Genomic DNA, 167,546 nt, shown 5'->3' on the forward strand with positions numbered 1-167,546 from the left:
GTCGGCGGTGGGAACGTAACGCCAGTACCCACTGCCCTCGGCCAGCGGCGACAGCCGATCGAAGGAGGCGAAGCGCAGGGCCGAGACCCGCTCGCCGTCCGCCCGCCGCCGCTCGCCCGCACTCGTCCCGGTCCCCGCGACCGTCACGAAGGGCAGCACCCGGGTCGCGTACCGGAACCGCTGTGCGGACCCCGCCGGGCCGGGCAGATGGCTGATCTCGGTGAAGCGCAGATCCCACCGTTGATGCTGAGCGGGTTCCTGCGTCCGCTCCCACAGGCGCTCCGGATCCGTGCGGATCAACGCCTCTATGTACAGGCCCATGTGCGCCCCCGGTTCGCCACGAAGGTTTGAGCGACTGCTCAACCCTCTCCGTCCGCCAGGACGCTACCAGAAGGAGTTGAGCACTCGCTCACATCCCTCGGACGGCGGCCCCCCGCGCGCGACAGAACCGCTGCCACGCTCGAATGGACGGGTGACGGCGCCCCCGGACGACTGCCTCGCCCGCAACGAGTGGATCTGCGGGGCCTACCTCTCCAGCCGCCGCGAGATCCTGGTGGACGCGGTGCTGCAACACCTCCAGCTGACGGCCGCCTCGGTGGCCGTCGCACTCCTGCTCGCCGTCCCCCTCGCGCTGGCCGCCCGCCGGTGGCGCTGGACGGCCGGCCCGGTGCTGGGGCTGACCACGGTCCTGTACACGATCCCGTCGCTGGCGATGTTCTCGCTGCTGCTCCCGCTGTACGGACTCTCCGCCGCGCTGGTGATCGCGGGGCTCGTCCTCTACTCCCTGACACTGCTCGTCCGCAACATCCTGGCCGGGCTCCGGGCCGTCCCCGAGGAGACCCGGCAGGCCGCACGCGGCATGGGCTACGGGCCGCTGCGCCTGCTGCTCGCCGTGGAGCTCCCGCTCGCCCTGCCCGCCGCGATGGCCGGGCTGCGCATCGCCACCGTCTCCGCGGTCTCCCTGGTCACCGTCGGGGCGATCGTCGGCCACGGGGGACTCGGGAACCTCATCTACTCCGGCATGAACACCTACTTCAAGGCCCAGGTGCTCACCGCCTCCGTCCTGTGCGTCGTCATCGCCGTCGCCGCCGACCTGCTGCTCCTGGGAACGGGACGGCTGCTGACCCCCTGGACCCGGAGGCAGGCGTGAACACACCCAGCAGGGGGGTGCGGGGGTGAGCACCCTTTCCGACAGCTGGTCCTGGCTCACCACCGCAGCTCACTGGTCCGGCCCCGACGGGGTCTGGAACCGGCTCGGCGAACACCTCTACCTCACTGCCGTCTGTCTGCTCATCAGCTGCCTGATCGCCCTCCCCGTCGCCCTCGTCCTGGGGCACCTCGGCAAGGGCGGCGCGCTCGCCGTGAACCTCTCCAACATCGGCCGGGCCGTGCCCACCTTCGCCGTACTGGTCCTGCTACTGCTCACCCCCATCGGCACCTACGGCCAGTGGTCGACGATCATCGCGCTCGTCCTGTTCGCCGTGCCGCCGCTCCTCACCAACGCCTACGTCGGGATGCGCGAGGTCGACCGGGACGTCGTCCGGGCCGCCCGGGGGATGGGCATGACCGGCCGCCAGATGCTGCTGGGTGTGGAGCTGCCGCTCGCCCTCCCGCTGATCCTCACCGGCGTGCGGATCGCCGCCGTCCAACTGGTGGCCACCGCCACCCTCGCCGCGCTGGCCGGCGGCGGGGGACTGGGCCGGATCATCACCGCGGGCTTCAACCTCGCCTCCACCCCGCAGGTGGTGGCCGGAGCGATCCTGGTGGCCGTGTTCGCCCTCCTCGTCGAGAGTCTCTTCGAGGCCGGGCAGCGACTCGCCCCCCGGCACGGCCGGGAGGCCGCGTGAGCCTCGCCCGCCGGGCCCTGGCGGCGCTGGTCCTCCTCGCCGCCACCGCTTGCACCACCGGCCCGACGCTCGAGAACCAGGGCGAGGTGACCGCCCCGCCCGGCGACAGCAGGGAGCTCACCGTCGGATCCGCCGGATTCACCGAGAGCGACCTGCTGGCCCAGCTGTACGCGCTGCTCCTGGAGCACGCCGGATACTCCGCCGACATCATCTCCGTGACCAACCGGGAGATCTACGAACCGGCCCTGGAGAGCGGCCGGATCGACGTGGTACCGGAGTACGCGGCGACCTTCGCCGACTGGTTGAACGCCAAGGCCAACGGCGCCGACGCGCCCCCGGCCGGATCGCCCGACCGGGCCGCCACCATGAAGGCGCTCCGTGCGCTCGCCGTCCCGCGCGGACTGACCGTGCTCGACCCCGGCCGGGCCGTCGACCAGAACGCCTTCGCCGTCACCGCCGCGTACGCGAAGGAACACGGACTGAAGACCCTCAGCGACGTGGGCGCCGCGAAGCTGCCCGTACGGCTGGCGGCGGGTGACGAATGCGTACAGCGGCCCTACTGTGCTCCCGGCCTGCGCGAGACCTACGGCATCGACGTGGTCGCCGTCGACCCGAAGGGTGTCGGTACCACCCCGGCCAAGCAGGCGGTGCAGAGTGGTCAGGATCAGATGGTCCTGACCACCACGACCGACGCCACCCTGGACCAGTTCGGTCTGGTCCTGCTGGAGGACGACAAGAACCTCCAGAACGCGGACTACGTGGTCCCCGTCGTCAACCGCGCACGCGCCGGGAGCTCCGGGGTGCGCGACGCCCTCGGCCGGCTCAACACCGTGCTGACCACCGCCGACCTGGCGTCGATGAACGAGCAGGTCGACAGCTGGCGCAGGCTGCCCGAGGACGTCGCGCGCACCTACCTGGAGTCGAAGAAGCTCCTCCCGAAGGGCTGAGCCGCCCGACAGCTCAGGAGGCGGGCGGGGCCGGGGGCCAGGGCACACCGGCCAGCAGGGGCAGGATGTGCTCCTCCTCGTGGTCGAGGTGGGCGGTCAGCTCCTCGGTCATCCGGGCCAGTTCGGCGCGGAAGCGGTCCGGCTCCGCGATGGCGACCTCGGCCAGCAGGGCCACGAGCGCCGACTGGACGGCCCCGATGCCGCGGTGCTCCTCCCGCAGCCGGTCGAAGACGTGCCCCAGGTGGGGGTGGTATCCCTCCATCGTCGGGAACATGTGGCCGTCCTCGGCCGTGTGGTGGAACTCCAGGGCCTGACAGAACGCCAGGCAGCGCTGGCGGATCTGCAGCCCGAGGCCGGGTGCGGGCGCCTCGCCCCCGCCCTCGTGGGCGGCCCGCGCGGCGAAGTGCGCCTCCGTCTCGTCGTGCACGTGGCGCAGTTGGCCGCGCAGCCAGGTGTGCACCTCCACCAGTTTGTCGGCGAGCGAGGTGATCGCGGGGGCCGTCGCGTCGGGGTCGGGCAGTTCGAGGACCACCACCGGCAGCACCCGGTCCGTCGCGTCCTGGTAGTCCGCGTACCCGGGAGCTTCGGCGAGGACCCGGGCGAAGAGCTCGTCGCGCCGCGCCCCTTCGGCCGGTACGGCGAGGGACTCGAAATCCTCGTCCCCCAACTCGACCCGTACGGTAGGACGGGCGAGGAGGTTGCGGTACCAGTCGGGGTGGAGCGGTGCGCCCAGGCTGGAGCCGACGACGAGCAGCCCACGGCCCTCGCGTACGTATCCGAGTGGTGTGGTGTGCGGCTTCCCGGAGCGGGCGCCGGTGGTGGTGAGCAGCAGGAGATCGGCGCCCTCGAAGGGGCCGCCGACCTTCCCCCCGTTGGCGCGGAACTCGGTGATGACGGACTGCTGGAAGGTGTGGGGCATGGAGGTTCTGGGTCTCCCGGAAAGAATGCGGGCAGGCGAAGGCCCGGCGTCGCGGAGTGCCCGCGGCGAAGCGTTCGGAGGCTGAGGTGTTCAGGGGCAGCGGGCGATGAGTGGACTCATGGCGTCGAATCCCTGAGAAGAAGGTGCTGGCCCGACCGCCGGCCGGCCCAGATCTCTTTGGCCGACGTCACGCTGCACGTGCACCATCACAACCCGGGCGGTACGCGTCTGTCAACGCGAGTACGGGTGAGGCCGAAAAGGCGTTGCCCGTGCTCCGGACGCCTGCGACGCTTCCTGCCATGCCCGCTGAACAAGAGACCCTTACGCCGCTGTCGCGGACTCCTCGCACCCACCGGGTCGAGGCGCTCTTCTCGCACGGCCGCCTGGTCGCGATCCCGCGCAAGGAGGCCCGGCGGGAGCAGTTGCTCGTGCACCTCGCCGACACGCTGTTCGAGCGGGAGCGCTCGTACACCGAGCGTGAGGTGAACGAGGCGCTCCTCACCGTCCACGAGGACAGCTCCGCCCTGCGCCGCCACCTCGTCGTGGCGGGGCTGCTGGTCCGGCCCCGGGACGGCAGCAGCTACCGCCGCGGACGCTGACCGGTGAAGGTGCAGCGGGGTGCCCTGCCTCTACGTGTCCGCCACGGAATCGAACTCCACCTCCTCACGCCCCACCCCCTGCGCGTCGGCGTCCACCGACCGGCGCAGCGCCTCGTGCAGCTTGGCGGGGGTCAGAACCCCGAGGAACCGGGCACCGTCCAGCACCGCCACCCACCCCGCGTCGTGCTGGAGCATCTCGCTGAACGCCTGCTTCAGCGGGGCGCCCACCGGCACCCACGCGTCCATCCGGCGGGCCAGACCACCCACCGTCCCCTCCTCCCCGGCCGACCGCAGCGCGTCCGCCGACACCCAGCCGTGCAGCTCGCCCGCGCCGTTCAGGACCACCGCCCAGCGGGCCCCCGCAGCCTCCAGCCGGGCCACCGCGGCCCCGGCGTGCTCCTCCAGCCGGGCCACCGGCGGCTCCTCCAGGTCCTCCGGCTCGATCGCGGTGACCGACAACCGCTTCAGCCCCCGGTCCGAGCCGACGAACCGGGCCACGTAGGGGGAAGCCGGGGTGCCGAGCACGGCGGCCGGGGTGTCGAACTGCTCGATGCGCCCCTCCCCGTACACCGCGATCCGGTCGCCCATCCGTACCGCTTCCTCGATGTCGTGCGTCACCAGGAGCACCGTCTTGCGCACCCGCTGCTGGAGTGCCAGGAACTCGTTCTGCAGCCGCTCCCGCACCACCGGGTCGACGGCCCCGAACGGCTCGTCCATCAGCAGCACCGGCGGATCCGCCGCGAGCGCCCGTGCCACGCCCACCCGCTGGCGCTGCCCGCCGGAGAGCTGTGCCGGATAGCGCGAGCCGTACGTCCTCGGGTCCAGGCCCACCAGGTCCAGCAGCTCCGCCGCCCGCTCCCGGGCCCGTGCGCGCTTCCAGCCGACCAGCGTCGGGACCGTCGCGGTGTTGTCCAGGACGGTGCGGTGCGGGAAGAGGCCCACCTGCTGGATCACGTAGCCGATCCGGCGGCGCAGCTTCACCGGGTCGATCCCGGCGATGTCCTCGCCGTCCAGCAGGATCCGGCCCGAGGTCGGCTCGATCAGCCGGTTCACCATCATCATCGTGGTCGTCTTGCCGCAGCCGGAGGGCCCCACCAGGGTCACCAGCTCGCCCTCCGCGACCTCGAAGGTCAGCCCGTCGACCGCCGTCGTCCCGTCCGGATAGACCTTGCGGACCTGCTCGAACCGGATCATGTCTGAACGCTAGGAGCCCTTCGGGCGCCCCGCACATGGGCCGGGACCGTCCGGGGCATCCCTCGATGGCCCCTTCGCCGGACCGGTGCGGCCATGTGCTGAACTGGACCTTTCGCCCGGATCAGCCAGCACCCCGGATTCAGGAGTTCCCGTGATCAGTTACCGGCAGCCCGGCGTCGTCCTCACCGACCGGCGTTTCACCGTGCCCCTGGACCACAGCGACCCCGGCGGCGAGCAGATCGAGGTCTACGGCCGGGAAGCGGTCGCCACCTCCCGGGCCGGCGAGGAACTGCCCTGGCTGGTCTACCTGGAGGGCGGCCCCGGCTTCGGCGCGCGCCGGTTCGTCGGCACGGAGGCCTGGCTCGGCCGCGCTCTGCGCGAGTTCCGGGTGCTCCTCCTCGACCAGCGCGGAACCGGACTGTCCACCCCGGCCAACCGACAGACCCTCCCGCTGCGCGGTGGCCCGCGCGAACAGGCCGACTACCTCGCCCACTTCCGCTCCGACTCCATCGTCCGTGACTGTGAGCTGATCCGGCCGCAGCTCACCGGCGGAGCACCCTGGACGGTCCTCGGCCAGTCCTTCGGCGGCTTCTGTGCCGTCCGCTACCTCTCCGCCGCCCCGGAAGGGCTGAAGGCTGTCCTGATCACCGGCGGACTGCCCTCGCTGGACGCACCCGCGGACGACGTCTACCGGGCCGCGTACCCGCGCATCGAGCGGAAGGTCGCCGCCCACTACGCCCGCTACCCGCAGGACGTCGAGCGCGCCCGCGCGATTACCGCGTACCTCGCCGAGCACCGGCCCGAAAGCGCCGGCCACCGGCTCACCCCCGAGGGCTTCCAGTCGCTCGGCATCATGCTCGGCGGCGGCAGCGGCAGCCACCAGCTCCACTACCTGCTGGAGAACGCGTTCGTCCGCACGCCGGGCGCCACCGAACTCTCCGACGCCTTCCAGGAGGCCGTGCGCACGGCCTCCTCCTTCGCCGGGCACCCGCTGTACGCCCTGCTCCACGAAGCCATCTACGGACAGGGCGAGCGCCCCACGGACTGGGCGGCGGAGCGTGTGCGGGCGGAGTTCCCGCAGTTCGACGCGGCGACGGCGCTGGCGGGCGAGGGCCCGGTCCTCTTCACCGGCGAGTCCATCCACCCCTGGCACTTCGACGTCGACCCGGCCCTGCGCCCGCTCCGCGAGACCGCCGAACTGCTCGCCCAGCGCACCGACTGGCCCGTTCTGTACGACCCCGAGCGGCTCGCCGCCAACGAGGTCCCGGTCGCGGCGGCCGTCTACCACGACGACATGTACGTCGACACCGAGGACTCGCTGCGCACGGCGGCGGCGATCCGGGGGTTGCGGAGCTGGGTGACGAACGAGTACGAGCACGACGGCGTGCGCGCGGGCGGCCCCCGTGTCCTGGACCGGCTGCTGGCGCTGGTGCGCGACGAGGTCTGACCGGCCGGGCCCCGCACGCCCGCCCCGGGGCCGGTCGCGGACCGGCCGGCCCCGCCGGATCAGCGCTGGAGCTCCTCCAGCGTCGCGTCCAGGTCACCGGCGCCACGCGGGGCCCGGTTGTGCGGCAGCTTCGAGAGGACCGTGGCCAGCTGGCAGGTGTTGCTGAGCGCCGAATACACCAAACCCGCGCCGATGCCCGCGGACAGCCAGCGCGCCGCCGGTACGCGGATCCCCGCCACCAGCCCCGCCACCACCAGCGAGCCCGCCGCGAGCCGCACCTGACGCTCCATGGGCCAGGTGGTCCGCGCGCCCTCGGGGCGGTCCAGGCCGCGACCGTCACCCTCCCAGGCCGACGTGCCGCCGGTCAGTGTCACGGCCTCGATGTCCGCTCCCGCGAGGATCTCGCAGGCCCGCGTGGACCGGACCCCGGAAGCGCACACCACCAGCAGCGAGCCGCGCGCGGAGGCGGACTTGAGCGCGGGCAGCGCGTCCGGCAGCTTGTCGAGCGGGATGTTCAGGGCGCCGGGGACGTGTCCGGCGGCGTACTCGCCCGGAGCCCGTACGTCGATGACGGTGAACTCCTCCAGACGGGCTGCGGCCTGGGCGGGGGAGAGGGATGCGGGGCTGGGCACGAGCGGGTTCCTTTCGTTCGCCGGAGCGGCGGGGGAGGGGATGCTCCCCCCAGCCGGCCCTGACAGGCCGGGCGGACCGTGTTCGCGGTGACCGTCACCGGACTCCAGCGTCGCACGTCCGGCGCCGGCGCCGGGCAGCCTGCCGTCGCGACGGTACGTGGGTAACCTGCCGGTATGACGTCGCAGCGACTCGAACCCATGCCCGTCGACTGGCAGCGCGCCCTGGCCGTGGTCGCCCACCCCGACGACCTGGAGTACGGAGTGGCCGCCGCCGTGGCGGAGTGGACCGACGGCGGCCGTGAGGTCGCCTACCTCCTCGCCAGCCGCGGCGAGGCCGGGATCGACTCGCTGTCGCCCGAGGAGTGCGCGCCGGTGCGCGAGCGGGAGCAGCGGGCGAGCGCCGCCGTCGTCGGCGTGCGGACCGTGGAGTTCCTGGACCACCGCGACGGCGTGATCGAGTACGGCATCGGCCTGCGCCGCGACATCGCCGCGGCCATCCGCCGTCACCGCCCCGAGCTGGTGGTCACCCTCAACCACCGGGACACCTGGGGCGGGGTCGCCTGGAACACCCCCGATCACCGGGCGGTCGGGCGCGCCGCGCTGGACGCCGTCGCCGACGCTGGCAACCGCTGGATCTTCCCGGAACTGGGCGAGCGCGGACTCCAGCCGTGGGACGGGGTGCGCTGGACCGCCGTGGCGGGCAGTGACCGGCCCACCCACGCCGTCGACGCGACGGCCGGTCTCGAACGCTCGGTCCGGTCGCTGCTGGAGCACCGTACGTACATCGAGGCGCTGACCCGGGAGGACCCGGAGCGGTACTGCCGGACCTTCCTGACCGGCATGGTCGAGGCCGCCGCCGAGCGGTTCGGCGGCCGGCCGGCGGTCACTTTCGAGGTCTTCGCCCACTAGGACGTGCCGTCGACGAGTGGGCCGGTTGACAAACCGGCTTGCCGATTCTGCAATGGCCGCATGAAGGAACACGACCGGGACGACCCGGAACTGGAGTCCGTCCTCTCCGGGGTCGGTCCCCGCCTGCGCCGGCTTCGCAAGGACCGCGGGGTCACCCTCGCCGCGCTCTCGGCCGCCACCGGCATATCCGTCTCCACGCTCTCCCGGCTGGAGTCCGGCGGCCGTCGCCCCAGCCTCGAACTGATGCTGCCGATCGCCCGCGCCCACGAGGTGCCGCTCGACGACCTGGTGGGCGCCGTACCGGTCGGCGATCCGCGCGTGCGGGCCAAGCCGATCGTGCGGCACGGCCGGACCATGCTGCCGCTGACCGCCCGGCCGGGCGGCCTCCAGGCGTACAAGCTGATCCAGGAGCCCGGCGGCGGCCCGCCGGAACAGCGCACGCACGAGGGGTACGAGTGGCTGTTCGTGCTCTCCGGGAAGCTGCGGCTGCTGCTGGCCGATCACGATCTGGTGCTGGAGCCGGGCGAGGCCGCCGAGTTCGACACCCGGCTACCGCACTGGTTCGGCCCGGCCGAGGACGAGACGGTGGAGTTCCTCAGCCTGTTCGGTCCGCAGGGCGAACGCATGCACGTACGGGCGAAGCCGAAGCGCGGCTGAGGCCCGGGGCGGGGCCGAGGTGTTCCCAGATCGGCAAGCGACCGCTTAGTATGCGGCGCAGCAGTGGTAAGGCCGACCGCTTCGGCGGTTGATGCCGACAGTGTCGTGGAGGCCCCTCATGCAGGCATGGCGAGTGCACCGGAACGGCGAGCCGGGCGAGGTGATGCGGCTGGAGGAGACGGACCGGCCCACGCCCGGCGACGGGCAGGTCCTCGTCGAGGTCCGCGCGGCGAAGGTCAACTTCCCCGACGCCCTGCGCTGCCGCGGCCGGTACCAGGTGCGGCCGCCGCTGCCGTTCACCCCGGGCGTCGAGGTGTGCGGCACCACCACCGGCCGTACCGTCGTCCTGCCCGGAGGCGCCCGATGAGCCCCGTAGTCGACGCCGTCGAGGTCCGCCGCCGCACCCGTGAACTGCTCGCCGCGCACCCGCCCGCCACCACCGACCGCACCGACTTCCTGGGGGCCCGCTTCGACGCCGGCCTCGCCTGGGTCCACTACCCGGCGGGACTCGGCGGACTCGACGCGCCCCGCTCCCTCCAGCAGGTCGCCGACGCCGAACTCGCCGCGGCCGACGCGCCCGACAACGACCCGCGCCGCATCGGCATCGGCCTCGGCATGGCCGCGCCCACCATCCTCGGCTTCGGCACCGACGAGCAGAAGCGGCGTTTCCTGCGCCCACTGTGGGTGGGCGAGGAGGTCTGGTGCCAGCTGTTCAGCGAACCCGGCGCCGGATCCGACCTCGCGGCCCTGGCCACCCGCGCCGTCAGGGACGAGGCCGGCGACTGGATCGTCGACGGGCAGAAGGTCTGGACGTCCAGCGCCCATCTGGCCCGCTGGGCGATCCTCATCGCCCGCACCGACCCGGACCTGCCCAAGCACCGCGGCATCAGCTACTTCGTCTGCGACATGACCGACCCCGGCGTCGAGGTCCGGCCGCTGCGCCAGATCACCGGCGAGGCCGAGTTCAACGAGGTCTTCCTCACCGGCGTACGCATCCCCGACAGCCACCGCCTCGGCCCCGTGGGCGAGGGGTGGCAGGTCGCCCGGACCACCCTGATGAACGAGCGCGTCTCCATCGGCGGCTCCCGCATCCCGCGCGAGGGCGGCATGATCGGCCAGGTCACGAAGACCTGGCGCGAACGGCCCGAACTGCGCACGCCCGACACCCATCAGCGCCTGCTGACCCTCTGGGTGGAGGCCGAGGTCGCCCGGCTCACCGGCGAGCGGCTGCGCCAGCAACTCGTCGCCGGACAGCCGGGACCCGAGGGTTCGGGCATGAAGCTCGCCTTCGCGCGGCTCAACCAGGAGATCAGCGGCCTGGAGGTCGAACTGCTCGGCGCCGAGGGTCTGTTGTACGGCGACTGGACCATGAGCCGCCCGGAGCTGGTCGACTTCACCGGACGGGACGCCGGCTACCGCTATCTGCGCTCCAAGGGCAACTCCATCGAGGGCGGCACCAGCGAGATCCTGCTGAACATCGTGGCCGAGCGTGTCCTCGGCCTGCCCGCCGAACCCCGCAACGACAAGGACGTCGCCTGGAAGGACCTGAGCCGATGACCGTGCCCGCCCAGCCCCCCGCCACCCCCGACCTGCTCTACTCGCAGGACGAGGAGGACCTGCGCTCCGCCGTGCGCGCCCTCCTCGCCGACCGGGCCGACGCGCCGACGGTGATCGCGGCGACCGAGTCCGACACGCCGTACGACCCGCAGCTGTGGGCATCGCTCGCGGGCGGCATCGGCGCGGCGGGCCTCCTCGTGCCCGAGAATCTCGGCGGCCAGGGTGCGTCCCACCGCGAGGCCGCCGTGGTCCTGGAGGAGCTCGGTCGGTCCGTGGCCCCCGCCCCCTACCTCACCAGCTCCGTCGTGGCCACCGAGACGCTGCTCGCGCTGGGCGCGGCGGACGGTCCGGTCGCCGCGCTCCTGGGAGAGCTGGCATCCGGTGCCCGTACGGCCGTGCTCGCCGTGCCCTTCGCGACCTCGCCCGCCGGAGCCGAGGCGGTGCTTGCCACGCTCGACGGAACGGTCCGCGGCGTCGCCGACGCGGCGGTGGCCGATGTGCTGCTGGTGCCGACCGCCGAGGGGCTGTACGCGGTCCGGGCCCCGGGTCCCGGAGTCACCGTCGAACCACTCGTCCCGCTCGACCTGACCCGTCCGCTCGCCGCCGTCACCCTCACCGGAGCGGCCGGGACCCCGCTGGCCGACCCGGCCGCTAGCGCCACCGCCGTACGGCGCGGACTGCTCGCCGGAGCCGGACTGCTCGCCTCCGAACAGCTCGGCCTCGCGCAGTGGTGTCTGACCGAGACCGTCCGGTACACCCGGGAACGCCACCAGTTCAACCGGCCCGTGGGCTCGTTCCAGTCGCTCAAGCACCGGATGGCGCAGCTCTGGCTGGAGGTCGTCTCGGCCCGCGCCGCCGCCCGCAACGCCGCCGACGCCCTCGCCACCCGGAGCCCCGACGCCCCGCTCGCGGTCGCGGTGGCCCAGGCGTACTGCTCCGGCGTCGCGGTCCACGCCGCCGAGGAGTGTGTACAGCTGCACGGCGGGATCGGCATGACCTGGGAACACCCCGCGCACCTGTACCTGAAGCGCGCCAAGGCCGACTCGATCGGCTACGGCACGGCCGGCCGTCATCGTCGGACCGTCGCGGAGCTGGCGGAACTTCCGGCTCCGTAGGGCCGCCGCCCGGGCCCCGCATCGGGTCCGGGCGCACCGGGCGTCGGGTCCGGATGCACCCGAGTGGCCGTGCCCACCGACGCGGCGCCCCGGTCCGGCCCCGATCCTTGAGGCAGCAGACACCACGACGCGGGGAGATCAGCCGCACCGGCCCGCCGCAGACCGCGGACCGAGGCCCCTCTCCCGATCCTGCCGAGCCGGTCCAGCTTCTTCGAACGTGGCGGTGCCCGATGCCAGAGGTCCTGATCGTGGAGGACGACGCCGCTTCGGTCCTGGCCCTGCGGGGACTGCTCGAGGGGTCCGGGTACACGGTGGTGTCCGCCGCCGACGGCCGGGAGGGGCTGCGGCTGCTGTTCGCCGAGAGACCCGATCTGATGCTCCTCGACCTGCTGGTCCCCGAGCTGGACGGCTGGCGTGTGCTGGCCCGGGCCCGCGACATGAGTGACCTGCCGGTCCTGGTGCTCTCCGGCCTGGACGACGTGGCACACCGGGTGAGGGCGTTGCGCGCGGGCGCCGATGACTACCTCGTCAAGCCCTACGACGGTGAGGAGCTGCTGGCACGCGTCGAGGCCCTGCTGCGCCGGGCGGGGCACCGGCAGTGGGCGGGGGAGCGGGCCGGGGAGTATCTGCGACTCGTACCGGAACGGCGCTCCGTCGTCTGGCACGGCGGCGAGGTCCGTCTCAGCGAAATGGAGTACCGACTGCTTCAACTGCTCGTGCGCAACCGCGGCCGGGTCGTCACGACGAGGCAGCTGCTGACACGGGTGTGGGACGACGACTCGGCGCTGGGCGCCGACCGGGTCAAGTTCGCGGTGCTGCGGCTGCGCCGGAAGCTGCGCGGGGCGGCCGGGCCCGAGGGGCGCGATCCCATCGACGCGGTCCGGGGCGTGGGATACCGCTTCGTGACCGCCGAGGAAAGCGAGCGGACAGAGCAGGACGACCCCTCCGACCCCGGGCCGGAGGGCCCAGGCCCAAAGCCCTGAAATAGTTCAGATCGGACTGAGCAACCGTAAAGCAACGGAAAAGCAACGATTATGGCAACCGTGGCCAGTAAGGCTCGGGTCATGACCTCCTCGACAGAATCCCGTGTGGCCGTAGTCCTGGGCACCCGCCCCGAGCTGGTGAAGCTCGCCGAGCTCATTCGCCTGCTCGGACCCGCCGTCCGGCTCGTACACACCGGCCAGCACTACGACGACGGCCTCTCCGGCGATCTCCTGGAGGAGCTGGGGCTGCCCGAGCCCGAATTCCTCACCGGTGTCGGCGGACAGCCCCGGGCCGTGCAGGTCGCAGCGGCTCTCGCCGCCCTCGACGAGCGGTTCGCCGCCGAGCCGCCGTGTGCCGTGGTGGTGCAGGGCGACACCAACGCCGCGCTCGCGGGCGCCCTCGTGGCCAACGCCCGGTCGATTCCCCTGATCCATGTCGAGGCGGGGCTGCGCAGCCATGACCGGTCGATGCCCGAGGAACACAACCGAGTGCTCATCGACCGGCTGGCGGACCTTCTGTGCGCGGCGACCCCGCAGAACCGCGCCCTGCTGCTCGCCGAAGGGGTGCCGGAGAAGCGGATCGCGGTGACCGGCAACACGGTCGTGGAGGCGGTCCACACCCATCTGCCACCCCAGGGCGAACGGTCGGCCCTGCTCGCCGGACTCGGTCTGAACCCCGAGGGCTATGTCCTGGCGACCGTGCACCGGCCGGAGAACACGGACGATCCCGCGGCGCTGACCCTGGTCCTCGGCGAGCTGGCAGAGATCTCCCGCACCCTCCCGGTCGTCCTGCCCCTGCATCCGCGCACCCGCGCCCGTATCGTGGCCGCCGGCCTGCTGCCCCTCCTCGACGGGATGACGGTGCTCGCCCCGACCGGCTACAGCATGTTCCTCACCCTGGCCCGGCACGCCGCCCTCATCGTCTCCGACTCCGGCGGAATCCAGGAGGAGACGACGGTTCTCGGCCGGCCCCTCGTGGTCGTACGCCGCTCCACGGAACGCCCCGAGGCGCTCGTCGACTTCGCCGACCTCGTCGAACCCGGCCCCGGCATCGGGGCGGCGGTCCGCCGCCGTCTCGGCGAAGGCCCCGAGGGCCTGCGCCGTCTGGAGGCTCTTCCCAGCCCGTACGGGGACGGGACCGCCTCACGCCGGATCGCCCACCTGGTGACCGGGCTCGCCCGACGCCACGAGCCGCTCCCCGCCGTCCCCGTCGAGGTCGCGGCAGCGTGAGGCCCCCAGGCCCCGCCGCGCCCGAGCCGGCGGTCCGTCTCCCGTGCCCGCCACCGGGGTCGGCCCGCGGGCGCCGATCCGCCGACACCATGACCCGTACTGGAGCCCTCGCATGATCCCGGAGTTCTTTCTCTACATCTTTCCCTTCCTGCTGCTCGCCGCTTTCCTCATCTACTGGACCGGCTCCCGGCACGCCTACTCCCGGCGCCGTCCCACCGTGCCGGGAGACCCCTCCGGCCACGACTGGCACTTCTTCGTTCCCTGCCGCGACGAGGAGGCCGTGATCGCCGCCACGGTCACCCGGCTGCGGGCCGACTTCCCCGACTCCCACGTGTGGGTGATCGATGACGCCAGCGACGACCGCACCGGCCCGATCGTGGCTGCCATCGCGGCCGAGGACACCTATGTCCGGCTGGTCTCCCGACGTCGCCCCGACGCCCGGATCGGGAAGGGAGCCGCGCTCAACGCCGCCTACGAAGCGATGAACACCCACCTGGGCGAGGTGGATCGCTCCCGTGTCATCGTGTGCGTGGTCGACGCCGACGGCCGGCTGTCGGCCGACGCCCCGGCCCACGTCAGCGGTCCGGACGGCTTCGGCGACCCGGACACGGGCGGTGTGCAGATCGGCGTACGCATGCGGAACGTCGACGACGAACGCCCCGTGCCCCACCGCGGCCGGCTCGCCAACGCCTACGCGCGCCTCCTCCTGCGGATGCAGGACGTGGAGTTCGCCGTCTCGAACACCGGCATGCAGTTGCTGCGCCGCCGCACCGGCTCGGTCGGCCTCGGTGGCAACGGACAGTTCACCCGGCTCTCCGCCCTCGACCGGATCGCCGCCGCCGAGCGCCGCCCCTGGAAGCAGGACGCCCTCCTGGAGGACTACGAGCTGGGCATGCACATGCGCCTGGCCGGCTACCGCGTCACCCACGTCGCCGACGCCTGGGTGACGCAGGAGGCACTGCCCTACACCCGGCGCTTCCTGACCCAGCGGACCCGCTGGGCCCAGGGCAACATGCAGTGCGTGCGCTACACGGGCCGGATCATCGGCTCGCGCAACTACCGCGCCCGGGGCGTCCTGGAATCCCTCTACACCTTCGTCCAGCCGATCGCCCACCTCGCCATCCTCGCCCTGACCGCGGTCATGGCGTTCTTCCTCATCACCGGACTCGCGGCCGGAGCCGTCCTGTTCGCGGCCTGGCCCCTCGCGCTGGCACTCGGTGCCCTGTCGATCGTGCCGTTCCTGCTGTGGGGTCCGGTGTACCGGAAGGAGTTCGCCCCCGACCGCTCGCGCACCACCGGGCTGCTGTGGGGAGTCGCGCTCTGGCTGTACGCCTACCACCTGTTCATCGTCTCCGCGCGCGGCACCGTGCGACTGGTGAGCGGCCGGACGGGCTGGGCCAAGACCCGCCGCAACGCGGAGACCGCCGGAGTCGGCCCCACCGCGACCGAGGCCTGACAGGGCCCGACGCCTGCCGCGCGGCGGCGACCGGCCGACGACCCGCGAAAAGGAGCAACCATGAGGCACCTGCGAACTCCGGCCCGGAGACATGTCGACCCCACCAGCGTCGTGGCGCTCCTCGCCGTCGCGTTCGTCGACGTCGTGCTCGGACCATCGGTGACCCTCTTCGCCCTCTTCGCCGTCGCGCCGATCCTCGCGGTGTCCCGGGCCGCCACCGCGCGGGCTGTCGTCGCCACGGGAGCGCTCGCGGCTGTCCTGGCCGCGGTGATCGCCCACCACGACGGGCGGCTCGCCTCCACCGAGGGGCTGTTGTCCCTGTCGGCCGTCGGGCTGGTCACCTGGTTCTCCGCCATGGCGGCCCACGCGGGGTTCCGCGGGGAGCAGCGTCTCGCGCAGGTGGGTGCGGTCGCCAGGACGGCACAGGAGACCATCATCGGATCGGCGCCCGGTGCCACAGGCCCCGCGCGCATCGCGACGTCGTACGAATCCGCGGCGGACGCCGCCCGGATCGGCGGTGACTTCTACGACGTGGTCCCGGTCAGCGGCGGCGTACGCATGGTGATCGGGGACGTCCAGGGCAAGGGGCTGCGCGCCGTGGATTCCGCCGTCTCCGTCCTCGCCGCGTTCCGGGAGAGCGCCCCCGTCTCATCCGGCCTGGAGGGTGTGGGGCTGAAGATGTCCTGCGCCCTCGCCCGGCGTGCCGACGACGACCGGTTCGTCACCGCCGTCGTCGCCGAACTCACCGAGGACGGAAGGCTGAGCGTTCTCAACTACGGTCACCCCGAGCCGCTGGTCCTGCGCGCGCGGGGTGGCGTCGACCGGGCGGAGTCCGACCGGCCCGGAATGCCGCTCGGGCTGGAGGCGCTGGCCGAACACCGTCCCGGACGGTACTCCTGCACGCTCGCTCCCGGTGACCGGGTCCTCTTGCACACCGACGGCCTCGTCGAGGCTCGCGACCCGGTGGGCCGGTTCTATCCTCTCGGCACCCGTACCGGTCTGCTCAGGGGCGACAGCGTGGCAGCCGGACTGGACCGGCTCCGCTCCGACGTCCACCGGCACGCCGTGCAGGCCGGCCCGGACGACGACTCCGCCCTGCTCCTCCTCGAATACGTCGGCGGGAGCGGCCCTCCCCCGCGCAGGGAACCGGCCACCGCCGGGGTGTCGGAATGCGAGGTATGCGTCGTCACCGACTGCCCGATCTCACCTGTGCTCCGCAGCCGTCAATCCCCGCCGCCGTCCCCCGGGAGCCCGGAAGCGGCTCAGTAGCCCGGTGGACGTAAGGGGACGGAAGGGGGCCCGGTGAGCCGTACTGTTTAATTGCACACTGTTCGCAACAACAGCCGATCTTGAACAGGGATGTGCAGACTATGACGGCCCGACCGATACGGGTGGCGGTCGCCGCCACGCTGGTGACCGCGCTGTCCCTGACCGCCGCGGCCTGCTCGAACCCGGACAGCGCCAAGAGCGGATCCGGGCCGGGATCCACCTCGGCCGTCGTCGGCATCGCCTACGAGCCCGACAGCCTGAGCCCGCTGCTCGGCTACGGCAAGGACGGCAACTCCAAGATCTTCGACGGACTGCTCGCCCTGGACGCGGACATGAAGCTCCGCCCCGCCCTCGCCGCCGCACTCCCCGAGGTCAGCACCGACGGCCTGACGTACACGTACAAGCTGCGCCAAGGCGTGAAGTTCAGCGACGGGAAGCCGTTCGGCGCCAAGGACGTCGTCTTCACCTACCGCACCATCCTCGACGAGAAGACCAACAACGCCTCCCGCACCGAGCTGGACGCCGTCAAGGACGTCACGGCGAAGGGCGAGGACACGGTCGTCTTCACGCTCAAGTACCCCTACGCGCCGTTCGCCCAGCGCACCGTCCTGCCCATCGCCCCCCAGCACATCGCGGGCAAGCAGGACGTCAACGCCGGAGCCTTCACCACTCGCCCCATCGGCACCGGGCCCTACGTCCTCACCAAGTGGTCCAAGGGCGAAAAGCTCAGCTTCACCGCCAACCCCCACTACTGGGGCGGCGAACCCGAGGTGAAGAAGTTCACCATGGCGATCATCAAGGACGACGACGTGCGCGCCACCCGGCTGCGCTCCGGCGATCTCGACGGCGCGATCCTGCCGCCCAACCTCGCCAAGGGCTTCGCGGACGACAAAGGCAAGAAGACGTACGCCGCCACCACCTACGACTACCGCACGGTGACCCTCCCGACCCACAACAAGGTCGCCGGCGACACCGCCGTGCGCCGCGCCCTCGACATCGCCGTCGACCGCGAGACCATGGTCGACGCCATCCTCAACGGCGACGGCAAGCCCGCCTACGGGCCCGTCCCCACCGACAGCGAGTGGTTCACCAAGGGCACCGAGCGCCCCCACGACCTCGCCGCCGCGAAGAAGATCCTGGACGAGGCGGGCTGGAAGCCCGGCAAGGACGGCGTCCGGGTCAAGGACGGCGTCCGCGCCGCCTTCCCGCTCTGGTACCTCACCGGCGACAAGCTCCGCCAGGAGCACGCCCTCGCCTACGCCTCCGACGCCAAGAAGGCCGGCATCGCCATCACCGCCGAGGCCGGTAGCTGGGAGGTCATCGAGCCCCGTATGAAGCACGACGCCGTGCTCGCGGGCGGCGGCTCGCCCGCCGACCCCGACTTCGACCAGTACACCCTGCTCAAGTCCTCCCTCGCGGGCGACGGCTTCAACAACATGGCCTGGTACGACAACAAGGCCGTCGACGCCGCGATCGAGGCAGGCCGCAGGAGCGGCGAGGCGGCCGAGCGCAAGAAGGCCTACGACACCGTCCAGCGCGAGCTGGTGAAGAACCCGGGCTACACCTTCCTCACCCACATCGACCACCTCTACGTCGTCGACGACCGCTTCGGCTCCCTCACCACCCAGGTCGAGCCGCACGACCACGGGCTGGCCTCCGGCCCCTGGTGGAACGTCGAGAAGTGGTCCACCGGGGGTTCCGGGGGCTCGAAGAAGTGAGCCGACGCCTCCCCTGGGGGCCGATGGCGCGGATGGCGGGGCGACGGGCCCTGTTCGCCGTACCCGTCCTCGGCGTCGTCACTTTCGGTGTCTTCGCCGTCGCCGCCGCGTCCCCCTTCGACCCGGTCAAGGCCTACGCGGGCACCGCCGGGCTCACCGCGTCGCAGGAGAACCTCGACCAGCTGCGGGCCAACCTCGGCGTCGACCAGCCGCTCGTCGCCCGCTGGTGGGACTGGCTGACCTCGGCGTTCCGGGGCGACTTCGGGGACTCCAGCGTGATGCGTCAGCCGGTCGCCGACGTCATCGCGGAGCGCATGGGCTGGTCCGTCCTGCTCGCCGCCACCGCCTTCCTCGTCGCGATCCTGCTCGGCACCGGCCTCGGTGTCCTCGCAGCCCGCAAACCCGGTGGCTGGCTCGACCGGTGCGTCAGCTCCGCCGCGTACACCCTGGAGGCCGCCCCCGCCTTCTGGCTCGGGCTGCTCGCCATCTGGTTCTTCGCCCTCACACTGGACGTCCTCCCGGCCGGCGGACTCACCGACGCCGCCAGCGACGTCGTCACCTTCGGCCAGGTCGCCTCCCATCTGGTGCTGCCCGCCGCGGTCCTCGGCGTCTCCCAGCTGCCGTGGTTCTTCCTGTACGTGCGCCAGGGCGTGGCCGACGCCCTCGCCGAGGATCCGGTGCGCGGCGCCCGTGCCCGGGGACTGAGCGAGCGCACCGTGCTCCTCGGCCACGCCCTGCGCTCCGGGATGCTGCCGATGCTCACACTGATCGGCTCCCGCGTCCCCGAACTCATCACCGGCGCGCTGCTCGTGGAGACGGTATTCAGCTGGCCCGGCATCGCCGCCGCCACGGTGGAGGCCGCGACCTCGGTGGACTTCTCCCTGCTCGCCGCGCTCACGGTGCTCGCCACCGCCGCCGTGCTGCTCGGCAACCTGCTCTCCGACCTCCTCTACGGACTCGCCGACCCCCGGGTGGCCTTCGATGGCTGAGACCGCGCTCGCCCTCCCCGGCCGCACCACCCGCCGCGTCCGGATCGTCACCTCGGCCACGATCGTCGTCGCCGTCCTGCTCGCCGTCCTCGTGGTCCCGCCGCTGGCCCAGCTCGACCAGCAGGCCGTCGATCTCGCCAACAAGCTCGACCCGCCGTCCCTCGCCCATCCGTTCGGCACCGACGACGTCGGCCGCGACCTCCTGCTGCGCTGCGTATACGGCCTGCGCGTATCTCTGCTCGTCGGCCTGGTCGCGGCCCTCACCGCCACTGTCATCGGCACCGCGATCGGCGCGCTCGCCGGGGCGTTCGGCGGCTGGACGGACCGGGTCGTCATGCGGGTCGTCGACGCCCTGTCCTCCGTGCCGCACCTGCTGCTCGGTATCTTCATCGTCGCGATGTTCCGGCCCGGCGTCTGGCCGGTGATCATCTCGGTCGCCCTGACGCACTGGCTGTCCACCGCCCGGATCGTCCGCTCGGAGGTGCTCTCGCTGCGCTCGCGCCCCTTCATCGACGCGGCTGTCTCCGGTGGGGCCTCCCGCACCCGGGTCATCGTGCGGCACCTGCTGCCCGGCGTGCTCCCGCAGGCCGCTCTGGCGGCGGTGCTGATGGTTCCGCACGCGATGTGGCACGAGTCGGCGCTGTCCTTCCTCGGGCTGGGGCTCCCGGCCCATCAGGCGAGCCTCGGCAACCTCGTCCAGTCCGCGCGCGGTTCGCTGCTCGCGGGGGACTGGTGGCCCACCCTCTTCCCCGGCCTCTTCCTGATCATCCCGACCCTCGCGCTCGCGGGACTCGCCGGAGCCTGGCGCGACCGGATCAACCCGCGCCGGAAATCGGAGCTGATGCTGTGACCGATGACCACGAGATGGCCCGGGTGCCCGTCCTCGACGTACAGAACCTCTCCGTCCGCTTCCGGATGCGCGGTGGCCGGGACATCGCTGCCGTCACCGATGCCCGCTTCTCCGTCGCGCCGGGGGAGTGCCTGGCGCTGGTCGGCGAGAGCGGCTGCGGCAAGTCGGTGCTGGCCTCGGCCCTGCTCGGGCTGCTGCCCGCCAACGCGGCGACCACCGGCAGCGCGGTGCTCGGCGGGGATACGGACCTGCTGACCGCCGATGAGCGCACCCTCGCCCGCACCGTACGGGGACGGCGTATCGGCCTCGTACCGCAGAGTCCCGCCGCCCACCTCACCCCCGTGCGCACCGTCCGGGCCCAGCTGGAGGAGAGCCTGCGCGAGCTGACCGGGGTACGGGGCAGCGAGTTGCCGAAGGCCGCCGTGGCGGCCGCCGACCGCGCCTCGTTCCCCGAGGGCCACCTCGACCGCTACCCGCACGAGCTCTCCGGCGGTCTCGCCCAGCGCGCCGCGACCGCCCTCGCCCTGGTCGGTGACGCCCCGCTGCTGCTCGCCGACGAACCGACCACCGGGCTCGACCGCGACCTGGTCGAGCGGACCGTCGACGAACTGCGCCGCCACACCGACGAGGGCAGGGCGCTGCTGATCATCACCCACGACCTGGCCGCCGCCGAACGGATCGCCGACCGGGTCGCCGTGATGTACGCGGGCCGGATCGTGGAGATCACCGACGCGGCCCCCTTCTTCGGGGCACCCGGCCCCCGCCACCCGTACGCCCGAGGCCTGCTGGACGCCTTGCCCGAGAGGGACTTCACCCCGATCCCCGGGATGCCGCCGGAGCTGGGGGCGCTGCCGGAGGGCTGTGCCTTCGCCGCCCGCTGCACGTACGCGGACATCCGCTGCACCGGCGAACGTCCGGCCTTCGCGTCGGACCTGGCCTGCCACCACGTGCCGGCCGGCCGGACGCACCCCTTCGAGGAGGCCGCCGGTGCTTGAGCTGACCCGCGTCACCGCCGGATACGACCGCCGCGATCCCGTCGTCCGCGAGGTGTCCCTGTCCGTCGCGGCGGGCGAGGCGGTCGGGCTGCTGGGTCCCAGTGGCTGCGGCAAGTCCACCCTGGCCAAGGTCGCCGCCCTCCTGCATCGCCCGGACGCCGGAACGATGACCCTCGACGGCGCGGTGGTACGCGGCTGGCGGCACCGGGCCCCGCGCGAGCAGCGCACGGCCGTCGGCGTCGTCTTCCAGCAGCCCCGGCTCTCCGCCGACCCCCGGCTCAGCCTGCGCGAACTGATCGCCCAGCCGCTGCGGTCCACCGGCCGCCGCCGGGACGTCCCCGAGCGGGTGGCGGAACTGGCCCCGCTGGTCGGCCTCTCCGACGAACTACTGGAGCGCCGCCCGCACGCGGTCAGCGACGGCCAGCTTCAGCGGGCCTGTCTGGCACGGGCCCTGGTGCTGGAGCCCCGGCTGCTGATCTGCGACGAGATGACCGCGATGCTCGACGCCTCCACGACGGCCGCCCTGGTCGCCGTGGTCGAGCGCTACCGCTCCGAGTCCGGGGCGGCCCTGCTGGCCGTCGGCCACGACCGGGTACTGCTGGAACGCTGGTGCGACCGTACGGTGCGCTGGGGCGGGCACCACGCAGAGGAGGCGCCGACCGGGTGACGGATCCCGGGCGGCGCCTCCTCGGTGCTCGACCGGTCTACGTCGCCAGGGCCGTGCAGCGGCCGTCCTGCGGACAGACCAGGCCGTCGTACCCGACGGGTGGGTACCGCATGGACGCGGAGGCGAGTTTCAGCGACCACTTCCCGCTGCCGGTGGCCGGATCCCACGCGGCGATCTGCGGTACCCGGACGGTCAGGAGGACAGTGAATCGACGACCACGGAGGCCGCTTCCGCGATCAGCCTGTCATCCGGCTCGGCGTCCTTCGTGCCACGGTGCGACAGGATGGCGATCACGAGGGGAGCGGAGTCCGGGGGCCACACCACGGCGATGTCATTGCGTGCCCCGTAGTAGCTGCCGGTTCCGGTCTTGTCGCCGACGACCCAGTTCTCGGGCACCCCCGCCCTGATGACCGCGTCCCCGGTGGTATTGGTCCGCAGCCACTTCGTCAACTGCGCCCGCTCGGGTGTGCGCAGGGCCTTGCCCAGGACGAACGCGCGCAGATCCTGGGCCATCGCCCGAGGCGTGGACGTGTCCCTCTTCTCCCCGGGGACCCAGCGGCTCAGATCCGGTTCCTCCCGGTCCATCCGCGTGACGTCGTCGCCCAGCTCCTCCAGTGCTGCGTCCATACCCTTGGGCCCGCCGATGTGGTCGAAGAGAAGGTTCGCCGCGGTGTTGTCGCTGTAGCGCACGGAGGCGTCGCACAGCTCCTTGAGCGTCATGCCGGTGTCCACGTGCTTCTCGGTCACCGGGGAGTTGGCGACCAGGTCCTCGCGGGTGTAGGTCACCCGCTTGTCGAGCCCGTCCATGGAGTAGGCGCTGAGGACGACCCCGGCCTGGAGCGCCTTGAAGGTCGAGTTGTAGGCGAACCGGGCCCGGTCGTTGTGGACCACCTCGCGTCCGGTCCCGGTGTCGATCGCGTACACGCCCAGCCGCGCGTCGAACTCGCGCTCCAGCTTCTTGAAGTCGCCGGTGTACGGCTTCGCGGCGTCAGCGGAGGCCGACGTGTGCGCGACGGGCTTGGCGGACGTGGGCGGCGAGGCGGAGTCGTTCTGCCCGCAGGCCACCAGCGGTACGAGGGACAGTGCGGCGACCACACCGGCGACGGCGGTCCTGAGGCGGGGGTGATGCATGGGCGAAAACCTCCTGGCGCTCCGGTTCGGAGCGCATCGGGGACGGGCGGCACGGCTCCGCCCCGGTACGTTGTTGTGCGTGCCGAAGTCACCCTCGCCTCCCTCCGGTCATGCGGTCCAATACGTTCGTGTGCGTTTCCATGCCGAAACCGCATAGGCTCTGCCCCGTGGATCTGGTCGGAGCGTGTCGGGCGTTCGTCAGCGTCAGCGAGTGCGGCGGCTTCACCGATGGGGCGGCCGCCGCGGGGATGTCCCAGTCGGTGGCGAGCCGCCGGGTCGCGGCACTGGAGGAGCGCTTCGGCGAGCAACTGTTCGAGCGCACGTCCCGGCGGGCGGTGCTCACCCCCTTCGGGCGCGATATGCTGCCCGCCGCCAGAGCGCTGGTCCAGGCCGCCGACGTCCTGCTGGACGAGGCCGAAGCCGTCAAGCACAAGCCCTGGCGGCTGGCCGTCCCCGACATCTGCTCCGGGTCCGCCCAGGCCCGCCTGGTCGCCGCGGCGCGGGGGCACGGTGTCAGGCTCGACCTCCGCACCGCCGGGCCGGCGCGGCGCAGGGAACTCCTCCACGCACACCAGGTGCGCGCCGCCCTGCTCACCGTGCCCGCGGGGGAGGCGTCCTGGTCCGTGCGGCTGGGGCTGGCCGGGGCGCGGGACAGCGAGGTGCGGCGGATCTACGTCGAGACTCTGCGCATCGGACGGGCCTCGTCCGGCCCGGCCCGCCGCATCTGGATCCAGCCGGAGGACGACGTGCCGCATATCCGCGACCCGCTGACACGGCTGCGGGACGCGGCGGGTCTGCGGCCCGCGCAGGTTCTCGCCGCACCCGACCTGACAGCCGCCGCCGCCGAAGTCCTCTGCTCCGAGGACCTGTTGCTGTGCTCCCGGGCGCAGGCGGCGGAACTCGCCCTGGCCTGGCACCCCATGGGCGAGATGACCTTGCGCCGGGGCTACGCTCTCACGGTCGTGGCGGACGGCAACTCCCTGCCCATGGAAGCGCGCCTGGGCGAGGTCATAGCCCGCTGCCTGGGCGCGGACGACCCGGCCGGGGCCGGCGGAGGGAAGGCGGCATGAACACCGAGGCTCTGCTGCGGGACGTGCGCGCCCGGCTGCACGAGGGTGGTCTGCGCGCGTGCCTGCTGGTGCGGGACCTGGGCACGGGGGAGGAGCTGGGCATCGAGCCGGAAACACAGCTGCCGTCGGCCTCCTTGGTCAAGGTTCCGCTCGCGCTCGCCACGCTCGAACGCATCCGGCGCGGCGAACTGGACGGCGCGACCTTGCTGGAGGTGGCGCCCGGTCGCGTCACCACGCCGGGACCGACCGGCCTCAGCCGCTTCCGGCACCCCGCCCGGATCGCGATCGACGACCTGCTCTATCTCAGTACCTGCCTGAGCGACGGGACGGCCGCCGACGCGCTGTTCGCCCTCACCCCGCCCGGCCTGGTCACCGACATCCTCCGGGGAGCCGGCCTGCCCGGCATCACGGTCCGGCACCGCACGGAGGAGCTGTTCGACACGCCCGTCGAGCGTTTCGACACCGACCAGGTGCACCTCGCCCACGCGCTGGCCATCGACGCGGGCACCAGCGGTCGTGGCCACCGGGTTCCGCAGCTCGACACGACCCGTGCCAACACCGGCAGCGCACGCTCCTTCGTCGACCTCCTCCACGCCGTGTGGACCCCGTCGAAGATCCATCCCGAGGTGGCCGAGCGGCTGCGCGACCTCCTGGCGCACAACGTCCTGCGCCATCGGCTGGCCCCGGACTTCAGCTCCGACGCGAGCACATGGTCCTCCAAGACAGGCACTCTGCTGAATCTGCGACACGAGATCGGCGTCGTGGAGCACGCCGACGGGCAGACCTTCGCCATCGCCGTACTGACCGAGTCCTCGGTTCCGGCGGGCGCACAGCCGGGCGTCGACGCGCTGATGGCCCAGGCCGCCCGGGGCCTGCGCGACCACCTTCGACAACTCTAGGAGTCTCCTGCCGGTCCGGTCCGATCGGCAACGCGCCCCGAGGTGGCCGAGGCGTGAAGCATCGCCGAACAACTGTCAGGTACCTGACGGAACGTGCGGTCCCGGCCCCATACTCGTCGCGACCCCGTCCACCGCTCAGGGAGTCCTCATGCCCCGTCCCACCCGCCGCCGCGCGCTCACGGTCGCCCTCGCCACCGTCGCCGCGGGCGTCGCCGTCCCCACCGCGACCGCGACGGCCGCACCCGCACGCCCCGGCCGCCCACGCCCGTTGCGCCACGCCCACGCACACAACGACTACCTGCACCCGCGACCGCTGCATGACGCGCTCGCGCGCGGGTTCACCAGCGTCGAGGCGGACGTCTTCCTCGTCGACGGCGATCTGCTCGTGGCCCACGAGCCCGCCACGCTCGACCCCACCCGCACCCTCGCCTCGCTCTATCTGGGCCCGCTCGCCGCACTGGTCCGCGCGGGGCACGACAGGGGCCGGCCGCACCATCGCGCCCCGCTGCAGCTCCTCATCGACATCAAGGCCGATGGCGTCGCCGCCTACCGCGAGCTGGACCGGCAGCTGCGTCGCCACCACCGGATCCTGACCCGCTACAGCCACGGCCGTGTCCACCCCGGCGCGGTCACCCCGGTGATCTCCGGCGACCGCGCCGCCCGCGTCCCCATGGAGGCGCAGCGCACCCGGTACGCGTTCTACGACGGCCGCCTCGACGACCTCACCACCGCGGCACCCGCCTCGTTCGCCCCGCTCATCAGCGCCAACTGGACCCAGAGCTTCGGCTGGCTCGGCGCCGGCCCCTTCCCCCGGGCCGAGCGCGACCGGCTCCGCGCCTTCGTCGCCACCGCCCACCGGGAAGGCCGCCGTATCCGCTTCTGGGCCACACCCGACCTGCCCGGACCCGAACGCGAGGCCGTCTGGTCCGAACTGCTCGCCGCCGGGGTCGACCACCTCAACACCGACGACCTGGCCGGACTCGAACGGTTCCTTCGCGCTCGCGGAAACGGCGCGGCGACCTCGTAACGCCTCCCGGCCGGAAAGTACCCGTTCGGCGGACGCGCCAGTGCGCCGAACAGCTCCCGCGCTGCGCCACACTGGCGGGCGAAAGCCGCAAATCCGGCGCGGCGGAGGAGGTTGGCCATGGCCGTTTCGATCTCAGTGGTCCTGTTCATGCTGATCCTGGCAGTGATCTTCCTGCGCAGCGGCGGACTGAAGTTCTCCCACGCGCTGGTCTGTGTCCTGCTGGGCTTCTTCCTGGCAGGTACGAGCATGGCGCCGGCCATCCACGACAGCGTCGGGGCCACCGCCGACCTGGTCAGCGGCCTCCACCCCTGACCCCGGCCCGGCCCCCGGCCCTCGCCCGACTCGGGCCGGGGCCGACGGACGGTCCGCGCCGCGCCCGGACATCCCGCACAATGGGCAGATGTCTTTTCCGCCCTCCGGCCGGCACTCGGGCGCCGCCCATCACGAGTACTGCAACACCGGCCTGTGCTGCCGATGCCAGATGCGGACCTGGACGACGAAGGCGGGCAACGAGCGGCTCTGCGGTCCGTGCGCGGCCTGCTGCCACGAGTGCGGGCGGGCGCCCGCGCCCTATGTGGACGGGCTCGACGGCGGGCTGTGCGCCGAGTGCCGCGGACTGTGCGGCCGCTGCCACGCCCCCAAGCGCCCCGACGGGTCCTGCGCCTGCGACCGCTGGCGGGAGAACGCCCGGAGTAATCCGCCCGGCTACGTCCTCCAGGCCCTGCCGCCCCAGCTCCTCCAGGCGCTCGGCGGCCGGCTGCCCAGCACCGTGCACGACCTGATCCACCAGGAACTCGCCGTCCGCAGCTCCGGCCTTCTGCGCGAGCGCATCGAACGCCGCTGGAACCTGCGCTGGGCCCACGCGCTGGGCGAGAAGGACGAGGACGGCCGCCGTCGGTGGAGCGCCCAGGACATCGCCGAACAGCTCCTGCGGCCCGGCTCGTGCACCGACCCCCAGTGCGAGGACGGCTACCTCCTCACCACCGACACCCCGTGCACCCGCTGCCGGCAGCCGCTGCACCGCTTCGTCACCTCGGTCGCCGACCACATGGCGACCCCGGAGCACGCGCGTTCCACGGCGGCCGGAATCCGCCGGGCGATGCTGGAGAACCGTTCGCGTCCGCAGCGGCCGCCGCGCTGAGCGAAACCCTCTCCACGGCACGCGGCCGTGTGCGCGGTGCGGTGTTGCGGGGCACGAGGGCGCCCGCCACCGCGCCGGCTCGCCCTCCACCGTGCCCAAGCTGTCCACAGCCAACGGACCGCTCTACTTCCAGGAGAAGGAGCCAGCCGCTCCGGGTATCGACGCCTGGTACCTGACCGCCGTGGACTTCCATACCGGCGAACGCCGCCGGCGCACACTCACCGGCACCGGGCCCGCGTACGACAACGACTGGGCGCCCATCACCATCGGCCCCGACGGCACCGCGTACGCGGGCGTGTTCAACGGCATCGTCGCGGTGTGCGACACCGCCTGACGGGCGGTGTCGCCTCCTCAGCCGCCCACCAGACGGGAACGGATGAGGAAGCGCACCCCCTCCGGGGCCTCCAGCGAGAATCCGCTGCCGCGGCCCTCCACCACGTCCACGACCAGCCGGGTGTGGGCCCACAGCTCGTACTGGCTCCGCGATATCCAGAAGGGCACTTTCTCGGGCATCCCCTCGACGGCGAGGTCCGCCAGCAGCACATCGGCGCCCCCGGTGCGGAATTCGCCGGCCGGAAAGCACATCGGCGCGCTGCCGTCGCAGCAGCCACCCGACTGATGGAACATCAACGGGCCGTGGTCCGCCCGGAGCCGCCGCAGCAGACCGGCCGCGGCGGGTGTCAGCCCGACAGCGGGCGATTTCGGGTCACACTCCATGGACCTGCCCCTTCCCGGCTGCGCTGCGACAACCGAAAGCAAGTCAACTCGACCGGACGTTGCGACCGGGTTGCACGCCCTATGCTCGCGCCCATGGAGCAACGGGAAGTCGTGAAGCGCGTGATCGGCATCCTCACAGAGGCGCGCGAAATGCAGCGTCTGCTGGAGGCGGACCTCGAACGAGAAGATCTGGACACGGGAGCGGGCGCCGTCACCGCCCTGCTGAACGAGACGATGCCCCACATCGCCATCCCCGACGACTTCTCCGTCGAGGAGGTGGTCACCGTCGTCGGGCGCGAGGTCGGCGGTGCGGTCGAACAGCTCGTGAGCGCCTTCACCCTTGCGTTCACGATGCTGGCCCAGGTCCATGACTCCGGCCAGACCGACGTGTCATCGGCGGACGTCCTCCAGGACCTCGCGCTGCGGGTCGAGGGCGGCGGACCGGACGAGGACGAGGATCCACTGCTGTAGCAGCCTGCGTTCTGCCGCGCGGGTATGCATAGTGGAGGGAGAAGCGCGTATCTCCCTCGCGGCATGGAGGCAGCTGTGGGAAAGACCACCGGCATAGCCCGCGCCAAGGCGCGGAGGCTCAAAGGAATGATCAAGGAATCGGACGGCATCGCCCTCGAGAACGAGCGGTTGAAGGCCGAGGGCAGGAAGGAACAGGCCGAGGCCCGCCGCGAGGAGGCCCTGGCACGCGCACCGCGGCCGGCCTCCGACCGCTGAGGGAAGCGAAGGCGCCCGTGCCGTCGCGGACGGCACGGGCGCCTTCGCGCCTTCGCCCGGCCTTCCGGCGTGGGGCGCGCATGCCGTCCGCGAACAACGCCCGCACTGCTACCGCTGCCCGTATTCGGGCGCTCAGCAGCCGACTCGGCATCAGGACCCGGCGGACCGGCTGCGGAGTGTCACGCAGCGGTATCCCCTCCTCCGTCACACAGGTTCGCCCCTGCCCTTCCAGCGGCACGTCGGTGATCCGGCGCGCCGGATGCGGACACCTCGCGGCTCAGCCGTCAGCCGTAACCGAAGATCCGGGCGAGGAAGAATCCGGCGACCACCAGCGCACCGATCATGATCAGGGCCGACCAGAGGCCGGGGTGCTCCCACAGTCCTCCGTCCGCCCGTTCCTCGTGGGCCTCGCCGATGGAACCTTCGGCCGGTGGTGTCTCTCCTGGGGGATTCAGCGGAACAGCCATGCCTCCAGGGTCTCTCCGTCCGTGCGCCCGTGCACATCGTCCGGATTCCGTGGCCGGCCGCAGGGCCGTACGGCGGAGCCCGGACGGGGCAAGCGCTGCGACGGGATTCGGGACACGGTCAAGGAATGCCCCGAGTCTCCGCCTCCGTCGTCAAGCTCGTGCGGCGCACCACCGAACCCGCCGGAGTGCGGACGCTGCGCTCGACGGCGGCCGCGGTCATCGCCCTGAGAGCCCCGGCCGTGCGGGATGCGGAGGCGGCCGGTCGCTGGTTCGCTGGGGGCAGAGATCCCCAGCGTCCAAGGAGTGGTGATGAGCGGTTCGGACGAACCCGCCGACCTGGCTCGGCAGATGCGTGAGAAGGCCCAGCAGCTCGCGGAGGCCGCTGAGCGCGCGAGCGACCCGCACGAGCGCGAGCGGCTGGAGAAGAAGTCCCGGACGATCCGGGACCGGAGCGAGCAGCAGAGCGCCATGGAGGCCGGGGACATCTACCCCGAGAAGTAGCCCGGCCGACGCCCGCCCGCTTCCGGAGTACATACGGAAACTCCGGGGCGGGCGGCCGGTGTGTGTGGGCCGTGGGCGGGTCAGCCGGCCCACTTCAGGAGCCGGTCCGCGCTCCAGGTCGTCACGACCCGGTCGGCCGGCACCCCGCACTGCTCGGCGCGGGCGCACCCCGACCGCTGCCAGTCGAGCTGCCCCGGGGCGTGCGCGTCCGTGTCGATCGCGAACAGCACTCCCGCCGCGAGGGCCGAGCGCAGCAGCCGCAGGGGCGGATCCTGCCGCTCCGGACGGCAGTTGATCTCCACCGCCGTGCCCGCCTCGGCGCAGGCCGCGAAGACCCGGTCCGCGTCGAACCGCGACTCCGGCCGGCCACGCCCGGCCAGCAGGCGTCCCGTGCAGTGGCCGAGCACATGCGCGCGTGGATGGCGCACCGCCGCCTCCAGGCGTCGCGTCATCGGGGCCGGTTCCATTCGCAGCTTGGAATGGACGGAGACCACCACCACGTCGACCCGCTCCAGCAGCCCGGGCTCCTGGTCGAGGGAGCCGTCGGGGAGGATGTCGCACTCGATCCCCGTCAGCAGCCGGAACGGGGCCCACTCCTCGTTGAGCCGCGCCACCACCGCGAGCTGTTCCCGCAGCCGCTCCGGCGACAGGCCGCGCGCCACCGTCAGCCGGGGCGAGTGGTCCGTGAGGACGGCCCACGCGTGCCCGAGCTCCGCGGCGGTCCGGCCCATCTCCTCGATCGGGCTGCCCCCGTCCGACCAGTCCGAGTGCAGATGGCAGTCGCCCGTCAGGCGGGCGAAGAGATCCTCTCCCCCCTCGACGGGCGGCTCGGCCGTCGCATCCTTCTCCAGCCGGTCCAGATAGCCGGGCGTTTCCCCGGCCAAGGCCTCACGGATCACCTCGGCCGTGCGGGGCCCGATCCCGGCGACCCGCTCCAGGGACTTCGCGGCCACGCGCCCGGCCGCCTCCCCGGCGGCCATCGCATCCACGGCGCCGGCGGCCGTACGGAAGGCCTTCACCCGGTAGGTGGCGGCCTGCGAGCGTTCCAGCAGGAAGGCGATCCGCCGCAGCGCGGTGACGGGGTCCATCGGAACCTCCACCAGGAGCGTCTTCGGTCCGCCGGGCAGGCCGCCCGCCCCACCAGGATGGGCGCATCCGGCTCCGGGCGCCTCCGCGCCGGGGCCGCCGCTTCAGGACGCGGCAGCCCCGGAGTCCGGCACGGACACCCAGCGGCCGGTGGCCGTGTCGTAGTCGAGTGCGGGGCGCCCCGCTACCCCGCTCGTACGGAACGGCCGCCCGCCGTCGTCGACGCGCACCGTGCCGGCCCGGCCGCCGCTGCTCCAGGTCAGCTCCGCGAACCAGTCGCAGTCGCAGCCGACCGTGCGACCCGTGATCAGGAGAACCTCGGGGTCGGCGGCGGAGACACGGTACGGGAAGGTGACCGCCTCGATGGGCTCGCCCGAGTCGTTGCCCGCGATCGAGCGGGCCACGGGGCGGGGTACGTCGAGATCCACGTCGAACATCCTCGGGGTGAGGGCACCGCCGCAGCCGGAGCTCATCCGGTGGACCCGGCCGGCCGCCGGTGAACGGCGCTCGAGCACCCGGATCCGCAGGGCTTCCAGCACCACGGCCCGCTCGTCCCGGCCCTGCAACGTGATCCGGACACCGGCCTCGCCCGCGTGCACCGCGCCGAGCGCTTCGGCCCAGGACTCCGCGTCCGCCTCCACCGGGGGCGGCGGGACGGCGGCGGGCGCCCGGTCGACGAGGTAGGAGTGGTCGCAGCCGTTCTTCCAGACGTGGTCGTCCGCGGTCCAGGTGAACGGCACACGTCCGGCCTTCGGGGCCGGCGAGCCCCCGGATGCCCGGGGGAGCGTCTCCTCGCGGGGGCCGACGCCGGGCGGCACGGTCGGCCGGGTGCCGCCGGACGGGGTTCCGCGTGGGGTCCCGCTCGGCGTGCCCTGCGGCTTCCCGGGCGCCATGGCGCCGGAGTGCGAGGGCGACGGGCTGCCCGCCGGAGGCCCGCCCGGCCGCTGGGCCACTGACGGGCGCCGGTCCGAACCAGGGAGCTGGGTCCCTCCGAGAGCCGCGACCAGGGCGAGGACGAGGGCCGAGGCGGCGAGGACACCGAGCCCCTGCCCGTACCGGCGTGCTCGACGCGACCGGAACACCGGCCCCCGGGGCGCACCGCTCCCGATCGTGGCCACCTCCTCGGCGACGGAAGCCGGCCCCGGGCGAGGAGCGTCCTGGCCGGACCGCTCGGGGGCCGCGGACAGCGGCGGCCCGGACACGGTGCCGCCGGACAGCCCGGCCACGGCGGCGTGGGGCAGCGCCCGCCGCCCGGGTGACTCCGCTTCCCCGGCCGCTCCGTCCACCGGCACCACGTCAGGCGGCTCCGCCTTGCCCTCCGCCGCCCCCTGCCGATCGAGGCGTTCGCGGTCCGCCAGGATCCACAGGCGGTGCAGCGCCTCCCGCTCCTCGGCCGGTGCGCCGCACAAGCGTGCCAGCCGCTCCACGGGGGCGAACTCCGCGGGCACCGTCCGCCCCGTGCAGTACCGGTGCAGCGTCGAGCCGCTGACCCCGATACGGCGGGCCAGTGACGCGTACGTCCGGCCCGACCGCTCCCGCAGCGCGCTCAGCCGCTCCGCCAGCACCGCCCGTGCGGCCCCCTCGGCGTCACCCGACACACCCGACCTCCTCACAGCCGTTCCAGGGCGTTCCAGCCTCCCGAGAACACCCACGTCGCCAGGGGTGGGACGGTTCCAGCCCGGCGGAAAGCCGTGTCCCGCTTGTCCGGGTCCGGGGCGGCGGCCCACGCTGGTGCTCGTTCCCGCATCGCCGCCGTACGGCCCCTCAGCGGGCTCCGTACACCTCGGGCGCGATGCAGTACGACCACCTGACCGCACCATCCGAAACGGGGAAACCTCACCATGCGTACCCTCCGCACCGCAGTTCTGACCGCCGCGGCCGCGGGCCTGGCCGTCACCGCCCTGGCCCAGCTGCCCGCCACCGCGGCTCCGGCCCCCGCTCCCGCCCCGCCGAAGTTCCTGAGCGCGGACCGGCTGCCCACCTCCCTGACTCCCTGGACGGCCGGTCCGGTACGCCAGGGAGTGCCCGCGGAAGGATCCGTGTGCACCGCCGGTATCGCCCCGGCGGCCGGCACCCGCCACCGGGACTTCCGCACCGAACTGGACACCGGCGCCCGCCAGACCATCACGGTCGCCGCCACCACCGCTCGGGCCAAGGCGCTCGCCGCCGAACTGCGCAGCGCCCTGGAGAGCTGCCTCGACCGGCGGAAGGAGCAGGACCCCGGCCTGGAGGGGGAGGCGTTCTACCAGGGCCGTGTCGACATCGAGGAGGGCGCGCACGTCTACAGCATCGACACGTCGTATCCGGAGGTCGGCTCCACCGACATCGGGCTCTACTCCGTGGGCCGCGACGGCAGGGCGGTGACCGTCGTCGAGTGGGGACAGCTGGGCGAACTCGACGGCGCACCGCTGGAGGGTTTCAGGAAGACGACGCGCACCGCCGTCGCCAAGCTGTACTGAGGCGACCGTCCGCGACCGGTCGCCAGGAGGCGGCCGGTCGCCGGAGGTGCGGGGTACCTTGCACCGGGAGCATGCTGACTGTGTGACCCGGCACGAAACGCCCCGGCATCCCCCGCCCGCCGGAAACGGGGCCGCGGCCGGGGGAGACGAGGGTGGCCGAGTGCCCGACGAGTTGTCGCTCGTACTGGCGCAGGCCCTTGTCAGCGCCGTCGAGTCGAGCGACGGCTACGCGGGCGGCGTCTACCTCCGCAGCCGGACGCCCGGACTCCTGCGGCTCGCGGTGCTCGCCGGACTGCCCGGCCCCCTGTTCCGGCCCTGGTGGCGGATGCATGTGAACCGGCCCTTCCCGGTGTCCGAGGCCTACCGCTCGGGGCGGCCCGTGCTGCTCTCCGACGCGGAGGAGGCCATGCGCCGGTTCCCGCAGCTGATGGCCGGTCTGCCGTTCCCGTTCGGTTCGCTGTGGGTGCCGATCACCGGACCGCGGGGGAGCGTGGGCGTGCTGGCGGTCCTGCGGGCCTCCACACCGGGGCAGCCCGTCGACCCCGCCGACGGAGACCGGCTGCACCGCCTGGGCCACCGACTCGGTGCCGCGCTCGACGATCTGGAGCAGCGGGGCGTCGACCGCGTATGGGAGACCGAGCCGGTCCCCGTGCAACTGCCCGCCGCCACCACGCCCCCGGTACGGGTCGGCCGCTTCGACTGGGACCTGCACTCCGGGCAGGTCGTCGCCGACGACGAGCTCTGCGCGATCCTCGGCTTCGAGCCCGCCGCCTTCCCGGGCACCGTCGACGCGCTCGCCGAACGGCTGGTCCCGGAAGACGTGTACGGGCTGTGGGCGCTGGCCCGTCAGACGGTGGAATCGGCCGAACCGGTCGTCCGCCGGATGCGGCTGCGCGGTCCCGACGGCCGCTCCCATCTGCTGGAGTTGTCAGGCCGCTGGACGCACCCGGACGGCGATGTGTCCGCCAGCCGTCTGAGCGGCTTCCTGGTCGACCTCGGTGCGGGGCCCGTCGTACCGGAGGCCGCCGATCGGCTGCCCGGCGGTGTCCTCTCCCTCGACCGGCTGGGCCGGATCACGTACGCGAACGGACTCGCCGAGGAACTGCTCGGCCACTCCGGGGAGGAGCTTGTGGGCCATGTCGTGTGGCAGGCCCTGCCCTGGTTCGGGCACGAGGCCTACGAGGACCACTACCGGGCCGCCCTGATGGCCGACGAACCCGTCCACTTCCTTGCCCGCCGCCCGCCCTCACGCTGGCTGTCGGTGTCCCTGTACCCGGGCCACGACGGGGTGAGCGTCCTCCTCCAGGCGACCGACCGGCCGGACTACGCCCCCGGCTCCGTCACCACGCCCGGCCTGGGCATCGGCTCTGCCGCCGACCGCTCCTCGGCGCTGTACCGGCCGGTGGCCCTCGCCATCGCGCTGACCGAGGCGGTCACGGCACGTCAGGTCTCGGCGGTGGTCACGGAGGAGTTGCTGCCCGCGTTCGGCGGTCGTCAGCTCGCCATCTACCTGCTGGACGAGGGCCATCTCCATCTGGCCTGGGAGACGGGGTTCCCGAAGGGTTTCCTCGACCGTTTCGAAGGGGTCGAGCTCGACGTCAGCATTCCCGGGGTGGAGACCCTGACCACGGGCCGTCCGATGTTCTTCGAGTCCATGCAACGTCTCGCCGAGGCCTATCCGGGCATTCCGATCGACGCTGACGTCGGGGCGCGTGCGTTCCTGCCCCTGATCGCCTCCGGGCGGCCCGTCGGCTCCTGCATCCTCGGCTTCGACCGCCCCCGCGGCTTCAGCCCGGAGGAGCGTACGGTCCTGACGGCACTGGCCGGACTCATCGCCCAGGCCCTGAAGCGCGCCCAGCGCTACGACAGCGAGTCGGCCCTCGCCCGCGGACTCCAGGACGCCCTGCTGCCGCACCGGTTGCCCGAGGTGGACGGGGTGGACACCCTGGGGCGCTACCTCTCCGGCACCCAGGGCATGGACGTGGGCGGCGACTGGTACGACGTCATCGAGACCGGCCACGAACTCGCCCTGATCATCGGCGACGTACAGGGGCACGGTGTCTCCGCCGCCGCGACCATGGGGCAACTGCGCAGTGCGGTAAGGGCGTTCGCGCTGAGCAACCACGATCCGCAGGAGGTGATGAGCGGGACGAACCGGCTGCTCATCGATCTCGATCCGGGACAGTTCGCGAGCTGCTGCTACATCGCCCTGGACCCGGTGACCGGAGTGGCCCGCGCCGTACGGGCGGGGCATCCGCAGCCCGTGCTGCGGCGGCCGGACGGTCGGACGGAGGTGCTGGACCTGCCCGGCGGCATCGTCCTCGGGATCGACGAGCAGGCGTCCTACCCGGTCACGGAGATGCGGCTCGAACCGGGGGCGATGCTCGCCCTGTTCACGGACGGGCTCATCGAGCGCCCCGGGACGGACATCGGCGAGGGGATCGAGCGGCTGCGCGCCACTGTCGAACGCATCGGCGCGGTCCCCCTGGCCGAGACGGCCGACCAGGTCATCGGAGAGGCCAGGGCGGCCACCGACCGTCCCGACGACATCGCGATCCTGCTCGCCGCCCGGTGGGCGGCGACCCCGACGGTCCGGCGTACCGGGGCGGACAAGGCCCCCGGACCCGACCTGTGGCGCACGTTCAGGAGGCCCGACCCGGGGCGTACGGCGGGCGCACCGGATCCGGCCTCCTAGAAAGACGTCCTGTCGTTCTGTCGTTCAGGCGCCGATCAGGCGTCGGCGGGGCGCTCTGCCGGCACGAAGCCGCCGGAGGCCTCCAGCATGCCCTCGCGCTCCACGACCTTGATCCGCTCACGGCCCTGGGCCGCGCCCAGCGCCTGCTCGTGTGCGTCCAGCTTGTGCCAGCCCTCCCAGGTCGTGAAGCGGACGCCACGGTCTTGCAGGAAGGCCTCGACGGCCTCCGGAGCGGGCGTGGCCGGCTCAGGCAGCCGGCCGGCGGCACGGTCCTCCAGGACGCAGGCCACCGTCTCGTTGGCGTCGCCCTTGGTGTGCCCGATCAGGCCGATCGGACCGCGCTTGATCCAGCCGGTGACATAGACCGAGCTCATGTGCTCGTCACCGGCGATGACCCGTCCCGCCTCGTGCGGCACGGTGCCGGAGGCCACGTCGAAGGGGAGCTTGGGCAGCTCCTCCGAGTAGTAGCCGACGGCACGGTAGACGCTCTGCATGTCCCAGTCGGTGAACCGGCCGGTGCCCCGGACATTGCCGGTTCCGTCCAGCTCGGTGCGCTCGGTGCGGAGCGCCACGACCTTGCCGTCCTCGCCGAGGATCTCGACGGGAGACTCGAAGAAGTGCAGGAACAGCTTGTGCGGGCGGTCGCCGACGTCGCGGATCGCCCAGTTCTCCAGGGTCTGCGCGACCATGTTGGCCTGCTTGTTCTCCCGGCGGGTCGCGATGGAGCCCTCGTCGTACTCGATGTCCTCGGGGTTGACGATGACCTCGATGTTGGGGGAGTGGTCCAGCTCCCGCAGTTCCATCGGGCTGAACTTGGCCTGTGCGGGGCCACGCCGCCCGAACACGTGCACCTCCAGAGCCTTGTTCTCCTTGAGGCCCTGGTACACGTTGTCCGGGATCTCGGTGGGCAGCAGCTCGTCCGCCGTCTTGGCCAGGACGCGGGCCACGTCCAGGGCCACGTTCCCGACGCCCAGCACGGCGACCTTCTCCGCGGTGAGCGGCCAGGTGCGCGGGACCTCGGGGTGTCCGTCGTACCAGGAGACGAACTCGGCCGCGCCGTAGGAGCCGTCCAGCTGGATGCCGGGAACGTCGAGCGCCCGGTCGGCCTCGGCACCTGTGGAGAAGATCACCGCGTCGTAGAACGACCGCAGGTCGTCCAGGCCGATGTCGTGCGGGTAGCTGACGTTTCCGAAGAGCCGGATCTGGGGCTTGTCCAGCACCTGGTGCAGCGCTTTGACGATGCCCTTGATCCGCGGGTGGTCGGGGGCCACGCCGTAGCGGATGAGGCCGAAGGGCGCGGGCATGCGCTCGAAGAGGTCGATGGAGACCCCCGGGTCCTGGCAGACCTCGGATTTGAGCAGCGCGTCCGCAGCGTAGATACCGGCGGGGCCGGCTCCGACAATGGCGACGCGGACGGGGCGTGTCATGGCGTGGTGATCCTTCGGGGCGGGCGAACGCGGGCAGGTACAGCGTACGTCGGAGGTAAGGGTTGACTTACTAATCTCCACCGCACACCGTAAGCGATCGCCCCGCGGGCCCGTCGACCGGCCCTGCCTAGAGTGTCCGATTAGCCCACTTTCGTATACCGGTATGGGTGATTTGTTTCTTTTGGCCCTCCTGTTTCGTAAAGGGCTTATTGGGCCTATGGGGTCATTTGCTTGAGCCCGTTTCGGCCATCACTGCGAGGGAGTGGTGAGCGTCACGTCCGAGGGGTCGGACGTGGAAGCGGAGGTGTTGGTTCCCTTCTGTGTGAGGAAAGTTGACGACCTGACGGAATGGCCCGAACCGGCAATTCCGCCTTTCGATCTTGCGCGGAAGGGGAAATCCGGAATGCGGGGCTTGTCCTGTTCGGCATTTCTCGCCTACGGTCACCGTCAATCCGGGCGGAACGCCGAATCCTGCCGCCGTCCGGGAATCCGAAACCCACTCACGTACGGCAGGAGCGGGGGACCCAGGTAAGTCGCCGATCCGTCACCGGAACGGCTTGGGGTGAAGCCGCACGAGTGTGCGGCCAGACATCTCCCGTCTGAACCCGACAGCTCACCTCGCAGGCGCCGGAGAGGAAAACCCCCATGCCCGCACAGGGTAAGCACCGTCGTACCCAGTCCACCTCGCTGCGCCGCGGCATTGTCGCCGTGGCCGCCGGTGGAGCCGTTCTCGCCCTCCCGGTGATCGGCGCCACCAGCGCCTTCGCGGCCCCCGCGCCCGCCGCTCCGCAGCAGGCCGTGGCGCCCGCCGCGGTGTCCGCACAGGTGAATTCCGCCGTGCGGGCCGCGCCCGCCCAGCATTCCGTGGCGGCCGGTGAAACGCTTTCCAAGATCGCCCACGAGTATTCCGTCAGTGGCGGCTGGGAGAAGCTGTACGAAGGCAACCGGAAGATCGTCGGAGAGAATCCCGATCTTATTCACCCGGGTATCAAGCTGATCCTCGGAGCCAAGTCCGAGGCCCCTTCGGGTGGCAAGGCGGGCAAGGCAGCCAAGGCTTCCCCGTCCGTCGCGCGCGGTGCCGAGGCGGACCGCGCCGACCGTTCGGAGCGCGTTAACGCCGCTCCGGTGGCAAAGGCCGCTCCGGCAGCCGTGAAGGCCGTCACGTACACGAATGACCTCGACGGCTGGATCAAGGAATCGCTGGCCGTCATGGCCGAGCAGGGCATCCCCGGCACCTACGAGGGCATCCACCGCAACATCATCCGTGAGTCCTCGGGCAACCCGGCCGCGATCAACAACTGGGACTCCAACGCGGTCAAGGGCACCCCGTCCAAGGGGCTGCTCCAGGTCATCGACCCGACCTTCCAGGCCTATCACGTGCCCGGCACCTCGACCGACAGCTACGACCCGGTCGCCAACATCACGGCCGCGTGCAACTACGCCGCGGACCGGTACGGCTCGATCGACAACGTCTTCGGCGCCTACTGATCCTCCACGCCCGAGCCCGAGTGACCCCGGATCTTGCGGTCCGGGGTCACTCGCGTGTGCCGGGAAGTTACCCTCAAGTTCCTAGTGACTTACCACGCGATCGACAGTAGAACTTGTTGCACTCTGTTGAGGGTGAGGGATGTCATATGAGTGATATTGTCGTGCGGGATGGCGAGGCCAAGGGTGTCTCGCGTCGAAGATTCATCACTGGAACAGGTTCTCTTCTTGGTGCGGCGGCGATCGCCGGGCACACCGCACCGGCGTGGGCGGGCGTCCGTGCGGCAGCAGCGCCGATCGGCTCCGGGGCCCGCGTGCCGGTCCTGGTCGTCGGCACCGGATACGGCGGCTCCGTGGCCGCCCTCCGGCTCGCCCAGGCAGGCACGGACGTTCATATGGTCGAGATGGGCATGGCGTGGGACACGCCAGGCGCGGACGGCAAGATCTTCGCCAACACCACGAGGCCCGACGACCGCTCCTTCTGGCTACGGACCCGGACCAAGCAGCCGCTGAGCAACTTCCTCGGTTTCCCCATCGACAAGAACGTCAACCGCTACACCGGCATCCTGGACGCCGAGGAGTTCGCCGGCATCACCGTCTACCAGGGGCGTGGCGTCGGCGGCGGGTCCCTGGTCAACGGTGGCATGGCCGTCACCCCGCGCCGGGAGCACTTCGGCGCGATCCTCCCGACGGTGAACGCCGCGGAGATGTACAGCACCTACTACCCGCGCGCCAACAGCGGACTAGGTGTCACCACCATCGATCCCGCCTGGTTCGACAGCGTCGACTGCTACCAGTACGCCCGGGTCGGCCGGAAACACGCCCAGCGCTCCGGCTTCCCGTTCCTCTTCGTTCCCGCCGTCTACGACTGGGACTACATGAAGCAGGAGGCGGCCGGTACCGTCCCCAAGTCGGCCCTGGACGCCGAGATCCTCTACGGCAACAACTACGGCAAGAAGTCGCTCCAGAAGACCTACATCGACCGGATCAGGGCCACCGGACGGGTCACCATCTCCCCGCTCCACAAGGTCACCACGGTCACCCCGGCGCCAGGCGGTGGCTACACGGTGCTCATCGACCAGTTGGACACCGTCGGCCGGACCACCGCCACCAAGACCGTCACAGCGGACAAGGTGTTCTTCGCCGCGGGCAGCGTGGGCACCAGCAAGCTGCTCGTCGGCCTCAAGGCCACCGGCGCGCTGCCCCTCCTCAACAACGAGGTCGGCAGGGGCTGGGGCGACAACGGCAACGTCATGTGCGGCCGGGCCAACCACCTGTGGGATCCGACAGGGAAGGTGCAGTCGTCCATCCCCACCGGAGGTATCGACAACTGGGACGCCGGCGGGGCGTTCGCCGAAGTCGCTCCGCTGCCCACCGGGATCGAGACGTGGGCCTCGTTCTACCTCTCCATCACCAAGAACCCGAACCGGGCGCAGTTCACCTGGAACGCGGCGGCCGGGAAGGCCGAACTGAACTGGCAGACGGCATGGAAGCAGCCGTCCATCGACGCCGCGAAGACCATCTTCGACAAGATCAACCAGAAGGAGGGGACGATCTACCGCACGGACCTCTTCGGCGTCCACAAGATCTGGGGCGACGACCTCACCTACCACCCGCTGGGCGGCGCCGTCCTGGACAAGGCCACCGACAACTACGGTCGGCTGCACGGCTACACGGGCCTGTACGTCATCGACGGCGCGCTCATCCCCGGCAACACCAGCGTGAACCCGTTCGTCACCATCACCGCGCTCGCCGAGCGCAACATCGAACGGATCATCGCGACCGATCTGTAGTCGACCCGGAAGATACGGGGACCGACGGAGAGTCCGGGGCCGCCGGGAGTGCCGACCCGGCGGCCCCGGACTCCGTCAGGAGGCGCCCGACCTCATCCGTGACCGGGCAGAACGCACACCGCGTCGATCCCCAGCACATGGTTGAGCCGCCCGAACGCCAGCCACGAGCCGATGCTCATCGTCAGCTCCACGATCTCCGCCTGGCTGTAGCGCGCGGTCATCCGCTTCCAGAAGGCGTCGTCCAGACCGTGGTGGTCGAGCGTGTACCGCTCGGCGTACTCCGCCGCGAGCCGGGTCCGCTCGTCGAAGGCGTCGGTCGTACGCCACTGGGTCACCGCCCCGGCGAACTCCTCCTCGACCTTCGCCCCGTCCCGGTCGGTCCGCCAGTCCAGACAGAACAGGCACCCGTTGATCTGCGCCACCCGCAGCCTCGCCGCCTCGAACTCCCGCAGTCCCAGAGTCGTGTGCTCGTACACGGACACCGAGAAGGCGGCGGCTGCCATGCCGATGCCGGGGACCATCTCCCCCCACACGTAACCGATGGGCTCCTGACCCTCCGGGATATCGATGATCATGCCGGTCTCCTTCCCAGCCTGCCGACCGCAGGCCGCAGCGGAACGTCGAGTGCGTCGTACAGGCCCGGCTCCGCGTCCACCAGCCAGTCGATCGCCGAGACGAGCCGCCCGACCGCGGTGGCGTTCCCGCCGGCCGAACGGTTCTCGCCCTCGTCGGAGGCCTCGACCGTCACCTCGATACGGGGACGGCCCTCGATCACCACGCGGTGCGCGCCCACCCCGTCGGGTGGGGACGGCCAGTCCGGGGCGCACGAGGCGTGGATCCGGGTGATGTGCTCGATGACGATGCGCGGCTCGCCGTCCACGATGCCCCGCACCTCGAAGCGCACCGCCCCCTGCGTGCCCGCCGCGAACTCGCCCATCGTGCGGGTGCGCACCGCGCTCTCCAGCGCCCGGCGGTCCAGTGTCTCGCGGATCCCGTCGAGCTCGACGCCCAGCGCCCGCGCCATGAGGCGTATCTGACCGCCCCACACCATCGTCGGAACACTCTTCGCGAGCATCGGCGGCTCGTAGTCCATCGGGTGCCCCATACCGATCAGATGGCGCACCGACTCCTCCTGCTCGTACGTGGAGTAGTCGAAGATCTCCTGGCAGCGGATGACGTCCACCTCGCTACCGAGGCCGCTGATCAGCAGGGGCAGGACGTCATTGCCCCAGCCGGGGTCGACTCCGGAGACGAAGAGGGAACCCCCGCCCTCGGCGACGGCGGCCAGGACCGGGTCCCGCAGCTCCGGCGGGGCGTTGCGCTGATCGTAGAGCGGATAGAGGGACGGCGTGACGACCACCGCGCCGACCCGGATGGCCCGCCCGATGTCGGCGAGGGCGTCGTCGGGACGGATGTCCCCGGACGCCGCGTAGACCACCGCCCGGGGCCGGGTGGCCAGGACGGCCGCGATGTCGTCGGTGGCCGCGACCCCGAGCGTGCGCCCGACCCCGCCGAGCTCGCCCGCGTCGCGTCCGGCCTTGGCGGGATCGTGCACGAGGACGGCGGCGAGTGTCAGCGCCGGATGGGCCCCGACGGCGCGGATCGCCGCGCGGCCGACGTTGCCGGTACCCCAGACAACCGTGGGAATCATGCGCGGAGGGTAGCCCCGGGACCCCGCACTTCCCAGAGCCGTGCGGGACCCAATCCGCCGGATGGGAAGGGGCGTTCCCGGGCTGGAGACGATCCGCCGGTCCGGGAACGCGGAAGCGGCTACCGCTTGGCGCGTGCGCCGTTCGGGGCGCCGGAGACCGTGAACCGGCCTCGATCAGTACATGGCCGTCGTGCGAGTCGGTGATCGTCACGTCCGTGGAGGATGATCGCGTCGAACTCCTGGTCCCCGTTCCGGAAGGCCCGCCGGCGTGAGCAGGGCGTGGGACTCGTCGAACAGCCGCCGGTCCGGTGAGTCGTTTCCCTCTCATGGCGCCCTCTGCTTCCGCGATAGGTGATCCAGCAGGTCAATCGTTCGCGGTGAGAGGTTCATGGATCTCCGAGCTGTCTCCGAGGCGTCAACGGTCTTCGCATGGCCATGTCATCCGGCGCATTGATTGACGTATCGCCAGATAGGTGTTCGGGCGGGCCCGTTCAGGACCCGGCGGCACCCCGGGCCAGCAGCAGCGCCAGATCCACCGCCGCCACGGCCACCGCTCCCGCCAAGGCGGCCTTGCGCCACCGGCGGCCGAGAGCCGGGCCCGCGAGCGCCGCCGCGCCGGCCAGGATGATCGCCGCCGCACCCCCGCCGCCGACCGGCCCCGGTGGGCCGAACGCCAGCACGGCCGTGGCGCCGAGGAGCGCCACCGGCAGCAGCAGCCGGGTCCCCCTGTCGCCCAGCCGGTGCGGGAGGCCCCTGATCCCGGCCGCCCGGTCCGCCGCGATGTCCGGGAGCGTGTCGGCCAGATGCGCCGCGAACCCGAGCAGGGCCCCTGCCGTCACCGTCCACCACCGGGGCCACGGTCCGTCGGGCAGGGAGAGGGTGACGGTGGCGGGCAGGGCGCCGAATCCGGCCACGTACGGCAGCCAGGACAGGGCGGTCGCCTTGAGCCGCAGGTTGTAGAGCCAGGCGGCGGTGACGGCAGCGAGGTGCACCGTGCCGGCGAGTGGCCCGCAGGCCAGCGAGAGCGGTACGCACAGGGCGAGCGCGACCGCCGCCGCCGCCCACACCGCACGCGCCCCGACCGTGCCGTCGGCCGCGGGCTTTCCCCGGCGGCCGGCAGCGGCGTCACGTCGCGCGTCGTACGCGTCGTTGCACCAGCCCACCGAGAGCTGGCCGGTCAGCACCGCCGCCGTGACCAGCGCGGAGCGGGGACCGCCGAGGCCGGAGCCGAGGGCGAGGGCGAGCGCGAGCGCGGTCACCGCGAGGGCCGGTCCCGGGTGGCACGCGAGCGCGAGGCCCGCGACCCGGCCGCGTCGCCCCGAACCGGCCGGCCCTGCCCGATCCGCTCCGAACGGCTCGGCGTCGGCCGGATCCGCTCCGGCCGGGCTCACCCTGTCCGTGGCGTCCATCGGGCGATCGTAGGGGCCTGGCGCCCCGCCAATGCGGCGACCGGGCGGGTCCTTTACGCCGTTTCATCGTTCGTTGTGGGCAGGATGGGGCCATGACGCCACCGAAGCAGGAGGCAGGATGACCCGCATCGCCGCGGTTCACGGGGCTCTGCCGCCCCACCGTCACACCCAGCGCGAGGTCACCGACATGGTGGCCCGCACCTGCCTGCCGCCCGGAGCCGACCGCCGTGTCCTTGACCGGCTCCACGAGAACGCCCGGGTCCGCACCCGGCACACCGTGCTTCCCCTGGACGGCTACCGCGACCTCGACGGCTTCGGCGCGTCCAACGACGTGTTCATCCGGTCCGCCGTGGACCTCGGCGCCGAGGCCGTGCGCGGTGCGTTGCGGGCGGCGGGGCTGCGGCCCACCGACGTGGACCTGCTGATGTTCACCTCGGTCACCGGCATCGCCGCCCCCTCCGTCGACGCCCGGCTCGTGACTCGCCTGGGGATGCGGTCGGACGTCAAACGGCTGCCCGTCTTCGGTCTCGGCTGCGTTGCCGGAGCCGCCGGGACGGCCCGGCTGCACGACTACCTCCTCGGCCACCCGGACGACGTGGCCGTGCTCCTGTCGGTCGAACTCTGCTCCCTCACCTTCCAACGCCACGACACATCGCCCGCCAACCTGGTGGCGAGTGCGCTGTTCGGCGACGGAGCGGCCGCCATGGTCGCCCTCGGCGGACGCCGGGCCGTCTCCGGCCCCGAGATCGTCGCCACCCGCAGCCGGATGTACCCGGACACCGAGCACGTCATGGGCTGGGACATCGGCAGCACCGGCTTCACCGTGGTCCTCGACCCGGCGGTGCCCGATGTCGTCCGCCGCTATCTCGCGGACGACGTAAGGGAGTTCCTCGACGAGCACGGCCTCAAGCCGAAGGACGTCGCCCACTGGGTGTGTCACCCGGGCGGCCCCAAGGTGCTGGAGACCGTCACCGAGGTCCTCGATCTGCCCGACGGCGCGCTCGACGTCACCTGGCGCTCGCTGGCCGACGTCGGCAACCTGTCCTCGTCCTCGGTCCTGCACGTCCTGCGGGACACCATCGAACAGCGCCGTCCCGAGCCGGGCACCCCCGGGCTGCTGCTGGCGATGGGCCCGGGATTCTGCTGCGAACTGGTGCTGCTGCGCTGGTAGGAAGGAGAGCGACCCATGACCTCCACCTGGTACACCCTCCTGGTACTGGCCATCGCGGCCGAGCGCCTCGCCGAACTCGTCGTGGCCCGCCGCAACACCCGCTGGAGCCTCGCCCGGGGCGGCGTCGAATCGGGCCGCGGGCACTATCCGGTGATGGTCGCGCTGCACACCGCGCTCCTGGCCGGCTGTCTGGCGGAGGTCCGGTCCGCCGAACGCCCCTTCCCCTTGGTACTCGGCTGGGCGATGGTCGCCGTCGTCGTGGCCGCGCAAGGGCTCCGCTGGTGGTGCATCCGAACCCTCGGCCCCCGCTGGAACACGCGGGTCATCGTGGTCCCCGGCCTGCCCCGGATCACCGGCGGCCCCTACCGGTGGCTGAGCCACCCCAACTACGTCGCCGTCGCCGCCGAGGGCCTCGCGCTGCCGCTGGTCCACGGGGCCTGGGTGACCGCCCTCGTGTTCACCGCCCTCAACGCCGTACTCATGGCCGTGCGGATCCGGTGCGAGGACGGGGCGCTCGCCCGCCTTCCGGCCGTGGACGCACGCGCGTGATCGATGTCCTGGTCGTGGGCGGCGGACCGGCCGGGCTGGCCGCCGCGATCCGGGCCGCCTCGGCGGGCCTGGAGGCGGTGGTGGTCGAGCCGCGCACCGCCCCCGTCGACAAGGCGTGCGGTGAAGGCATCATGCCCGGCGGCGTCGCGGCCCTGCGCGACCTGGGCGTACGCGTGAGCGGCCACGAACTGCGGGGGATCCGCTACACCGACGGCCGACGCAGCGCGGAGGCGGCCTTCCGGGGCGGCCCCGGCGCGGGAGTCCGCCGCACCGAACTCCACACCGCCCTGCACGAGCGGGCCACAGCCCTCGGCGTACGCGTCGTCGCCGCGAAGGCGGGGGAGATCCGGCAGGACGAGGACACCGTCACCGCCGCCGGACACACCGCGCGCTGGCTCATCGCCGCCGACGGGCTCCACTCGCCGCTGCGCCGCGCCCTGGGTCTCGACCGGCCCGTCCCCGGTCCCGGCCGTTACGGCCTGCGCCGCCACTACCCGCTCACCCCGTGGACGGACCACGTCGAGGTGCACTGGTCCCAGCACGGCGAGGCGTACGTGACGCCGGTCGGCGAGCGGCTGGTAGGGGTGGCCGTCCTGAGCCGTGACCGCCGCCCCTACGACCAGCACCTGGCCGCCTTCCCCGCTCTCGCGGCCCGGCTCGCGGACAGCGCCGGAGCCACCCCCGTACGCGGGGCAGGTCCGCTGCGCCAGCGGGCGCTGGGCCGGCGGGCCGGGCGCGTCCTGTTGGTCGGCGACGCCGCGGGCTACGTCGACGCCCTGACCGGGGAGGGGATCGCCCTCGCGGTGGCCACCGCGACGGCCGCGGTCGACTGCCTGACCGCCGGGCGGCCCGAGGACTACCCCCGGCGGTGGGCGCGGGCCACGCGACGCTACCGCCTGCTCACCGCGGCCCTGCTGGGCGCGGCAGGCCATCCGTCCTCGGGCCGGCTGATCGTCGCCGCGGCCCACCGGGCGCCGGCCCTCTTCCGCACCGCGGTCCACGCGCTCCAGTGAACCGGAGGGGTCCGTGCGGCCTCCGGTTCCTCGAATGGCAGGGCTCCGGGTTCCGGCATAACGTCGGTCGGGTGAACGCCCGTGTTCACCCGACCGACGCAGAGACCGGCCGCCCCACCGGGCACACTGCCCTCGGCACGAGAGACGAAATCCACTATGACGGGCTCCCGAGCGACCCCAGCGGACACGGCGAAGACCACTGATCGGCACCACGGCGGACTGGCACTGCTGGTCATCGCCTCGTGTCAGCTGATGGTGGTGCTCGACATCACCATCGTCAACATCGCGCTTCCGCACATGCAGAAGGCCCTGGGATTCTCCACCGAGAACCTCTCCTGGGTCGTCAACGCCTACACCCTGACCTTCGGCGGACTGCTGCTGCTCGGCGGACGCCTCGGCGACATCCTCGGCCGCCGCCGGGTCTTCATCTTCGGCGTGCTCCTCTTCGTCTTCGCCTCGCTGCTGGGCGGACTGTCCCAGGAGGGCTGGCAGTTGCTGGCCGCCCGCTCCCTCCAGGGCGTCGGCGGCGCGATCGCCTCGCCCACCGCCCTGTCGCTGATCACCACCACCTTCCGCGAGGGCCCCGAACGCAACCGCGCGTTCGGGGTGTTCGCCGCTGTCTCGGCGGGCGGCAGCGCGATCGGACTGCTGGCCGGCGGGATCCTGGTGGAGTGGCTCGACTGGCGCTGGGTGCTGTTCGTCAACGTCCCCATCGGCCTGCTGATCGCCCTCGCGGCCCCCCGGTACATCCCCGAGTCCGAACGCCGTCCCGGCCACTTCGACGTGGCGGGCGCCCTCACCTCCACAGCCGGCATGGTGTTGCTGGTCTACGGCTTCATCCGAGCCTCCGAGGAGGGTTGGACCGACCCGATCACGCTCGGATCGTTCGCCGCAGCCGTGGTGTTCCTCGGCGTGTTCATCGCCATCGAGAGCCGCTCCAGACAGCCCATCACCCCGCTGGCGCTGTTCCGCGACCGCAACCGGGCCGGCTCCTACACGATGATGCTGTGTCTCTCCGCGGCGATCTTCGGGATGTTCTTCTTCCTGACCCTCTTCGTCCAGGACGTCCTCGGCTTCAGCCCGTTGCGGGCCGGACTCGCCTTCCTGCCGGTGAGCGTCGTCATCGCGATCAGCGCGGGCATGGCGTCCCAGCTGCTCCCCCGGTGGGGGCCCAAACCCTTCATGGTGGTGGGGGCGCTCCTGGCCGCTGCGGGGCTCGGCTGGCTCACGCTGACCGATGTCCACAGCACCTACCTGGGCTCGATCCTCGGTCCGATGCTCGTGTTCGGCTTCGGCATGGGCATGCAGTTCGTGTCGCTGACCCTGATGGCGGTCTCGGGCATCGCCCCGAAGGAGGCGGGAGCCGCCTCCGGCACCCTCAACGCCTCCCAGCAGGTCGGCGGGTCGCTGGGGCTGTCGATCCTGGTCACGACGTTCGGCACGGCCAGCCGCAACGAGGCGAACGACCAGGTGCCGCAATTCCTCCGGGAGGGCACCCCCGCCCAGCTCCTGGAGTTCCGCAGGACCGGCCAGCTGCCACCGCCCTGGGGCGACCAGGTCCTCGCCTCGGGCATCTCCAGCGCCTTCGTCGTCGCGGCCTGCTTCGCCGTGCTCGCCGCCCTGGTCGCCCTGTTCGTCATCCAGGTCCGGTCCGCCGACCTGGCCCGCCTCCAGGGCGGCGCGACGCCGCTCGCCGGGGAAACGGGCGGGGAATCGGGCGGGGACGGGTTTCCGGCCGGGGGCGGTGAAGCGGACGATCCCCGGACCGACCCGGACCGGCCGGGACCCGAACCGGACACCGACCGACCCGCGAAAGGGCTCTGAGCCATGGACTGGACCCTCGAAGTGATCGTGCTGCCCGTGACCGACGTCGACCGGGCCCGGGACTTCTACCGGGACAAGCTCGGCTTCCACGTCGACATCGACGCCGAGGTGATGCCGGGCGCCCGCGTCGTCCAGCTGACGCCGCCCGGATCCGGCTGTTCGATCGCTCTCACCGACGGACTGCCCAACCCGACCGGAACCCCGCGGCCGGGCACGTACCACGGCCTCCAGCTCTGCGTCACCGACATCACCGCCGCGCACGCCGAACTTGTCGGCCGGGGCGTCGAGGTCTCCGAGCCGCAGCGGTACGCCCCCGACGACGGTGCGACCTTCATGTACTTCACCGATCCGGACGGCAACGGCTGGGCGGTGCAGGAGTACCGCCGCCGTGAGAACGAACCCCTGTACCGGCTGCTCGCCGACCGGGCGGCGAGGAACGCGGGGGACACGGTGGGGTGAACCGGATGCGGAGGTGGATCGTGCCACGCCCGTTCCACCAGAATGCTCCCCGTATCTAGTGCGGAGATCCATCAGCGCAAGGGAGCGGCATCCAATGGGCGCCAACACAGACATGGTTGTCTTCGTCCGGGCGCGGCTCGCCGACGAGGAACACGTCGCACTGGCCGCCGGCGGAGACCGATGGCGGTGCCCGGCCGATGTGCCGGGCGAGGTCCACGACCGCACCGGCGGGGTGGCGTTCACGGTGCGGGGCCGGGGCTTCGACCAGCACATCGCCCTCCAGAACCCCGCGCGGACCCTGGAGCGCATCGAGACGAACCGAGTCATGCTCGGCGAGTACGTCGAGGTGGCCGACCTGGACACCGACCGCCCGGCCGAGGACTTCCGCTCCGGCCGTGCGGTGGGCCTCGGATTCGCCGTACGGCAACTGGCCGCCGAGTACGCGGGCCACCCCGACTACCAGGCTCGGTGGCTGCCCCGGTTCATCCAGTAGTACCCGGTGCTCGGGGGCGCCGGTGAATCCCGTAAGTGCCGGTGCTTCGGGTCCAGTTGATCGATAGCATCTCCCCATAGGCCTACCCGGGGAGCTGTGCGCGTGCCCGACGTCTGGGAGAACACCCGATCACGGTGGGAGAGCGTCCGGCACACGGTGGACGGCGGCGGCCGGGGCGCCGCCGTGACCGCACCGCACGGACGGCTCGGACTCTCGGTCAACCTCATAGCCGTCACCGGCGAGGCGGGGGCGGGGGCGGCCAAGACCGTCCTGTACGACGCGCAGATCGGCGCGCTGCGCACCCATGTCGGCCAGGAACTCCAGACGTTCATCACGCAGCGGAGCGGGAACTGACATGGCCGCGATCGACGGTGGAGCGGCGTTCCTGCGGACGCTGGCGGCCGCGGAGCGACGGCTGGCCGGCGTGCGGGCCCTGAGCGCGCGGCGGCGACGGGTCCGCCGGCCCCGGATCGCGTCGGCCTCCCTCGCGGTGCTGATCCCGGGGATCCTGGTCCTCGCCGCCGCCACGGGCGGCGGCCCCGGGGGCGTGCTCGTCGCGGTCGGCCTGGCCGTGGCCGCGCTCTCCCTCGCGGCGTGCGTCGCCCTCCTGCTGAGGATCGAACGGCCGCTGAACCGGCGGTTCGTGGAGGAGGAACGCACCATGATCGAAGAGGTGAACCGGCTGCGGGAGCTGTTCACCCATGTCGCGGAGCGGGACCGGTGGGAGGAGCGCCTGAAGCGGTCGGTGCGCGAGCGCCTCTCCCGCTTTCCCGTGGACGGTGGATCGTTCCGGCGATCCGACGGCTGACCGTCTTCTTCGGCCCGGTGGCCTTACCCGCCGCCCTGTTCACTTCTGCCGGATACGTACTGGCCACCCGAGAGCCGGGGCCGTACCAACGGGCGTTCGAGGATCAGTGGGACGCCATCGCGGCCGGGTCTGCCGTCACCGTGCGCGGGGTGCTGGCCACGGCCTACGGGGGAGGCTGTGCTTCAGCGTGCTCGGCGGCCTCCAGCCCGACAACGTGCGGCGAGGCACGTTGGCCCTGCTCGCAGGACTGCTCGTCTGCGCTGTGGGGCTGCTGCTCTGGCGACTACTGGCGCCCTGCGTGTGCGCGGTGCTCCGGACACCCGTAACTTACTTTCGAGTAAGCCCCGTTGCCGAAGGAGACGCGTGTCCCGTCAGAGGCGTTCCGCCGTCGGTGTGTTTCCGGCCAATGTTCAGATGGCCGTCGACTGGAGTCACCGGCCCCGGCCGCAACGGGGCGCGGCCTATGCCCGGCTGCCCTTCCAGGTGCCGCTGGTCCTGTGGGCGCGCGATGTCGCCCGGGGCGCCGACGGGCCCTGAACAGACCGTAGTCGGCGTAGTACGGGCCGGTGATGATCAAGGTGATCCACAGCAAAATAGCGTTGCTCTCTGGTGAGGAGTGATCCCGCCGTGTAGCGTCGCCGGAAGATGTCGTGGTTCGCAGTACCTGCCCGCGCCTGGCGCGGGCGTTTTGCTGTGCAGTGCCTGAGAACCAGGGCGATCACCTCCGGGTCCGCGCGGTGCGGATCCGTTTACTGCTGAGAGGTACGGGCATGGCCAGCGGAACCGTCAAGTGGTTCAACTCGGAAAAGGGCTTCGGCTTCATCGCGCAGGACGGCGGGGGTCCCGACGTCTTCGCGCACTACTCCAACATCAACTCCACCGGCTTCCGTGAGCTCCAGGAAGGCCAGGCGGTGACCTTCGACATCACCCAGGGCCAGAAGGGACCGCAGGCGGAGAACATCACCACCGCCTGATCCGGGTTGACCGACCCTGGAGCCCCGGAGCGCGACGCGCCCCGGGGCTCCAGGGCGTTCGGGGCGGGCCTGGGCGGGTCACTGTCGGGCGGCTCCCCGATTGGGACGGCTCGCGCCGGGTACGCGGTGGCTCTCGCACCGATCGTTCCGGAACCTCCTGGGGTCAGCCCGTCGATTCGTCCGGGGACGGATGCCTGTCGGGGTGCGCGCTCGCGTTGCGTGGCGTGTTCCGGCCGGCGCCGGCCTCGTCCAGCTCGGGTTGTCCGCCCTGGCGGGCCACCCGGTCCGGCACCGATATGTCGAGAGCGTCCTCGCCCTCCTGCGTCTGCTGGTCCTGCATGTCCGCCGGAACGGGGGGCGGGCTGCCGGAAGCCCCGGTGCAGGCGGTACCTTCCGGCCTGCGGTCGGTCATGAGAGCTTCCTTCCGTACTGCCCCGGTGCGACCGGGGGACGAGTGATGGGCCCTGGTGCGTACCCGCTGCCGGGCGAAGCGGTCCTGGGATCCGATGAGGACCGGGACACCTGGCACCGGCCCGGGAGACGCCCGGGAGAGGGGCCGAGAAGATGCGGAGGCCATGCCGCCCGGCCATATTGGAGCTCCGGCCACCAGCCGGGGGCATGTCGCGCGGCACCGGAGCGGCGGACGCGTCGCCCCGGTGTGTGGCTCGCCCGTGGGCGGGTACCCGGGGCGGTGCCCCTCCCGGGCGACAGGCCGCCACTCGACGATTCCGGCGGAAGGATGACCCGCATGCTGATGGCGCACCCCACGGTACTGCGTAACCTGATCGAGCAGTACGAGGCACTGTGCGTGCTGCACGCGGAGAGCGGCGGCGAGGAGGCCCGGCAGCGCATGGACGACGTGGCGTACACGCTGTGCGTGTCGACCGGCACGGGTGACGTCGACAGCGCACTGGTCGCTGCCCGCCACCAACTGCTCGGCGCCCGGCCCGAGGACGACTCCGTCCTCTGAGCCGCCCCCGGACATCAGCACGTCCCTGCCACGTATGGCCTCCTGGCAGACAGATCATGCCTCGAAGGCCTGCCATCGGTGCGCATAGCCCTCGCGCAGCGGCCCGCCGATCACCTCCAGCACCTCGCGCGCCGCGGCCGTCAGTGGCACCGGATCGGCGCGCTCCGCCACGGCCAGGTGCCCGTCCAGCAGGGCCCGGCCCAGGTCGGGGTCCGCGGTCATGAGCCGACGGGGCAGCCACTTGCCGATCCCCGACCACGCGCCGCGGTGGGCAGTGACGAGGTGGGCAGTTTCCCGCAGCACATGGTCGGCGACGACGAGCTGCTCATGACGGCTCGCCGGGGACACGGCGACCAGGTCGTCCAGGTAGCCGGTCAGCACATAGCGGCCGTGGCGCCACTGGTCCGCCGTCAGCGAGGGTGGTCCCAGGGCGACGATCTCTTCCGCCAGCCGGCGTGTTCCGGCCACCTGCCCCGACGGATCGGTCAGCGTCAGGCCCTCGGCGTAGAGGAAGACGACGGTCGCCCGTCGACGCCCGCGGTCCCACGCGAAGAACCTGGGCACGTCCCCCAGGGCATTGAGGAAGAGCTCCACGAGACGGCCTTCGTGGCGGACCACGCGGCGGCCGCTTCCGGCTGAGTCCGGCAGAAGCACGCCGATGTCGAGGTCGCTGCTCGCGGTGGCGCGGCCCTGGGCGAACGACCCGCCGAGAACGGCTCCGAGAGCCTCGGGGAACATCTCACGCACCAGACGGGCGGCCTGGTCCGACGCGGCTTCAAGGTCACTCATGGTCATGCTGGCATCGTGCCAGGCCGACTCCAGTCCGCTGTCCGGCTGGTCAGTCCAGCGTCTGCGTCCACGTCGCCGCTGCCGTCCAGCCGGGTCCACCGGCCCGGGGTGTCGAGCGTGAACGTGCGGGCATCCGGATGCTCCGCGTGGTCGTCCCGGCCCGTGGCCCGGTGCCGCTCCGGCGGAATCCGGGTGAACCGGTGGCCCGGTGGCACGGAGACGACGTCGAGCCAGGACACCAGCCCCTCCGGCACCCGGTAGGGGGTGTCCATGAGGGTTGTTCCGCGCACGGTCGCCGCCCCGGTGAGAAGGGTCAGCGGTGTCATGAAGGTCGACATGCCCGAGTAGCCCACCACCCAGGCGTGTTCGCCGTACGCAGCCGGTCCAGCAGGTCAATGGCGGTCTCCCCGCCCCACGGCGGCACCACGGCTCTGATCCCGGGGTCTGACAGCATCGCCGTCAACTCGGCCGCCCGGTCCGCCGCCGGCGCGCTGACGTGCCCGACTCCGTCCACGCACCGGCCGGTCACGACCTCGTACCCCCGCGCTTGCACATCGCGCACCGCGACCCCGAGCCGCTCGCGCGGTTCCTCGGGTACACCGCTGGACGGGGAGGTGATTCCGACTCGGTCACCGGGACCCAGAGGGCGCGGATATCGAACAGGCATGGGCCGGGTTCTGGCACAGCGCCCGGCCGTATGACCGATGCCGTATCGAACCGGCGCCCATGAAAGGTTAGGCTGGCCTTAGTTAATTCGGTTCTCTCGTCCCGGTGGGCGAGGCGCTCAGGCCGACCACGCGTACGAAGGGGCAGAGTCCATGACGATCCACCGAGCCGTCGTTGCCCGAGTGCAGCCGCTTACCGAGACCATGACCCGCGTCACTCTCCACGGGGACGGCCTGGCGGGCTTCAGGACCACCGGGGTCGGTGACGAGTACGTGCGGATCTTCCTTCCGCACGGACCGGACCGCACCGACGTCTCCCTGCCGCGGACGACCGAGCAGGGCGGCTGGGAGACTCCCGAGGGGCGGCCTGTCGCGCCGATGCGCACATACACGATCCGCGCCGTGCGCCCGGATGCGGGCGAGGTCGACATCGACTTCGTCCTGCATGAGGGCGGCGTGGCGTCCGGCTGGGCCGCCGAGGCGCGGCCCGGGGACGTCGTGGGCGTCAACGACCCCACCGGCCTCTACAGTCCCCCGGCCGACCTCTCCTGGCAGGTTCTGGTCGCCGACCAGACCGGTCTGCCCGCCGCCGCCCGTCTGCTGGAGAGCACGCCCGACCATGTCAGGACCCGGGTGGTGCTGGAGGCGCCCGCGCCCTCGGCCGCGCTGCCCCTGCGGGAGCCTTCGGACTCCAAGGTGACCTGGACCTACGGCGGGAACGGTCGCGGCCCGAGCCGCCTGGCCGACCTGGTGGCCGCCGCCGTCCCGCCCGGCACGGACCTCGCGGGCGGGTACGTCTGGGTCGCGGGGGAGACCAACGCCCTGCGCTCGGTGCGCCGTTACCTCCGCCGTGACCTCGGGCTCCCGGCGGATCGCTTCAAGGTCGTCGGCTACTGGATACCGAACTCCGACACCTGGTCCGAGCGGTACGAGGCGCTGCCCGACGCCGTGCGCTCCGAGTTGGAGGCCCTCTGGGACAATCCGGCCGGCGACTCCGAGGACCTCACCATCCGCTACGAGGCCCGTCTGAGCGACCTCGGGCTCTGACCGGGCCCCGTGTCCGGCCGGGGCGCGCCGCCCCGGCCGGACCGGACTCCTCGGCCGACGCCATCTTGGGCAGGATCAGCCCTACTTCGCGGGGCCCCGTGTCGTACGGCCGGTCAACCAGCTTGTGCGCCAGGCGGGTTGATGGGTGTGCTACGCCGCCGCGAGGACAGCGGACGCGAGAGGGCTGCACCATGCGGGTGACCATGTTCGGCTCTCGGATCTGAGGGCCTCACGCGCCGCAAGCGTTACACGAGCGCTCGGCTCGGCCTGACGGTGCTGGGGATCGGGCTGTGCGGGGTGGCGGTGGCGAGCGCCGGGCCATCCCGTTCATCGAGGTGGCCGCCCCGCGGATCGCCGCCACGGTCAGCCGCAGTCCGGGCGTCAGTCTGGTCTCGGCCGGGGTGGTGGGTGCCGGACCGCTCTCGGGCGCGCGCCTTGCTTCCAGCCGGTTCTTCTCCGCCCCGGTATGGGCCGACCGGCAGTTCGGACGGGTCCGGGGCGTGGCGGAGTCCCAGCGCGACAACCTGCTACTGGTCGGGGGCGCCACCGCCGTGCTGGGCGGTGCGTACCGGGGGTGGGTGCTGTTCAAGTGGCGCGGCACCGGTACCGCGTGAGGAGGCGGCCCGGGTCCGAGGCGTCCGGGCCGCTGATTTCGAGCCCGCAAATCCGTTGCTGGGAAGAAGAGTTGTGAGATTCGTCGAGTCAACCGCGGAACGGGTGGGTAGGGTCGCCAACGATCAAGTGAAGATAGCCTTACCTAAGTGCGTGGAGGATGCGATGACCAACCCGTTCGAGGCGGAGGACGGCGCCTACCTGGTGCTCGTCAACGACGAAGGGCAGCACTCCTTGTGGCCCGCTTTCGCCGAGGTGCCCTCCGGATGGGCCGTGGTCCATCCGGAGGACAGTCGCCAGGCCTGCCTGGACTTCGTCGAGCGGAACTGGACCGATCTGCGGCCGAAGAGCCTGATAGCAAACATGGCGGCCGATCCGGTATGAACCCCCCGAGCTGTCGGACCGGGGCGCCCGCCGGGGCCAAGGGCGGCTTCTTCGCCCTCGACGGCGACGGTGTCGTCACGGTGCGGGCCGGCCGGGCTGCCCGCGGGCCTGAGGCTGGGGGACGGTTCCCAGGGACGTCTTCCGGCATCGCGCGGCCGGCGGTCCGGCCGCCGGGCTGTGGCGGCAGGACACGATCGCCGGTGGCTGAACGGCCGCACCACGTACGAAAGGCCCGTCGGCGCCACACGCCGCCGACGGGCCGAGAGGCACTGCGGACCGCTACATCTTCCTGGGCGTGCCCTCGATCTCGTCGTCCGAGGCGATCGCGAAGCTGTAGTCGGCCATCACGAAGTGCCGGGACGGGAAAGCCCGTTCGGCCTTGACCGCAGGAACGCCCTTCCATGGTTTGTGGTCCAGCAGCTGGACGCTGTCAGAAGTAGGGTGTGTCCAACCTGTCGCCTCCGGGTTGAATTCAGGAAGCCGGCCATCCCGAACGGCAACGAGGAGTCCGCCCGCCATGAGTACGGTCGCGACCGGCATGCACCGAAACCGCGGGCCGGGGCGCATACATGCGGCCGCCGTGCGTAGATCGCAACACATCACCCCTCGCAGGGTCCGGTCGACCCTGGGAGGTGGCGATCTGTCAGAATTCACCAGCAAGGGAAGTTATCGGCATGCCACCCTCTATTGCTACGAGGCCGGCGTCGAACTGCGCCCGGGCCACCGCGTCCTGGCCGCCGTCGAGGTCGCTGACCGGGCCGAGGGGCAGCCCCTCTCCACCCGGGCCGACGCCATCGTCACCTGGCTCCACCGCCACGGCCGTGACCACGGTGAACCCCTGCGCGAACACGCCACCACTCTCCAACTCCTGCACGGCCGGGGGCGCGTGCGGGGGAGCGCGGAGCGCGGTGTCATGCGGGACCTGCGCCATTACTTCGTCCACTTCCGCGGCCCAGAGCGCGCCGACACCCACCTGACCGCCTACTGGACCCAGGGCGAAACCCAGGACAGCGAGGTCTGACCCCACCATGCCTTCCGCATCCCTCAACGGACTCGACCTCGTCTACGACGACACGGGCGGCGACGGGGAACCCGTGGTGCTCGTCAACGGCACCGGCGCCACCCGCACCGCATGGCGCGCCCACCAGACCCCCGCCCTGGTCGCCGCCGGCTACCGGGTCATCGCCCCGGACAACCGAGGCATCCCGCCGAACGCCTCACCGCCCGGCGGCATCACCCTGGAGGCCATGGCCGCGGACCTGGCCGCGCTGATCGAGCACCTCGCTCTCCCACCCTGTCGCGTCGTCGGCTTCTCCCTCGGCGCGTCGATCGTCGGCGAACTCCTCCTCGGCCGGCCCGAACTCGTCAGCCAGGCCGTGCTGATGGCCGGCCGGGCCCGCGTCGACACCTTCGGCGGCGCCGTCACCCGCGCGGCCGCCGACCTGTACGACAGCGACAGCGGAGCCGCCGTCCCCGCCTCGCACCGGGCGGTCTTCCAGGCCCTGTGCTACCTGTCACCCCATACCCTGCGCGACCCCGCCGCCGTACAGGACTGGCTCGACGTCTTCACCTACGCCGAGGGAGCGACGGGCCCCGGAGTCCGTGCCCAGTACGAGGCCATGCGCGACGTCGACCAACTGCCCCGGTATGCGAAGCTCGACGTGCCGCTCCTGTGCATCGGCTTCGCCGACGACGTCATGATCCCGCCGACGGCCTCCCGGGAGATCGCCGACACCGTCCCCGGAGCCCGCTACACCGAATTGGAACGCTGCGGCCACTACGGCCATCTCGAACGCCCCGCGGAGGTCAACGCGGCCGTGCTCGACTTCTTCGCCCGCCGCCCCGGGGCCACGCACCCTGCCGCCCCGGGCCGGGCCGCACCCACATTTGCACCCGCACCCGCACCCGCACTCGGACGAGGTGCCGCGTGAACGCCACGGCCGAGCGGCAGGGCCCGTACGAGCCCACCGCCCGCGACGGGCTGTGGCTCCTCGCGGGCTGCCTCCGGGACTGCCCCGCCCTCACCGTCCTCGCGGACTCGTCCACCAGCTCGCCCTGACCGCCCTGCCCTGGTTCATCGAACGCGCCGTCGATCGGGAATCGTCCAGGAGGACCCCTCCGCCCTGCTCCGCTGGGCCCTGATCATCGTGGGCGTCGGCATTGTCGCCGCCCACGCGGAAATGGTCCTCGGCTGGTACTCCACGCTCCTCGCCACCACTGAGGGCCACCGCCTCCACCTCGCCCTGGCGGACCACGTCTCGCGCCTCGGCACCCGGATCCTCGCCCGGTAAGGGAGGGCGACCTCGGCGTGCGCGGCACCCGCGATGTGGACCTCGTCCGGAGCCGGCTCTCCGGCCTTGCCTCGCTCCTCACGGGTGTCACCGACTTCGCCGTGATGATCGTCGCGATCATGCCGACTCGATTCGCTCCTCGCCCTGATGTGCCTCCTGGGCGTGCCGCCCCTGATGTGGATCAACACCCACTGGTTCCCCAAGCGGTTCGGCGCGGCCAACACCGCACTCTCCGGGGCCCACGGCAGCCGTACCGCCGCCCTCGATGACTACCTCGACGCCGCCCCGGACGGACTGGTCACCCTCGCCGGCGCGCGCCGCGCACCCTCTCTGGCGGCCGGCTCCAGCGCCTGGGCCGCCTACGATTTCACCCGACGCGCCACCGAGCCCCGCGTGCCTGGACAGGGGCGTCCGACGAATCCCGCGCGGGCGGGCGGAAATGCCGGACGCCCCCTAGGCTGCGACCCTGTGCCGGCCCTCGACCCAGGAGCGCATCGCCATGCACGACTCTGTTCGCGAACTCCCCTTCCCCGACGCCCTCCGCCCCGAAGCGTCCCCCGCGCCGCATCCGCTGCTCGCCCCGGTGACCGGGTACATCGGCACCTGGCGAGGCACGGGCAGTGGCGGATACCCGACGCTGGAGGCGGACTTCACCTACGCGCAGGAGGTCACGTTCAGCCACGACGGGCGGCCTTTCCTCGCGTACGAGGCCCGGGCCTGGCTGCTCGACGCGGACGGGCAACCCCTGCGGCCGTCCGCCCGGGAGACCGGATGGTGGCGCCTGCGACCGGACGGGCGGGTGGAGGCCCTGATCACCCAGCCCACCGGCATCGCGGAGATTTCGGTCGGGCACGCCCACGACGGCGCCGTCGACCTCGCCACCGAGCGGGTGTCCCTCGCCCCGACGGCCAAGGAGGTCGACGCCACGCGCCGCCGCTACACGCTGACGGATCAGGACACGCTCGCCTTCGTCCACGACCTCGCCGCGGTCGGCCGGCCACTGCAGCACCATCTGTCGGCGCGGCTCCGCCGAGAAGCCCCTGGCCAGGGCATTTAGTTGCCGGAGTGTGACCAAGGCGACGCATGGAGGACGGTCCGCGGGGCAGGTGCACGGGAAGCCAGGAGAACAGGAGCACCTTCCCGATGTCCCTTCCCTCGTACCCGGATTCCCCGTACCCGGGGCAGCCCGCGGCCGATCACGACCCCTACGGCGGCCAGGCGCCCGCACGGACGAACGGCTTCGCGGTCGCCGCACTCGTACTCGGCCTGATCGCCTGCCTGTTCTTCTGGACCGTGGTGGGTGGGTTGCTGCTCGGCCTGCTCGCCGTCGTCTTCGGGATCATCGCCGTGCTCCGCACCCGCCAGGGCCGCGCGCCGCGTCGGGTGATGGCGATAGTCGGCGCCGCGTTCGGAGCGCTCGGGCTCATTGGTTCCGCGATCGTCCTCGTGGTGGCCGTCTCCGTGTTCGACTCCCAGGAGTTCAAGAACCTCGAGGACTGCATGAACCAGGCCAACGGCCAGGCGGCCGAGGACCGGTGCGCGGAGGGCTTCGTCGACGAGCTGACCAACTGACGGATCCCGGAGGGCCTCCCCTGGGATACCGGCACTGAGCGCCGGGCCATGGTCTCCGCACGTCTGTTTGCATCTGCCTGGCGGCGCGCCGCCGGTTGTACCCGCACCGGGTGTTTGCCACGGTGTCCATGGGCGGTGCGGCCCGGCGATCACCGGGCCGCACCGCCCGGTGGACCGCCCGTGACGGAGTACCCAGCAGAGAGAAGGAGGGTTCGATGTCATCGAAGCGACGTCGTAAGAAGAAGGCCCGCCGTAAGAACGCAGCGAACCACGGCAGGCGTCCGCAGAGCTGAGACGCCGCCGCGGCCCCACCGGGCGGAGAAGCCCGGTGGGGCCGCGGCGGTTTCCGTGGGCCGGGGGAGGGCCGTGCGGAACTCGGGTCCTGATGCTGATGCCCGATGCGCGCCGGGTTCACACCCCCAGCGGGGCCGTGGGTTCCGTTCCCGACCTGGCACAGACCGACGCGGCCGTCCCGGCGGCGTACTCCAGCATCGCCTTCGTCTGCCCGGCGGACAGTGCCGGATCCCAGCCCGCCTCCGCCCCCAGCCAGGTCAGCATCCCTGCCATGAACGCGTCACCCGCGCCGATGGTGTTCACCACCCGCACCGGCAGGGCCGGGACCGAGACCTCGGTCGCGCCATGGACGTACGCGGTGGCGCCCTCCGGCCCCCGGGTCATCACCACCAGCCGTCCCTCCCCGGCCAGCGCCCGGCAGCTGGCTTCCGGGGCCGCGTCCGGCCACAGACGCACCAGATCCTCGTCGCTCGCCTTCACGACCTGTGCGAGAGAGCACAGCTCGCGCAGCCGGCCGAGGCTCCGCACGGGATCCAGGGTGCGGTCATCGCGCACGTTGGGGTCCACCGCGAGCAGCCCCGACCGGGCCGCCGCCCGCGCGGTGGCGGACACGACGCCGGCCGCCGGCTCCACGACCGCGGCGAGACCGCCCACGTACACCGCGTCAAATCGCGCCGCCTCCGCCGCCCGGTCGGGCAGCTCGAAGGTCGCCGTGTCACCGAGGTGGAAGCGGTACGTGTTCCCGTGATCGCCCGGGTCGGCCACCGCGAGCGCCGTGGGCAGCGAGCACCGGGCGCTCAACGAGAGGTCGACGCCCGCGGCCGTCAGCCAGGCCTCGACGCCCTCCGCGAAGGCGTCGTCGCCGAGCCCGCCCACGAAGGACGGCCGCCCGCCGAGGCGCGCCAGGCCCACCGCGACGTGTCCGGGCGCCCCGCCCGGCTGGGCCACCCGGACCCCGGCGTCACCGTCGGCCGGAACCAGATCCACCAGCGCCTCGCCGAGCACGAGAACGGAGCCGGTGTCGGTGTCGGTGTCGGGGCCAGGGCGGGAGCCGGGGCCGGGGCGGGAGGCCGAAGCGTCTGTCACGGCTCCACCACGATCTTGCGGCCGATCCCCGCCCGGAAGCGCTCTATCGCCTGCGGATACTGCTCCAGCGGCAGCCGGTCGCTGATGAACACCGACGCGTCCAGCACCCCGCTCGCGAAGAGAGCCGCGGCCCGCTCGTAACTGTGCAGGACCGCCATCGACCCGGTGATGGTGATCTCCTGGTTGTAGATCCTGTACGGCTCGATCACCGCCGTCGTCGCATAGTCCGAGACCCCGAACTGGAGGAACGTACCGCCCTTGGCGACCCTCCCCAGACCGTCCTGGATGGCCCCGGCGTTGCCGGTGGCGTCGATGACGATGTCCCAGCCGCCCGGACGGTCCAGCTCCTCGGCACGGGCTGCCGCACCCGTGCAGCCCAGGGTCGTCGCGGTGGCCAGCCGCTGGGCGTTGACGTCCAGCATGTCCACCGACGCCGCGCCGGTGCGCTTGGCCAGCTCCAGCATCATCAGCCCCATGGTTCCGGAGCCGTAGATCAGCACCTGCGCCCCGAGATTGCCGTTCAGGACGTCGTAGCCCCGCACCGCGCAGGACAGCGGCTCGATCAGAGCCGCGTCCCGGACGTCGATGTGCTCGGGCAGGCGTACGCAGTTGGCGACGGGCGCCACCGCGAACTCGGCAGCGCCCCCGGGCACGGTGACGCCGATCGCCGCCCAGTTGTCGCAGAGGTTGCCCCGGCCCGAACGGCAGTAGCGGCACTCGTGGCAGTGCAGCGAGGGGTCCACGGCTACTTTGTCGCCGACGGACAGCTCTGTGACGTCCGCACCGAGGCCGACGACCTCCCCGGCGAACTCGTGCCCGGGCACGATCGGCAGGGTCGGAGCGAACTCGCCCTGGAGGATGTGGAGATCGGTACCGCACAACCCGCACGAAGCCACCTCGACGACCACGTCGCGAGGACCGGGCGTGGGGTCCCGGACGGTGGTCACCGAGACCTTGCCGACGGCTTCGACGATGGCTGCCCTCATTTGACTGCTCCCAGCGAGAGGCCCTGGACGAGTCTGTCCTGGGCGGCGTAGCCGGCGACGAGCACCGGCAGGGACACGACCACCGACGCCGCGCACAGCTGGGCGAGGAAGAGCCCCTGGCTGGTGACGAAGGTGGTCAGATGGACGGGCGCGGTCCCGGCGACCACGCCGGTCAGCACCCGGGCGAACAACAGCTCGTTCCAGCTGAAGATGAAGCAGATCAGGGCGGTCGCGGCGATGCCGGGACCGGCGACCGGGGCGACGACGCGGCACAGCACCGTCGGCAGTCGGGCCCCGTCCACCTGCGCCGCCTCGATGATGGAGACGGGGACGTCCGCGAGGAAGGACCGCATCATCCACACCGCGATCGGCAGGTTCATCGAGGTGTAGAGCAGGACCAGCAGCCAGATGTTGTCCAGCAGCCCCGAGTTCTTCGCGAACAGGTACACCGGCAGCAGCCCGGCGACTACCGGCAGCATCTTGGTGGACAGGAAGAAGAACATCACGTCCGTCCACTTGCGCACCGGCCGGATGGACAGCGCGTACGCGGCCGGAAGCGCGAGCAGCAGGACCAGCACGGTCGAGAAGAACGAGGCCGCCAGCGAGTTGACCAGCGGAGGCCACGGCGTCGGGCCGCCTCCGCCGCCGAAGAAGGTGCGGTAGCCGTCCAGCGTCAGCGCGGCGGCGAGCGACGGCGGGTTGGTCGCCGCGTCGGTCTCCGCGTGGAAGGACGTCAGCACCATCCACAGGGCGGGCAGACAGAAACCGATGCCCGCGACCCAGGCGGCCACGCCCAGGGCGGCCGAACGCCGACGGGCCTTGCGTGCGGCGGCGTTGACGGATGGGGACGGGGATGCGGATGTCGCGGTCGAGGCACTCATGCGCGGCTCGCCTCCTCACGGAAGAGGGAGGAGACCGTGCGGAGCGCGAAGGTGGCGATGATGATCGTGCCGATCACCACGACCACGCCCGCTGCCGACGCCAGCCCGTACTCATGGGCCCGGTAGAAGGTCTCGTAGACGGTGTACGGGAGATTGGCGGTGCCCAGACCGCCGGAGGTGATCGTGAACACCGCGTCGAAGTTCTGCACGATGTACACCGACCCGAGCAGGATGCCGAGTTCGAGATAGCGGCGTAGATGCGGCAGTGTCAGATAGCGGAACATCTGCCAGGGGCCTGCCCCGTCCAGCCGCGCGGCCTCCATGATCTCGGCCGGTCGGCTCTGCAACCCGGCCAGCAGGATCAGCATCATGAACGGCGTCCACTGCCACACGAGCGACGCCTCGACAGCGATCAGCGGCATCTGGGACGTCCACTCGGGCTGTGCGACGCTCTCGATGCCGAACAGTTCGCCGAACCAGGTGAGCGCCCCGTTGAACAGCCCGTACTCGGGGTTGTAGAGCGCGTGCTTCCACAGCAGCGCGGCGGAGACCGGCACCAGCAGGAACGGGGTGATCAGCAGGGTGCGCACGAACCCCCGGCCGAAGAACGCGCGGTCCAGCAACAGGGCGAGGACGAGACCCAGCACGACGCTGACGATCACGACGGACGCGGTGAGGACGACGGTCGTCACGACCGATTCGCGCAACGCCTCGTCGGTGAAGACGGACGCGTAGTTGGAGAGCCCGGTGAAGTGACGCTTCTCCGGCTTCAGTGAGTTCCAGTCGAAGAGCGAGATCACCAGGGTGGCCACGAAGGGCAGTTGGGTGACGGCGATCAGGAAGACGAGCGCGGGCAGCAGGGGGAGCCGGGTCGCCCAGGCACGCCGTCGGCTACCGCCGCCCGGCCTCTTAGCCGGGGCGGGCGGGGATGCCGTCTCCATGGTTGTGGTGGCGGTCACCGGTACTCCTCCGCGACCTTCTCGGCCAGCTTCTGGGAGGCGGCGAGCGCGGAGTCCACCGACTGGCGGCCCGCTATGGCGGCGCTGATCTCCTGCGCCACCCGGGTGCCCAGCTCGGTGAACTCCGGTACGCCGACGAACTGGATGCCCGCCGTCGGGCGGGGCTGGGTGCCCGGATTCATCGGATCGGCCTCGGAGATGGCCCGCTCGGTGACGTCCGCGAACGCGCCCGCCTCCGCCCGGTAGTCGGGGTTGGCGTAGGTGGAGGCCCGTTTGCCGGCGGGCACGTCTGACCAGCCGCTGGTGGCCCCGACGAGCTCCTCGTACTCCTTGCCCGACGCCCAGGAAACGAACTTCCAGGCGTCGTCCACCTTCTTGGACGCCTTCTGCAGACCCCAGGCCCAGGTGTAGAGCCAGCCGGAGCTCCTGGTCCGCTCGACGGGGGCCGGGACGTAGCCGATCTTCCCCTTCACCGGGGAGCCCTCCGCCTCCAGGGACCCGGCGCCCGCCGTGGCGTCGTACCACATGGCGGTCTTGCCCTGGGTCATGTTGTTGAGGCACTCGGCGTATCCGGACTGCGGGGCGCCGAGCTCTCCGTGCTTGCGCACCAGATCGACGTAGAACTTCGTCGCCCTCTTGAACTCCGGTGCGGTCAGGCGTGGTTCCCAGTCCTCGGTGAACCAGGTGCCGCCCATCGTGTTGACGACCGTGGTGAGCGGGGCGATGACCTCGCCCCAGCCCGGCAGCCCGCGCAGACAGATGCCCTTCATCCCGCGCTGCGCCCCGTCCGTCCGTTCGGCGAGCTGTGCCACCTGCTGCCAGGTCGGCTTGTCGGGCATCGTGAGGCCCTGCTCCTCGAAGACGTCCTTGCGGTACATCAGGAAGGACGACTCGCCGTAGAAGGGCTGGGCGTAGAGCCTGCCGTCCTCGGCGGTCAGCGATTCCCGCAGGGGCTGGAGGATGTCCTGCTGGTCAAAGGCGGTGTCGGCCTTCGCGTAGTCGTCGAGGGGGTGCAGCCAGCCGTTCTTCGCGAAGAAGGGCAGCTCGAAGTTGCTGATGGTGGCGACGTCGTACTGACCGGCCTGGTTGGAGAAGTCCTGGCCGATCTTGTCACGTACGTCGTTCTCGGGCAGCACAGTGAAGTGGACCTTGATGCCGGTCTCCTTCGTGAAGTGCTTCGCGGTCAGCTTCTGCAGTTCGACCATCTGCGGGTTGTTCACCATCAGCACGTTCAGCGCGTCGCCGCCCCCGAAGGAGGTCCCGCCCGCTCCGGCGCAGCCGGTGGCGAGCAGGGCCAGCGCGGCGGTCACGGCGCAGGCCCGGCCGCGTACACGTGGTCGGGTGCGGCGTCCTGGGTGGGACATGGGGGCTCCTGATCAGTCGTAGCGGCTCGGTGATCGGGTAGTCGCGGGCATGGCGAACCAGGCTCCGGCGGTGGAGGTGAAACGGGTGCGGGAGCCGTGCGGTCGGCGGTACGGGGCGGCGGGGCCGGTCAGACGCGGATGACCTGGGGTCCCAGGAGGGAGTAGCGCTGGGCCTCGGCCGAGGAGAGCCCCGCGTCGGTGACGATCGTTTCGAAGTCGCCGACGCCGGCGAACCGGCAGAAGCTCACCGCACCGAACTTGCTGTGGATCCCGGCGAAGATCCTGCGCCGGGAGCTGCGCAGCGCCTGCGTCTTCACCTCGGCGACGGCGGGGTCCGGGGTGGTGAGGCCGTACTCGCGGGAGATGCCGTTGGCTCCGAGATACGCGAGGTCGATGACGAAGTCCGAGAGCATCCGGGAGGCCCAGTGGTCGACGGTCGCCATCGTCGAGCCGCGGACCCGGCCGCCCAGCAGCAGCACCGAGGTCTTCTCGACCCCGGCGAGGGAGGTGGCGACTGCCAGGGAAGCGGTGACCACGGTCAGCGGCCGGTCCTGGGGAAGGGCCTCGGCGATGAGCTGCGGGGTGAAGCCCTCGTCGACGAAGACCGTCTCGGCGTCGCCGAGCAGATCGGCGGCGGCGGTCGCGATCCGCGACTTCTGTGGAACGTTGCGCGTGGTGCGGACGGCGAGCGTGGTCTCGAAGCCGGCCGACTCCACCGGGTAGGCGCCGCCGTGGGTCCGGCGGACGAGCCCGTGCTCCTCCAGGACATGCAGATCGCGGCGGACGGTCTCCTTGGCCACCTTGAACAGGTCCGCGAGGGTGTTCACCCCGACCGACCCCTCCCGCCGGGCCGCGTCCAGAATTCCCCGACGGCGTTCCTCGGTGTCCACGGCGCACTTCCCTGGTCGCTGCTGGGCCCGTTGCGGGCGGAGCCCGCTGTCCGTTCGGGCTCATGTGTCGTTTGTACAAGCACTCCCGGGGGAACTACCAGCCACTTCACCAGATCCCCTCAGCCCGATCGTGCCCGTTTCCCGGGTGCGACGGTGCTGGTCACGCCCAGGACGGTCGCCGATCCGGTCGCCGGGGCTGCCCGCTTTCCCGCGATCGCCGCCCGAATGGCGCCCGAAGTGCGGAGCCCCGGCGTCCGCGGTGCCGGGAAGGTGCGTGCGGAAGCCGGGGCAAGGGGCGCGGGAAGGCCGGAGCAAGAGGCGCGGGCTGAGCCGGACAGGCTCAGATCGTCACTCAGGTCACGTCAGGAGAGAACGGCGCCGCCCTCGCCCTCGCTGCGATGGGTCACCGCGCCCCTGCCCAGCGTCTCCGGATAGAACCGCTTGGCCCAGCGCCGGAACGGGCCGATCGGTCCGTCACCGGAAGCCAGCCGGGGCGGCTGCTGATACTGCTTGTGGTGCCAGATCGGGAAGTCGGCGGCGGTGAACTCGCAACTGGACCGGAAGACGGGGCGGTCCAGGAGTCGCGCCGCGGTACGACTGACGATCCGGGCGAGCCCCGGCGGCAGCCGCCCCGGCTCGTCGAAGGCGATGCGGTTCAGCTGCCGGAACTGCATCCTGTTGGGCCCGATGGCCGTCGGCATCACCATCGTGCACATCCGCAGCCCGAAGCGGGGCGTGTGGACGTCGGCGTGCAGACAGCCGAGCCCATAGCCGTCCACCTTCACGTCGACGGTGAAGTCGCCCATGAGCGGCGCCGACTCGTGGGCCCGCATGGCGACATGGAACTTCGCGTCGTCATAGGCCACAGGGCCCTCGATCTCGGCTTTCGCCCAGCCGTGCAGGGTGGCGAAGTGCCCGAGGTCCACCGAATTCTCGATGACCTCCTGGACGTTTCCGGCCAGTTCCCAGGCTGCCGTACGCGCAGGCCTGTGTCCGATCTCGTGCCACTGCGGAACGAACCAGTCCGGATCCCGGCCGTCGTGGTGCCGCCAGACGAAGACGCCCCCGTTCACCTCGTGGACGGGCAGTTGCGTCAGCGGGGACCGAGGCGGCGGCGTGCCGTACCCCGTACGGACACAGGTGCCATCGGGGCCGAACGAGAAGAAGTGGAAGGGGCACGTGAGATCCTCCCCCTCGACCTTCGCCAGGCCGAGATGGGCCCCGAGGTGCGGGCAGTAGGGGCGGACGGCGCGGAGTGCTCCCGTGCCGGTGCGGTACAGGACGACGTCGCGCCCCGCGAGCGGCCGGGTGAGCACGGTGCCCGGCCGCAGCTCGTGCGAGAAGGCCAGCGCGGACCAGCCGCTCGGACAGGGTAGGACGGGCGCTCCCGCCGCATCGGCCGGTGTCGGACCCTCACTGATGGTGCGCCCGTACTCACGTGCCACTCCCACGACTCCCCCTCCAAGATCGGTCGCACGGAGGCTGCCCAGCGCCACCCCGGGATCCTCCCGACACGCCGCACGTCACCCGAACGGGGTTATGAGCGTGACGTGTTGACCGTCAGAGCTCGTCGCCGAAGGCCTCGGCCAGCTCACGCCATGCGGCACGCGGCAGGCCGGCGCCGCCCTCCTCGGCGGTGAGCACCTGCAACGCGACATGGTCCGCGCCGGCGTCGAGGTACTCCCGTGTCCGACGCCTCACCTGCTCGGCGTCGCCCAGTGCGAAGAGGGCGTCGAGCAGACGGACGCTGCCGCCGCCGTCGAAGTTGCCTTCCGTGAACCCCAGGCGCAACAGATTGGCGGTGTAGTTGGGCAGTTGCAGATACATCCCCAGCATCGTCCGCGCGGTGGTGCGGGCCCGGTCGAGGTCGGTGTCCAGCACCACGGTCAGCTCCGGGGCGAGCAGCGCGTCGGGGCCGAGCGCCTCCCGGGCCTCTGCGGTGTGCTCGGTGGTGACGAGATAGGGGTGCGCCCCCAGCGACCGGTCGGCCGCGAGCTTCAGCATCTTCGGTCCGAGAGCCGCCAGGACCCGATGGCCGGAGCCCACGGACGGTTCGGCGCCGTCGAGTGCGTCGAGGTAGGAGACCATCGCGCTGTACGGCTTCGCGTACTGCGGCACCATCGGTCCGTGGCTGACGCCCAGACCGAGGACGAAGCGACTGCGCGCCCCGGGATCGAACGCCGCGACGGCGGCCGCCGCCTCCTCGGCCGTGTGGTTCCAGATGCTCAGGATGCCGGTGGCCACCGTGATCGACCGGGTGGCTGCCACGACGGCCGCCGCGTCCTCGGGCGTCGGACTGCCCCCGATCCAGACGGCGCCGTACCCCAGCGTTTCGAGCTCGGCGAGCGCCTCCGAGATCGCCTCCCTGCCCCCGTCGTCCACCCGCGAAGCGTGCAGGGCACCGCTCCAGATCCCCACACGTCCGAATGCGCTGCCCGTTCCCGAATTCTCAGAAGTCATGGTGTGAGCAACAACGGCCCGGCCCAACTATTCCTGAACCGAGGCCGATTCACCCGTCCGGACGCGCGGAGCGTGCGACGAGACCGACCCTGCGGGCGTCAGGAGCGTCTTCAAGTCCTCCGGGACGTCCTTCATGAACACGACTCCGTCGATACGGGCCAGGTGCGCCGGGTCGAGCGGGGCGTAGCCGAAGTACGGGGACGTGCGCCGGACGGTACCCGTGGGGCCGAGGGCGGTGGCCAGTTCGCAGGCGTCCACGAGGCTGGGTTCCTCCGGGAGCGCGTACAGGGCTCCTTCGAGGGTGTCCGGCGGCGGAACGTCGACCCCCTGGTGCTGCATCGTGCCGAAGGCGGTGGCCAGGAAGCCGTACTCCTCGCCCAGACGGGCGTTGACGACGGCGCCCGCGCCCCACCACTCCAGCCGCCGCCCGCCCATCCGCATCGAGCTCATATCCCGCTGGAGATGGCTGTTGTGCGCGTGCGCCAGAACCGGCCCCCGCTCGGCGAGCGCGAGCAGATTGCCGGCCATCATCTGATCCCGCAGGCCCGTCAGCCGTGACAGACGGCTCGGTGACGTGTCCGCCATCCAGAAGTGGTAGCGCAGCAGCCCTGAGGCGGCCCGTGCGTACAGGAGTGCCCGGTCGAACACGTCCCGGGAGGCGGCCGCGATCAGGTGCGGCGTCCACGCGTCGAGCAGAGCCCCCAGATCATCGGCGAGCAGGCGCAGTCGCCCGGCCTCGGCCGACTGCCCGAAGGACGCGGACGGATCCAGCATCGCCGTGGGGTCGGTCCACCGTTCGTCGGCCCCGAGGAGGTGATCGAGCGTCTCGGCAGTGCAGGGGAGCAGTCCCGTGTCCATGTGGTCGGCGAGAACGCGGTGGAGCGAGGTGAGGGCCTCGCGAGGGCTCGCGGCGTACGCCATCTCCAGCGGGCTGTCGAAGCCGGCGAAGCGGACCCGGTCGGCCGCGGGCCGGTCATCGTTGAACGCGCGCATCCAGCAGACCAGTTCACGATTGGCCGTCGACTTGCCGAAGCCGTGGGTGAACCCCCGCTCCATCACCTCGTCGAGCATGCCCGCACCCGTCGTCACGTAGTCGTCCACCAGCAGTCCCGCCACACCGTCGCTCTCGACGGTGATGGTCCGGTAACCCTCCCGCTCGACAAGCTCCCGGAAGAGCGCGTTGCGAAGCAGGAGAGGGGCGTCCACCCCGTGGGTGGGCTCGCCCAAGGTCAGCATCCTGGGCGGGGAGGCGAACAGCCTCATGACGGATTCCGCGTCGACGGCGTGGGCGATGTCCTTGATGTCGTTGGCCATGGCTTCAACCGTATCGCTGAACCCACGGTGGAGACTTTTACGCGATACCTTGGGATCCATGAGGCAAAACCCTCAAACAACAGGCCGCCTCCGGCCCGTCGATCTGGCCCGCCGGCACGGATTGTCGACGCAGGCCGTCAGGAACTACGAGGCGGTGGGGATCCTTCCGGTCGCCGGCCGCACACCCCACGGCTACCGCACCTACGCCCCGCTGCACGCGCACGCCCTCGCGGCGTTCCTCGCGCTGGTCCCCGCCCACGGGCACGGAACCGCGACGTCGATCATGCGTGCGGTGAACCGCGACGATCCGGAGGAGGCGTTCCGCCTCATCGACGAGAGCCACGCTCAGCTCCTGGAGGATCGTGGGACGCTGCGAGCCGTCGAGAGAGCCCTCCGCGATCTGGGGCCCGGCGCGGCGCCCGACGACGCGTCGAGCCCCGGAAGGATGTCCGTGGGGCCGTTGGCGGGAAAGCTGGGGATCAGGCCCGCCACCCTGCGGAAGTGGGAGCGCGCCGGTCTCGTGGCCCCGCGCCGCGACCCGCGGACCGGCTACCGGGTGTACGCCGAAGCCGACGTACGGGACGCCGGACTGGCCCACCAGCTCAGACGGGGCGGCTACGGGCTGGAACAGATCGCACCGTTGATCGCCCAGGTGCGGGCGGCCGGAGGTCTGGAGCCGCTGGCGGCCGCCCTGAGTGACTGGCATGGCCGGCTGGCCGCCCGCGGGCGGGCGATGCTGGCCGGGGCCGCCGAGCTGGACGGCTACCTCCGCTACGCACACGACGGCCACTGACGGAACAGCGGCGGGCCGGGCGGCGGGGCCACCCGCGAGGGCGACGGTTGCCGCCGCCCTCCAGCTGTCCCCGTCAGACGGGCAGCCGCCCCAGCAGCGCCGCGAAGTCCGTGCCGGCGGGGAGCGTGCCGAAGGCGAGCCCCCGGTCCCCGGCGAGGCGGGACGCGCAGAACGCGTCGGCCACCGCTGCCGGTGCGTGGCGCACCAGGAGCGAGCCCTGCAGCACGAGAGCGGCCCGTTCGACGACCCGGCGGGCCCGGAGCTGCGCGTCCTCGCTGCGCGCCAGCTCGGCCCGCAGCTCCCGCCAGGCCGCGTCGAGACGCGTGTCCGCCCCGGCCGCCGCCTCGATCTCGGCGTGAAAGGCCTCCAGCGACGCGGGCTCCCGCGTCAACGCCCGCAGCATGTCGAGGGCGTTGACATTGCCGGAGCCCTCCCAGATGCCGTTGAGCGGGGCCTCGCGGTACAGCCGAGGCATCCCGGACGCCTCGTCGTACCCGTTGCCGCCGAGGCACTCCAGGGCTTCGGCGACCGCGGCGGGCTGCCGTTTGCACACCCAGTACTTGCCGATGGCGGTGGCCAGGCGGAGGAAGGCGCGTTCCTCGTCGTCGCCCCGGTGGGCGCGGTCGGCGGCCCCCGCCAGGCGCAGGGCCAGGGTCGTGGCGGCTTCGGACTCCAGGGACAGGTCCGCCAGGACATTGCGCATCAGGGGCTGGTCGATCAGCTGGGCGCCGAACACCGAGCGGTGGCGCGCGTGGTGGGCCGCCTGCGCGAGTGCGGCACGGGTGCCGGCGGCGGAACCGAGCACGCAGTCGAGCCGGGTCATCGTCACCATGTCGATGATGGTGCGCACGCCCTTGCCCTCGTCACCGACGAGCCAGGCCACGGTGTCGTCGAACTCGGGCTCGCTGGAGGCGTTGGAGCGGTTGCCGAGCTTGTCCTTGAGCCGCTGGATGCGGAACGTGTTCCGGCTCCCGTCCGGCAGCACGCGCGGCACCAGGAAGCACGACAGTCCGCCGGGCGACTGGGCGAGCACCAGGAAGAGGTCGTTCATCGGCGCGCTGGTGAACCACTTGTGCCCGCGCAGCCGCCAGGTGCCGTCGGCCTGCTCGGTGGCGGCCGTGGTGTTGGCGCGCACATCGGTGCCGCCCTGCTTCTCCGTCATCCCCATACCGGCGAGCAGGCCGCGCTTGGCGGCGGGGGTGCTCAGCCCGGGCTCGTACACACGGCTGGTCAGGAGCGGTTCGTACGTCTTGGCGAGGTCGGGGGAGCGGCGCAGTGCCGGGACGACGGCGTACGTCATCGAGACCGGGCACAGGTGTCCCTGTTCCAGCATCGTGGCCAGCATGAAGGCGCCGGCGCGGGCGACATGGGCGCCGGGGCGCTCGTCGGCCCAGGCGGCGCCCGCCAGACCCGCACGCACCGAGGCGTCCACCAGACTGTGGTAGGCGGGGTGGAACTCGACCTCGTCGACCCGGTGGCCGAAGCGGTCGTGGGTACGCAGCTCCGGCTCGTGGCGGTTGGCCTGGTCGGCCCAGTGCTGTGCCTCCTCGCTCCCGACGTAGCGGCCGAAGCGGTGGAGCTCGTCCAGGTGCCATGCGGCGCCCTCGCGGTGTATCCCTTCGAGCAGCACCGTGTCGTCGGCGGCGTCGTGACCGGTGAGTGGAGGCGGCTGGTTCGTCACCTCGTGCGTCACGGAGGTCGGGTTGCTGCGCGGTGCGGTGGGCTTGGGCATCGGTTCTCCTCCGGGAGACGGGACGGCGGGTGCGGCACACGGGTACGAGGACGAGAGAGAGGCTGCCCGGGTCGGGGAGCCGCGGCAGGGTCAGGGAGCCGCGCCGGCACAGCGCAGGGCCACGGTGGTGAGGCGGGTGACGAGCCGGTCCGTGTCGTGCGCGGCCGAGGTACTCAGCGGGTACACGAGGACCTCGCCGATGGCGCCGGTCAGCGCCGCGGCGGTGATCTCCGCGTCCTGGTCCGGCAGCAGGCCCGAGGCGACCCCCTCGTCGATCACCGCGGCGAACAGCGCCCGGTAGCGGCGCCGGAAGGCGAGACGTTCCGCGCCGACCGCGGGTTCGGCGGGCGCCGCGAGCAGCGCGTACGCCAGACCGTGGTTCTCCAGGGCGCGGCGGGCGAACACCTCCACCCCCCGGCGCAACCGTTCGGCGGTGCCGCCGGCGCCCTCCAGCACCTCACCCAGCACGTCCACCTCGCGCTGTGCGGCGCGCCGGAAGACCTCCACGGCCAGCGCGGACTTGGACGGGAAGTGCTGGTAGACGGAGCCGGCGGCGATCCCGGCCGCGTCGGCGACAACGGTCACGGACGCCTGCGCCCAGCCGACCTCCGCCACGACCTCGGTGGCGCGGGCGACGAGACGCTCCCGAGCGGCTTCGAGCCGACGGATCTCGGCTGGGGTCTTGCGGTAGGCCATGAATGAAGTGAACCATCATTCAGAGTTTCCCGCCACGCTCGGTCGACGTCGATGTCGACGCTGGGGTCTGAGGTCTGGGGTCTGGGGTCCTGGGGTCGGGGTCGGGGTCGGCGGGCTGACGCTCAGACCGACAGGGCACTCCCCGAGGTCCCAGCCCCTGGAACCAAGGAACTGGAAGGAGGGCCCCCGCTTCCGGTCTACATGCTCCGCAAGGTATCTTGCATCGCATGGAACCAGGCGATGCAGCCAAACAGGCACGGGCGGCCGCCCAACTACGCAAGGGCGTCCTGGAGTACTGCGTACTCGCTCTGATGCGGGACCGCCCTCGCTACGGCGTGGAACTCCTTCACGCCCTTGAGGACTCCGGTGCCCTGGCCACCAGCCAGGGCACCGTCTACCCGCTGCTCTCCCGGCTCCGCCGCGACGACCTGGTCACCACCACCTGGCAGGAGTCCGACTCCGGGCCCCCCCGTCGCTACTACGCGCTCACCGACGGGGGGCGTGCCGCACTGGACGAGTTCACCCGCGTCTGGCCAGGCTTCCGCGACGCCGTCGACGCCTTCCTGATCACCCCCCACACCTCCAACGGAGACCCCGCATGAAGACCTTCGCCGACCCCGTACGCAACTACCTCTCCGCTGTCGAGCGGGAGAGCTCCGCACTTCCCGACGACCGCCGCCAGGAACTTCTCGCCGACCTCGCCGAGCACATCGAGGTGACGCGTACGGAGCGTCCCGACGCCACGATCGGCGAGATACTCGCGGAGTTGGGGGACCCCCGCACGATCGCGGCGACGGCGCTGGCCGAGGCGGGGAGCGGGACCACCGGCACGCAGTCCAGGAGCGACGCGGACGCACCTGCCCGGCGCGGCAAGGTGCACCCGCTGGTCCCGCTCCTGATGCTCACGCTCTCGCTGCCCTTCACGATGATCTTCTCCATCGGCCCCGACGCGGCATTCGACCCCGGTCCGGTGTTCGGCTTTCTGTTCCGTGTCACCGGCGCGGTACTTCTGTGCACCTCGGTGCACTGGACCGCCGTCCAGAAGACCACCGGCGTACTGCTCACCGTGATCGTGCCGACCACCGTCATCGTCAGCTGGAATGTGATCAGCGGCTGGGCGGCGGGCGAGGCCCAGGCTCTCCTGGGCAACCTCGGAAGCCTCGCCCTGATGGTCGGCACCGCCGTATGGCTCTGGCGGACCCGCCGCGCCTGAGGCAGTGCCGTTCCGGGGGGCCGAGGGGCGGCCGGCCCCCGCCCCGCTGACCGACCGCCCCTCGGCCCCGGGCGCGAACCGGCACGGATCCGCTCGGGTCAATGCGGGGTGGGCCGGTAGATGAGCTCCTGGGTACGGCCATCGAGCGTCCGGCTCTCGATCAGTTCGAGGTCGAAGTCGGCCGAACCCCGCAGGACCGGTTCCGTACCGGTCCGACCGGCGATGACAGGGAAGAGCGTCACATGGACGCGGTCGACCAGGCCGGCGGCCATCAGCGCCCGGTTCATCGACAGGCTGCCGTGCGAGCGCAACGGCACAGCGGACTCGTCCTTGAGGCGGGCGACCACGTCGACCGCGTCGCCGTTCGCCAAGGTCGCGTCCGGCCAGTCGAGGGGCCCTTCGAGCGTGGTCGACACCACCGTCGTCGGCAGGCTCCTCATCCGCGTGACCCATGCGTCACCCACGCCGGACTCCTCCGTGCCCGGGCCCAGCAGCCGCGCGAATTCCCGGTAGGTACGGGCCCCGAAGACCATTCGCTGGTCCTCGCCGTACACAGACAGCCGATGTTCGAGCAGCTCGGGGCCCTGCTTGCCCCAGTAACCGCCCCAGTCGCCGTCACTGTTGTAGGAGCCGAAACCGTCGAGGCTGGAAAACACGTCGAAGGTGTAGGTAGCGGTCATGATGCTCTCCTGGACGATTCCGATCGATGGACACAGGTACAGACTGCGTCCGGTGAGAGAACTCATCGGACGGACGGTCCACCGGGCCACGACGGTCACCCCGCACTCCCTCGCGGAGCTGTTCAGCAGCACGATGTGACGACGCGGACCACCGCCCCCTCTACCCTCCCGGCGCAAGGAGTACGTACGTTGTCGTCACCATCCGGCCTGGTCGCAGCCATGGAACGCCACCAGGTCGCCGTCTACGTGGGCGCACTGGCCACCGGTGGCCTGATGGGCTGGGCCGCACCCGGTGCGGGGCCGGGCCTGGAGCACACGATCAACCCGGTGCTGGCCGCCCTGTTGTACGTGACGTTCCTCCAGGTGCCGGCGGCGGAGTTGTTCCGCTCGGTGCGGGCGGGCCGTTTCCTGGCCGCGGCGCTGGTGGTGAACTTCGTCGTGGTGCCGCTGGTGGTGGCCGGGATGTTCACCTTCCTCCCGGACGACCGGGCGATCCGGCTCGGCGTGCTGCTGGTCCTCCTGGCCCCGTGCATCGATTACGTGATCGTCTTCAGCGGGCTCGCCGGCGGCAGCGGCGAGCGCCTGCTCGCCGCCACCCCGTTGCTGCTCCTGGCCCAGATGGTGCTGCTGCCGGTCTATCTGTTCCTGTTCATGGGCCCGGACCTGGCCGACGTGGTGGAGGCAGGACCGTTCGTCGAGGCGTTCGTCGTGCTGATCGTCATCCCGCTCACGCTGGCGTGGCTCACCCAGGCGTGGGCCGCACGTCGCCCGGCCGGACAGAAGGCCGCCGACGCGATGGGCACGACCATGGTGCCGCTGATGGCCGCCGTCCTGCTCACCGTGGTCGCCTCCCAGGTACCGAAGCTCGGCGACGCCGACAGCCTGGGGGACGTGGGCCGTGTCGTGCCGTTCTACGTGCTCTTCCTTGTCGTGATGGCGTTCGCCGGGCTCGGCGTCGCCCGCCTGTTCCGCCTGGAAGCCCCCGCCGGGCGGGCCATCGTGTTCACGGGAGCGACCCGCAACTCCCTGGTTGTTCTGCCCCTCGCCCTGGCGCTGCCGGACGCGCTGGCCGTCGCCGCCGTGGTCGTGGTCACCCAGACCCTGGTGGAGGTGATCGGCATGGTCCTCTACGTCAGGGCCGTGCCCCGGCTGCTGCCGCTCCGGGACTGATCCGCTCCGGCGTGCGACGCCCCGGGCCCGGGCCCGGCGCTCCTTCCCCGGCGTCGGCCGGCCGCGCGGGTGCGGCCGCCCCTGATCAGCTGCCCCCCACGACCATGGAAGGTGACGACGCGTCGCTCAGGAGGAGACTCGGCCCGGTGGCCGAGGCATCGGCGGGGACGGTCCAGATGTCCGTGGTGCCCTTTGCCCGGCCCGGAAGGGCGTACGCGAGGGTCGAGTCGTCCAGCCATGCCGCCTGGTCGTCGACGCTGCGGGTCTCGGCGACGGGAGTCTCCCGCATCGTCTTCAGGTCCAGTACGTGCAGTCGCCACGGGTTCTGGGTGCCCTCGCGGACCCTCTTCTTGAAGGCGATCCGGGTGCCGTCGGGCGACAGGGACGGGCATTCGGCGTTCCGGCGGAGTGTGCGGGCCTTCCACGTCTTGATGTCGCCCTCGACGAGGTACGTCTTCCCCTTGGTGGCGACCGTCGCGTAGAAGCGGTTGTCGTCGTCCGCGAAGGTGATGCCCCAGTAGTTCACGTCCGGCGCGTGGTAACGCCGCCCTTCCAGGTAGAGCTGGAGGGTCTCCACGTTCTTGACCAGATAGCCGGTCCTGGTGTCGAGGATGCCCGTTCTCGTGGAGAAGGAGGACGAGGCGTACGAGTCGCCACTGACGAACAGCGTCCAGGCGACCATCCGGCCCGACGGGGAGACCCGCGCCCGATTGGGGATGCCGCCGACGACGACGGTCTCACGGGTGGTGAGCTTTCGGTCGAGGACGGTCACCTTCGTCTTCTGCGAGATGCCGGGGTGGCTCGCGATACAGACGGCCGACCGTCCGCTCGCGTAGAAGCGGTCGCACGACAGTCCGGCGTTCCTGCTCCGCGTCCCATCGGCCGCTCCCGTACCGGAGAAGCTGTACGGCGCCGAACGCACGTTGCCCTGCCGTGCCGTGTGGTAAAGGCCGGGCACCGTATCGAGGTTGAGGCCCGGCGCGGCGACCGGCACCGGCGACCGGCCGTCGCCGTCGGCTGCCGCGACCGTGTAGCCGACGGCGACGGCCGCCAGTACGGCGATGGCCGCGGTGAGCGCGGAGATCCGCGCGCGAAGGGAGAGGGGAGGCAGGGTCATGAGGGCTCCGGGACGACGACGGGTACGGGGTCGGCGGGCGTGGGTGCGGCCGGCAGGAGTGCCCAGGCGAGGACGAGGACGGCGCCGAGTGCCGCGGCGGCCAGGACGAGGGCGTTGTCCATGCCCCACAGCGTCCAGACGGCTCCGAACCCGACGGACGCGAACAGGCGGCCCAGACTCTGGCCGGTCTGCAGCAGTGCCATCCCGCCCGCCCGCCGGTCCGCCGGCACGACAGGGCCGCCGAGTGCCATGAGGACCCCGTCGGTCGCCGCGTAGAACGTGCCGTGCAGGACGAGCACCAGGATCGTGAGCGGCCAGCCCGCCACCGGAGAGAACAGTGCGACGTACACCCCGAGCAGGGCGACATGCCCCAGCAGGTACGGAATGCGGCGGCCGATCCGGTCGGCGGCCCGGCCGAGGGGAACGGCGAGCAGGAGGTAGACCGCCGCGCTGCCGAGCGGCAGCAGCGGGAAGTACTCCACGTCGAGGGCGAGCCGCTTCTGTAGGACCAGGTAGAGAAATCCGTCGCCCACGCCGACGAGGCCGAACAGCGTGGCCGCGAGGAGGATCCGGCGGAAGGCGGGGACATGGAAGAGCCGCAGGGTTTCCCGCAGGGTGGCCGCGGCTCTGCCCGGCGGGCGCGCCGGCCCGGCCTCGCGGCCGGGGACGAACGCGAAGAGGATCAGTACTCCCAGCAGGCCGAAGCAGAAGCTGACGACGAAGACCGCGTCGTAGGCGTCTACGGTCGCCCACAGGACGGCGAAGGCGACGAGCGGTCCGAGCATGGCGCCCGTGGTGTCCATGGCCCGGTGCACACCGAAGGCTCGGCCGAGGTCTCTCTCGTCGCAGCTCAGCGAGATCAGGGCGTCGCGTGGCGCTGTCCGCACTCCTTTGCCGACCCGGTCGGCCGCGAGCGCCGCGGAGAGGGCGGGGGTGGAACTGCCTGCGAGGAGCAGACCGAGCTTGCAGACGGTGGACAGCGCGTAGCCGCTGCCGGCGACGAGCCTGTGCCGCTGCCAGCGGTCGGCGGCGTGCCCGCCGGCGAGCCTGACGAAGGCGGTGACACCGTTGTAGAGGCCGTCGAGAAAGCCGAACTGGAGCGGGCTGAGTCCCAGGCCCAGGACGAGATAGAGGGGCAGGACGGCGGTGACCATCTCGGAAGAGATGTCGGTGACGAGGCTGACCGCGCCGAGTGCGACGACGGTGCCGGTGAGGCGCCTTCGGCCGGCGGGCTGTGCGGCCGATGGAATCCGGTCGGGGGCGGGTCCGTCCGGTGGACGGGTTCTGCCGACGGCAAGGTACATACAGACGCTCCTGGTACGCGGTGCCCGGAGCTCCGACGGCACAACCGGTGCTCCGGGCGGGTTCGCCGGCCGGGCATGACCGGCCGCCGGAGCACGGCGGCCGGACCACGACGGACGGTGTGGGGGTCGGTGAACAGGCGCGGAGATCAGCGGCAGCTGTAGGTCGGGCCGGTGTCCAGGACCGTTCCGTCGGTGCCGACGAAATTCGAGGTGAAGCTCGTGTCGGTGAAGTCGAGCCGCATCACGCCGAACTTGTCCCAGATGCGCTTCTGGCTGTTCTTCTGCACGGTGTCACCCTGGCCGTACAGGTCCTTGCCACCCATCCCGCCGAGGATCTCGACGATGCCGTTGGGGTCTGCCTTGCCGTCCGGGCTCTGCGGTGCGAAGCGTTCGTAGTGGTGGTCGTGGCCGCTCAGCACCAGTTCGGTGCCAGCTGCCTGCAGCATGGACCAGATCGGCTTGCTCACGGGGTCGTTGCCGTGGCTTCCGGAGCTGAACAGCGGGTGGTGGAAGTACGCGGCGACGCACTTCTTGCTGTTCTTGGCGAGGTCGGCCTTCAGCCAGTCGAGCTGTTCGCGCTCGTCGAACCGGTTGGAGTTGAGGGCGACGAAGTGCCAGTTCCCGTAGTCGTAGCTGTACCACATCTTGCCCTGGGGAGTGGCGCGGTCGCCGAAGTACTGCCGGTAGGCGACCTCGTCCTGGTTGTCCCAGTCGTCGTACGCCTCGTGGTTGCCGGGCACGGGGTGGGTCTTGTCCTTGAACTGGCCCCAGGACTTGTCGTAGTAGTTGCGGAAGTCCTCGATGTGGGCGTCGTCGTACTGGTTGTCGCCCATGGTGATGTAGAAGGCCGGGTTGATCGCCATGGCGCGTGCGGCGGTCTTGAAGTGCTGGCATCCCGGATCGCTCTTGTTGCACCGGTCGGCGATGTCGCCGGCGCCGACCACGGTGAACGCGCCCTTCGGGGGCGGGTCGGTGGGGGTGGTTCCCCCGACGCTGCCGTACACGTCGGCCTCCCACAGGGAGTAGCCGTACGTGGTGCCGCGCGCGGTACCGTACACGCGCAGGTAGCGCCCCTTGCCGGTCAGACCGGTCCAGGTGTCGGTCCCGCCGTTGCCCGCTGTCTCCGCGGCGAGTCGGGTCCAGGTGGTGCCGTCGGCCGAGATCTCCAGCCGGTACTGCTTCGCGTACGCGGCCTCCCATGTCAGCTCGACGCGGGAGACGGACGCCCCTTCGCCGAGGTCGATGCGGAGCCACTGCGGGTCCGATCCCTCGGCACTGGCCCAGCGGCTGGTCGCGACGCCGTCGACGGCCTTGCCGGGCGCCAGGGCGGAGGTCTCGGACGACGAGGCGGTGGTGGGCCTGCCGCGCGATATCAGTGTCTCGGCGCCGGTCGGGTCCGTCGGTTCCGGGCCGGGCCGGGGGTCGGTGCCGATACGGAAGTCCTCGCCGTAGACGGCCCAGGCCAGTGGGGTGTCGAGGTCGAGATTGCCGTTCCTCAGGAACACGCGCTGGGCGGTGTCGACCCGGCTGGTGTCCTCGTGCGCCGCCTCCTTCCCCATCTCCACCACACGGGCGTCGAGGAAGGCGTCGAGGTACTGGGTTTCGTCGCCTCCCTCGGCCGGCGTAGGGGCGTCGTTCCTGGCCTCGGCGCGGATGCTGTCGAAGCCCGACTGTCCGTGCATGACGATGGCGTCGTAGTAGGCGAACTGCCCGAGCACCCGCAGTCCGTCGCTCTTCGCCCGGGATACGGAGGGATCGAAGTAGACGCGGTCACGCTCGTGTTCCTGGGCCGCCCGGAACTCGGGGGTGGCCGCGGCCTTCTCCCACGCGGTCGTGAAGCCGGGGTCCAGGCCCTTGTGCGAGTCGCTTCCGTCGACCGCGCGGAGCGCCGGGAGGTACTCGGCCAGCGGGTTGCCCGGCACCTTGCCCGTGTAGTACTCGACGAGTTCGAGCATGTCGTGCGTACCGGAGCAGAAGCCGATGATGCCGGCCGTGTAGCCGCGTCCGTCGCCGATGTCCTCGATGTAGTCGAACTGCTCGCGCCACTGGAGCGAGGAGTTCTCGGCCGTCGAGACGATCTGCATGGCGATCTCCTTCTTCACCGGATCGTCGAGGCCAGTGGCCACGGCAGCCTGTCCGGTGTTGAGGGCGACCACGGCGGGGATCGCGGTCAGCGCCATGGCCAGGGCGATCCGCACGCCGGTGCGACGTCGGCGGTGCGCGGGGCCGGGTGGTCGTTCCGTACGGGAAACGCGCCGGGAAATGCGGTGGGGCATGCGCATGCGCACGTGGTTCTCCGATCTCTTGCGACATGCCGGACGCCGAACGCACAGGGGCGTCGTGGAGGGGTGTCCGGACACAGCTCGGCTGAGAGGGGGTCAGCTCTATTAGGAAAGTTTCCTTTCCATTGAGTCGCGTCCATTGGAGCGCGCCACTCCCCTTCTTGCAAGGGTCATGACAACAACAATCCGGTTCGGAGTGGCGCTGGTCGGCCGGTTCGCACACGCGCGCGTGCGGGGGGTCTGCTTTCCCGTCGGCAGGCTGCGGGCGCGCCTGCGCCGCCACGGGTGTGGATACGGCAACGCCGAAGTCCTGGACGCTTCACCGCTTGTCGCGCGCGATCCGGGCTGAGACCTATGGGGCTTTCTGTACGTGGGTGGTGTCGGCGTCCAGAGGGGCACCGTCCGTGCCGACCGGTGTGAGGTGCGGCGCGGGGTTGCCGTGCCGGTCGACCAGGACGGAGTGGGCCTCGCCCGGCGCGAAGGCGTGGTGCTCGCCCCATTGGCGCAGCGTGAGGATGACGGGGAACAGGGCGCGGCCGGCGTCGGTGAGGGCGTACTCCTGGCGGCGGCCCGATGGGGCGGTGCGCTGGACGAGGAGCCCGTGGGTGAGGAGCTTGCGGAGGCGGTCGGTGAGGATGTTGCGTGCGATGCCGGTGCGCCGCTGGAACTCGGTGAACGAGGCCGCGCCGTCCATCGCGTCGCGGATGACGAGAAGGCTCCATCTGTCGCCGACGAGGTCGAGGGTGCGGGCGACGGGGCAGTCGGGATCCGACCATTGCGCGCGCGGGGTGTCCGGGCTGTCCGGGCTGCCCGGGGGTGCACCTGACATGACGCCTCCCAATGAGTTGCAGATTGAAACCATCATGCCGTACCGTCAAAACGGTTGCAATCTGCTACTGATTGAATGGGGTCGCGATGAACGCATGGCATCGAGTGCTGCTGGCGGTGATGTGCGGTGTCGCCGTGGCGGGCGTCTACGCCGCGCAGCCGGTTCTGGAGCCGATGGGGCGCGACCTCGGCGTGCCGGCGGAGCTCACCGGCTGGTTCGTGGCCACCGGTCAGTTCGGCTATCTGGCGGGCCTGTTGCTGCTGGTGCCGCTCGGCGATGTGGTCGACAGGCGCCGCCTCATCGCCGTGCACCTGGCGATCACCTCGGTGGGCATGATGCTGACGGCATCGTCGTCGGCCGCGTGGCCGGTGTTTGTGGGGCTCGCGACGGCCGGGGTGTTCGCGGTCGTGGTGCAGATCGCGGTGGCCTACGCGGCGTCGGCCTCCCCTCCCGCCGAACGGGGACGGAACATCGGGGTGGTGACCTCGGGCGTCGTGGTCGGCATTCTGGGCGCACGGGTCGTCACCGGCGCACTCGCCGACATGTGGGGCTGGCGCAGCGTCTACGTCGTGCTCGCGGTGCTCTCCCTCGGGCTCGCGGCCCTGGTCCTGGCCGTACTGCCCCCGGATACGCGTGTGACGTCACCCGTGAAGTACCGCGAGGCCGTCGGCTCGCTCGGCGGGCTGCTGGGGCAGCGCACGTTCCTGACGCGCGGCCTCATCGCGTTCTTCCTGTTCGCATCGTTCGGAACCCTGTGGAGCGGGCTGTCCACGCCGCTGGCGGGCGCACCCTGGCAGTTGAGCGAGACCTGGATCGGGCTGTTCGGCATCGCGGGCCTGGCCGGCGCACTCGGCGCGGCGCGCGCCGGACGGTGGGCGGACGCCGGGCGAGCGACCCCGGTCAGCGGCCTCGCGCTCACCCTCCTGATCCTCTCGTGGGTGGCGATCGCCCAGCTCCCGTGGTCGCTGTGGCTCCTGATCATCGGAATCGTCGCCCTCGACTTCGCGGTCCAGGCCGTACATGTGAGCAACCAGCACGTGCTCACCGCTACGTATCCAGATCGCCTGAGCAGCACCATCGGCGGCTATATGGTCTTCTATTCACTCGGCTCCGCCCTCGGCGCGGCGGCGACCACGGCGATCTTCACGACCTATGGCTGGACGGGCTCCAGCCTCCTCGGATCCGGATTCGCGGCGTGCGCGCTGGTTGTCTGGCTGGTCGTCAAGTCGGGCTCACGGTGCGGCACCGCGGTCCCGGTACGCGATCAACAAGCGCCCGCAAGCAGCTGAACGAGCGCGGGATGCTGGAGCCGGAACAGCGTCTTAGCTTGTTTTCTACGGTCTGATCTCGAGCGATGCCCCGAACGGGATCGCCCGTCCGGAAGTGCGCCGGACGTGGGAACGGCCTTCGCCAGTTCAGGTGCGACCAAGGGCGAACCTGAACTCGACGAGGACCGTGGAGGAAGAGTCTGTTGCGGCACGATGTCCAGCGGGAGCGGTTCGCTGAAGCGTCGTGCTTCCAGGAGGACTACTTCGCGTGTCTGACCACGCGGCATGACGCATTGCACAAGGTTGCGGACGCGCTGCTGTGCGCGGACGGGCCAGTCAGGATCATCCAGGAGCCGAGCTCGCTGGACCGGATCGGTGGTCAGCGGGTCCAAGGGCACCAGCAATTTTCCTGGGCGGAATCGATGTCGCTGAGTCGTACCAGCGCCCCGCCGATGAGGCCAGGCTTGTCCCGTGCGGCGAGGGCCGGGAATTCCAGCATGTCAGCGGCCTCTTCGAGGTAGGTGACGAGGGTGTGGAGTTCTTCGTGCGGGGCATCGTCATACCGGGACCACGGGACCAGGCGGCCGGTCGTTGTGCTCAAGCAGAGGCCTTCGGCTTTCAGCCTGAGGCAGACCAGGTAGTTGTGTGGTTCTCGCGTCACGAGGCTCCTCCCAGGAACCACCTGGCAGGAACGGGCGCAAGGGAAGCGAGCCCGGTACTGCGAGGCGCCGCTCGGGACCGTCCCCGCATGCGCGGGAGTAGCACTCGTTCCGGGTCGATGGGGGCCGACGGTCCAGCCCGACGCCGGCCCGGCGTCGGCCCGATGCGGTGATTCCCGGTCAGCGGCGGCCGGCGGTAAGGACGACGAGGAACTGGCCTCCGCCCGACTCGATCCCGGCGGTCACCGGCAGCCCCGGCACCAGCCGGGAGAATCGGTCCACCAGCCAATCCGCCGCTTCCTCGGCGTCCTGCCTGGTCGGACAGCGGCCCACCATCTCACGGCCCCCCTTGCGCTCCAGGCGGGCGGCGACGGCGATCAACGGCGCGGGTTCGACCACGTACAGGCGGTCCGGCCAGGCGATGGACACCTTGACCGCGCCCTTGCGAGAGTTGCACCCGCGGTGCGCGAGGCGCTCAGCGACCTTGGCCTTCCGATCGGCGGTCCGGCTGTCCACGCTGGGCCCCTGCTGGTCGTTCACCGACTTGTCGGGGTCGACCGGTTCGTCGCACACCCAGCACCGCCAGCTATCGCGCTCGGCCACATCATTGAGAAGGCTCATCCGAGCAAACTAGCCCCTCCGGCCGCTGCCCCGTGCACCAGGGCCACGGCAGAGCTTCCGGAGGCGGACACGGCCGGAGACCGTCGCCACCGTTGGCGGCACCAGCCCGCTTCCGTTGCGATCGGTGAGCCGTACCTGGCTCGCCTCGACACGATCGCTGTGCACGGCGTTCGACCTTTGGGGGCCCTTTCGACGGAGCGTGCGGTGGCTCCCGCTGGGACTGCTCGGCGTCGCGCCGCCGGCGCGCGCGCTCGAACTCGGCGACATCCGAGAACCAAGAGCCGAACTGTTCGAGCGCGGCGCAGCTGCCACGGACGAAGGCGGTCACCAGGCTCCGGTACCCGCCGATCCCGTCGCCCATCTGCTCGTCCTCGATGGTGAACACTTCGTTGTCCGCGGCCGAGCGGTCGCCGACGAACTCCCAGGGCTCCGCGGTGGCGATGACACGGTTGACCTCGGGCGGGATCGCGGGGTCGACGGCACCGGGTATCCGCTTCGGATCCGTCGAGCCATGGAGGTACCGGCCGGCGTCGAGCGGACCGAGTACCGTTCCACGCTCGGCGCGACGGCTGTCCACGCGGTACGCCTGAGCTCGTTTCCGTTGGACGTCTCGCGTCTCCGCGCGCGTTGCCGCGCGTTCCGAACCCGGCCGGGAGGTCCCGCCGCGGTACTGGTAGACGATGGCGTCCACGGTGCGGCGGTGATCGGCCCAAGGTCTGCGACGACCGGTACCGGAGGGCGGCAGAGGACGGACGCGGTTCCAGCGGCGGGGCTCAGCCCGACATGGCGAGGCGTCAGGAACAGTCCGCAGAGGTGCCGCGCACCCGAGTCGGCAGCCCGTCAGGGCTCAGCCGATCTTCTTGATCACCCGGGCGGGCACTCCCGCGACCACGGTGCCGGCAGGAACATCACGAGTCACCACCGCACCGGCGGCGACCACCGCACCGGCACCGATGGTCACCCCCTGCGTGATCACGGCAGCCGTCCCGATCCAGACGTCGTCCTCTATGGTGATCGGGGCGAAGGAGAGGTACTCGCGGCGCTTGGCCAGGGGCAGTGGATGGCCTCCGGTGATGAGGCTGACCTTCGGGGCGATCATGACGCCGTTCCCGACACGGATGCCTCCCTTGTCCATGAAGGTGCATCCCTGGTTGACGAAGACGTTCTCCCCGAACGTCGTGTTCAGCCCGTACTCGGTAAAGAACGGCGGGTAGATCACCACCGACTCCGGCAGCTGGCCACCGAACACAACAGAAAGTAGTTCCGTGCGGCCTTCGCTGTCGCTGAACGGAAGCACGTTCAGCCGAGACGTCGCATCAGTCACCTCCACGATCCGTTCCGCATGACGCGCGAACTCGGGCGTCTGGACATACATGACCTGCTCTGTGCGTGTAGACATGCGCTGATCCCACCACCGCGCACAACACACGATCAAACAACCCTGCCTGCACCAGGTACAACCCACGGTTGTGCAAGCAGGGTGGAGACGTTGAATGCCGAGGCGCTGCGGACGTTCGAGGTCATCTCCGATGCCCGCCAGTTCCAGGCTGTAGCTGACGAGCTGACGAGCTGACGAGCTGGGGGGATCAGCCGGCAGCCGGCCTCCAAGCGGATTTCGGGGAGCTGGGGGAGGCATATCGAGGTCACGCTCCTGGTACGGAGCTCCCGAGGCTCCTGGCTGAGCCTTGACGCGCAGGTTCTCCTGCCGCACGCCAAGAAGGTCCTGGCGGCCATCGTGCAGGCCGTGCGGCCCGTGCGCCTCCCGTGCCGTCGCTTGCGCGTCGATGTTCTGAATCGGAGCATCTTCCCGGCCCAGGCCGTCCATCGGCTTCCTCTCCCAACCCGAGACGGACCTGGACGCGGTCATGCTGAGGAAGAAGAAGGCCGCCCGGGCCGCTGTTCCGCAGTGGAGACCAGAACCCTCTGACCGCGCTACGCGACCATCCACGCACCGCAGGCCCGGGAACCGCTTACCACATGTGGGCGCCGGACCGGGGGAGACCGCTGACCGGACGACCGAATCAACAGACACGCCCTGGTCCCGCCGGCCCACGGAGGCCGGACCTACCGATAGCCGATGAGACCGTCCGCCAGCTCCTCCTCGTCACCGTCGCGCTGTGCGTAGAGGGCCTGTTGGAGGGCGAAGGTGCCGCGGATCGCGGTGATCCGCCCGACCGTCGAACCGTCGTCCCAGCCACCGAGCGCCAGCACTCGGTTCAGCAGATCCTCCCCGTAGCTGGCTGCGACGGCTGCCAGGTCCTCGGCGGGGTCACCCAAGGTGACCTCGTCCCAGTCGATGACACCGGTCATGCGTGGCACACCGTCCGAGATCTCCCACAGGACGTTCTCACCCCCGAGGTCGCCGTGGACCACTGCGGAAGTGAGCGGGGGAAGGCCGTCGAGCGCGGCGAGTTCGCGCTCGGCACGCTCCCGGCCGCCGTCGGACATCAGCGGGTACAGTTCGGCGCGCACTCCCGCCGCGAACTCCTGCCACTGGCCCTCGGGGGCCGCCGGAAGCGAGGCGCGCACCTTCTCGTCCCTGCCCGCGGCGATGAGCCCGGAGAGGAGTTCGGCGTACTGCTCGGCTGCCGCCTCGGCGACCCCGGGATGCTTGATCTCGTTGTCTTCCAAGGGCGCCCCGGGAATCCGGCTCAGCACCAGGTAGGGCGGCTCGTCCGTGCCCCGGCCGCCGACCTGGGCGAGCGGGCGCGGGGTGCGGAAGCCGAGGTCGAGCCGGGCGAGGGCGCGCAGGACGGCTGCCCGCGCGGGCAGCCGCGCCGCGGCGGCCTCGGTGCGGGCGAAGCACACCACGCGCTCCGATCCGACGACCACGTAATGGAACTGCCCTTGGTGGGTGACGAGTTCGTGCTGATTGTCATCGGGCAGTAGGCGGATCACAAGGTCGCGGTGCGTCTCCATGAATTCCACGGTGGGTGAACTCTCCACTTCTCAGGCTTTCGGAAGCTCTCGATGGATGTGTGCTGACGTGCTGAATCGGCTGAAGCAGGTATGACGATGGATCCGGTCGAATACGAGATGCTGCGGCACAGGTGGTTCCCGATCGCCCCGATCGCCGGCCTCAAGAACGGCGCTACGAGTGGGAACATTCTCGGTGAGGAACTCGTGGTGTACCGCGAACGTTCCGTCACTGTGGTCGGCAGGGGGCTTCGATCCGGGCCCGATGTTCTCCGTGTGGGCATGAGACTGTCTGGTTGTGTCGGACGCGGTGGGTGGGTTGCAGACGGCCTTGGACGGGGCTTTGTCCCCTTCGTGGTCGCAGCGTGCTCGTGCCGGGCGTGACCTTGCTCCGTTCGCGGATGTTCCTGCGGCTGCGGATGCGTTGGTGGGTCTGCTGCTGGACGTCGCGGACACGGCTGTGATCCGGCAGACGGCAGAAGCCCTGGCCTGGACGGGGACGCCGGCCGGAGTAAGACTCATCGCTCTCGCGGTTGCCGGGGCCGACGACAGTCAGTGCGACTGGATACAGGCCGGGGTGCTCGACGCGCTCGCGGGACCGGAGAGTGCGCCGGACGTCGCGGCAGTGTGCGGGCAGCTCGCCCGGGACCTGGATGTAGTTGTCCGCCGGGGCGCCGTAGAGATCTTTGAGTGGACAGAGGGTACGACGCGTTGATGCGGATCGTACGGTTGCTGAGGCCTTGTCGTGATGAGCCGAACCGCCCGTGGGATGGCTCGGACGGCGGTCTTCCGGGCGACGCGGGGGTTCGGGGGAGGTTCTGTCGCGGAGCATCGCGAACAGGACGCTGATGCCTGGGCGTGCGAGGTAGAAGAGGGCTTGGGCGTGGGTTCGCCGTGGGGCGGGTTTCCGGACGACTTCTTGTCGGGGCCAGACCGGCGCAGGAGGCGAGGTGGGCGACGGTGGGGAAGTCGGTGCCGTCGCCGACGTTGCTCAGCGGGACTGCGGGCGGCGGTCCTGACGCCGACGCCGGGCATGGAAGTCAGGACCTGGGAAGGAGGGTGAGCATCCAGCAGGGTGTTGATCTGGGTTTCCAGGGCCCGGCGCTGGGTGTGGACAAGGCTGAGCGAGGCGGCCGGCGAAGGAACGACGATGTCGAGGGTGCCGGTGCCGGGGACGACGATGGTCTGTTCGTCGAGTGCGTCGCAGCCCGGCAGCCCGGCCGAGTCGGTTGTGCAGGACTGCCGACGCACGGAATGGCTGGTAAAGGCTCAACTCCGCGGTGCCGGTCAACTCGACGCCGCGTCGAGGAGTCCCCCTTGCCGACGCAGTCGACCGAGGGAGCGGAAGATGTCAGTGAACACGTTACGCACAGCGCTGGTCGCGGCGGTGGCGGTACTCGCCACCGCCGCGCTGGTGGCACCCGCCGCAGCGAACCCCACTGCGGCCGAAGGAGTCGGCGGCCGGCACGGAGGTACCCAGCGTGCGCTCGAACAGGCAGTGCGGGACGGGGTTCCCGGCGCTGTGGCTCAGTCCCGGGGCCGGGCCGGAAGCTGGAGCGGCACCGCGGGTGTCGGTGAACTGGACACGGGGAAGAAGCGAAAGGCCCAGGACCGGTACCGGGTCGGCTCCATCACCAAGACGTTCGTTGCCACGGTCCTGCTCCAACTGGAGGCCGAGGGACGGGTCGACCTCGATGACGCGGTGGAGCAGTGGCTTCCTGGCACCGTCCAGGGCAACGGCCATGACGGCCGGCACATCAACCTGCGCCAGCTCCTCAACCACACCAGCGGCATCTACAGCTACACCGCCGACCCGGGCTTCCAGGCGATGATCTTCGGTGAGGGCTTTCTCCAGCATCGTTACGACACCTGGACCCCCGAGCAACTGGTCGGCCTCGCGGTACGGCACAAGCCCTACTTCGCCCCCGGCACCGGCTGGCAGTACTCCAACACCAACTACACCCTCGCCGGAATGGTCATCGAGAAGGTGACCGGCCGGGGTTACGAGGCCGAGATCGAACGCCGAATCCTGCGGCCGCTCCAGCTCCGAGCCACCTCTGTGCCCAGGACCGACCCCCGGGTCCCGGCACCTGCGAGCCGCGCGTACTCCCCGCTCTCCATGGATCCGGCGGCGAAGATTCGCGATGTTACCGAGCTGAACCCGTCACTGGCGGGCGCGGCGGGCGGCATGATATCCGACTCCAAGGACCTCCAGAAGTTCTTCCGCGCCCTGCTGAGGGGCGGCCTGCTCCCGCCCGACCAGCAGAACGCCATGACCACGACCGTGCCGATCGACCCCCAACAGCCGGAGTACCGCTACGGCCTCGGCCTGCAGTCCTCCCGACTCAGCTGCGGCAAGGAGGTCTGGGGCCACGGCGGAGGCATACACGGCTCTGTGTCCGAGGCGTTCGTCACCCGGGACGCGAGTCATTCGCTGGCGTTGAACTTCAACGGGGACTGGGCGGGGGACAGCGGCGCGGTGATCGAGGCGGAGTTCTGCGGATAGCCGCGAGGTTCTTCGGCATCGAAGGGTGGGGCTCGCAGCTCGGCGGGCCTGATCTCCAGCGGAGTTGCGCGCAGGGGCTGGAGTCAGCGTCATGGGCTCCAGCCCGTGCCTCCGGGCCGGTGGTCGGTCGGGGTCGCGGTCGGGCGCCGCCCCATAGGAAGGTGCTGCCGGCCGTCGATCTCGTCGGCGCCAGGTCCGCGATGGGCGTGGGCCACGGCCCGGCCCACGGCCGCGGACAGGCGAATCCCGCCGGCCGGTGGCCCGGTCGGCGGGATTCGTCGACGGCCGCGCTACTCCGGGCGCTGCCTGCGGAGAACGGTCAGGCCGTAGCAGGCGACGAGGAAGGCGGTGAAGGCGAGACCGATGCCCGCCGCCTGGCGCATGTCGGGGATCTCCACCGCGGTGGCGGCGACGGCGAGCACCCCGATCACGGCCATGACCGCCAGCTTCCCGCCCGCGGGCACGCTGAACCCGGTGAACTCCTCGGGGTGAGCCGTCCGGTGGCGCCGGAAGGCGATGTACGAGGCGAGGATCAGCAGCCACACCAGCAGGACGGCGAAGAGCGCGATCGACATCATGATGCCGAAGAGACCGCTGACGTCGTAGAAGGCCAGCAGCGCGGCGGCCGCGATGCCGAGGCTCGAAGCGGCCAGGGCCGCCGCCGGAACACCGCGTCGGCTGAGTCTGGCCATCGGCGCCGGGGCCAGACCGTCGCCGCCGAGCGAGTGCAGCAGCCGGGAGGCCCCGTACAGATGGGCGTTGGCGGCGGAGATGGCGGCGATGAGCACGACCACGTTGGTGACGGTCGCCACGGCGGGCACGCCGACCTCCGAGAAGACCCGCACGAAGGGACTCGTCTCGATGCTCCCGTCGCTGTCGGCCATCCGGCGCCACGGGATCAGCGCGAGGACCAGAGTGATGGAGAGGAGGTAGAAGAAACTCAGTCGCCAGGCCAGTTGACGCATCGCGGTGCGGATGGTGCGCTGCGGGTCGACCGCCTCCGCGGACGCGATGGCGACGACCTCGAAACCGGCGTACGCGAACATCACCACGGACATGGCCAGCCAGATCGAGCTCGCTCCGTGCGGGACGAAGCCGCCGTCGCCGGTGAGGTGGGCGAAGCCGGCGGCCTTGGTGTCGGGCAGCCCGAAGAAGACCAGCAGAGCGGCGCACAGGATGAACGCGCACAGTGCCACCACCTTGATGGTGGAGAGCCAGAACTCGGTGGTGCCGAAGGACTTCACGCTGATGATGTTGACCGCGAGGACCACTGAGGCGACGGCCAGGATCGCCACCGCCATCGGCACGCCGGGCCACCACCAGCGGATGTAGAGCGCGGAGGCGACGACCTCCGTCCCGATGACGACGACCGCGCTGAACCAGTAGAGCCACCGGCTGAGGAAGCCGGCCCACGCGCCGAGGTAGCGGTGCGCGATGGTGCCGAACGAACCCTGGACCGGGTGGGCGGCGGACATCTCGCCCAGCAGGACGGCGATGACACCGACCAGTACCGCCCCGATCGCGTACGAGACGATCACGGCGGGTCCGGCAGCGGATATCGCGGAGCCGGAGCCGAGGAAGAGGCCGGTGCCGAGCGCGGAGCCCAGCCCGATCATGGTCGTCTGCCGGTGGGTGAGGGAACGGACCAGTGCTTCACCGGCGGGTGCCGGTCTGGCCCCTTCGGCGTCGGACGGGGCTGGGGCGGGCGGTGCGGAGTCGCTGGGTGCGGCCATGGCGGTGGTGCCCTTCTGGAGGGAGGGTGGCGGAGAGGGCGGTGGGGGAGTCGGAGAGTTCGACGCCTCAGAACTCGCTGGTGCGGAACGGCTTCGCCGGTGCGTCCCGGTCGGGGCTGCCCAGGACCTTCGGCGAGGACAGTGCGTAGATGCCGTGGTTGGTCAGTGCCCAGGCGATGTTGCGGTCCCACTCCACGTAGACGCCGTGGGTCTGGTTGCCGTACGCGTAGTCGGCGGTCCCCGTCCCGTAGGCCTTCGGGACGAAGTAGGCGGAGACCTCCGGCGAGGCGGGGTCGGAGACGTCGAAGAACTGGACGCCCGCGTTGTAGAAGCCGTAGCTCAGAACCCCGGAACTGTGCCGTCCCGGGTTGGTGTAGTAGCCGGTGCGCTTGGGGCCGAAGCTGCCGCGGCGCTGGCAGTAGTCGGTGATTCCGGAGGACTTCGGGGGGATCGGCCGGGGCAGGACGCCGACGACACGGGGCTTCTTCGGGTTCCGCGCGTCGATCTGGTAGACGTCCTTGTACGGCTCGTAGCAGTCCTCGGTGAGCGGGTAGCCGGAGTAGTAGACCATTCCGGTCTTCTCGTACTGGGAGACGTCGATGTTGTCGCCCTCGGTGCCAGCGACGGAGGCCGGCAGGTCCAGGTGGCTCACGGTCCTCAGGTCCGACGGGTCGGAGACGTCCAGCACCGTCAGGCCGTAGCCGCCCATGGCGGCGAAGGCGTAACGCCCTCCCTTCTCCACGGGCCTGGGGAGGAAGAGAGGCATCCGGGCGCCCATCCAACTGGTCCGGTTCCCGCAACGCGGGTTGTTCCGGTACGCGGCGTCCTCGCCGGTCCGCTGGCCCGGCAGGTGCCAGGTGTCGAGAAGCTTCGGGCGGGCCGGGTCGGACATGTCCCACGACTGGTAGCCGGCCGAGTGCAGATTGGTCGGGTACTCGGTGCCGGAGTAGGTGTCGTCCGGCGCGGTGGCGATGAACATGTACTTCTCGCCGGTCCAGTACGGCACGTCGATCGATCCGGATCCCTGCTGCGCCTGGGCCGGGTCGCTGTTCAGGGGGTCGGGCCGGGTGGCGTCGGTGGAGACCGTCGTCAGCAGCTTCCAGTCCTTCTTGCGCGGGCCGTCCAGGCGGTAGACCTTGAAGCCCTTGAGCCCCGGCTTGGCGCGCAGCTTCCGTACGCCCTCCGGGTTGTTGAACTTGTCCAGCGGCGGGTGGTCGGAGAGCTCCGAGATCTGGCGCCTGCTCTCGAAGCTCTGGACCATGACGTACGCCTTGAGCTTCTTGTTCCACTGGATGGTGGAGGCTCCCCAGTAGTCGTGCGCCGCCCAGTCCCCGTTCGCCCGGGTCTCGTCGCCGCCCACGTTCGCGCGGCTCAGCTTCTCGACCACCTTGACCTTCTTGATATCGGTGATGTCGTAGACGCGGCCGTCGGAGCGGCTGTACTGGAAGAGGTAGCGGCGGCCGTCGAAGTCGACGATGTTCTGCCAGGTGTGAAAGTAGTCGGGAGTGAAGTCCGGTCCCTCGTAGGCGGCTTCGACCTTCATGTTCTTGATGTACGAGCGGGTGTCGTACTCCTCGTTGCGCCCCGGGAAGGGGTGCTCGTTCTGCTCGTCCACCGGGGTGAGGCCGGGGTGGCGGAAACCGCCGTCCAGTTGCATGCCGTACGAGCCGGGGTCGGCCGGTCCGGGCCGCCGGTCGGCACACACGTCGAGGATGTTCGGATCGGTGGCGGGGGTGACGACCGCGGGATCCGCGCCGGACACGCCGGGGGTGAGGAGGGTGGCGGTGGTGGCGGCGGCGACCACCGCGGCCAGGGCTGCGTTTCTGCGGAGGGAACGCATCTGACGGTCCTTTCGGAGCGGGAAGGGAGCGGGGACGTATGCGTGGTGGCCCCTGGGGTGGGCGCGGGGCGGGACGGGACGGCGATCAGGTGACGGTGGGGCGCCGGCGGAGCCCGGAGGCCCGGTGTTCGCCTCCGGCCACGACGGCGCGCAGTTCCCGCACGGCCTGCAGGACGTCGGCGTGCGTGACGTACAGGGCGTTGAATCCGAAGCGGAGCAGGTCGGGGGCGCGCATGTCACCGATCACGCCGCGGGCGGTGAGGGCCGCCACCAGGGGGTACGCCTCCGCATGCCGCAGGGAGACCTGGCTGCCCCGGCGCGCCGGGTCCCGAGGGGTGGCCATGCTGAAGCCCAGACCGTCGAGGAGCTCGTCGGCGCACTCCTGGAAGAACCCGGTCAGGGAGAGGCTCTTGTCGCGTACGGCCGTCATCTCCACCCCGTCGAAGGCGGTGAGCGCGGCCTCCAGGGCGAGCAGGGAGAGCAACGGCGGGGTGCTGATCCGGGCCCGGGCCATGTCGTCCGCCGGCGTGTAGGTGCCGGCCATGGCGAACGGCTCCGCATGCCCGTGCCAGCCGGTGAGGGGATGGTCGAAGTCCGGCTGGTGGCGTCGGGCGACATAGGCGAACGCCGGTGCCCCCGGGCCTCCGGAGAGGTACTTGTAGCCGCAGCCGACCGCGAAGTCCGCTGCTGTGGCGTCCAGTTCGACGGGCAGGCTTCCCGCCGCGTGGCACAGATCCCAGTGTGCCAGGGCTCCGGCGGAGTGCGCGGCGTCGGTGAGCGCGGCCATGTCGTGCAGCTCTCCGGTGCGGTAGTCAACCGGGGCGTAGGCGGCGACGGCGACGTTCCCGGTCTCGGCGGCCAGCACCGCGGCAGCCTCCCGGGCCGGCACCCGGCGGACGTCGAGCCCGAGGAGCCGGCCCACCGAGTCGGCGATGTACTGATCGGTGGGGAAGTGGTCGGGGTCGGTGAGCAGCAGCCGCCGTCCTGGGCGCAGACGGACGGCCGCGACCAGGGTGTTGAACAACTGGACGCTGGTGGAGTCCCCGACGACCGTCTGGCCGGGGGCCGCGCCGATCAGCCGGCCCACGGCGTCGCCCGTCCGGATCGGCGCCTCCCACCAGCCGTTGCCGTTCCAGGACCGGATCAGGTCGGTGCCCCACTGGCGGTGCACGGCGTCCTCGATGGCTGCCGGAACGGCGGCGGGAAGGGCCCCCAGGGAGTTTCCGTCGAGGTACACGACCCCCTCGGGGAGCAGGAAACGGGCGCGGATGTGGGCGAGGGGGTCGGCGGCGTCCAGCGCGGTGGCCCGTTCGGTCAGCATGGGGAGTCTCCGTCGTGGTGTGCGGTGGTGGGCCGGGCTGCGAGGGCGGGCCGGGGGTCGGGAGCCGGCCCTGCGTCGCGGTCCCGGGCGAGATCGAGTGCGATGTCGGTGAGCAGGTCTTCCTGCCCGCCGACCAGCCGCCGCCGACCTGCCTCGACCAACAGGTCGCGGGTGTCGAGGCCGTGGCGGGTGGCCGTGTTCTCCGCGTGCCGCAGGAAGCTGGAGTACACCCCGGCGTACCCGAGTGTCAGCGTCTCGCGGTCGACCCTCACGGGCCGGTCCTGCGTCGGCCGTACGAGCTCTTCGGCTGCGTCCATCAGCGGGAACAGCGCGCAACCGTGCTCCCAGCCCAGGAGGTCGAACACCGCCACCACCGGCTCCAGCGGCGCGTTGCCCGCGCCCGCTCCCTGACCGGCGAGAGAGGCGTCGACGCGGTGCGCCCCGGCCTCGACCGCCACGACGCTGTTGGCCACGCCCAGGCCGAGATTGTGGTGGGCGTGGATGCCGACCTCGGTTGCCGGGTCGAGGGCGTCGCGGTAGGCGTGGACCCGGTCGCGTACGCCGTCCATGGTCAGCCGGCCACCGGAGTCGGTGACGTAGACGCAGTGCGCGCCGTACGACTCCATGAGACGGGCCTGTGCGGCCAGTTCGGCGGGCGGGGACAGGTGGGACATCATCAGGAAGCCCGACACGTCCATGCCGAGCTCACGGGCCAGGCCGATGTGCTGGGCGGAGATGTCCGCCTCGGTGCAGTGCGTCGCGACGCGGACCGAGGTGACGCCGAGGGAATGGGCGCGGCGCAGATCGTCGGCGGTGCCGATGCCGGGCAGCAGCAGGGTGGTGAGCCTGGCCCGGTCGAGTACCTCGGCCGCCGCCTCCAGCCATTCCCAGTCGGTGTGGGCGCCGGGTCCGTAGGTGACGGAGGAGCCGGACAGTCCGTCGCCGTGGGCGACCTCGACGGCGTCGACGCCCGCCGCCTCCAGGGCCCCGGCGATCGCCCGGACCTGGTCGAGGGTGTAGCGGTGCGACACGGCGTGCATGCCGTCGCGCAGGGTGACGTCCTGGACGTAGACCTTGGTCATCGGCCCCGGCTCCGTTCGGCAAGGCGCTCGGCTGTGCGGAGCGCTGCGGAGGTCATGATGTCGAGATTTCCGGCGTAGGCGGGGAGGTGGTGGGCGGCGCCCTCGACCTCCAGGTAGACGGAGACGAGGAGCCGTCCGCCGCCGGCGAGCCCGGTGAGGGGGTCGTCGGCCGCCAGGGCACGGAACTGCGGTTCCTGCTTGAGCCGGTAGCCGGGCACGTAAGCGGCGACGGACGCGACCATCGCGTGCACGGATGACGCCACCCGCTCGGTGTCGCACGCGTCGACCACGCAGTGCACGGTGTCGCGCATCAGCAGGGGCGGCTCCGCCGGGTTGAGCACGATGATCGCCTTGCCACGCGCCGCGCCGCCCACCCGTTCGAGGGCGCGGGACGTGGTCTCGGTGAACTCGTCGATGTTGGCCCGGGTGCCCGGGCCGGCCGACCGCGAGGCGATCGAGGCGACGATCTCCGCGTAGTGGACCGGCGCCACCGCCGAGACGGCCGCGACGATCGGGACAGTGGCCTGGCCGCCACAGGTGACCATATTGACGTTGCGGGCGTCGAGGTGCTCGTCGAGGTTGACGGACGGCACGACGTAGGGACCCAGGGCCGCCGGGGTCAGATCGACGATCATCTTGCCGTACGGCGCGAGCGCGGCCGCGTTGGCCCGGTGCGCGGCGGCGGAGGTGGCGTCGAAGACCAGGTCGATCTCGTCGAATTCGTCGAGCGCCAGCAGGCCGGCCACGCCGTCCGCGCTGGTGTGTACCCCGAGCCTGCGGGCCCGTGCGAGCCCTGCCGACTCAGGGTCGATGCCGATCATCGCGGCGGCGGTGACCTGACCCGACCCCCTGATGATCTTGATGAGGAGGTCGGTGCCGATGTTGCCCGACCCGATCACGGCCGCCTTCATCGGACGGTCTCCTTTCGCAGGGGAGTCAGCCCGAAGAAGCGGAGGGCGTTGCCGCCGAGCACGGCCGCCCGCTCCCGCGGAGAGAGCGCGCTTTCCCGTACCAGCCGGCCGATCTCCTCCTCGCCGAGCGGGAAGGGGTGGTCGGAGCCGAGCAGGACGCGCTCGGCTCCCATCACGTCCACGAGGAGACGCAGTGCTCCGGGGTCGAAGACCGCCGAGTCGACGGAGAAGCGGTCGGTGTAGTGCGAGGGCGGGTGCGGGCTGTCGGCGCGCACGAGGTCGCGGCGGTGCCAGGCGTTGTCGGCCCGGCCCAGGAGGTACGGGAAGCTGCCGCCGCCGTGCGCGAACATCAGGCGCAGCGAGGCCGGGAGACGTTCGAAGGCGCCGGACAGGATCAGCGACAGGATGGTCAGATGGGTCTCGCCGGCCATGCCCGCCAGCCAGGCCAGCATGTACCGGGAGAACCGGGGCCCCGAGGGCAGGTCCCAGGGGTGGACCAGGACGGCCGCGTCCTGTTCGGCGCAGTGGGTGAGGAACTCGGTGAGCGCCCCGTGGTCGAGGTCGCGGTCGCCGAGGTGGTTGCCGATGTGCACGCCGTGGAAGCCCTGCCGCATCGCCTCGCTGAGCGTCTCGCAGGCCGCCTCGGTGTCCTGCAACGGCACCTGGCACAGCGGGGACAGCCGGTCCGGGGCGTGTGCGGCGTACTGCGAAAGATGCGAGTTGACCGCCCGGCACCAGTCGACGGCGCGCGCGGTTTCGAGACCGTAGCCGAAGAGCATCGGGGTGCTGGACAGCACCTGCACGTCCACGCCGAGCCGGTCCAGGTCCGCGACGCGTTCGGCCGGGTCCCACAGGGTGCGGCGCACCGGCCGGTACTCGGTGGAGCCGGCCATCATCATTCCGGTGTCCGGACCGTCCGTGGTACGCAGCCAGGGGCCGTCGTCGGAGCCGGTGAGCAGCCGGGACTCGGCACGGCCGATCTCCGGGAAGACGTGGGCGTGCACGTCGACGACGCTCACGCGGCGGCCTCCCCGTCGCGGCGGGTGCGCGGACGCAGCTCTTCGGGCCAGTCCCGGCCCGGGTGCACCGCTCCGCAGTGCGGGCAGGTGCGGGCGGCCTCGTCCGCGTAGAACGCGCCGAACACCGGCGGCAGGTCGTCGACGATGGAGGTGAGCTGCACCTCGCTGCGGTGCACCAAGTGGTGGCACTCCACGCAGTACCACTCGAAGGCGTCGCGGTGCCCCTGCGGCCGGGCGAACTCGACGACGAGTCCGATGCTGTCCTCCTCCGGTCGCTGCGGGGAGTGCCGCAGGTGTGCCGGGGCGAGGAACACGTCTCCCTCACGGATGTGGATATCGCGCGGAGGCCGGCCCTCCTGTTCCATGACGCGGAGCACCATGTCGCCCTTGAGCTGATAGAAGAACTCCTCTATCGGGTCGTCGTGGAAGTCGGTGCGCCGGTTGGGGCCACCCACGACGGTCACCATCAGGTCGGCGTCCTGCCAGATCTGGACGTTGCCGACCGGTGGCTTGAGTAGGTGGCGGTGCTCCTCGATCCAGGCGTGGAGGTTGAACGGGCTCAGGGTCATCGGTGCTGTTCCTTGCGCTGTGGGAGGTGGGCGACGGCGCTGATCTCAATCAGCAGGTGGGGATGGGGGAGCTGATGGACGGCGACGGTGGTGCGGGTCGGTCCTTCCTCGTCGAAGTACTCGGCGTAGACCTCGTTGTATCCGCGGAAGTCGTTCATGCTGACCAGATAGGCGGTGACCGACACCAGGTCGTCGAGACCGCTGCCCGCGGCGGCCAGCAGGTTCGCGATGTTGTCGAGCACGGCCCGGGTCTGGGCGCGGACATCGAGGTCGGTCACGCCCATCGGGTCGGTACTCGCACCGGCGAAGGTGCCGTCGGGTCGGCGGGAGCTGGTGCCGGAGACGAAGACCAGGTCGCCGGCGCGTCGGAGGTGCGGGAATCGGCCGCGGGGCGGGGCGGCGCCCGGGACGATCACGCGTCCTCCCCGGTGGCGGTCCGGGCGTTGCCGGCCGGCCCCGTGGCGAAGCCGACGGTGCCCAGGCCCGCGACCGTCGCCCGTACGTAGGTGCCAGGCGGCAGGGGTACCGCGGCGGTCGCCGCCCCGGCGAGGAGCACGGTGCCGGGCTCCAGCGGGCCGGCGAGCCGGGCCGCGGCGGCGAGGGCGCGCAGTGGGTGCCCGAGGATCGCCGCGGTGGAACCGGTCTGGGCCGGACGGCCGTCGAGCTCCAGCAGGACACCGAGGTTGGCCAGCTCGCCGGGGGCTCGCCAGGACCCCACGGCGTAGGCCGCGGCGGAGGTGTTGTCGGCGATCACCTCGGGAAGGGAGAACCGGAAGCCGTCGTACCGGGAGTCGATGACCTCCAGTGCGGGGGCCACCGCGGCGACCGCCGACGCAGGGTCCGCACCGGGTCGCAGGGTGTCGCCCAGGAGAAAGGCCACCTCCGGTTCGACCCGGGGATGGATCAGCCCCGAGAGGTCGTAGCGTCCCCCGTCGGGGATCTCCATCCGGTCCGTCAGCCGCCCGTGGATCAGATCGCTCACGCCCATCTGCCGCATCTTCGAGAGGCTGGTGAAGCCCAGTTTGACGCCGGTGAGCCGTTCGCCGCGGGCCAGCCGCCGCCTGATCAGGGCCTGCTGTACGGCGTACGCCTCGGCGGTGTCCTCCAGACCGCTGCCGCCCCCCGGCAGCGGGCGTGCCTCCCGCGCCGCGGTGTCGAGGGTCTTGGCCAGGGCCGCGATGTTCATCGGTTCGTCCTTTCACGGTGGGCGCGCCCGAAAGCGGCGCGCACCGAGCCGAGTCCATCGATCCGGGCCTCGAACACATCACCGGGCTCGACGGCCGTCATGGGTCCGAGGGCGCCGGTGAGCACGGTGTCCCCGGCCCGCAGCGGCCGGCCGAGCCGTACGAGCGTGTCGGCCAGCCAGAGGGCGGCGTGCAGCGGGTTTCCCAGGCAGGCCACGCCCGCACCGGTGGAGACGGGCTCACCCCGGCGCTCCAACACCATGCCGGCTGTCCTCAGGTCCAGTTCCCGCAGTCTCACGGGCCGGGTGCCCAGGACGTACGCGCCGCTGGAGGCGTTGTCGGCGACGGTGTCCACGGCCGCGATGTCCCAGTCGCGGATCCGGCTGCCGACCACTTCGATCGCGGGCAGCGCGAACGCCGTCGCACGGATCACGTCGGCCACCGTGTGCCGCTCGTGGCGGAGGTCGTGTTCGAGGACCAGGGCGACCTCGGCCTCGGCCCTGGCCTGGAGCACCGAACCCCAGGGGATCTCGGCCCCGTCCTCCACGGCGGTGTCGTCGAACAGAGCACCGAAGTCCGGTGTTGTGACGCCCAGTTGTTCCTGCACGGCCGAAGAGGTCAGACCGATCTTCCAGCCGGTGACGCGGCGGCCCTCGGCGAGGCGGCGGTCGGTCAGGACGGACTGGACGGCGTAGGCGGCGTCGAGGTCCCCGGAGGGGAGCAGGTCGCGGACCGGGGCGCACGGGATCCCGGTGCGATGTGCCTCTTCGAGGCGCTCGGCGGCCCTGGTCACCGGGTCAGGTGCCGGACCCGCCGTGTTCGGGGTCGTCTTCACAGCTTCACACACACATTCATCGGTTCGGAGAAGAAGTCGAGGGAGTGGTCGCCGCCCTCACGGCCGACGCCGGATGCCTTCACACCGCCGAAGGGCGTACGGAGATCGCGCAGGTTCCAGGTGTTGACCCAGGCGACGCCGACATCGAGGGCCGGGGCGACACGGTGGGCGCGGCTCACGTCGCCGGTCCATACCGTGGCGGCGAGCCCGTACGGGCCGGCGTTGGCGAGGGCCAGCGCCTCCTCCTCGGTGTCGAACGGCGCCAGGTGCACGACCGGGCCGAAGATCTCGTCGCGTACCGCCGGGTGGTCCTCCGGCAGACCGGCCAGCACGGTGGGCTCCACCCAGAATCCGCCGTCCCGCTCGTCCCCGAAGCGCGGCACCCCGCCGCCCGCCAGGACGTCGCCGTCGTCGGCGGCTCTCTCCAGGTGGCCGAGGACCTTGTCCCGGTGGGCGGCGGAGATCATCGGGCCGTAACCGGCCAGCTTCTTCGCACCGGCGGCCAGCGCCGCCGCGAACCGGTCGAAAACCGGACGCTGCACGTACACCCGCTCGGTGCACAGGCAGACCTGCCCGCTGTGGGTGAAGGAGGACCGGAGGGTGCCCGCGACGGCCTCCTCCAGATCGGCGTCGGCGAAGACGAGTCCGGCGTTCTTGCCGCCCAGTTCGAAGGAGACCGGCGCCAGCCGGGACGCCACCGCTCGCATGATCGTCGACCCGGTGCGCGACTCGCCCGTGAAGGCGACGGCGTCCACCCCGGGATGCTCGGTGAGCCACTGGCCCGCAGCGTCGGCGCCCGTGCCGTGCACGAGGTTGAAGACGCCCGGCGGTACTTCCGCCCCGGCCATCACCTCGGCCAGCAGACAGGCCGTCGCGGGGGTGAGTTCGGACGGCTTGGCCACCACCGTGTTGCCCGTCGCGAGGGCCGGTGCGACCTTCCAGGTGAGAAGGAGCAGCGGCAGGTTCCAGGGCGAGATCACCGCGACGACGCCCAGCGGCTTGCGTACGGTGTAATTCAGCGCGCCGCGCCCGTCGGGGGTGACGGTGTGCCAGGACCGCTCGCTCCGACCCGCCAACAGGTTTGCGTAGGAACGGAAGTTGGCGACGGCTCGCGTGACATCGACCGTGGAGGCCAGCTCACGTGACTTGCCCGTGTCGGCGCACTCGGCGGCGACGAACTCCTCGAAGCGCCACTCGATCCCGTCGGCGATCCGGTGGAGCATGCGTGAGCGCTCCGCCGGGCTCCACGCGGACCACGGCCCGTGCAGCGCCTCCCGGGCCGAGCACACGGCCCGGTCGATCGTCTCCCTCGATGCTCGGGGCACCTCACCCACGACGCGCCCGGTGGTCGGGTCGACGCGCGGGAACGGCACGCCGGAAGCGTCGAATTCACCTCCTACGTAATGCCGCACGGGTGCGATCACCTTGCAGACCTCCGTTGATGGGCCGGGGATGTCCGAAAATCGCCCCCAGCGCGTGCCGGTATAATGCACCCATCCAGCTATGCCGATCCAATGCCGATCGACGCGAGAGGTATAGCGACCCTGGTATGTCGCGCTGTACGCCACCCCGGTCGCCCCGCCTCCCCCGAAGGAGCCCGCCGTGATGGACCTCCTGGACGGACGGCTGAAGTTCCGGCATCTGACCCTGCTCATCGCGGTGCACGAGCACGGGAGCGTCGTCCGGGCGGCCGAATCGCTGCACCTCACCCAGCCCGCCGCGACCCGGACCCTGCGCGAACTGGAGGCCATCGCCGACCTGCCGCTCTTCGTCCGCGTACCGCGGGGCATGCGGCCCACGGTCTACGGCGAGGCACTGGCGGAACACGCCCGCGCGGTGGTCGCCGAGGTGCGGCGGGCCGGGGAACACCTCACCGGCCTGCGGCAGGGCCAGGACGGCACGGTGACCGTGGGTACGCTGCTGGCCGGCGCCAATGTGCTCCTGCCCCGGGCGGTCGCCGCCCTCAAGCGGGAACGGCCCCGGCTCACGGTGGTCGTACGGGAGGGCACCCCGGACGTCCTCCACCCCGCACTGCTCGCGGGTGAACTGGACGTGATCGTCGGCAGGGTGGGACCAGCCCCCGCCGAAGGGGACGGGCTGCGCCAGCGGATGCTGTACCGGGAGCCCATCCGGCTCGCCGTCCGCACCGGCCACCCGCTCCTCCACGCGGCGGAGCTCGCGCTCACGGACACCCTCACGTTCCCCTGGATCCTGCCGGTCGAACAGACCGCCCTGCGTCAGGAACTGGGCGCACTCTTCGTGGGCAGGGGCCTCGCGTTGCCCGTGGACCGTGTCGAATGCACGTCCATCCTCACCATGCGGGCGCTGCTCCTGCAGACGGACATGGTGGCGCTCCTGCCCGAACTGGTGCTGCGCGAGGACGAGCACCTCGCCGCACTGCCGGTCGAACTCCCCTCGGTAGGACGCACGGTGGGCGCCACCGAGGCGACCTACCGCACGCGCACGCCCGCTCTGGAGGCGCTGCTCCGCCACCTCGACCGGGAGGCGGTCCTGCTGCGCGAGACACTCGGCGGAGCCGCGGTGGTCCGCTGAGGGCGGCCGGTCTCCACCCGTGTTCGTCCACCGCGAGAACGGGCCGCTTCCCGGCCGGGCTGACGCGTCACCACGGGCGACGGGTTCGCCGCGACGCCGGTTCGCGCCTCCCGTCGACGGGGAGGCCGAGCCTGTGCCCCCGCAGTGTCCGGTCGCAGCCGCGAAGCAGTGCGGTTGTGACGATCCTGGGACATTCCACCTCGGGGCGAAAGGGCACAGATCGTACCGACCACGGTTCTGGCGGAGTGCGCCGCTGGGCCGTCCGGCAAGGCAAGGAGTGTCCATGCGTACCACTCACATGACCGCGGTCGCCCTCGCGGCAGCGCTGCTGACCGTCGCGTCCCCGGCTGTCGCGCAGTCCACGCCGCCGAGCAACGGCTCCGCCGCCCCGTCCGCGTGCCGCCCGGCCAACCACACGGCGAGGATCACCGAGGTGCCCGCCGGTTCCGGGCACCACCACTACCGCGTCACCCTGACGGCACCCCGTGGATATGACTCCTGCGAACTGGCCGGGTCCCCGACCGACCTGCGGTTCTCCGACCGCGGCTCGCAGACCCGGGTCACCGCCGGCCCATACGGCGACCAGCACACCCCGGTGACCTTCGGCCCGGGCCACCCGGTGCACTTCCACATCCAGGTTCCCGGCGACGCCCGCCGGGTCTCCGCGGACGAGGCGTCCTTCACGCTCCAGGCCCCGGGCGGGCCGATCCCCGGTTCGTCCTACGCCCGAGGCACGATGAAGGTCGCCGCCGGTACCCTCATCGGCCCCCTGCGGTCAGGGGTCTGACGGCGGCCCGACGCCCCTGGAGCGGCTGGAGGGCACAACCTCGTACCGTCGGCAGGAAGCGGAAGCGGAAGCGGAAGCGGGTGCGGCACAGGGTGGCCTCGCGGTCGGCCGGGGCAGCTCCGGCGAGGAGTTCGCCGCGACCGCCTCGTCGAGCGCAGGCCCATCGGTGGGGCAGCCCCGGTGGACAGGCGTCGTCCGTTGGCGGGGCGGAATACGCGAGCGGCGCCCGAGCGACCTGGGCCGGGTACGGGCAGAGGAAGCGCCTCCTCTGCCCGTACCCGGCCGCCGAGCCTCGCGCTACGGGACGGACGCGGCTACGGGACGAGCCTGAGCAGCTTGTTCGGGGAGCCGGTTCCGACACCGGTGAGGACGTTGCCGGTCGCACTGTTCACGAGGGCCGCGGCCACTGCCGCCGGCGAGGAGCCGGGGTGGTTCGTCAGGTAGACAGCGGCCGCGCCGGCGACGTGCGGTGCCGCGAAGGACGTGCCGCTGCCGGTGTAGGTGGCGGTGTCCGAGGTGGCCCAGCCGGCCGTGATATCGGAGCCCGGCGCGAAGAGGTCCACCAGGGGGCCGTAGTTGGAGTAGGAGGCCCGTGCGTCGGTCCGGGTCGTGGCGCCGACGGTGAGCGCGGTGTCCACCCGGGCGGGCGAGAACCCGGATGCGGGGGCGTTGGAATTGCCGGCCGCGATGGAGTACGTCACACCCGCCGCGATGGACCGGCGTACCGCGTTGTCCAGGGTGGTGCTGGGTCCACCGCCCAGCGAGACGTTGGCGACGGAGGACGCCACGCGGTTGGCGGTGATCCAGTCGACGCCGGCGACGACCCCGGCGGTCGTGCCCGAGCCGTTGTTGTCGAGGACCCGCACGGCGACGACCTTCGCCTTCTTGGCCACCCCGTAGGTGGTACCGGCGGCGGTCGTGGCGACGTGCGTGCCATGCCCGTTGCCGTCCTGGGCGACGTTGTCGTTGTCGACGAAGTCGTAGCCGTTCGAGGCCCGGCCGGCGATGTCCTGGTGCGTGATGCGTACGCCGGTGTCCAGGACGAAGACGGTGGCGCCGCCGCCGGCGGAGTCCGGGTAGGTGAAGGTGCGGTTCAGCGGCAGGTTCGTCTGGTCGATCCGGTCGAGTCCCCAGGGCGCGTCGGTCTGGGTGGCGGTGGAATGGACCTTCTGGTCCTGCTCGACCGAGGCGACCGCCGGGTCGGCGGCGAGACGCTTGGCCCCGGTGCTGCTGAGCTTGGCCGCGTAGCCGTTCAACGCCGAGGTGTACGTGCGCTCGACCCGGCCGCCGTAGCTCGATATCAGCTTCTTGCCCCGTGCCGCGGACGCGCTGAACCCGGCTGTCTCCTTCAGCGTGACGAGGTAGCTGCCGGGAATGGCCTCGGCCGTCGCCGCGTGGAGGATGCTGCCTTCCTTCTGCGCCGCCTGGGCCGGTAAGGCGGCACCGGCTCCGACCGCGAGCACCAGTGTTGTCGCCGCGGCGATCCCTGTGGCGATCTTCCGCCTGGTGGTGCTTACTGCTGCCATGACAGGTCTCCTCGAACGTGACGCGTTGACGCGCCGGGATGGCGTACGGGTTTCCGTCCGCCGCATCCGACGATGCCGCCGCGGATTCGGCGGGGGCAAGCGGGAACGGGATGATGTCACGGCCGCGACACAGAGGTGACGGCACGTCAACTTCACGTACACACAACGCAATAGTGATGTCGAAGACCGGCAGTCGCCGCCGTCCGGGAGAGCGCGAGTCATGCCGCGATCGGCAAGGACCTCCCGCCCGGCGTGGACCGACGGGCGGGGCCGGCGTGCCGTCGTCCGCAGCTCCACCGCGGACCGGCGCGCCCGCCGAGCCGACGGAGGCGAAGCGCAGCGCGGTGGGGCCTTCCCGGCTCCCGAGCGGTCGCGGCATGACGTTGGAGATTGCCCGGCCGAGGCGATATCTCCGAATGCCTCTGGACCTTCTCCCGCCCACTTCGATCCGCACCATTGCTGACCCGTCCATCGGGGTGGGACCGTGGCCGACATGGCCGACACTCGCTCGCGAGGCTACGAGGCAGCCGTCCGGTGGATGTTCTGGTTCGGCATCGTCCTGTTGCTGCTGGGTCTGGCCGCCCTCACGGTCGGGCGGACGGGAGGCGCCCGATCGTGGGTGTGCGACCCCGGCTGTCATGTGATGGCAAGCACGGCGTGGGAGATCATCAGAACGCTGGGTGCGGTGGGCGCTGGCCTGGGCGCGCTACTTTGGGCCACCGCCGTGCTCATGGCCACTCTCCGCCGTCCGCAGCCCCCTCCGTCGTCGTAGCGAGATCGAACACCGACCCAACGCCTGACGGACGCGGCGACGGCTGCTGCGACGAACCGGCCGCTCCACCCGCCACCGCGCACAGCCTGGTGCCATCGTCTCGATGCGCCGGGCGTTGAGATGGTGCGCAGGGCGGGTTCGTATCCGTCTCGGCCGCGCCTTCGGGCCGGCACACCCGGGAGGGAGCGGCTTCACGTGGTGAGTAGTCTTCTTCTCAAGCCTCTCTCGCCGTCACGTTCGGAAGTCAACCCATGCGACCGTCGCAGTTGCCCCGCCCCGCCTCACCGGCGTCCGGTGTGCTCCGGGGCGCGCGGGCGGCGGTCCTTGCCGTGCTGTGTGTCCTGCTGCCGATGGTCGGGCACGTGCTCTCGCAGGGGCACGCTCCGCAGTGGGCTGTCGTGGGTCTGGTGGGTCTGGTGGCCGTGCCGGGGTCCGTGTTCCTGACCAGGAGGCGGCTCACGGACGGTCAGCTGCTCGGGGTGCTCGTCGCGGCGCAGGTCGCTCATCACGCCACGTACGCGTTGCCCGGGATGTGCCGTGCGGCAGCCGGAGCGGACGCCGCCCTCGGCGTCCCGTCGTGGGTGGAGCACGGCGCGGCCCTGCAACTGCCGGCCGGGGTGGTCTTTTCCGGCCACATGATCACTCTGGTCGTGGCCGCCCGGCTGCTCGGGGTGACCGAGCAGATGCTGTGGCGGAGCAAGCCTCTGCTGGCCGGCGTCCGGCGCCTTCTGGCGTTCGTCTGGCCGCTCGTCATCGTGCGGGGCCATGGACCCCGGGAGCGGCTGGGGACCACCGCGACACCGATGAAGCCCGCCGTTCTCGTACGGCTGTGCTCCGGCCGGGCACCTCCGCCCGCGGGTGCTCTCCTCGTCCGTCGTTCCCGGCTGCTGCCGGTCGGCTGTCCTGCCTTGTCCTGACAGACATACGCGTGCAGGGGATGGCCGGCGTGCGCCGGTCCACGCGTATTCCCGCGGCTGAGGCCGCGGGCCGCACAGGGAGTCCCCTCACCGATGTTCCCCACTCATCGGCGTGCCCGCTTCGCGGCGCGCGCCCTTGTCGTACCCGCCGCCCTGGGCAAGCTCGCCGCAGGCGCACCCCTGGCGGCGGCCCACACCGATCTCGACAGCACTCCCGCAGCGGATGCGTCCCTCGCTCGGGTACCTGAGAGCGTCACCCTGACCTTCAGTGACCCGATGAGTCAGAAGTACGCCAAGGTCGCCGTGACCGGCCCCGGCAAGCAGCCCGTCGGCCGGGGAGCCCCGCAGGTCGACGGCAAGCGCGTCACGGTCGCCCTCGATCAGCAGGCTCCAGCAGGTACTTACCGCGTCGGCTACCGGGTCGTGTCCGCGGACAGCCACGCCGTCTCCGGCAGCTATACCTTCACCGTGCGCATCCCCGAGGCGTCCGCATCCCCGGCGACGTCCCCGCCGCCCGGACAGCCGGCGCCGCCCGCCCCGGACCGGACTCCGGTCTCCCCGGCGGCTTCGGAGAACGACGGTTGGGCCGGTACGAGCACGGCGGTCACCGCGGGCGGGATGCTGCTTGCCGCCGGCACGGCAGGCTGCCTCGTGGTCCGGCGCAGGAGGGCCGGCAGATCGACCGCGACGACGCCGGCGACCCCTTGGCCGCCTACAACACCTACCTCGCCGGGCTCCACGCCCGCGACCGACACCCCCATCCCCGCGAAACCCCCAAGAGGCAACCATGAAGAAGCTGACCAAGCACCTGATCATCGCCGCCGTACTACTGGCGAGCTTCGCGGCGGCGCTCGGCTCCTACCTCCTGCTGCGCCCCGACACTCCCTCCGACAGCGCCACGAACATTCGGCCCGCCGCCCAGGCCCTGCCCGTACGGGACTCCAGCCACCGTCTCAGCACGCCCGGGCGCAGTGAACTGACCATCGTCGAGTTCCTCGACTTCGAGTGCGAAGCGTGCGGTGCGTACTACCCGGTCGTGGAGAAGCTCCGCGATCAGTACGGCGACCGGGTCACCTTCGTCGCCCGGTACTTCCCCATGCCCAGCCACCGCAACGGCGAACTCGCCGCCCGTACGGCCGAAGCTGCGGCGCGGCAGGGCAAGTTCGAGGAGATGTACAGCAAGCTCTTCGCCACTCAGAAGACGTGGGGTGAGTCGCAGGAGAGCAAGGAGAGCGTCTTCCGTGGCTACGCGAAGGAGCTCGGACTGGACATGACGAAGTTCGACACCGACCTCGCCGCCCCGGCCACCGCCGAACGCGTCCGGGCCGACCAGCGCGACGGCCTCGGCCTCGGTGTCCAGGGAACACCGACCTTCATCGTCGACGGCACCAAGGTCCAGAACCCGGCCTCGTACGACGCGTTCAAGCAGCTCATCGACGACCGCCTCGCGGACTGACCAGGAGGTGTCATGCAACCCCTCATCGACGAGGCCCGTACCTTCCCCGCCCGTACCTTCCCCGCCCGCGCCGCCGCTCACCGTCCGGACCTCGGCCCGCACACCACGAGTGCCCCACCCCGGGCGATTCTCCTCGCCTGCTCCGACGCCCCTGTGCGGTACCCGTGCGTTCAAGTCCGTCCGATCGACCGGACACTGCGCCTGCACGCCTGGTTCTACGACATCGACGCGGGCACCACTGTCCGCTACGACCCGCGCGCCAGCGCCTTCCTGCCGCTGTGAACGCCCCCGTTTCCCCCTTCGTACACGACAAGGTGAACTCCGTGGACGCGGACAACGCACTCGCCCATGACGAACGCCTCACCGCCCCCCGCACCTGGTGGGTCATCGTCTTCGCCTTCGGCCTGGCCATGGCCCTGGTGTTCTTCCCCTACGGGGCTGCCGCTGCCCTCGTCGCCTTTGCGATCGGCGGCGGCCTGGCCTCAAGCTTCGTCATGTCCCAGGGGGCGATGCGTATCCGTGTCACCCCGAACTCGGTCGTCATCGGTGACGCCCGCCTGCCGCTGAACGCCCTGGGCGAGCCCCACGTCCTGGCCGGGGAGGAAGCCCGGGCGTGGCGTACCCACAAGGCCGACGCGCGGGCTTTCCTGGTCATGCGCAGCTACATCGGCACAGCGGTACGCGTCGAGATCCTTGATCCGGACGACCCCACGCCCTACCTCTACGTCTCCACCCGCGCACCCGAGCAACTCGCCGCGGCGATCCGGGCTGCCGCCTGCGGCGGGGAGGCAAGAGGCCAAGGCTAGAGGCCCTTCAGGGCTTGCTCATCGTCGCCGTCGTTCCTCCCTCACCAAGGAGTTCACCGTGGTCCACCTTCCGTCCGCCGTCCGCAGGACCAGTTCCGCAGGAGCCCTCGCACTGACGGTGGTCCTCATTTCAGCGGCACCCGCACGGGCGCACGTAGAGGTTCGGTCCGACACCCCGCAGGCACTTGCTCAGAACGTGAGCCTTACGTTCGAGGCCGAGGCCGAGTCGGACAGCGCGGGCATCACCGAAATGCGCATCGTCCTGCCCGAGGGCATCAGCCCTGGCGACGTCACTCTGCGAGGGCAGCCCAAGGGGTGGAAGCTGAAAGCCGGCTCCGACGGCTTCACGGTCGGCGGACCACCGGTCGCCGTCGGCACCAACGCCGTCTTCACGGTCAAGGTCCGCCAGCTTCCGGACGTCGACGAGCTGGCCTTCAAGACCATCGAAACCTACAGCGACGGCAAGATCTCCCGGTGGATCGAAGTTCCCCACGGGGACACCAGGCCGGAACAGCCGGCGCCCATAATGGAGTTGCAGGGTCCGGCTCCGGGAGCCGGACCCATCACCCCCAGCCCCACGACGAGCGACGCCTCGGCCCCATCGCCCTCCGCCACCTCTCTCTCCCCGGCCGCAACGACCGCCGAGGCGGCCGAGGCAGCCGACAAGGACGAGGACAGCGGAGGCCGAACAGAGGCGCTCATCGCCGGAGCGGTGATCGCACTGGCCGCGGCGGGCGGCGCGTGGTGGCTGTTCAGGCGCCGCACAGCGGGACCTCGGAACTGAGCCGGCCGCACGGCTCAACGGCCTGCTCGCCGTTCCGCGCCGGTGTCGGACCGGCCGCAGGCTGCGAGCGGCCCGCCGCCAAAGGACCTCTGCCCAGCGCACTCCTTGGTCTCCCCCAAGGAGAACGGGAGCCGGTCATGAACTCCCGGTGAGACATTCGCAGCTCCGGTGCACCCGATCGAGGGAACGCACCGGGGCAGTTCTCACGCCACTCGACCGCGAAGGAGGGGCGGCACACGGCCTCGACGGCTTGATCAGCACGGACGACACCCACCACTAACGAGCACTTTATGTGCTCGAGTGGCTACAGTCTGCGCTCGTGAGGGGAAGGGCTGGACGCCGCGTCAGCCGCCTCGGGGTGTGGACCCAGGCGGCCTTGATGGTGCTGCTCGCCGTCCTCGTTCACCTGCTGGGCTGCGCGCATGGACCCGCACCCTCCGGTGAGGAGCGGGTCGACAGCATCGCCGCGGTCTTCGGGCCCTCGTACAGCCGGCCCCCGCCCCCGCAGACGTATCGGCCTGACCAGGTGCCGCAGCCCGCAGGCGACGGTGACGTGCACTGCCAGAGCGGCGACGAGCCCAGCACCCAGGTGCCACGCGCCGCGGAACAGGCCGACGTCGCCGTACACGAGATCCCCGCAGCACATCGCGGCGGTGTTGCCCACCAGGGTTCGCAGCGGACCCCGCCCCCGCGCTGTGCGCGAATCCCCTCCCAGCAGAAGCGTGCCTGCCTGGGTGTCTGGCGGACGTGACCGGCCTGTGAGCCGTCGTTACGCGGGCTTCCGTCCGCCGCGGCGCCACGGTCACTCGTCTCGTCCCCCTGCGCAGCGGCCGACAGCCTTCCGGCGTCGGCCGCAGGAGAAGCACGTCATGAACCAGAGCACCCGCACTTTCACCCTTGCCGCGCCCGCCGGTCTCCTCGCCGACGCGAAACGTCCGATGCACACCCCGGCCGGACTGGTCGGCGACACCCCCGTCCTGTGGATCGGCGCCCCCTTCACCGCACCCGGCCGCGGCTTCTGGGCCAAGCTGGAGGGCCACAACCCCGGCGGAATCAAGGACCGCACCGCCCTGAACATGGTGCTGGCCGCCCGGCAACGTGGACAACTGCTGCCCGGGGCACGAATCATCGAGTCCACCTCCGGCACCCTCGGCCTGGGACTGGCCCTCGCCGCGGCCGTGTACGGGCACCCGGTCACCGTCGTCACCGACCCCGGGATGGAGCCGCTCATGAGCGGGCTGCTCAACGCCTACGGCGTCGATGTGGAACGCGTGGAAACGCCGCACCTGGTCGGCGGCTGGCAGGAGGCCCGCCGCCGGCGCGTCGAAGAACTCCTCGCGACCCGGCCCGACGCCTGGTGCCCCGACCAGTACAACAACCCCGACAACGTCGCCGCCTACGCCACGCTCGCCCATGAACTCGTCGCCCAGCTCGGCAGGATCGACACCCTGGTCGTCTCCGTCGGCACCGGCGGGCACTCCGCCGGCATCGCCTCCGTCCTGCGCGGCTACTTCCCGCACCTGCGGGTGGTGGGCGTGGACACCACCGGATCGACCATCTTCGGTCAGCCCGCGGCCACGCGCCTGATGCGAGGCCTGGGCAGCAGCATCCATCCCCGTAACGTCGCCTACGAGCTGTTCGACGAGGTTCACTGGGTGGCTGCCCCGGAAGCGGTCTGGGCGGCGCGGCGGCTGGCCCGCGACCACTACGCCACCGGCGGCTGGAGCGTCGGTGCGGTCGCCCTCGTCTCCCGCTGGCTGGCCCGGACCCTGCCGGCCGAGAACCGGACGCTGACCGTCTTCCCCGACGGACCGCAGCGCTACATCGGCACCGTCTTCGACGACGCCTACTGCCGTGAACACGAGCTGCTGGATCACCTTCCCGCCGAGGATCCCGACGAGATCGCCCGCCCCGGTGACCGGGTCGTCTCCCGCTGGACCCGCTGTACCCGCGTCACCGACCCCCTCGAACTCGACGCACGGCTGCTCACGGAGGCCGCCCGATGAGGGCCGTCCGGGAAAAGACCCGTTCCTTCTCCGCCCCCGTCAGACTGCTGATGGTCAACCAGTTCGCCATCAACCTCGCCTTCTACATGCTCATGCCCTACCTGGCCGCCCACCTCGCCGGCCCGCTCGGGCTGGCCGCATGGGCCGTCGGACTGGTCCTGGGGGTGCGCAACTTCTCCCAGCAGGGCATGTTCCTCATCGGCGGGACCATCGCCGACCGGTTCGGCTACAAGGCGCCCATCATGGCCGGCTGCCTGCTGCGCACCGCCGGATTCGGGCTGCTGGGCTGGGTGGACAGCCTGCCCGCGCTGATCGCCGCGTCCGCCGCCACCGGGTTCGCCGGCGCGCTGTTCAACCCCGCCGTCCGCGCCTACCTGGCCGCCGAGGCGGGTGAGCGCAGGGTCGACGCCTTCGCGACTTTCAACGTCTACTACCAGGCAGGGATGTTCCTGGGCCCTCTCGTCGGTCTCGCCCTGCTCGCCGCCGATTTCCAGGCCGTGTGCACGGCCGCCGCCGCTGTCTTCGCCGTACTCACCGTGCAGCAATGGCGCGCCCTGCCCGATCGTCGCGGTGCGGGCGCGGACGCCGCCGCCGACCCGGCCGGGAGCGTCCTCGCGCAGTGGCGATCGGTTCTGGCGAACCGTTCGTTCCTGCTGTTCTCCGGTGCCATGATCGGCTCCTATGTGCTGACCTTCCAGATCTATCTCGCCCTCCCGCTGGCGGCGGGAGACGCCCTGGGGACGAACGCCACCAAGGTCACCAGCGGCCTTTTCGTCATCTCCGCCGCCGTGACGGTCACCGCGCAACTGCGACTGACGGCGTGGGCGAAGAACCGGTGGAGCCCGCACCAAGCCCTGACCGTCGGACTGTCCTGCATGGGCCTGGCCTTCGCCCCGCTCGCGCTCACCCCACGGGACCTGCCCGCCGTGGCCTTGATCGCGCTCGTGGGAGCGGCGGTGCTCCTCGCCGTCGGCAGCGCGATCGTCTACCCCTTCGAGATGGACACCGTGGTCGCCCTGTGCGACAACCGGTTGGTCGCCACCCACTACGGCCTGTACAACACCATCTCCGGCCTGGGCATCACCCTGGGCAACCTGGCCATCGGAGCCCTGTGGGGCTTCGCACAGAGCAACGAGATGGTCTGGCTGGTCTGGGGGGCTCTCGTTGCGACGGGCTGTGCGTGCGCGGCATCGGTCACCGCGCTGGCCCGCAACGGGAGACTCTCCGAACATCGAGTCACCCGAGCGGTCGGCTCGACGTCCCTCTGATCTGGGCAGACGGGTCGGCCCCGCCCGATGATCCAGGCGGCGACGGGGCGGGTGCGGTGGTTGAGGATCTCGAAGCCCGCGGCGGTCTCCAGCCCGGGTACTCCCGGTGCTGCCGGGACCTGGTGTCGTCGGTCGATCCTCGGCCGGAGGCCATGCCGGGCGGTGGGAGGCGGTGAGGGCAGGGCTGGGAAGCGCTTCCGTGTGTTCTCACGGGCCGGCGGGCGGCACGGAGAGGGTGTGGCGGAAGACGTCGAGGGGGTCCCAGCGGGCTTTCACGGCGCGGAGCCGAGGGGCGTTGCCCTTGAAGTAGAGGCTCTGCCAGTCGGCGGGGGAGGTGTTGTGGGCCGGGTCGGCGAGGTCGGTGTCGGCGTAGTTGATGAAGGCTCCGTCGCTGATGCCTCCGGGGAGGGGGACTCCGCCGGTGTCGGCGTAGACGTCGCGGTAGAACTCCCGGATCGCCGAGAGATGGGCGGCGTCCTGCGCGGGGTCGGTCCAGCCGCTCAGGTAGAGGAGTTTGAGGACGGAGTCCCGCTGGGCGACCGCGGTGTGCCGGGGGTGGACGGCGTTGACCCGGCCACCGTAGGTGTTGAGGGTGATACCGGCGAAGGCGGTGGTGTCGGTGCGGGTGAGGTGGTGGTGGACCGCGGCGAGCATGCGGGGGGTGAACCGGCGGCGTAGATAGCCGGACTTGACCTTGATGCGGTAGTCGCCGACCGAGTTCTCGCCGGAGCCGCGCAGGGTCGCGGTGAGCCAGGGGAGTTCGCGTGAGGTGTGGGAGACGGGGGCGGCGGTGCCCCGGGAGAGGTCGGCCACGAGGTTCTCCAGGAGCCGCTGGGCCTCCTGGTGTCCGGCGGTGACCTGGCCGAAGAGTATCGGTCCGGCGCTCGCGGCGCGGTGGGACAGGGCGAATTCGGCGTAGATCGGGGCGGTGGGGGTGCCGGGGGCGGAGTTGCGTTCGGCCCACCGTCCGTGGTTGTCGACCAGGCGGGTCAAGGCCGCCTGGTCCAGTTGTCGCCAGTCCCACTCCACGCGGAAGGTGGTGGCGGTGGCGGGTGGTACGGGCAGCAGCCGTTCGGGCGGGGTGGCGGAGGTCGTGCCCGGGGAGCGGAACCAGTAGCGGGTGGCGACGCCGAATGTGCCGCCGCCTCCGCCGGTGTGGGCCCACCACAGATCGCGGTGGGGGTCGTCCGGTTCGCGGGTGGCGATGACCGCGCGGGCGCGTCCGGAGCGGTCCACGACGACGGTTTCGACGGCGTACAGATGGTCGGAGAGGAGTCCGTACATGCGGCAGAGCGGTCCGTACGCGCCTCCGGGGACATGGCCGCCGATGCCGACATCGGGGCAGTATCCGCCGGGGAGGGCGACGCCCCATCCGAGGTGGAGCAGGCGGTGTACCTCCTCCAGCGTGGCTCCGGGTTCGACGGCGAAGGCGTGCAGGCGCGGGTCATAGGCGACGGAGCGCAGGCGGGAGGTGTCGATGAGGACGCGGACGGCAGCGTTGTCGACGAGGTCCTCGAAGCAGTGGCCGCCGCTGCGGACGGCGACGCGTCGGCCCTCGCGTACGGCTTCGGTGACGCAGCGCACGGTCTGAGCGCTGGTCTCGACGGGACGGACCTCGTCGGGGGTGCCGCGGAAGCGGTTGGCGCCGCGGCTGACCAGATGTCCGTAGCGCGGGTCGGCGGGCCCGACCCGGGGGGCGTCGGAAGCGGTGGCAGACGCGCCGGCCGCCGCAGTGGTGGACAGCAGGCTCGCGGCACCGGTGAGGGCGGCGGTACCGAGGAGCCGGCGCCGGGAGTGCTGGGGTAATGCGGGGTACTGGTCCGTCATATGCCTGGCCTCTCCCCTGCGGTGCACCGATGGTGGCCAGAGGAAGGCTAGGCAGGGCGGCGGCCCGGCGCAATCAACTCCCCTGCGATATTTCGCCGTGCCGCGCCACATACGTCCGAAGAGGGACGACCTGGAATTTCCGGGCAGCCTTCCCGTGTCATGGCCGCACCGGCCTGCGGGGGCTCGTGCAGGGCAGGTATCCCGTCACCCGCGAGTCTGTCGCCTGGCTCTCGAAGCGGGGCCGGTGGCTGTCCTGCTCGGCCCGGATGGCCATCTGGACCGACCTGACCACAGGCGCGATCCAGCGACTCGACGCACTCCCGAACCCTGGATGGCCAGCAGCAACAGCCCATCCCGACGAACTCGAACCGCACACCGGAACCGTGGAACCCGGCGCCCACCCGACGCGACAGCCGGGCCATCGCCCTACCCGTCACCGACCCGACAAGCCGAAACGGACCGCCGGAGAATCCGACAGCCCGTCACGAAAGATCGAGTCTACCTTCGCCGAGGACGCCTCCCGCGTCCGCACCGGCACGGCCCCTCGCGCGATGGCCACTCTCCGCAACCTCGCCATCGGCCTCATCCGCCAGACCGGCTGGAACAACATCGCCGCCGCGACCGACCATTACCAGTCACGAGCAGGCCGTGCCTTTCAGCTACTCGATCTCGAAGCGTGAGAACGCATCGGCCCTGCCCTCTGCAGCGGTGAAGGCCCGCGATGGGGTGGGGCTTTGACAGTCTCGCCGGGGCATTGCATACTGATTGCTGCCAGTAAATTACATGGATTGACAATTCACGCCTCGCGTCTTCTGCTTCAGGAAGTTGGAGGATAATGCAAGACGTAATAGAGTCGATGTTAATAGAGCTGTGGAATGGCATAGCCGGGCATGGGGAGTTCCCGGATTGCCGCATTTCTCGGGAATTAAATGAGAAGTCGGACGGTTCCTGCTCCGGCGGAATCACCGGGCGGGAAAGGTCTGCAACCGGGCACATCTCCGCCGAGCACGTCGAAGAATTCGCGGCCGCGCTGCGCAGCGTTCTCCAGCTCGACGTACGGCCCGCCGACCTGTCCGGACTCGACAGCTTCAAAGATCTCGCCGCCCACCTGGGTGAGTTGCGCGCCTCCGGCAGGAGTGCCCCCGATAGCGACGGTGCCGCCGGACGAGCCGCCCCCGCAACATCCGAGGGCTCCGTCGTACCCGCCTCCCGCGGTCAGGCCGGACTGTGGTTCATCGACCAGTCCACGGCCAACCCCGCCATCTACAACTCGCCGATCGTGCTGCGGCCCGGCTTCGACGTGGACCCGGAGTTGCTCGAGCGTGCCCTGCGGTACGCCGTGGCCCGGCACGAGTCGCTTCGTACCACGTTCGAGACGGCCGACGGCGAACTGATGCAGCGGATCTCCGAGCGGCCCCGCGTCGACTTCTCGGTCGAGCGGTGCGACGACGAGGAGCGGTACCAGGACATCCACCGCCGCGTCATGGGAACTCCCTTCGACCTGGCGGGCGGGCCCCTGGTGCGCGCCGCCCACGTCACGGGCCCCGGCGGAACGGCGCGGGTGCTGTGCAACGTGCACCACATCGTTTTCGACGCGACCTCCGTCGGACTGCTGCTCGACGAATGGTTCTCCATGTACGTGCGACTGCGCGACGGAGGAGGCGACGGCGGTACGGTGCCCGTCGAGGGGCTCGCCGAGTACCAGTACCGGGACTTCGTGCGCCGGCAGCGGGAGCGCCTGGACGAGCGGTCCATGGAGGACATGCTCGGGTACTGGCAGGAAAAGCTCGCGGGACCACTGCCCCTGCTCGACCTGCCGCTCGACAAGCCGCGGCCCCTGATGCGTACCCATGAGGGCGGGGTGCGCCGGTTCACGGTGCCGGCCGCGCTCGCCGAGGGGCTGCGCCGACGGGCCGCCGAAGAGGGCCTCACCCCGTACATGATGCTGCTGTCGGGGTACGCGCTGCTGCTGAACCGGTACACGCGCCAGTCCGACGTGCTGATCGGTAGCCCCGCCACCCTGCGCGACACTCGCGCGCTGCGCCAAATCGTCGGCTATCTGGTCAATACCGTCGTGACGCGGCACCGGTTCGAGGACGCGATGCCGCTGCGGGACTTCCACCAGTCGGTCAAGAGTGACGTCATCGCCTCGCTCCAGCACAAGCACGTGCCGCTGGACCGGATCATCCAGCGCGTCCAGCCCGAGCGGAGCGGTAGCCACCCGCCGGTCTTCCAGACCATGTTCGTCATGCCGGACGTGGACACGGCCCTTTTCGACCGCCTCGGGCTCCCGATGGAGGCACAGGTCTCCGGCAGCGACAACGCCAAGTACGATCTGACGCTCTTCGTCGAGGACCGTGCGGGCGACGGAAGTCTGAGCTGCGCCTTCGAGTACGACTCCAGCGTGTTGGAGCCCGCGACGGTGGACGCCCTGGGGCGCCATTACGAGGCGGTGCTGCGGCAGTTCGTGGACACGCCCGACGTGCTCCTCGGTCGGATGCACCTGCTGGACGAGGAGGAGGAGCGCGTCGAGCTTGCTCGCCGCACCGTGCCGCGCGAGCCCGTGACGCGTCCCGTGATGGACCTGTTCCGGGAGCAGGCCGCGCGGACCCCGGACGCGACCGCCGTCGTCCACGAGGGCGATGCGTTGACGTACCGTCAACTCGATGAGCAGGCAAATCGGTTCGCCCGACTGCTCCGCTCTCGCGGCATCGGCGCCGGACAGCGTGTGGGCCTGCACCTGCGCCGGGCCCCGCACATGGTCGTGGGGCTGCTCGGCATCCTGAAGTCCGGTGCGGCGTACGTGCCGATCGACCCGTCCTACCCCGAGGACCGGATCGCCTACGCGCTGCGCGACTCCGGGGCGCGGCTCGTCGTGACCGAGAGCGCGCTGGCCGGCCGGATGCCCGACGGGATCGAGCTGTTCCTGCTCGATCAGGAGGGCGCCGCCCTCGCGGCCGAGGGCAGCCTGGACCCGGGGCAGGTCAAGACGCCCGACGACGAGTTCTACGTGATCTACACCTCCGGCTCGACCGGCAAACCCAAGGGGGTCGTCCTCAACGACGCCACTATCGCGAACCTGATCGAGTATCAGAAGGACATCACGGCGGTGGGCGCGGGGGACCGCACCCTCCAGTACATGAGCCTGTCCTTCGACGTCTCGATCCAGGAAGTCCTGGGAACCCTCTGCGCCGGCGGGACACTCGTCCTCATCACCGAGGAACTGCAGAAGGACCTGCACCGGCTCGCCGAGTTCATGGTGCGCGAGCGCATCGCGCGCGCCTACTTCCCGTACATCGCGTTGCAGCAACTGGCCGCCTTCGCGGTCATGTCCGGCCTCCGCATGGACGCACTGCGCGAGGTCGTCTCCACCGGCGAACAGCTCGTCGTCTCCCCGCAGGTCCGGGAGTTCTTCCGGGCCCACCCGCAGGCACGGCTGTGGAACATGTACGGCCCCTCGGAATCGCACGTGGTCTCCGCCCACCGGCTCTCCCAGGACACCGCGAGCTGGCCCGAGGCGGCGCCCATCGGCCTTCCGCTGCCCGGGTTCTCCATGCCGGTCATGGACGGGGCGGGCAACCTGGTGCCGCCCGGCGTCGCCGGCGAACTGTACCTGGGCGGCCCACTGATCTCCCCCGGCTACAACCGGCTGCCGCAGGAGACCGCGCGCCGTTTCCTTACCTACGGCGAAACCGCCGCCGGGCTGCGCGCCGGTTCGGGCCAGGAGCCGCGCCTCTACCGGACCGGGGACCTGGTGCGAGTGGGAGCGGACGGGGTGTACGAGTACCTGGGCCGCGTCGACAACCAGGTGAAGGTACGCGGCTACCGCGTCGAGCCCTCCGAGATCGAATCGGCCCTCAACGGGCTGGAGTTCGTGAAGGCCTCGGCCGTCGTGGCCATCTCGCTGGGGGAGGGGGACAAGCGGCTGGTCGCCTTCCTGGAGGCAGGCGACCAAGCGGCTGCCTCCACCCTGCGCGAGCGGCTCGGGGCGGTGCTGCCCGATTACATGGTGCCCGCGCACTTCGTGCACCTCGACGCCATCCCGACGACCCCCAGCGGCAAGATCGACCGCAAGGCGCTGCCCGGACTCTTCACCCCCACCGACCACCAGGACTCCCTCCCGCCCCGCACACCCGTCGAACGGGAGATCGCCGTGCGGTGGAGCGAGCTGCTGAAGGTCGACAGCGTGGGTGTGCACGACGACTTCTTCCACCTCGGCGGCCACTCGATCCTGGCGACCCAGCTCGTCTACCGGCTCAGGGACGGGTTCGGCATCGACGTGGGGCTGCGCGAACTGCTGCGGATGCCCACGGTCGCGGGCATGGCCGGCGTCGTCGAGGCACTCCTCAACGGCACCGGGACGTCCGCGCCCGGAACCGGGCCCGGGCTGGACCTGTGGGCGGACGTGCGCCTTCCGGAGTCGGTCGCGCCCACCGGGGCCGGCCGCCACGAGCCCGACAGCGCCACGCGCACGCGCGCGGCCGACGAGGTCCTGCTGACCGGCGCCACCGGGTTCCTCGGCAGCTACCTGCTACGGGACCTGCTGGAGCAGACCGACGCGCGGGTGCACTGTCTGGTGCGGGCCGGGAACGCGACGGAGGCCCACAAGCGGCTGGAGGAGACGGCCAGGCGCTACCGGCTCGCCGACTCCCTGGACACCGAACGGGTGGTGCCGGTCCCCGGCGACCTGAGCGCAACGCTCTTCGGCCTGGACGAGACCGCGTACACGCGGCTGGTGGATTCCGTGGGCGCTGTGTACCACGCAGCGGCGCACATCAACTTCGTTGCCCCGTACGCCACGGTGAAGACGGCCAACGTGGACGGCATGACGCGCGTCCTGGAGTTCTGCACTGCGGGCGGCCGGCCGGTGCCGCTGCACTACGCGTCCACCATCGCGGTGTTCTCGCCCGAGCACCGGGGCGTCATCTCCGAGGACAGCGTGCCCGAGGAGGACCGCGGCCTGGGCATCGGCTACACCCAGAGCAAGTGGGTCGCCGAACGGCTGGCGTTCGCGGCGCGCGAGCGCGGCGTGCCGGTATCGGTGTACCGCATGGGCCGGATCTCCGGCGACAGCGTCACCGGCGCGTGCCAGGCGGACGACTTCTTCTGGCGTCAGATCAAGAGCTTCGTCCAGCTGGGCTCGGCACCGCCCGGCGGGACGATGACCACCGACCTGCTGCCCGCCGACTTCGTCAGCAACGCCATGGTGCGACTCTCCCGGCAGGAGGAGTCCGCCGCCACCTTCCACCTCTTCCACCCCCGCCCGGCCGGCTTCGACGTCGTGTACGAGGCCGTCAGGGAAGCCGGTTACGCACTGGACATCGTGCCGGCGGACGTCTGGCTGCGGCAGCTGGAGACCGCCGCCGAGGACACGGGCGACAACGCGCTCGCCGCCGCGGTACCCCTCTTCCGGGAGGGGGCGCTGGAACTCGGCGAGAACGTCTGCACCAACGAGTCGACCACGCGCGCCCTGCACCGCCTCGGGCTGGAGTACCCGGAGATCAACACCCTGGCCGTGACCAGAATGATCCAGTTCTTCCGGCAGTCCGGCGAAGTCGCGTAGGCCCGAACCCGCCCGCTTCGCCCACGTACACCACACTCCACGGTTCGTGGTCTCCAGCCCGCCGTACGTGTCGGCCCGCACAGTCGAGGCGCGCCACGTGACGCGCCCCCCACCGCAGCCGCCCGCTCCGAGCCACCGGCCAGGCCGGGCGGCTGCGAGTTCTGCAGAGATGAGTGAGACGAACGTGACTCAAAGCAGCCCTCGCGGTCTTCACGCCACGCGTGACCCCGAGATCGACAACGTCATGCGGCTCCCCGCCGAGCAGCAGCCGCAGTGGCACGACCCGGCGCGGGCAGCAGCGGTGCGCGCCGCGCTGGAAGCGGAGCCGGCGCAGGTCGCTGTGGGAGAGGTGCGTGAACTGACCGCGCTCCTCGCCCGGGTGGCCGCCGGGGAACTGTGCGTTCTCCAGGCCGGCGACTGCGCGGAGGACCCCGCGGACGCCACCCCCGCCGCTGTGGCGCTCAAGGCCGAGATGCTCGACGTCCTCGGCGGCATCATGCGGGTCGGCGCCGACCGGCCCGTCCTACGGGTGGGGCGGCTGGCCGGCCAGTTCGCCAAGCCCCGCTCGCAGCCGTACGAAACCGTGGACGGTGTCCGGCTCCCGGTGTTCCGCGGGCCGATCGTCAACGGGCCCGAGGCGACGCGGAGCGCGCGGCGAGCGGACCCCGACCGGATGCTCGCCTGCCACACGGCTGCGGGACGCACCCGCAGCGCACTGGAAGAACTCGGCCGGGGGCCCGGCGCCGATCCGCTGAAGCGGGTGTGGACCAGCCACGAGGCACTGCTCCTCGACTACGAGGTCCCCCTGGTCCGCCCGACCGGTACGGGAGGCCACTACCTGTCCTCGACGCACTGGCCGTGGATAGGCGAGCGCACCCGTCAACCGGCCGGTGCGCACGTGCGGTTACTGGCCCGGCTGGAAAACCCCGTGGCCTGCAAGGTGGGTCCCGACACGACGGCCTCCCAAGTCAGGGAGCTGTGCGCCCTGCTGGATCCGCACCGGGTACCGGGACGCCTGACGCTCATTCCCCGCTTCGGCACCGCGAGGATCGGCCGGCTGCAGCCCCTGGTGGAGGAAGTGGGCCGGGCCGGTCACCCGGTGCTCTGGATGTGCGACCCCATGCACGGCAACACCGTCAAGGATGCCTGCGGCCTCAAGATACGGCGGCTCGAGGACATCATGACGGAGGTACGCGGCTTCCTGTCGGCGGTCCGGCGGGGCGGCGGAGTGTGCGCCGGCGTACACCTGGAGGCCTCGCCCCACAACATCGCCGAGTGCGCGGGCGCGGGCACGGTCCCCGCCCGCGGACCCGGCTACCGGACGCTGTGCGACCCGCGGCTGAACATGCGCCAGGCCGTCGCGGTCGCGGCGCACTGGCAGCAGGGCCTCAGCCCCGCGCGTCCGGCCGTTCGTGCAGCAAACCCGTAACGGCGGTGGCGACCCGCTGGCACATTTCCGCGAAGGCGTCCTGTTCTTCCTCGCTCAGTACGGAGAGGGCCGCCCGGGCGTTCTCGCGGCGGCCCTTGGCGGCACGGGCGAGGAAAAGGTGGCCCTGGTGCGTGAGCGTCGTGGTCTGTTCGCGCCTGTCCTCGCCGAGTGCCGCCTGCGCGATCAGTTCGAGGTCCTTGAGCACGCGCAGGGCTTTGGAGACGCTCGCCCGCGAGATCCCGAGGGAGTCGCTGAGCGTCGACGGCCTCATGGCGCCGTTGATGCGGAGCATCTCCAGCACGTCGTACTGCGTCCAGCTGATCGCTTCGGGGGTGGTGCTCGTGCGCCGTGCGATCAGGGTGCACTGGAGGAAGGACAGGGCGTCCTCCAGGCTGGGGGGCGGGCCCAGTGTTTTCGCCGGAGCCGATGGCGATCGGGTCATCTGGGCTTCTCCCATCCCAAGTCCTTGGTGCGGTCGGAGTTTCTTGGTGCGGTCCGAACTCTCTCCCCGGTGCGGTGCGGGGCGCAAGGCTTGTTCGCGGCAAGTCGAATGTCGTTTCCGAACAGAAACCAGGTTACCGCAGCAGGCCGGTTCCCGGACCGTTCCGTTTGTTACGGAATGGCAGGGGGTGTGCGCATGCGCACACCCCCTGCGGGGGTCAATGCCGGAGACCGGACACCTTCCGCGAGGCGTCAACGGGGGCTCGGCCGACGGTTTCCCTGAGCAGGTCGAGCAGGATTTCCGGGCCGGAGAGACTGAGCACCGACTCGGGATGGAACTGGACGCCGGAAATGCCCGGCCCCCGAAGGGCCGTCACCTCGTGGGTGGCCGGGTCGCGGGAGATCTCCACCCCGTCCGCCAGAAGTGCGGATGTCTGTCCGGGATCCGCGTGTACGCGGAAGGAGCTGTAGAAACCGGCGGTCACCGGGCGGCCGAAGAACTCCACGACGCGCTGTGTTCCCTGGTAGGGGCGTTCGCCGCGCAGCACGGGCAGTCCGAGCGCCCCGGACAGCAACTGGAAGCCGAGGCACACGCCGACGAGGGGGTTGCCGCCGCCGCGCGCCTCGCCGAGCAGTTCGGCGGTCAGCTCCCGCAGTGCGCCGATGCGCGGGTCGGCGGCGTCGTTCGGGTTGCCGGGCCCCGGCCCGAGCAGGACCGGGCCCCGGTGGTGCCGCAGTGCCTCGCGCAGGCCGGGATGGTCGTGCGGGACCACGGAGGTGCCCAGGCCCGCCGCCCGCAGCAGGTGCGCCAGCATCGCGGTGAAATCGTCCTCGGCGTCCACGACCAGCACCTCCTTGAGGCGCTTGCCACCGTGGTCGGTCCGGTCGTTGAGCGACCCGTGCAGGTCGGGGTCGAGCCAGCAGGGCGCCAGGTTCCGCCGACGGCCGCCGAGGGCCGCGAGGACCTCGGGGGTGCACAGCGAGGCCCCGGGGGCCGGTCCGGCGGCCGCGGCCCGTGCCGGGGTGACGCCGAACGCGCTGAGCACGCCCGCGAGTTTCGCGTGCGTCTCCGCGACTTCCGAGCGCGGGTCCGAGTCGCGTACGAGGGTCGCGCCGACGGAGATGCGCAGGGCGCCGTCGGGCGTGATGTCGGCGGTACGGATCGTGATCGGCGAGTCGAGCCAGCGCCGCCCCGAGGCGTCCTGGCCGAACAGGGCCAGGGCGCCCGCGTAGTAACCGCGGCCGGACGGCTCGTGCGCACGGATCACGCGGCACGCGCTCTTGAGCGGACTGCCGGTGACGGTCGCGGCGAACATGGTGCGGCTGAGGACCTCGCGCACCTCCTTGGCTCCGCGCCCCCGGATCTCGAACTCCGTGTGGGCCAGGTGCGACATCTCGCGCAGATAGGGCCCGTGCAGCCGGACGTCCCGGTCGGCGACGGCGCAGAGCATCTTCAGCTCCTCGTCCACCACCATCGACAGCTCGTTGCGCTCCTTGGAGTCCGCGAGGAAGGTCAGCAGGCTGTCCGTGTCCGGTCCGGCGGCGGGATAGCGGTAGGTGCCGCTGATCGGGTTCATCACCACTTCGTCGCCACGCACCCGTACGTGCGCCTCGGGGCTGGCGCCGACCAGGGTGTGGCCGTCGTGCCCGGCCGCGTCCTGCCCCGCCCCGCCGTCCCGCGCGGCCTCGACCGGGCCGGTGTGGACGCAGAAGGTCCAGTACGCGCCGGTCTCCGAGGTCAGCAGGCGGCGGAAGAGCGTGAGGGCCGTGGCCGGCCCGGGGTCGGCCAGGCGGGCGGTGAAGTCCCGGCGTATGACGAAGTTGGCTCCGGTGCCGGGGCCTATCTCCTCGTGCACGATGCGCTCGACCGCCGCGGCGTACGCGTCGTCGTCGAGGTCGAACCCGGCGCCGTCCAGGCGCACGGGCACGTCGGGGAGCGCGGCCAGCAGGTCGGCCTCGTTCAGGGTGTGGCTCTCCTCGACGCGCAGGACCCGCAGGGGAGTCCCGTCGTCGTGGCAGGCGAATCCGCGCTCGCGGATCTGCCGGAAGGGTACGAGCGCGAGGACCTCGGGGCCGGGCTCGCGCGGGGGAGTGCCCTCGGGCGTCTCCACGGGCGTGGGGGCCAGCGGGATCGCGGAGATGCTCTCCACGTCGGTGACGGTGCCGATGAGCAGTTCGACCGGGACCGGCTCTTCGGATCGGGCTCCGCCGCGGCGCAGCAGCGCGAAGGCGGGCGGTCGGGGGGAGTTCACGAGACGACCGATCAGGTCGGCGGCCGGGCTGGGGGAAGCGCCCCGGCCGGAGGTGTGGGGGCTGGTCATGACTCGCCTCTCGATGACTCGACGGGAGGGACCGGCGACGCGGCGGTACCAAGGCCGACGCACCTCCGAATATGATTTCCATGAGGAAATCAAATGCTAACATGTGCGACCGCGATCATGGTCACGCTCACCTTGTTCCATGCGTTACGCGATTCACGCAAGCTCCACTGCTCCATGCGGGGTTGACAGTAATCACGTATGGAGCGAAAGTAGTTTCTCTCAGGAAACTAGATGATTTTGACTCCGGACGTCAGGGTTCCAGCCTGCCGACGGCACACGGAAAGGAACCAGGAATGCCTCCCACGACACCGACGCACGTTCGCAGCGCCCGCACCCTCACGCGGGCCTTCGCCGATGTGGTGGACCTGCACGCCGACCGGACAGCACTGGAGACGGCCGCAGAGCGCATCACCTACGCGGAGCTGGACCGCCGCTCCAACCGGGCGGCGCACGCCCTCGGCCGCCGCGGCGTGACGCCCGGCGCGGCCGTGGGCCTCCATCTCGGCCGCTCGGCCGACCTGTTCGTGCTGATGCTGGGCGTGCTGAAGGCGGGCGGCTGTGTGGTCCCGCTCAATCCCGCGCACCCGTCGGCCGTCGTATGCCGCGTCGTCGAGGAGTCCGGGGCGCACCTGGTGGTACGTCAGGAAGCAGACCCGGCCGACCGGTTCGGCGACCGGGCGCGCACCGTCGTGGCCGACGAGCTGATCGCCGACGCGGCACAGTGCCCGGCGGACGCCGTGGACCTGTGCGAGGACGCGGAGAACGCCGCGTTCATCATGTTCACCTCGGGCTCCACCGGAAACCCCAAGGGCGTCCGGATCGCGCACCGGGGCCTCTCCCGGCTCGCGGAGTACAGCGACGAACTGCGGATCACCCAGGACGACTGCTTCCTGCAACAGGCTGCGTTCTCCTTCGCCGCCTCCACCATCGAGATCTGGCAGAGCCTGCTGCACGGGGCGAAGCTGGCCGTCCTGCCGCCCAAGCTGCCCACGCTCCAGGAGCTGACGGAGGCCGTCGAACGGCACGGCGTCACCTTCCTCAGCCTTCCCGGCGGTCTGTTCAACCTCCTGGTCGACCAGGAGCCGAGCAGCCTCCGGGGCCTGCGGGTCGTCACCCTCAGCGGAGACTTCCCCTCGCCCCGCCACATGGAGGCGGCCGTCGCGGCGACCTCGGCCCGCATCTACAACTGCTACGGCTGCACCGAGGGTTCGTCGCTGGTCGCCGTCCACCGGGTGCGGGCCCCCTTGAGCACGCCCCTCAGTGCGACGGAGCCGCTGCCGGTGGGCCGCCCGATGCCGGGCATGACCGCCGAGGTCCTCGACGAGAAGCTGGAGCCCTGCCCGCCCGGCACCGCCGGGGAACTGTGCGTCGGCGGTGCCGGGGTCGCCCTGGGCTACGTCGACGAACCGGCGCTGACCGAGGAGAAGTTCGTGCCGGGCCCGCACGGCGAGCGGATCTACCGCACCGGTGACCGGGCCCGCACCACTCCCGACGGTGACATCGTCCTGCTGGGCCGCGCGGACGGGATGGTCAAGATCCGGGGATTCAGGGTCGAGACGAGCGCCGTCGAACTGGCGCTGCGGGCCCACCACGACATCGGCCAGGCAGCCGTCGTCGCCACTGGCGGGGCCGAGAGGCAGAAGAGGCTGGTCGCCTTTTACACCGCACGCGGCGAGGCCCGGCCCGGCTCCGGCGAACTCCACCGACACCTGCGGGAGCTCGTCCAGGACTACATGATCCCGTCCGCCTTCCACCGTCTCGACGAGCTGCCCGTGAACGTGAACGGGAAGATCGACCGGAGCCGGCTGACCGTACCGGCGCGCGAGCCCGGCACGGCCGCGAAGGACGGCGCGCGCAGCCCCCTGGAGACCGCCGTGGTCCACCTGTGGACGGGTGTCCTCGGCTCCGACGGCGACCACTCCGGAAACTGCGCCGTCTCCGACGGATTCCTCGAACAGGGCGGCACCTCACTGCACTTCATACAGCTCGCCTCCCAGCTCAAGGTGGTCTTCGGAGTGGAGATAGGGGTGGAGGAGATCTTCGTGCACAACAGCGCGGAGAAGCTGGCGCGCCACATAGAGGACGTACGTTCCTCCGTCCACTGACAGCCGCGCGGCCCGCCCGGCCCGGGCCGGCCGCATCCCAGGAAAGCGAACAACATGCCTCTCGCCATCCCTGTCCTCGGGATCGCCATCTTCAGCCTCAACACCACGGAGATCATGGTCGCGGGCCTGCTGCCCAGCCTGTCCTCCGAGTTCGACGTCTCCGTCGGTACGGTCGGCCTGCTCATCTCCGTCTACGCGCTGGGCATGGTGGTGGGCGGCCCGGTCCTCACCGTCGCGCTGCTGCGCCTGCCGCGCAAGATGTCCCTGCTGGGCCTGCTCGCGGTGTTCGTGGCGGGGCAGGTCCTGGGCGCGACGGCGCAGGAGTTCTGGGTGCTCGTCGTCGCGCGCGTCATCACGGCCCTGGCGGCCTCCGCGTTCTTCGGCATCGCCATGGCGGTCAGCGCGCAGCTCGTCGAGCCGGAGCGGCGGGGACGGGCGCTGTCCACGCTCTTCGCCGGTCTCATGACCGCGCACGTCGTCGGACTGCCCGCCGCCACCTTGATCGACCAGCACTTCGGCTGGCGGGCGAGCTTCTGGACGGTGGCCGCCCTCGCGGCGTTGAGCGCCCTGGCGGTGGCCCGGCTGGTGCCCCGTACTCCGGCCGAGGAGGGCATCGACGTACGGACGGAGATCGGCGCCTTCCGCAACCGGCGGCTGTGGGTCGCCTACGGCACGAACGCCCTGTTCATCGGGGCGATCATGGCGGCGAACAGCTACTTCTCACCGATCTTCGTGGACGTCACCGGGTTCTCGCCCGGCACCGTTCCCTGGCTGTTCGGCCTGTTCGGCGTCGGCACGATCATCGGCAACCTCGTCATGGGCCGGTTCGCCGACCGCTACATGATGCCGATGCTCGGCTGGGGTTTCGCCGCCGTGGCGGCGGTCCTCGCGGTGTTCGCGCTGGTCGCCGAGCACCAGGGCCCGACGCTGGTCGCGGTGGCGCTGCTCGGGCTCATCGGGCTGCCGCTCAGTCCGGTGCTGAGCACCCGGGTCATCAAGATCGCCAATCCGGGGCCGTTGGTGAACACGGTGAACGCCTCCGCGATCAACGTCGGCGTGGTGCTCGGCCCGTGGGCGGGCGGCCAGGCCATCGACGCGGGGCTCGGCACCATCTCGCCCCTGTGGATCGGCTGCGGGATGGCGCTCGCGGCGCTCGCGGCCGTCCTGCCGGCCGTGCTCGCCTCCCGGCAGGGGCGCCCGACGAGCCCCACGAAGGTGACGGCGGAGAAGGGCGTCTGACCCCGCGCCGCCGCCGTCCCGCGCCCGTCACCTCCGTGACGGAGCCCGCCTCACGCCCGGCGGGCGCGGGCGTCGGCGACCCGGGCCAGCTTTCGCAGGGTGTCCGGAACCGGGGCCGCCACCGAATCACCGAATTCGGCCCCGGCCGCCGGGCCCTCGATCTCGACACGGTGCGTGATGCGGGTGCCGCCGCCGTCGGGCGCCGCCAGCAGATAAACGAAACGGATGAGAGTTCCGTCCGGCATGCGTGTTTCCGTACGGAATTCCGCATGCGGGAGCACCGCGGTCACCGTGAGGGCCATCGGCGGCAGGTGGTGCAGCGACATGGTGCCGGCGACACCCGCCGCGAAGGGTCCTTCCAGGATCAACTCCTTGATCTCCGCGTCCCATCCGGGCCACACCGAAGGGTCCGCGTAGCAGGCCCAGACGTCCTGCGGGGTGCAGTTCGCGGTGACGCTGTACTCATAGGTCCACATGATGACCACCTCCATGGGGAATTCGACACGGCAAGCGTATCCGAATGATTGCTCCTTGGAAATTATCTGGGTACGGTAGGCCCAGTAGCTGCTCGAACTGCGATGCGTGAAGGGTGGTAGCCGTATGGATCCCATGGAGCATGCGGACGGCGGCATCGTGGTGATCGGTGCCCGTACGAACAACCTCAAGGACGTCTCGCTCACCATCCCCAAGAAGGCACTCACCGCCTTCGTCGGTGTATCCGGCTCCGGAAAATCCTCGCTCGTTCTCGACACTATCGCCGTCGAATCGCAGCGCCAGCTCAACGAGACGTTCCCCTCGTTCGTCCGCAGCCGGCTCGCCCGCCTGGAGCGGCCGAAGGCCGAGGCGTTGAGGAACCTGTCGACAGCCGTCGTCGTCGACCAGAGGCCCCCGGGCGAGAACTCGCGCTCCACGGTCGGCACGATGACGGAGGTCAACCCGGTTCTCCGGGTGCTCTTCTCGCGTCACGGCGAGCCCTGCGCCGGACCGTCGAACGCCTACTCCTTCAACGACCCGCACGGTATGTGCCCGCGCTGCGAGGGCCTGGGCCGGATCACGACCGTGGAACCCGAGGCCCTCGTCGACGATACGAAGACGCTCAACGAGGGCGCGCTGACCTTCCCCGCGTTCGCCGTCGGCACCGCCCAGTGGCAGCAATACGCCGAGTCCGGCCTCTTCGACCCGGACAAGCCGATCGCCGACTTCACCGCCGAGGAGCGCGAACTGCTGCTCCACGGCAGCGGGTTGTCCGTGCAGCGCCGTACGAAGCACAGCGTGTTCCGCAACGAGTACGAGGGCGTGGTCACCCGCTTCACCCGCCGCTTCATCAAACGCGACACGCCCCTGCGGGCCCGCGAGCGCGAGAACGTGGAGCGCGTCGTCTCCCAGGGCCCCTGCACGGACTGCGGCGGCACCCGCCTCAACCCCGCCGCGCTCGACTCACGTATCGGTCCTCACAACCTCGCCGACTACTGCGCCACGGAGGTCGGCGACCTCATCGGCGTTCTGGAAGGCATCGACGACCCGGTCGCGGGGCCCGTCGCGCATGCGGCCCTGGAGATCCTGCGGCACATCGAGTCGATCGGCCTCGGCTACCTCAGCCTGGACCGGGGGACCTCCACGGTCTCCGGCGGCGAGGGACAGCGGCTGAAGACGGTGCGCCACCTGGGCAGCAGCCTCACCGACATCGTGTACGTCTTCGACGAGCCCAGCGCCGGCCTGCACCCGCGCGACATCAGCCGGCTGACCGGACTGCTGCACGGCCTGCGTGACAAGGGGAACACCGTCCTGGTCGTCGAGCACGACCGCGCGGTGCTCGACGCCGCCGACCACGTGGTCGAGCTGGGCCCAGGACCCGGAGCACGCGGCGGCCACATCGTCTTCGAAGGCACCCCCCGGGAACTGCGGGACGCCGACACTGTCACCGGCCGGTGCCGGCGCCAGACCCCGCACGTCAACAAGGATCCGCGTACGGCACACGGGGCGATCAGCATCCGCGGCGCGGGCCTGCACAACCTGCGGGATGTCAGCGTCGACGTGCCCACCGAAGTGCTCACCGTCGTCACGGGCGTCGCGGGCTCGGGCAAGAGCACCCTGATCTCCGGCGTCCTGGCCGCCCAGTGCCCCGACGCCGTCCTTGTCGACCAGTCCGCGACGGGCATCTCGTCCCGCGCCACCCCCGCCACGTATCTCGGCATCATGGACACCGTGCGCAAGCTGTTCGCCCGCGCGGGCGGCGTGGACGCGAGCCTGTTCAGCTTCAACTCCGAAGGCGGCTGCCCCGCCTGCCGCGGCCGCGGGGTCATCCGCACGGACCTGGCCTTCCTCGACCCGGTCACCGTGATCTGCGAGGTGTGCGAAGGACTGCGTTACCGCCCGGAGGCGCTGACCCACCGGCTCGGCCCGCTGAACGTCGTGGAGGTCCTGGCGCTCACCGTCGAGGACGCGCGGGAGTTCTTCGCCGAACACGCCTTTGCCGAGCGGAACATCGCGGACCGCCTGCACGCGCTCCAGGAAGCCGGGCTGGGCTATCTCACCCTCGGACAGCCGCTGTCCACCCTGTCGGGCGGCGAACGCCAGCGGCTGAAGCTGGCCGGCCGGCTGCGGGAGCAGGGCGGTCTCTACCTCTTCGACGAGCCGACGACCGGACTGCACATGGCGGACGTGACCGGCCTCCTCGCCCTGATCGACCGGCTGGTCGACGGTGGCAACACCGTGGTCGTCGTCGAACACGACCTGGACGTCGTACGGCACGCCGACTGGGTCATCGACCTCGGCCCGGGGCCCGGCCAGGACGGCGGCCGGGTGGTCTTCGAAGGCCCGCCCGTCGCCCTCCTGGACGCCGAGGACTCCGTCACCGCCGAGTACCTCCGCGGCCACGTCCAGCACCAGCGGGGGACGAACAACCGCGATACGTAACGCCGGAAGCGGGCATCCGACCGAGAACACAGGACCGGCAACCACGAGAGGCGGAACGTGAGAATACCCACGCAGACCGACGTGCGCACCGCATTCGACAACGGACTCCCCGGGCTGACCCCTCCCAGAAGTGTCGTGGTGATCGGCGCTGGCGTCGCGGGCCTGGCCACCGCGTACGAACTGGCACGCCGGGGCACCGAAGTGACGGTCCTGGAGGCCGCCGACCGTGCGGGCGGAAGAGCCCGCACCCTGCGCGAGCCGTTCGCCGACGGCCTGTACGCCGAGGCGGGCGCCATGACGGTCAGCCCGCACTGCCATTACACCCTGCACTACATACGGGAACTGGGCGTCGACCTGGCCCCCTCCGACCTTCTGGACACCACGTTCTCGTACTACCTCCGGGGGCGGTTCGCCACCCCGGACGGGACGTCTCTCGCCCGGCTCGGGCTGTCGCTGAACCCGGCGGAGGAGGGCATGGACGTCGCGCAGCTGATGGACACCTACGTCCAGTCCCTGTGCCAGGAACTGCAGCCGGACCTCGACGCCGCCAACTGGGAGGTGACCGAACGCCTGGCCCCGTACGACCGGCGCTCGGTCGCGGAAGTGCTGCGCGACCGCGGAGCCTCGGAAGCGGCCATCGGTCTCCTGGACCCGTTCTTCCTGGAGATGCGCGGCGGCGACCTCCAGTCGGCCTCGGCCCTGTCCTGGCTGCGGTACGAGTCCAGCGGCCACTCCATGATCAAGGCGGGCACGAGCTGGTCCAAGATCAAGGGAGGCACCGACCGATTACCGGCGGCCCTCGCGGACCGGCTCAAGGGCCACATCCACTACCGCAGCTCCGTCGTGCGCGTGCAGCAGGACGACGACGGCGCCCGTGTCACCGCCGCCGCCCAGGGCGGTCTGCGTACCTTCGAGGCCGACCGCGTCGTGGTGACCGTGCCGTTCAGCGCCATACGGCACATCGACTTCTCCGACGCCCGGCTCTCCCGGGCCAAGTCCGCCGCCATGCGACAGCTGCGATACGCCTCGGTCGTCCGGGTCTACCTCCAGATGCGGCGGCAGTTCTGGAAGGGCTTCCGGGTCAGCATCTCCACGGACCTGCCCATACGGTGGATCCGCGACGCCACGCCCGACCAGGCGGGCCCGCGCAAGATAGTGGAGTGCATGATGACGGGCCAACGCGCCCGCGCCGTGGCCGCGATGAGCGAAGAGGAACGGCTGCGCTTCACCCTCGACCACCTGGAGACGCTCCTGCCGGGCGCGAACGAGCACTTCGAGACCGGCACGTCCGTGGTGTGGGACCGGGCCCCGCACATCGAGGGCGCCTACATCCTGCCCGAGCCGCACCACGCGGAACTGATGCCCGCAGTCCGGGCGCCCGAGGGCCGGATCCACTTCGCCGGAGAGCACACGTCCTTCGAACCCAACGGCGGCGCGATGACGTTCGCCTTCGAGTCCGCTGCCCGGGCCCTCCTCGAACTCGGCCTCGCCGAAGCCACCGCACAGCCTTGACCCCGCCCTGCCTGGGCTACCGCCCAGCCATGCCCTTGCCGGGGCCGGCCACCGCACAGCCTTGACTCGCACCGTTCATTCCGTACGACAACCGCCCGCTGGTCCCCCCATCGGGCCGTACGGGCCATCGAGAGGAGCACCAACGTGACGACAAGCACCGGCTGCCCCGTGAAACTCACCAGCCGCGGAGGGAAGCACCTGCACGCCCAGACCGACGAACTCCGATCCGCAGGACCGGCCGTGCGCATCGAGCTGCCCGAATCCATCCCCGCCTGGTCCGTCACCCGCGGCGATGTCATGAAGAAGCTGCTCGGCCACCCGCACGTGTCGAAGGATGCCCGCAAGTCGTGGCCCGGCTATGTAGCGGGCGCAATACCGTGGCTGAATCCGTGGGTCGACGTCACCTCCATGTTCACCACCGACGGAGCCGACCATGAACGGCTGCGCAGCCTGGTCGGCAAGGCCTTTACCCCGCGCCGGGTCCAGGAACTGCGGCCCGCCATCGAAAAGATCGTCGACGACTTGCTCGACGAAATGGCCACCACGCCCGCGCACGAATCCATCGACCTGCGTGCGCGGTTCGCGCACCAGGTCCCCAACCGTCTGATCTGCGACCTGTTCGGCATGCCCGAGGAGAAGCGGGCGGTGATGCGAAGGGCTATTTCGGCGTCCCTGGACACCGAGGCCACTGCGGAGGAGGCTGCGGCCACCCGCGACACGATGATGACCAGCATGCGCGACCTCGTCGAGAGCAAGCGCAGGGAGCCGGGAGAGGACATGACCAGCGACCTGATCGCCGCTCAGCTGGCCGACGGGGACCGCCTCAGCGACGGCGAGATGATCTCCACCCTCTTCAACATGATCGCGGCCGGAACGGAGACCACCGCGTCCGTCATCGACTGGGCGGTCTGCGAACTGCTCGACCACCCCGACCAGTTGGAGCAGGTGCGCGAGGATCCAAGCCGCTGGGACGACGTCGTCAACGAGACGTTGCGCCTCCATGCGCCGATCATGCACGAGCCGCTGCGGTACGCGACCGCCGACATCGACCTCGGTGAAGGAGTGGTGATCCGGCGGGGCGAGGCGATCGTCGTCAACTTCGGCGCCCACGGCCGCGACCCCGACCTGCACCAGGACCCCGGCAGCTTCCAGCTGGACCGGGCCGACAAGGCACACTTGGCCTTCGGTCACGGCATCCACTACTGCATCGGCGCGCCCCTGTCGAAACTCGAGGCGAACATCGCTCTGCCCGCCCTCTTCGCCCGCTTTCGCGACCTTGCCCTGGCCGTCCCCCGGCACGAGCTCCAGCACCAGCCGTCGTTCATCGGCAACGACTACCAGTCGATCCCCGTCTACCCGCACGGCCTGCCCACGGACGCGTAACCACATGCACGCACCCGCCTCTCAGCTACCTCCCTAAGCTTGTCCTCCTTTTCAAACGGGTCGGATCTGGTCATTCGTAGGATCGGGGAAGCCCAGGGGTTCCGGGTATGGCTGTGAGCTTGTCGCCGCTTGATTGCTCAAAGAACCTGGCCGCCCGGAGCCCCGCGACGACTCGACCGCTGTTGCCTTTGCGTTCGTACCGGACTCGGCGGCGCGGCCCGCGCCGGGACCGTATCGCCGGAATGCCCCTCACCAGGGGCTTGAGAGCCTGACTGTCGTGGGTGTTCGCACCCGGGACGCCCACTGTCGGCGGGATGCTCTGTGCCTCGGACAGCACGTGCGGTTTGCTGTCGGTTCTGCCCCGGTCGACGGGATTGCGCCCGGTCAGCGAGCCCCCTTTTCGCCCGCATCGACGATCACCGAGGACCAGTCGAGACCACCCCGGGCACCCAGCTCGTCCAGCACCACCCGGTGAAGCCGCCGCCACAGACCCGCCTTCGTCCACGCCGCGAAACGGCGGTGCGCGGTGGTCGGCGACACACCGAACACCGGCGGCAGATGCCGCCACGCACACCCACTCGTCAGCACGTACACCACGGCCATGAACACCGCCCGCTCATCCAACGGCGCACTCCCACCACCCTGCGAACGCGGCCTGAACGACGGCAACAACAGGGGCGCCGGAACGAGGCGTACGGCGGCGGGGAGCCTGGGCCAGGTCGGGGAGCGGTGACGTGGCCCGCTGGTCAGGACAGGACGCGGCGGCGGAAGTTGCGCAGGCCCAGGCCGAGGAAGAGGATGCAGAATCCGACCAGCACCGGGTAGACGATGTGGAGCGGCATGTGGGAGACGTCTGTGAAGGCGGCCCGCATGCCCTCGCTGATGTAGATCAGCGGATTGACGAGGACCAGTGTCTGGAGCCAGTGAAACCCGCCCACCTGCACGGGAGCCAGCTCGGTCCACTGGTAGTAGGTGCCGCCGAGGAAGACCAGCGGAAGGATCACGAACCCGAACATGACGCCGATGTTTCTCGGTTGGAAGGTCGTGCCCAGCAGCAGTCCGAGGGAGGTCATGGCGACGCAGGCCAGCGGGATCAATGTGAGGGCGATCCACCAGTGGATGTGCAGGTCCGCATGGACGCCGGGCGCGTGTACGACGGCGGCGATCGGGAGGACGATGGCCGCGGAGATCACTCCCTGGACGGAGCCCGAGAGCACCCGTGCGACCGCCACGAGCCAGATCGGGCATGGGGCCTGCACCCGGTCCTCGATCTCCCGGGTGAACCCGAACTCCTGGGACATCTGGATGGCGACCGACTGGATGCCCTGGAACATGATGGCGATGGACACCACCCCGGGCACCAGGACGGTGGCGAACGCGGACTCCCCTGTCCTGCCATCGGCGGACCCCACGCCCTGCCCGATGACGGGGAAGACGTAGAGGAACACGAACACCAGCAGGAACGGCTGCATCAGTGTCCGTCCGACGAACTCTCCGAAGTTCTTCCGCAGCACCGTCAGATCCCGTCGGATCAGGGCACCCAGGGCGAGCCGGCTCGACGCGGCGGCCGAACGCCGAGGCACGATGCCGACCCGGTGCACGGGCGGGAGACGGGCGGCGGAGGCCGTACCGGGGTCTGACATCACTCCCTCAGCTCCTTTCCGGTCAGACTGATGAACACCGTTTCCAGGGTGCTCCGGCCGAGCGAGAGGTCGACCAGTTCGACGCCCGCCGCCTCGGCGCTGGTGACGATCCTCGTCAGCAGCCGGTCGTTGCCCTGGACGTGGAGTTCGACCCCGCTGTCGAGGGGCCGGGTGCGGATGATCTCGGGAATGTCCTTGCGGAGCAGCGCCTCCAGCCGGTCCACGGGGCCGTTCGCCATGACCGCGACGGTGGTGTCGGCGCCCAGCCCCCGTTTGAGTGCGTCGGGGGTGTCCAGGGCGAGCACCCGGCCGTGGTCGACAACCGCCACCCGGTCGCAGAGGCGGTCCGCCTCCTCCATGTTGTGCGTGGTGAGCACGATCGTCTGCCCGTCGGCGATCAGTCGCTCCAGCACCTCCCACAGGGCCAGCCGGCCCTGTGGGTCCAGGCCGCCCGTCGGTTCGTCGAGGAACAGGACGGCGGGGCGGTGGAAGATGGCCCGGGCGAGCATCAGGCGCTGGGCCATGCCTCCCGACAGGGCGTCAACGGTTGAGGACGCCCAGCGTGCGAGACGGAACTCGTCAAGGAGTTCGTCCGCGGTCCGGCGTGACTGGCGGCGCGGGAATCCGAAGAGCAGTCCATGGAAGTAGAGGTTCTCCCAGACCGTCAGCGAACGGTCCAGGGTGTTCTGCTGGGTCACCACGGCGATGATCTGCTTTGCCCGGGTCGGCTGGGCGACGACGTCGATGTCGCCGATGTGGGCGGAGCCCGCGGTGGGCACCACACGGCCGGTGAGCATGCCGACCGTGGTGGTCTTGCCGGCGCCGTTGGGTCCCAACAGCCCGAAGATCTCGCCCCGCCGAACGGTGAGGTCGATCCCGTCCACGGCCACGACGTTCCCGGCCGGGTACACCTTCGTCAGCCCGGAGGTGCGGACAACGACCGGAGCGTTCCGGTCGTGCGCTGCGTGCGCCGGCGCGGGCCGGTCGGTGGGGGCGGTGTCATCACCCGTTCCGGGCAGCGTCATCGTCGGCCCCGCCGGATCCAGTGGGAGCGTCGCTGGTGGCGGACCAGCGGTGACGCGTCGGTGCACGGGAGGCCGGCGCCGTTCGGGGGTGCGGTGGCGACCGGTCCGGGGGGAGCGCCCGTCGGGGGGTGCAGGCCCTTTGCCGAGTGGTTCGTGGTCGCGATGGCGTCCACGAGCTGCTGTTCGGTGAAGGTCTCGGAGCCGGGAATATGGGCGACGAAGCCGATGAGAGTGCCGTCATCGGTGATCTCCGTGTCCAGCCCGGCCGCTCCGTCGACGCCCCAGAGCGCTTCGATGCCCTCGTCGATGACCACGCGGACGCCCACCTCGCAGATCCCGGCCTCCACGAAGTGGGCCGTCACCCCAGTCGTGGAAGGGAACGAACGCAGGATGGCCATGCCGTTCCGTGTTCCACCAGGCCCGCCGCCATCTCGTTGACGCCGGCGATTCCGTTGAGCACCGTGACCTTCCCACCGGCCCACGGGGCTCTTCGGGGATGCGTCAGCTCCGTAGATCTGCCCCTTCGACACGCACATCCATTCGGGTCGCCATTGGTCGGGCTGCGGACCTCAAGGGAGGCCACACCTTCGTGCCGCCCCTCGTGTGCGTACGCGCACAACCCGGTCGCCCGCTTTCTCTTCGACGGTACTGCGCCTCCGCCCGGTCGGCGCTCCCGCACAGGGGTGGAGTACGGCATATGGGTGTGCCTCCGCCCTCTCCCGTTTCCCGCGTGCCCGCTTCCTGACATCCAGCGATCTCACCTGTTCACCGCACTCCACGGAACGCCTTCAGGCCCGGCTACGGCAAGCGCTCCGCCCCCGACCAGCAGGCGCGTACGCGAACCGACTTCGCGCTCCTGCCGACGCGCGAGCGGTACGTCGTCGGGTTCGTCGACCACCTCCCCGAGGGCGTGTCGATGACCGTGAAGACCCTGGTCAAGCACCTTCAGCTCTACGGCCAGCAGGCCATCTCCACGCCCCCACGGCTCTGTCCGTCGCCGGGCACCTGCGGCGCGTACGGTGCGCGGTCGGCGCGGGCGAGAGGACCCGCTGGGTCTTTCGCACCTTCTGGTCCCGCACCGCCCGCGACAACGAGTGGTGGAACACCTACCTCGCCACCGAGAACGCCGCCCTGGCCACAGCTCCCGTACCGGACGCGTCCACCCCCGACACGGCACCGCCGCCACCGTGGGCCCCGGCCGAGGAACCACAGCCTTCGCCCGCACCGGAGGGCCCCGGTCCGGAGCAGACCCCCGAGCCCACCTCCGTACCGCACCGGCGCACCCCGGCCCAGGCCCGCGGCACCGAGCCCGCGCCGCCCGCCCCGCACACAGTTCCACGGCGCCCCGCACCTCCAAAGCAGGACCCTCCCTCGCCTACCTCGCCCTGGCCCGTCTCGGTCGTCGAACGGTGGTCTGGGATCGGGCAGCGAGATGTTCCGCCGAGCCAGATGCGCTGCTCCCTGGGCGCTCACGCTGACGGTGATGGCGCCCGCTGCGGCCGTGGAGCGCTGGATGACCAGGTGGATGCTGGTGACGCCCCTTCGGCCGCAGAGCGGGGTAACGAGGCCGATGACGGCGTCGCGGGCGTCCTGGATCTGCTGCCCGGGGCCGCGGCGGAGTTGCAGCCCGGCGGTCACGATGCGCCGGACATGCCGGCCGGCGTCGCGTTTTGCCGGTATGCAGACGTACACGGTAGGTGTCCTCGCTCACGGTCTGCGCCTGATGGGCCTCGTCCACCATCAGCCCACTCACGGCCGCGCCCGGCGTCGTGCCGGAACTTCTCCAGACCCCCGAGTACGCCTGCGCCCTCCTGTACCACCCGAAGGCCGACGACGGGGAGATCGAGCGGCGCCCCCAGCTCCTGCGCGAGCGCCAACAGCACGTCCTGTACCGCCCCGGCCGGCCCGGCGTGCTGTGGGCCTTGAACGAAGACGCGGTGCTGCGGCCGCCGATCGGCGGGAGAGCGGCCATGGCCGAACAGATCGACTACCTTGACCGATACACCCGCGACCGCAGCAGCGGCATCACCATCCAGGTAATCCGCGCGGCCGACGGCGGGCATCCGCAACTGCTGTCGGGGCCCGCGTCGATCCTGCGCTACCCCCACCCCGCGCTGGAAAGCCGCCTGATCACCCGGGCACTGCACTCCGAGGCCGCCGCCCTCACCGAGGACCCCGCAACAGTGAGCACCTACCTTGCGGCGATGGACGAAACCGCGGCCCTCGCCGCACTACCCACCACCCCGCTGCCGCACCCAGCGGAGCAGGAGAGAAAGGGCCACCCCTGATGACCGACAACCCGGATCACCGGACCAACCGGAAGATCGACCTCCAGCCGCACAAACCGCACTCCGCCCGGTTCTGGAACGCCCTCCTCGGAGGCAAGGACAACTACCCCGCCGACCAAGAGCTCGCCGAGAAGATGAAGAAGGAATTCCCCGACGCGGTCAACCTCGCGGTCTCCACCCGCGCCTTCCTCAAACGCTCCGTGACCCACCTGGTCGCCCAGGACGGCTACCGCCAGTTCCTCGACATCGGCACCGGCCTCCCCACCGCCGACAACACCCACGAAGTCGCCCAACTCGCCGCAGCGGACGCCCGCATCGTCTACGTCGACAACGACCCCATCGTCCTCGCCCACGCCCGCGCCCTGCTCACCAGCACCCCCGAAGGCGCCACCGACTACCTCGATGCCGACCTCAACCGCCCTGACATCATCTTCACCGAGACCGCCCGCACCCTCGACCTGGACCAGCCCGTCGTCCTGATGTTCATGTCCGTCATCGGCCACGTCACCAACCCCGCCAAGGCCATCAGCCTGGTCCAGGAGTACACCTCCCGCCTCGCCCCCGGCAGCGCGCTCGTCATGTGCACCACGCTGGCCTCACCGGACATCGACGCCGCCAACCGCTCCTACGCCGACTCCGGCACCCAGCCCTACGTCGCCAGCACCGCCGACACCATGCTCGCCATGGCCGACGGGCTGACTATCCCCGACCCCGGCCTCGGCCCCATCAACAGGTGGCACCCCGGACCCGCCGGCCCCGACAACGACACTCGCCAGTGGGGCTACATCGCCTACAAACCCGCCTGAAGGCACTTCCCGAGCCCGACCGGCTGAGCGCCGCCCCAGCCGCCAGGCCGCGGCTGGGCGAGAACTGCCTCGATACGCTCGGCTCATGACTGACTTTGTGCAGGTATCGACGGCAACACCCACACGGGATCGGGCCGTTGCCCCCGCCGATCCGGTAGTTCAGCGGCGGTCGGTGGCGGGGTCGCAGATCGGTTGACCCGTCACGGGCGTCTTCTGGCACCTGGGTGGGTACGGCATCGGCGAGGAGTGGAAACTTCTTCCACCGCCGACAACGCCAGCCCCTCATCGTGCGCGGATACTTCGGCGGTCGGCACGTCCGCTACGTCACCGACGAGTGAACCTCATGAGTTTCTGAACAATAAGCAAGAACGCATGGGTTCAAGAACCGCAGGGGGGGGAGTGGCGGAAGGCTCTGGACCGGATGAAGCGGAACTCCTTGCCTGTTGGCGTTTCTTCGGCTGCATGTACTACGCGGCCATGCGGCCGGCGGACATCATCCACCTCCGGCTCAAACAGTGCCGTCTGCCCGAATCCGGTTGGGGGCTGCTCAACCTGTCGGGCGGTGTCGTCACCGCAGGCAAGGACCGGACGGACTAGGGCGCGGTGCACGAGGTGCACTCGCTCAAGCGTCGCGCGGCCACCGCCACCCGGCCCGTGCCCATTCCGCCGCAGTTCGTACGCATCCTGCTGGAGCACATCGAACGGTTCGGCGTAGCGCCGAACGGCCATTGTTCCGAAACCAGGCCGGCAACTACATGGACGCCGCCGCGTATGGCACAACGTGGGCGCGGGCGCGAAAGTCCGTCCCGACCCGCACGGAACTTGCCTCCGGCCTGGCCAAGTGGCTCTATGACCTCCGGCACGCTGGGATTTCGTTCTGGTTGTATTCCGGAGTGGACCCGGCCGAATGCGCTCGCCGCGCGGGCCAGAGCATCGGGGTTCTCTTCCGCCACTATGTCAAGTTCCTGGATGGCGTCGGTGAACAGGCCAACCGCCTCATCGAGCAGTCGATGAAGGAGCGGGATCGCGTCAGTCAGGGCGCGGGGGCAGCGCGGTGAGTCGGGGTCTTGGTCCGCCACGGGTCCGGAACAACTGGTCACAAGCGGGAGAGAGGTGGGAGGAACTGGTAGTTACCACGTGAACGGTCCCTAACTCGAGTGGGCCGAGCGGAAGGCGCCTGACGGGCAAAAGCCCAGCTCAGGCGCCTTCTCGCGTGCTCCTAGAAGAAGCCCAGCTTCTTCGGCGAGTACGACACCAGAAGGTTCTTCGTCTGCTGGTAGTGCTCCAGCATCATCTTGTGGTTCTCCCTGCCGATGCCCGACTGCTTGTAGCCGCCGAATGCCGCGTGCGCCGGGTAGGCGTGGTAGCAGTTCGTCCAGACCCTGCCCGCCTTGATCCCACGCCCCGCCCGGTAGGCCGTGTTGACGTCGCGGGTCCAGACTCCGGCCCCCAGCCCGTAGAGGGTTTCGTTCGCCGTGCTGATGGCGTCGTCGAAGTCCGTGAAGGACGTCACGGCCACGACCGGGCCGAAGATCTCCTCCTGGAAGACCCGCATCCGGTTGTCTCCCTCGAGGACCGTCGGCTGGACGTAGTAGCCGCCGGCCAGCTCACCGCCGTGCTCGATGCGCCTGCCACCCGTCAGGATCTTCGCTCCCTCCTGTCGGCCGATGTCCAGGTACGAAAGGATCTTCTGCAACTGGTCGTTGGAGGCCTGGGCGCCGATCATCGTGTCGGTGTCCAGTGGGTGACCCGGCACGATCTGTTCCGTGCGGGCGATGCCCGCCTCCAGGAACGCGCCGTAGTGGCCGCGCTGAATGAGAGCACGCGACGGGCACGTGCACACCTCGCCCTGGTTGAGGGCGAACATGGTGAAACCTTCGAGAGCCTTGTCGAGGAAGTCGTCGTCGGCGCGCGAGACGTCGTCGAAGAAGATGTTCGGCGATTTGCCGCCCAGCTCCAACGTCACCGGCTTGATGTTCTCGGAGGCGTACTGCATGATCAGCCGCCCCGTCGTGGTCTCACCCGTGAAGGCGATCTTCGCGACGCGCGGGCTGGAGGCGAGCGGCTTCCCGGCCTCCGCTCCGAAGCCGTTGACGATGTTGATGACGCCGGGCGGAAGCAGATCAGCCACCAGGCTCAACCAGTAGTGGATCGAGGCGGGCGTCTGCTCGGCCGGCTTGAGGACCACCGCATTGCCCGCGGCGAGCGCCGGGGCGAGCTTCCAGGTGGCCATCAGGATGGGGAAGTTCCACGGGATGATCTGGCCGACCACACCCAGCGGCTCGTGGAAGTGGTACGCGACGGTGTTGTCGTCGATCTCGCTGAGCGAACCCTCCTGGGCGCGCAGAGCCCCCGCGAAATAGCGGAAGTGGTCGATGGCCAGCGGAATGTCGGCCGCCAGCGTCTCCCGTACGGGCTTCCCGTTCTCCCAGCTCTCGGCGACCGCCAGCTCCTCGAGGTGAGCCTCCATCCGGTCGGCGATCCTGTTCAGCACCGAGGCCCGGTCCCCGGCGGATGTGGCTCCCCAGCCCGGAGCCGCAGCATGGGCGGCGTCCAGGGCCAGTTCGACGTCCTCGGACGTGCCGCGCGCGACCTCCGTGAACGGGCGGCCATTGACAGGGCTCGGGTTCTCGAAGTACTGGCCCCGGGCCGGCGGGACGTACGCGCCGCCGATCCAGTGATCGTAGCGGGACGCGTAGGTGACGATCGCACCCTCGGTGCCCGGCGCTGCGTAACGGGTCATCTCAGTGGCCTCCCGGATCCGGCGCCACCCGCCGTTGGGCGGCCCCCGGCGCGAGGCTAGGGGCGTGGACGTTGCAAGGGCGTTGCAACGGCACTGCGGGGGCGGCCTTCCACGGTCTGCGTCACCGTTCTGTCTGCCGGGCGTCGACAAGCTCTAGCCACGCTGCTCGGCGTCCAGCCCCCGTACCCGGGCCAGCAGCGCCGCCCGCTGGTCCGCCGGAACCGCCCCGGCCAGCGCGCGCCATACGGGCAGGTCCTCCTCGCCCCACGAGCTGTAGGCCCAGTCTGCCAGCAGCCCCGGATCAGCCCGGGCGATCAGAGCCGCCCGCAGCTGCTCCGAGATCCGCCGCCGCAGGCGTACGACCGCAGGGGCCCGGGAACCCGGCAACAGCGGGCCCGCGTACGAGCCCAGCGCCGCCGCCACCGCGCCCGAAGCCAGCCGACGCGTCACCGTGTCGAAATCGGCGTCCACCGGGACGGTCAGCCGGTACGGGCGCGAATCCAGCAGATCGGGCCCCAACAGCCTGCGGAGCCGTGAGAGTTCGGCCCGCAATGTCACCGGGGTCACCGACTCGTCCTCGTACAGCTCCACCAGCAACTCGTCCCCGCTCAGGCCCTCCGGCCGACGGATCAGGGCGACCAGGATCTCGCTGTGCCGACGGCTGAGCCGCAGCCGACGGCCGTGCGTCACCAGCAGCGCCTCGTCCCTGCCCAGCGCGGTCAGCCGCACCGACTCGACGTCGGACTCGGACGACGGCGTCAGCAGCGCGAGCTGCGACTCGGCCGCCCGGGCGACCGCCTGGACGAACGCCAGACTGTGTGGGTGGGCGAGCCGGTCGCCGCCCGTGATGTCGACGGCTCCCAGCACCCGGCCCGTACGGGGGTCATGCAACGGCGCCGCCGCGCAGGTCCACTGCTGGACCGGTCGCAGGAAGTGCTCGGCGGCGAAGACCTGGACCGGACGGTCCACCGCGATGGCCGTTCCCGGCGCGTTCGTCCCCGCCACGGACTCGGCCCAGCGGGCGCCCTCGACGAAGTTCATCAGGCCGGCCCGCCGTCGCGCCGCCGTATGCCCCTCGACCCACAGGAGGCGTCCGTGGGCGTCGCAGACGGCCAGCAGGTGTTCCCCGTCCGTCGCGTACGCTCCCATCAGCTCGCGGATCACGGGCATGGCACGGGCCAGGGGGTGCGCCGCCCGGTAGGGGCCCAGTTCGTCCGGGCCGAGCTCTACCGCGGGGGCGTCGTTCGGGCTGACCCGTGCCCGTGCCGAGCGTCGCCAGGACGCGCCGACCACCGCACGGACCGGCCGCTCCAGGCGTCCCGCCGAGGTGAACACGTCATGGGCGCGGCGCAGTGCGCCGCTCTGTTCGCCGGGATCGGTGCCCGCGGTCAGGGCCACCCAGGGATCCGTCAACTCACCCTCCAGTCCATGGGACTTCGCGCCCTCTCATGGTCGTCGCCGTCGGCCTCCGGGACAAGCTCGGTGCGGAGAGTCATCACCACGGGTGGCCGGAAGGTGACGCTCGGGTGACACCGGCGACGAGCCGGAGATAGCGTTCCCAGTCCCAGTGGACGCCGGGGTCGGTGTGGTCGCTGCCCGGCACCTCGTGATGGCCGACGATGTGCTCCCGGTCCTTGGGGATGCCGTGGCGGTCGCAGATGTCCGCGGTGAGCCTGGCGGACCGCAGGTACATGACGTCCGTGAAGAACTCCGGGCGGTCCACCCATCCTTCGTGCTCGATGCCGATGCTCCGGGTGTTCCAGCTCCAGTTGCCCGCGTGCCAGGCGATGTCCTTCTCGCGTACGCACTGGGCGACATGGCCGTCGCCGGAGCGCACCACATAGTGGGCCGACACCTGTTTGGAGGGGTTGCGGAAGATGCCTGCGGTCGGAGTGAACAGTTGTTGGGCGACATGGATGACGACGCGGTCGATCCGGCGCTCCGAAGGGCGGGAGGGGACGGTGTAGTTGGCGGGGGCGGCCGGAGCCCAGAGTGCGGTCGCGTAGTCGGTGGGGGTCTTCGGTGCCGCCGCCACGGCCCTCGCTGAGGCGGGCAGGGCGGCAACGACCGCCGTCGCGGCGGCACACTGAATGATCCTTCTGCGGTGCAACGGCCCTCCTGAGGCCGGGGCCAGGGGCCGAGGCCTGGGCGGAAACGGGACAGGGGCGGGGGCGGGGGCGTTTCAAGCTGAGCCGGAGCGGCCCCCTGGGTCGTGAATCGCCCTCGCCGATGCAGATGACGAGCCCGCCGGACATCCGGTTCCCCGTAATTGCCGTACGGACACTCCTCGGCTTCCGCGCGTACGGCTTCCGCGCGTACGGCTCCCGTGCCTTCGGCTGCTGAGCCTGCGGATCCCGCGTCGCAGATACCGTTTCTCCGTGAGTGACGAACTCGCCCGGCGACCCGGTCCCCGGCCAGGGTTCCCCAGCTCCCGGCGCCGCCTCCCCACCCGCCCCAGGCCTCGACGGTTCAGACAGCCGCGTCCGCCGCCCCGCCGTCGGCTCCCGCCAGCGCTCCCGCCGGGTCGTCGTCCGCCGGTCCGGCGGGTACCCAACGACCGCGCTGCTTGCGGTAGGGCCACCACCGCCCGTTCCGGTCCAACCGGAGCTGGAGGTCGGCGCCCGCGACGGTCCAGCGGGCCCGTCCGCTCACCCGCAGTGCCGGCCGCTCGCCCGCCTCCCACGCGTCGCCGAGCCGGGCACGGGCCCGTCCCAGGTGCTCCGGGTCCGGTGTCCACTCCTCGTCCAGCACGGCGAGTGCCGCGACCCCGCCGTACCGCCAGGCGCGGACCGCCGCGTCCAGGTCCGCGGCCGGGCGGCCGGACGCCGTGGCCAGCCGGGCCCCGATCCGCGGCACCGGCCGGGTGTCCGCGGCCAGCCGTACCGCGTCCTGCCGCGGAGTCAGCTCGACCGGGAGCGGCTGCCCTTCGTGCCCCGGGGCCAGCGCGTCCAGCAGCATCCGGTGGGCCCGCACCGCGCTGTCGACCGCCAGCATCTCCAGCGCCGCCGGGTCGATCCCGGGCGCGGGCCCGGTCTCCGTGTCCAGTGAAGGCCCGAGCCCCGGCTCATCGGGGGCCGGCGGGGGAGCGGGGAGCGGCGGCAGGATCCCGGCCGCCGCGAACACCTCGCCTGCCGGGACTCCGTGTACCTCCTGTTCCGCGTCGTCGGCTCCCTCCCGTGCCCCGTCGCCGCCCGCCCGGACCGCGCGGGCGGCACTGCGCACCTGGAGTTCGTCCAGCAGCCGCCGCTCCTCGCGCCCCCGCATCAGCAGCAGGACGAACGGATCCTCGTCCAGCAAGCGCGCCACCTGGTAGCAGAGAGCGCCCGAATGTGGGCAGTGGTCCCAGGCCCCACAGGTGCACTCCGGCTCCAGATCCCCGATGCCGGGCAGCAGATCGACCCCGGCGCCCGCCGCGTCCTCCACCAGATGCGGCGGCATCTCCCGGTCCAGCAGCGCCGCGATGTGACCGGCCCGGTCCACAGCCATGTCGAGGAACCGGTCCCAGGCGCCCACGCCGAGCTGCTGGAGCAGGACGTCGCTGCGGTAGGCCGTACCGTCGCGGTCCCGAACCACGGCTGTGATCCGCCCCGGTCGTACGGAGACCGCCCCGACCCTGCGCTCCCGGGCCAGCCGCCGGCCCTGCTTGAGCTGCTGGCCGTCCAGCGCGGTGTCCTCCAGAGCCTTGAGCCACGCCAGTCCCCACCAGGACGTGGCGAAACCCCGGCCCTGCGCAGGGGGAAACGCCGCGAACACACGCTCCGCCCCGTTCCGGCCGTCCCGCGATGCCCCGTCGTCGCCCCGGTCGGAGGCGTCCGTGTCGCCCGTCCCGTAGTCGTCCTCGTAGTCATCGCTCATCGTGTGCCCCCTCGTAGCTCGACCAGGTCGGCCAGTTCCGCATCGGTCAGTTCGGTCAGTGCCGCCTCGCCCGAGCCGAGCACCGCGTCCGCGAGTCCCTGTTTGCGGGCGAGCATGTCGGCGATCTTGTCCTCGATCGTGCCCTCGGCGATCAGCCGATGCACCTGCACCGGCTGCGTCTGGCCGATCCGGTACGCCCGGTCCGTCGCCTGCGCCTCGACCGCCGGATTCCACCAGCGGTCGAAGTGCACGACATGTCCGGCCCGGGTGAGGTTGAGCCCGGTGCCCGCTGCCTTGAGGGACAGCAGGAAGACCGGCGCCTCGCCCGCCTGGAAGCGAGCCACCATCTCCTCGCGCCGGGCCACTGGCGTACCGCCGTGCAGGAACTGCGTGTCCACCCCGCGCGCGGCCAGGTGATCCTCCAGCAGCCGGGCCATTTGTACGTACTGCGTGAAGACCAGCACCGAACCCCGCTCGGCCAGGATCGTGTCCAGGAGTTCGTCCAGCAGTTCGATCTTCCCCGACCGGTCCGTGATCCGCGGCTGCTCCTCCTTGAGGTACTGAGCGGGGTGGTTGCAGATCTGCTTGAGGGCCGTCAGCAGCTTCATCACGAGCCCCCGCCGCTCGAACCCGTCGGCGGCGGCGATCTCCGCGAGGGTCTCGCGGACCACCGCCTCGTACAGTCCGGTCTGTTCCGGCGTCAGCGAAACGGCCCGGTCGGTCTCGGTCTTCGGCGGCAGCTCCGGCGCGATCCCCGGGTCGGACTTCCGGCGGCGCAGCAGGAACGGCCGCACCAGCGCGGCGAGCCGCTCGGCGGCGCCCGGGTCGTTGCCGCCCTCGACCGCTGCCGCGTACCGCGTACGGAAGGTGCTGAGCCGACCTAGCAGACCGGGCGTCGTCCAGTCCAGGATCGCCCACAGCTCGGAGAGGTTGTTCTCCACGGGTGTGCCGGTGAGTGCGACGCGGGCGCGGGACCCGACAGTACGCAACTGCTTGGCCGTCGCCGAGTGCGGGTTCTTCACGTGCTGCGCCTCGTCGATGACGACCATGCCCCAGGGCACGTCGGCGAGCCGTGGCGCGTCGAGGCGCATCGTGCCGTATGTCGTCAGCACGATCTCGCCGTCCGCCAGCTCTTCCAGGGAACGCGACACACCGTGGAAGCGGCGGACGGGGGTGCCCGGCGCGAACCGCTCGATCTCCCGCTGCCAGTTGCCCATCAACGATGTCGGGCACACCACCAGCGTCGGGCCGGCCGCGTCCCGGTCGCCCTGCCGGTGCAGGTGCAGGGCGATGAGCGTGATCGTCTTTCCGAGGCCCATGTCGTCGGCGAGGCAGGCGCCGAGGCCGAGGGAGGTCATCGTGTTCAGCCAGTTCAGACCGCGCAGCTGGTAGTCGCGCAAGGTCGCGGTGAGCGTCTCGGGCTGTCCGATCGACTGCTGGGCGGCGGACTCCGGGGCGGCCAGCCGGTCCCGCAACTGTTGGAGCCAGCCGGTCGCCGCCACCTCGACGCGACGGCCGTCCACCTCCGTCGAACCGGTCAGCACCGCGCCGAGAGCGTCGATCGGGGTGACCTTGCGGTCCTGGGTCTCCCGGGCGCGGCGCGCCTCCCCGGGGTCGATGAGCACCCACTGGTCGCGCAGCCGCACGATGGGCCTGCGGGATTCGGCGAGCCGGTCCAGCTCCTCGCGGGTCAGCTTCTGGTCGCCGAGTGCGAACTGCCAGTCGAACGACAGCAGTGCGTCGGCGGAGAGGAACGAGGGCACGTCCGCGGCGGTGCGTCCCCGAGTCGCGGAGCCCTGTCCGTCGCCCTCCCGGTCCATGGCATCCCGGTATGTGGCATCCCTGTCGTCCGGGCCGATCACGGCGCGCGCGGTGAGCTTCCTGGCCAGTTCCTTGGGCCAGTGCACCTGCACACCGGCGGCGGCCAGGGCACGCGAGGCGGACCCCAGCAGTTCGGCGATCTCCTCGTCGGCCGGTTCCACCGAGTCCGGCACCGCGGCGGAGAGCAACGGTGCCAGCGCCGGCCAGGCACGGGCGGCCCGGCGCAGGGTGAGGAGGACGTCCATCCGGGCCCGCGGCCCGAACGCGGCGGCGGTCCGCGAGCCGCCCGCCCACACCTCGGCCGCGTCGGCGACCAGGGTGGGATCGCTGACACTGTGGATCTGCAGGACGGCACGGAACGACGGCGTCGCCAGGTCCGGACCGGACCTCGGCCTCACGGATCCCGGACCCGACGCTGGACCCACCGCTTCCGGGGCGGCTTCCGGGGCCGCCCCGAGGTGCGCATCCGTGATGCTCCGCGGCGAGGTCGCGCCGGTGACCTCGATACGCAACGAGAGCCGCACGCCCGCGTCGTGACCGGCCGCCACATCGGCCGCCCAGGCCCGCACCTCGGGCAGGCGCTGCGGCTGCGGGGAGGCGAACGCGGGGCCGGCGGCGGCGAATCCGGCAGCCGGTGTACGGGGCATCGTGTCGGCCACGGCATCGAGGAACGCACGCAGCAGTCGCTCCGGTTCGGGCAGCAACGTTTCGCCGCCGCCGTTCGCCGTGTTCCTCTCCCGCTCCCGCTCTCCCGCTCCGCCCGGCCGGCCCGTACCGTCCGGGCTGACGGCCCCGCCGGGGCCGTCCGGCTGCCCGCCGCCCTCGTCCGGAACGGGGGTCGCGTGGGCGGTCGGCGGCATCGACGCCGCCAGTTCCCGAATCCGTTGGAGGTCGTCGGCGCTCAACGGCCCGATCCGCCAGGCGTCGTGGTCGGTACTGCTCAGCCCCGGCAACAGGAGGCCGCGGGCGACGAACTGGAGAGCGAGCAGCGTGGCGGCGCCCCAGAAGGCGGTGGCGGGTGAGGCATCCGCGACAGCGCGTGCCCGGGTCAGGACCGGCAGAGCGTCCCGCACGGAGAGGTGCTGCGCCGTGATCGTACGGAGGCGCAGGTCGGGTTCGACGACGGTCAGCTCTGACAAAGTCCCGGGAGCGTCGGAAGGGGGGCTACCGTCCGGGTTCCAGAACGCGATACTGCCGGTACGTGCTGGATCCGCGGGGACGAAGACCGCAGAGCAGCGGGACAGTTCGGCGATCTCGGAGGGCGTTGCCGCAGGGTGCCTGTGCACAGCGATGTCAGATTCCTCAAATTTGACTAGTGGGCGGAGTCGCCGAGGGTACTCCATTTCGAGCGACGACAGGCCGTATGGCTATGTGGTGCGCGTCACCTCCCCTCTTTCCGGTCTCGATGGTGCAGCCAGCCCCACCATCGGGCACGGGGGTCTGCCCCAGGGGAACCAGGGTGGTGGCGCCATGGCTCCCACCGGCCCCCGGTCCGTACGTTCGATGAGTCAGCGCATATGTTCCAGAGACCGGAGACGTCATGCCCCAGGCGACAGCCACTGTTGCGGATCCCGCCGACGAAAGCAGTCCGGACCGCCCGGCCGATGTTCGGGAGGCTTCGGCCGGAAGCGACTTCGCGCCGCTGCTGCGGACCGTGCGGGACCAGGGGCTGCTGGAGCGCCGCACGGACCGGTATGTGCTCGGTATCGCCGTCAATCTGGCGGCCCTGGGCGCGGTGATCTCCGGCTTCGTCCTGCTGGGCGACACCTGGTGGAGCCTGCTCCTCACCCTGCCGCTGGCGGTTCTGTGGACCCGTACGGCTTTCGTCGCCCATGACGCGGGGCACGCGCAGATATCCGGTGACCGCAGGACGAGCAGACTGATCGGTCTCGTACACGCCAATCTGCTCCTCGGTATGAACGAGGCATGGTGGAACGACAAGCACGTACGCCACCACGCCAACCCGAACCACATCGACAAGGACCCCGATGTCGGTGTCGGCGCCCTGGTCTGGACGCAGAAGCAGGCGGCGCAGCGTGAGGGGTTCGCCCGCTGGCTGACCAGGAACCAGGCCCGGCTGTTCTTCCCGATGCTGTTGCTCGAAGGCGTCGCGCTGAAGATCTACGGATTCCAGTTCCTGCGCCATCAGCCCTTCCGGGAGCGGGCCCTCTCGGGGCTGCTGCTGACCGCGCACTTCGCCCTGTACGCGACTCTGTTGCTCAGCACGTTGTCACCGGGCAAGGCGATCGTCTTCGCACTGGTGCTGCATGCGCTGTTCGGCCTCCACCTGGGCATGGCCTTCGCCCCGAACCACAAGGGTATGGAGATGCCCGACCCCGACGGCGAGCGCTGGGGCCACCTCCAGCGACAGGTTCTGACCTCGCGCAACGTACGCGGCGCCGTCCTGACCGACTGGTTCCTCGGCGGGCTGAACTACCAGATCGAACACCACCTCTTCCCGAGCATGCCCCGCCCCAACCTGCGCCTCGCCCAGCCCCTGGTCAAGGCGCACTGCTCCGGTATCGGCATGCCGTACGCGGAGACCGGACTGATCGAGTCCTACCGGCAGGCGCTGGCGCACATGCACGAGGTCGGCGAACCGCTGCGGTAGCGCGGCCGACGGGGAACGTAAAGGCGCGCGGACGCGTTCACACAACAGGAGCGGCGCCGGCCGCGAAGGAGGCGTGGATCATGTCGAATGGTGCGAAGGTCGCTATCGGGGGAGTGCTCGCGGCGGCCATCCTGTGGCCCCTGATCGGATTCTGGTGGGCGCTGCTGATCGTGATCGGGGTTCCCGTGGCGGGCTATCTGCTGTTGGACCCGTCCCAGCGGCGCAGGCTCCGCAGGATCAACCGCAAGGAGATCGGTCGCTGAGCCCGGACACAGCAGGGCCCTGCGTGGGTGTGTCTCTCCCGGGCCGGATCCTTCCGGACCCGGTTCCTCCTGGGACCGTCTTGTCCCGCCCGTAGCCCTCCTCGTACGGTTCGAGTGCGAGAGCGTCGCACGCGGCCATGCAGTCGTTGCCCAGCACGCCGGGAAACCGCGCGGGCGTCAGCAGCATCGCGGTCAGCATCAGCAGCGCGTCGTCGGTGACCTCATCGTCCGCACCGGCCGCCGTGTCCTCCCCATTGCTCATCGCCCGCATCCTCATCGCTCGGTCCCGCGTCCCTGGTCCGTCAGCGCACCCTGACTACTCGGTAACCCTTTCGTCGAGGCTCGACGAGCAGGAGCGAACCGGAGCCGTGCCCACCCCGTTCGGGTGCGGGGAAGCCGAAGGCCCGGGCTGGGGGAGGCCTCCGCGTAAGGTTGGACGTCCGGCCGAACGAGGGGGACAGCATGGCAAAGCGGTACGACCGGCTGAAGGAGATCCAGCGGCTGGACCCCGAGCGGGACTTCCTGGAGATCTACCGTCTCACCGTCACCTACGAGTTCCCCTGGGACATCGCCCGCGCCCTCGAGCTGGCCCTCTACCGCACTTATGCCGTGCCCAGCATCGGCCGACTCCTCGATGAGACGGCCGAGTTGACGGACCGCTCCCAGAAGCGCTACGACGACACCGCCCTGCTGCTCGATACGGTGGTGGAGCACGGCTTCGACACCGACGACGGCCGTACTGCCGTCCGCCGGATCAACCGGATGCACCGTAGCTACGACATCAGCAACGATGACATGCGCTACGTCCTGTGCACGTTCGTCGTCACCCCGAAGCGCTGGCTGGACAGCTTCGGCTGGCGGCGCTTGTGCTGCCACGAGCTGGGGGCCTTCGCCGCCTACTACCGCACGCTCGGCGGCCGCATGGGAATCAAGGACGTTCCGGAGACCTACGAGCACTTCGAGCGCACCCTCGACGCCTACGAGCACGAGCATTTCGGCTGGGACGAAGGAGCCCGCCGGGTATCCGACGCCACGCTTGCGCTGATGGGGTCCTGGTACCCGGCGCCCCTCGCCCCGCTGGTGCGCGGCGCCAGCCTCGCGCTCCTGGACGACTCCTTGCTCAGGGTGTTCCGCTACCGCCGCCCGGGGCCGGTGGCGCGCGGAGCGACCAGAGGCGCGCTCCGGCTCCGGGCTGGTGTCGTTCGGCTCCTGCCGCCCCGCGGGACGCCCCACTACGCGCGCCAGAACCCCGAGATCAAGGGGTATCCGAACGGGTACGAGATCGCGGAGCTCGGTACGTTCCCCACGCCGGTCGTCCCTGGCTGCCCGGTTCCCGTCCGCCGGCCGCAGTCACCCACCGAGTGACGCGACGTGCCCCGACCGGACCATGTGCGGGACCCCGACCGAGCCCGGCTCGGGCGCTTCCTGTACGTCGGCGGCCCGGCCGTGCCCCCGGCCTCAGGCTTGCCTGACGGCGAGGGCGAGAAAACGGTCGTCCTCGTCGGTGTAGGACTCCAGCCGCCACCCCGCACCGGCCAGCAACGCGCGCAGCCCGGGCTCGGCCCGCAGGTCGTCGTCGGTGACGGTCCGTCCCTGGCGTGCGGCGAGGGCGGCCCGGCAGATCGGGTGGAACAGAGCCAGGACCCCGTCCGGCCGGACCACGCGGGCGAGTTCCGCCATATCGGCCTCGGGGCGGGCGAGATGCGAGATCAGCCCCGCTCCGAACACCGCGTCCAGGACCCCGTCACGCAGCGGCAGCCGAGCGACGTCGGCACGCACGAGCGTCCCGCTGTCCCCTCGTCCCGCACGCACCGCCGCCTCCAGCATGGCCGGGGTCAGATCGACGCCCAGCACGGTGCCCTCCGGCCCGACCGCGGCCCGCAGCGCGGGCAGCGCGCGCCCCGTCCCGCAACCCGCGTCGAGCACGGCATCGCCGGGCCGCAGCCCGAGCAGCCCGGCCGCGGCGGTGTAGGCGGGGCCGTCGTCGGGGAACCGGCTGTCCCAGCCGCCCGCGCGCGGAGTGAAGAAGTCCAGGACGTGATGGGTGTGGTCGTCTGCCATGGAGACAGGATCGCGCAACCGGCGCGGGGCGGCATGTCATCACCGGAACCCGGCCTGTCCGTTCAGACGCTGACGCCGTAGTCCGAGGCGATGCCCGCCAGGCCAGAGGCGTAATCCTGGCCGACGGCCCGGAGTTTCCACTCGACGCCGTGACGATACGGCTCGCCGAAGACCATCGCGGTCTCGGTGGAAGCGTCCTCGCTCGGGTCGTAGCGGGCGAGCTCGAAGCCGTTGGCCCGGTTCACCACACGGACGAACGCGTTGCGCACCTGACCGAAGCTCTGTCCCCGGCTCTGGGCGTCGTGGATCGAGACGGGAACACCATCTTGCGCTAGATCTGAAGTGAGCAGCGGTGGGGAGGGACGGATGGGCTGCTGCCCTGGCCTTCCCTCCGTGACGCGGTCAGTGGGCGTTTCCTGTCCTTCATCGCCTTGGCCTCGCTCTTGAGCCTGCGCATGGACTTCCCCAGCGCGCGGGCGATGTGCGGCAGCTTCTTCGATCCGAAGACGACGACCGTGGAGCGGAAGACAGCCACGACCGCAGCGATGAGTTTCGGCCGTATCACCGTCCACTCCGGCCTGACGCTCAACCTGTTCGGCACGCCGGGCCACGACCGTTTCCGATTCCTTTTGGACGAGCTGTTCGAGGGCGCCCTCGCGGCGATCGTGCTCGCGGACACATGGCGTCTCGGGGACTGCTTCGCCGCCGTCGACCACTTCGAGAGCAGGCGAATTCCGCTCCTCGTCGCCGTCAACCGGTTCTCTGGTGCTCCTGACCATACGGAGCGAGATGTCGCCCGGGTGTTCGGCCTAGACCGGGGCACGCCGGTCGTGCTGTGCGACGCCCGCCACCGGGCATCGGAAAAGAAGTCCTGATCCGTACGGTCGAGTACGCCGGGCGCATGCACACGGCCCGACTGCTCGCCTCCGTCGGTCGACCGTCCGGTATCGCGGCCCGTCCGTCAGCCGACCATGTCGGCCATAGCGACCACCTTGTCGATCCGTACCCGTACGACCAGTTCGCCGGGCACGCCGTTGCGTCGGCCGAACTCCTCGGCGGCGTCGGCCCCCACGTAACGGTGGGCGATCAGCGTCGCCCACCGCAGGAGTTCTCCGGGGTCCTCGATCAGCTCGGCATGCCCCTGCACCACTGCGAACGCGTACGGAGGCCGGTCGTCGTCGACGCAGAGGGCGACCCGTCCGTCGTGTGCGAGGTTGCGCCCCTTCACGCTCTCCCTGCCGGTGTTGAAGACCACCGAGTCGCCGTCGAGGAGGAACCAGACGGGCGCGATGTGCGGACTGCCGTCGGTCCGCACCGTCGAAACCTTCGCCGTGCGCGTGCCCTTCGAGAGGAAGGCCCGCCATTCTTCTTCGGTCATGTGGTGTGCCATGGGCCCCATCCTGAGCCCGATCCCCGCATGGCGCGAAGCGGCGCCCCGAGGGGGGAGGGGCGCTTGCCCCCACGGGGCCGTTGCGCGAGGCTTACGCGCGTAGCGGGGCACAAGGAACGAAGGTACGGGGAGGACGAGCACATGCCGCTTGATCGGGGACTTGACTGGCTCCTTGACGATCTCACCAGCAGGGTGCAATTCATACGGCACGCCTTGGTGCTGTCGAACGACGGACTGGTCACCGGTGCCAGCACCGGGCTCGCGCGAGAGGACGCGGAGCACCTGGCAGCGGTCTCTTCCGGTCTGCAGAGCCTGGCGCGCGGCTCGGGGCGCCACTTCCGGGCGGGCCGGGCCCGCCAGACCATGGTCGAGTTCGACGAGGCGCTGCTCTTCGTGACGGCAGCGGGCGACGGCAGCTGCCTGTGTGTGCTGACCGCGGCCGAAGCCGATGTCGGCCAGGTCGCCTACGAGATGACCTTGCTCGTCAACCGGGTCGGCGAACACCTCGGAGTCTCCGTTCGCCAGGGTGGTCCCGAAGACATCGGCCCCTTCTGACCTGCATTTCTCGTCGCCGGTGAAGAGTTATCCACAGGGGTGACGGGCGATGACTCCCTCGAGCTACCGTGATCACGGAGAGTATTCGAGTCGACGGGGGAGGACAGTCGTGACGGTCAAGGAAGTACATCGAGCACACGCCAGGACCCAGGGCGCGAACACCAAGATCCGGGCCGCGCGGGCCAGGACCCGGGACACGCGGGCTGGCGGCACGAGCGTACGGGGCGACGCCCATGCCGGAGACGTCAGCACGGGGGTGGAGGGCGAGGGCGGGCGCACCTCGTCCGCTGCCCCGGCGACGGTAGCGACTGGGCGGGCGGCCCAGGAGCTGGGTGTGCGGCGTGCGGAGTTCGAGCTTGCGGTGCACCTGGGGCTGATCGCCGTCGTCGGCGTACCGGGCGGTGGGCGGCCACGGGTGCACGAAGAGGAGATCGCGCGCCTGAGGCAGCGGCCGGGCTTTCCCGATGGCCTGGCAGAGCGGGTCCGCACCGTCGGAACAGCCGAAGGAGCGGCCCAGCTGGATATCGCTCCGGCGCGGTTCACCCGGCTTGCCCGAGCAGGTTGCGTCTCACCGGTCACGTTCTATCTAAACCGGTATCGTGCGGTCGTCTGGCTCTACCTCGCGGACGAGCTTGCCGCTTTCGAGGCCCGGGAACCCGACCTGCTGGCCGGACGGATGCCTTTGGGAATGCGCACGATGCTTGAGTCGGGCGTCGACTGGCGGTCGCGCAACTGGCGCTCGCAGCGCATCGACCGGCTGCTGAACCGGACTCAGGACCCCTGGGTGCGAACTGCGGTCCAGGCGTCGGCACTGGACCCTGTGCAACTGGCGGAAGTGGTGGACGACCCCTATGAACGCGCCTATCTCGTGCGGGTCCGGCCGGAGCCGGTCTTCGGACGCCCGGGGTCCATGGCGGCGAGAGACGCCATGGGGGAGCTGATGCTTGCCGATGACCCCGACGAGATCCTCTGGCGGCGGGTCAACCTGACGCTGGAGCTGGACAGGGCACGTGAGGACCGGCCGGCCCCGCGTCCCGGGGGCGACGGTGGAATCCGAGCGGCGCCCACAGCCCGGACCGGTGCCGGGACTCCTACCGGGACCGTGATTCCGGCATCCGCCGCCGATCCGGCTCCGCCGTCCGCCTGCGCCGGGGCGTCACACTCCGCTGCGGAGGGCGCGCCGACCGGGAAGAGGCTGCTCGCCAGGTTGGGATGGCGTGGCCGTGGCGCCGGATAATTTTTCGCGTCGATCGTTCGGATGGGCCATCCTGTCCGCATGTTGATCAGGGAAGCAACCTCCGAGGACTGGCCCGTCATCTGGCCGTTCTTCCATGCGATCGTCTCCGCGGGCGAGACGCTCACCTATCCGCCGGATCTTGCCGAGGAGGACGCCGAGGGATGGTGGTTCGTCGCCGCGCCGAGTCGAGTGGTCGTTGCCGTGGACGATGCCGGGACGGTGCTCGGCACCGCGAAGATGAACCGCAACCACATGGGCAACGGATCGCACATAGCCAGCGCCACGTACATGGTCGACCCCGCTCACTCCGGCCGGGGAGTGGGGCGCGCGCTGTGCGACCACACGGTCGACTGGGCTCGCGCCGAAGGCTATCGAGCCATGCAATTCAACGCGGTGGTCGAGACCAACACCCACGCCGTCACGTTGTACCGCTCGATCGGCTTCGATGTGATCGGAACCCTTCCGGAGGGCTTCAAACACCCGACCGAGGGCTATGTGGGGCTTCACATCATGCATAAGGCCCTGTGACGACGGAGCGCCTTCGCGTCGACAGGTCCCCGACTGCGGTTGCGAGCGCGGCGGTCAGCCGAAGGGATGATCCGCAGTCGGTCCCTTATCCGGGCCCGGCGGAGTGCGGCCGGCCGGGCCACCGTCCGCCGCGCCGCTCGCGGCGACCCCCGGGACGACCGTCCCGGCCCAGGAGAGAGCCGTCCATCCCGAGTTCGGTGAGCCCTCGACCACCACCACGCCCGTGTTGTCCAGGCTGTGTTCGGCGGCGAACCCGACCGTGACGTTCCGTGCGCGGGCGGCTGTCCACACCCGGATAGCGGCACCATGACTGACGAGCGCCACGGTCCCGGGCTCCCCGGACCCCGCCGCCTCGGCCACTACGGCGTCGAAGCGGGCCAGCGCCTCCGTCCCGCTCTCGCCCCCCGGTATCCGGCGGGCGATGTCCCCGGCGGACCAGGCGAAGGCGGTCGTCAGGTACTGCCGCACCGCATCCTCGTCGGCCCGCATCTCCAGGTCACCGGCCGACAGCTCGCGGATCCCGTCACGGATCCGGACCTCGATGCCCCGCTCCGCGGCGAGGGGTGCGGCTGTGAGCTGTGTACGGGTCAGGGTGGAGGCGAACAACGCGGCGATGTCCTCCCCGGCGAGGGCCCCAGGGAGGGCGGCTGCCTGCCGCATCCCCAGTTCGGTGAGCCCGGGGCCGGGCAGCGCGGTGTCCAGGAAGTTGCCGACGTTGGACGGTGTCTGGCCGTGACGGATCAGCAGCAATCGCATAGAACGGGTCATGCTCCAGGGCCAGGGGCGCGGGGCGGCGGCAGACAGATGCACAGCCCACCCTCTCATTCGGTCGGACCGGAGGACAGTGCGACGTGAGGGCCTGCCCGCCCTGCCGGAAGTGGCGCGGCTGAGAACGGAGTTGGTGCGACGGGATACGCATGGGGCGACTGCGCCGTTCCTGGGCGATGGCAGTACTGTGCGCCCCACCGCCATTCGGGCGATGTGACGTATCTGGAGGAAGAATCCATGACCATACCCAGGAGATCGTGGCGTGGTGCGGGAGCACTCGTGGCCGCGGCGGTCGTCGGTCTGACCGGAGGCGTCATCTCTGTCGGTCCGGCTGCGGCTCACACCCCCCACCTGGGCCGTGACCTGCTCCGAGGTGACTGTTGATCTCACCAGCTACACGAGCGACGTCCCCAACACGGTGACCGTCACGGTGGACGGCAAGGACCTGCTGCCCACTCAGACGTTCGGCCGTGAGTACCACAAGAAGTTGACGCTTCCCGATCACGACGAGCCGGTGACCGTCCGGCTGGTCGTCAAGGATGCCGACGGCGATGGCAAGCACTCCATCGACCAGGCGAAGACGGCGGAGGTGTGCGACCAGGAGCCCAGCCCCACGCCGCCCGAGCCGACCCCGACCGAGTCGGTCCCGGACGAGCCGCCCCCGTCGGAGACGCCGCCCACCGGGACGCCCGAGTCGAGTGCCACCCCCAGTATGCAGCCCTCGGAGTCCGCGCCCGCCGTGCCCGCACCGAGCCCGAGCTCGCCGGACCTGGCCGAGACCGGCTCGTCGTCGTCGACTCCGGTCATCGGCGGCGCCGCTGTCGCGGTACTGCTGGCCGGTGGCGGCATCCTGTGGGCCGTCCGCAAGCGGCGCACCGCCCGGAGCTGACGCTCCCGCGGTCGAGGGTGTGCCGCATCACCGCGGTGCTGCGGCACACCCCATGTCGTCCGTCACCGCTCCACGTCCGTCACCGCTCCACGTCCGTCATCGCTCCACGTCCGGCGGCGGCGGGCTGGCAGGCGGGGGAGCAGGGCCGATCTCGCACCAAACGGCCTTGCCCTCGCCTCTCGGCTCGATACCCCAGCGCGTGGCTACCGCGTCGAGCAGGAGCAGTCCCCTGCCGGAGGTGGACGTCTCGCCCGGCATACGCCGACGGGGCCAGGCGCTGGACCTGTCCTGGACCGACAGCCGGATCCGTCGCACCGGTTCGGGCAGCAGCTCCAGCGTCAGGACAGCCCCGCCCTCGGTGTGCAGGAGCACGTTCACCAACAACTCGCCCGTGATGAGCTCGGCATCGTCGGCGAATTCGGCCATGCCCCAGTCGGCGAGGGACTGGCGCACGATCGCACGGGCGTCCGAGAGCCCTTCCGGGTCCGCTTGGTGAATGTACTGATGCAGCCGCGGCGCGTGCGACGACCCCACGTCAGGGCTTCGGCGGAGGACCAGGAGTGCCACATCGTCCCCCGACCCCCACCGCTCCCACAGCCGTTCCGACAGGTGATCGGCCAAGGCCTCGGCCCCGGCGGGCCCGGCGCTCACCTCGTTGCGCAGCGCGTCGATCCCGGTGTCCAGATCGGCTCCGGGCTCCTCCACCAACCCGTCCGTGTACAGGACGAATATCTCACCGGGCACCAGGTCCAGCCGGGTCTCCGGGTACTCCTCGTCCTGGAGGTCCGTGGAGGTGCCCAGCGGCAGCCCGCCGCGCACCTGAGGGCTGCCGACCCGCCCGTCGAGATGCCGGATCAATGGGCCGAGGTGCCCGGCCCGTACCACCTGCACCGCTCCGGACGCCAGGTCGATCTGGGCGTAGGCGCAGGTGGCGAAGCGGTCGGTGTCCAGTTCGGCGAGGAAGCGGGACGCCCGGGCCAGCACGGTGGCCGGCGGGTGCCCCTCGGCGGCATACGCGCGCAGGGCGATACGCAACTGGCCCATGATCGCGGCCGCGTGGGTGTCGTGCCCCTGAACGTCTCCCACGACCAGCCCATAACGGTTCTTGGGCAGGGCGATCACGTCGTACCAGTCGCCGCCGACCTGTCGGCCGCTCCATGCCGCGTGGTACCGGACCGCGATCTCGCCGCCCTCGACGTCCTGAATCCGGGGCGGGAGCATCGCGGACTGTAGTTGGGTGGCGAACTCCCGCTCCTCGTCGAAGAGCATCGCCCGTTGCAGGGACTGGGCCACGATGGCGGCGAGGCCCAGGCACAGAATGCGCTCGTCCGCGTTGAAGACCGTGCGCTCGCGGTAGAAGAGGGCCAGACCACCGAGCGACCGGGCCTGGGCCACCAGCGGAAGGTACGCCGCCGCCCTGAACCTCAGCCTCCCGAGATACGGCTCCAGTTCCGGGTAGCGACGGGCCAACGCGGAGAGGGAGGTGATGAACCGGGGGCGTCCGCTGCGGATGGTGTCCGCGAGAGGGAGGTTGCGGTCGAGAGCACCGGAGCCGAGCCCGTCGTGCACCTCGAGCGTCTCGCCGCTCAGCGCGACGATGTTCAGCGTGGAATTCTCCACGAGCCCCAGGGCGAGACCGTCAGCGCCGAGCCGGGCCAGCCCGCCCGGTCCGGTGAGGGCCGCCGTCACGTCGTCCACGGTCACCGCCCGCGACATGACACTTGTTGTCCGTTCAACGATATTGGTCTGGCGCTGCCGCCGCTTTTCCAGATCGAGAACGAAGGCCGAATGGGTGACCTCCGCCGTCGCGTCCCGGACAACCCCTACGATCCGATGGGCCGTTCCGTCCTTCGATCGCAGGATGCGGGCCTGGACATGGGTCCACTGTGTGGTCCCGTCATCCAGCGGCACAGGGAAGTGGACACTGTAGGAATTACTGCCGCCGGTGATGGCCTCGTCGATCGTGACGTCGAGCCGGGCCCGTTCCGCCGGTTCCAGGTGCTCCAGCAGTGCGCCCGGGCGGGCGTCGAACGTCGCCGGATCCACGCCGAACACCATGAGCCCGGCCTCGTCGATGTCCAGGGTCCGGGTGTCCAGGTCCCAGTCGAAGCTGCCGGTCCGATTCATGGCGAGGCGTTCCGTCGGCCGGATCTCACCGTTGGTCTTCCGGTCGATCCGGCGGAGCGTAGAGGCCTCGGTGTCCTGCCGCCGTTCGTCGTCGGTCATGCCAGCTCCGGAGGTCGCCCGGCGGGGCCGCACATCGGCGGACCCCGTAGGCCTATATTGTCGAGCCGCGTCCATCGGAGTGCCACAGCGGTTCGCCCGTGATCCCATAAGCCCGCGTCCCACGCGCCCGCATGCACGCTCCCGTATGCACGCGCTCCTGGAGTGGCCGTGGCGCCGAGTCTCACGTGCCCGTGTCCCGCTCCGGCCACCCCTGGGCGGCTCCGCCCTCCATGGGCCCGCCGCGCCCGACCCGCTCCGGGGGCGCGGACCGGCAGCCGAGGGCCGTCAGCGACCATGGAAGGCGTCCCACGTGTCCACGAGCTCAGCGAGCGGAGCGCACGCATGAACGACGACCGGCCCGTCCTGCTGGAGAAGAGGGGCACATGCCTGCACCTCACACTGAACCGCCCCCGGGCGCTCAACGCCCTCAGCCACACCATGGTGCGGCTTCTCGACGAGGCCCTGTCCCGCGCCGAGCAGGACGAATCGATCGCATCGGTACTGCTGTCCGGGGCCGGCGACCGAGGTCTGTGCGCCGGTGGTGATATTCGAGCCCTGCATGACGACGCACGAGCCTCGGGACGTGCGTCCCTGGAGTTCTGGCGTGACGAGTACCGCCTCAATGCCCGCATCGCCCGATTCCCCAAGCCGTACGTCGCGCTGATGGACGGCATCGTGATGGGCGGGGGAGTCGGGGTGTCCGCACACTGCGGAATCCGTGTCGTCACCGAACGCTCACGCGTCGCCATGCCCGAGACAGCGATCGGCTTCGTGCCTGACGTCGGGGGCACCCGCCTGCTGGCCACAGCCCCCGGCGAACTGGGCACCCATCTGGCGCTCACGGGCCGTTCCGTCGGGGCGGCCGACGCTGTTCTCTGCGGTCTGGCCGATCACCACGTCCCTGCCCGCCTCCTGCCTGCCCTGACCGAGGCACTGGGCGAACCGTCCGGTCAGGACAGGTCGGTGGCGGGCATCGTCCAGCGGTTCGCCACAGAGCCGTCGGCGGGCGAGCTCGCAGCGCAACGCGACTGGATCGACGGTTGCTACGCGGCGGACAGCATGGAGGAGATCCTCCGACAGCTGCGCGAGAGCGGTGTTCCCCTGGCGGAGGCGGCGGCGGACGAACTCCTGACCAAGTCGCCGCTCGCGCTCAAGGTCACGCTCGCCGCAGTCCGTCGGGCAGCCCGTCTCGACAGCCTGGAGGCCGTTCTCGACCAGGAGTTCCGTGTCTCCAGCCGGGCGTTCGAGCACCCTGATTTCGTGGAAGGCGTGCGAGCCCGGATCATCGACAAGGACAACGAACCGCAGTGGAAACCGGGCTCCCTCGCCGAGATCGACGCCGAGGAAGTCGCCCGGTTCTTCGCACCACTCGGCCCCGGCGAACAGGAGCTCGGACTCGCTCCGGGGACCGTGCACACCTCCGTCAACGAGGGAGAGGCCGGATAGGAGAGGCCGGCGCGTGCCCCTCCGCCCCGCCTATCTGTCGCTGCCGGAAAGGCTCGGCTGCAGTGCCCGTACGAGAGCGAACAGTCGGTCCTCGTTGCCCGTCAGCCCCGCGCTGCGCAAGGCATGGTCGGCCTCCCGCATCGGAGAGGTGAGCAGCGGCAGGTAGACCGGTGCGTCGTCGGGGTCAGCGAGCGCTGCCCGGGCGGCCTCCAGCAGGCGAACGTACGCCTGCGCCGCAGCGAGCTCGTCGTTATCCATCTCAGCATCTCCTCCTCAGAGCTGTCGGACCGTCAAGCATCTCCCATGGGTCTGACAACGCGGCCTCATGCCCGGCCGTGCCCGCCGGACAACCCGCTCGGCGGTTCCACCTCCAGGTAGCGCCGTCTGCGAGGCCCTCGGTAGAGCAGGACGGTCCAGCCCAGTTGCCGCAAGGCCGAAGCGCAGCCGGCCAGCGCCTCCTCCTCGTCGTGAGCGGCGCCACTGCCGGGCGGCCCGGACCACTCGACCCGTACCGAACCTGCCGACTCCCCGTTGCTCACCCGGTATCCGGCCGACACACGGCGTCCGGACGGGTCGACGGCCGAAGGCGTGGCCCCCGAGTTCTCCAGCGCCAACGCGATCGCCCTGACCGGGCGGTTCAGTTCCCACAGAGCCGGCGCGGCCACGAGGTCGGGCCGCCCGGCGCCGGTGAGCCGACGGATCTGCAGCAGCCCCTCGAACGCGGTCCGCACCGAAGCGGCCCGTGCCGCAGGCTCGGCGGCCGGTGGGCCGTCGCCGGTCGCGGGCTCGAATCCGCTGCTCTCCTCGCTGCCCATGCGTCCCCCTCGCGATCTATACAGTGCCCAGTGTGCACCGGCAGCGGCAGCGGCCGACAGAATCCTTGGGAGTCGCAAGTGGTCGACAGGTGCTGACAGGGACGACAGGAACCGACGGGAGCGTCGCGCTTGGGCCCCTCGGTAGACTCGTGTGCTCTGCACCCGTACTTTCCGCAGCACCGTATCCATGCGAGGACCCGCCGCCCGTGCCCGACAACGAACCGACCGCCGTGCCCGACAAGGGACGGGAGGCACTGCGTGCGGACTGCGCGAACTGTTTTGCTCTCTGCTGCGTAGCCCTCACGCTGAGGGCCTCTGCGGACTTCGCCATCGACAAGGATGCGGGGCGACCCTGTCCCAACCTTCAGGACTGTTTCCGCTGTGGCATCCACACCAGGCTGCGTCCGAAGGGCTTCTCCGGCTGCACCGTTTACGACTGCTTCGGCGCCGGCCAGAAGGTCTCCCAAGTGACCTACGGGGGCCGTGACTGGCGTTCGTCCCCGGACCTTGCCGCGCAGATGTTCCAGGTGTTCCCGGTCATGCGTCAGCTCCATGAACTGCTGTGGTATCTCACCGAGGCCCTCGCCCTGCCGGACGCACGTCCCCTGCACGCCGAGATCCGCCGGGCCCTGGAAGAGACGGAACGGCACACCACCCGCCCGGCCGTCGACTTCGCGGAACTGGACGTCGTGGGTCACCGCGACCGGGTCGCCGGGCTGCTTCTTCGCGCCAGCGCACTTGCCCGGGCCGCCGCGCCCCGCCGCAAGAAGCACAACCACCGCGGTGCCGACCTCATCGGTGCCCGTCTGCGCGGTGCCGACCTGCGCGCAGCGGACCTCCGCGGGGCCTATCTGATCGCCGCCGATCTCACCGGCGCCGACCTCCGCCTGGCCGACCTCATCGGTGCGGACTTCCGTGACGCCGACCTCTCGGGCGCCGACCTCACGGGAAGCCTGTTCCTCACCCAGGCACAGCTCAACGCCGCCAAGGGCAATGTGAGAACAGCCCTTCCCGGATCGCTGAGCCGCCCTCCACACTGGGCCGTCTGACCACCTGGCCCACCCGACCGTCTGGCTCGCCTAGCTTCCGGTTTCCCGGACGTCCGCCTCCAGGGCCGCCTTGAGACGCTTCAACGTCGTACGGATGTTGCCGCCCTGGAACTGCGCGAAAGTCCTCCCGCCCGTCGCGACGCGGTCGAAGGCGTTGGCGAGGAAGTCAGGCCAGCGACGCCGGTCGTCGGTCCAGGTCTCCGTGACCCGGGTCGCACCGTCCACCGCCTCGAAACGGTAGTCCCACGTGGCGATCGGTCCCCGGAGCAGAGGACGCCGCAGACCGATCGCGTGCACCCGGAAGGCGAAGTGCTCGCCGGGGTCGGCCGCCGTTACCGTGCACCGTGTCGTCCAGCGCGCCGCACCGCGTTTGTTCCGGCCCTCGAAGACCATGCCGACGTACGCACCACGACGCCCGCCGTGCACGGTCGCGCCCCGGTTCTCCGGGCTCCAACGCCCCATAGCCGTGGGGTCGCTGAGCTGTTCATAGACCTGCGCCGGAGTGGCGTCGATGTCGATGCTGTCTGCTACGGACATGGTGCGGGGCACGGTGCGACTCCTTGTTCACGGCCGTTGACGGGCCACGCCCGGGTGCCGCACGGGCCGTGGGCCGACATCCCGGAGCCCATACCTTACTCGTGAGTAGATTCTGTGGGTGTGCCGGTGGGAGTAGTTCCGGGGTGCCACCACGCACATCCGTGGGTGGCTGCCGGACCACCGTGGCGCGGTACGGCACCCGGGCCGTACAGGCCGCGGTCGTCGCCCTGTTGCCCGAGGAGCCGGTGGTCTCGGTGCGGACCACCGTGACGCGCGTCGTCCGAGGGCGGCTGACGCTCCGGCCGGGCGGGTACCCCCGTTTCCCGCCCGGCCGGAGCGGTCGCCCGGTCGTCCCTCCCGCGTGACCCCCGGTGTCAGGCGCGCCACTCCGCCGTGCGCTCCTGCGATGCCTCGGAGAGGGCCTTCACGATGGCGTCGACGTCGCCCTGACTGCCGTACACCGGGGTACCGGGCTGCTGGCGCCAGGAGTCGTCAAGGCCGCCGCTGTCGACCGTGTCGAAGCCCAACTCGTCGATGAGGTCGCGGACCGCCTGCTTGGCCGCCGGGTCGTCGCCGGCCACCGGGAGCGCCTGTCGGCCCGGAGTGCCCTGCGGACGGCCCCGGTCCAGGATGTCCTGGGCGTATGTGCCGTTGAACGCCTTGATCACGGGGCGGCCGATCTGCTGCTCCGTCCACCGGCTCTCGGTCAGCCCGTCCTCGATGGCGGCGATGCGGCCGTCGCGCTGCTGCGGGTAGTAGTTGCCCGTGTCGATGACCGCGGCACCCTCTGCCGCACCGTCGAGGAATCCGGCGGGCAGGCCGGGCACGGCCTTCAGCGGCACGGTGACCACGACTACCTGGGCTCCCCGCGCGGCCTCCGACGCGGGCACCGGCTTCGCCCCGGTCTCTTCGGCGAGGGCGGTGAGTGTCTGGGGGCCGCGGGAGTTGGCGACCGCGACCTCATGCCCGAGGACGGTCAGTCGTCGCGTCAGGTTGCCGCCGATGTTGCCCGCGCCGATGATGCCGATCTTCATGGATCCGACCTTCCGAAGCTTGTCGAGTGGAGAGAGGTGAGGAGGTGAGGAGAGAGGCGGTGGATGAGAAGTGATTCTGTCGGTTCGCCAACTCCGGTTCCGGAGGCGCTATTCCGATGCCCGCGAGGGAATATCCGATCGGCTCCCGGACGTTGACAGGTACTTTCGGTTGCGCCGGTCGAGGACGGAGCGTTCGCCGTAGGCCATATGAGTGTCCTTGTCGGCTGCTCGCCCCGGACGGGGAAGGATGTCCCACCGCACCGATCGCCGCGGGTCCATTCTGGTCGCCGAGTCCACACGGGCCGTCGACCGAAGGAGCGTCGTAGTGACGACGAGGGGCATCTCGCAACCGGTGGAGACCGATACCGCCGACCAGGACGAAATGCCGGTACGGCGCGGTGAACCCGGCAACGTGGTCATCAAGTGGATGACCACCACGGACCACAAGACAATCGGCACGCTCTACCTCGTCACCTCCTTCGCGTTCTTCTGCGTGGGAGGGCTCCTGGCGCTGGTGATGCGGGCCGAGCTGGCCCGGCCAGGTATCCAGCTGATCTCGAACGAGCAGTTCAACCAGGCGTTCACGATGCATGGCACGATCATGCTGCTGATGTTCGCGACGCCGCTGTTCGCCGGATTCACGAACTGGATCATGCCGCTGCAGATCGGCGCGCCCGACGTGGCGTTTCCCCGGCTGAACATGTTCGCGTACTGGCTGTACCTCTTCGGTTCGCTCATCGCGGTGGCCGGCTTCCTCACCCCGCAGGGCGCCGCGGACTTCGGCTGGTTCGCCTACTCCCCGCTCAACGACGCGGTCCGCTCGCCGGGTATCGGCGCCGATATGTGGATCATGGGCCTCGCGTTCTCCGGCTTCGGTACGATCCTCGGCTCGGTCAACTTCATTACCACGATCATCTGCCTGCGCGCACCCGGTATGACGATGTTCCGCATGCCGATCTTCGTCTGGAACGTCCTGCTGACCGGTGTTCTGGTCCTGCTGGCCTTCCCGGTCCTCGCCGCGGCCCTGCTGGCGCTGGAGGCCGACCGCAAGTTCGGCGCGCACGTCTTCGACGCGGCCAACGGAGGCGCCCTGCTGTGGCAGCACCTGTTCTGGTTCTTCGGCCACCCCGAGGTCTACATCATCGCCCTGCCGTTCTTCGGCATCGTCACCGAGATCTTCCCGGTCTTCAGTCGCAAGCCGGTCTTCGGCTATATCGGCCTGGTCGCGGCCACCATCGCCATCGCGGGCCTGTCCGCGACCGTGTGGGCGCACCACATGTTCGTCACGGGCGGAGTGCTGCTGCCATTCTTCTCGTTCATGACCTTCCTCATCGCCGTGCCGACCGGGGTGAAGTTCTTCAACTGGATCGGCACGATGTGGAAGGGATCGCTCTCCCTGGAGACCCCGATGCTCTGGGCCGTCGGGTTTCTGGTCACCTTCCTGTTCGGCGGTCTGACCGGGGTCATCCTCGCCTCACCGCCCCTGGACTTCCATGTCTCCGACTCGTACTTCGTCGTCGCCCACTTCCATTACGTGGTATTCGGCACCGTGGTGTTCGCCATGTTCGCCGGATTCCACTTCTGGTGGCCGAAATTCACCGGAAAGATGCTGGACGAACGGCTCGGGAAGATGACGTTCTGGACGCTTTTCGTCGGATTCCATGGGACGTTCCTCATTCAGCACTGGCTCGGCGCCGAGGGCATGCCGCGACGCTACGCGGACTATCTCGACGCCGACGGCTTCACAGCGCTGAACACGATCTCCACCATTTCCTCCTTCCTGCTGGGCCTTTCGATCCTGCCGTTCTTCTACAACATCTGGAAGACCGCCAAGTACGGCAAGAAGGTTGAGGTCGACGACCCGTGGGGCTACGGCCGTTCGCTGGAATGGGCTACCTCCTGCCCGCCGCCCCGGCACAACTTCGTGACTCTGCCACGGATTCGCTCCGAATCGCCGGCGTTCGACCTGCACCACCCGGCGGTCCGATCCCTGGAGGACGCGACCAACCGCCCCCGGAACTCCACGATCGTCGCCCCGGGTGACCGGCACGAGTGAATGGGGCCCCGGCATTGACGAAGCGACGGATAGGAGGACGGGTTGAAACCTGACAAGGACTACGCCCGGGGCCTGGCGCGACTGGAGGGCTTTCTGCTGTGGAACGCCGAGATCGAGCGCGCGCGACGACAGGCGCGCCGGTTCACCGACCGGTTGCCCTGGTTGACCACAGCGCAGCGTGAGGACGTCGAGCGGGTGTTCATCGCCGAACGCGTCGCCGCTTCACGGGAGTCGCTGTCCCACATCCGGGCCCGCGTGGACGAACTGCGCGAGGAGTACGCCGGGCGCTATGTCCGGCTCCGGGCCCGCTGCGTCGCCGTCTCGGCCGGCGCGGTGGGCGCGGCGACCTGCCTCGGCACGGCGCTGACGTTGGTCCTACGCTGACTCGGTGGGACTCGGTGGGACTCGGTGGGACTCGGTGGGACTCGGTGGGACTCGGTGGGACTCGGTGGGACTCGGTGGGACTCGGTGGGACTCGGTGGGACTCGGT

Annotated in this window: 160 protein-coding genes, 13 pseudogenes and 1 riboswitch (1 of these 174 cut by a window edge); of the genes and pseudogenes, 96 read left to right on the top strand and 77 right to left on the bottom strand. The window is 70.9% G+C overall.

The genetic code is table 11. The features are described 5' to 3' along the window. On the bottom strand, positions 1–321 hold the beginning of the coding sequence (locus ACZ60Q_RS12250) for a hypothetical protein (RefSeq protein WP_469632135.1). The gene continues 372 nt to the left of window position 1, outside the view; the window shows 321 of its 693 coding nt (coding positions 1–321); it begins with the start codon at positions 319–321; its stop codon lies off the left edge, out of view. Positions 322–472: 151 nt separating this feature from the next. Here ACZ60Q_RS12250 and ACZ60Q_RS12255 point away from each other — a divergent pair, with 151 nt between their 5' ends. The 3 genes from ACZ60Q_RS12255 to ACZ60Q_RS12265 are packed head-to-tail and all read left to right on the top strand — an operon-like array spanning position 473 to position 2,794. Continuing rightward, positions 473–1,150, top strand: coding sequence for an ABC transporter permease (locus tag ACZ60Q_RS12255; RefSeq protein ID WP_469632138.1), 678 nt, complete (start codon positions 473–475; stop codon positions 1,148–1,150). A 25-nt stretch (positions 1,151–1,175) separates the two neighbouring features. Continuing rightward, on the top strand, positions 1,176–1,847 hold the full coding sequence (locus ACZ60Q_RS12260) for an ABC transporter permease (protein WP_469632140.1): 672 nt from the start codon (positions 1,176–1,178) through the stop codon (positions 1,845–1,847). Next, positions 1,844–2,794, top strand: a complete 951-nt coding sequence (locus ACZ60Q_RS12265; protein WP_469632142.1) for an ABC transporter substrate-binding protein — start codon at positions 1,844–1,846, stop codon at positions 2,792–2,794. Before ACZ60Q_RS12260 ends, ACZ60Q_RS12265 begins: the two co-directional genes overlap by 4 nt. A gap of 13 nt (positions 2,795–2,807) precedes the next feature. Here ACZ60Q_RS12265 and ACZ60Q_RS12270 read toward each other — a convergent pair whose 3' ends face one another. Then, positions 2,808–3,713: a nitroreductase/quinone reductase family protein gene (locus ACZ60Q_RS12270; protein WP_469632145.1), complete on the bottom strand. Its 906-nt coding sequence runs from the start codon at positions 3,711–3,713 to the stop codon at positions 2,808–2,810. A 299-nt stretch (positions 3,714–4,012) separates the two neighbouring features. Between ACZ60Q_RS12270 and ACZ60Q_RS12275 the strand changes: the two genes are divergently transcribed. Next, a complete protein-coding gene (locus ACZ60Q_RS12275) occupies positions 4,013–4,312 on the top strand; it encodes a DUF2087 domain-containing protein (protein WP_469632148.1) in 300 nt (99 codons plus the stop codon). A 30-nt stretch (positions 4,313–4,342) separates the two neighbouring features. Here ACZ60Q_RS12275 and ACZ60Q_RS12280 read toward each other — a convergent pair whose 3' ends face one another. Beyond that, a complete protein-coding gene (locus ACZ60Q_RS12280) occupies positions 4,343–5,506 on the bottom strand; it encodes a betaine/proline/choline family ABC transporter ATP-binding protein (RefSeq protein ID WP_469632151.1) in 1,164 nt (387 codons plus the stop codon). A gap of 151 nt (positions 5,507–5,657) precedes the next feature. Between ACZ60Q_RS12280 and ACZ60Q_RS12285 the strand changes: the two genes are divergently transcribed. Then, complete coding sequence (locus ACZ60Q_RS12285; protein ID WP_469632153.1) at positions 5,658–6,953, top strand: alpha/beta fold hydrolase; 1,296 nt, start codon at positions 5,658–5,660, stop codon at positions 6,951–6,953. A gap of 59 nt (positions 6,954–7,012) precedes the next feature. Here ACZ60Q_RS12285 and ACZ60Q_RS12290 read toward each other — a convergent pair whose 3' ends face one another. After that, positions 7,013–7,585, bottom strand: coding sequence for a rhodanese-like domain-containing protein (locus tag ACZ60Q_RS12290; RefSeq protein WP_469632156.1), 573 nt, complete (start codon positions 7,583–7,585; stop codon positions 7,013–7,015). Between the two features lie 174 nt (positions 7,586–7,759). Here ACZ60Q_RS12290 and ACZ60Q_RS12295 point away from each other — a divergent pair, with 174 nt between their 5' ends. The 14 genes and pseudogenes from ACZ60Q_RS12295 to ACZ60Q_RS12360 all read left to right on the top strand — a co-directional run bounded on the left by ACZ60Q_RS12295 (position 7,760) and on the right by ACZ60Q_RS12360 (position 21,980). After that, complete coding sequence (locus tag ACZ60Q_RS12295; RefSeq protein WP_469632158.1) at positions 7,760–8,494, top strand: PIG-L deacetylase family protein; 735 nt, start codon at positions 7,760–7,762, stop codon at positions 8,492–8,494. Between the two features lie 60 nt (positions 8,495–8,554). Next, on the top strand, positions 8,555–9,151 hold the full coding sequence (locus tag ACZ60Q_RS12300) for a helix-turn-helix domain-containing protein (protein ID WP_469632161.1): 597 nt from the start codon (positions 8,555–8,557) through the stop codon (positions 9,149–9,151). A 118-nt stretch (positions 9,152–9,269) separates the two neighbouring features. Beyond that, positions 9,270–9,497, top strand: a pseudogene (locus ACZ60Q_RS12305) (alcohol dehydrogenase catalytic domain-containing protein); the annotation flags it as partial. 17 nt (positions 9,498–9,514) lie between these two features. Then, positions 9,515–10,708, top strand: coding sequence for an acyl-CoA dehydrogenase family protein (locus ACZ60Q_RS12310; protein WP_469632163.1), 1,194 nt, complete (start codon positions 9,515–9,517; stop codon positions 10,706–10,708). After that, the gene (locus tag ACZ60Q_RS12315; protein ID WP_469632166.1) at positions 10,705–11,823 is read left to right on the top strand and encodes an acyl-CoA dehydrogenase family protein; all 1,119 of its coding nucleotides are present in this window, start codon (positions 10,705–10,707) and stop codon (positions 11,821–11,823) included. The genes ACZ60Q_RS12310 and ACZ60Q_RS12315 overlap by 4 nt, the downstream gene beginning before the upstream one ends. A 230-nt stretch (positions 11,824–12,053) precedes the next feature. Continuing rightward, complete coding sequence (locus tag ACZ60Q_RS12320) at positions 12,054–12,806, top strand: response regulator transcription factor (protein ID WP_469632169.1); 753 nt, start codon at positions 12,054–12,056, stop codon at positions 12,804–12,806. Between the two features lie 81 nt (positions 12,807–12,887). After that, positions 12,888–14,036: a non-hydrolyzing UDP-N-acetylglucosamine 2-epimerase gene (gene wecB, locus ACZ60Q_RS12325; RefSeq protein WP_469632172.1), complete on the top strand. Its 1,149-nt coding sequence runs from the start codon at positions 12,888–12,890 to the stop codon at positions 14,034–14,036. Positions 14,037–14,148: 112 nt separating this feature from the next. Then, positions 14,149–15,492, top strand: coding sequence for a glycosyltransferase family 2 protein (locus ACZ60Q_RS12330; RefSeq protein ID WP_469632174.1), 1,344 nt, complete (start codon positions 14,149–14,151; stop codon positions 15,490–15,492). Between the two features lie 60 nt (positions 15,493–15,552). Continuing rightward, complete coding sequence (locus ACZ60Q_RS12335) at positions 15,553–16,761, top strand: PP2C family protein-serine/threonine phosphatase (protein ID WP_469632177.1); 1,209 nt, start codon at positions 15,553–15,555, stop codon at positions 16,759–16,761. 101 nt (positions 16,762–16,862) lie between these two features. After that, the gene (locus ACZ60Q_RS12340; protein ID WP_469632180.1) at positions 16,863–18,479 is read left to right on the top strand and encodes an ABC transporter substrate-binding protein; all 1,617 of its coding nucleotides are present in this window, start codon (positions 16,863–16,865) and stop codon (positions 18,477–18,479) included. A 23-nt stretch (positions 18,480–18,502) separates the two neighbouring features. After that, a complete protein-coding gene (locus ACZ60Q_RS12345; protein ID WP_469632744.1) occupies positions 18,503–19,468 on the top strand; it encodes an ABC transporter permease in 966 nt (321 codons plus the stop codon). After that, positions 19,461–20,318 (top strand): ABC transporter permease, encoded by an 858-nt coding sequence (locus ACZ60Q_RS12350; protein ID WP_469632182.1) that lies wholly within the window; start codon positions 19,461–19,463, stop codon positions 20,316–20,318. The genes ACZ60Q_RS12345 and ACZ60Q_RS12350 overlap by 8 nt, the downstream gene beginning before the upstream one ends. A gap of 14 nt (positions 20,319–20,332) precedes the next feature. Beyond that, positions 20,333–21,313 carry an ABC transporter ATP-binding protein gene (locus ACZ60Q_RS12355; RefSeq protein ID WP_469632747.1) on the top strand — a complete coding sequence of 327 codons (981 nt, stop codon included), beginning with the start codon at positions 20,333–20,335 and terminating at the stop codon, positions 21,311–21,313. Continuing rightward, complete coding sequence (locus ACZ60Q_RS12360; RefSeq protein WP_469632185.1) at positions 21,306–21,980, top strand: ABC transporter ATP-binding protein; 675 nt, start codon at positions 21,306–21,308, stop codon at positions 21,978–21,980. The genes ACZ60Q_RS12355 and ACZ60Q_RS12360 overlap by 8 nt, the downstream gene beginning before the upstream one ends. Positions 21,981–22,172: 192 nt before the next feature. Here ACZ60Q_RS12360 and bla read toward each other — a convergent pair whose 3' ends face one another. After that, positions 22,173–23,111: a class A beta-lactamase gene (gene bla, locus ACZ60Q_RS12365; RefSeq protein WP_469632188.1), complete on the bottom strand. Its 939-nt coding sequence runs from the start codon at positions 23,109–23,111 to the stop codon at positions 22,173–22,175. 167 nt (positions 23,112–23,278) lie between these two features. Here bla and ACZ60Q_RS12370 point away from each other — a divergent pair, with 167 nt between their 5' ends. The 6 genes and pseudogenes from ACZ60Q_RS12370 to ACZ60Q_RS12395 form a co-directional block, all read left to right on the top strand. After that, on the top strand, positions 23,279–24,181 hold the full coding sequence (locus tag ACZ60Q_RS12370; RefSeq protein WP_469632190.1) for a LysR family transcriptional regulator: 903 nt from the start codon (positions 23,279–23,281) through the stop codon (positions 24,179–24,181). Further along, positions 24,178–25,080, top strand: coding sequence for a serine hydrolase (locus ACZ60Q_RS12375; RefSeq protein ID WP_469632192.1), 903 nt, complete (start codon positions 24,178–24,180; stop codon positions 25,078–25,080). The genes ACZ60Q_RS12370 and ACZ60Q_RS12375 overlap by 4 nt, the downstream gene beginning before the upstream one ends. Positions 25,081–25,228: 148 nt before the next feature. Next, complete coding sequence (locus ACZ60Q_RS12380; RefSeq protein WP_469632195.1) at positions 25,229–26,107, top strand: phosphatidylinositol-specific phospholipase C/glycerophosphodiester phosphodiesterase family protein; 879 nt, start codon at positions 25,229–25,231, stop codon at positions 26,105–26,107. A gap of 117 nt (positions 26,108–26,224) precedes the next feature. Next, the gene (locus ACZ60Q_RS12385) at positions 26,225–26,419 is read left to right on the top strand and encodes a hypothetical protein (protein WP_469632198.1); all 195 of its coding nucleotides are present in this window, start codon (positions 26,225–26,227) and stop codon (positions 26,417–26,419) included. A gap of 88 nt (positions 26,420–26,507) precedes the next feature. Next, positions 26,508–27,248 (top strand): hypothetical protein, encoded by a 741-nt coding sequence (locus ACZ60Q_RS12390; RefSeq protein ID WP_469632200.1) that lies wholly within the window; start codon positions 26,508–26,510, stop codon positions 27,246–27,248. 79 nt (positions 27,249–27,327) lie between these two features. Further along, positions 27,328–27,582 (top strand): annotated as a pseudogene (locus tag ACZ60Q_RS12395) (hypothetical protein); the annotation flags it as partial. A gap of 17 nt (positions 27,583–27,599) precedes the next feature. On the opposite strand, the gene ACZ60Q_RS12400 reads toward ACZ60Q_RS12395, so the two are convergent. Continuing rightward, the gene (locus ACZ60Q_RS12400) at positions 27,600–27,965 is read right to left on the bottom strand and encodes a DUF779 domain-containing protein (RefSeq protein WP_469632203.1); all 366 of its coding nucleotides are present in this window, start codon (positions 27,963–27,965) and stop codon (positions 27,600–27,602) included. A gap of 81 nt (positions 27,966–28,046) precedes the next feature. Between ACZ60Q_RS12400 and ACZ60Q_RS12405 the strand changes: the two genes are divergently transcribed. Further along, a complete protein-coding gene (locus tag ACZ60Q_RS12405) occupies positions 28,047–28,436 on the top strand; it encodes a hypothetical protein (RefSeq protein ID WP_205085768.1) in 390 nt (129 codons plus the stop codon). A gap of 75 nt (positions 28,437–28,511) precedes the next feature. Beyond that, complete coding sequence (locus ACZ60Q_RS12410; protein WP_469632206.1) at positions 28,512–28,691, top strand: hypothetical protein; 180 nt, start codon at positions 28,512–28,514, stop codon at positions 28,689–28,691. A 284-nt stretch (positions 28,692–28,975) separates the two neighbouring features. Here ACZ60Q_RS12410 and ACZ60Q_RS12415 read toward each other — a convergent pair whose 3' ends face one another. After that, positions 28,976–29,158 carry a DUF6480 family protein gene (locus tag ACZ60Q_RS12415; RefSeq protein ID WP_469632208.1) on the bottom strand — a complete coding sequence of 61 codons (183 nt, stop codon included), beginning with the start codon at positions 29,156–29,158 and terminating at the stop codon, positions 28,976–28,978. 309 nt (positions 29,159–29,467) lie between these two features. On the opposite strand from ACZ60Q_RS12415, the gene ACZ60Q_RS12420 reads away from it, so the two are divergent. Beyond that, complete coding sequence (locus tag ACZ60Q_RS12420) at positions 29,468–29,659, top strand: DUF6381 family protein (RefSeq protein ID WP_097872103.1); 192 nt, start codon at positions 29,468–29,470, stop codon at positions 29,657–29,659. An 80-nt stretch (positions 29,660–29,739) separates the two neighbouring features. Here ACZ60Q_RS12420 and ACZ60Q_RS12425 read toward each other — a convergent pair whose 3' ends face one another. Further along, entirely contained in the window at positions 29,740–30,747 is a 1,008-nt protein-coding gene (locus tag ACZ60Q_RS12425) for a PHP domain-containing protein (RefSeq protein ID WP_469632212.1), read from the bottom strand. Positions 30,748–30,849: 102 nt separating this feature from the next. Continuing rightward, positions 30,850–32,343 (bottom strand): helix-turn-helix domain-containing protein, encoded by a 1,494-nt coding sequence (locus ACZ60Q_RS12430; protein ID WP_469632215.1) that lies wholly within the window; start codon positions 32,341–32,343, stop codon positions 30,850–30,852. A gap of 243 nt (positions 32,344–32,586) precedes the next feature. On the opposite strand from ACZ60Q_RS12430, the gene ACZ60Q_RS12435 reads away from it, so the two are divergent. Both ACZ60Q_RS12435 and ACZ60Q_RS12440 read left to right on the top strand, forming a co-directional pair. After that, the gene (locus ACZ60Q_RS12435) at positions 32,587–33,204 is read left to right on the top strand and encodes a hypothetical protein (protein ID WP_469632217.1); all 618 of its coding nucleotides are present in this window, start codon (positions 32,587–32,589) and stop codon (positions 33,202–33,204) included. 160 nt (positions 33,205–33,364) lie between these two features. Further along, positions 33,365–35,899, top strand: coding sequence for a SpoIIE family protein phosphatase (locus ACZ60Q_RS12440; RefSeq protein ID WP_469632220.1), 2,535 nt, complete (start codon positions 33,365–33,367; stop codon positions 35,897–35,899). A 35-nt stretch (positions 35,900–35,934) separates the two neighbouring features. Here the strand turns inward: ACZ60Q_RS12440 and ACZ60Q_RS12445 are convergent, their stop codons facing one another. Next, on the bottom strand, positions 35,935–37,326 hold the full coding sequence (locus tag ACZ60Q_RS12445; protein ID WP_469632223.1) for an FAD-dependent oxidoreductase: 1,392 nt from the start codon (positions 37,324–37,326) through the stop codon (positions 35,935–35,937). A gap of 483 nt (positions 37,327–37,809) precedes the next feature. Continuing rightward, positions 37,810–37,968, top strand: a riboswitch (cyclic di-AMP (ydaO/yuaA leader). A 3-nt stretch (positions 37,969–37,971) separates the two neighbouring features. On the opposite strand from ACZ60Q_RS12445, the gene ACZ60Q_RS12450 reads away from it, so the two are divergent. Beyond that, positions 37,972–38,814, top strand: a complete 843-nt coding sequence (locus ACZ60Q_RS12450; RefSeq protein ID WP_469632226.1) for a transglycosylase SLT domain-containing protein — start codon at positions 37,972–37,974, stop codon at positions 38,812–38,814. A gap of 146 nt (positions 38,815–38,960) precedes the next feature. After that, positions 38,961–40,604 carry a GMC oxidoreductase gene (locus ACZ60Q_RS12455; protein ID WP_469632229.1) on the top strand — a complete coding sequence of 548 codons (1,644 nt, stop codon included), beginning with the start codon at positions 38,961–38,963 and terminating at the stop codon, positions 40,602–40,604. A gap of 92 nt (positions 40,605–40,696) precedes the next feature. Here the strand turns inward: ACZ60Q_RS12455 and ACZ60Q_RS12460 are convergent, their stop codons facing one another. The 3 genes from ACZ60Q_RS12460 to ACZ60Q_RS12470 all read right to left on the bottom strand — a co-directional run bounded on the left by ACZ60Q_RS12460 (position 40,697) and on the right by ACZ60Q_RS12470 (position 43,664). Beyond that, positions 40,697–41,179 (bottom strand): carboxymuconolactone decarboxylase family protein, encoded by a 483-nt coding sequence (locus ACZ60Q_RS12460; RefSeq protein WP_469632232.1) that lies wholly within the window; start codon positions 41,177–41,179, stop codon positions 40,697–40,699. Next, the gene (locus ACZ60Q_RS12465) at positions 41,176–42,255 is read right to left on the bottom strand and encodes an NAD(P)H-dependent amine dehydrogenase family protein (protein ID WP_469632235.1); all 1,080 of its coding nucleotides are present in this window, start codon (positions 42,253–42,255) and stop codon (positions 41,176–41,178) included. Before ACZ60Q_RS12465 ends, ACZ60Q_RS12460 begins: the two co-directional genes overlap by 4 nt. 491 nt (positions 42,256–42,746) lie before the next feature. Then, positions 42,747–43,664, bottom strand: coding sequence for a UbiA family prenyltransferase (locus ACZ60Q_RS12470; RefSeq protein WP_469632237.1), 918 nt, complete (start codon positions 43,662–43,664; stop codon positions 42,747–42,749). Positions 43,665–43,782: 118 nt separating this feature from the next. On the opposite strand from ACZ60Q_RS12470, the gene ACZ60Q_RS12475 reads away from it, so the two are divergent. From ACZ60Q_RS12475 to ACZ60Q_RS12520, 10 genes and pseudogenes are all read left to right on the top strand, one after another. Further along, positions 43,783–44,835 (top strand): type III polyketide synthase, encoded by a 1,053-nt coding sequence (locus ACZ60Q_RS12475; protein ID WP_469632240.1) that lies wholly within the window; start codon positions 43,783–43,785, stop codon positions 44,833–44,835. Positions 44,836–44,850: 15 nt separating this feature from the next. Next, positions 44,851–45,384, top strand: coding sequence for an isoprenylcysteine carboxyl methyltransferase family protein (locus ACZ60Q_RS12480; RefSeq protein WP_469632243.1), 534 nt, complete (start codon positions 44,851–44,853; stop codon positions 45,382–45,384). Beyond that, positions 45,381–46,397: an NAD(P)/FAD-dependent oxidoreductase gene (locus ACZ60Q_RS12485; protein ID WP_469632246.1), complete on the top strand. Its 1,017-nt coding sequence runs from the start codon at positions 45,381–45,383 to the stop codon at positions 46,395–46,397. The genes ACZ60Q_RS12480 and ACZ60Q_RS12485 overlap by 4 nt, the downstream gene beginning before the upstream one ends. Positions 46,398–46,553: 156 nt before the next feature. Then, positions 46,554–48,221, top strand: a complete 1,668-nt coding sequence (locus ACZ60Q_RS12490; protein WP_469632248.1) for an MFS transporter — start codon at positions 46,554–46,556, stop codon at positions 48,219–48,221. 3 nt (positions 48,222–48,224) lie between these two features. Further along, positions 48,225–48,680 carry a VOC family protein gene (locus ACZ60Q_RS12495; protein ID WP_469632251.1) on the top strand — a complete coding sequence of 152 codons (456 nt, stop codon included), beginning with the start codon at positions 48,225–48,227 and terminating at the stop codon, positions 48,678–48,680. Between the two features lie 94 nt (positions 48,681–48,774). Beyond that, positions 48,775–49,173, top strand: coding sequence for a DUF6221 family protein (locus ACZ60Q_RS12500; protein WP_469632254.1), 399 nt, complete (start codon positions 48,775–48,777; stop codon positions 49,171–49,173). Positions 49,174–49,275: 102 nt separating this feature from the next. Continuing rightward, positions 49,276–49,527 carry a hypothetical protein gene (locus tag ACZ60Q_RS12505; protein WP_469632257.1) on the top strand — a complete coding sequence of 84 codons (252 nt, stop codon included), beginning with the start codon at positions 49,276–49,278 and terminating at the stop codon, positions 49,525–49,527. A gap of 1 nt (position 49,528) precedes the next feature. Beyond that, a complete protein-coding gene (locus ACZ60Q_RS12510; protein WP_469632260.1) occupies positions 49,529–49,981 on the top strand; it encodes a hypothetical protein in 453 nt (150 codons plus the stop codon). A gap of 384 nt (positions 49,982–50,365) precedes the next feature. Next, positions 50,366–50,518: pseudogene (locus ACZ60Q_RS12515) on the top strand (DoxX family protein); the annotation flags it as partial. Positions 50,519–50,751: 233 nt separating this feature from the next. Next, the gene (locus ACZ60Q_RS12520) at positions 50,752–50,955 is read left to right on the top strand and encodes a cold-shock protein (protein WP_003964323.1); all 204 of its coding nucleotides are present in this window, start codon (positions 50,752–50,754) and stop codon (positions 50,953–50,955) included. A gap of 163 nt (positions 50,956–51,118) precedes the next feature. Here ACZ60Q_RS12520 and ACZ60Q_RS12525 read toward each other — a convergent pair whose 3' ends face one another. Beyond that, entirely contained in the window at positions 51,119–51,367 is a 249-nt protein-coding gene (locus ACZ60Q_RS12525) for a hypothetical protein (RefSeq protein WP_469632263.1), read from the bottom strand. Positions 51,368–51,703: 336 nt separating this feature from the next. Between ACZ60Q_RS12525 and ACZ60Q_RS12530 the strand changes: the two genes are divergently transcribed. Next, on the top strand, positions 51,704–51,925 hold the full coding sequence (locus ACZ60Q_RS12530; protein ID WP_469632266.1) for a DUF5133 domain-containing protein: 222 nt from the start codon (positions 51,704–51,706) through the stop codon (positions 51,923–51,925). A gap of 54 nt (positions 51,926–51,979) precedes the next feature. Here ACZ60Q_RS12530 and ACZ60Q_RS12535 read toward each other — a convergent pair whose 3' ends face one another. Together ACZ60Q_RS12535 and ACZ60Q_RS12540 are read right to left on the bottom strand one after the other, a co-directional pair. After that, complete coding sequence (locus tag ACZ60Q_RS12535) at positions 51,980–52,714, bottom strand: nucleotidyltransferase domain-containing protein (RefSeq protein ID WP_469632269.1); 735 nt, start codon at positions 52,712–52,714, stop codon at positions 51,980–51,982. Positions 52,715–52,764: 50 nt separating this feature from the next. Next, positions 52,765–53,381: pseudogene (locus ACZ60Q_RS12540) on the bottom strand (LD-carboxypeptidase); the annotation flags it as partial. Between the two features lie 151 nt (positions 53,382–53,532). On the opposite strand from ACZ60Q_RS12540, the gene ACZ60Q_RS12545 reads away from it, so the two are divergent. The 3 genes from ACZ60Q_RS12545 to ACZ60Q_RS12555 all read left to right on the top strand — a co-directional run bounded on the left by ACZ60Q_RS12545 (position 53,533) and on the right by ACZ60Q_RS12555 (position 55,422). After that, positions 53,533–54,426: a siderophore-interacting protein gene (locus tag ACZ60Q_RS12545; protein ID WP_469632272.1), complete on the top strand. Its 894-nt coding sequence runs from the start codon at positions 53,533–53,535 to the stop codon at positions 54,424–54,426. Between the two features lie 290 nt (positions 54,427–54,716). Further along, positions 54,717–55,040, top strand: coding sequence for a hypothetical protein (locus ACZ60Q_RS12550; protein WP_469632274.1), 324 nt, complete (start codon positions 54,717–54,719; stop codon positions 55,038–55,040). A gap of 163 nt (positions 55,041–55,203) precedes the next feature. Further along, positions 55,204–55,422 (top strand): MbtH family protein, encoded by a 219-nt coding sequence (locus ACZ60Q_RS12555; RefSeq protein ID WP_469632277.1) that lies wholly within the window; start codon positions 55,204–55,206, stop codon positions 55,420–55,422. 279 nt (positions 55,423–55,701) lie between these two features. Here the strand turns inward: ACZ60Q_RS12555 and ACZ60Q_RS12560 are convergent, their stop codons facing one another. Further along, positions 55,702–55,962 carry a hypothetical protein gene (locus ACZ60Q_RS12560; RefSeq protein WP_469632280.1) on the bottom strand — a complete coding sequence of 87 codons (261 nt, stop codon included), beginning with the start codon at positions 55,960–55,962 and terminating at the stop codon, positions 55,702–55,704. 40 nt (positions 55,963–56,002) lie between these two features. Between ACZ60Q_RS12560 and ACZ60Q_RS12565 the strand changes: the two genes are divergently transcribed. The 7 genes from ACZ60Q_RS12565 (at position 56,003) to ACZ60Q_RS12595 (ending at position 59,578) form a co-directional block, all read left to right on the top strand. Beyond that, the gene (locus ACZ60Q_RS12565; RefSeq protein ID WP_469632282.1) at positions 56,003–56,443 is read left to right on the top strand and encodes a siderophore-interacting protein; all 441 of its coding nucleotides are present in this window, start codon (positions 56,003–56,005) and stop codon (positions 56,441–56,443) included. 7 nt (positions 56,444–56,450) lie between these two features. Beyond that, positions 56,451–57,353: an alpha/beta fold hydrolase gene (locus ACZ60Q_RS12570; protein ID WP_469632285.1), complete on the top strand. Its 903-nt coding sequence runs from the start codon at positions 56,451–56,453 to the stop codon at positions 57,351–57,353. Beyond that, positions 57,350–57,481: a hypothetical protein gene (locus tag ACZ60Q_RS12575; RefSeq protein WP_469632288.1), complete on the top strand. Its 132-nt coding sequence runs from the start codon at positions 57,350–57,352 to the stop codon at positions 57,479–57,481. Before ACZ60Q_RS12570 ends, ACZ60Q_RS12575 begins: the two co-directional genes overlap by 4 nt. A gap of 88 nt (positions 57,482–57,569) precedes the next feature. After that, on the top strand, positions 57,570–57,713 hold the full coding sequence (locus ACZ60Q_RS12580) for a hypothetical protein (RefSeq protein ID WP_469632291.1): 144 nt from the start codon (positions 57,570–57,572) through the stop codon (positions 57,711–57,713). 499 nt (positions 57,714–58,212) lie between these two features. Then, on the top strand, positions 58,213–58,770 hold the full coding sequence (locus ACZ60Q_RS12585) for a heme-binding beta-barrel domain-containing protein (RefSeq protein ID WP_469632293.1): 558 nt from the start codon (positions 58,213–58,215) through the stop codon (positions 58,768–58,770). An 86-nt stretch (positions 58,771–58,856) separates the two neighbouring features. Next, positions 58,857–59,285: a DUF4190 domain-containing protein gene (locus ACZ60Q_RS12590; protein WP_469632296.1), complete on the top strand. Its 429-nt coding sequence runs from the start codon at positions 58,857–58,859 to the stop codon at positions 59,283–59,285. A gap of 215 nt (positions 59,286–59,500) precedes the next feature. Further along, the gene (locus tag ACZ60Q_RS12595; RefSeq protein ID WP_373292019.1) at positions 59,501–59,578 is read left to right on the top strand and encodes a 50S ribosomal protein bL37; all 78 of its coding nucleotides are present in this window, start codon (positions 59,501–59,503) and stop codon (positions 59,576–59,578) included. Positions 59,579–59,696: 118 nt separating this feature from the next. Here the strand turns inward: ACZ60Q_RS12595 and ACZ60Q_RS12600 are convergent, their stop codons facing one another. The 9 genes from ACZ60Q_RS12600 to ACZ60Q_RS12640 form a co-directional block, all read right to left on the bottom strand. Further along, entirely contained in the window at positions 59,697–60,665 is a 969-nt protein-coding gene (locus tag ACZ60Q_RS12600) for a PfkB family carbohydrate kinase (protein WP_469632299.1), read from the bottom strand. Continuing rightward, entirely contained in the window at positions 60,662–61,651 is a 990-nt protein-coding gene (locus ACZ60Q_RS12605; RefSeq protein WP_469632300.1) for a zinc-dependent alcohol dehydrogenase family protein, read from the bottom strand. Before ACZ60Q_RS12605 ends, ACZ60Q_RS12600 begins: the two co-directional genes overlap by 4 nt. Then, entirely contained in the window at positions 61,648–62,532 is an 885-nt protein-coding gene (locus tag ACZ60Q_RS12610) for a carbohydrate ABC transporter permease (protein ID WP_469632303.1), read from the bottom strand. Before ACZ60Q_RS12610 ends, ACZ60Q_RS12605 begins: the two co-directional genes overlap by 4 nt. Further along, on the bottom strand, positions 62,529–63,473 hold the full coding sequence (locus ACZ60Q_RS12615) for a carbohydrate ABC transporter permease (protein WP_469632751.1): 945 nt from the start codon (positions 63,471–63,473) through the stop codon (positions 62,529–62,531). The genes ACZ60Q_RS12610 and ACZ60Q_RS12615 overlap by 4 nt, the downstream gene beginning before the upstream one ends. Before the next feature lie 14 nt (positions 63,474–63,487). Then, positions 63,488–64,855: an ABC transporter substrate-binding protein gene (locus tag ACZ60Q_RS12620; protein ID WP_469632305.1), complete on the bottom strand. Its 1,368-nt coding sequence runs from the start codon at positions 64,853–64,855 to the stop codon at positions 63,488–63,490. 128 nt (positions 64,856–64,983) lie between these two features. Beyond that, positions 64,984–65,745, bottom strand: coding sequence for a DeoR/GlpR family DNA-binding transcription regulator (locus ACZ60Q_RS12625; RefSeq protein ID WP_469632308.1), 762 nt, complete (start codon positions 65,743–65,745; stop codon positions 64,984–64,986). Between the two features lie 362 nt (positions 65,746–66,107). Further along, entirely contained in the window at positions 66,108–67,196 is a 1,089-nt protein-coding gene (locus tag ACZ60Q_RS12630; RefSeq protein ID WP_469632311.1) for a Rieske 2Fe-2S domain-containing protein, read from the bottom strand. A 109-nt stretch (positions 67,197–67,305) separates the two neighbouring features. After that, the gene (locus ACZ60Q_RS12635; RefSeq protein ID WP_469632314.1) at positions 67,306–68,205 is read right to left on the bottom strand and encodes an LLM class F420-dependent oxidoreductase; all 900 of its coding nucleotides are present in this window, start codon (positions 68,203–68,205) and stop codon (positions 67,306–67,308) included. Positions 68,206–68,232: 27 nt separating this feature from the next. Beyond that, a complete protein-coding gene (locus ACZ60Q_RS12640; RefSeq protein ID WP_469632317.1) occupies positions 68,233–69,519 on the bottom strand; it encodes an erythromycin esterase family protein in 1,287 nt (428 codons plus the stop codon). 58 nt (positions 69,520–69,577) lie between these two features. Here ACZ60Q_RS12640 and ACZ60Q_RS12645 point away from each other — a divergent pair, with 58 nt between their 5' ends. Further along, entirely contained in the window at positions 69,578–70,312 is a 735-nt protein-coding gene (locus tag ACZ60Q_RS12645) for a TioE family transcriptional regulator (protein WP_469632320.1), read from the top strand. A 73-nt stretch (positions 70,313–70,385) separates the two neighbouring features. Here ACZ60Q_RS12645 and ACZ60Q_RS12650 read toward each other — a convergent pair whose 3' ends face one another. Beyond that, on the bottom strand, positions 70,386–72,044 hold the full coding sequence (locus ACZ60Q_RS12650; protein ID WP_469632323.1) for an acyl-CoA dehydrogenase family protein: 1,659 nt from the start codon (positions 72,042–72,044) through the stop codon (positions 70,386–70,388). A gap of 90 nt (positions 72,045–72,134) precedes the next feature. Then, positions 72,135–72,740: a TetR/AcrR family transcriptional regulator gene (locus ACZ60Q_RS12655; protein WP_469632326.1), complete on the bottom strand. Its 606-nt coding sequence runs from the start codon at positions 72,738–72,740 to the stop codon at positions 72,135–72,137. Positions 72,741–72,967: 227 nt separating this feature from the next. Between ACZ60Q_RS12655 and ACZ60Q_RS12660 the strand changes: the two genes are divergently transcribed. Together ACZ60Q_RS12660 and ACZ60Q_RS12665 are read left to right on the top strand one after the other, a co-directional pair. After that, a complete protein-coding gene (locus ACZ60Q_RS12660; RefSeq protein ID WP_469632328.1) occupies positions 72,968–73,342 on the top strand; it encodes a PadR family transcriptional regulator in 375 nt (124 codons plus the stop codon). After that, a complete protein-coding gene (locus ACZ60Q_RS12665) occupies positions 73,339–73,953 on the top strand; it encodes an HAAS signaling domain-containing protein (protein ID WP_469632331.1) in 615 nt (204 codons plus the stop codon). Before ACZ60Q_RS12660 ends, ACZ60Q_RS12665 begins: the two co-directional genes overlap by 4 nt. A 98-nt stretch (positions 73,954–74,051) precedes the next feature. On the opposite strand, the gene ACZ60Q_RS12670 is transcribed toward ACZ60Q_RS12665, so the two are convergent. Further along, positions 74,052–74,633: a dihydrofolate reductase family protein gene (locus ACZ60Q_RS12670; RefSeq protein ID WP_469632333.1), complete on the bottom strand. Its 582-nt coding sequence runs from the start codon at positions 74,631–74,633 to the stop codon at positions 74,052–74,054. A 219-nt stretch (positions 74,634–74,852) separates the two neighbouring features. On the opposite strand from ACZ60Q_RS12670, the gene ACZ60Q_RS12675 reads away from it, so the two are divergent. Beyond that, entirely contained in the window at positions 74,853–75,803 is a 951-nt protein-coding gene (locus ACZ60Q_RS12675) for an arsenic resistance protein (protein ID WP_469632754.1), read from the top strand. 85 nt (positions 75,804–75,888) lie between these two features. On the opposite strand, the gene ACZ60Q_RS12680 is transcribed toward ACZ60Q_RS12675, so the two are convergent. The 5 genes and pseudogenes from ACZ60Q_RS12680 to ACZ60Q_RS12700 all read right to left on the bottom strand — a co-directional run bounded on the left by ACZ60Q_RS12680 (position 75,889) and on the right by ACZ60Q_RS12700 (position 81,335). After that, positions 75,889–76,920 carry a TolB family protein gene (locus ACZ60Q_RS12680; RefSeq protein WP_469632336.1) on the bottom strand — a complete coding sequence of 344 codons (1,032 nt, stop codon included), beginning with the start codon at positions 76,918–76,920 and terminating at the stop codon, positions 75,889–75,891. Continuing rightward, positions 76,917–78,224, bottom strand: a complete 1,308-nt coding sequence (locus ACZ60Q_RS12685) for an MFS transporter (RefSeq protein WP_469632338.1) — start codon at positions 78,222–78,224, stop codon at positions 76,917–76,919. The genes ACZ60Q_RS12680 and ACZ60Q_RS12685 overlap by 4 nt, the downstream gene beginning before the upstream one ends. A gap of 146 nt (positions 78,225–78,370) precedes the next feature. Then, complete coding sequence (locus tag ACZ60Q_RS12690; RefSeq protein WP_469632757.1) at positions 78,371–79,657, bottom strand: discoidin domain-containing protein; 1,287 nt, start codon at positions 79,655–79,657, stop codon at positions 78,371–78,373. Beyond that, a pseudogene (locus ACZ60Q_RS12695) lies at positions 79,652–80,506 on the bottom strand (chitosanase); the annotation flags it as partial. The pseudogene ACZ60Q_RS12695 and the gene ACZ60Q_RS12690, both read right to left, overlap by 6 nt. Before the next feature lie 352 nt (positions 80,507–80,858). Beyond that, on the bottom strand, positions 80,859–81,335 hold the full coding sequence (locus ACZ60Q_RS12700; RefSeq protein ID WP_469632341.1) for a winged helix-turn-helix transcriptional regulator: 477 nt from the start codon (positions 81,333–81,335) through the stop codon (positions 80,859–80,861). 86 nt (positions 81,336–81,421) lie between these two features. Here ACZ60Q_RS12700 and ACZ60Q_RS12705 point away from each other — a divergent pair, with 86 nt between their 5' ends. Next, the gene (locus ACZ60Q_RS12705) at positions 81,422–82,624 is read left to right on the top strand and encodes an MFS transporter (protein WP_469632343.1); all 1,203 of its coding nucleotides are present in this window, start codon (positions 81,422–81,424) and stop codon (positions 82,622–82,624) included. A 358-nt stretch (positions 82,625–82,982) separates the two neighbouring features. On the opposite strand, the gene ACZ60Q_RS12710 is transcribed toward ACZ60Q_RS12705, so the two are convergent. The 5 genes and pseudogenes from ACZ60Q_RS12710 to vph all read right to left on the bottom strand — a co-directional run bounded on the left by ACZ60Q_RS12710 (position 82,983) and on the right by vph (position 86,829). Next, positions 82,983–83,264: a hypothetical protein gene (locus tag ACZ60Q_RS12710; protein WP_469632346.1), complete on the bottom strand. Its 282-nt coding sequence runs from the start codon at positions 83,262–83,264 to the stop codon at positions 82,983–82,985. A gap of 178 nt (positions 83,265–83,442) precedes the next feature. Beyond that, positions 83,443–83,883 (bottom strand): hypothetical protein, encoded by a 441-nt coding sequence (locus ACZ60Q_RS12715; RefSeq protein WP_469632349.1) that lies wholly within the window; start codon positions 83,881–83,883, stop codon positions 83,443–83,445. 226 nt (positions 83,884–84,109) lie between these two features. Further along, a pseudogene (locus ACZ60Q_RS12720) lies at positions 84,110–84,529 on the bottom strand (DUF6357 family protein); the annotation flags it as partial. Positions 84,530–84,730: 201 nt separating this feature from the next. Next, entirely contained in the window at positions 84,731–85,258 is a 528-nt protein-coding gene (locus tag ACZ60Q_RS12725) for a DapH/DapD/GlmU-related protein (RefSeq protein ID WP_469632759.1), read from the bottom strand. Between the two features lie 689 nt (positions 85,259–85,947). Beyond that, complete coding sequence (vph, locus tag ACZ60Q_RS12730) at positions 85,948–86,829, bottom strand: viomycin phosphotransferase (protein ID WP_469632352.1); 882 nt, start codon at positions 86,827–86,829, stop codon at positions 85,948–85,950. Between the two features lie 397 nt (positions 86,830–87,226). On the opposite strand from vph, the gene ACZ60Q_RS12735 reads away from it, so the two are divergent. After that, on the top strand, positions 87,227–87,514 hold the full coding sequence (locus tag ACZ60Q_RS12735; protein ID WP_469632762.1) for a hypothetical protein: 288 nt from the start codon (positions 87,227–87,229) through the stop codon (positions 87,512–87,514). Between the two features lie 69 nt (positions 87,515–87,583). On the opposite strand, the pseudogene ACZ60Q_RS12740 reads toward ACZ60Q_RS12735, so the two are convergent. Beyond that, positions 87,584–88,002, bottom strand: a pseudogene (locus ACZ60Q_RS12740) (transposase); the annotation flags it as partial. A gap of 145 nt (positions 88,003–88,147) precedes the next feature. Here ACZ60Q_RS12740 and ACZ60Q_RS12745 point away from each other — a divergent pair. Then, entirely contained in the window at positions 88,148–89,305 is a 1,158-nt protein-coding gene (locus tag ACZ60Q_RS12745; protein WP_469632355.1) for a serine hydrolase domain-containing protein, read from the top strand. Between the two features lie 290 nt (positions 89,306–89,595). Here ACZ60Q_RS12745 and ACZ60Q_RS12750 read toward each other — a convergent pair whose 3' ends face one another. From ACZ60Q_RS12750 to ACZ60Q_RS12800, 11 genes are all read right to left on the bottom strand, one after another. Continuing rightward, positions 89,596–91,038 carry an amino acid permease gene (locus tag ACZ60Q_RS12750; protein WP_469632357.1) on the bottom strand — a complete coding sequence of 481 codons (1,443 nt, stop codon included), beginning with the start codon at positions 91,036–91,038 and terminating at the stop codon, positions 89,596–89,598. 67 nt (positions 91,039–91,105) lie between these two features. Further along, positions 91,106–92,878: an LVIVD repeat-containing protein gene (locus ACZ60Q_RS12755; protein ID WP_469632360.1), complete on the bottom strand. Its 1,773-nt coding sequence runs from the start codon at positions 92,876–92,878 to the stop codon at positions 91,106–91,108. Between the two features lie 85 nt (positions 92,879–92,963). Then, positions 92,964–94,199: a kynureninase gene (gene kynU, locus ACZ60Q_RS12760; RefSeq protein WP_469632363.1), complete on the bottom strand. Its 1,236-nt coding sequence runs from the start codon at positions 94,197–94,199 to the stop codon at positions 92,964–92,966. Further along, on the bottom strand, positions 94,193–95,281 hold the full coding sequence (gene dmpG, locus ACZ60Q_RS12765; RefSeq protein WP_469632366.1) for a 4-hydroxy-2-oxovalerate aldolase: 1,089 nt from the start codon (positions 95,279–95,281) through the stop codon (positions 94,193–94,195). The genes kynU and dmpG overlap by 7 nt, the downstream gene beginning before the upstream one ends. After that, positions 95,278–96,192, bottom strand: coding sequence for an acetaldehyde dehydrogenase (acetylating) (locus ACZ60Q_RS12770; protein WP_469632369.1), 915 nt, complete (start codon positions 96,190–96,192; stop codon positions 95,278–95,280). Before ACZ60Q_RS12770 ends, dmpG begins: the two co-directional genes overlap by 4 nt. Beyond that, positions 96,189–97,211, bottom strand: coding sequence for an amidohydrolase family protein (locus tag ACZ60Q_RS12775; protein ID WP_469632372.1), 1,023 nt, complete (start codon positions 97,209–97,211; stop codon positions 96,189–96,191). Before ACZ60Q_RS12775 ends, ACZ60Q_RS12770 begins: the two co-directional genes overlap by 4 nt. Beyond that, positions 97,208–97,780 (bottom strand): 3-hydroxyanthranilate 3,4-dioxygenase, encoded by a 573-nt coding sequence (locus ACZ60Q_RS12780; RefSeq protein ID WP_469632374.1) that lies wholly within the window; start codon positions 97,778–97,780, stop codon positions 97,208–97,210. Before ACZ60Q_RS12780 ends, ACZ60Q_RS12775 begins: the two co-directional genes overlap by 4 nt. Beyond that, positions 97,777–98,196 (bottom strand): RidA family protein, encoded by a 420-nt coding sequence (locus tag ACZ60Q_RS12785; protein ID WP_469632376.1) that lies wholly within the window; start codon positions 98,194–98,196, stop codon positions 97,777–97,779. The genes ACZ60Q_RS12780 and ACZ60Q_RS12785 overlap by 4 nt, the downstream gene beginning before the upstream one ends. Further along, complete coding sequence (locus tag ACZ60Q_RS12790) at positions 98,193–98,966, bottom strand: 2-keto-4-pentenoate hydratase (RefSeq protein WP_469632378.1); 774 nt, start codon at positions 98,964–98,966, stop codon at positions 98,193–98,195. The genes ACZ60Q_RS12785 and ACZ60Q_RS12790 overlap by 4 nt, the downstream gene beginning before the upstream one ends. Then, on the bottom strand, positions 98,963–99,799 hold the full coding sequence (locus ACZ60Q_RS12795) for a 2-keto-4-pentenoate hydratase (protein ID WP_469632381.1): 837 nt from the start codon (positions 99,797–99,799) through the stop codon (positions 98,963–98,965). Before ACZ60Q_RS12795 ends, ACZ60Q_RS12790 begins: the two co-directional genes overlap by 4 nt. Next, positions 99,796–101,211 (bottom strand): 2-hydroxymuconic semialdehyde dehydrogenase, encoded by a 1,416-nt coding sequence (locus ACZ60Q_RS12800; protein ID WP_469632383.1) that lies wholly within the window; start codon positions 101,209–101,211, stop codon positions 99,796–99,798. The genes ACZ60Q_RS12795 and ACZ60Q_RS12800 overlap by 4 nt, the downstream gene beginning before the upstream one ends. Positions 101,212–101,404: 193 nt before the next feature. Here ACZ60Q_RS12800 and ACZ60Q_RS12805 point away from each other — a divergent pair, with 193 nt between their 5' ends. Together ACZ60Q_RS12805 and ACZ60Q_RS12810 are read left to right on the top strand one after the other, a co-directional pair. Next, positions 101,405–102,352 carry a LysR substrate-binding domain-containing protein gene (locus ACZ60Q_RS12805; protein ID WP_469632386.1) on the top strand — a complete coding sequence of 316 codons (948 nt, stop codon included), beginning with the start codon at positions 101,405–101,407 and terminating at the stop codon, positions 102,350–102,352. A 283-nt stretch (positions 102,353–102,635) separates the two neighbouring features. Continuing rightward, positions 102,636–103,139: a DUF4232 domain-containing protein gene (locus ACZ60Q_RS12810; RefSeq protein ID WP_469632389.1), complete on the top strand. Its 504-nt coding sequence runs from the start codon at positions 102,636–102,638 to the stop codon at positions 103,137–103,139. A gap of 314 nt (positions 103,140–103,453) precedes the next feature. Here ACZ60Q_RS12810 and ACZ60Q_RS12815 read toward each other — a convergent pair whose 3' ends face one another. Beyond that, positions 103,454–104,665, bottom strand: coding sequence for a S8 family peptidase (locus ACZ60Q_RS12815; RefSeq protein ID WP_469632392.1), 1,212 nt, complete (start codon positions 104,663–104,665; stop codon positions 103,454–103,456). 1,023 nt (positions 104,666–105,688) lie between these two features. On the opposite strand from ACZ60Q_RS12815, the gene ACZ60Q_RS12820 reads away from it, so the two are divergent. Both ACZ60Q_RS12820 and ACZ60Q_RS12825 read left to right on the top strand, forming a co-directional pair. After that, positions 105,689–106,354, top strand: a complete 666-nt coding sequence (locus ACZ60Q_RS12820; RefSeq protein ID WP_469632395.1) for a hypothetical protein — start codon at positions 105,689–105,691, stop codon at positions 106,352–106,354. 93 nt (positions 106,355–106,447) lie between these two features. Further along, a pseudogene (locus ACZ60Q_RS12825) lies at positions 106,448–106,765 on the top strand (copper resistance CopC family protein); the annotation flags it as partial. Positions 106,766–106,809: 44 nt separating this feature from the next. Here the strand turns inward: ACZ60Q_RS12825 and ACZ60Q_RS12830 are convergent. Continuing rightward, positions 106,810–107,115 (bottom strand): hypothetical protein, encoded by a 306-nt coding sequence (locus ACZ60Q_RS12830; protein WP_469632795.1) that lies wholly within the window; start codon positions 107,113–107,115, stop codon positions 106,810–106,812. A gap of 26 nt (positions 107,116–107,141) precedes the next feature. Here ACZ60Q_RS12830 and ACZ60Q_RS12835 point away from each other — a divergent pair, with 26 nt between their 5' ends. From ACZ60Q_RS12835 to ACZ60Q_RS12865, 7 genes are all read left to right on the top strand, one after another. Further along, positions 107,142–107,810 carry a DsbA family protein gene (locus ACZ60Q_RS12835; RefSeq protein WP_469632397.1) on the top strand — a complete coding sequence of 223 codons (669 nt, stop codon included), beginning with the start codon at positions 107,142–107,144 and terminating at the stop codon, positions 107,808–107,810. 12 nt (positions 107,811–107,822) lie between these two features. Next, a complete protein-coding gene (locus ACZ60Q_RS12840; protein WP_469632399.1) occupies positions 107,823–108,092 on the top strand; it encodes a hypothetical protein in 270 nt (89 codons plus the stop codon). A 41-nt stretch (positions 108,093–108,133) separates the two neighbouring features. Continuing rightward, positions 108,134–108,616 carry a DUF3093 domain-containing protein gene (locus ACZ60Q_RS12845; RefSeq protein WP_469632402.1) on the top strand — a complete coding sequence of 161 codons (483 nt, stop codon included), beginning with the start codon at positions 108,134–108,136 and terminating at the stop codon, positions 108,614–108,616. A 196-nt stretch (positions 108,617–108,812) separates the two neighbouring features. Further along, positions 108,813–109,400: a DUF1775 domain-containing protein gene (locus ACZ60Q_RS12850; protein ID WP_469632404.1), complete on the top strand. Its 588-nt coding sequence runs from the start codon at positions 108,813–108,815 to the stop codon at positions 109,398–109,400. A 319-nt stretch (positions 109,401–109,719) separates the two neighbouring features. After that, positions 109,720–110,151, top strand: a complete 432-nt coding sequence (locus tag ACZ60Q_RS12855; protein ID WP_469632407.1) for a hypothetical protein — start codon at positions 109,720–109,722, stop codon at positions 110,149–110,151. 118 nt (positions 110,152–110,269) lie between these two features. Further along, a complete protein-coding gene (locus ACZ60Q_RS12860; RefSeq protein ID WP_469632410.1) occupies positions 110,270–111,406 on the top strand; it encodes a PLP-dependent cysteine synthase family protein in 1,137 nt (378 codons plus the stop codon). Then, complete coding sequence (locus ACZ60Q_RS12865; RefSeq protein WP_469632413.1) at positions 111,403–112,674, top strand: MFS transporter; 1,272 nt, start codon at positions 111,403–111,405, stop codon at positions 112,672–112,674. The genes ACZ60Q_RS12860 and ACZ60Q_RS12865 overlap by 4 nt, the downstream gene beginning before the upstream one ends. Positions 112,675–112,881: 207 nt before the next feature. Here ACZ60Q_RS12865 and ACZ60Q_RS12870 read toward each other — a convergent pair whose 3' ends face one another. Beyond that, entirely contained in the window at positions 112,882–114,501 is a 1,620-nt protein-coding gene (locus ACZ60Q_RS12870; protein WP_469632416.1) for an FAD-binding oxidoreductase, read from the bottom strand. A gap of 266 nt (positions 114,502–114,767) precedes the next feature. Between ACZ60Q_RS12870 and ACZ60Q_RS12875 the strand changes: the two genes are divergently transcribed. The 3 genes from ACZ60Q_RS12875 to ACZ60Q_RS12885 all read left to right on the top strand — a co-directional run bounded on the left by ACZ60Q_RS12875 (position 114,768) and on the right by ACZ60Q_RS12885 (position 121,493). Continuing rightward, positions 114,768–115,181 (top strand): hypothetical protein, encoded by a 414-nt coding sequence (locus ACZ60Q_RS12875; protein ID WP_469632419.1) that lies wholly within the window; start codon positions 114,768–114,770, stop codon positions 115,179–115,181. A 176-nt stretch (positions 115,182–115,357) separates the two neighbouring features. After that, positions 115,358–120,064, top strand: a complete 4,707-nt coding sequence (locus ACZ60Q_RS12880; protein WP_469632422.1) for a non-ribosomal peptide synthetase family protein — start codon at positions 115,358–115,360, stop codon at positions 120,062–120,064. Between the two features lie 184 nt (positions 120,065–120,248). Next, a complete protein-coding gene (locus ACZ60Q_RS12885; RefSeq protein WP_469632425.1) occupies positions 120,249–121,493 on the top strand; it encodes a 3-deoxy-7-phosphoheptulonate synthase in 1,245 nt (414 codons plus the stop codon). On the opposite strand, the gene ACZ60Q_RS12890 is transcribed toward ACZ60Q_RS12885, so the two are convergent. Next, positions 121,453–121,935, bottom strand: a complete 483-nt coding sequence (locus ACZ60Q_RS12890) for a MarR family winged helix-turn-helix transcriptional regulator (RefSeq protein ID WP_469632427.1) — start codon at positions 121,933–121,935, stop codon at positions 121,453–121,455. The two genes, ACZ60Q_RS12885 and ACZ60Q_RS12890, sit on opposite strands and share 41 nt — an antisense overlap. Positions 121,936–122,152: 217 nt before the next feature. Further along, positions 122,153–124,255, bottom strand: coding sequence for a chorismate-binding protein (locus ACZ60Q_RS12895; protein WP_469632430.1), 2,103 nt, complete (start codon positions 124,253–124,255; stop codon positions 122,153–122,155). Positions 124,256–124,548: 293 nt separating this feature from the next. Here ACZ60Q_RS12895 and ACZ60Q_RS12900 point away from each other — a divergent pair, with 293 nt between their 5' ends. Both ACZ60Q_RS12900 and ACZ60Q_RS12905 read left to right on the top strand, forming a co-directional pair. Continuing rightward, positions 124,549–126,360 carry a non-ribosomal peptide synthetase gene (locus ACZ60Q_RS12900; RefSeq protein WP_469632433.1) on the top strand — a complete coding sequence of 604 codons (1,812 nt, stop codon included), beginning with the start codon at positions 124,549–124,551 and terminating at the stop codon, positions 126,358–126,360. A 54-nt stretch (positions 126,361–126,414) separates the two neighbouring features. After that, on the top strand, positions 126,415–127,599 hold the full coding sequence (locus ACZ60Q_RS12905; protein ID WP_469632435.1) for an MFS transporter: 1,185 nt from the start codon (positions 126,415–126,417) through the stop codon (positions 127,597–127,599). 50 nt (positions 127,600–127,649) lie between these two features. Here ACZ60Q_RS12905 and ACZ60Q_RS12910 read toward each other — a convergent pair whose 3' ends face one another. Further along, positions 127,650–128,075, bottom strand: a complete 426-nt coding sequence (locus tag ACZ60Q_RS12910) for an SRPBCC family protein (protein ID WP_469632438.1) — start codon at positions 128,073–128,075, stop codon at positions 127,650–127,652. 133 nt (positions 128,076–128,208) lie between these two features. On the opposite strand from ACZ60Q_RS12910, the gene ACZ60Q_RS12915 reads away from it, so the two are divergent. The 3 genes from ACZ60Q_RS12915 to ACZ60Q_RS12925 all read left to right on the top strand — a co-directional run bounded on the left by ACZ60Q_RS12915 (position 128,209) and on the right by ACZ60Q_RS12925 (position 133,410). Continuing rightward, positions 128,209–130,515 carry an ATP-binding cassette domain-containing protein gene (locus ACZ60Q_RS12915; protein WP_469632764.1) on the top strand — a complete coding sequence of 769 codons (2,307 nt, stop codon included), beginning with the start codon at positions 128,209–128,211 and terminating at the stop codon, positions 130,513–130,515. A gap of 81 nt (positions 130,516–130,596) precedes the next feature. Further along, entirely contained in the window at positions 130,597–132,027 is a 1,431-nt protein-coding gene (locus ACZ60Q_RS12920) for a flavin monoamine oxidase family protein (protein WP_469632441.1), read from the top strand. Between the two features lie 144 nt (positions 132,028–132,171). Next, complete coding sequence (locus ACZ60Q_RS12925) at positions 132,172–133,410, top strand: cytochrome P450 family protein (RefSeq protein ID WP_469632444.1); 1,239 nt, start codon at positions 132,172–132,174, stop codon at positions 133,408–133,410. Between the two features lie 384 nt (positions 133,411–133,794). Here ACZ60Q_RS12925 and ACZ60Q_RS12930 read toward each other — a convergent pair whose 3' ends face one another. The 4 genes from ACZ60Q_RS12930 to ACZ60Q_RS12945 all read right to left on the bottom strand — a co-directional run bounded on the left by ACZ60Q_RS12930 (position 133,795) and on the right by ACZ60Q_RS12945 (position 136,476). Further along, the gene (locus ACZ60Q_RS12930) at positions 133,795–134,082 is read right to left on the bottom strand and encodes a transposase (RefSeq protein WP_469632446.1); all 288 of its coding nucleotides are present in this window, start codon (positions 134,080–134,082) and stop codon (positions 133,795–133,797) included. A 74-nt stretch (positions 134,083–134,156) separates the two neighbouring features. Further along, the gene (locus ACZ60Q_RS12935; RefSeq protein ID WP_469632449.1) at positions 134,157–135,053 is read right to left on the bottom strand and encodes an ABC transporter permease; all 897 of its coding nucleotides are present in this window, start codon (positions 135,051–135,053) and stop codon (positions 134,157–134,159) included. Then, positions 135,053–136,078, bottom strand: a complete 1,026-nt coding sequence (locus ACZ60Q_RS12940) for an ABC transporter ATP-binding protein (protein ID WP_469632452.1) — start codon at positions 136,076–136,078, stop codon at positions 135,053–135,055. Before ACZ60Q_RS12940 ends, ACZ60Q_RS12935 begins: the two co-directional genes overlap by 1 nt. Next, positions 136,075–136,476, bottom strand: a complete 402-nt coding sequence (locus tag ACZ60Q_RS12945) for a hypothetical protein (protein WP_469632454.1) — start codon at positions 136,474–136,476, stop codon at positions 136,075–136,077. Before ACZ60Q_RS12945 ends, ACZ60Q_RS12940 begins: the two co-directional genes overlap by 4 nt. 518 nt (positions 136,477–136,994) lie before the next feature. Here ACZ60Q_RS12945 and ACZ60Q_RS12950 point away from each other — a divergent pair. The 5 genes and pseudogenes from ACZ60Q_RS12950 to ACZ60Q_RS12970 all read left to right on the top strand — a co-directional run. Then, positions 136,995–137,481: pseudogene (locus tag ACZ60Q_RS12950) on the top strand (MarR family transcriptional regulator); the annotation flags it as partial. Positions 137,482–137,817: 336 nt separating this feature from the next. Then, complete coding sequence (locus tag ACZ60Q_RS12955; RefSeq protein ID WP_469632767.1) at positions 137,818–138,366, top strand: Scr1 family TA system antitoxin-like transcriptional regulator; 549 nt, start codon at positions 137,818–137,820, stop codon at positions 138,364–138,366. Then, positions 138,366–139,172 (top strand): SAM-dependent methyltransferase, encoded by an 807-nt coding sequence (locus tag ACZ60Q_RS12960; protein ID WP_469632457.1) that lies wholly within the window; start codon positions 138,366–138,368, stop codon positions 139,170–139,172. The genes ACZ60Q_RS12955 and ACZ60Q_RS12960 overlap by 1 nt, the downstream gene beginning before the upstream one ends. Before the next feature lie 462 nt (positions 139,173–139,634). After that, positions 139,635–139,769 (top strand): hypothetical protein, encoded by a 135-nt coding sequence (locus ACZ60Q_RS12965; RefSeq protein ID WP_469632459.1) that lies wholly within the window; start codon positions 139,635–139,637, stop codon positions 139,767–139,769. Between the two features lie 158 nt (positions 139,770–139,927). After that, on the top strand, positions 139,928–140,230 hold the full coding sequence (locus tag ACZ60Q_RS12970) for a hypothetical protein (protein ID WP_469632461.1): 303 nt from the start codon (positions 139,928–139,930) through the stop codon (positions 140,228–140,230). A gap of 161 nt (positions 140,231–140,391) precedes the next feature. Here ACZ60Q_RS12970 and exaC read toward each other — a convergent pair whose 3' ends face one another. The 5 genes from exaC to ACZ60Q_RS12995 all read right to left on the bottom strand — a co-directional run bounded on the left by exaC (position 140,392) and on the right by ACZ60Q_RS12995 (position 148,877). Continuing rightward, on the bottom strand, positions 140,392–141,915 hold the full coding sequence (exaC, locus tag ACZ60Q_RS12975) for an acetaldehyde dehydrogenase ExaC (protein WP_469632464.1): 1,524 nt from the start codon (positions 141,913–141,915) through the stop codon (positions 140,392–140,394). 153 nt (positions 141,916–142,068) lie between these two features. Further along, positions 142,069–143,328: a GAF domain-containing protein gene (locus ACZ60Q_RS12980; protein ID WP_469632467.1), complete on the bottom strand. Its 1,260-nt coding sequence runs from the start codon at positions 143,326–143,328 to the stop codon at positions 142,069–142,071. A gap of 82 nt (positions 143,329–143,410) precedes the next feature. Continuing rightward, positions 143,411–144,025: an N-acetylmuramoyl-L-alanine amidase gene (locus tag ACZ60Q_RS12985; protein ID WP_469632470.1), complete on the bottom strand. Its 615-nt coding sequence runs from the start codon at positions 144,023–144,025 to the stop codon at positions 143,411–143,413. Positions 144,026–144,384: 359 nt separating this feature from the next. After that, positions 144,385–145,770 (bottom strand): SWIM zinc finger family protein, encoded by a 1,386-nt coding sequence (locus tag ACZ60Q_RS12990; RefSeq protein WP_469632473.1) that lies wholly within the window; start codon positions 145,768–145,770, stop codon positions 144,385–144,387. Next, complete coding sequence (locus ACZ60Q_RS12995; protein WP_469632475.1) at positions 145,767–148,877, bottom strand: SNF2-related protein; 3,111 nt, start codon at positions 148,875–148,877, stop codon at positions 145,767–145,769. The genes ACZ60Q_RS12990 and ACZ60Q_RS12995 overlap by 4 nt, the downstream gene beginning before the upstream one ends. Positions 148,878–149,131: 254 nt before the next feature. Between ACZ60Q_RS12995 and ACZ60Q_RS13000 the strand changes: the two genes are divergently transcribed. After that, positions 149,132–150,202 carry a fatty acid desaturase family protein gene (locus ACZ60Q_RS13000; protein WP_469632478.1) on the top strand — a complete coding sequence of 357 codons (1,071 nt, stop codon included), beginning with the start codon at positions 149,132–149,134 and terminating at the stop codon, positions 150,200–150,202. Positions 150,203–150,282: 80 nt separating this feature from the next. Beyond that, a complete protein-coding gene (locus tag ACZ60Q_RS13005) occupies positions 150,283–150,465 on the top strand; it encodes a hypothetical protein (RefSeq protein ID WP_050362970.1) in 183 nt (60 codons plus the stop codon). Positions 150,466–150,517: 52 nt separating this feature from the next. Here ACZ60Q_RS13005 and ACZ60Q_RS13010 read toward each other — a convergent pair. Next, positions 150,518–150,727: pseudogene (locus ACZ60Q_RS13010) on the bottom strand (hypothetical protein); the annotation flags it as partial. 200 nt (positions 150,728–150,927) lie between these two features. Between ACZ60Q_RS13010 and ACZ60Q_RS13015 the strand changes: the two are divergent. Further along, the gene (locus ACZ60Q_RS13015; RefSeq protein ID WP_469632481.1) at positions 150,928–151,830 is read left to right on the top strand and encodes an oxygenase MpaB family protein; all 903 of its coding nucleotides are present in this window, start codon (positions 150,928–150,930) and stop codon (positions 151,828–151,830) included. 93 nt (positions 151,831–151,923) lie between these two features. Here the strand turns inward: ACZ60Q_RS13015 and ACZ60Q_RS13020 are convergent, their stop codons facing one another. The 3 genes and pseudogenes from ACZ60Q_RS13020 to ACZ60Q_RS13030 form a co-directional block, all read right to left on the bottom strand. Continuing rightward, complete coding sequence (locus ACZ60Q_RS13020) at positions 151,924–152,526, bottom strand: class I SAM-dependent methyltransferase (protein WP_469632484.1); 603 nt, start codon at positions 152,524–152,526, stop codon at positions 151,924–151,926. A 62-nt stretch (positions 152,527–152,588) separates the two neighbouring features. Beyond that, positions 152,589–152,849: pseudogene (locus ACZ60Q_RS13025) on the bottom strand (TerD family protein); the annotation flags it as partial. 8 nt (positions 152,850–152,857) lie between these two features. Further along, a complete protein-coding gene (locus tag ACZ60Q_RS13030; RefSeq protein ID WP_469632770.1) occupies positions 152,858–153,127 on the bottom strand; it encodes a twin-arginine translocase TatA/TatE family subunit in 270 nt (89 codons plus the stop codon). Between ACZ60Q_RS13030 and ACZ60Q_RS13035 the strand changes: the two are divergent. Continuing rightward, positions 153,033–153,460 (top strand): annotated as a pseudogene (locus tag ACZ60Q_RS13035) (GTP-binding protein); the annotation flags it as partial. The gene ACZ60Q_RS13030 and the pseudogene ACZ60Q_RS13035 overlap by 95 nt on opposite strands. Positions 153,461–153,487: 27 nt before the next feature. On the opposite strand, the gene ACZ60Q_RS13040 reads toward ACZ60Q_RS13035, so the two are convergent. After that, the gene (locus ACZ60Q_RS13040) at positions 153,488–153,916 is read right to left on the bottom strand and encodes a PPOX class F420-dependent oxidoreductase (RefSeq protein ID WP_469632485.1); all 429 of its coding nucleotides are present in this window, start codon (positions 153,914–153,916) and stop codon (positions 153,488–153,490) included. A gap of 141 nt (positions 153,917–154,057) precedes the next feature. Here ACZ60Q_RS13040 and ACZ60Q_RS13045 point away from each other — a divergent pair, with 141 nt between their 5' ends. The 3 genes from ACZ60Q_RS13045 to ACZ60Q_RS13055 all read left to right on the top strand — a co-directional run bounded on the left by ACZ60Q_RS13045 (position 154,058) and on the right by ACZ60Q_RS13055 (position 156,236). Beyond that, entirely contained in the window at positions 154,058–154,471 is a 414-nt protein-coding gene (locus ACZ60Q_RS13045) for a roadblock/LC7 domain-containing protein (protein WP_007459393.1), read from the top strand. 109 nt (positions 154,472–154,580) lie between these two features. Beyond that, complete coding sequence (locus ACZ60Q_RS13050) at positions 154,581–155,708, top strand: DUF6397 family protein (protein ID WP_469632488.1); 1,128 nt, start codon at positions 154,581–154,583, stop codon at positions 155,706–155,708. A gap of 39 nt (positions 155,709–155,747) precedes the next feature. Next, the gene (locus tag ACZ60Q_RS13055) at positions 155,748–156,236 is read left to right on the top strand and encodes a GNAT family N-acetyltransferase (protein WP_469632773.1); all 489 of its coding nucleotides are present in this window, start codon (positions 155,748–155,750) and stop codon (positions 156,234–156,236) included. A 54-nt stretch (positions 156,237–156,290) separates the two neighbouring features. On the opposite strand, the gene ACZ60Q_RS13060 is transcribed toward ACZ60Q_RS13055, so the two are convergent. Continuing rightward, positions 156,291–156,992, bottom strand: coding sequence for a histidine phosphatase family protein (locus tag ACZ60Q_RS13060; protein WP_469632490.1), 702 nt, complete (start codon positions 156,990–156,992; stop codon positions 156,291–156,293). Between the two features lie 249 nt (positions 156,993–157,241). Between ACZ60Q_RS13060 and ACZ60Q_RS13065 the strand changes: the two are divergent. Beyond that, positions 157,242–157,893: pseudogene (locus tag ACZ60Q_RS13065) on the top strand (LAETG motif-containing sortase-dependent surface protein). A 96-nt stretch (positions 157,894–157,989) separates the two neighbouring features. Here the strand turns inward: ACZ60Q_RS13065 and ACZ60Q_RS13070 are convergent. After that, complete coding sequence (locus ACZ60Q_RS13070) at positions 157,990–160,119, bottom strand: SpoIIE family protein phosphatase (protein WP_469632493.1); 2,130 nt, start codon at positions 160,117–160,119, stop codon at positions 157,990–157,992. 342 nt (positions 160,120–160,461) lie between these two features. Between ACZ60Q_RS13070 and ACZ60Q_RS13075 the strand changes: the two genes are divergently transcribed. Continuing rightward, complete coding sequence (locus ACZ60Q_RS13075; protein WP_469632495.1) at positions 160,462–161,565, top strand: enoyl-CoA hydratase/isomerase family protein; 1,104 nt, start codon at positions 160,462–160,464, stop codon at positions 161,563–161,565. Positions 161,566–161,595: 30 nt separating this feature from the next. Here ACZ60Q_RS13075 and ACZ60Q_RS13080 read toward each other — a convergent pair whose 3' ends face one another. Together ACZ60Q_RS13080 and ACZ60Q_RS13085 are read right to left on the bottom strand one after the other, a co-directional pair. After that, entirely contained in the window at positions 161,596–161,823 is a 228-nt protein-coding gene (locus ACZ60Q_RS13080; protein ID WP_469632498.1) for a hypothetical protein, read from the bottom strand. Between the two features lie 65 nt (positions 161,824–161,888). Then, positions 161,889–162,380 (bottom strand): hypothetical protein, encoded by a 492-nt coding sequence (locus ACZ60Q_RS13085; protein WP_469632501.1) that lies wholly within the window; start codon positions 162,378–162,380, stop codon positions 161,889–161,891. A 206-nt stretch (positions 162,381–162,586) separates the two neighbouring features. Here ACZ60Q_RS13085 and ACZ60Q_RS13090 point away from each other — a divergent pair, with 206 nt between their 5' ends. Beyond that, the gene (locus ACZ60Q_RS13090) at positions 162,587–163,429 is read left to right on the top strand and encodes a pentapeptide repeat-containing protein (RefSeq protein WP_469632504.1); all 843 of its coding nucleotides are present in this window, start codon (positions 162,587–162,589) and stop codon (positions 163,427–163,429) included. Positions 163,430–163,459: 30 nt separating this feature from the next. Here the strand turns inward: ACZ60Q_RS13090 and ACZ60Q_RS13095 are convergent, their stop codons facing one another. Next, positions 163,460–163,978 carry an SRPBCC family protein gene (locus ACZ60Q_RS13095; protein WP_469632506.1) on the bottom strand — a complete coding sequence of 173 codons (519 nt, stop codon included), beginning with the start codon at positions 163,976–163,978 and terminating at the stop codon, positions 163,460–163,462. Positions 163,979–164,340: 362 nt separating this feature from the next. Continuing rightward, the gene (locus tag ACZ60Q_RS13100) at positions 164,341–165,075 is read right to left on the bottom strand and encodes an NADPH-dependent F420 reductase (protein WP_469632776.1); all 735 of its coding nucleotides are present in this window, start codon (positions 165,073–165,075) and stop codon (positions 164,341–164,343) included. Between the two features lie 307 nt (positions 165,076–165,382). Here ACZ60Q_RS13100 and ctaD point away from each other — a divergent pair, with 307 nt between their 5' ends. Continuing rightward, a complete protein-coding gene (gene ctaD, locus ACZ60Q_RS13105; RefSeq protein ID WP_469632779.1) occupies positions 165,383–167,056 on the top strand; it encodes an aa3-type cytochrome oxidase subunit I in 1,674 nt (557 codons plus the stop codon). A gap of 42 nt (positions 167,057–167,098) precedes the next feature. Beyond that, positions 167,099–167,440 (top strand): hypothetical protein, encoded by a 342-nt coding sequence (locus ACZ60Q_RS13110; protein ID WP_469632508.1) that lies wholly within the window; start codon positions 167,099–167,101, stop codon positions 167,438–167,440. The last annotated feature ends 106 nt before the right edge of the window (positions 167,441–167,546 follow it).

It is taken from the genome of Streptomyces sp. NPDC104313, from assembly GCF_055583985.1.

Coding starts and splice junctions, on each gene's coding strand:
- ACZ60Q_RS12270 (WP_469632145.1), bottom strand. CDS start 3,713: ATGCCCCACACCTTCCAGCAGTCCGTCATCACCGAGTTCCGCGCCAAC.
- ACZ60Q_RS12275 (WP_469632148.1), top strand. CDS start 4,013: ATGCCCGCTGAACAAGAGACCCTTACGCCGCTGTCGCGGACTCCTCGC.
- ACZ60Q_RS12280 (WP_469632151.1), bottom strand. CDS start 5,506: ATGATCCGGTTCGAGCAGGTCCGCAAGGTCTATCCGGACGGGACGACG.
- ACZ60Q_RS12295 (WP_469632158.1), top strand. CDS start 7,760: ATGACGTCGCAGCGACTCGAACCCATGCCCGTCGACTGGCAGCGCGCC.
- ACZ60Q_RS12300 (WP_469632161.1), top strand. CDS start 8,555: ATGAAGGAACACGACCGGGACGACCCGGAACTGGAGTCCGTCCTCTCC.
- ACZ60Q_RS12310 (WP_469632163.1), top strand. CDS start 9,515: ATGAGCCCCGTAGTCGACGCCGTCGAGGTCCGCCGCCGCACCCGTGAA.
- ACZ60Q_RS12315 (WP_469632166.1), top strand. CDS start 10,705: ATGACCGTGCCCGCCCAGCCCCCCGCCACCCCCGACCTGCTCTACTCG.
- ACZ60Q_RS12320 (WP_469632169.1), top strand. CDS start 12,054: ATGCCAGAGGTCCTGATCGTGGAGGACGACGCCGCTTCGGTCCTGGCC.
- wecB (WP_469632172.1), top strand. CDS start 12,888: ATGACCTCCTCGACAGAATCCCGTGTGGCCGTAGTCCTGGGCACCCGC.
- ACZ60Q_RS12330 (WP_469632174.1), top strand. CDS start 14,149: ATGATCCCGGAGTTCTTTCTCTACATCTTTCCCTTCCTGCTGCTCGCC.
- ACZ60Q_RS12335 (WP_469632177.1), top strand. CDS start 15,553: ATGAGGCACCTGCGAACTCCGGCCCGGAGACATGTCGACCCCACCAGC.
- ACZ60Q_RS12340 (WP_469632180.1), top strand. CDS start 16,863: ATGACGGCCCGACCGATACGGGTGGCGGTCGCCGCCACGCTGGTGACC.
- ACZ60Q_RS12345 (WP_469632744.1), top strand. CDS start 18,503: ATGGCGCGGATGGCGGGGCGACGGGCCCTGTTCGCCGTACCCGTCCTC.
- ACZ60Q_RS12350 (WP_469632182.1), top strand. CDS start 19,461: ATGGCTGAGACCGCGCTCGCCCTCCCCGGCCGCACCACCCGCCGCGTC.
- ACZ60Q_RS12355 (WP_469632747.1), top strand. CDS start 20,333: ATGGCCCGGGTGCCCGTCCTCGACGTACAGAACCTCTCCGTCCGCTTC.
- bla (WP_469632188.1), bottom strand. CDS start 23,111: ATGCATCACCCCCGCCTCAGGACCGCCGTCGCCGGTGTGGTCGCCGCA.
- ACZ60Q_RS12375 (WP_469632192.1), top strand. CDS start 24,178: ATGAACACCGAGGCTCTGCTGCGGGACGTGCGCGCCCGGCTGCACGAG.
- ACZ60Q_RS12380 (WP_469632195.1), top strand. CDS start 25,229: ATGCCCCGTCCCACCCGCCGCCGCGCGCTCACGGTCGCCCTCGCCACC.
- ACZ60Q_RS12385 (WP_469632198.1), top strand. CDS start 26,225: ATGGCCGTTTCGATCTCAGTGGTCCTGTTCATGCTGATCCTGGCAGTG.
- ACZ60Q_RS12390 (WP_469632200.1), top strand. CDS start 26,508: ATGTCTTTTCCGCCCTCCGGCCGGCACTCGGGCGCCGCCCATCACGAG.
- ACZ60Q_RS12400 (WP_469632203.1), bottom strand. CDS start 27,965: ATGGAGTGTGACCCGAAATCGCCCGCTGTCGGGCTGACACCCGCCGCG.
- ACZ60Q_RS12405 (WP_205085768.1), top strand. CDS start 28,047: ATGCTCGCGCCCATGGAGCAACGGGAAGTCGTGAAGCGCGTGATCGGC.
- ACZ60Q_RS12415 (WP_469632208.1), bottom strand. CDS start 29,158: ATGGCTGTTCCGCTGAATCCCCCAGGAGAGACACCACCGGCCGAAGGT.
- ACZ60Q_RS12420 (WP_097872103.1), top strand. CDS start 29,468: ATGAGCGGTTCGGACGAACCCGCCGACCTGGCTCGGCAGATGCGTGAG.
- ACZ60Q_RS12425 (WP_469632212.1), bottom strand. CDS start 30,747: ATGGACCCCGTCACCGCGCTGCGGCGGATCGCCTTCCTGCTGGAACGC.
- ACZ60Q_RS12435 (WP_469632217.1), top strand. CDS start 32,587: ATGCGTACCCTCCGCACCGCAGTTCTGACCGCCGCGGCCGCGGGCCTG.
- ACZ60Q_RS12445 (WP_469632223.1), bottom strand. CDS start 37,326: ATGACACGCCCCGTCCGCGTCGCCATTGTCGGAGCCGGCCCCGCCGGT.
- ACZ60Q_RS12450 (WP_469632226.1), top strand. CDS start 37,972: ATGCCCGCACAGGGTAAGCACCGTCGTACCCAGTCCACCTCGCTGCGC.
- ACZ60Q_RS12455 (WP_469632229.1), top strand. CDS start 38,961: ATGAGTGATATTGTCGTGCGGGATGGCGAGGCCAAGGGTGTCTCGCGT.
- ACZ60Q_RS12460 (WP_469632232.1), bottom strand. CDS start 41,179: ATGATCATCGATATCCCGGAGGGTCAGGAGCCCATCGGTTACGTGTGG.
- ACZ60Q_RS12465 (WP_469632235.1), bottom strand. CDS start 42,255: ATGATTCCCACGGTTGTCTGGGGTACCGGCAACGTCGGCCGCGCGGCG.
- ACZ60Q_RS12470 (WP_469632237.1), bottom strand. CDS start 43,664: ATGGACGCCACGGACAGGGTGAGCCCGGCCGGAGCGGATCCGGCCGAC.
- ACZ60Q_RS12475 (WP_469632240.1), top strand. CDS start 43,783: ATGACCCGCATCGCCGCGGTTCACGGGGCTCTGCCGCCCCACCGTCAC.
- ACZ60Q_RS12480 (WP_469632243.1), top strand. CDS start 44,851: ATGACCTCCACCTGGTACACCCTCCTGGTACTGGCCATCGCGGCCGAG.
- ACZ60Q_RS12490 (WP_469632248.1), top strand. CDS start 46,554: ATGACGGGCTCCCGAGCGACCCCAGCGGACACGGCGAAGACCACTGAT.
- ACZ60Q_RS12495 (WP_469632251.1), top strand. CDS start 48,225: ATGGACTGGACCCTCGAAGTGATCGTGCTGCCCGTGACCGACGTCGAC.
- ACZ60Q_RS12500 (WP_469632254.1), top strand. CDS start 48,775: ATGGGCGCCAACACAGACATGGTTGTCTTCGTCCGGGCGCGGCTCGCC.
- ACZ60Q_RS12510 (WP_469632260.1), top strand. CDS start 49,529: ATGGCCGCGATCGACGGTGGAGCGGCGTTCCTGCGGACGCTGGCGGCC.
- ACZ60Q_RS12520 (WP_003964323.1), top strand. CDS start 50,752: ATGGCCAGCGGAACCGTCAAGTGGTTCAACTCGGAAAAGGGCTTCGGC.
- ACZ60Q_RS12525 (WP_469632263.1), bottom strand. CDS start 51,367: ATGACCGACCGCAGGCCGGAAGGTACCGCCTGCACCGGGGCTTCCGGC.
- ACZ60Q_RS12530 (WP_469632266.1), top strand. CDS start 51,704: ATGCTGATGGCGCACCCCACGGTACTGCGTAACCTGATCGAGCAGTAC.
- ACZ60Q_RS12535 (WP_469632269.1), bottom strand. CDS start 52,714: ATGAGTGACCTTGAAGCCGCGTCGGACCAGGCCGCCCGTCTGGTGCGT.
- ACZ60Q_RS12545 (WP_469632272.1), top strand. CDS start 53,533: ATGACGATCCACCGAGCCGTCGTTGCCCGAGTGCAGCCGCTTACCGAG.
- ACZ60Q_RS12555 (WP_469632277.1), top strand. CDS start 55,204: ATGACCAACCCGTTCGAGGCGGAGGACGGCGCCTACCTGGTGCTCGTC.
- ACZ60Q_RS12560 (WP_469632280.1), bottom strand. CDS start 55,962: ATGCCGGTCGCGACCGTACTCATGGCGGGCGGACTCCTCGTTGCCGTT.
- ACZ60Q_RS12570 (WP_469632285.1), top strand. CDS start 56,451: ATGCCTTCCGCATCCCTCAACGGACTCGACCTCGTCTACGACGACACG.
- ACZ60Q_RS12585 (WP_469632293.1), top strand. CDS start 58,213: ATGCACGACTCTGTTCGCGAACTCCCCTTCCCCGACGCCCTCCGCCCC.
- ACZ60Q_RS12590 (WP_469632296.1), top strand. CDS start 58,857: ATGTCCCTTCCCTCGTACCCGGATTCCCCGTACCCGGGGCAGCCCGCG.
- ACZ60Q_RS12595 (WP_373292019.1), top strand. CDS start 59,501: ATGTCATCGAAGCGACGTCGTAAGAAGAAGGCCCGCCGTAAGAACGCA.
- ACZ60Q_RS12605 (WP_469632300.1), bottom strand. CDS start 61,651: ATGAGGGCAGCCATCGTCGAAGCCGTCGGCAAGGTCTCGGTGACCACC.
- ACZ60Q_RS12610 (WP_469632303.1), bottom strand. CDS start 62,532: ATGAGTGCCTCGACCGCGACATCCGCATCCCCGTCCCCATCCGTCAAC.
- ACZ60Q_RS12615 (WP_469632751.1), bottom strand. CDS start 63,473: ATGGAGACGGCATCCCCGCCCGCCCCGGCTAAGAGGCCGGGCGGCGGT.
- ACZ60Q_RS12620 (WP_469632305.1), bottom strand. CDS start 64,855: ATGTCCCACCCAGGACGCCGCACCCGACCACGTGTACGCGGCCGGGCC.
- ACZ60Q_RS12635 (WP_469632314.1), bottom strand. CDS start 68,205: ATGACTTCTGAGAATTCGGGAACGGGCAGCGCATTCGGACGTGTGGGG.
- ACZ60Q_RS12640 (WP_469632317.1), bottom strand. CDS start 69,519: ATGGCCAACGACATCAAGGACATCGCCCACGCCGTCGACGCGGAATCC.
- ACZ60Q_RS12645 (WP_469632320.1), top strand. CDS start 69,578: ATGAGGCAAAACCCTCAAACAACAGGCCGCCTCCGGCCCGTCGATCTG.
- ACZ60Q_RS12650 (WP_469632323.1), bottom strand. CDS start 72,044: ATGCCCAAGCCCACCGCACCGCGCAGCAACCCGACCTCCGTGACGCAC.
- ACZ60Q_RS12655 (WP_469632326.1), bottom strand. CDS start 72,740: ATGGCCTACCGCAAGACCCCAGCCGAGATCCGTCGGCTCGAAGCCGCT.
- ACZ60Q_RS12660 (WP_469632328.1), top strand. CDS start 72,968: ATGGAACCAGGCGATGCAGCCAAACAGGCACGGGCGGCCGCCCAACTA.
- ACZ60Q_RS12665 (WP_469632331.1), top strand. CDS start 73,339: ATGAAGACCTTCGCCGACCCCGTACGCAACTACCTCTCCGCTGTCGAG.
- ACZ60Q_RS12670 (WP_469632333.1), bottom strand. CDS start 74,633: ATGACCGCTACCTACACCTTCGACGTGTTTTCCAGCCTCGACGGTTTC.
- ACZ60Q_RS12675 (WP_469632754.1), top strand. CDS start 74,853: ATGGAACGCCACCAGGTCGCCGTCTACGTGGGCGCACTGGCCACCGGT.
- ACZ60Q_RS12680 (WP_469632336.1), bottom strand. CDS start 76,920: ATGACCCTGCCTCCCCTCTCCCTTCGCGCGCGGATCTCCGCGCTCACC.
- ACZ60Q_RS12685 (WP_469632338.1), bottom strand. CDS start 78,224: ATGTACCTTGCCGTCGGCAGAACCCGTCCACCGGACGGACCCGCCCCC.
- ACZ60Q_RS12700 (WP_469632341.1), bottom strand. CDS start 81,335: ATGTCAGGTGCACCCCCGGGCAGCCCGGACAGCCCGGACACCCCGCGC.
- ACZ60Q_RS12705 (WP_469632343.1), top strand. CDS start 81,422: ATGAACGCATGGCATCGAGTGCTGCTGGCGGTGATGTGCGGTGTCGCC.
- ACZ60Q_RS12715 (WP_469632349.1), bottom strand. CDS start 83,883: ATGAGCCTTCTCAATGATGTGGCCGAGCGCGATAGCTGGCGGTGCTGG.
- ACZ60Q_RS12725 (WP_469632759.1), bottom strand. CDS start 85,258: ATGTATGTCCAGACGCCCGAGTTCGCGCGTCATGCGGAACGGATCGTG.
- ACZ60Q_RS12745 (WP_469632355.1), top strand. CDS start 88,148: ATGTCAGTGAACACGTTACGCACAGCGCTGGTCGCGGCGGTGGCGGTA.
- ACZ60Q_RS12750 (WP_469632357.1), bottom strand. CDS start 91,038: ATGGCCGCACCCAGCGACTCCGCACCGCCCGCCCCAGCCCCGTCCGAC.
- ACZ60Q_RS12755 (WP_469632360.1), bottom strand. CDS start 92,878: ATGCGTTCCCTCCGCAGAAACGCAGCCCTGGCCGCGGTGGTCGCCGCC.
- kynU (WP_469632363.1), bottom strand. CDS start 94,199: ATGCTGACCGAACGGGCCACCGCGCTGGACGCCGCCGACCCCCTCGCC.
- dmpG (WP_469632366.1), bottom strand. CDS start 95,281: ATGACCAAGGTCTACGTCCAGGACGTCACCCTGCGCGACGGCATGCAC.
- ACZ60Q_RS12770 (WP_469632369.1), bottom strand. CDS start 96,192: ATGAAGGCGGCCGTGATCGGGTCGGGCAACATCGGCACCGACCTCCTC.
- ACZ60Q_RS12780 (WP_469632374.1), bottom strand. CDS start 97,780: ATGACCCTGAGCCCGTTCAACCTCCACGCCTGGATCGAGGAGCACCGC.
- ACZ60Q_RS12790 (WP_469632378.1), bottom strand. CDS start 98,966: ATGAACATCGCGGCCCTGGCCAAGACCCTCGACACCGCGGCGCGGGAG.
- ACZ60Q_RS12805 (WP_469632386.1), top strand. CDS start 101,405: ATGGACCTCCTGGACGGACGGCTGAAGTTCCGGCATCTGACCCTGCTC.
- ACZ60Q_RS12810 (WP_469632389.1), top strand. CDS start 102,636: ATGCGTACCACTCACATGACCGCGGTCGCCCTCGCGGCAGCGCTGCTG.
- ACZ60Q_RS12815 (WP_469632392.1), bottom strand. CDS start 104,665: ATGGCAGCAGTAAGCACCACCAGGCGGAAGATCGCCACAGGGATCGCC.
- ACZ60Q_RS12820 (WP_469632395.1), top strand. CDS start 105,689: ATGCGACCGTCGCAGTTGCCCCGCCCCGCCTCACCGGCGTCCGGTGTG.
- ACZ60Q_RS12830 (WP_469632795.1), bottom strand. CDS start 107,115: ATGGGGGTGTCGGTCGCGGGCGTGGAGCCCGGCGAGGTAGGTGTTGTA.
- ACZ60Q_RS12835 (WP_469632397.1), top strand. CDS start 107,142: ATGAAGAAGCTGACCAAGCACCTGATCATCGCCGCCGTACTACTGGCG.
- ACZ60Q_RS12840 (WP_469632399.1), top strand. CDS start 107,823: ATGCAACCCCTCATCGACGAGGCCCGTACCTTCCCCGCCCGTACCTTC.
- ACZ60Q_RS12860 (WP_469632410.1), top strand. CDS start 110,270: ATGAACCAGAGCACCCGCACTTTCACCCTTGCCGCGCCCGCCGGTCTC.
- ACZ60Q_RS12865 (WP_469632413.1), top strand. CDS start 111,403: ATGAGGGCCGTCCGGGAAAAGACCCGTTCCTTCTCCGCCCCCGTCAGA.
- ACZ60Q_RS12870 (WP_469632416.1), bottom strand. CDS start 114,501: ATGACGGACCAGTACCCCGCATTACCCCAGCACTCCCGGCGCCGGCTC.
- ACZ60Q_RS12875 (WP_469632419.1), top strand. CDS start 114,768: ATGGCCATCTGGACCGACCTGACCACAGGCGCGATCCAGCGACTCGAC.
- ACZ60Q_RS12880 (WP_469632422.1), top strand. CDS start 115,358: ATGTTAATAGAGCTGTGGAATGGCATAGCCGGGCATGGGGAGTTCCCG.
- ACZ60Q_RS12890 (WP_469632427.1), bottom strand. CDS start 121,935: ATGACCCGATCGCCATCGGCTCCGGCGAAAACACTGGGCCCGCCCCCC.
- ACZ60Q_RS12895 (WP_469632430.1), bottom strand. CDS start 124,255: ATGACCAGCCCCCACACCTCCGGCCGGGGCGCTTCCCCCAGCCCGGCC.
- ACZ60Q_RS12900 (WP_469632433.1), top strand. CDS start 124,549: ATGCCTCCCACGACACCGACGCACGTTCGCAGCGCCCGCACCCTCACG.
- ACZ60Q_RS12905 (WP_469632435.1), top strand. CDS start 126,415: ATGCCTCTCGCCATCCCTGTCCTCGGGATCGCCATCTTCAGCCTCAAC.
- ACZ60Q_RS12910 (WP_469632438.1), bottom strand. CDS start 128,075: ATGTGGACCTATGAGTACAGCGTCACCGCGAACTGCACCCCGCAGGAC.
- ACZ60Q_RS12915 (WP_469632764.1), top strand. CDS start 128,209: ATGGAGCATGCGGACGGCGGCATCGTGGTGATCGGTGCCCGTACGAAC.
- ACZ60Q_RS12935 (WP_469632449.1), bottom strand. CDS start 135,053: ATGTCAGACCCCGGTACGGCCTCCGCCGCCCGTCTCCCGCCCGTGCAC.
- ACZ60Q_RS12940 (WP_469632452.1), bottom strand. CDS start 136,078: ATGACGCTGCCCGGAACGGGTGATGACACCGCCCCCACCGACCGGCCC.
- ACZ60Q_RS12945 (WP_469632454.1), bottom strand. CDS start 136,476: ATGGCCATCCTGCGTTCGTTCCCTTCCACGACTGGGGTGACGGCCCAC.
- ACZ60Q_RS12960 (WP_469632457.1), top strand. CDS start 138,366: ATGACCGACAACCCGGATCACCGGACCAACCGGAAGATCGACCTCCAG.
- ACZ60Q_RS12965 (WP_469632459.1), top strand. CDS start 139,635: ATGTACTACGCGGCCATGCGGCCGGCGGACATCATCCACCTCCGGCTC.
- ACZ60Q_RS12970 (WP_469632461.1), top strand. CDS start 139,928: ATGGACGCCGCCGCGTATGGCACAACGTGGGCGCGGGCGCGAAAGTCC.
- exaC (WP_469632464.1), bottom strand. CDS start 141,915: ATGACCCGTTACGCAGCGCCGGGCACCGAGGGTGCGATCGTCACCTAC.
- ACZ60Q_RS12990 (WP_469632473.1), bottom strand. CDS start 145,770: ATGAGCGATGACTACGAGGACGACTACGGGACGGGCGACACGGACGCC.
- ACZ60Q_RS13000 (WP_469632478.1), top strand. CDS start 149,132: ATGCCCCAGGCGACAGCCACTGTTGCGGATCCCGCCGACGAAAGCAGT.
- ACZ60Q_RS13005 (WP_050362970.1), top strand. CDS start 150,283: ATGTCGAATGGTGCGAAGGTCGCTATCGGGGGAGTGCTCGCGGCGGCC.
- ACZ60Q_RS13015 (WP_469632481.1), top strand. CDS start 150,928: ATGGCAAAGCGGTACGACCGGCTGAAGGAGATCCAGCGGCTGGACCCC.
- ACZ60Q_RS13020 (WP_469632484.1), bottom strand. CDS start 152,526: ATGGCAGACGACCACACCCATCACGTCCTGGACTTCTTCACTCCGCGC.
- ACZ60Q_RS13040 (WP_469632485.1), bottom strand. CDS start 153,916: ATGGCACACCACATGACCGAAGAAGAATGGCGGGCCTTCCTCTCGAAG.
- ACZ60Q_RS13045 (WP_007459393.1), top strand. CDS start 154,058: ATGCCGCTTGATCGGGGACTTGACTGGCTCCTTGACGATCTCACCAGC.
- ACZ60Q_RS13055 (WP_469632773.1), top strand. CDS start 155,748: ATGTTGATCAGGGAAGCAACCTCCGAGGACTGGCCCGTCATCTGGCCG.
- ACZ60Q_RS13060 (WP_469632490.1), bottom strand. CDS start 156,992: ATGCGATTGCTGCTGATCCGTCACGGCCAGACACCGTCCAACGTCGGC.
- ACZ60Q_RS13070 (WP_469632493.1), bottom strand. CDS start 160,119: ATGACCGACGACGAACGGCGGCAGGACACCGAGGCCTCTACGCTCCGC.
- ACZ60Q_RS13075 (WP_469632495.1), top strand. CDS start 160,462: ATGAACGACGACCGGCCCGTCCTGCTGGAGAAGAGGGGCACATGCCTG.
- ACZ60Q_RS13080 (WP_469632498.1), bottom strand. CDS start 161,823: ATGGATAACGACGAGCTCGCTGCGGCGCAGGCGTACGTTCGCCTGCTG.
- ACZ60Q_RS13085 (WP_469632501.1), bottom strand. CDS start 162,380: ATGGGCAGCGAGGAGAGCAGCGGATTCGAGCCCGCGACCGGCGACGGC.
- ctaD (WP_469632779.1), top strand. CDS start 165,383: ATGCCGGTACGGCGCGGTGAACCCGGCAACGTGGTCATCAAGTGGATG.